At 39.3% G+C, this 184,491-nt stretch carries 175 protein-coding genes, 4 pseudogenes, 6 riboswitches and 1 other annotated feature; of the genes and pseudogenes, 134 read left to right on the plus strand and 45 right to left on the minus strand.

The genetic code is table 11. The features are described 5' to 3' along the window. The 9 genes and pseudogenes from K3T81_RS11385 to K3T81_RS11425 form a co-directional block, all read left to right on the plus strand. The coding region (locus K3T81_RS11385) for a DUF4129 domain-containing transglutaminase family protein (RefSeq protein ID WP_238020215.1) at positions 1-1,500 on the plus strand (1,500 nt) is incomplete at its 5' end. 43 nt (positions 1,501-1,543) lie between these two features. After that, positions 1,544-1,645, plus strand: a riboswitch (purine riboswitch). 139 nt (positions 1,646-1,784) lie between these two features. Beyond that, a complete protein-coding gene (guaA, locus tag K3T81_RS11390) occupies positions 1,785-3,320 on the plus strand; it encodes a glutamine-hydrolyzing GMP synthase (RefSeq protein WP_238020216.1) in 1,536 nt (511 codons plus the stop codon). 767 nt (positions 3,321-4,087) lie between these two features. Beyond that, a pseudogene (locus tag K3T81_RS19670) lies at positions 4,088-4,420 on the plus strand (methyl-accepting chemotaxis protein); the annotation flags it as partial. A 12-nt stretch (positions 4,421-4,432) separates the two neighbouring features. After that, positions 4,433-5,260 (plus strand): methyl-accepting chemotaxis protein, encoded by an 828-nt coding sequence (locus tag K3T81_RS19485; RefSeq protein WP_275949833.1) that lies wholly within the window; start codon positions 4,433-4,435, stop codon positions 5,258-5,260. A gap of 320 nt (positions 5,261-5,580) precedes the next feature. Then, positions 5,581-6,582, plus strand: coding sequence for a ZinT family metal-binding protein (locus K3T81_RS11405; protein WP_238020217.1), 1,002 nt, complete (start codon positions 5,581-5,583; stop codon positions 6,580-6,582). Positions 6,583-6,718: 136 nt separating this feature from the next. After that, positions 6,719-8,311 carry a metal ABC transporter solute-binding protein, Zn/Mn family gene (locus tag K3T81_RS11410; protein ID WP_238020218.1) on the plus strand — a complete coding sequence of 531 codons (1,593 nt, stop codon included), beginning with the start codon at positions 6,719-6,721 and terminating at the stop codon, positions 8,309-8,311. Positions 8,312-8,513: 202 nt separating this feature from the next. Next, positions 8,514-9,221, plus strand: a complete 708-nt coding sequence (locus tag K3T81_RS11415; RefSeq protein ID WP_238020353.1) for a metal ABC transporter ATP-binding protein — start codon at positions 8,514-8,516, stop codon at positions 9,219-9,221. Beyond that, positions 9,167-10,012, plus strand: coding sequence for a metal ABC transporter permease (locus tag K3T81_RS11420; RefSeq protein ID WP_238020219.1), 846 nt, complete (start codon positions 9,167-9,169; stop codon positions 10,010-10,012). Before K3T81_RS11415 ends, K3T81_RS11420 begins: the two co-directional genes overlap by 55 nt. 204 nt (positions 10,013-10,216) lie before the next feature. Next, positions 10,217-10,316, plus strand: a riboswitch (purine riboswitch). 120 nt (positions 10,317-10,436) lie between these two features. Further along, entirely contained in the window at positions 10,437-11,771 is a 1,335-nt protein-coding gene (locus K3T81_RS11425; protein ID WP_238020220.1) for an NCS2 family permease, read from the plus strand. A gap of 70 nt (positions 11,772-11,841) precedes the next feature. Here K3T81_RS11425 and K3T81_RS11430 read toward each other — a convergent pair whose 3' ends face one another. The 3 genes from K3T81_RS11430 to tnpB all read right to left on the minus strand — a co-directional run bounded on the left by K3T81_RS11430 (position 11,842) and on the right by tnpB (position 15,020). After that, positions 11,842-13,017 carry an MFS transporter gene (locus K3T81_RS11430; protein WP_202606496.1) on the minus strand — a complete coding sequence of 392 codons (1,176 nt, stop codon included), beginning with the start codon at positions 13,015-13,017 and terminating at the stop codon, positions 11,842-11,844. Between the two features lie 211 nt (positions 13,018-13,228). After that, positions 13,229-13,753 carry a peptide-methionine (S)-S-oxide reductase MsrA gene (msrA, locus tag K3T81_RS11435; RefSeq protein WP_238020221.1) on the minus strand — a complete coding sequence of 175 codons (525 nt, stop codon included), beginning with the start codon at positions 13,751-13,753 and terminating at the stop codon, positions 13,229-13,231. A gap of 115 nt (positions 13,754-13,868) precedes the next feature. After that, positions 13,869-15,020, minus strand: a complete 1,152-nt coding sequence (tnpB, locus tag K3T81_RS11440; RefSeq protein WP_238020222.1) for an IS200/IS605 family element RNA-guided endonuclease TnpB — start codon at positions 15,018-15,020, stop codon at positions 13,869-13,871. 213 nt (positions 15,021-15,233) lie between these two features. Here tnpB and K3T81_RS11445 point away from each other — a divergent pair, with 213 nt between their 5' ends. The 6 genes from K3T81_RS11445 to K3T81_RS11470 all read left to right on the plus strand — a co-directional run bounded on the left by K3T81_RS11445 (position 15,234) and on the right by K3T81_RS11470 (position 21,059). Then, complete coding sequence (locus K3T81_RS11445; RefSeq protein ID WP_238020223.1) at positions 15,234-15,827, plus strand: MOSC domain-containing protein; 594 nt, start codon at positions 15,234-15,236, stop codon at positions 15,825-15,827. Positions 15,828-15,896: 69 nt separating this feature from the next. After that, positions 15,897-17,264: a sigma-54 interaction domain-containing protein gene (locus K3T81_RS11450; RefSeq protein ID WP_238020224.1), complete on the plus strand. Its 1,368-nt coding sequence runs from the start codon at positions 15,897-15,899 to the stop codon at positions 17,262-17,264. Positions 17,265-17,474: 210 nt separating this feature from the next. After that, positions 17,475-18,170, plus strand: coding sequence for a CoA transferase subunit A (locus K3T81_RS11455; protein ID WP_238020225.1), 696 nt, complete (start codon positions 17,475-17,477; stop codon positions 18,168-18,170). 27 nt (positions 18,171-18,197) lie between these two features. Continuing rightward, positions 18,198-18,872, plus strand: a complete 675-nt coding sequence (locus K3T81_RS11460; protein WP_238020226.1) for a 3-oxoacid CoA-transferase subunit B — start codon at positions 18,198-18,200, stop codon at positions 18,870-18,872. A 19-nt stretch (positions 18,873-18,891) separates the two neighbouring features. Then, positions 18,892-19,668, plus strand: coding sequence for a 3-hydroxybutyrate dehydrogenase (locus K3T81_RS11465; RefSeq protein ID WP_238020227.1), 777 nt, complete (start codon positions 18,892-18,894; stop codon positions 19,666-19,668). 107 nt (positions 19,669-19,775) lie between these two features. Continuing rightward, positions 19,776-21,059, plus strand: a complete 1,284-nt coding sequence (locus K3T81_RS11470; protein ID WP_238020228.1) for a GntP family permease — start codon at positions 19,776-19,778, stop codon at positions 21,057-21,059. A gap of 346 nt (positions 21,060-21,405) precedes the next feature. Here the strand turns inward: K3T81_RS11470 and K3T81_RS11475 are convergent, their stop codons facing one another. Further along, a complete protein-coding gene (locus K3T81_RS11475; protein ID WP_238020229.1) occupies positions 21,406-21,840 on the minus strand; it encodes an Hsp20/alpha crystallin family protein in 435 nt (144 codons plus the stop codon). 360 nt (positions 21,841-22,200) lie between these two features. On the opposite strand from K3T81_RS11475, the gene K3T81_RS11480 reads away from it, so the two are divergent. The 15 genes from K3T81_RS11480 to K3T81_RS11550 all read left to right on the plus strand — a co-directional run bounded on the left by K3T81_RS11480 (position 22,201) and on the right by K3T81_RS11550 (position 37,966). Further along, positions 22,201-22,842, plus strand: a complete 642-nt coding sequence (locus tag K3T81_RS11480) for a DUF2179 domain-containing protein (RefSeq protein ID WP_238020230.1) — start codon at positions 22,201-22,203, stop codon at positions 22,840-22,842. A gap of 385 nt (positions 22,843-23,227) precedes the next feature. Continuing rightward, positions 23,228-24,127, plus strand: a complete 900-nt coding sequence (locus K3T81_RS11485) for an SDR family oxidoreductase (RefSeq protein ID WP_238020231.1) — start codon at positions 23,228-23,230, stop codon at positions 24,125-24,127. A gap of 205 nt (positions 24,128-24,332) precedes the next feature. Beyond that, positions 24,333-24,432: riboswitch (purine riboswitch) on the plus strand. A gap of 118 nt (positions 24,433-24,550) precedes the next feature. Continuing rightward, a complete protein-coding gene (gene purE, locus K3T81_RS11490; RefSeq protein ID WP_106895818.1) occupies positions 24,551-25,042 on the plus strand; it encodes a 5-(carboxyamino)imidazole ribonucleotide mutase in 492 nt (163 codons plus the stop codon). After that, positions 25,029-26,159: a 5-(carboxyamino)imidazole ribonucleotide synthase gene (gene purK / locus K3T81_RS11495; protein WP_420830825.1), complete on the plus strand. Its 1,131-nt coding sequence runs from the start codon at positions 25,029-25,031 to the stop codon at positions 26,157-26,159. The genes purE and purK overlap by 14 nt, the downstream gene beginning before the upstream one ends. Further along, positions 26,156-27,460: an adenylosuccinate lyase gene (gene purB / locus K3T81_RS11500; RefSeq protein WP_238020232.1), complete on the plus strand. Its 1,305-nt coding sequence runs from the start codon at positions 26,156-26,158 to the stop codon at positions 27,458-27,460. Before purK ends, purB begins: the two co-directional genes overlap by 4 nt. Before the next feature lies 1 nt (position 27,461). Next, positions 27,462-28,175, plus strand: a complete 714-nt coding sequence (purC, locus tag K3T81_RS11505; RefSeq protein WP_238020233.1) for a phosphoribosylaminoimidazolesuccinocarboxamide synthase — start codon at positions 27,462-27,464, stop codon at positions 28,173-28,175. Beyond that, on the plus strand, positions 28,172-28,423 hold the full coding sequence (gene purS / locus K3T81_RS11510) for a phosphoribosylformylglycinamidine synthase subunit PurS (RefSeq protein ID WP_106895822.1): 252 nt from the start codon (positions 28,172-28,174) through the stop codon (positions 28,421-28,423). Before purC ends, purS begins: the two co-directional genes overlap by 4 nt. After that, positions 28,420-29,103, plus strand: coding sequence for a phosphoribosylformylglycinamidine synthase subunit PurQ (gene purQ, locus K3T81_RS11515; protein WP_238020234.1), 684 nt, complete (start codon positions 28,420-28,422; stop codon positions 29,101-29,103). The genes purS and purQ overlap by 4 nt, the downstream gene beginning before the upstream one ends. After that, positions 29,087-31,315, plus strand: coding sequence for a phosphoribosylformylglycinamidine synthase subunit PurL (gene purL / locus K3T81_RS11520; protein WP_238020235.1), 2,229 nt, complete (start codon positions 29,087-29,089; stop codon positions 31,313-31,315). The genes purQ and purL overlap by 17 nt, the downstream gene beginning before the upstream one ends. Continuing rightward, positions 31,291-32,700 carry an amidophosphoribosyltransferase gene (gene purF / locus K3T81_RS11525; RefSeq protein ID WP_238020236.1) on the plus strand — a complete coding sequence of 470 codons (1,410 nt, stop codon included), beginning with the start codon at positions 31,291-31,293 and terminating at the stop codon, positions 32,698-32,700. The genes purL and purF overlap by 25 nt, the downstream gene beginning before the upstream one ends. A gap of 27 nt (positions 32,701-32,727) precedes the next feature. Then, entirely contained in the window at positions 32,728-33,744 is a 1,017-nt protein-coding gene (gene purM / locus K3T81_RS11530) for a phosphoribosylformylglycinamidine cyclo-ligase (RefSeq protein ID WP_238020237.1), read from the plus strand. Then, positions 33,741-34,310: a phosphoribosylglycinamide formyltransferase gene (purN, locus tag K3T81_RS11535; RefSeq protein ID WP_238020238.1), complete on the plus strand. Its 570-nt coding sequence runs from the start codon at positions 33,741-33,743 to the stop codon at positions 34,308-34,310. Before purM ends, purN begins: the two co-directional genes overlap by 4 nt. Positions 34,311-34,490: 180 nt before the next feature. Further along, positions 34,491-36,023 carry a bifunctional phosphoribosylaminoimidazolecarboxamide formyltransferase/IMP cyclohydrolase gene (gene purH / locus K3T81_RS11540; RefSeq protein ID WP_238020239.1) on the plus strand — a complete coding sequence of 511 codons (1,533 nt, stop codon included), beginning with the start codon at positions 34,491-34,493 and terminating at the stop codon, positions 36,021-36,023. A gap of 17 nt (positions 36,024-36,040) precedes the next feature. Then, complete coding sequence (purD, locus tag K3T81_RS11545; protein WP_238020240.1) at positions 36,041-37,279, plus strand: phosphoribosylamine--glycine ligase; 1,239 nt, start codon at positions 36,041-36,043, stop codon at positions 37,277-37,279. A 237-nt stretch (positions 37,280-37,516) separates the two neighbouring features. Continuing rightward, positions 37,517-37,966 (plus strand): DUF1569 domain-containing protein, encoded by a 450-nt coding sequence (locus K3T81_RS11550; protein WP_238020241.1) that lies wholly within the window; start codon positions 37,517-37,519, stop codon positions 37,964-37,966. 109 nt (positions 37,967-38,075) lie between these two features. Here the strand turns inward: K3T81_RS11550 and K3T81_RS11555 are convergent, their stop codons facing one another. Next, positions 38,076-38,630, minus strand: coding sequence for a cysteine hydrolase family protein (locus K3T81_RS11555; protein WP_238020242.1), 555 nt, complete (start codon positions 38,628-38,630; stop codon positions 38,076-38,078). A gap of 38 nt (positions 38,631-38,668) precedes the next feature. After that, the gene (locus K3T81_RS11560) at positions 38,669-39,085 is read right to left on the minus strand and encodes a carboxymuconolactone decarboxylase family protein (RefSeq protein ID WP_238020243.1); all 417 of its coding nucleotides are present in this window, start codon (positions 39,083-39,085) and stop codon (positions 38,669-38,671) included. A gap of 125 nt (positions 39,086-39,210) precedes the next feature. On the opposite strand from K3T81_RS11560, the gene K3T81_RS11565 reads away from it, so the two are divergent. Further along, positions 39,211-39,648, plus strand: a complete 438-nt coding sequence (locus K3T81_RS11565) for an Lrp/AsnC family transcriptional regulator (protein WP_238020244.1) — start codon at positions 39,211-39,213, stop codon at positions 39,646-39,648. Between the two features lie 44 nt (positions 39,649-39,692). On the opposite strand, the gene K3T81_RS11570 is transcribed toward K3T81_RS11565, so the two are convergent. The 4 genes and pseudogenes from K3T81_RS11570 to K3T81_RS11585 all read right to left on the minus strand — a co-directional run bounded on the left by K3T81_RS11570 (position 39,693) and on the right by K3T81_RS11585 (position 43,186). Next, complete coding sequence (locus tag K3T81_RS11570) at positions 39,693-40,376, minus strand: hypothetical protein (protein WP_238020245.1); 684 nt, start codon at positions 40,374-40,376, stop codon at positions 39,693-39,695. An 85-nt stretch (positions 40,377-40,461) separates the two neighbouring features. Continuing rightward, the gene (locus K3T81_RS11575; RefSeq protein ID WP_238020246.1) at positions 40,462-41,946 is read right to left on the minus strand and encodes a UDP-N-acetylmuramoyl-L-alanyl-D-glutamate--2,6-diaminopimelate ligase; all 1,485 of its coding nucleotides are present in this window, start codon (positions 41,944-41,946) and stop codon (positions 40,462-40,464) included. Between the two features lie 66 nt (positions 41,947-42,012). Then, a pseudogene (locus K3T81_RS11580) lies at positions 42,013-42,558 on the minus strand (N-acetyltransferase family protein); the annotation flags it as partial. A 76-nt stretch (positions 42,559-42,634) separates the two neighbouring features. Next, entirely contained in the window at positions 42,635-43,186 is a 552-nt protein-coding gene (locus K3T81_RS11585; protein ID WP_238020247.1) for a DUF3267 domain-containing protein, read from the minus strand. Between the two features lie 650 nt (positions 43,187-43,836). Between K3T81_RS11585 and K3T81_RS11595 the strand changes: the two genes are divergently transcribed. From K3T81_RS11595 to K3T81_RS11715, 25 genes and pseudogenes are all read left to right on the plus strand, one after another. Beyond that, positions 43,837-44,073, plus strand: a complete 237-nt coding sequence (locus K3T81_RS11595) for a hypothetical protein (protein ID WP_238020249.1) — start codon at positions 43,837-43,839, stop codon at positions 44,071-44,073. A 49-nt stretch (positions 44,074-44,122) separates the two neighbouring features. Further along, on the plus strand, positions 44,123-45,865 hold the full coding sequence (locus K3T81_RS11600; protein ID WP_238020250.1) for an adenine deaminase C-terminal domain-containing protein: 1,743 nt from the start codon (positions 44,123-44,125) through the stop codon (positions 45,863-45,865). Between the two features lie 44 nt (positions 45,866-45,909). After that, a complete protein-coding gene (locus K3T81_RS11605) occupies positions 45,910-46,956 on the plus strand; it encodes a DUF3048 domain-containing protein (RefSeq protein ID WP_238020251.1) in 1,047 nt (348 codons plus the stop codon). 18 nt (positions 46,957-46,974) lie between these two features. Continuing rightward, entirely contained in the window at positions 46,975-47,274 is a 300-nt protein-coding gene (locus tag K3T81_RS11610) for a YerC/YecD family TrpR-related protein (protein ID WP_106895843.1), read from the plus strand. Positions 47,275-47,373: 99 nt separating this feature from the next. Continuing rightward, entirely contained in the window at positions 47,374-48,711 is a 1,338-nt protein-coding gene (gene nagZ, locus K3T81_RS11615) for a beta-N-acetylhexosaminidase (protein WP_238020252.1), read from the plus strand. 89 nt (positions 48,712-48,800) lie between these two features. After that, positions 48,801-48,910, plus strand: a riboswitch (TPP riboswitch). Between the two features lie 111 nt (positions 48,911-49,021). Next, positions 49,022-50,017 (plus strand): ABC transporter substrate-binding protein, encoded by a 996-nt coding sequence (locus K3T81_RS11620; protein WP_106895845.1) that lies wholly within the window; start codon positions 49,022-49,024, stop codon positions 50,015-50,017. A 24-nt stretch (positions 50,018-50,041) separates the two neighbouring features. Continuing rightward, positions 50,042-50,332: a thiamine-binding protein gene (locus K3T81_RS11625; protein WP_238020253.1), complete on the plus strand. Its 291-nt coding sequence runs from the start codon at positions 50,042-50,044 to the stop codon at positions 50,330-50,332. A gap of 44 nt (positions 50,333-50,376) precedes the next feature. After that, entirely contained in the window at positions 50,377-51,144 is a 768-nt protein-coding gene (locus K3T81_RS11630) for an ABC transporter permease (RefSeq protein ID WP_238020354.1), read from the plus strand. Continuing rightward, positions 51,141-51,878 carry an ABC transporter ATP-binding protein gene (locus K3T81_RS11635; RefSeq protein ID WP_238020254.1) on the plus strand — a complete coding sequence of 246 codons (738 nt, stop codon included), beginning with the start codon at positions 51,141-51,143 and terminating at the stop codon, positions 51,876-51,878. The genes K3T81_RS11630 and K3T81_RS11635 overlap by 4 nt, the downstream gene beginning before the upstream one ends. Continuing rightward, entirely contained in the window at positions 51,878-52,657 is a 780-nt protein-coding gene (locus K3T81_RS11640; RefSeq protein ID WP_238020255.1) for a TatD family hydrolase, read from the plus strand. The genes K3T81_RS11635 and K3T81_RS11640 overlap by 1 nt, the downstream gene beginning before the upstream one ends. 457 nt (positions 52,658-53,114) lie before the next feature. After that, complete coding sequence (gene pcrB, locus K3T81_RS11645) at positions 53,115-53,792, plus strand: heptaprenylglyceryl phosphate synthase (RefSeq protein ID WP_081779471.1); 678 nt, start codon at positions 53,115-53,117, stop codon at positions 53,790-53,792. 16 nt (positions 53,793-53,808) lie between these two features. Next, a complete protein-coding gene (gene pcrA, locus K3T81_RS11650) occupies positions 53,809-56,028 on the plus strand; it encodes a DNA helicase PcrA (RefSeq protein ID WP_036577281.1) in 2,220 nt (739 codons plus the stop codon). A gap of 11 nt (positions 56,029-56,039) precedes the next feature. Continuing rightward, the gene (gene ligA, locus K3T81_RS11655) at positions 56,040-58,043 is read left to right on the plus strand and encodes an NAD-dependent DNA ligase LigA (protein ID WP_238020256.1); all 2,004 of its coding nucleotides are present in this window, start codon (positions 56,040-56,042) and stop codon (positions 58,041-58,043) included. 14 nt (positions 58,044-58,057) lie between these two features. Then, positions 58,058-59,272: a CamS family sex pheromone protein gene (locus K3T81_RS11660; protein WP_238020257.1), complete on the plus strand. Its 1,215-nt coding sequence runs from the start codon at positions 58,058-58,060 to the stop codon at positions 59,270-59,272. A 147-nt stretch (positions 59,273-59,419) separates the two neighbouring features. Beyond that, a complete protein-coding gene (gene pruA / locus K3T81_RS11665; RefSeq protein WP_238020258.1) occupies positions 59,420-60,967 on the plus strand; it encodes an L-glutamate gamma-semialdehyde dehydrogenase in 1,548 nt (515 codons plus the stop codon). A 218-nt stretch (positions 60,968-61,185) separates the two neighbouring features. Beyond that, positions 61,186-62,457, plus strand: a complete 1,272-nt coding sequence (locus K3T81_RS11670; RefSeq protein ID WP_238020259.1) for a helix-turn-helix domain-containing protein — start codon at positions 61,186-61,188, stop codon at positions 62,455-62,457. Between the two features lie 23 nt (positions 62,458-62,480). Continuing rightward, positions 62,481-62,618: a hypothetical protein gene (locus tag K3T81_RS11675; RefSeq protein WP_238020260.1), complete on the plus strand. Its 138-nt coding sequence runs from the start codon at positions 62,481-62,483 to the stop codon at positions 62,616-62,618. A gap of 583 nt (positions 62,619-63,201) precedes the next feature. Continuing rightward, positions 63,202-64,722 carry a sodium/proline symporter PutP gene (gene putP, locus K3T81_RS11680; protein ID WP_082667728.1) on the plus strand — a complete coding sequence of 507 codons (1,521 nt, stop codon included), beginning with the start codon at positions 63,202-63,204 and terminating at the stop codon, positions 64,720-64,722. 252 nt (positions 64,723-64,974) lie between these two features. Continuing rightward, positions 64,975-65,265 (plus strand): Asp-tRNA(Asn)/Glu-tRNA(Gln) amidotransferase subunit GatC, encoded by a 291-nt coding sequence (gene gatC / locus K3T81_RS11685; protein WP_238020261.1) that lies wholly within the window; start codon positions 64,975-64,977, stop codon positions 65,263-65,265. 12 nt (positions 65,266-65,277) lie between these two features. Continuing rightward, positions 65,278-66,744, plus strand: coding sequence for an Asp-tRNA(Asn)/Glu-tRNA(Gln) amidotransferase subunit GatA (gene gatA, locus K3T81_RS11690; protein WP_238020262.1), 1,467 nt, complete (start codon positions 65,278-65,280; stop codon positions 66,742-66,744). Continuing rightward, a complete protein-coding gene (gatB, locus tag K3T81_RS11695) occupies positions 66,744-68,174 on the plus strand; it encodes an Asp-tRNA(Asn)/Glu-tRNA(Gln) amidotransferase subunit GatB (RefSeq protein ID WP_238020263.1) in 1,431 nt (476 codons plus the stop codon). The genes gatA and gatB overlap by 1 nt, the downstream gene beginning before the upstream one ends. Positions 68,175-68,362: 188 nt before the next feature. Continuing rightward, on the plus strand, positions 68,363-69,262 hold the full coding sequence (locus tag K3T81_RS11700) for a diacylglycerol kinase (RefSeq protein WP_036577290.1): 900 nt from the start codon (positions 68,363-68,365) through the stop codon (positions 69,260-69,262). Positions 69,263-69,399: 137 nt separating this feature from the next. Next, on the plus strand, positions 69,400-70,785 hold the full coding sequence (rlmD, locus tag K3T81_RS11705; RefSeq protein WP_238020264.1) for a 23S rRNA (uracil(1939)-C(5))-methyltransferase RlmD: 1,386 nt from the start codon (positions 69,400-69,402) through the stop codon (positions 70,783-70,785). Positions 70,786-71,210: 425 nt separating this feature from the next. After that, entirely contained in the window at positions 71,211-71,843 is a 633-nt protein-coding gene (locus K3T81_RS11710) for a hypothetical protein (protein WP_238020265.1), read from the plus strand. 278 nt (positions 71,844-72,121) lie between these two features. Then, positions 72,122-73,113: pseudogene (locus K3T81_RS11715) on the plus strand (zinc-dependent alcohol dehydrogenase family protein). Positions 73,114-73,419: 306 nt separating this feature from the next. Here K3T81_RS11715 and K3T81_RS11720 read toward each other — a convergent pair. Next, complete coding sequence (locus K3T81_RS11720; protein WP_238020266.1) at positions 73,420-73,875, minus strand: 8-oxo-dGTP diphosphatase; 456 nt, start codon at positions 73,873-73,875, stop codon at positions 73,420-73,422. Between the two features lie 71 nt (positions 73,876-73,946). Then, a complete protein-coding gene (locus tag K3T81_RS11725) occupies positions 73,947-74,438 on the minus strand; it encodes a DUF4279 domain-containing protein (protein ID WP_338044646.1) in 492 nt (163 codons plus the stop codon). Between the two features lie 188 nt (positions 74,439-74,626). Here K3T81_RS11725 and K3T81_RS11730 point away from each other — a divergent pair, with 188 nt between their 5' ends. Further along, positions 74,627-75,622 carry a tRNA dihydrouridine synthase gene (locus K3T81_RS11730; RefSeq protein ID WP_238020267.1) on the plus strand — a complete coding sequence of 332 codons (996 nt, stop codon included), beginning with the start codon at positions 74,627-74,629 and terminating at the stop codon, positions 75,620-75,622. 204 nt (positions 75,623-75,826) lie between these two features. On the opposite strand, the gene K3T81_RS11735 is transcribed toward K3T81_RS11730, so the two are convergent. Beyond that, a complete protein-coding gene (locus K3T81_RS11735; protein WP_238020268.1) occupies positions 75,827-76,789 on the minus strand; it encodes a helix-turn-helix transcriptional regulator in 963 nt (320 codons plus the stop codon). A 110-nt stretch (positions 76,790-76,899) separates the two neighbouring features. On the opposite strand from K3T81_RS11735, the gene K3T81_RS11740 reads away from it, so the two are divergent. From K3T81_RS11740 to paiA, 3 genes are all read left to right on the plus strand, one after another. Further along, entirely contained in the window at positions 76,900-77,382 is a 483-nt protein-coding gene (locus tag K3T81_RS11740; RefSeq protein ID WP_238020269.1) for a GyrI-like domain-containing protein, read from the plus strand. 378 nt (positions 77,383-77,760) lie between these two features. Then, complete coding sequence (locus K3T81_RS11745) at positions 77,761-78,213, plus strand: MarR family winged helix-turn-helix transcriptional regulator (protein ID WP_238020270.1); 453 nt, start codon at positions 77,761-77,763, stop codon at positions 78,211-78,213. Positions 78,214-78,233: 20 nt separating this feature from the next. Next, a complete protein-coding gene (gene paiA / locus K3T81_RS11750) occupies positions 78,234-78,752 on the plus strand; it encodes a spermidine/spermine N(1)-acetyltransferase (protein ID WP_238020271.1) in 519 nt (172 codons plus the stop codon). A gap of 204 nt (positions 78,753-78,956) precedes the next feature. Here the strand turns inward: paiA and K3T81_RS11755 are convergent, their stop codons facing one another. Beyond that, positions 78,957-79,955, minus strand: coding sequence for an ion channel (locus K3T81_RS11755; RefSeq protein WP_238020272.1), 999 nt, complete (start codon positions 79,953-79,955; stop codon positions 78,957-78,959). 278 nt (positions 79,956-80,233) lie between these two features. Between K3T81_RS11755 and K3T81_RS11760 the strand changes: the two genes are divergently transcribed. From K3T81_RS11760 to K3T81_RS11825, 13 genes are all read left to right on the plus strand, one after another. Then, on the plus strand, positions 80,234-81,007 hold the full coding sequence (locus K3T81_RS11760; protein ID WP_238020273.1) for a DUF2087 domain-containing protein: 774 nt from the start codon (positions 80,234-80,236) through the stop codon (positions 81,005-81,007). A gap of 237 nt (positions 81,008-81,244) precedes the next feature. Beyond that, the gene (locus tag K3T81_RS11765; protein ID WP_238020274.1) at positions 81,245-81,769 is read left to right on the plus strand and encodes a DinB family protein; all 525 of its coding nucleotides are present in this window, start codon (positions 81,245-81,247) and stop codon (positions 81,767-81,769) included. Further along, entirely contained in the window at positions 81,736-82,704 is a 969-nt protein-coding gene (locus K3T81_RS11770) for a hypothetical protein (RefSeq protein ID WP_238020275.1), read from the plus strand. Before K3T81_RS11765 ends, K3T81_RS11770 begins: the two co-directional genes overlap by 34 nt. Positions 82,705-83,047: 343 nt before the next feature. After that, a complete protein-coding gene (locus tag K3T81_RS11775; protein ID WP_238020356.1) occupies positions 83,048-83,503 on the plus strand; it encodes a DinB family protein in 456 nt (151 codons plus the stop codon). A 99-nt stretch (positions 83,504-83,602) separates the two neighbouring features. Beyond that, positions 83,603-84,280: a hypothetical protein gene (locus K3T81_RS11780; RefSeq protein ID WP_238020276.1), complete on the plus strand. Its 678-nt coding sequence runs from the start codon at positions 83,603-83,605 to the stop codon at positions 84,278-84,280. Then, positions 84,280-85,032, plus strand: a complete 753-nt coding sequence (locus K3T81_RS11785) for a hypothetical protein (RefSeq protein WP_238020277.1) — start codon at positions 84,280-84,282, stop codon at positions 85,030-85,032. Before K3T81_RS11780 ends, K3T81_RS11785 begins: the two co-directional genes overlap by 1 nt. A 39-nt stretch (positions 85,033-85,071) precedes the next feature. Further along, positions 85,072-85,566: a phosphoribosylanthranilate isomerase gene (locus K3T81_RS11790; protein ID WP_238020278.1), complete on the plus strand. Its 495-nt coding sequence runs from the start codon at positions 85,072-85,074 to the stop codon at positions 85,564-85,566. A gap of 13 nt (positions 85,567-85,579) precedes the next feature. Next, complete coding sequence (locus K3T81_RS11795) at positions 85,580-86,149, plus strand: DUF4256 domain-containing protein (protein WP_238020279.1); 570 nt, start codon at positions 85,580-85,582, stop codon at positions 86,147-86,149. A gap of 42 nt (positions 86,150-86,191) precedes the next feature. Continuing rightward, a complete protein-coding gene (locus tag K3T81_RS11800; RefSeq protein ID WP_238020280.1) occupies positions 86,192-86,944 on the plus strand; it encodes an SDR family NAD(P)-dependent oxidoreductase in 753 nt (250 codons plus the stop codon). Positions 86,945-87,526: 582 nt separating this feature from the next. Next, positions 87,527-87,895 (plus strand): iron chaperone, encoded by a 369-nt coding sequence (locus tag K3T81_RS11810; protein ID WP_238020281.1) that lies wholly within the window; start codon positions 87,527-87,529, stop codon positions 87,893-87,895. Between the two features lie 63 nt (positions 87,896-87,958). Further along, positions 87,959-88,267, plus strand: a complete 309-nt coding sequence (locus K3T81_RS11815; RefSeq protein WP_238020282.1) for a hypothetical protein — start codon at positions 87,959-87,961, stop codon at positions 88,265-88,267. A gap of 140 nt (positions 88,268-88,407) precedes the next feature. Then, a riboswitch (Lysine riboswitch) is annotated at positions 88,408-88,580 on the plus strand. Positions 88,581-88,835: 255 nt separating this feature from the next. Next, complete coding sequence (gene nhaC / locus K3T81_RS11820; RefSeq protein WP_238020283.1) at positions 88,836-90,221, plus strand: Na+/H+ antiporter NhaC; 1,386 nt, start codon at positions 88,836-88,838, stop codon at positions 90,219-90,221. Between the two features lie 448 nt (positions 90,222-90,669). Next, positions 90,670-90,870, plus strand: coding sequence for a cold-shock protein (locus K3T81_RS11825; protein WP_106895877.1), 201 nt, complete (start codon positions 90,670-90,672; stop codon positions 90,868-90,870). Positions 90,871-91,055: 185 nt separating this feature from the next. On the opposite strand, the gene K3T81_RS11830 is transcribed toward K3T81_RS11825, so the two are convergent. Continuing rightward, positions 91,056-91,613 (minus strand): TetR/AcrR family transcriptional regulator, encoded by a 558-nt coding sequence (locus K3T81_RS11830; protein WP_238020284.1) that lies wholly within the window; start codon positions 91,611-91,613, stop codon positions 91,056-91,058. A gap of 266 nt (positions 91,614-91,879) precedes the next feature. On the opposite strand from K3T81_RS11830, the gene K3T81_RS11835 reads away from it, so the two are divergent. Beyond that, positions 91,880-93,823 carry an efflux RND transporter permease subunit gene (locus K3T81_RS11835; protein WP_238020285.1) on the plus strand — a complete coding sequence of 648 codons (1,944 nt, stop codon included), beginning with the start codon at positions 91,880-91,882 and terminating at the stop codon, positions 93,821-93,823. 4 nt (positions 93,824-93,827) lie between these two features. Next, entirely contained in the window at positions 93,828-95,633 is a 1,806-nt protein-coding gene (locus K3T81_RS11840) for a methyl-accepting chemotaxis protein (RefSeq protein ID WP_238020286.1), read from the plus strand. 351 nt (positions 95,634-95,984) lie between these two features. Here K3T81_RS11840 and K3T81_RS11845 read toward each other — a convergent pair whose 3' ends face one another. Continuing rightward, complete coding sequence (locus tag K3T81_RS11845) at positions 95,985-96,437, minus strand: AraC family transcriptional regulator (RefSeq protein WP_238020287.1); 453 nt, start codon at positions 96,435-96,437, stop codon at positions 95,985-95,987. A 197-nt stretch (positions 96,438-96,634) separates the two neighbouring features. Between K3T81_RS11845 and K3T81_RS11850 the strand changes: the two genes are divergently transcribed. The 7 genes from K3T81_RS11850 (at position 96,635) to K3T81_RS11880 (ending at position 102,954) form a co-directional block, all read left to right on the plus strand. Further along, the gene (locus K3T81_RS11850) at positions 96,635-97,180 is read left to right on the plus strand and encodes an NUDIX hydrolase (RefSeq protein WP_238020288.1); all 546 of its coding nucleotides are present in this window, start codon (positions 96,635-96,637) and stop codon (positions 97,178-97,180) included. Between the two features lie 57 nt (positions 97,181-97,237). Beyond that, positions 97,238-97,645 carry an NUDIX hydrolase gene (locus K3T81_RS11855; RefSeq protein WP_238020289.1) on the plus strand — a complete coding sequence of 136 codons (408 nt, stop codon included), beginning with the start codon at positions 97,238-97,240 and terminating at the stop codon, positions 97,643-97,645. 18 nt (positions 97,646-97,663) lie between these two features. Beyond that, positions 97,664-97,885 (plus strand): hypothetical protein, encoded by a 222-nt coding sequence (locus tag K3T81_RS11860; protein WP_238020290.1) that lies wholly within the window; start codon positions 97,664-97,666, stop codon positions 97,883-97,885. A gap of 218 nt (positions 97,886-98,103) precedes the next feature. After that, the gene (locus K3T81_RS11865) at positions 98,104-98,973 is read left to right on the plus strand and encodes a GNAT family N-acetyltransferase (RefSeq protein WP_238020291.1); all 870 of its coding nucleotides are present in this window, start codon (positions 98,104-98,106) and stop codon (positions 98,971-98,973) included. Positions 98,974-99,025: 52 nt separating this feature from the next. Next, positions 99,026-99,907 carry an aminoglycoside 6-adenylyltransferase gene (locus K3T81_RS11870; protein WP_238020292.1) on the plus strand — a complete coding sequence of 294 codons (882 nt, stop codon included), beginning with the start codon at positions 99,026-99,028 and terminating at the stop codon, positions 99,905-99,907. A gap of 141 nt (positions 99,908-100,048) precedes the next feature. Next, complete coding sequence (locus K3T81_RS11875; protein ID WP_036577367.1) at positions 100,049-100,369, plus strand: ArsR/SmtB family transcription factor; 321 nt, start codon at positions 100,049-100,051, stop codon at positions 100,367-100,369. A gap of 14 nt (positions 100,370-100,383) precedes the next feature. Beyond that, positions 100,384-102,954 carry a heavy metal translocating P-type ATPase gene (locus K3T81_RS11880; protein WP_238020293.1) on the plus strand — a complete coding sequence of 857 codons (2,571 nt, stop codon included), beginning with the start codon at positions 100,384-100,386 and terminating at the stop codon, positions 102,952-102,954. A gap of 353 nt (positions 102,955-103,307) precedes the next feature. On the opposite strand, the gene K3T81_RS11885 is transcribed toward K3T81_RS11880, so the two are convergent. The 3 genes from K3T81_RS11885 to K3T81_RS11895 form a co-directional block, all read right to left on the minus strand. Further along, positions 103,308-104,057 (minus strand): SDR family NAD(P)-dependent oxidoreductase, encoded by a 750-nt coding sequence (locus K3T81_RS11885; RefSeq protein WP_238020294.1) that lies wholly within the window; start codon positions 104,055-104,057, stop codon positions 103,308-103,310. Positions 104,058-104,222: 165 nt separating this feature from the next. After that, positions 104,223-104,402: a YjzC family protein gene (locus K3T81_RS11890; RefSeq protein WP_238020295.1), complete on the minus strand. Its 180-nt coding sequence runs from the start codon at positions 104,400-104,402 to the stop codon at positions 104,223-104,225. Positions 104,403-104,512: 110 nt separating this feature from the next. Beyond that, positions 104,513-105,382 carry a LysR family transcriptional regulator gene (locus K3T81_RS11895; RefSeq protein ID WP_238020296.1) on the minus strand — a complete coding sequence of 290 codons (870 nt, stop codon included), beginning with the start codon at positions 105,380-105,382 and terminating at the stop codon, positions 104,513-104,515. Between the two features lie 159 nt (positions 105,383-105,541). On the opposite strand from K3T81_RS11895, the gene mmgD reads away from it, so the two are divergent. The 5 genes from mmgD (at position 105,542) to K3T81_RS11915 (ending at position 110,892) form a co-directional block, all read left to right on the plus strand. Next, positions 105,542-106,648, plus strand: coding sequence for a citrate synthase (mmgD, locus tag K3T81_RS11900; RefSeq protein WP_238020297.1), 1,107 nt, complete (start codon positions 105,542-105,544; stop codon positions 106,646-106,648). A gap of 21 nt (positions 106,649-106,669) precedes the next feature. Beyond that, on the plus strand, positions 106,670-108,106 hold the full coding sequence (locus K3T81_RS11905) for a bifunctional 2-methylcitrate dehydratase/aconitate hydratase (RefSeq protein WP_238020298.1): 1,437 nt from the start codon (positions 106,670-106,672) through the stop codon (positions 108,104-108,106). Positions 108,107-108,118: 12 nt separating this feature from the next. Then, positions 108,119-109,021: a methylisocitrate lyase gene (gene prpB / locus K3T81_RS11910; RefSeq protein WP_238020299.1), complete on the plus strand. Its 903-nt coding sequence runs from the start codon at positions 108,119-108,121 to the stop codon at positions 109,019-109,021. Between the two features lie 202 nt (positions 109,022-109,223). Then, complete coding sequence (locus tag K3T81_RS19490) at positions 109,224-109,346, plus strand: hypothetical protein (RefSeq protein ID WP_275949834.1); 123 nt, start codon at positions 109,224-109,226, stop codon at positions 109,344-109,346. Positions 109,347-109,389: 43 nt separating this feature from the next. Continuing rightward, positions 109,390-110,892 (plus strand): alkaline phosphatase family protein, encoded by a 1,503-nt coding sequence (locus K3T81_RS11915; RefSeq protein WP_238020300.1) that lies wholly within the window; start codon positions 109,390-109,392, stop codon positions 110,890-110,892. Between the two features lie 5 nt (positions 110,893-110,897). Here K3T81_RS11915 and K3T81_RS11920 read toward each other — a convergent pair whose 3' ends face one another. Further along, complete coding sequence (locus K3T81_RS11920; RefSeq protein WP_238020301.1) at positions 110,898-111,062, minus strand: hypothetical protein; 165 nt, start codon at positions 111,060-111,062, stop codon at positions 110,898-110,900. A gap of 188 nt (positions 111,063-111,250) precedes the next feature. On the opposite strand from K3T81_RS11920, the gene K3T81_RS11925 reads away from it, so the two are divergent. The 3 genes from K3T81_RS11925 to K3T81_RS11935 all read left to right on the plus strand — a co-directional run bounded on the left by K3T81_RS11925 (position 111,251) and on the right by K3T81_RS11935 (position 114,810). Continuing rightward, the gene (locus K3T81_RS11925) at positions 111,251-111,712 is read left to right on the plus strand and encodes a GNAT family N-acetyltransferase (RefSeq protein WP_238020302.1); all 462 of its coding nucleotides are present in this window, start codon (positions 111,251-111,253) and stop codon (positions 111,710-111,712) included. Between the two features lie 45 nt (positions 111,713-111,757). Next, positions 111,758-111,969: a binding site (T-box leader), on the plus strand. A 40-nt stretch (positions 111,970-112,009) separates the two neighbouring features. After that, a complete protein-coding gene (gene argS, locus K3T81_RS11930) occupies positions 112,010-113,701 on the plus strand; it encodes an arginine--tRNA ligase (RefSeq protein ID WP_238020303.1) in 1,692 nt (563 codons plus the stop codon). Between the two features lie 23 nt (positions 113,702-113,724). After that, the gene (locus K3T81_RS11935) at positions 113,725-114,810 is read left to right on the plus strand and encodes a metallophosphoesterase (RefSeq protein ID WP_238020304.1); all 1,086 of its coding nucleotides are present in this window, start codon (positions 113,725-113,727) and stop codon (positions 114,808-114,810) included. A gap of 36 nt (positions 114,811-114,846) precedes the next feature. On the opposite strand, the gene K3T81_RS11940 is transcribed toward K3T81_RS11935, so the two are convergent. Further along, on the minus strand, positions 114,847-115,026 hold the full coding sequence (locus tag K3T81_RS11940; protein WP_106895906.1) for an aspartyl-phosphate phosphatase Spo0E family protein: 180 nt from the start codon (positions 115,024-115,026) through the stop codon (positions 114,847-114,849). Between the two features lie 308 nt (positions 115,027-115,334). Then, positions 115,335-115,781 carry a DUF5301 domain-containing protein gene (locus K3T81_RS11945; protein WP_238020305.1) on the minus strand — a complete coding sequence of 149 codons (447 nt, stop codon included), beginning with the start codon at positions 115,779-115,781 and terminating at the stop codon, positions 115,335-115,337. Between the two features lie 199 nt (positions 115,782-115,980). On the opposite strand from K3T81_RS11945, the gene K3T81_RS11950 reads away from it, so the two are divergent. Beyond that, a complete protein-coding gene (locus K3T81_RS11950; protein WP_238020306.1) occupies positions 115,981-116,883 on the plus strand; it encodes a GNAT family N-acetyltransferase in 903 nt (300 codons plus the stop codon). 73 nt (positions 116,884-116,956) lie between these two features. On the opposite strand, the gene K3T81_RS11955 is transcribed toward K3T81_RS11950, so the two are convergent. Next, entirely contained in the window at positions 116,957-117,934 is a 978-nt protein-coding gene (locus K3T81_RS11955) for an NAD(P)H-quinone oxidoreductase (protein ID WP_238020307.1), read from the minus strand. Between the two features lie 323 nt (positions 117,935-118,257). Between K3T81_RS11955 and K3T81_RS11960 the strand changes: the two genes are divergently transcribed. From K3T81_RS11960 to K3T81_RS11990, 7 genes are all read left to right on the plus strand, one after another. Further along, the gene (locus tag K3T81_RS11960) at positions 118,258-119,094 is read left to right on the plus strand and encodes a class I SAM-dependent methyltransferase (protein WP_238020308.1); all 837 of its coding nucleotides are present in this window, start codon (positions 118,258-118,260) and stop codon (positions 119,092-119,094) included. Positions 119,095-119,364: 270 nt separating this feature from the next. Continuing rightward, positions 119,365-119,823 carry a DinB family protein gene (locus tag K3T81_RS11965; RefSeq protein ID WP_238020309.1) on the plus strand — a complete coding sequence of 153 codons (459 nt, stop codon included), beginning with the start codon at positions 119,365-119,367 and terminating at the stop codon, positions 119,821-119,823. Between the two features lie 12 nt (positions 119,824-119,835). Then, positions 119,836-120,564, plus strand: coding sequence for a class I SAM-dependent methyltransferase (locus tag K3T81_RS11970; RefSeq protein ID WP_238020310.1), 729 nt, complete (start codon positions 119,836-119,838; stop codon positions 120,562-120,564). A 20-nt stretch (positions 120,565-120,584) separates the two neighbouring features. Beyond that, complete coding sequence (locus K3T81_RS11975; RefSeq protein WP_238020311.1) at positions 120,585-121,616, plus strand: S66 family peptidase; 1,032 nt, start codon at positions 120,585-120,587, stop codon at positions 121,614-121,616. Between the two features lie 30 nt (positions 121,617-121,646). Next, positions 121,647-122,330: a hypothetical protein gene (locus K3T81_RS11980; protein ID WP_238020312.1), complete on the plus strand. Its 684-nt coding sequence runs from the start codon at positions 121,647-121,649 to the stop codon at positions 122,328-122,330. Further along, complete coding sequence (locus K3T81_RS11985) at positions 122,327-123,085, plus strand: hypothetical protein (protein WP_238020313.1); 759 nt, start codon at positions 122,327-122,329, stop codon at positions 123,083-123,085. Before K3T81_RS11980 ends, K3T81_RS11985 begins: the two co-directional genes overlap by 4 nt. 283 nt (positions 123,086-123,368) lie before the next feature. Next, positions 123,369-123,782, plus strand: a complete 414-nt coding sequence (locus K3T81_RS11990) for a thiol-disulfide oxidoreductase DCC family protein (RefSeq protein ID WP_106895915.1) — start codon at positions 123,369-123,371, stop codon at positions 123,780-123,782. A 125-nt stretch (positions 123,783-123,907) separates the two neighbouring features. Here the strand turns inward: K3T81_RS11990 and K3T81_RS11995 are convergent, their stop codons facing one another. The 4 genes from K3T81_RS11995 to K3T81_RS12010 all read right to left on the minus strand — a co-directional run bounded on the left by K3T81_RS11995 (position 123,908) and on the right by K3T81_RS12010 (position 128,089). After that, positions 123,908-124,588, minus strand: a complete 681-nt coding sequence (locus K3T81_RS11995; protein ID WP_106895916.1) for an ABC transporter ATP-binding protein — start codon at positions 124,586-124,588, stop codon at positions 123,908-123,910. 1 nt (position 124,589) lies between these two features. Beyond that, positions 124,590-125,618: an ABC transporter permease gene (locus tag K3T81_RS12000; protein WP_106895917.1), complete on the minus strand. Its 1,029-nt coding sequence runs from the start codon at positions 125,616-125,618 to the stop codon at positions 124,590-124,592. A 405-nt stretch (positions 125,619-126,023) separates the two neighbouring features. Then, positions 126,024-127,409 carry a sensor histidine kinase gene (locus K3T81_RS12005; protein ID WP_238020314.1) on the minus strand — a complete coding sequence of 462 codons (1,386 nt, stop codon included), beginning with the start codon at positions 127,407-127,409 and terminating at the stop codon, positions 126,024-126,026. Further along, positions 127,406-128,089 carry a response regulator transcription factor gene (locus tag K3T81_RS12010; RefSeq protein WP_238020315.1) on the minus strand — a complete coding sequence of 228 codons (684 nt, stop codon included), beginning with the start codon at positions 128,087-128,089 and terminating at the stop codon, positions 127,406-127,408. The genes K3T81_RS12005 and K3T81_RS12010 overlap by 4 nt, the downstream gene beginning before the upstream one ends. A 585-nt stretch (positions 128,090-128,674) precedes the next feature. Between K3T81_RS12010 and K3T81_RS12015 the strand changes: the two genes are divergently transcribed. The 12 genes from K3T81_RS12015 (at position 128,675) to K3T81_RS12070 (ending at position 135,542) form a co-directional block, all read left to right on the plus strand. Next, complete coding sequence (locus K3T81_RS12015; RefSeq protein WP_238020316.1) at positions 128,675-129,100, plus strand: hypothetical protein; 426 nt, start codon at positions 128,675-128,677, stop codon at positions 129,098-129,100. A gap of 15 nt (positions 129,101-129,115) precedes the next feature. Then, positions 129,116-129,901 (plus strand): hypothetical protein, encoded by a 786-nt coding sequence (locus K3T81_RS12020; protein WP_161465131.1) that lies wholly within the window; start codon positions 129,116-129,118, stop codon positions 129,899-129,901. 62 nt (positions 129,902-129,963) lie between these two features. Continuing rightward, complete coding sequence (locus K3T81_RS12025; protein WP_238020317.1) at positions 129,964-130,419, plus strand: hypothetical protein; 456 nt, start codon at positions 129,964-129,966, stop codon at positions 130,417-130,419. A 102-nt stretch (positions 130,420-130,521) separates the two neighbouring features. After that, a complete protein-coding gene (locus tag K3T81_RS12030; protein ID WP_238020318.1) occupies positions 130,522-131,055 on the plus strand; it encodes a signal peptidase I in 534 nt (177 codons plus the stop codon). 34 nt (positions 131,056-131,089) lie between these two features. After that, positions 131,090-131,998 carry a hypothetical protein gene (locus tag K3T81_RS12035; RefSeq protein ID WP_106895924.1) on the plus strand — a complete coding sequence of 303 codons (909 nt, stop codon included), beginning with the start codon at positions 131,090-131,092 and terminating at the stop codon, positions 131,996-131,998. 245 nt (positions 131,999-132,243) lie between these two features. Beyond that, positions 132,244-132,522 carry a GNAT family N-acetyltransferase gene (locus K3T81_RS12040; RefSeq protein WP_106895925.1) on the plus strand — a complete coding sequence of 93 codons (279 nt, stop codon included), beginning with the start codon at positions 132,244-132,246 and terminating at the stop codon, positions 132,520-132,522. Positions 132,523-132,640: 118 nt separating this feature from the next. Beyond that, a complete protein-coding gene (locus K3T81_RS12045) occupies positions 132,641-132,871 on the plus strand; it encodes an excisionase family DNA-binding protein (RefSeq protein WP_036577402.1) in 231 nt (76 codons plus the stop codon). A gap of 51 nt (positions 132,872-132,922) precedes the next feature. Then, positions 132,923-133,819, plus strand: a complete 897-nt coding sequence (locus tag K3T81_RS12050; protein ID WP_238020319.1) for an RluA family pseudouridine synthase — start codon at positions 132,923-132,925, stop codon at positions 133,817-133,819. 128 nt (positions 133,820-133,947) lie between these two features. Continuing rightward, positions 133,948-134,592, plus strand: coding sequence for a VC0807 family protein (locus tag K3T81_RS12055; RefSeq protein ID WP_238020320.1), 645 nt, complete (start codon positions 133,948-133,950; stop codon positions 134,590-134,592). A gap of 16 nt (positions 134,593-134,608) precedes the next feature. Further along, on the plus strand, positions 134,609-134,974 hold the full coding sequence (locus K3T81_RS12060; protein ID WP_238020321.1) for a cupin domain-containing protein: 366 nt from the start codon (positions 134,609-134,611) through the stop codon (positions 134,972-134,974). 39 nt (positions 134,975-135,013) lie between these two features. Continuing rightward, positions 135,014-135,367, plus strand: coding sequence for a VOC family protein (locus K3T81_RS12065; protein ID WP_238020322.1), 354 nt, complete (start codon positions 135,014-135,016; stop codon positions 135,365-135,367). Positions 135,368-135,404: 37 nt separating this feature from the next. After that, complete coding sequence (locus K3T81_RS12070) at positions 135,405-135,542, plus strand: hypothetical protein (protein WP_238020323.1); 138 nt, start codon at positions 135,405-135,407, stop codon at positions 135,540-135,542. An 85-nt stretch (positions 135,543-135,627) separates the two neighbouring features. Here K3T81_RS12070 and K3T81_RS12075 read toward each other — a convergent pair whose 3' ends face one another. After that, positions 135,628-136,614 (minus strand): DmpA family aminopeptidase, encoded by a 987-nt coding sequence (locus K3T81_RS12075; protein WP_238020324.1) that lies wholly within the window; start codon positions 136,612-136,614, stop codon positions 135,628-135,630. Positions 136,615-136,767: 153 nt separating this feature from the next. On the opposite strand from K3T81_RS12075, the gene K3T81_RS12080 reads away from it, so the two are divergent. The 5 genes and pseudogenes from K3T81_RS12080 to ribH all read left to right on the plus strand — a co-directional run bounded on the left by K3T81_RS12080 (position 136,768) and on the right by ribH (position 139,955). Then, on the plus strand, positions 136,768-137,346 hold the full coding sequence (locus tag K3T81_RS12080; protein ID WP_106895930.1) for a redoxin domain-containing protein: 579 nt from the start codon (positions 136,768-136,770) through the stop codon (positions 137,344-137,346). Positions 137,347-137,412: 66 nt separating this feature from the next. Then, entirely contained in the window at positions 137,413-137,556 is a 144-nt protein-coding gene (locus tag K3T81_RS12085; protein WP_155988311.1) for a hypothetical protein, read from the plus strand. 303 nt (positions 137,557-137,859) lie between these two features. Further along, positions 137,860-138,006, plus strand: a riboswitch (FMN riboswitch). A 175-nt stretch (positions 138,007-138,181) separates the two neighbouring features. Beyond that, on the plus strand, positions 138,182-138,832 hold the full coding sequence (gene ribE, locus K3T81_RS12090) for a riboflavin synthase (RefSeq protein WP_238020325.1): 651 nt from the start codon (positions 138,182-138,184) through the stop codon (positions 138,830-138,832). Positions 138,833-138,859: 27 nt separating this feature from the next. Further along, positions 138,860-139,465: pseudogene (gene ribB / locus K3T81_RS12095) on the plus strand (3,4-dihydroxy-2-butanone-4-phosphate synthase); the annotation flags it as partial. Positions 139,466-139,490: 25 nt separating this feature from the next. Continuing rightward, positions 139,491-139,955, plus strand: a complete 465-nt coding sequence (gene ribH, locus K3T81_RS12100; RefSeq protein WP_238020326.1) for a 6,7-dimethyl-8-ribityllumazine synthase — start codon at positions 139,491-139,493, stop codon at positions 139,953-139,955. Between the two features lie 135 nt (positions 139,956-140,090). Here ribH and K3T81_RS12105 read toward each other — a convergent pair whose 3' ends face one another. The 4 genes from K3T81_RS12105 to K3T81_RS12120 are packed head-to-tail and all read right to left on the minus strand — an operon-like array spanning position 140,091 to position 143,394. After that, positions 140,091-141,029, minus strand: coding sequence for a sensor histidine kinase (locus tag K3T81_RS12105; RefSeq protein ID WP_238020327.1), 939 nt, complete (start codon positions 141,027-141,029; stop codon positions 140,091-140,093). Then, entirely contained in the window at positions 141,019-141,693 is a 675-nt protein-coding gene (locus K3T81_RS12110; protein ID WP_238020328.1) for a response regulator transcription factor, read from the minus strand. The genes K3T81_RS12105 and K3T81_RS12110 overlap by 11 nt, the downstream gene beginning before the upstream one ends. A gap of 11 nt (positions 141,694-141,704) precedes the next feature. Then, positions 141,705-142,484 carry an ABC transporter permease gene (locus K3T81_RS12115; RefSeq protein ID WP_106895935.1) on the minus strand — a complete coding sequence of 260 codons (780 nt, stop codon included), beginning with the start codon at positions 142,482-142,484 and terminating at the stop codon, positions 141,705-141,707. Continuing rightward, on the minus strand, positions 142,477-143,394 hold the full coding sequence (locus K3T81_RS12120; protein WP_199848524.1) for an ATP-binding cassette domain-containing protein: 918 nt from the start codon (positions 143,392-143,394) through the stop codon (positions 142,477-142,479). The genes K3T81_RS12115 and K3T81_RS12120 overlap by 8 nt, the downstream gene beginning before the upstream one ends. An 828-nt stretch (positions 143,395-144,222) precedes the next feature. Between K3T81_RS12120 and K3T81_RS12125 the strand changes: the two genes are divergently transcribed. From K3T81_RS12125 to K3T81_RS12135, 3 genes are all read left to right on the plus strand, one after another. Further along, entirely contained in the window at positions 144,223-146,103 is a 1,881-nt protein-coding gene (locus K3T81_RS12125) for an ABC-F family ATP-binding cassette domain-containing protein (protein ID WP_238020329.1), read from the plus strand. A 511-nt stretch (positions 146,104-146,614) separates the two neighbouring features. Next, positions 146,615-147,187 carry a hypothetical protein gene (locus K3T81_RS12130; protein WP_238020330.1) on the plus strand — a complete coding sequence of 191 codons (573 nt, stop codon included), beginning with the start codon at positions 146,615-146,617 and terminating at the stop codon, positions 147,185-147,187. A 79-nt stretch (positions 147,188-147,266) separates the two neighbouring features. Next, the gene (locus K3T81_RS12135) at positions 147,267-147,836 is read left to right on the plus strand and encodes a hypothetical protein (RefSeq protein WP_238020331.1); all 570 of its coding nucleotides are present in this window, start codon (positions 147,267-147,269) and stop codon (positions 147,834-147,836) included. 42 nt (positions 147,837-147,878) lie between these two features. Here the strand turns inward: K3T81_RS12135 and K3T81_RS12140 are convergent, their stop codons facing one another. Then, positions 147,879-149,597 (minus strand): DNA-binding protein, encoded by a 1,719-nt coding sequence (locus K3T81_RS12140; protein ID WP_238020332.1) that lies wholly within the window; start codon positions 149,595-149,597, stop codon positions 147,879-147,881. A gap of 143 nt (positions 149,598-149,740) precedes the next feature. Between K3T81_RS12140 and K3T81_RS12145 the strand changes: the two genes are divergently transcribed. Both K3T81_RS12145 and K3T81_RS12150 read left to right on the plus strand, forming a co-directional pair. Beyond that, positions 149,741-150,793: a C45 family autoproteolytic acyltransferase/hydrolase gene (locus tag K3T81_RS12145; protein ID WP_238020333.1), complete on the plus strand. Its 1,053-nt coding sequence runs from the start codon at positions 149,741-149,743 to the stop codon at positions 150,791-150,793. 184 nt (positions 150,794-150,977) lie between these two features. Continuing rightward, the gene (locus K3T81_RS12150; RefSeq protein ID WP_238020334.1) at positions 150,978-151,649 is read left to right on the plus strand and encodes a hypothetical protein; all 672 of its coding nucleotides are present in this window, start codon (positions 150,978-150,980) and stop codon (positions 151,647-151,649) included. A gap of 223 nt (positions 151,650-151,872) precedes the next feature. Here K3T81_RS12150 and K3T81_RS12155 read toward each other — a convergent pair whose 3' ends face one another. The 5 genes from K3T81_RS12155 to kynU all read right to left on the minus strand — a co-directional run bounded on the left by K3T81_RS12155 (position 151,873) and on the right by kynU (position 157,696). Then, positions 151,873-153,222: a CoA-disulfide reductase gene (locus K3T81_RS12155; protein ID WP_238020335.1), complete on the minus strand. Its 1,350-nt coding sequence runs from the start codon at positions 153,220-153,222 to the stop codon at positions 151,873-151,875. 15 nt (positions 153,223-153,237) lie between these two features. After that, the gene (locus K3T81_RS12160; protein ID WP_106895943.1) at positions 153,238-154,581 is read right to left on the minus strand and encodes a sodium-dependent transporter; all 1,344 of its coding nucleotides are present in this window, start codon (positions 154,579-154,581) and stop codon (positions 153,238-153,240) included. Between the two features lie 351 nt (positions 154,582-154,932). After that, positions 154,933-155,781 carry a tryptophan 2,3-dioxygenase gene (gene kynA, locus K3T81_RS12165; RefSeq protein ID WP_238020336.1) on the minus strand — a complete coding sequence of 283 codons (849 nt, stop codon included), beginning with the start codon at positions 155,779-155,781 and terminating at the stop codon, positions 154,933-154,935. Next, the gene (gene kynB, locus K3T81_RS12170; protein WP_238020337.1) at positions 155,781-156,425 is read right to left on the minus strand and encodes an arylformamidase; all 645 of its coding nucleotides are present in this window, start codon (positions 156,423-156,425) and stop codon (positions 155,781-155,783) included. Before kynB ends, kynA begins: the two co-directional genes overlap by 1 nt. Beyond that, positions 156,425-157,696, minus strand: coding sequence for a kynureninase (gene kynU, locus K3T81_RS12175; protein WP_238020338.1), 1,272 nt, complete (start codon positions 157,694-157,696; stop codon positions 156,425-156,427). The genes kynB and kynU overlap by 1 nt, the downstream gene beginning before the upstream one ends. Positions 157,697-158,058: 362 nt before the next feature. Here kynU and K3T81_RS12180 point away from each other — a divergent pair, with 362 nt between their 5' ends. Both K3T81_RS12180 and K3T81_RS12185 read left to right on the plus strand, forming a co-directional pair. Continuing rightward, positions 158,059-159,549: an aldehyde dehydrogenase family protein gene (locus tag K3T81_RS12180; protein WP_238020339.1), complete on the plus strand. Its 1,491-nt coding sequence runs from the start codon at positions 158,059-158,061 to the stop codon at positions 159,547-159,549. A 26-nt stretch (positions 159,550-159,575) separates the two neighbouring features. Beyond that, complete coding sequence (locus K3T81_RS12185) at positions 159,576-160,724, plus strand: saccharopine dehydrogenase family protein (protein WP_238020340.1); 1,149 nt, start codon at positions 159,576-159,578, stop codon at positions 160,722-160,724. Between the two features lie 333 nt (positions 160,725-161,057). On the opposite strand, the gene mreBH is transcribed toward K3T81_RS12185, so the two are convergent. After that, complete coding sequence (gene mreBH / locus K3T81_RS12190; protein WP_106895949.1) at positions 161,058-162,065, minus strand: rod-share determining protein MreBH; 1,008 nt, start codon at positions 162,063-162,065, stop codon at positions 161,058-161,060. Positions 162,066-162,498: 433 nt separating this feature from the next. Here mreBH and K3T81_RS12195 point away from each other — a divergent pair, with 433 nt between their 5' ends. The 3 genes from K3T81_RS12195 (at position 162,499) to K3T81_RS12205 (ending at position 165,661) form a co-directional block, all read left to right on the plus strand. Next, positions 162,499-163,410, plus strand: a complete 912-nt coding sequence (locus tag K3T81_RS12195) for a CAP domain-containing protein (RefSeq protein ID WP_238020341.1) — start codon at positions 162,499-162,501, stop codon at positions 163,408-163,410. Between the two features lie 557 nt (positions 163,411-163,967). Then, a complete protein-coding gene (locus tag K3T81_RS12200) occupies positions 163,968-164,963 on the plus strand; it encodes a glutaminase (protein ID WP_106895951.1) in 996 nt (331 codons plus the stop codon). 29 nt (positions 164,964-164,992) lie between these two features. Further along, positions 164,993-165,661, plus strand: coding sequence for an SOS response-associated peptidase (locus K3T81_RS12205; protein WP_238020342.1), 669 nt, complete (start codon positions 164,993-164,995; stop codon positions 165,659-165,661). 160 nt (positions 165,662-165,821) lie between these two features. On the opposite strand, the gene K3T81_RS12210 is transcribed toward K3T81_RS12205, so the two are convergent. Continuing rightward, positions 165,822-166,022: a hypothetical protein gene (locus K3T81_RS12210; RefSeq protein WP_106895953.1), complete on the minus strand. Its 201-nt coding sequence runs from the start codon at positions 166,020-166,022 to the stop codon at positions 165,822-165,824. Positions 166,023-166,200: 178 nt separating this feature from the next. Beyond that, a complete protein-coding gene (locus tag K3T81_RS12215; RefSeq protein ID WP_106895954.1) occupies positions 166,201-167,562 on the minus strand; it encodes an alanine/glycine:cation symporter family protein in 1,362 nt (453 codons plus the stop codon). Positions 167,563-167,779: 217 nt separating this feature from the next. On the opposite strand from K3T81_RS12215, the gene K3T81_RS12220 reads away from it, so the two are divergent. From K3T81_RS12220 to K3T81_RS12235, 4 genes are all read left to right on the plus strand, one after another. Further along, positions 167,780-168,076 (plus strand): YtxH domain-containing protein, encoded by a 297-nt coding sequence (locus K3T81_RS12220; RefSeq protein WP_161464183.1) that lies wholly within the window; start codon positions 167,780-167,782, stop codon positions 168,074-168,076. Positions 168,077-168,106: 30 nt separating this feature from the next. Continuing rightward, positions 168,107-168,928 (plus strand): YhjD/YihY/BrkB family envelope integrity protein, encoded by an 822-nt coding sequence (locus K3T81_RS12225; RefSeq protein ID WP_161464182.1) that lies wholly within the window; start codon positions 168,107-168,109, stop codon positions 168,926-168,928. 238 nt (positions 168,929-169,166) lie between these two features. Next, positions 169,167-170,045, plus strand: a complete 879-nt coding sequence (locus K3T81_RS12230) for a transporter substrate-binding domain-containing protein (protein WP_238020343.1) — start codon at positions 169,167-169,169, stop codon at positions 170,043-170,045. Positions 170,046-170,057: 12 nt separating this feature from the next. Beyond that, positions 170,058-170,741 carry an amino acid ABC transporter permease gene (locus K3T81_RS12235; protein WP_238020344.1) on the plus strand — a complete coding sequence of 228 codons (684 nt, stop codon included), beginning with the start codon at positions 170,058-170,060 and terminating at the stop codon, positions 170,739-170,741. 164 nt (positions 170,742-170,905) lie between these two features. On the opposite strand, the gene K3T81_RS12240 is transcribed toward K3T81_RS12235, so the two are convergent. Further along, a complete protein-coding gene (locus K3T81_RS12240; protein ID WP_238020345.1) occupies positions 170,906-172,069 on the minus strand; it encodes an MFS transporter in 1,164 nt (387 codons plus the stop codon). Positions 172,070-172,199: 130 nt separating this feature from the next. On the opposite strand from K3T81_RS12240, the gene K3T81_RS12245 reads away from it, so the two are divergent. The 4 genes from K3T81_RS12245 to pdaA all read left to right on the plus strand — a co-directional run bounded on the left by K3T81_RS12245 (position 172,200) and on the right by pdaA (position 176,085). Continuing rightward, entirely contained in the window at positions 172,200-172,589 is a 390-nt protein-coding gene (locus K3T81_RS12245) for an OsmC family protein (RefSeq protein ID WP_238020346.1), read from the plus strand. A 70-nt stretch (positions 172,590-172,659) separates the two neighbouring features. Further along, on the plus strand, positions 172,660-173,451 hold the full coding sequence (locus K3T81_RS12250) for a YfkD famly protein (RefSeq protein ID WP_058949695.1): 792 nt from the start codon (positions 172,660-172,662) through the stop codon (positions 173,449-173,451). A gap of 447 nt (positions 173,452-173,898) precedes the next feature. Next, positions 173,899-175,209: a Na+/H+ antiporter family protein gene (locus tag K3T81_RS12255; RefSeq protein ID WP_238020347.1), complete on the plus strand. Its 1,311-nt coding sequence runs from the start codon at positions 173,899-173,901 to the stop codon at positions 175,207-175,209. Positions 175,210-175,290: 81 nt separating this feature from the next. Continuing rightward, entirely contained in the window at positions 175,291-176,085 is a 795-nt protein-coding gene (gene pdaA / locus K3T81_RS12260; RefSeq protein ID WP_238020348.1) for a delta-lactam-biosynthetic de-N-acetylase, read from the plus strand. 39 nt (positions 176,086-176,124) lie between these two features. Here pdaA and K3T81_RS12265 read toward each other — a convergent pair whose 3' ends face one another. Further along, a complete protein-coding gene (locus tag K3T81_RS12265) occupies positions 176,125-177,357 on the minus strand; it encodes a sensor domain-containing protein (protein WP_238020349.1) in 1,233 nt (410 codons plus the stop codon). 188 nt (positions 177,358-177,545) lie between these two features. Further along, complete coding sequence (locus K3T81_RS12270) at positions 177,546-180,527, minus strand: sensor domain-containing protein (RefSeq protein ID WP_238020350.1); 2,982 nt, start codon at positions 180,525-180,527, stop codon at positions 177,546-177,548. Positions 180,528-180,705: 178 nt separating this feature from the next. On the opposite strand from K3T81_RS12270, the gene mbcS reads away from it, so the two are divergent. After that, positions 180,706-182,280: an acyl-CoA synthetase MbcS gene (mbcS, locus tag K3T81_RS12275; RefSeq protein ID WP_238020351.1), complete on the plus strand. Its 1,575-nt coding sequence runs from the start codon at positions 180,706-180,708 to the stop codon at positions 182,278-182,280. Positions 182,281-182,768: 488 nt separating this feature from the next. Here mbcS and K3T81_RS12280 read toward each other — a convergent pair whose 3' ends face one another. Continuing rightward, positions 182,769-183,947, minus strand: coding sequence for an IS256 family transposase (locus tag K3T81_RS12280; protein WP_238020352.1), 1,179 nt, complete (start codon positions 183,945-183,947; stop codon positions 182,769-182,771). Between the last annotated feature and the right edge of the window lie 544 nt (positions 183,948-184,491).

The following is a 184,491-nucleotide window of genomic DNA, read 5'->3' on the forward strand; positions in this document are numbered from 1 at the left end:
CCTTTTATTAAAAGTACAGCAGAAAATGCTGGGAATTTTGAAGGCGGGGTCCAAAAGGTTGGATACGGAGAAGATGACTCACAACTAGGTGGGTCCTTCGTGCAGGATTATACACCGGTTTTCGAAGCGGTTGCCGAGGATGACCATTATTGGCATATTGAGAGCAAGAATGTATATACAGGAAAAGGTTGGGAGACCTCGACACCTCCCGATTATAATCAGCTCGATGATTTCAATTGGGAGCTAACACGTACCTTCCTGCCGAGTGTGGAAACGGAAGCACGGGAGGCCCAGGTGGAGTTCATGGGCGATACCTCCATTAATAAATTAGTTCATCCATATGGAATTTACAGCGCAAGCACACTTTCAGAAGCTGATTTCTTTTATGATGCGGAGAGTAATTCCATTCAAACAAGAATTAATAATGAGGTAGTCAGCCTTGACAACTATACGATTACTTATGAACAGCCAACATTTTCGTTAACAGATTTGAGGGAAGCTGGTAATAATGACCCTTTCCTCGATGATAAATATACGCAACTCCCCGACCTTCCTGACAGGGTAGGAGAGTTAGCAGAAGAAATCACAGACGCTTTTGACACAAGGTATGAGAAAGTAAAAGCGGTTGAACAGTATTTCGGTACAAATGGTTATGTCTATCAAACAACGGATGTTCCTGTCCCTGAGGAAGACGAGGATTATGTAGATCAATTTCTATTTGAATCAAAGGTTGGTTACTGTGATAATTACTCGACTTCTATGGTCGTTTTATTGCGTTCCCTGGACATACCAGCAAGATGGGCAAAAGGATTCACTAGTGGTGAAGTGAAGAATTTCAACATTGGTCGAAACGGTGACCAAGATATATACGAAGTAACAAATGCAAATGCCCACTCATGGGTAGAGGTTTACTTCCCTGAAATCGGATGGGTTCCTTTTGAACCAACACAAGGTTTTTCCAATCCTACTGACTTTCAGGCAGAAATGAATAACAATGATGAGCTTGATCAAGAGACTGCACCTGAAACTCCTGAACAACAAGAAGAACAAGAACAGCCAGAACAGAATGTAGAAGAAGAGGACGATACAGCAGCAAGTGTGGCTAATGACAATGATGGTTTTTCCTTCCAATTCAATTGGATATTCTTCACTGTGGTGGCCGTTGTACTTGGTATACTGTTAATTCTTGGCTATCGAAAGAGATTTCGTTGGCAAGCAAAGCTAGTCGCGACAAAATTAGATAGAACAGATGGACCACAAGGATTCCAGGAAGCTTATCATTTTCTAATTAAACTACTAAACCATCACGGCGTACAAAAACAACCAGATCAGACGTTAAGAGAGTATGCACAACAGGTAGATAATGCCTATCATACAGACGACATGAAAAAGTTAACCTCCCGTTATGAGCAAATGCTGTACCAAAAAGAGTACAGTCATGTTCAAGGACGTGATTTGACGCAATTATGGAAAGATTTAATAAAACGAATATTAGGTTGACCTGTCTGTTGAAGGTTAGTAGAATAAGGGAGTATTAAACGAATTTGAATAAATATATGCCTTTCGTATATCCTCGATAATATGGATCGAAAGTTTCTACCGGAGCACCGTAAATGCTCTGACTATGAAGGCAGAATTTCTATAGGTACGTGTACAAAAAGCCTGGGATTTCTGCCTTTTTGCAGCTTTTTTTAGCTGTGGGAAGCTAGAGGTCTGGGCTTTTTCTATTAATGAATGCCTTTATTACCGAGTTCTAAAATATTGTTACAGATAGGAGACAGCAAATGGAAAACAATGAAATGATTCTAGTTCTTGATTTTGGGAGCCAGTACAACCAACTAATTACGAGACGAATTCGGGAGCTTGGCGTTTATAGTGAACTGCACTCTCATAAGCTGACCGCAGAAGCAATTAAACGCATGAACCCGAAAGGAATTATCCTATCCGGTGGACCGCACAGTGTCTATGATGAAAATAGCTTCCGCTGTGACCAAGGGATTTTTGATCTCGATATTCCAATCCTCGGTATTTGTTATGGAATGCAATTAATGGCATTACATTACGGAGGAAAAGTGGAAAAAGCTAAAAATCGTGAGTACGGAAAAGCACTTATTGATATAAAAGGTCAGCCAGTTCTTTTTCAGGATACACCAGAGAAACAAACAGTTTGGATGAGTCATGGTGATAAAGTAATCGAAGTACCAGAAACCTTCCAGACGGATGCAACGAGCCCGTCAACTCCTATTGCTGCGATGAGCCAGCCATCTAAGAAACGCTATGGTGTACAATACCATCCAGAAGTGCGAAACTCAGAGTATGGTAATCATTTATTAAAACAGTTTGTCTATGAAGTATGTGAGAGTGAGGGCGACTGGTCGATAGAAAACTTCATTGAAATGGAGATAGAGAAAATACAGGAAAAAGTTGGAGACAGTAATGTTTTATGTGCATTGAGCGGCGGAGTGGATTCTTCCGTTGTGGCAGCATTAATTCATAAAGCAATTGGTGATCAGCTTACTTGTATTTTCGTTGACCATGGTCTACTTCGTAAAAATGAAGCGGATGATGTGATGAAAGTATTCGCGGATGATTTTAATATGAATATTATCAAAGTAGATGCCAAAGATAGATTCTTATCTAAGCTAAAAGGTATAGATGATCCAGAGAAAAAACGGAAAATCATCGGCAACGAATTCATCTATGTATTTGATGATGAAGCAGCGAAATTAGAAAATATGGATTTCCTAGCACAGGGAACACTTTATACAGATATTATTGAAAGTGGTACAGAAACTGCTCAAACCATTAAGTCCCATCACAATGTTGGCGGATTGCCTGAAAACATGCAATTTGAACTAATTGAGCCGTTGAATACACTATTTAAGGATGAAGTACGCGAATTAGGTTCCCAATTGGGGATCCCTGACCGCATTGTTTGGCGCCAGCCATTCCCAGGACCAGGACTTGCTATTCGAGTTTTAGGCGAAGTAACAGAGGATAAATTGAAAATTGTCCGTGAATCTGACGCAATCCTTCGTGAAGAAATTGCTGCTGCCGGCCTTGATCGGGATATTTGGCAGTACTTTACCGTGCTTCCTAACATTATGAGTGTTGGCGTAATGGGCGATGCCCGGACGTATGATCACACGATCGGTATTCGTGCCGTAACCTCAATCGATGGCATGACCTCCGATTGGGCAAGAATTCCTTGGGATGTGCTTGAAAGAGTATCCACACGCCTGGTCAACGATGTAGAGCATATCAACAGAGTAGTGTATGACGTAACGAGCAAGCCACCTGCTACAATTGAGTGGGAGTAGACTTTTTAAATAGAATTATTTAGAAATCCTGCAATATCAGTTTGAACGATGTGCTTGGGATAAGATAGGTTTTCAAAATAGAACCCCCTTCTTCACATTAATTGTGAAGAAGGGGGTTTTTTGTGTAGTTAAAATTCTAAATCCCCTACTTTTTGTGTAGGAAATCTAAATCGACTGCCAAAATTCGACAATTTTCTTCACTTTTCTTTGTAAAAAGCCGATATTATATAAGTTAAATCATGTAAAAGTAAAAAAGGAGTTTAACTATGAACAGCAGTTTACAGGCAGTCGTTAACATTGCCCCAATAATTAAAGAAACCCTCGGCCCTACCGCCGCAATGGGAATCATAGATACAGAAAAATTCGTGTACTTTGAACCATCTACTATGATTAAACTTGATGTAGCAGTTGGAACGCCCGCAATCCCTGAATATGAGGTATACACTCGTGCTATAAAAGGAGAAAAAATCAGTGATGCTACGATGGATCCATCCATTTTTGGCGTTCCTGTTGTGACGGATGTATTACCAATTAAAGAGGAAGATGGAGAGATTGTTGGGTTATTATCCATGAGCCGAACGCTAGAGCATCAAGTACGTCTCGATAAAGAAATAGAAAGCATTAGTCAGGTAATTGACAGTCTTCAAGGAAAAGTCCAAAACGTTGCAGCACAAGCTGAAGAATTGTCAGCAACAAGTAATGATATTAGTGAACAGGCAACCAAAGCAAATGATAACTCAAAACATATAGGTGAAGTAGTTCAACTGATTGAACAAATTTCCAATCAGACAAACCTGCTTGGTTTAAATGCCGCAATTGAAGCGGCACGTTCAGGAGAAGCGGGAAAAGGATTCGGGGTGGTTGCCGATGAAATTCGTAAGCTATCTGATAACACAAAAGGAGCTGTCAAAACGATAGGTAAATCCTTAAGTGAGATTCGTACTAGCATTGAAAATCTTACCCTAAGTATTAATGAAGTATCTGCATCCTCAGAAGAACAGTCTAAAATTATGGTGGAGTTCATGGATGATATTCAAAATCTTGATAATAAAAGCAAAAAAATCGTGCGCTCAATGAAAAAGATTACAAACCAAAATTAAGGAGAGAAACACATGCATCCCACACTTAAAGCTATGGTAATTACTGCTCCTTTATTAAAGGAAATACTCGGTGAAAATACTATTATTGCAGTAACAGATAAAGAAAATTATGTATACTTTTCTCCTTCTAAAAGCTATGACATAGGGGTTAAGGTCGGAGATTTTGCCATGAAAGAAGAAAATCAGGCGCTTATAAAGGCGATAGCTGGAGAAAAAACAAATGAACATATTCCAAAAGAATATGTTGGTGTCGCTATACAAAGCTCATCCTCTCCACTAACAGATGAAAATGGTGAAATTGTCGGAGCATTAATGATTAGCACGACGCTTCAAGAAGAGGAAGAAGTAGGAAATGAATTACTGGAGCTTCGCGGGATCATTAACAGTCTGCAGGCAAAAGTAGAACATGTAGCTGCACAGGCTGAAAATTTATCCGCAACAAGTACTGATATTAACAATCAAGCCTCTATTGCTACAGCTAATTCAGAGGAAATCAGTAAAGTTGTTCAATTGATTGAAGGCATTTCAGCAGAAACAAATCTGTTAGGTTTAAATGCATCTATTGAAGCTGCTCGATCCGGAGAAGCAGGTCTTGGTTTCGGTGTCGTAGCAGATGAGATACGCAAGCTTTCAGATGGTACGAAAGAAGCCGTCGGTACAATAGGGCAGTCTTTATCCGAAATACAGGCCAGTATTAGTAACCTAAAACACAGTATTGAAGAGATTTCAATTTCTACAGATGAGCAGTCCACTGTGATGACAGAATTCACCGAGGATATTAGCAAACTTGATAAACAAAGTGAAGAAATTACGCAGTATGTAAAAGAAATTATGCAATAGTCGTGTTTCTAGGTTTACTGAAACAAATGACTCAAGTGCTGAAAAACTATTGGTAAATAAAAAAAGAGATTCTAGTTATCAATTAAAAATGATAACTGGAATCTTTTTTAGGTTTTCATGCAGTTTACAGAGTTGGTTGTTCCCTGAAATTTTAAACTGCTCGACTAATATGGAAGTTTAGTTGTTGTATGAATAGGCGCATTATAAAATTCTGATTTTGATAAAATTTAATCCGTTAAGTTCTTGACAGAGTAGTTAATAAAGTGATACTATTCAAAACGTAATCATTACGATTTAAAAAAGAGAATGGGAGAGGGAAAATGAAAAAATTACTTACTAGTTTATCAATCTTATTGTTTATTAGTATCTACTTAACAGCATGTCAAGGTACGGAAGATGCGGAAGGGGATGCAACAGAGGAAGAAGAACAAGAAGTACATACAGATGAGAAACATGACCATGAAAAAGATGAAGAAGAGGATATTGAAGCGCCAGTAGGTGTTGAAATCGAAGGAGTTGCGGACCACTACCATACGGGAGATACAATTGAGCTAACTGCAGTAGTGGAAGAAGCTTCGGACTTGGATCACTGGCACTGGTTCAGTAGAGAAAGCGAAGGTGAATGGGAAGTTATTTCAGGGCAAGAGTCCGAATCTTTTACAGGTGAAGCAACAGTAGATGGTTTAGAAATTAAAGCTGTTTTATACAATGATGACCACGAACCTAGTGTTCAATCCGAGCCAGTTGAAGTTGTCATTGATGATCATCATGGACATGATGAAGCAAGTCAACAAATATATAAAGGTTACTTTGAAGATAATCAAGTAGAAGATCGTGAATTATCTGATTGGGAAGGAGACTGGCAGTCGGTTTACCCATATCTTTTGTCTGGAGATTTAGACGAAGTGTTTGAACAAAAAGCAGAGGATGGAGATATGACAGAGGAAGAATACGAGGAGTACTACACCATTGGATATGAAACCGATGTGGAGCGAATCATTATTGAGGATGGCCATGTTACATTTTTCGAAAACGGGGATGAATATTCAGGTGAATACAAATCAGATGGGTACGAAATTCTTACCTATGAAGCAGGTAATAGAGGTGTTCGATTTATATTTGAATTAGTTGATGGGGCAGATGAAATGCCGCAGTACATTCAATTTAGTGACCATGATATATTCCCAGTAGATTCACATCATTTTCATTTATATTGGGGAGATGATCGTGGAGCACTTCTAGAGGAAGTTACGAATTGGCCGACGTATTATCCTTCTGAATTAGACAAGGATGGGATTGTTCGGGAAATGCTAGCACATTAATTATTTAATTGGCGTGATATTTCTCCGCAAACCTTTAATTGAAGGTTTAGAAACAATTTAATTTAAAGAAGAAGGTATTTTTTTTAACTAATAAATCGTAATGATTACGTATTAAGCAATATTAGGAGAATGAATAATGAAGAGAAATTGGCTAGTTATCATTTTATTTAGTTTAATCTTGAGTGTCACTCTTTTGGGATGTAATCAAAATGAGGATGCAAGTACTACGAATGGCGAGTTATCTGTTGTAACATCATTTTATCCAATGTATGAATTTACTCAACAAGTAGCAGGGGATCGGGCAGATGTATCACTAATGGTTTCTGCGGGAGAAAATGCCCATCATTATGAACCAAGTGCACAAGACGTAGCAGGTGTTAGTAAAGCAGATGTCTTTGTATATAGCAGCGAAGAAATGGAACATTGGGTGGAAAGTTTATTAAACACAGTAGAAAATGATGACCTTGTGATCGCACGTACTGCTGATGGTGTGGATTTAGTGGATACGGAAAGTTCAGATCTTGCACATGCGGGAGAGCAAAATGAAGAATCGAATGCAAATATGACCATTCAAGGTGTTGCGGACCATTATCATACTGGTGACATGATCGAATTAACAGCCGAACTTAATGAGGAGGCAGAATATGATCACTGGCACTGGTATAGAAAGGAACATACTGATGCGGAATGGGAAACTGTACCAAATCAGGGGGAAGCTGAATTCGAATATGAGGCTTCAGGAGAAAGTTTTGAGCTCCGAGCAGCTCTTTTCGATGACTCCCATAATGAATATGCAGCATCAGAATCAATAGAAATTGTGATTGATGATCATAATGGACATCATCACGGAGATGACGAAGAAGGCGAACATGATCACGATCAAGCTGATAGTGAAGAATCTAGTCAAGGTAATGAACATGAAAGTGTTCAATCGGTTGAAATCGTTGGATTGGCGGATCACTATCATACAGGCGATGTTGTGACACTTGAAGCAGAGCTTCCTGAAGATGTGAACTATGATCATTGGCATTGGTATATACGTGAAAATGATACTGAGGAATGGGAAACATTATCTGATCAAGGAACGAGTCACTTTGAGTACAAAACAACAGGAAAAAGCTTTGAAGTCCGAGCGCTCCTTTTTGATGAAGATCATAATACGTATGCGGAATCGGAGCCAGTGTCCATTATTATTGATGATCACGAGTCTCACGATCCACATATTTGGTTAGATCCAGTATTGGCACAAGAGCAAGTTAATATTATTCGTGATGCATTAATTGAAGCAGACCCAGATGGAAAAGATATTTATGAAAAAAATGCAGAAGCTTTTAATGAAGAGCTGCAAACATTAGATAAAGAATATCAGGATGTGCTTAAGGATGTTGAAAATCGTGCTTTTGTAGTGCAACACCAAGCGTTTGGATACCTTGCACAGCGGTATAATTTAGAGCAAATCGCAATTGGTGGGTTATCCACAGAAGTAGAGCCAAGCCCATCGCGACTTGGCGAAATCTCAGACCTAGTGAAGGAACATAATGTTCCAGTAATTTATTATCAACAGGGAGCCAATTCAGCAATTGCCGAAACTGTCGCTACTGAAACAGGGACAGAGACCGCAGCATTATATGACTTAGAAGTATTGTCTCAAGAATTACAAGATGAGGATTTAGGGTATGTGGAGGCAATGCGTCAGAACTTAAAATCTTTACAGTTAAGTATTAAATAACTAGAACTTAGACTCATTGTAGATAAAGTGAAACTTCAATCAGTGGGAGTTTTCATTCTTCCCCCACTGATTGTTAGTTGAACGTTAGCGTCCGTATACTCTCACTTAACCATCACGGTTTCACCTCATGTTTTGAGGTGGGAGTCTTACGGACGGTTACTCCGGGATAAATAGAAAATATGTAAAGAAAGGTCGCTTAATGATGCATTATATTGAAGTGAAAAACCTTGCCTTTCAGTATGAAGAAGAACCAATATTAGAGAATATTTCATATGCAGTGGATGCGTCAGATTTCGTAATGTTAACGGGAGAAAATGGCGCAGCAAAGACGACATTACTGCGCAATATTCTAGGCTTACTTAAACCATCAAAAGGAAGTGTCCAAATTTCACCTATAAACCGTATTGGGGAAAAATTAGTTATCGGATATGTTTCCCAGCAAGTTGCATCTTTTAACGCTGGATTTCCGAGTACAGTACTGGAACTCGTCCAATCTGGTCGTTATCAAAGAGGTAAATGGTTTAAAAAACTAGATAAAGATGACAGGGAGCATGTTCGACGCTCCCTTGATTCAGTTGGAATGTGGGAGATGCGTCATAGAAAAATAGGGGAGTTATCTGGTGGGCAAAAGCAAAGAATTTCTCTTGCACGTGTGTTTGCAACAGACCCTGATTTATTTGTATTGGATGAACCTACAACAGGAATGGATACAAATTCTCGTGAAGAATTTTATAAATTACTAAAGCACAATAGTAGAGAACATGGGAAGGGAATTTTAATGGTTACCCACGACCATCAAGAGATTCGACATTACGCTGACAAGCATATTGAGCTAGTGAGGAAGGAGGACTCACCTTGGAGATGTTTTTCCATGGATTCATGCAAAGAGCTTTCCAAGCCTCATTCTTAATATCGTTAATTGCACCTATGTTAGGGTTGTTTTTAATTTTACGTAGACAGTCTTTGATGGCAGATACCTTATCACATGTTTCCTTAGCGGGTGTGGCACTAGGCTTGTTAATTGGTGTCAATCCGACTTTTACCAATATTATACTGGTGTCGGTGATTGCCATAGTGTTAGAATATTTGCGTGTAGTGTATCGCACGTATTCGGAAATTTCTATCGCAATTCTAATGTCGGCCGGGATGGCGCTAGCATTAGTTCTGATGGGATTAAATGACGGCGGCGCAACTTTAAGTATGAACCAATTTTTATTTGGCTCTATTGTCACCATTAGTGAACAGCAAGTATGGATGTTATTTGTCCTAACGATTATGATTGGTCTCTTATATTTAATTTTTAGGAAACCATTGTATATCTTAACATTTGATGAAGAAACAGCCTTCACAGCCGGTTTACCGATCAAAACGATGTCTGTATTGTTTAATATCTTAACAGGGGTCACGATTGCGGTGACGATGCCTATCGTGGGAGCTTTACTGGTTTCAGCAATTATTGTTCTACCTGCAGCTATCTCGATGCGTTTAAGTAATCGTTTTAATGGGGTAATCTTAATCGGAATAGTGCTTGCTTTAATAGGGATGTTTAGTGGTCTAGTCGTTTCTTATAAAGTAGGTACACCGCCAGGAGCTTCTATTACATTAATCCTACTTATCGTTTTTGTTTTAACTACACTCGTGAAAAAAATTTCATACTACATAAAAATAGAGAGGCTATTTAAAAGAAACGATATTTTATAAGCATTAACTAATTAGCGTTCTAAAAAATGATGTTTTTTGCCAAATGAGTGGAAGATGTAAAAAAGAGGCGATCACACTAGTTGAGTGTAAACTGTAAATGAAGAGTGATACGTAAAATAAGGCTCGTGAAAGCGAACAATGGACTTTTAATTAAAGTTATTGTTCGCTTTTGATTGACTTAGAGCAAATGACCTAGTATGATAAGAATTGAATTTAATAGAGATGCGTATAATTTCGGGAATATGGCCCAAAGTATCTACAGATCGCCGTAAATGATCTGACTACGCAGAGAAGTATTCGTCTTGTTTTGCGAGATTACCTCGCATTTTTATACGTCTTTTCTGCTAGTGAAAACGCGCCTGATCACGGATCATGTGCGTTTTTCTATTCGTAAATATGAATGATGTAAAGGGGAGGAAGAGGCGTGAAAAAGTATTTTCGCTTTGAAGAATTAGGAACAAATTATAGAACAGAGTTTATGGCTGGATTAACCACTTTCCTAGCTATGGCTTATATCTTATTTGTAAATCCATCGACTTTATCATTAGAAGGAGTCGATCAGTTACCGAATGGGGTAACAAGAATGGACCAAGGTGCTATTTTTGCAGCAACAGCAATTGCGGCTGCAGTTGGTACATTGTTTATGGGGATCATAGCGAGATATCCTATCGTTTTAGCGCCAGGAATGGGCTTAAATGCATTTTTCGCGTACACGGTTGTATTAGGATATGGAATCCCTTGGGAAACAGCTCTTGCAGGGGTTTTAGCTTCAGGACTAATTTTTATTGTACTAACTTTGACAGGAATAAGAGAGAAAATCATTAATGCCATCCCAGCAAATTTAAAAATGGCTGTGGGAGCAGGGATTGGATTATTTATCGCGTTTGTTGGTTTCCAAAATGCCAACATTATTGTCGGCGATGATGCGACGCTGTTAGCACTTGGAGACATGACTTCTCCAACCGTGATGCTTGCTGTGTTCGGTGTTATTATTTCCGTGATTTTTTTAACTTTAGGATTTAAAGGCGGTATTTTTTATGGAATGGTGATTACTGCCATTGTCGGTATGATCTTTGGATTAATCTCACCACCACAAGGGTTAGGAGGAGTAGTTGGCGAAGTACCGAGTCTTGCGCCAACTTTTGGACAAGCCTTTTCACATTTTGGGGAGATCTTTACCATTGAAATGCTTGTAGTTATTCTAACTTTTCTATTTGTTGATTTCTTTGATACAGCGGGTACCCTAGTTGCAGTAGCGACCCAGGCCGGATTGATGAAGGACAATAAGCTGCCTCGTGCTGGTAAAGCATTGTTTGCTGATTCAGCTGCAACGGTTGTCGGTGCTTCACTTGGTACATCAACGACTACATCCTATGTAGAATCCACTGCAGGGGTAGGAGCTGGCGGACGATCTGGATTTACTGCTGTAGTAGCGGCTGGGTTCTTCCTCTTGGCATTGTTCTTTTCACCGCTATTAAGTATTGTAACTTCTGAAGTAACCGCGCCTGCTTTAATCATTGTTGGTGTATTAATGGCATCTTCCTTAAAGAGTATTGAATGGGATCAGTTTGAAATTGCTGTACCTGCCTTTTTAACGGTCGTGACAATGCCGTTAACATACAGCATTGCGACAGGGATTGCGATTGGATTTATCTTCTATCCGATAACCATGCTATTAAAGGGACGCGCTAAAGAGATACACCCTATTATGTATTTACTGTTCGTCATTTTCATCCTGTACTTTATTTTCTTGAATTAGATACGAAATAGCTGCATAAGAAAAAATCACATTCGCTATACACTAGCGAATGTGATTTTTTTACGTCTTCTTATTGATCACGTTGATGCACATATGCTTCTTTACCGAAAGGAAGTAGGTGATAGAGTGTAATGAGTATTGTTCCCATTGTGGCAAGGATACCCATTCCATAGTATAAGGTTTCACCGCCAAGGGAATCGATAATAGATCCTCCCACCAGTGAACCGATAATCCCTGATACCCCAAAGAAAGTGGCAAAAAACACAAGGTGTCCTGTTGATTGCAGTAGTTTTGGAATCAATCGGGAAACATAATTGAATGCTGCCAAATAGAAAACACCAAAGGTTAAACCATGCATGAATTGTAGCCCAATAATATGGATTGGGTTATCAACGGTAGCATAGATAAACCATCTTACACTGTAAATCGCACCCGCAATAATGATAAACACAAGCGGATGGTATTTACGGAACCAAATGCCCGCTGTTGCAAAGACAAGAGCCTCTGTAAGAACTCCAGTAAACCAGGCAAACCCAACGAGCCCTTCGCTTCCGCCAAGCTGTGAAATATAAAGGCCGATATAACTATCATTCGCACGGTGTGTAATCGTTAGAAACATAATAAGTAACAAGAAAATAACAAAGGACTTGTTTTTAATAATGGCACTAACGTCTCTTAACTGAACCGGTTCGGAATCAACTTTTACATCCGTCAACCCAAAGGACACGACTAAAGCAAGCACTCCGAAGCATAGAAATGGGATGATCATGTATTCTATTCCCACTCTTGTAAGTACTTCGCCAATAATCAGAGAAGAAGTAGCAAAACCAACTGAACCCCACCAGCGAATTGCACCGAAAGAAACGCCAAAATGCTCTGCACGACGTTGAGCTAGGCTGTCTCCTAAAGCTCCAATCGGGGTAACAAAGAAATAGAAAATGGCCCCCATAAGAATAATTGCGAGTAATGTGTTCATCTGGAAAAAGATAACGCTAGTTACAAGCAGCCCCACGATACAAATCTGAATAATCCGTTTGACTGTTTTGTATTTATCACTCATATACCCCCAAAAGGGCTGCGCGAAGATAGATGCAAGTGGCCCCACTGCGAGCACCCAACCAATTTCAGTACCATTTAGCCCTTTATATTTTAAATACAAGGGCAAGTAACTCAGAATAATCGTATTTGTAGCATGAAAACTAAACAAAAGCATTTTTAAAGGTGTTAAAGAATCGCGACTGAACAAAAAATCCGCTCCTAATCTATGAATATATAAAGTGAAACTTCAATCAGTGGGGGTTTTGTTCTTCCCTCACTGATTGTTAGTCTTGCGGAAGGTTGTACCGAGATAAAGGCTATTATACTATTATCATGTGAAGAGCGGTAGAGTATTTAGGGAATAAGCTTGTCACATCTACGGATTTTAGAATACCTGTACCTAGAATAGCTAAGCTCGATTAATCCCAGGTCTTTTCAATGAATTCATCTCTGCCGGATTTTGCGCGGTCTTCCTTATATTCTTGCTCATTCTTTTTGTAAAAATCCTGATGATATTCCTCAGCAGGGTAAAATGTTGCGACAGGTAGGATCTCGGTTACAATCGGTTTTTTAAAGCGACCGCTCTGGGCAAGTTCTTTTTTAGAAAGCTCTGCAGCGCTTTGTTGTGCTTCATCACTGTAAAAGATGGCAGCACGATAGGAATCTCCACGATCCTGGAATTGTCCACCATCATCGGTAGGATCAATCTGGCGCCAATATAATTCTAGTATCTCGCTGTAGGAGATCACATCAGGATTGTAGGTGATTTCCACTGCTTCATAGTGACCAGTGTCGCCCGCTTTAACTTGTTCATAAGTCGGATTCTCGACATGCCCACCCGTATAACCCGAGATGACTTGCTGCACACCATCCCACTGGTCAAAAGGTTTCACCATACACCAAAAACATCCACCTGCAAAAATAGCTTTCTTGTATTGAGACATTTTACATTCCTCCAGTTCGTCTATGTTATACTCTATTGAATGACCCCCACTTAACGAACGTTTGAAGTGGGGGATTCCTAAGAACACCTTCGTAACCGAAAGTTATGTTATTAGGCTATCCCTGCGTCCCCGCAGTTAGAAGTCGTAACGCTTCGTTTTTAAGATTCAAGCTTGCGTTCTTATCTCGGTCATGATGTGCGCCGCAATAGGGACAAACCCATTGACGCAACCCGAGATTTTTAACGGCTTTATTTTGATAGCCACAATTCGGTGTGGAGCATAGCTGACTGGACGGAAAATTTCTGGCAACGGTTATCACGTGCTTTCCATACCAAGTCGCTTTGTATTCTAGCATCTGTCGAAACTGTGACCAGCTCACTTCGCTAATGGCTTTTGCCAATTTATGATTTTTCAGCATGTTGGACACCTGCAAGTCTTCGATCCCGATAATGTCGTGGTTTTTGACAATAGCAGTAGAAATTTTATGCAGGTAGTCCTTCCGTGCATTGCTGATACGCTCATGGAGACGCGCCACTTTCCGTTTTTGTCTTTGATAGTTCTTGGCGTCTTGTAAGGCTCGTTTTTGCTTTATCGCCAGCTCTTTACGTCGTGATAGAATACGCTGTTCTTTTGCCAATCGGGACGCTAATGTACGAAAATGTTTCAGATTCTTATATACTGTTCCATCCGAAAGAACGGCAAAATCTTTGAGACCAACGTCGATTCCAACAGTAGAACCTGTTTTGGTTAACGGTTGTACCTCCGTTTCAGCTAAAACCGAAACAAAATATTTTCCACTCGGATTGCGCCTTATCGTAGCACTCAAGATACGTCCGTCAATTTCCCGGCTCTTGGCGAATCTGACAAGACCTAATTTGGGCAATTTGAGTTTGTTTCCCACTACTGCTATATTATGATTGGTACACTTTGTTGTATAAGACTGAACAGGATTTTTCTTGGACTTAAAGCGCGGAGCTTTATTTTGTTTTTTAAAAAAGCGCTTATACGAATCAGCCAAGTGTTTAAGCGCTGACTGCACGGCTATGCTATCCACTTCTTGGAGCCACCCCAATTGTTTTTTGAGTTGTGTAAGCTGGGCGGAACAAGCCTTGTATGTCAAGCCATTTCCCGTCTTCGTGTAAGCTTCATTCCATTGATGCAGAAAATGATTGAACACAAAACGGGAGCAACCAATCGTCTTCGTAATGAAGACTTCTTGAAATGCATTTGGATAGATTCGGAACTTATAGGCTTTGTGAATGTACATATTTTTCACAACTTTCTTACAGAAATGTTATACCTATTATATCAGAAAATAACCGTGCGCACATCCGTTCGCATTATAATTAATACAGGAAAACCAGACAATTCATCTCCACCCTAGCTAGGCTTGAGGATGGAGTCTTCTTGTCCAAAACCAATAAATTATTATTTCCTCGTAGAATAAAGATACTATACCATAGATAAAGCGGGTGACATAATGGAGGAACCTTATGTACATAAAATATTTATTAGGGATAAGCACAGGTTTGCGCCACATCCTGAGATAAAGACCTTTGTTGGGAAAACAGGGTTGGACGGAAATAAAGTAACAGATAATCCAGACAAGGCTATTTTTTGCTACCCAATCCAGCATTACACCTATTGGAATGACATATTAGATCCGCCATTCTCCGACTTTGGAGAACTGGGAGAAGATATGGCTGTATTAGAAATGGGAGAGCAATCTGTTTGCATTGGCGATAGCTATGCCGTGGGAGATACGGTGCTTCAAGTATCACAACCTAAGTCGGACACGCGCTTCCTGGATAAAGAAATGGCTATGAAAATGCTGAAAACCGGAAAAACAGGGTGGTATTTTCGAGTTTTAAAAGAAGGAAATATGCAAGCTGGCTCTGATTTAACATTGTTGGAACGTCCTTATCCGAATTGGACAATTGCTGCGTGTAATGAAGTAATGCATTTATACAAAGATGATCTGCGCTTAACAAATGACCTAGCCCATTGTGAACTACTAGCAGATAACTGGAGAAAGATCCTGTTAAAGCGTTTGGGTGGAAGGGCAATTTTATAGTATATGAAAAACGTATACATTCGCTAAAAACGAGCGAATGCGAGTTTTTCTAAAAAGGGGGATGTGTTCATGCTACCTTTTAAGGAAGAGTATAAAGATGAGATTTTTGAAACCGTTTTCGAAAATGCGTATCACTGTCTAGTTGTTGTAAATAGTGAGGGGCTGATTACTTATTTAAACAACAGCTACTGTCATTTTCTTGACGTAACGAAGGAAGAAGCTATTGGTGCACATGTTACAGAGATCATCGAAAATACAAGAATGCACATTGTTGCGAGGAGCGGTGAGGAAGAAATAGCCGACCTGCAATATATTCGGGGAAACCATATGATAGCGAATAGAATTCCAGTACGCTCTGAAGGGAAGGTGGTCGGGGCAGTTGGTACCGTGCTTTACCGTGATACAGAAGAATGGCTAAACATGAATAGTCATATAAAGGATCTTTTACTGGAGCTAGAACATTATCGCAAACAAGTGCGGGATCAGTATGGTAATACGTACTCCCTTCATGACATAGTTGGGAGCTCCCCGAAGCTGAATGCAATTAAGACTAAAATTAAAAAAGTAGCACCAGGCGATGTTTCTATCCTGCTTACAGGAGAGAGCGGAACAGGGAAGGAACTGTTTGCGCATAGTATTCATCACTTAAGCGAACGCAATAAGAAAGCCTTTATTAAGGTGAACTGTGCGGCAATTCCTGAGAATTTATTAGAGTCGGAGCTGTTTGGTTATGAGGAAGGGGCATTTACGGATGCGAGAAAGGGAGGCAAATTAGGAAAATTCCAATTGGCAGATGGAGGTACATTATTTTTGGATGAGATAGGTGATATGCCTTTAGGAGCACAGGTGAAAATTCTTCGGGCACTACAAGAAGGAGAGGTAGAAGCAATTGGAGCAACGAAACCTAGAAAAGTAGATGTACGAATCATCGCTGCTACAAACCAATCTTTAGAAAAAATGATAGAAGAAAATCGGTTTCGTGAAGATTTATTTTATCGTCTAAATGTCATCCAACTACAAATCCCCTCGCTCCGGGAAAGAAAAGAAGATATAAGAATTTTATCTAAGTTTATTTTAGATAAAATAACAAAACGTTCGGGTAAGCGGGTGATGGATTTTTCCTTTGAAGTTTTGGAGTGTTTTATGCACTATCAGTGGCCAGGAAATATAAGAGAACTTGAGAATGTGATTGAATCAGCAGTTCATTTAACTAGCAAGGAAACAATTGGAACGGATGATTTACCCGCTCATTTGCTTCGTGAAGCTCCACTTAACCATCCAACCGATGATTTGAAGGTAATTCTTGAAAAAACAGAAAAACAAGCAATCCAAAATGCTTTAAAGAAATGTAATGGAGATAAGATACAAGCAGCAAAGATGCTTAACGTAGGAAAGTCTAGCTTTTATGAAAAGGTAAAAAAATATGGGCTTAACTAAATTCCATAATATCGGAATCCATTCCGGTATCGTGGAATTTTTATTTTTGTTTATCTATGTAAAGGCTTTCGAAAGGTGAGTAATAATTTTTTTCCATGAATCTGAAACAGTGCTTTAAGTTGAAAAGGAAAAAGACTATAACGGCGGGTTTTTATCGTTTATAAAAGTTGGCACGATTTTTGCTTGTATAGGATGAAGGGGGTGTATGACATGAAAAAGGTGTATAAATCTTTTCAAGAGGCAGTAACGGAGATTAAAGATGGCTCGACGATAATGGTTGGCGGATTTGGACTTGTTGGAATCCCAGAAAACCTGATCCTAGCGTTGGTAGAATCCAAAGTAAAGCATCTGACTGTTATCTCAAATAATTGTGGCGTGGACGATTGGGGGCTTGGTTTATTACTTGAGAATAACCAGATTAACAAAATGATCGGTTCCTATGTTGGGGAAAACAAAGAATTCGAACGGCAGGTTTTATCAGGTGAACTAGAAGTTGAACTCATTCCTCAGGGAACATTAGCGGAAAGGATTCGTGCAGGAGGTGCAGGGATACCAGCGTTCTACACTCCCGCTGGTGTCGGCACACCAATTGCTGAAGGTCAAGAAGTTCGCAGATTTGAAGGACGGGATTACATGCTTCAAACAGCCTTAAAAGCGGATTTCAGTCTTGTCAGAGCAGCACTTGGAGATAGAAGTGGAAACCTAATCTATAACAAAACTGCACGTAATTTTAATCCCATGATGGCTGCAGCAGGAAATAGGACGATCGCAGAGGTGGAAGACTTCGTTGAGGCGGATTTCCTCGATCCGGAGCAAGTGCATACTCCTGGAATCTATGTTGATGGAATAATTGTAGGAATACAGGAGAAGAGAATAGAACGCTTAACCGTTAAACAAGAAGCATAACGACTTATATCTGGGAGGTAGTAAAGGATGTTAAAACAGATAGATAAGGGATTGGTTAGAGAAACAATTGCGAAAAGAGCTGAACAAGAAATTGTAAGCGGTTACTACGTAAACCTTGGGATTGGGATACCTACTATAGTTGCTAATTTCATTCAACAGGATAAGGAGGTAGTTCTTCAATCAGAAAATGGGTTATTGGGAATAGGAGTGTCTCCTTTAAAGGAAGAGGTTGATCCCGAGTTAATTAACGCTGGAAAGGAAACAGTAACTGCTTCTTCGGGTGCTTCTTTTTTTAGTAGTGCCGAGTCATTTGCCATGATTCGTGGAGGGCATTTGGACCTTGCAATTCTCGGCGGGATGGAAGTATCCGAAAATGGAGATCTAGCAAATTGGATGATTCCCGGAAAGATGATTAAGGGGATGGGTGGCGCGATGGATATCGTGCATGGTGCAAGAAAGATCGTCGTTGTGATGGAGCATGTGAACAGAGAAGGCGCATCAAAAATAGTAAAACAATGTCAGCTACCATTGACAGGGAAAGGGGTGGTAAGCCGCATTATAACGGAGCGTGCCGTCATTGATGTGGAAAAGGATGGTCTTGTGTTGATGGAGGTTGCGAAAGGGTGGACTGTAGAAGAAGTTATCGAATCAACGAATGCAACCTTAGGTATTTCTGATGAACTGAAAGTGGCCACATATTAAACGGTAGGGAGGATTTAAAATGGTAGAAAACAAAGTGGTGTATATAACGGGGGCAGCAAGTGGAATTGGGTATGAAATTGGCGTGGAGTTCGCAAAGCATGGAGCAAAGGTAGCCTTCACAGATGTGAACGAAGAAAAGATAAACGAGGTTACCAAGGAATTAAAAAGCCAGGGATATGATTGTATCGGACTAAAATGTGATGTAACAAAAGAAGAGGAACTGCAAAGCACCATCGACAATACTGTTGATCATTATGGCAGATTGGATGTTCTCATTAACAATGCGGGGTTACAGCATGTTGCAGCATTGGAGGAATTTCCAACAGAGAAGTTTGAGTTTATTACCAAAGTGATGCTTGTGGGGCCTTTTATGGCAACAAAGCACGTATTTCCTATCATGAAAAAGCAAAAGTCAGGGCGAATTATAAATATGGCTTCCATTAATGGTCTTATTGGTTTCTCAGGTAAAGCAGCATACAACAGTGCAAAACATGGCGTTATTGGGTTAACGAAAGTTGCCGCTTTAGAAGGCGCAGCAGATGGAATAACAGTAAATGCCATGTGTCCGGGATATGTAGACACACCACTTGTCCGTGGGCAATTTAAAGATTTAGCGAAGAACCGGAACGTACCATTAGAAAAAGTCCTGGAAGAAGTTTTATATCCATTGGTTCCTCAAAAACGGTTGTTAGAAGTCAAGGAAATCTCCGACTACGCTATGTTTTTGGCAAGTGATAAGGCAAAAGGGATAACCGGGCAAGCAGTCGTCCTCGACGGTGGCTACACAGCTCAATAATGATAAGTGGATAGAGGCTTTGGGGTAGCCTTTTTATGTAATGGTTAAGGGCAGTCTATTTGTAATTTTAAGTCTTAAAAATTAGAAAAGGGTGGAGGAGAAGTTTTATGTTAGGAATAATACTGGGACTTATTGTTTTAATGGCTTTAGCATATCTTGGCTGGTCTATTATTTGGGTAGCACCAATTGCGGCAGGGGTAGTAGCGTTAACTGGTGGTCTCGATCTATTAGGCGCATATAAGGATACGTATATGGGAGGTTTTGTTGACTTTGCGAAGGCTTGGTTTCCGGTTTTCATGTTAGGTGCAATATTTGGTAAGCTTATGGAAAACACAGGTATGGCAAAGTCAGTGGCAGTAGCGTTGACAAAAATTATCGGAACCAAGCGGGCAATCCTCGGAGTATTAGTATCTGCAGCAGTTTTAACATATGGTGGCGTTAGTTTATTCGTTGTTGTATTTGCGGTTTATCCACTTGCCTTAACGTTATTTCGGGAGGCTAACATTAGTAGAAGGCTAATCCCGGCTACCGTTGCGCTTGGTGCGTTCACATTTACCATGACAGCCGTTCCTGGAACTCCGCAAATTCAAAATTTGATCCCAATGGATTATTTTAAGACCGATCCAATGGCTGCACCAATAATGGGGATTATTGGCACAATCGTGATGGCTGGAGGCGGTTATTTTTATCTAAGATGGAGAGAAAAGAAATTAACCAATAACGGAGAGACCTATACAGAACCTAAAGATAAAAACATGACAGATGAAGAAGGGAACACACCAAACTTTTTCCTTTCTTTACTACCGCTTATATCCGTTCTCGTTACTTTAAATGTATTTAAATGGGACATTGTATTAGCTCTTCTGACAGGTATTGTACTAATTATGCTTCTTAATCTCCACAAATTTAAAAGTTTTGTTAAAGCAATTAATGGTGGAGCGGTGGGCTCTGTTACTGCGATTATAAACACAAGCGCGGCTGTCGGCTTTGGAACTGTGGTAAAAGTTGTCCCAGGATTTGATAAGCTGACGGAAATGTTGATGGGAATAAAGGGTAATCCATTAATTTCTGAAGCGGTAGCAGTTAATATCCTCGCAGGTGCTACTGGTTCAGCATCTGGAGGAATGGGAATAGCACTCGAGGCATTGGGTTCAAAATACTACGATATTGCCATGAACAGCGGCATCTCACCCGAGGCATTCCACAGAATTGCGTCCCTGTCCTCAGGAGGTTTAGATGCACTACCTCATAACGGTGCCGTCTTAACACTTTTAACGATAACAGGTTTATCACATAAAGATAGCTATAAAGATATCTTTGTTGTCGCTGTATTGATACCAGTAATCTCTGTAGCAGTTGCTATTGTATTTGCTTCAATAGGGATTTTTTAATAAGAAGTGGCTGGGGCATAACAAAAAGTTTTAGTCAAAAGACGAATGATAGCTAGCATAAGCGTAAGAAATATACGGAGACCCCTATGGGAGGAAGGCCTAGGTGAGACCTCGGAATGCGGAGCATCCGGAGGCTCACCAGCCGCCCATGGAAAGCGGAGTATATTTCTGAAGCGGTTCTTGAAAGGCCATTTATTCGGATTTATCTTTTGATTAAATGCTTTTGTCCCGTCCTCTTTTAGCATTATTGATAGGAAGTACATTTCTCACTTTGAAAAAAGATTGGTAGTGACAAGTTTCTAAGTATTACCTTGATGGTTAATGGGTAACGACACTACACTACTTCTTATTCATCCTCCAGTAATTTGACATTTACTCTTCGTTTATTGCTTGTTTCAGAAATGAGTCGGTGTAACCGGATATATACAAGTCCATTACGATAGGTCGCAGTTATTTTATCGGAACGTACTGGAAAAGGCAGTGAAATTTGCCGTTCAAAGGCGCCTTGCAGAATTTCTTCCTTTATAACTTGACCTCCACCAAACTCAAGATCAATAACACCTCTTAGTTCTAGCGTAGCCATGTCAGCATAAATATCAATCTTCTCCAAATCATGTAACCCAGGAATATTTAAAACACAGAAAAGCTCATGTTCTGTTTGATAAAGGTTAATTTGTGGAATGTTAGGTTTAATGATACCTTCAAATTCATCCCAAAAATTATCACCAAAAAATTGATCCATGTTTTTTTTCCAATCACCCATCTGTTTAAAAGGGTCCATTATTTCACCTCGCCATACACTTTTTCTGTATCATATGCCCAAAATAAAATGGGGTGCAGATAAAGTGAAACTTCAACCAGAGGGGGCCCCACTGGTTGTTATTTGAACGAATCGGTAAAAAGTGGTACTGAATTAGCCTGATCATTTCATATCATCTAGAAATCATGTATTCTAGGAGGGAGATATTGAAATAGGTATATTTTTGTTGTACATTAGGGAAGTTTAAAATTTCAGCAAGGAAGCAAAGTCGACGCAGTTGAAATTTTAAGGTGCCAAGTATAAGAAAAACGTACACATTCTCTAAAGGACCAGCGAATGCGAGTTTTTCTAATAGGAACTTAGATTTAGGAGGTTTTTATATTGTTAAATAATGCACTTATGATGGTCGCTATTATCTTAGTGATCAATATTGTGTATGTCTCGTTATCCACGATCAGGATGATACTTACGCTTAAGGGAAGAAGATATATTGCTGCTTTTGTAAGTATGTTTGAAATTGTTATATATGTACTCGGTCTCGGACTAGTGCTTGATAACTTAGATGCAATCCAGAATTTAATTGCCTATGCAATTGGTTTTGGGATCGGGGTAGTGGTCGGATCGAAAATCGAAGAAAAACTTGCCCTTGGTTACATTACAGTCAACGTAATTTCCTCAAACCCAGATATTGAATTTACTAGAAAACTAAGGGACAAAGGCTACGGTGTCACGAGCTGGTTTGCCTATGGGATGGATGGCGACCGTTTATCCATGCAAATCTTAACACCTAGAAAATATGAATTACGTTTATATGAGACCATTAAAGAAATTGATCCAAAAGCATTTATTATTGCTTATGAACCAAAGCAAATTCATGGTGGTTTCTGGGTGAAACAAGTACGTAAAAGTCGGCTGGCCAACCCTAAAAAAGCCGCCGAAGCAGCGAAAAAAGACGGGCCTATCGTACCACCAGTACAGGCCAAACCAACTCCACCTAAAAATACACCAAACAACAACGAGTGAGCCTAATATTGGCTCACTTTTTTTGTGAACCAGTGTAGTGAGTTGATAGAATCCCCAAACTGATTGATAGAGGAGCAGAAGTGATTGATAGGAGAACCGAAGTGATTGATAGGAGAGCAGAAGTGATTGATAGGAGGGCCGAAGTGATTGATAGGAGAGCGGAACTGATTGATAGGAGAACCGAAGTGATTGATAGGACAGCCAAACTGGTCGATAGGGGCTCCGAACTGATTGATAAAATCGCCAAACTAGTCGATAGAAACTCCGCCTCTCCTGATACAAAGACCTTGCCCCCCCATACTCGAATTCAACCATCATGATGAACAAAAGCCCAGCTCGCAGAATAGGCTGATTGCATGCATGGAAAAGTTGAAGGAGGATGAACATGACTTATTATCCGAACCAAGGCATTAATCCTGAGGAATTGCCATCGCAATTTCCCCCACAGCATCAACCACAACAGCCTGGGATTGAATCGTTGATGACACCTAGACCGATTATAGAAAATCCAGGGTACAGAGGGTCTGGCAAATTAGAGAATAAGGTAGCGATTATTACAGGTGGGGACAGTGGAATTGGCGCAGCAACTGCTATCGCTTTTGCTAAAGAAGGGGCAGATATTGTTATTGCCTATTATTATGCTTATGAAGATGGGGATGCCTATCGTACGAAACAGAGAATCGAAGAGTTGGGCAGGACCTGCATACTTATCGTCGGGGATTTGCGAGAAGAGAATCACTGCAGGCATGTGGTGGAAGAGACAATGCGGTACTTTGGCAAGATTAACGTCCTTGTGAACAACCATGGAGTCCAATTTCCTCAACCAGGATTGGAAGATATAACACAGGAACAGATGAAAGCAACTTTTGAAACGAACATTTATGCCTTCTTTTATTTAACAAAAGCAGCTCTTCCTTTTCTTGAAAGTGGCAGCGCAATAGTTAATACCTCCTCTATTACCTCATATGAGGGGCAAGAGCAACTGATTGATTACTCTGCGACGAAAGGGGCAATTGTAGCCTTTACCCGTTCGCTTTCCCAAAATATTGTAGGAAAAGGGATCCGTGTAAATGCCGTCGCACCAGGGCCGATTTGGACGCCGCTCATTCCAGCGAGCTTCTCTGCTGAGTATATCGCAACTAAATTTGGCAAGGATGTTCCAATGAAACGTGCCGGTCAGCCATTCGAGCTTGCTCCTGCGTATGTCTACTTAGCGTCTGATGATTCTTCCTATGTAACTGGCCAGGTGATCCACGTAAATGGCGGCGCACCAGTAAGTTCCTAGAAATTGTGGTGAAATAAATCGTATTAAAATAATAACTTCCTTAACATTCATTAATTGCGCTTAGTTGCTTCTATGCATTTTTCTATGAATTCAAATCTACTTGATAGCTTCAACCTTAACCAAAAACCGAACGTTAAGTAAAATTAACAAACTAATGTTCGAAAACTATATTGACACATCACGTAGGATTTTGTTATGCTAAATGCAACAATTAAATACGGAACCTCATATATTTCTGAAGATATGGTTTGGAAGTCTCTACCCGGCGCCGTAAATGCTGGACTATGAGGGGAGATGAATCGTTACAAGCGTAATGATCTGTTTTCATGTATCAAAGGGGTAAGTCTATTCATCTTCTCTCAAATCGAGGGATAAGAATGGACTTTTTTTATTTCATATAAGTCAGAGAAAGAGGGTTTTTATATGGCAATGGTTGGCGTAATTATGGGAAGTATATCAGATTGGGAAACATTACAGCATACATGTGACGTGTTGGAGGAGCTACAGATTCCTTACGAAAAGGACGTCATATCTGCACATCGTTCGCCTGATGAAATGTTTCGTTATGCAAAAGAGGCACGGAATAAAGGGTTAAAGGTTATTATTGCAGGAGCTGGAGGAGCTGCTCATCTTCCAGGAATGGTTGCATCGCAAACGACACTTCCAGTAATCGGAATCCCTGTTGAATCGAAGGCCTTGAACGGATTGGATTCCTTACTTTCTATTGTCCAAATGCCCGGTGGTGTCCCAACTGCAACAGTAGCGATTGGGAAAGCTGGTGCGACGAATGCAGGTATTTTGGCCGCGCAAATTATTGGAACTGTTGATGACTATGTAGCTGCAAAGCTGGATACCTACCGAGAAAAAATGCATGATAAAGTATTGGAAATGAGGGATGAACTTGCAAAATATTAAACAGATCCTTCCACCCCAAACCATTGGAATAATCGGCGGCGGACAGCTGGGCAGAATGATGGCCATTGCGGCACGCTATATGGGATACCAAATTATCGTCCTTGATCCCAAACCAAATTGTCCTACTGCTCAGGTGGCAGATGAACAGATTACAGCGGCTTATGATGATATGGATGCAGTAAAGCTACTTGCTGAAAAAGCAGATGTGATTACATATGAATTTGAAAATGTAGATTTAGAAGCGGCGGTTTATTTACAAGAGCATGGGAAGCTTCCACAGGGTTCCTTGGCACTGGAAATTACTCAAAACCGCGAAAAAGAAAAACAAATGATGAGAGCAGCAGACTTGAATGTACCACCATTTGCCATCGTAACGGACGGTGCCACTTGTAAAGCGGCTTTAAAGAACATTTCCTTACCAGCCGTGATAAAAACATGCAGTGGTGGCTATGATGGAAAAGGACAGCTAAAAATTAATACAGCTGAGGATATCGACCAAGCAGCTGACTTTGCTACAAAACATGGGCATTGTATTATCGAACAATGGATAACATTTGATAAGGAAATTTCTGTTGTGTTTACTAGGTCTCAATCTGGAGAAATGACGACATTCCCGATTGCTGAAAATGAACATCGTGACCATATTTTATATAAAACAACTGTTCCAGCAAGGGTTAATGAGACAGTCGAAAAAAAGGCGTACGACGCAGTAACCGCATTGGCAGAAAAAATGGAGATTGTTGGTACCTTTGCAGTTGAGATGTTTGTTAAGGAAAATGCCATTTATTTAAATGAGATGGCGCCACGCCCGCATAACTCAGGGCATTATACGATTGAAGCATGCACGATATCCCAGTTTGGCCAGCATATTCGAGCAATTTGTGGATTGCCACTTGCACCGGTTAGCTTGCACCAGCCGGCAGTGATGGTTAATATTCTTGGTGAGGAACTGGATCAGATCCAGCAGGCGATGACACGAAGTGGGGCTGGCTTTGTTCATTTATATGGAAAAGACGAAGCCAAAACGAAGCGAAAAATGGGGCATGTCACCTTCATTGCAGAAACAATCGCAGAAATAGAAGAAACCTTACAACAATTTGAGGAGGCAAAACGATGATTGAACGTTACACCAGAGAAGAAATGGGTTCCATTTGGACAGAGGAAAATAAATTTAAGGCATGGCTTGAAGTAGAGATCCTTGCATGTGAAGCATGGAGTGAACTAGGTGTTATTCCAGCTGAGGATGTGAAGAAGCTGCGCGAAAATGCCTCTTTTAACATGGAGCGTATTTATGAAATTGAACAGGAGACAAGGCATGATGTGGTTGCCTTTACAAGAGCTGTATCGGAAACACTTGGCGAGGAACGGAAATGGGTCCATTATGGCCTAACCTCAACAGATGTAGTAGATACGGCGCTTTCCTATTTAATTAAACAAGCGAATGAAATTCTTCGCAAAGATTTAACAGCGTTTGTGGAGATTTTGAAAAACAAAGCATTAGAGCACAAGCATACCGTTATGATGGGGCGCACACATGGTGTACATGCTGAACCTACGACATTCGGATTGAAGCTAGCCCTATGGTATGAGGAGATGAAACGTAACCTAGAACGTTTTGAAGCAGCTGCTAAAGGAGTCGAGTTTGGAAAGCTCTCTGGAGCAGTAGGAACATACGCCAACATTGATCCTTTTGTGGAAACATATGTATGCGAAAAAATGGGCCTTTCTCCAGCACCTGTTTCAACCCAAACGTTGCAAAGGGACCGTCATGCCGCATATGTATCGGCACTAGCACTTGTGGCAACGTCCATTGAAAAATTCGCTACTGAAATCCGTGGCTTACAAAAAACGGAAACCCGTGAAGTGGAGGAGTTCTTTGCCAAAGGACAAAAAGGTTCATCTGCTATGCCTCATAAACGAAACCCAATTGGATCAGAGAATATGACAGGAATGGCACGCGTTATCCGTGGCTATATGATGACAGCCTATGAAAATGTATCGCTATGGCATGAACGTGATATCTCGCATTCTTCAGCAGAACGTGTCATTTTGCCAGATGCAACAATTGCACTTAATTACATGCTGAATCGTTTTTCCAGGATTGTAAAGAACTTAACAGTATTCCCAGAGAACATGAAGCGGAATATAGATCGTACCTATGGCGTTATTTTTTCGCAGCGTGTGTTATTAACCCTAATCGATAAAGGTATGGCCAGAGAAGCTGCCTATGACATTGTGCAACCAAAGGCGATGCAAGCATGGGAGACTGCGACACCATTTAGACAGCTAATTGAGCAAGATGAGCAGATTACAAGTAGATTAAGTAATGAAGAAATCGATGAATGCTTCGACTACACGTATCACTTGAAAAATGTAGATCACATCTTTACCAAAATTGGCTTAACAAGAGGTGAATAAAATGAAAAGCTCCTTGCTATATGAAGGAAAGGCAAAAAAGATTTATCAAGCCGAAGGAAAGAAGGGGCAGCTCGTGCTGTCCTATAAAAATGACGCGACTGCATTTAACGGGGAAAAGAAAGCTACCTTTACTGGGAAGGGCAGATTAAACAATGAAATTTCTGCCCGGATCTTTCCTTTTCTACATGATCAGGGAATAGAAACGCATTTTATTGAACGCCTAAATGAGACGGAGCAACTTGTACAGCAAACAGAGATCATCCCGCTAGAGGTAGTGGTACGAAATCTAGCAACAGGAAGTATTACAAAAAGACTTGGGATTAAGGAAAAGACAATGTTTGATCCACCGATCTTGGAACTGTTCTATAAAGACGATGACCTTGGTGACCCACTTATTAATGAAGAACATGCCCTGTTTCTAAGTGACGTCACCCTATCTGAATTACAAGAAATTAAAAGTAAAGCATTGGAGATTAACAAGCAGCTAACAAAGCTATTCGCAGCAATTGGTATTACATTGGTAGATTTCAAACTCGAGTTTGGTAGATTAGCAAGCGGATGTATCATCCTTGCTGACGAGATTTCTCCAGACACGTGTAGGCTGTGGGATATCACAACAGAGGAAAAACTAGATAAAGATGTTTTCCGTCAAGGTACAGGTGATTTACTGGAAGTCTATGAAGAAATTTTAAAACGACTGGAGGCAAATCAATGAAAAAAGTTATCGTGAATGTAACCTTAAAATCAGGTGTGTTAGATCCACAAGGGAAAGCAATTCAAGAATCACTAAATTCGCTTGGCTACAAGGAAGTTCAGCAGGCGAGGGTAGGTAAATCAATTGAACTGCAAGTTGACGAAGGTCCTGATTTAGAAGAGCGTGTCAAAGAGATGTGTGATAAGTTATTGGCAAACCCGGTAATCGAAGAATACAGCTTTGTGGTGGAGGAGGCCGTTCGCTCGTGAAATTCGCGGTAATTGTTTTTCCTGGTTCCAACTGTGATCGTGATATGTACCATGCTGTAAAGGATGTACTTAAAGAGGAGGCAGATTTGGTTTGGTATCAATCTGCTAATCTAGAAGACTATGAGGCTATTCTTTTGCCTGGCGGGTTCTCATACGGAGACTACCTTCGTTCAGGTGCCGTTGCTGCAACCTCTGACATTATGCAACAAATTAAAGCACATGTCTCAAAAGGAAAGCCTGTACTTGGGGTATGCAATGGATTTCAAATCCTATTGGAGGCAGGCCTTTTACCAGGCGCTATGCAGCGTAATAAAAATCTTGCCTTCATGTGCCATCAGGAGCCGTTAGTAGTCGAAAACAACGAGACACTATTCACGTCCCTTTATGAGCAAGGGGAGATTGTGCGATTCCCAATTGCCCATGGGGAAGGGAATTACTTCTGCGATGAAGAGACGTTAGAAAAGTTAAAGGCAAATAAGCAAATCGTTTTTACATATCGAAACAATCCTAACGGCTCTGTAGCAGATATCGCTGGGATTAGGAATGAGGAAGGCAATGTCCTTGGCATGATGCCACATCCTGAGCGTGCTGTTGAAGCATTATTAGGCAGTGCCGATGGCGTGAAGTTATTTCAATCCGTAGTAAAAAATTGGAGGGAATCCTATGTTGCAAACACATGATATACATCCAGAGCAAATCGAACGCGACAAGCTGTATCAAGAAATGGGTTTAAGTGACAAGGAATACGACCTCGTGAAAGATATCTTAAAGCGTCGCCCTAATTTTACCGAAACAGGGATATTCTCGGTAATGTGGTCTGAGCATTGTAGCTATAAAACCTCCAAGCCATTGTTAAAGAAGTTTCCTGTTAAAGGGCCTCATGTAATACAAGGACCTGGTGAAGGTGCTGGAATTATTGATATTGGGGACAATCAGGCTGTTGTATTTAAAATTGAAAGCCATAATCACCCATCTGCAGTAGAGCCATATCAAGGAGCGGCTACAGGTGTCGGCGGGATTATTCGTGATGTATTTTCCATGGGCGCACGTCCTATTGCGATAATGAACTCTCTTAGATTTGGAAACTTAACAACAGATCGTGTGAAATACCTATTTACAGAGGTAGTGAATGGAATCGCCGGGTACGGAAACTGTGTAGGGGTTCCGACAGTAGGCGGAGAAGTCCAATTTGACGAAAGCTATGAAGGCAATCCACTAGTAAATGCCATGTGTGTAGGATTAATCAATCATGATGAGATCCAAAAAGGGATTGCAGCTGGAATTGGCAATACGGTGCTCTATGCTGGCGCACCTACAGGTCGTGATGGAATTCACGGGGCAACATTTGCCTCTGACGATCTTGGTGAAGATGCTGCCAAGGATCGACCAGCAGTACAGGTTGGCGATCCATTTATGGAAAAATTATTAATTGAGGCATGTCTCGAAGTTATTCATTCTGATGCGCTTGTTGGCATGCAGGATATGGGAGCTGCAGGGCTTACTTCATCTGCTAGTGAAATGGCGAGTAAAGCAGGAACGGGAATGGAAATGGATTTAGACAACGTACCTCAGCGTGAGCAGCATATGAATGCGTATGAGATGATGCTTTCTGAATCACAGGAAAGAATGCTCATGGTTGTTAAAAAAGGCCGAGAGCAGGAAATCATTGATGTGTTTGAAAAATACGGTCTCCAAGCTGTCGCAGTAGGCCAAGTAATTGAAGAAAAAGTTTTCCGTATTAAACAGCACGGAGAAGTAATGGCAGACATCCCTGTAGACGCTTTAGCTGATGAAGCACCTGTCTACCATATGCCATCAGAGGAAGCGGATTATTACAAGGATTTTCAGAATAGTGGCACGCCTGAGGTGGTTGTAGAAGACCATGCCGGCATGCTGAAACAGCTGTTGCAGCAGCCTACGATAGCGAGCAAGGAATGGGTCTATGACCAATATGATTCCATGGTCCAGACGAATACAGTGGTCACACCTGGGTCTGACTCAGCAGTTGTTCGGATTAAAGGAACAAACAAGGCACTGGCAATCACAACCGACTGTAATTCACGCTATATTTATTTGGATCCAGAAGTTGGCGGAAAAATTGCCGTCGCAGAAGCGGCACGTAATATTGTTTGCTCTGGAGCAAGGCCACTCGGCTTAACCGATGGTTTGAACTTTGGTAACCCAACGAACCCGCAAACCTTCTGGCAAATGGAAAAAAGTGTGGATGGAATGAGTGAAGCATGTACGGCCCTTCGTACACCTGTCATAAGTGGCAATGTCTCCTTATACAACCAATCACAAGGAAAGTCAATTTTCCCAACGCCTATCGTTGGTATGGTTGGATTGCATGAGTCGTTAGAACATATTACACCAAGCCACTTTCAATCAGCTGGCGATGCCATTTATGTTATTGGCGAAACGGCTCCGGAATTTGGCGGCAGTGAGTTGCAGAATGTCGTGCACGGTAAATACGAAGGAATAGCGCCAGAAATTGACCTAGAGGTAGAAGCCAAGAGGCAGCAACAAATTCTTCAAGCAATACAAGCTGGCTTAGTAGAATCTGCACATGACGTGTCAGAAGGCGGTCTATCAGTAGGTTTTGCTGAGAGTGTATTTAATGGAGCGGGACTTGGAGTGGACGCAACATTTTCTGGCGATGCAACGGCCATCCTTTTCAGTGAAACTCAATCACGTTTTATTATATCCGTAAAAGAAGATAAGAAAGCACAATTCGAAAAAACAGTCGAAGATGCAACACAGGTTGGAATCGTAACAGAGGATGCAACTTTCCGGATTCAGATTAATGGTGCGCAAGTCATTGAGGAAAAAACAGAAGAGCTACACCAACTTTGGAAGGGAGCTATTCCATGCTTGCTGAAATCAAAGGCATAAACGAGGAATGTGGCGTATTTGGAATTTGGGGTCATGAAAAGGCAGCGGAGCTTACTTATTATGGATTGCATTCCATGCAGCATCGTGGCCAGGAAGGCGCAGGAATTGTATCCAGTGATGGTGTCGAACTAAAGCCATACAAAGGGATGGGATTAGTTAATGATGTATTCAAACATGCAGATTTCGATGAGCTATCCGGAAAAGTGGCAGTTGGCCATGTACGCTATTCTACACAAGGCGGAAAAGTAATTGAAAACGTACAACCATTATTATTCCGCGCTCAAGCCGGTAGCATGGCACTTGCTCATAACGGAAACATTATGAACGCTCATAAATTGCGCGGTGAACTAGAGGAAGAAGGTAGCATTTTTCAAACGTCTTCTGATACAGAAGTACTTGCACATTTAATTAAACGCAGTGGTAACGAAATTTCCGAAAAAACGATCGCAAATGCCCTTAATAAGGTCGTCGGTGCTTATGCCTACATTATTTTAAAGGAAGATAAAATGTTTGTAGCACTTGACCCGAGCGGGATTCGCCCATTATCCATTGGAAAGTTAGGGGAGGCCTATGTAGTTGCTTCGGAAACCTGTGCGTTTGACCAAATAGGTGCAACCTTTGAACGGGAAGTGTTACCAGGTGAGCTTATTACTATTAGTGATGAAGGATTAAGCTCCACCCGATTTGCCATGCGCGAGCAACGCAAGATGTGTGCAATGGAGTATGTTTATCTCTCCAGACCAGATAGTGATGTGAATTTAGTTAATATCCATGCCTCTCGGAAAAGGATGGGTATTGAACTCGCTAAAGAAGCACCATCAGATGCAGACATGGTAATTGGGGTACCAGACTCCAGCATTTCAGCAGCAATCGGCTATGCCGAACAAAGTGGCTTACCTTACGAAATGGGAATTATTAAAAATCGCTATGTTGGCCGTACCTTTATTCAGCCCTCACAGGAACTACGCGAACTTGGTGTGAAGATGAAGCTCTCTCCTGTCCGTGGAATTGTGGAAGGGAAACGGATTGTCATGATTGATGATTCGATTGTGAGAGGCACGACAAGCCGAAGAATTGTGCAAATGCTCAAGAAAGCTGGAGCAAAAGAGGTTCATGTGCGCATTGCTTCCCCATCGATTCAGCATCCATGCTATTACGGGATTGATATGTCGACAAGGAAAGAATTGATCGCTGCTAATTATACGCTTGAGGGAATTTGTGAGCAGATCGGTGCTGACAGTATAGCTTATTTGTCTGAGGCAGGTCTCGAAAAGGCAATCGTGAAAGACAAAACATTAAACCAAGGCATTTGTACTGCCTGCATGACCGGTAAATATCCAGTGAAAGAAGATGGACAAAAAGAGATTGTGTTTACAAGCTGTTAAGGAAGACAAAAAAGGAGTGGCCAAACCATGTCAGAAGTATACAAAAATGCCGGAGTAGATGTGGAAAAGGGATATGAGGCAGTAGAAAGAATGAAAAAGCATATAGCAAAAACAACCAGACCAGAAGTACTTGGGGGAATTGGTTCATTTGCTGGTTTGTTTGAACTGACATCTTTTCAATTTAAAGAACCAGTAATGGTCTCCGGCACAGATGGTGTTGGCACGAAACTTAAGCTTGCCTTTGACCTAAACAGACATGATTCTGTTGGAATAGATCTTGTTGCGATGTGCGTGAATGATATTGTTGCTCAAGGTGCTCAGCCGCTTTTCTTTTTAGATTACATTGCATGTGGCAAAAACGACCCCGAAATGATTGAGCAAATCGTCGCAGGGATCGCCCAAGGTTGTGTAGATGCAGGTGCTGCACTAATTGGTGGCGAAACGGCGGAAATGCCTGGCATGTATGACCCGTCGGAATATGACCTTGCAGGATTTGTGGTAGGGATCGCGGAAAAGGAAAAGCTGGTTACAGGTGAAGCCATTGCGGAAGGGGATGTCGTTATCGGTCTCCCATCAAGCGGCATTCACTCAAATGGGTATTCGCTTGTCCGCCAAATCGTAGCTGATCTGGATTTAGAGGAAAACTACAATTTGCAGAAACCACTTGGTGAGGTGCTGTTAACACCGACAAAGATTTACGCCAAAACTGTTACAAAGGTAGTTGAAAAGTATACGGTCAAAGGAATTTCCCATATAACGGGTGGCGGGTTTTATGAAAATCTTCCACGCATGTTGCCAAACGGACTCGGCGTCCAGATTGACTCCAATAGTTGGGATGTACCAGAAATTTTCCCTTTTTTGCAAAAACATGGAAATATTGCAGAAGCGGAAATGTACGGCGTCTTTAATATGGGAATAGGAATGGCGCTTGTTGTGAATCGTGAAGATGCCCAGAGGGTTAAAGCAGAACTTCTCCAAAATGGTGAAGAAGCTTCGATAATCGGGACCGTTGTGCCAAATGAAGGAGTGCACTTTAGCTCATGAAAAAAACCAAAGCCGCTGTGTTCGCATCAGGAACCGGGAGCAACTTTCAGGCGATAATGGAAGACGATGATCTGCCAATTGAAGTTGCCTTGCTCGTTTGTGATAAGCCTGGTGCCACCGTAATAAAAAAAGCAGAGCAATATGATGTACCTGTCCTTGATTTTGAACCAAGCGCCTATGCGTCGAAAGCTATCTATGAGCAAAAGCTAATTGAGGAGTTAGAAAAGGCTGGTGTCGAGTGGATTTTCCTGGCAGGCTATATGCGCATTGTGGGACCAGATCTTCTTGGAGCTTTTGAAGGAAGAATAGTCAACATCCATCCGTCATTACTTCCAGCATTTCCGGGCAAGGATGCGATTGGACAGGCGTATCAGGCAGGAGTCGATACGACAGGGGTAACGGTCCATTTTATCGATGAAGGCATTGACACGGGGCCAATTATTGCCCAGGAATCCGTTGAACTTTTCCCGGAGGATACGGAAGAGATGCTCAAGAAACGTATCCAACAAGTAGAACACAATCTTTACCCTACCGTCATCCGCCAGATTATAGGCCAAAATACATAAAGTAAAACTTCAATCAGTGGGGGTTTCGTTCTCCCTCACTGATTGTTAGTTGAACGAATCGAGGTGTTAGCGTCCGTTTACTCCCACTTAAAACTTCACGGTTTCACTTCATGTTTGAAGTGGGAGTTTTACGGACGGTTGCACCGGGATAACATAACGAAAATGAAATGAGGGGAAAAAATGAAGAAGCAAGCTTTAATCAGTGTTTCCGATAAAACAAACATCACCACATTTGCTCAAGGGCTCGTTGACCTTGATTACGACATCCTATCAACTGGAGGAACGTTAAAAGCATTAAAAGAAGCAGGCATTCCTGCGAAAGCAGTGGACGAAGTAACTGGATTTCCAGAAATTTTGGGTGGGCGTGTGAAAACATTACATCCCTTTATTCATGGAGGACTTCTGGCAAAACGTTCTGATGCCGATCACATGAATCAGTTAGAAGAAAACAACATTGCGCCAATCGATATGGTCGTTGTAAACCTATATCCTTTCAAACAAACGTTACAAAAAGAAGGCGTATCAGGTGACGAAATTATTGAGAACATTGATATTGGTGGTCCGACAATGCTACGGGCAGCTGCGAAGAATTTTGCAGACGTTGCAGTGGTTGTAAATCCTTCTGACTATGAAACAGTAATTGCAGGATTGCGTGCAGATTCCTTTGGGAAGGCAGAACGTAAAAAACTGGCAGCTAAAGTTTTTCAGCACACAGCAAATTATGATGCCATGATCGCGCGTTATTTTTCTGAAGAAACGGAAGAAGCCTTTCCAGAAACATATACCGTTACATACGAGAAGGTACAATCCCTTCGTTATGGTGAAAACCCCCACCAACAGGCAGCATTTTATCAAAACCCACTTCACAAAGGGTGGAGCCTTGCTGCTGCAACACAATTACACGGCAAGGAACTTTCCTTTAACAATATTCAGGATGCCAATGCAGCACTTGAAATCCTGTCTGAATACAAAGAGCCTACTGCTGTTGCAGTAAAACATATGAATCCATGTGGAATTGGCGTTTCAGATAACCTGTCGTCTGCATTCGCAAAGGCATATGAAGCAGATCCTATTTCCATTTTTGGTGGCATTGTCGCAGTAAATAGTGAAGTGGACGCGGAGACCGCTAAACAGCTGAGTGAAATTTTTCTTGAAATTGTAATTGCACCAGGCTTTACGGATGAAGCAATGGAAATATTGACACAGAAGAAAAATATCCGCCTGCTTGACCTACCGATGCAGGATGGGGATAAAGGCTACCACAAGCTAACAACAGTAAAAGGTGGAATGCTTGTACAGGACAATGATGCTGGAGAAGTGGCAAAAGACGCATTAACATTCCCTACAAAACGTCAGCCAAGCGACAAAGAGCTCACAGATTTATTGTTTGCATGGAAAGCTGTTAAGCATGTGAAATCCAACGCGATTGTTTTAGCAAAAGATAACCAGACAGTTGGGGTTGGTGCTGGCCAGATGAATCGAATCGGTTCCGCTCAAATTGCAATTACACAAGCTGGTGATAAGGCTAATGGAGCAGTGCTCGCATCGGATGCATTTTTCCCAATGCCAGATACAGTGGAAGCAGCCGCAGCAGCAGGCGTAACAGCAATTATTCAACCAGGTGGGTCAAAGCGTGACCAAGACTCCATCGATGTATGTGATGAGCATGGTATTGCCATGGTTTATACAGGAATGCGCCATTTCAAACATTAAGGAAGGGATGCGAAGGGATGAATATTCTCGTAATCGGCCGCGGTGGACGCGAGCACAGCATTGTTATGAAGCTTGCGGAAAGTGAGCGTGTTTCTACAATCTATGCCGCTCCCGGCAATGCTGGAATGCAGCAGGCAGAGTGTATCGGAATTGACGAAATGGACATCGAGGCACTTGTTGCATTTGCTAAAGAAGAGCAGATTAATTTAACGATAGTTGGACCGGAAAACCCACTGAATGAAGGGATTGCTGACCGTTTTATCGAGGCGGGCCTCCAAGTGTTTGCACCACAAAAAGCAGCAGCACTACTTGAGGGTAGTAAAAGCTTTGCCAAAGAATTTATGAAAAAATATGCTGTACCAACAGCTGCTTATGCAACGTTCACTTCAGCTGACGAGGCGAAGCAGTATATTGAAAAACAAGGAGTCCCCATTGTGATCAAAGCGGACGGCTTGGCAGCTGGTAAAGGGGTTATCGTTGCTGAAACGAAAGAGCAAGCATTGGCTGCGGTGGACGAAATACTAGTGGAGAAAGCATTTGCGGGTGCCGGAGCAAAAATTGTGGTGGAAGAGTTTTTATCCGGAAAAGAATTTTCTTTAATGGCATTTGTTCATGAACATAATGTTTATCCAATGGTACCGGCTCGTGACCATAAGCGCGCATTTGATAATGACGAAGGACCGAACACAGGCGGGATGGGGGCATTTTCTCCAGTTCCTGATGTTACCGATGATCATCTTGATTTTGCAATGAAAGAAATCCTGCAAAAAACGGCTGACGGCATGATGAAGGAAGGAAGGGCATTTACAGGCATTCTTTATGCTGGGCTGATGATGACAGAAGACGGCCCCAAGGTCATTGAATTTAATACCCGATTCGGTGACCCGGAAACGCAGGTTGTTTTACCACTGCTGAAAAATGACTTAGACCAAGTGATCCTTGATGTAATGGATGGCAAAGATCCTGAATTGCAGTGGGAGGACGCCGCATGTGTTGGGGTGGTTCTAGCTTCACAAGGGTACCCCGGCTCCTATGCCAAAGGAGTAGATATTCCGGTATTAAGCGAATCGGAGACGTATACCGTACACGCCGGAACCAAGCAGGTGAACGGCAACCTTGTTTCTGATGGTGGCCGTGTTCTACTTGTTGGGTCTAAAGAAAATAGTTTTGAATTGGCTCGTGAGAAAGTGTATCAAGCCCTCGACCCAGTCGAAAATGGTAAGAATTATTTTTATAGAACGGATATAGGGAAATAGGAAAAAGCTTGAGGGCATTTAGGTGTCCTCAAGCTTTTTGTATCCCAGCTTAAATTTAGCAAGGCCATTTATGAATGGAATTAGCAATATCACTTCTTTATATGGACTTTAGTTTATAGAACTTAGTAAAGTATAGAAACCATAAGTAAAGAAGGAGAAAATAACGTTAACGTTGAATTATATATTAAATATCAAAAGCAATAATTGATTAAGATCAAAAACTAAAGGAGCATTCTAATGGATAATATTTTTGATATCACATATACAGATGAAATATTAGCGCGTATCGAAAACTTAAATATAAATTCAGAACCGCAATGGGGAAAAATGGATGTCTCTCAAATGTTAGCTCATTGTTCATCTTTTCAAGATATCGCAATGGGATATTCTTTACCTCCAAGAGGTTGGCTAGGGATATTAGTAGGTAGATTTGCAAAACCCATTTTTTATAATGACAAACCCTTAGTCCACAATATGTCTACAATTCCATCTATCCTAATTACAAGTAAAAAAGATTTTGAAATAGAAAGAGACAAACTGAAGCAAAAAATTATAACATTTCAAAAGAATGGACCAGACGCTTGTACAAGGCACCCACATCCTTTTTTCGGAAGTCTGACTTCCGAACAATGGGGAAAAGGAATTTACAAACATCTTGACCACCATTTAAAACAATTTGGTGTTTAGCGGCAGGTGTTTAATTAGACAGTACCGTCTTAAAGTACTGATAGTGCAGTAACTTCAATAAAAAGAGCGTTAATCTTTCTTCGATTAACACCCCCGTTAGCTATCAAGCTCACTTAATAAATTTACTAAATAGTTGTTCTGTTGTAAGAATTGTAGCAAATTCATCATGCAATGTAGCTAATGAAATATCATGTATGGATTCGGCATCATAGTATTTTCCGTTTTGATCCTGTATACCAAATGATGCGGTTGCATCCGAAACTAAGTATGTATTAAAGCCCAAATTACCACTCATCCTTGTGGTTGTTGATACACAATGTGGCGTGGTCAGACCAGTTATTACAACAGTTGTAAATTTATTTGTTTTTAAAAAAGCTTCTAAATCTGTACCAATAAAGCTACTATTAACTTTCTTTGTTATTATTAAGTCATTACTTTCAGGCTCAACTATTTCCTTTATAGCATATCCCTCATTGTTAGGGTAAAATACCGATGTAGGATCATCAGACATATGTTGTATGTATATAACCTTCCAATCTTTTTCTCTCCATAATTTCAATATCTTGCTAATATTTTCTTCGGCATTATGATTATTTCGCTCTCCCCATTTTTCCTCATTAAATGCTTTTTGTACATCTACTATGATTAAAGCCTTTTTTTCCATACTGTTCCCCCCGAATCCTTTCACTTTAAATACTGACTTCACTTTTGTGTTGGTTTTAATTGCATCATCGCTCCAAAATATTGTGAAGCAGAAGTAAAAGAAATAAATGCACAAAGCTCACTTATTTCCTCCTCAGTAAAACCTTCATACAAGATTTTAAAAGTTGAATTTGGTATGCCACCCTTTTGTTTTAAAAATACCTCCGCAAACCCAACCGCAAGGGATATTTTTTCATCAAACTTATCCCAATCGGGTTTACCTTTCGTTTTACAATACTCACATTTATTACTTTGAGCTAACGTTCTCCTTACTTGTTCTTTTAATTCGAAAGATAGTAACCCATCATTTTCTAACACGCTTCCCAGTTGAGTCCACCCTTGCATTACTTCTATGTTATGTCCCAAAAGTCGTTGAAATGGTGTTTCTCCAAAACTTGATTCCTTGATTCTTGCCATTTAAAATCCCCCTTTGTTATATTATTAATTATAGAGGGTGTAAAGCTTAAATCACATTAAATCCCTAAAGAAATATTGAATAATTATTTTTAAAATTAACGAGATAGAGAGGGTTTTGTTTAAAAATGAAAACTGATGATATTGATAGGAGGATATTAGATGAACTACTTAATAATAGTCGTTTATCTATGAGTGAACTCGGAAGAAGAGTTAATTTATCTTCCCCTTCTGTAACAGAACGGGTTAGGCAGATGGAATCATTGGGTATTATAAAAGGCTATACACTAGAAATTGACTTTGAGAAATTAGGTCTACCTATCCAATGTATTATTGAAGCAACAATCAAAAACGGCAATTATAAGTCATTCAAAAGTTTAATTCAGAAACTTCCAAACGTAGAGTTTTGTTATCGTATTGCCGGAAATGCGTGTTATATGTTAAAAATGCACTTTGAGAACTTTTCAGAAGCGGAGCAATTTATTGATGAAGTAAACCCATATGCACAGACGGTAACACATTTTATCTTTTCAAAAGTTCCTACAGTTACGCGAACTAACACTTAGCCCGCTCCATATATATAATATTGGGGAGGTATTCTCATTAGTAATCAATACTTCAAATTTAGTTTAGTTACTGCATAAGGAGAGCGAAAAATAACATATTTACTATCAACCCATTTAGCATTATCCACTCCTAATACTTCTAAATTGTCGGCTTGAGTTCTATTGGTTATAATCTGTAATTGTTCACTACTTAATTGCTTCATTAATCCAAGGAAATTAGTTTTAATATAAAAATTATAGAAGTGGTGTGTCTCCCCGAGGGTTGCGTCTCTATGCTCTATAACTACGATGTCTTCACCTTTTGGTGACTCTACAGTTTCATAAGAATTACTCAAATCCACTATCAAATATATGAAAGCAAATGGAACTAAAAGAAGTAATATTAAAAATGCGATAATAGGTCCCCATAATTTTACTAGTTTTAACCCTTTTAACAAAACAAAAATAGCAATTAATGCAAGGAATGTTGGGAAAATAAAGCTTGTTGGCTTAAGAAAAATAAAATAATAATTTTGATTGGATAATACAATAACTAGTAAATCAACTAATGCTATTGTAACGATAAATATCTTTTGTGGGAGACTTAGCAATTTAAGTCTCCTGAAAATTTTATAATCCCTTTTTCCTTTTTTATTTGTTTTCTTATCTTCTCCATGCTTTCTATTAACAAACCTGAAAATAATTGCTACCAACCAAAGTATGATTAGGATAACAATAAAAGTATTCATTTATAACATCTCCTAGGTTAGACTAAATTTCTTCACTATAGGTATATTCCTTCAAGGAGATCCATTTTCCTAAGTTACCACTAAATTAACATTCTTTTTGTATTAAATATTTACGAGCTATTGCTCTATCATCAAATTCTATCGTTGTATCTTTAATTGATTGAGTAGTCTCATGTCCTTTTCCTGCAATAATAACAACATCTTTAGAATTAGCCATATTGATAACTCTTTTAATAGCTTCTTCTCGATTAACCAATACTTCATAGCTAGAGGAACTTATTTCTTTAAAGCCTTTTTCGATGTCACCTATTATACCTAAGGGATTCTCTGAGCGGGGATTATCAGAAGTAATAACTACAAAATCACTGTAATTACTAGCGATTTCTCCCATAATCGGACGCTTAGCTTTATCTCGATCTCCACCACAACCAAATACAGTAATTACGTTATTTTCTGCAAACTCTTTAACTGTTTTAAGTACATTTTCCAAAGCATCAGGTGTATGTGCATAATCAACCAATACGAGAAAATCTTGACCTTCATCAATTATCTCCATTCGACCATCAATGCTTTTAACTTGGGATAAACTTCTCTTTATACTATCAAGTGGAATGCCCTCAACTAATGCTGCTGCAATACCTGCTAATGCATTATAAACATTAAACCGTCCAATTAATTGGAGGTCTAACTCAACGTCACCTTTAAAAGTATTTATTAATAAATGAATACCTTGTGAAGTCATTCTAATACTTTTAGCTGTAACATCAGATTGATTGTTAATTCCATATGTAATAATTTCTGCTGATGTAATCTTTTTAAAGTACTCAAAATGAGAGTCATCTGCGTTTAAGATTGCATACTTCATGTCTTTGTCAGTAAACGAATTTCCAAGCTTTGAGAACAAAAGACCTTTAGCATCTTTATATTCATTAAAGGAATGATGATAATCCAAATGATCTTGTGTAAGGTTCGTAAAGACTGCCGTTCTAAAGTTACAGCCTGTAACACGTCCCATATCTAGCCCCTGAGATGATACTTCCATTACACAATAATCCGTATTGTAATCTCTCATTTTTCGGAGGTTGCCTTGTAGGATAGGGGGCTCTTGTGTGTTAATATCAGTTGGGTACATTTGCTGAGCTATCTTTACCCCGTTGTTTCCCATCAATCCAGTATTAAATCCAAAGTCGGAAAAAATCTTTTCAATAATGAAGGAGGTAGTGGTTTTTCCGTTTGTTCCAGTAATCCCTATTAGTTTCATTTCATCAGAAGGATAATTATGAAAATGAGTAGCGATAATGGCCATTGCATGCCTTGCATCTTTAACAAATATTTTCGGTACATTAATGTCCACATCTCTTTCGACTACTAGTGCAACGGCACCATTCCTAATTGCTTCCGATGCAAAGAGATGTCGATCTTCTAGAAAGCCTTCAATAGCAGGTACACAGATAAACAAATTTCCCTGTTCTATTTTTCTAGAATCCATTTGTAAACCTGTAATTTCAACATCCATGTTTCCTTGTGTTTCTTTTATCATAAACAGACTTGCTATTTCTTTTAGTCTCAAATTAGGGCACCTCTCTAGGAATTATATTGCGATACAATGATCTTTTAATTTGGGCTCACCTTAAGTTCAAAAACTGGTATCTTCGTGTTTAAATCGTCCCATCACAACAGTATTATAGTAATTACCATTAGACAGAAATTTGTCCTTTTTTAAAATACCTTCCACTTCAAAACCATATTTTTTATACAGAATTATAGCTTTATCATTTGTTTCAAGCACATGTAAAGTCATCTTTTTAATATCATTCGAGTCAGCCCAACGAACAGACTCTCCTAAGAGGTTTTTTCCTATACCGTAACCCCAGTAGTCTCTTAATACACAGACTCCGAATTCTACCTTATGAGAAGTTCTTTTTAATTTGTTCCCTTCACACCTGGAAAATCCTACAATCTTCTCATTAACTTCTGCAACTAAAAATAGGTTACTGGCACTCCTTGTATCCTCTGCAATAATTTGTTTAAAGTTTGGCTCATCTATGTATGCCTCGCCTTTTTCTCTATCTAGATTCTCTGTTTCCCCATCAATCTGGAGGCGCAGTTCAGACAAGCTTTTAGCATCCTCTTCTTGGGCAGACCTTACAGTATAATGTAAATTATTAACATGATACTTTTTTTGGGTTAAGCCTCATAATAAATTCCTCCATTGTTTAAGTTTAAACCTCAAACTAGTTACTTTGGCATAAAATTAATCAGTAGGTTTGTTTTAATATATGAACCGAATCACCATCATCTTTTATGCTATATGTACTTGGAAGACCTTTTAGTAAAATTACTGCCTGTAAGTCACCTCTTGAAGTATAGAGATTAAGCACCCACACATATAAGGCAAACCAGATTCCTGCTCCTGAAGTGATAAAAAATAGCAACGAACAAATAACACCTAAAACAATCATAGGTGCTAGGGTAATTATTATGTATGCACTTTTTGTGAAAATCGCTTCACTTTTAGCAAATATAAAAGGTCCACTAAAGCCATACTGTGGGCTTATTCCACTGTAACACCTCATCAAAATCCCATGTATCAATTCGTGTAAAACGATATACACAAATGTTGTAAGAAGGAATGCAAGTATTAACAAGGGAGTTTGTTTTATTAGATCAAATAATTCATGAAGTGGCACCAAATATTGTACAATCAGGGTACCAATCACAATAAGGCCAATTGTAATTGTATTTATTATCCTAGGAATTTTAATCTCTTCCCAATTCAGAGACTTTGATTTTTCGTAATTTGAATACATTTATCCTTCTCTCCTAAATGTTAATAAGTAATTTAATAGATAAACACTTACAAATAGCGTCTAAGTTCAATTGTCCTCTCCCAAAACGTAACCAACAATAAGATCAGCATTAGATTTTACAGTCATTAATATAAACTAACCGACATATTGGAGGAATAACTGATAAATTGCTATGCAAAATCCTAAAATACTTGCTTTCAATTTTGAAGGGTGGTTTCTTTTGTTAAGAAACAAGTATAGGATAACGGCTATAAAACCCAAGGGGAACCATAATTCAAATATACCCTCCTCAGTACTTTGGGAATAAATTGGAGTAATGTAAGTACTAATTAGAAAGTAAAAAAACACTCTAGAACGTTTGGATTCTAATTGTTTACCCCACCTTACTAATAAGAAAATGACGATAATAGCAATAACCGTAATGTGGAAAGGAGGTAAAACAATAGCAGAATTTCCAAAATCAAATACCATTTTGAATAGCCACCTTAAGCTTCTAAGCACATACCCCTTAATCAAATTACTAAGTTGTTAGATAAAGAGAGCATATTATTAGATGTTTTTAACTATATTTTACCATATTGTATTATCACTTTTAGATTTTTCTCAATATAATTATAAGATTACGACGATGGCATGGATCCATTTAAATAGTGCTAGTGGAACCACAACACCCAAAAGTGAAACCACAGCACCCAAAAGTGAAACCAGCACCGCAAAGTGAAACCAAAACACCGCAAAGTGAATCCACAGCACCCAAAAGTGAAACCAAAACACCGCAAAGTGAAACTACAGCACCACAAAGTGAAACCACAGCCCCAACCGACGCACCACACCAAATCCATTCACAAAATGGACATACCAATTTAATGGTAACTTTACAGTGTTAAAGTGTTATGTATGGTAAAATAAAGAAAAAGAAGTATTGGAGCGTTGTCTATGTTAGAGAATGGTTATTACTGGAGAAACCGTGAACTGAGAAAGCATGTCAGCGTGATTGATGGATTGGATAAGCCTGACCTGCTTTTAACGAATGCTGTTTATTTAAATGCGTATACGAAAGAGTGGATATCGGCAAACATTTGGATTGTTGATGATCGCATTGTCTATGTAGGGGAAAAGCTTCCTGCTAATACGGAGGATATAGAAACAATGGATTGTGCAGGGAAGTATCTTGTTCCAGGATATATCGAGCCACATGCCCACCCGTTCCAATTATATAATCCTGAACAGCTCGCGAATCATGTAGCACAAACAGGAACTACAACACTAGTAAATGATAACATTTTATGGTTATTGTTATTAAAGAAAAAGAAAGCGTTTTCTTTAATAAATGAACTACAAAAGCATCCTGTCTCCATGTATTGGTGGGCACGCTTTGATGCGCAAACGGAATTGAAGGATGACACACAACTTTTTAATACACAGGAGATCCTTTCATGGATAAAGCACCCAGCTGTCGTTCAGGGGGGAGAGCTGACTTCATGGCCTGATTTACTAGCAGGGGACGATCGGCTTCTACATTGGATACAGGAAACAAAACGTCAAGGCAAGCCGATAGAAGGCCATTTGCCTGGAGCTTCTGAAAAAACATTAACAAAGATGAAGCTATTGGGTGTAAATGCAGATCATGAATCCATGACGGGCGAGGATGTTATTCGTAGGTTGCGTCTTGGTTATCAGGTAGGGCTCCGCTATTCTTCTATTCGACCAGATTTGCCGCAGCTGCTTGAGGAACTGCTGGCTATGAATCTAAAAAGCTATGATAATCTTACAATGACCACGGATGGAGCTACTCCAGGTTTCTATGAAGACGGCATGATGAACGTATGTATTGAGATTGCGATAGAAAAAGGCGTTCCAATTGAAGAAGCCTATATGATGGCAAGCTATAATGCAGCAAAACATCTCAGCTTGGAGGAACAACTTGGAAGCATTGCACCAGGTCGAATTGCCAATATCAATATTCTTTCAGATAAGGATAATCCGCACCCTGAAAGTGTCTTGGCTAAGGGACAGTGGATTGTAAAAGATCATAGCTCCCAAGAGATTTCCAATGTAGTGAATTGGGAAGAATATGGGATAGGGAAACTAACCTATGATTGGGAGCTTACAGAAAATGAGTTGCAGTTTTCTGTGCCTATCGGACTTGATATGGTGAATGATGTCATTATAAAACCGTATGCGATCGATACAGACATTGCAACAGAACAGTTACCAGAAACGAAGAAGGATGCTTTCCTTCTCCTACTAGATCGAAAAGGGAAATGGCGTGTGAATACGACCATACGTGGTTTCACAGATCGCCTTGGCGGTATGGCAAGTTCTTATTCTACGACAGGTGACTTCATCTTTATTGGAAAAAATAAAGCCGATATTATCTTAGCAGGCAATCGATTAAAGGAATTAGGTGGAGGAATTGTGATCGTCCATGAAGGAGAAATTTTACTGGAGATCCCGCTCACACTCTCGGGCACCATGTATGATGGAAACATGCGGGACTTAATTGAGAAGGAAAAGCAGCTTAAAACGATATTAAAAGAATATGGTTATCCTTTTTCAGACCCGGTTTACTCGATATTTTTCTTATCTTCAACTCACCTCCCTCACATTCGGATAACACAGCAGGGGATTGTGGACGTGAAGAAAAAAGCAGTACTATTCCCAGCGACCATGTGTTAGCGTATAATGGAGTAAAATCTATGTTAACAAGGGTGTTGTAGAAAATGAAGAAAATCGTATGGATGCTAGTACTAGCATTCATCTTACTTGTAGGTTGCTCCGATAAAGAGAAACAGGAAGCGGACAACAATGAAACGAAGGATAACGATGTGCAAGAGAAAACAAGTCAACCTGAAGTTGCCAATGAAATTGTAGCTCCTTTGACAGGAGTGGCGATAGACGAACCAACTGATAACCGCATAGTCGCTGTGATGGTGAATAATCATTCCAAGGCAAGGCCGCAAACCGGATTGTCTAAAGCAGATCTTGTGTATGAAATATTAGCTGAAGGGCGAATCACACGTTTTCTTGCTATGTTTCAAAGTGAAATGCCGGATGTTGTTGGGCCTGTAAGAAGTGCACGGGAATATTACTTTAATTTGGCCAATGATTATAACGCACTTTATGTTTATCACGGGGCAGCAAATTTTGTTAATGATATGATTATGAACAGAGGAATTGAACATTTAAATGGATCCCTATATGATAATGATGGAAACTTGTTCAAGCGAGAATCATTCCGTAAGGCGCCACATAATTCCTATTTGCAGCTTGGGGCTGTATATGACGTTGCCAAAAGTAAAGGCTATGAGACAACTGCTGATATTGAGCCGCTTACTTTTGTGAAAAGCGATAAGGAGATTTCTGGTGATCCAGCTCAGCATGCAGAAATTGTTTATTCCGATCAACCAATGGAAATTGTCGAATATGACTATAGTGCAAGCGATGAAGTGTACACGCGCTATAATGACCGTGAACAAACAGTAGAACTGAACACAGAAGAGCCTATACAGGTAGCAAATGTATTGATAGTGGAAACCCCCCATGAAGTGATTGATGATGCTGGACGGAGGGCCGTCGACATGCAATCGGGGGGAAATGCATACCTTTTGCAAAAAGGAAAAGTACAACAGTTGCAATGGGAGAATAGAGAAGGAAGAATTGTTCCTGTAAAGGATGGAGAAATAGTGGGCTTTGTCCCAGGGAAAACTTGGATCAATGTTATTCCTACCAGTCCTGGATTAACCGAGTCCGTCAACATAACTAATTAGAAGCAGGAGGGCTTGTTTGTGCAAATAGATAAACTACGAGGAGAACAGCTCGATCAATTGTTCGATGCAATTCTTACACTAAAGGACCGGGAAGAATGCTACCGCTTTTTTGATGATATTGCGACAATGTCAGAGATCCATGCCATCTCCCAACGGCTACAAGTGGCAAAAATGCTAAGTGAAGGCCGTACCTACACGGTGATTGAACAGGAAACCAATGCTTCAACTGCAACCATATCGCGTGTGCGTAGATGTATTAATTATGGTAGCGAAGGATACAAGATGGTCTTAGGCCGACTTACAGATGAAGAGAAGTAGTAAACAAAGAGATGCTGGGTCATAGCCCGGCATCTCTTTGCTTATACTAAAGAATATAAAAACAAGAAGGCAACATATCGCTATACATGGGAGGACATCATGGGAATAAAAAATATTAAATGGAAAGCGATAGGAGTTTGTTTAGCTCTGATTTTCTTCACCGCGTTGGTGGGGTGTTCCCAGAATACAGACAACAGCGTGGAGCAAGAAATACAACAAAGGCAAGACAATAAAGGTGATGGGAATGAAGACGAAGGCAAAAGCAGTGCCCAAGATAATCCTACAGAAGAAGACGAAAAGGACTCCGAAGAATCCTCTGTAGATATGAAAGAAGCAGTTCAAGAAAAGATTTCTTCTATGACAATTAAAGAAAAAGTTGGCCAGATGCTTATGATTGGGTTTGAAGGTACCCAAGTGAATGATCAAACGAGGAATTTCATACAAGAAAATCATATCGGTGGAGTCATTTTGTTTGAAAGGAATATAACCGACTCAAAACAATTATTAAATTTGAACAGGGAACTAAAGGAATTGAACGCCGATTCTCAGGATATCCCTCTTTTTATTTCTGTAGATGAAGAAGGTGGGGTCGTATCAAGAATGCCTCCCAAAATAGTAAATTTACCAGACAGTAAGAAGATTGGTGATCTTAATAATACAGAGCTTGCATACCAAGTTGGGGAAGCGATTGGAGAAAGGGTAAACGCATTCGGGTTTAATGTAACAATGGCCCCTGTAATGGATGTTAATAGTAACCCAGATAACCCTATTATCGGAAAGAGAGCATTTGGTGATAACAAGGAGATTGTTTCGAAGATGGGCGTTGAAGAGATGAAAGGTATCCAATCAAAAGGCATCATTCCTGTCATCAAACATTTTCCAGGCCACGGGGATACAGATGTGGATTCCCACTTGGGCTTACCTGTAGTGCATAATAGTTTGGAAAGCATCCGAGAAATGGAATTGGTGCCATTCCAAAAAGCTATTGATCACCAAGCTGATATGACGATGGTTGCACATATACTGTTACCCGAGATAGATAATGAAGATCCCGCTTCCTTATCTAAAAATGTGGTCACCACTATGTTAAGAGAAGAATTGGGCTTTAACGGAGTAGCTATAACCGACGATATGACAATGGGGGCCATTTTAGAAAACTATGATATAGGTGATGCTACCGTAAAAGCGGTTCAAGCGGGAAATGATATTGTTTTAGTATGCCATGGTGATGAAAATAAATTGAAAGCTCTTCATAGCTTAACCAAGGCTGTGGAAAGTGGAGCTATTAAGGAAGAAAGAATCGATGAGAGTGTGAAGAGAATTTTACACCTAAAAGAAAAATACAACCTTTCCAGTACTTCTCCAAGCAATATAGAGCTGGATAAAATCAATCAGTCATCTGAAGAAATAATTCGTAAGCTTGAAGAAAATAAATAGTATTTTAAGGGTAATCCATCTAGACCTAACTTGTATTTTGTGTCAATCTATGGCAGAGTAAGAATGTAATGTTGTTAATTGAATAGTACGTTTCGATGTAGGGGGACCAGTGTTGCTGGTTGAGATCATATCCGTAAGATATAGACCCTTGGAACCTGATCTGGCTTAAACCAGCGTAGGGAACATATAGAAGTGAATGTGACGATATATGCGCCTGGGTGAGCCCTGAGCGCATTTTTTTGTGCATGAAAACAATATGTTCCTCCAAACAACAGCATTATGTGTCATAACAAAAAAGGAGGAAAGAAGAATGAAAAAGCTTTTACTTAGTATGGTTGTTTTGTTCACCTTGATCATTGCAGGTTGTAATCAAGAGGCAACAGGTAATGATCAAGAGGACATCAGTTTAAAGAAAGTGACAATGGTGCTCGATTGGACACCGAATACGAACCACACAGGATTATATGTTGCCCAAGCAGAAGGGTATTTTGAAGAAGAAGGGTTGGATGTAGAGATCACCTTGCCAGGTGAATCAGGGGCAGACCAGGTTGTGGCATCCGGAAAGGCTGAATTTGGGATAGGAGCACAAGAAGCTGTGACCGAAGCGCGTATCCAGGACATCCCAATTGTATCACTTGCTGCAATTATTCAGCATAATACATCGGGTTTTGCTTCCCCTGCGGATAAAGAAATTACGTCGCCTGCTGATTACGCCGGAAAAACATATGGTGGCTGGGGTGCACCTGTAGAGAAGGCAGTAATTGATTCATTAATGAAGCAGGAAGATGCCAGCGTAGAGGATGTCAATATTATAAACATGGGAAATACCGACTTTTTCACGGCTGTCGAAAGAGATGTTGATTTTGCCTGGATCTATTATGGATGGACTGGAGTGGAAGCAGAGTTACGCGATGTTGATTTGAATATGCAATATTTAACCGATTATAGTGACAAGCTAGATTACTATACTCCTGTTATCACCACGAATGAAAATCTGATAGAATCCGATCCAGAAACAATCCAAGCATTTATGAAAGCAGTGACGAAGGGGTATGAGTATGCAATCGACAACCCTGATAAAGCAGCTGATATTTTAATAGAGGCAGTGCCTGACTTAGACCCAGAATTGGTAAAAGCAAGTCAGGAATGGATCTCCCCGAAATATCAAGATGATGCTAACCAGTGGGGAGAGCAGGACGAGAAAGTTTGGCAGAATTACGGAGATTGGATGTATGAGAATGGACTATTGGAAAAAGAACTAGATGCCAGCAGTGCATATACAAATGAATTTTTACCAGAAAAATAGAATTGAATTGGAGTGTGAGGAATAATGGCAAATGCGTTAGTAAGTATACAAATTATCCCAAAAACTAAAAACGGTGAAGATAGTATTCCATATGTTGATGCGGCTATTGATGTAATTGAACAGTCAGGAGTTAAGTATCAGGTGAATCCGCTAGAGACCACAATGGAAGGGGAACTGACAGCGTTATTTTCCATCATCGAAAAAATGAATGAAAAAATGGCCAGCCTTGGATGTCCAAGCATAATTTCTCAAGTGAAGGTTTATTACAAGCCGGATGGAGCATCAATGGACGTGTTAACGGAAAAATACCGTTAAGAATGGAGGTGGAGGGTACTGCTTCTGGCAGTACCCTGATGATTATGAAAAAAATTGTGGAACAAGGATGGCGTCCTGTGTTGGTCGTTATCCTTTTACTTATTTTGTGGGAAGCTAGCAGTCGTTTGTTTGCTATTCCTGCTTGGTTACTGCCATCACCATTGACCATTATGGAAGAAGGGTTAAGCAGCTGGTCTAATTATGCACATCATCTTGTCTCAACCACAAAGCTATCAATAGTAGGATTTGTAATTGGTACAAGTATAGGATTGCTTATTGCTGTCTTATTACATTTGATGCCTCATGTACGGCAGGCGTTTTATCCATTGCTTATCCTATCCCAGAATATCCCGATCATTGTGCTAGCGCCATTGTTAATTATATGGTTTGGGTTTGGCGTCTTACCAAAATTATTTATCATTACCCTTGTTTGTTTCTTCCCGGTTGCGGTAGCGGCCTTGGATGGATTCCGCCAAACGAATGCTGAGATGAAGCATTATATGTACATGGCAGGCGCATCAAAACGGCAGGTTTTTTCGAAGCTAGAATTGCCACATGCGTTGCCAACTGTATTTTCTGGTTTAAAAATATCTGCTACTTACAGTGTGATGGGTGCAGTCATTTCGGAATGGCTAGGTGCCAACAAGGGCATCGGAGTATATATGACATTGGCACAGTCCTCTTTTAGAACAGACCGGGTATTTGTAGCGATATTTTTCATCATGCTGTTATGTTTGCTATTTTTTAGTTTCATTATTGCACTGGAAAGGTTTTGCATTAAAGGACAACCAGGACAGGAGGCGAAATCATGAGTGAACTTAAAGTAAGCGAAGTATCCAAGTCATTCGGGGAGAAAAAAGTACTTCAGTCTGTTTCCTTTTCTGTAAAAGAAGGTGAATTTGTATCCTTGCTTGGTCCTTCTGGGAGTGGGAAGAGTACACTGTTTCATTTAATTGGAGGCTTATATACACCGGATGAAGGCGAATTATATTTAGGTGGAGAAAACATTAACGGAAAGCGTGGGAAAATCAGCTATACACCACAGAGCCCTTCTTTGTTTCCATGGCGTACAGTGCTCGATAATGTCGTTCTCGGTGAAGAGTTACATGCAAAGCCTAATAAAGAAAGGGCAAGCGCCATGCTGGAGAGGGCAGGTCTTGCAGATTATGTGAATGCCTACCCCCATCAGTTGTCAGGTGGGATGCGACAGCGCGCTGCTTTTGTTAGATCCTTGCTCAGTCCGCAGCCTTTCATTTGTCTGGACGAACCATTTTCTGCCTTAGATGAATTTACAAGACTCGACATGCAAAAATGGCTGCTGTCCATTTGGGAAGAAAACCGTAAATCTGTTTTATTTGTTACACACAATATAGAGGAAGCCATTTACTTATCTGAGCGAGTATTAGTGTTATCCAGCAATCCCGCCACAGTGAAGCGGGAGTTTACAATTCCTTTCGAGCGCCCTCGTCGAGAAGAACTCGTACTGACGGAAGAATTTTTAGATTGGAAAAAACAAATTTACCATGAGTTGCGGAGTGAAGCATAATGCGAGCTGTTATCGATGCCCATATTCATTTGGATATGTATACCAAACAAGAGCAGCAAAGGATATTGCAAGATTTAAATGATGCGAATGTGGAGGCGCTGATTTGTGTGTCGAACCACTTGCAGTCTGCTCAAAGGCTTTTAGGGATAGAGAAAGAGGACGTGCGGGTAAAGCCGGCCATAGGTTACCATCCAGAGCAAGAATTGCCAACGGAGGAAGAACAGGCCGCTCTATGGGAATTAATGGATCAAGAACAACATAGGTTCGTGGCAATCGGCGAGGTTGGCTTACCGTATTATACGCGAAAGGAGAATCCTGCATTCGACCTGAGCGCGTACGTTGATCTTTTGGAGCGGTTTATCAGAAAAGCAACCCAACTTAATAAGCCTATTGTGCTACACGCTGTGTATGAGGATGCACCACTTGTTTGTGACTTGCTGGAGGCATACCAGGTGAAAAAGGCGCACTTTCACTGGTTTAAAGGAGATAAGCAGACAGTGGAGCGAATGATTAAAAATGGCTATTATATTTCCATAACGCCTGACTGCTTGTATGAAGCGGAAATTCAGCAATTGATTTCTATTTATCCATTAGAGCAAATAATGGTGGAGACGGACGGGCCATGGCCGTTTGAAGGAGAATTTGAAGGCAGGCCTACACATCCTCACATGCTGCATCGCATCGTTGAAAAAATAGCCTATTTAAAAAAGATCGATGAAGGGCAAGTTTATAGCCAGTTATATAGGAATACAAAAGAATTTTATAACCTCATAGATTAGTGTGAAGTGTGAGGGCCACGCGTGGCGTTTTCATAAAGTCGCGTGTCGCTCTCAAAGTCGCTTGTCACCTTCGCAAAAAGGCGCATCTCCATCAAAAGAAACGCACCGCTCCAGCAAACAGACGCGGCCCTCACCAAAAGAGACGCACCAATCCAGCAAAGAGACGCGGCCCTCACCAAAAGAGACGCACCAATCCAGCAAAGAGACGCAACTCCCACCAAAAGAGACGCACCGATCCAGCAAAGAGACGCAGCCCTCACCAAAACAGACGCACCAATCCAGAGAAGAGACGCAGCCCCCACCAAAACAGACGCGCCACCCATCCAAAACCCAGCTCCATCACCACCCACGACAGCTTCTAAAAAATTTCACCCTTATCCCTAAATTCCGCTAGGTTTTTTTGGTATAATAAAGTAATGGATTAAGTTAATGGAGGATTAACAATTTGTATACTACAATGAACGAATGGAAGCATATATTTAAACTCGACCCTGCCAAGGAAATCTCGGATGAACATTTAGAAATGATTTGTGAATCAGGAACAGACGCTGTGATTGTTGGTGGAACAGATGACATCACATTGGACGGGGTACTTGATTTGCTTGCCCGTGTCCGCAGATATACTGTCCCATGTATTTTAGAAATTTCCTCAATGGACGCGATCACCCCAGGATTTGATTATTACTATATCCCTATGGTTCTGAATTCAAAAGAGAAGAAGTGGATGATGGATATCCAACATCAGGCGATTAAAGAGTTTGTCGACATGATGGAATATAGTGAGATTTTGTTTGAAGGATATTGCATTTTGAATGAGGAAGCCAAGGCTTTTACCCATACAAACAGTTACTTACCGGATGAAGAAGATGTCATTGCATATGCATATATGGCGGAAAAAGTCTTCCACTTACCGGTTTTTTATATGGAGTACAGCGGCAAATATGGTGACCCCGAGCTTGTGAAAAAAGTGAAGCAACAGCTTGATGAAACAAAGCTTTTTTACGGTGGAGGAATTGAGACGGTGCAACAGGCACGAGATATGAAAGAGAATGCTGATGTGATTATTGTCGGCAATATTATATATACAGACATTAAAAAAGCAATAAAAACAGTAAAAGCAATAAAAGATAATTGAGTTAGGCGGTGGAAGTATGAGTCAGACGATGGATGACTTATTAAAAGGATTAAATAAAGAACAGCAAGAGGCAGTGAAACATACAGAAGGTCCCTTGCTAATCATGGCAGGTGCGGGGAGTGGTAAAACCCGCGTGCTTACACATCGAATTGCTTATCTACTTGGTGAGAAAGAAGTAGCAGCTCGCAATGTGCTTGCGATTACCTTTACGAACAAAGCTGCAAGAGAGATGAAGGATCGTGTCCGCAAACTAGTTGGCCCGGAAAGTGAGTATATGTGGGTATCCACATTCCACTCTATGTGTGTACGTATTCTTCGCAGAGACATCGATCGGATCGGCTATAACCGTAATTTTAGTATTTTGGACAGTGGGGACCAGCTATCTGTAATCAAACAGATTTTAAAAAACCTGAACATTGATCCAAAGAAATTTGACCCTCGCGCGATGCTGGGACAAATTAGTGCAGCTAAGAACGAACTAATAACTGCAGCTGAATACAATAAGAATGTCGGTAATTTCTTTGATCGACAAGTCGGACAAATTTATGAATCATATGAAAAAATATTGAAAAAGAATCAATCTCTAGATTTTGATGACTTGATCATGCAGACGATTCATTTATTCAAACGTGTTCCTGAAGTCTTGGAATATTATCAACGCAGATTTCAATACATTCATGTCGATGAGTACCAGGATACAAACCATGCCCAATATTTTCTTGTTAAACAACTTGCGAGTCGTTTCCAAAACCTGTGTGTAGTGGGGGATTCCGATCAGTCAATTTATCGCTGGCGTGGTGCAGATATTTCGAACATTTTATCCTTTGAAAAAGACTATCCAACATCACGGACCGTTTTCTTAGAGCAAAATTACCGTTCGACTAAATCAATTTTATCTGCTGCTAATAAAGTGATTGAAAACAACTCTGGCCGAAAACCAAAGAATCTTTGGACGGAAAATCCAGACGGGAAAAACATTCACTACTTCCAAGGTGCAACAGAACAGGAAGAAGCCCTATTTATTACAGATAAAATTCAAGAGCTGACCCGCCGTGAAGGTTTCTCTCCGGGAGATGTGGCAATTTTATATCGTACCAATGCACAGTCTCGTGCGGTCGAGGATACATTAATGAAATCCAATATTTCCTACCAAATGGTTGGAGGAACAAAGTTCTACGAGCGAAAAGAAATTAAAGATATGGTTGCCTATTTGCGCCTTATTACAAATCCTGATGATGATTTGAGCTTTGAGCGGGTAGTAAATGTACCGAAGCGAGGCATTGGAAAAACATCTATCGACCGTTTGCGTGAGCACGCTGCTACGCATGATATCTCCTTTAACGAAGCGGTAAAAGAGGTAGATTTCACCGGTGTTTCCAAGAAGGCAGCCAATGCTTTAGCGCAGTTTGGCCAGCTCATCCAATCGCTTTCCCAACAACAGGAGTTTCTAACTGCTACAGATATGGTTGAAGCAGTCCTCGAACGGACAGGCTATGAAGAAATGCTGAAAAACGAGCGTACCATCGAGTCACAAAGCCGTCTGGAAAACTTAGAAGAATTTATGACAGTAACAAAAGATTTTGAAGCAACCGCAGAAGATAAAACATTGGTCGCGTTTCTTACAGATCTTGCTTTAATTGCAGATATTGATCGTGTGGATGAAGAAGATCCGGATAATGAGGAAAAGATAACCTTAATGACCTTGCATGCGGCCAAAGGATTAGAATTCCCTGTCGTCTTCTTGATAGGGATGGAGGAAAATGTCTTCCCACATAGTCGTTCCATGTTTGATAACGATGAGATGGAAGAAGAGCGCAGACTCGCCTATGTAGGAATTACGAGAGCTGAACAGCAGCTTTATCTGACGCATGCAAAAATGCGTACCTTGTATGGTCGTACAAACATGAACCCGATTAGCCGTTTCATCGGTGAAATACCGGAAGAATTAATTGAAGGCATTGAACAAGCGAAGTCGTCTATGTTTGGTAGCCCTCTCGGCCAACCGAAAGATAAACCTGCACCATTAAAACGGAAAGCAGAGCGCATGCAGAAAACAACGGGTGCAGAAAGCGAAACATGGGGACCAGGAGACAAAGCAAATCACAAAAAATGGGGAACTGGGACTGTCGTTAAAGTTCAAGGTGAAGGGGAAGCAATGGAACTGGATATTGCCTTTCCTGCACCAACTGGAATTAAGCGAGTTCTAGCTAAATTTGCCCCAATTACGAAACAATAGGAGGTGCTTGGATGGATCAGCAGCAAGCACAGAAAGAAATCGAAGCATTACGAGAAGTATTAAATCAATATGGTTATGAGTATTACGTGTTAGATAAACCAAGTGTTCCAGATGTGGAGTATGATCAAAAGCTCCAGGAATTACGCAAACTAGAAGAAGAATTTCCTGAACTTGTTACCCAGGATTCGCCTACTCAAAGGGTAGGCGGAGAACCACTGGAAGCTTTTCAAAAGGTAGAGCATAAAGTACCGATGCTCAGCCTCGGAAATGCATTTAATGAACAGGATTTGCGCGACTTTGCTAAGAGAGCAGCGCAGGGAACAGATGAGCCTGTCAGCTTTGTCTGTGAACTGAAAATTGATGGGCTCGCCATTTCCCTTACTTATGAGAATGGAAAGTTCATCCTTGGCTCTACGCGCGGAGATGGGTCAATAGGTGAAAATATCACAAGCAATTTAAGAACGATCCGGAGCATTCCTTTAACGATAAAGGAAAAAGAAAATCTGGAAGTACGTGGAGAAGCCTATATGCCCCATAAATCATTCCTAGCATTGAATGAAGCAAGGGAAGAGAAAGAGGAAGAGCCGTTCGCGAATCCACGCAATGCGGCAGCAGGATCACTAAGACAATTAGACCCAAAAATTGCTGCTAAGCGTAACCTTGATATCTTTTTGTATGGCGTTGGGGAGTGGAATAACAGTAACCTGACAAGTCATAGTGATAGACTCGAAGCGCTAAGCAAGCTTGGTTTTAAAACAAATCCAGAATGGAGAAAATGCGAAACCATCGAAGAAGTGCTCGAGTATGTTGAATACTGGACAAACGAGCGTCCCCATTTAAGCTATGAAATAGATGGGATTGTCGTGAAGGTTGATAATCTTGATCAGCAAGAAGAGCTTGGTTATACAGCAAAAAGCCCGCGATGGGCCATTGCATATAAATTCCCGGCAGAAGAAGCTGTAACGAGATTAACAGACATAGAATTAAGTGTAGGACGAACAGGTGTAGTAACACCTACCGCCATCCTGGAGGCTGTAAAAGTAGCTGGTACTACTGTGAAAAGAGCTTCCTTGCATAACGAAGACCTGATCCGTGAGCAGGATATTCGTATAGGAGATACGGTGGTCATTAAAAAAGCTGGCGATATTATTCCAAAAGTAGTGCGTGTACTTACTGAAAAACGTACAGGTGATGAAGAAGAATTTCACATGCCAACAGAATGTCCAGCATGTGGAAGTGAGTTAGTGCGACTAGAAGAGGAAGTGGCCTTGCGCTGCATTAACCCAAATTGCCCGGCTCAACTGAAGGAAGGGCTCATTCATTTTGTTTCTCGCAATGCGATGAACATTGATGGACTTGGAGAAAAGGTAATCATCCAGCTTTTCCAAGAAAACTTAGTAAAAACCATCGCGGATATCTACCGCTTAAAACGTGAAGCATTACTTGAACTCGAACGAATGGGCGAGAAGTCTGCAGACAATTTGCTTCAGGCAATTGAGGTATCAAAGGATAATTCACTTGAAAAGCTATTATTTGGTCTTGGGATACGATTTGTTGGTTCTAAAGCAGCCAAAACGCTTGCTACAGAATTTGTAACAATGAAGAATATTCAACAAGCAAGCTATGAAGATTTGATTGCTGTAGACGAAATCGGCGATAAAATGGCTGATTCGATCGTTCAATATTTCCAAGAGGAAAAGGTAATTATTCTAGTCAACGAGCTTCGAGAGCTTGGTATTAATATGGAGTATAACGGGCCGAAACGTCCAGAGGCAGATGAAGATTCGATATTTGCAGGAAAAACGATCGTTCTTACTGGGAAAATGGAAAAATTCACACGGACGGAAGCAAAAGAACGGATTGAGGCAAAAGGCGGATCTGTGACAGGAAGTGTTAGTAAAAAAACAGATATTCTGATCGCCGGTGAAGATGCTGGGTCGAAGTATGACAAAGCACAGAAGCTTGGCATCACGATATGGGATGAGCAGGAATTAGAGACTGCTCTTGAGAAATAGGGGAGTGTAATGAAATGAAGAAATGGAGCATATGTCTGCTGGGCGCACTTCTACTTATTACGGCATGTTCACCGGATACCAATGAAGAAGTCGTGCAAGAAGAGGATACGCAACAAGAAACATCGATTGTACCGAGCTACCAGCTTTCAGATGAAAACTATAAAATGATTCTTCCATATGAGCCTAGCAAGGCAAGGGGCGTTATTGTAAACCAGGTAGCAAACCGTATGGATATTGATGAAATGGAAGAAGGATTGCGGAGGCACTCCAAAGAAGTGTATGACCCGAGCAAGTACTTCTTTCAAGAAGGACAGTATTTAGATGAAGATACAGTTTATGATTGGTTAGGCCGGGAATTGACCGAAAGCCAATTAGAAGAAGCTGTAGCAGATAGAATAGACTATTTAGAGGAAAATAAAATGACGGTAAATGAGGAGAATATCCGCCGTGAATTCCAACTGGGATTAAACCCACCAATTGAAGATGAATACAATCAAGAGGAGCAGGAAGCTAATCCAAAATATCTTTCCCATATTCTAGAACATAACTTTTTATCAAAGAATGAAGATAACACAGTTAAGCTAGAAGGAATTTCAATTGGTCTTGCAATGAAATCAGTTTACCGTTTCCAGACTAAAAAAGATGGACCTTATAGCTATCTAGATATCTCTCAAAGTGAGATGATGGAACAGGCCACAGTCATTGCAGAGAAAGTGGTAAATCGTATTCGCAATATGGAAGGGCTTGAAAATGTTCCGATCATGATTGCAGTATATAGAGAGCAGGAACGTAGCTCCCCAATTCCAGGGAATTATGTAGCAAAAATGAATGTAGCCGGTGGAGAAACATCATTGAGCGATTGGGATAACATAAATGAGCAACATGTTTTATTCCCATCAGATGAAGGTAAGAAAGAATACTTTGATGATCATGAATTAGTAACCAGCTTTGGTAATGAGATTGCCAATTACTTTCCTAACTATGTAGGTATTATAGGAGAAGGCTTCTATATAAATGATGAATTAAAGAAGTTGACAATTGAGATTCCTATTGAGTTTTACGGAAAAGCCGAGGTAATAGGGTTTAGCCAATATGCGTATGGACTTGTGCAGGATATGTTTGAGGATTATTATGATCTCGAATTGATGATCACCTCAAGCGATAAAGTAGAAAGTACAATCTTTCGTGAGGCAGGGTCCGATACACCAACCGTTCGTATTTTCCATTAAGAAAAAAGATTCGTTGAAGTCTGACAATAAATCGGGTAAAATAAGGGGTGGACATGCGCCGCTCCTTATTTTTTATGTTTTTTTAATGGATTTTTTGTGAAAACGCAATCAATAGGGAGAATAGGATAATTTTTAGGAGGTTTTAATATGGTAGTACCTTACAAACATGAACCTTTTACAGATTTCACCGTAGAAGAAAACAGACAGCAGATGCTTGAGGCTTTAAAAAAGGTGGAAGCCGATCTAGGTAAAGAATATCCACTAGTAATTGGCGGAGAGCGTATTACAACAGATGACAAGATTGTATCTGTTAATCCAGCCAACAGAGAAGAAGTAATTGGATATGTGTCCAAAGCAAATAAAGAGCTTGCTGAAAAAGCAATGCAAACTGCTGATAAAACATTTGAAACATGGAGAAAATCTGATCCTAAATTCCGTGCAGATATTCTTTTCCGTGCAGCGGCTATAGTTCGTCGTCGTAAGCATGAATTTACTGCACATCTAGTAAAAGAAGGCGGAAAGCCATGGAAAGAAGCTGACGCTGATACTGCAGAAGCCATTGACTTCATGGAATATTATGGCCGTCAAATGCTAGAATTAAAAGATGGCGTTAAAATTAATAGCCGTCCAATAGAATTTAACCAATATAATTACATTCCACTTGGTGTGGGGGTCGTAATTTCCCCGTGGAACTTCCTATTCGCTATCATGGCAGGAACAACTGTTGCTGCGATGGTAACTGGAAACACGGTATTATTAAAACCGGCAAGTGCTACACCAGTAATCGCGTATAAATTAATGGAAGTACTAGAAGAGGCTGGCTTGCCAGCTGGTGTCATTAACTTTATTCCTGGTCCAGGAAGTGAAGTCGGTGACTATCTTGTTGATCACCCACGTACACGTTTTGTCAGCTTCACGGGCTCACGTGATGTTGGTATACGTATTTTTGAACGTGCTGCCAAAGTACAAGATGGCCAAAAATGGCTAAAACGTACCATTATTGAAATGGGAGGAAAAGATACGATTGTAGTAGATAAAGAGGCAGACCTTGAGCTTGCCGCACAATCTATCGTGCAATCAGCATTTGGCTTCTCTGGTCAAAAATGTTCTGCATGTTCTCGCGCCGTTATTCATCAGGATGTCTACGATGAGGTAAAAGATCGTGTCGCTTCTCTAACTAAAGAACTTTCTGCTGGAGATCCATATGATAACTCACACTTTATGGGGCCAGTTATCGATCAGGGAGCATATGATAAGATCCTAGATTACATCGAAATTGGTAAAAAAGAAGGCGAGCTACTTGTCGGGGGAACTGGCGATGATAGTAAGGGATGGTTTGTGAATCCTACTGTATTCGCTGATCTTAAACCAGATGCACGTATCATGCAGGAAGAAATCTTTGGTCCTGTAGTTGGCTTAACAAAGGCAAAAGATTTTGATGAAGCAATCGAAATTGCTAACAATACAGATTATGGCTTAACAGGTGCTGTTATCACAAATAACCGTGAGCATCAAGAACAAGCCCGTCAGGATTTTCATGTAGGAAACCTTTACTTTAACCGTGGATGTACGGCAGCAATTGTTGGTTATCAGCCATTTGGTGGCTTTAACATGTCCGGTACAGACTCCAAAGCAGGTGGGCCTGATTACCTAATTCACCACATGCAAGGAAAAACCACCTCCGAAATGTTTTAACGATAAGAAAATAGTCACATGAACTCGATTAGCCCCCTTTCTAGCAAAAAAATGCTCAGAAAGGGGGTTAATTTTCCTCTCTCAGGAAAATAGGAAAGTTTTTAGGTCGATAATTGCTATAAACGCCTATATATTTTCCCAATATGAATTATCTGAAATTATGTTATAATTAGACTACAGAAGGCATTAAATATTAGTAGAGGATAGGGTGGGGTGAATTGATAGAAATAGGATCCTTTATCAAGCTGCAACGAACCAAACAAGAGATGACACAGGGAGATTTGGCTAAAGGTATCGTTTCATTATCCTATTTATCAAAAATTGAAAACTTAAAAACAGAGGCAAGTCCTGAAATCATTCAAATGCTCTGTACACGCCTGGGTATTCAAATTGATAACTCACTCGATGCCACGATCCAGGAAAAATGTAAGAAATGGTACAGCATGCTTTTTGAAGTGAATGATAAGAAGGATATCATCGCTACATACAACGAGATACAGAATTTAATGGATACCAACCTTACCGAAAGCCTACTTCTATTCGAAATCCACAAGATTAGATACTATCTAATTCTAGGAGATTTTGACGAAGCATTAATAAAGATTAACGAACTAAATGAAATCTCAGGGACATTTGATAACTTGCATTTGTTTTATTGGTATAAGTTTAGAGGAAACTATTGTTCCATATTGACTGACTTTAGTACAGCAATTTATTTCTACAAGCTAGCAGAAGAAAAATTAAACAAAATAGAATTGGAAGAACATGAGATAGCAGATCTTCAATATACTATTGGTGTAACGCATAGTAAGCTAAGAAATACATTAGAAGCTATTGATTATTCTAATCGAGCTTTAGAAGTATTTATGAAGCAATACAATTTTATCCGTTGTGCTCAATGTCACATCATTTTAGGAATCTCCTATAGGAGAATTCGAATGTATGACAAAGCGATAAAGAATTTAAATTTAGCGCTTCATTTAGGTCAACTAAGTAATAAAAATCAAATTATATTACTAACACATCAGAACTTAGGTCATCTTTACTCAACAAAAGGTGATCCAAAAGAATCTATCAAACATTTTCAAGAGGTAATTCAGGATGATACAGCACAAACGATTGATAATTTAAACTCAGTAGCTGCTTTGGTGAGAGAGTATTATAATATTCAAGATTATTCAAACGCTTGGAAATTTGTGGAGCAAGGGCGAGAGTTAATTAGACAAGATAGTGATAGGGAGCCTTATAGCAAGCATTATTATTATGTGATTAACACATACAACTATTTGCTGAATGATGAATTTGAAAAATTTGAGAAGTTTGTAATTCAAGAATTCATCCCGTATTTAAATAAGCAAAAGGATTTTGCTACGCTGAGTGTATATTCCGAATTACTCGCTAATCATTATGAGAAGTTTGGTAAGTATAAAAAAGCTTCAAAATATTATCAAGTGGCTAATTTTGCCTACAAGCAAATTACTAATATATAAAGACAAGAAAGGAGGATATAATTATGAAGAAATTAATTTCTGGAATTTTAATTGGTGCTGTCCTTTTCTCTGGCTATATGTTCACGCAGCAAGTTGATACAGCTACTGGTGGGGAAAGAGAGCCAAGCGTACTTTCAATTCAACAATCAAGTTTCTTTTAAGCTAATGTGATAATTCTTTACAAGAATTAGTCAGTAATTTTATACCCTATTACAAATATGATGATTTGCCCGGAATAGTGTGGAAACTATGCTGGGTTTTTTTTGTTCATTTATTCCAAGCGCCAACAGTCCAATCTATAAAATTAGCGAAATTTACCTGTTGAATTCCTGTTTATAACAAAAAAACTAAAAAAAATTTGGTTCCAATAAATAGCGCGCATACTAAAGAATACAGTCGGTAAAGCCTAAATAACTAACTAATCCTTTATTAATCCGTTCAGACCATAGTAAATAAAGATTAAAACGATTATATGAAAGTATACGATGTTTGGTTCTTAATGAAAATGAGCTGACAAGTTGAAATGGAGTACTGATCCGCTTGAAATGAGCAAAAATATATGAAACCATAGTCTTTGTGTTTTGTTTCATCGAGAGACAGATAAATGAAGTACAGAAACGGAAAGGGGAGCAGTACATGGAATACGCAATAACTGGTGCAACATGGTTTTGGTTGTTTGTGCCAATGCCAGTTGTACTTTTGGCATCCGTTATCACAATGTTTACAGAGAGGGGAAAGTAAAACGTGGGTCTAACAACACTAATAACATTTATCGTATATCTACTAGGAATGCTTGTAATTGGACTAATCATGTACCGCATGACAAATAATCTATCGGATTATGTATTAGGCGGTCGTAATCTTGGACCTGGGGTTGCTGCCTTAAGCGCAGGTGCTTCAGATATGAGTGGTTGGTTGTTACTTGGTTTACCAGGGGCAATTTATGCATCTGGAATGTCAGAGGCATGGATGGCAATCGGGCTTGCTGTCGGAGCGTATTTAAACTGGCAATTTGTCGCCAAACGTTTACGCATTTATACAGAGGTAGCAAATAACTCTATTACAATACCGGACTTTTTAGAAAATCGTTTTAAAGATAAGTCACATATTCTTCGTGTTATCTCCGCATTGGTAATACTACTATTTTTCACATTCTATACATCTTCAGGTATGGTGGCAGGTGCGAAGCTATTTGAGGCCTCCTTTGGTCTTAGCTATGATTCTGCACTTTGGATAGGAACAATTGTGGTAGTTTCCTATACGTTGCTTGGAGGCTTTCTAGCAGTAGCATGGACGGATTTCTTCCAAGGAATTCTCATGTTCCTTGCACTTATCGTAGTGCCGATTGTAGCATTGAATCAAATGGGTGGTTGGTCAGATGCAGTTCAAGCTGTGGGCGAAATTGATCCAAGTCATCTAAATATGGTTCAAGGTGTCGGCATAATGGCGATAATTTCCTCACTAGCATGGGGATTAGGATATTTTGGTCAACCACATATTATTGTTCGTTTTATGGCATTACGCTCACCAAAAGACGTTCCAAAAGCTAAGTTTATTGGAACAACATGGATGATTCTTGGGTTATATGGTTCGATCTTCACCGGTTTTGTCGGACTTGCATTTATTAGTACCCAAGACGTATCGGTGCTAAGTAACTTGGGGATTCAAGTCACAACGGAAAATGGGTTACAGGTGCTTGCAGATCCAGAAAAAATCTTCATCGCCTTTTCACAAATTCTTTTTCATCCTGTAGTGGCTGGTGTTCTCCTTGCGGCAATACTATCAGCGATTATGAGTACAATTGACTCTCAGTTGCTTGTTTCATCATCTGCTGTGGCAGAAGATTTTTATAAAGCTATCTTCCGCAAGAAAGCAAGTGGAAAAGAACTCGTATGGATTGGTAGAGTTGCAACTATAATCATCGCATTAATTGCTGCACTCATTGCCATGAACCCTGAAAGTTCTGTGCTAGAACTTGTAAGTTACGCTTGGGCAGGTTTTGGAGCAGCCTTTGGACCGATTATTCTCTTATCCTTATTGTGGAAGGGAATTACGCGAAACGGTGCGCTTGCTGGTATTTTAGTAGGAGCCATAACGGTTATTGTATGGGGAGAGTTTCTCTCGGGAGGATTATTCGATCTATACGAAATCGTGCCAGGGTTTATCTTAAACGTAATCGTAACTGTCATAGTCAGCCTATTTGGTTCCAACAAACCAGAAGTTGTTGAGGAATTTGATAAAACAGCTACATTAATGAAGGAATAAGTTTAAAAGGGCCGTCTCTTTTCTATAATGAAGAGATGGCCCTTTTAAATTTGATTAAAAGTAAATTCTCTACAACAGCTAAGATTTTAAGAGTGCTCTGCGCTTTTGATGTCAATATTTGATTATGGGTGGTTGGTTCTGCTATTATCAATAGTGTTATACTTAGAATGAAGACAGGTATGTACTTACAGGTTTTACACGAAGATGTAAATAATGAATAACATTATAAATAGGAAGAGGGAGGGCTAGTTCATGGCAGATATCTCTAAGGATCAAGTAAAACATGTTGCGCATTTGGCAAGGCTTGCCGTAACAGATGAAGAAGTGGACAAGTTTACGGAACAGTTAAGCTCAATTATCACGTATGCTGAACAATTAAATGAATTGGATACAGACGGGGTAGAACCAACGACGCACGTATTAGACTTGAAAAATGTATTGCGTAAGGATGAGCCAAAGGATTGGATTACACAGGAAGAAGCATTGAAGAACGCTCCTGATAAAAAAGATGGCCATTACCGTGTACCATCAATCTTGGAGTAGGGAGGGAAATACATGTCATTATTTGATTACACTATAAAAGAGTTAGAACAAAAGCTACATAATAAGGAAATAACGATTGAAGAGCTTGTTGATACGTCGTATAAACGAATTAATGAGGTAGACAGTGAAGTACATGCCTTTTTAACATTAAATGAAGAGGCAGCCCGCAAACAGGCGAAAGAACTAGATGAAGCAGAGGATAAGTCTGCAGCCCTATTCGGTATGCCAAGCGGAATTAAGGACAATATCGTCACAAAGGCATTACGCACTACATGTGCAAGTCAATTCCTCGACAATTTTGACGACCCTTTATACAACGCAACGGTCGTTGAAAAGCTAAATAACGAAAAGACGATTACAATTGGAAAACTGAATATGGATGAATTTGCGATGGGTTCATCCAATGAGAATTCCAGCTATAATCCTACACGAAACCCTTGGAACACGGATTACGTACCAGGTGGTTCTAGTGGTGGATCAGCCGCGTCAGTAGCAGCAGGGGAAGTATTATTTTCTCTTGGTTCTGATACTGGTGGTTCTATTCGACAGCCTGCAGCATTCTGTGGTGTGGTTGGATTAAAACCAACTTATGGCCGTGTATCTCGTTTTGGATTGGTTGCATTTGCTTCATCACTTGATCAAATTGGACCAATCACTCGAACAGTAGAAGACAGTGCACGCGTGCTAGAAGTCATTGCTGGTCATGATCCAATGGATTCTACCAGTGCGAATGTTGAAGTGCCAGCATATACAGAGGCACTTACGAATGACGTAAAAGGCTTAAAAATTGCAGTTCCAGAAGAATATCTAAGTGAAGGTGTAACTCCCGAAGTACGTGATTCTGTCATGGAAGCACTGAAAGTATATGAAAGCTTAGGCGCTACATGGGAAAAGGTTTCCTTGCCACATTCGAAGTATGCGGTAGCTACCTATTATCTGATTTCGTCTTCTGAGGCTTCTGCTAACCTTGCTCGCTTTGACGGAGTTCGTTATGGTGTACGTTCAGAGAATGCGGACAACATGATTGATATGTTCAAAAAATCCCGTAGTGAAGGATTTGGGGATGAAGTAAAACGCCGTATCATGCTTGGGACGTTTGCACTTAGCTCTGGTTATTATGACGCGTATTATAAAAAGGCTCAAAAAGTACGTACGTTAATTAAAAATGATTTTGATAAAATCTTTGAAGATTACGATGTTGTTATTGGCCCAACTACCCCGACACCGGCATTTAAAGTCGGCGAAAAAGTGGACGATCCTTTAACAATGTATGCGAATGATATCTTAACTATCCCAGTAAACCTTGCTGGTGTACCGGGTATCTCTGTGCCATGTGGTTTCTCTGAACAGGGCTTACCGATTGGCCTGCAAATCATTGGGAAACATTTCGATGAAAGTACGGTCTTCCGTGCTGCCCATGCATTTGAAAAAGCAACAGATCATCACACGAAGCGACCTCAGCTGGGAGGTGCCAAATAATGAACTTTGAAACGATAATTGGCTTAGAGGTGCACGTTGAACTAAAAACAGATTCAAAAATTTTCAGCCCAAGTACTAATGAGTTTGGAACAAATCCAAATACAAACGTGAACCCGATTGACCTCGGATACCCTGGTGTTCTTCCGGTTCTAAACGAACAGGCAGTAAACTTCGCGATGAAGGCTGCAATGGCGCTAAACTGTGAGATTGCCACAGATACGAAATTTGACCGAAAAAACTACTTCTATCCAGATAATCCAAAAGCATATCAGATCTCTCAATTTGATAAGCCAATTGGCGAAAATGGCTGGATTGAAATTGAAGTAAACGGCAAGAAAAAACGTATCGGAATTACTCGTTTGCATTTAGAAGAAGATGCTGGAAAACTAACGCACGGCGATGATGGCTATTCCTATGTGGACTTTAACCGTCAAGGGACTCCACTTGTTGAGATCGTATCAGAACCGGACATGCGTTCACCTGAAGAAGCGTATGCTTATCTTGAGAAACTTAAAAGCATCATTCAGTACACTGGCGTATCTGATGTAAAAATGGAAGAAGGCTCTCTTCGTTGTGATGCTAACATTTCATTACGTCCAATTGGGCAAGAGCAATTCGGAACAAAAGCAGAATTGAAAAACTTAAACTCCTTCAGCTATGTACAAAAAGGGCTAGAGTTTGAAGAGAAACGCCAGGAGAAGGAACTTCTTACTGGAGGGGAAATCCTGCAGGAAACACGTCGTTATGACGAAAAAACAAAAGAAACTATTCTTATGCGTGTAAAAGAAGGTTCTGATGACTATCGTTACTTCCCAGAGCCAGACCTTGTACCTCTTTACATTGATGAGGCATGGAAAGAACGCATCCGTAACGAAATCCCTGAGCTGCCAGACGCGAGAAAAGCACGTTATATAGCGCAATTGGGACTCTCAGAATACGATGCTTCTGTCTTAACAAGTTCCAAGCAAATGGCTGACTTCTTTGAAGAGGCGGTTAACAGTGGCGCAGATATGAAGCAAGTGTCTAACTGGTTGATGGGCGAAGTATCTGCCTATATGAATAAGCACTATAAGGAATTAGGCGATTTGGCTATAACGCCAGAGGCATTAGCTAAAATGATTAACTTAATCGAAGATGGCACCATTTCATCTAAAATTGCGAAGAAAGTATTTGCTGAATTAGTTGAAAATGGTGGAGATCCGGAGCAAGTTGTAAAAGATAAAGGACTTGTGCAAATTTCTGATGAAGGACAATTACGTGAAATTATTTCCAATGTGCTTGCAGATAACGAACAATCGATTATCGATTACAAAAATGGGAAAGATAAAGCAGTTAAATTCCTTGTCGGTCAGGTTATGAAAGCAACTAAAGGCCAGGCAAACCCACCAATGGTAAATAAAATTTTGCAAGAAGAACTAGACAAAAAATAGATCCGAACAACTACTGGACTGCCACCAAGTGTTTTATGTTTCTTGATGGTAGTCCAAATTTTTATCAAGACCCCTTTTCAAATCGTGAGAAAAGGTCTATGATATTGGTTGGACTAAAAAACAAAAAAATAGTGACCATTATATATAGCAATGGCCCTGCACATATGTAGCAATGGGGGGAAAAAGAAATGAAGAAAGCGAGAATCATTTACAATCCAACTTCCGGAAGAGAGGCTTTCAAAAAAGAATTGCCTTATGTCCTAGAGAAGCTAGAGACGGCCGGTTATGAAACATCTGCACATGCAACAACGTGTGAAGGTGATGCGATTGAGGCAGCAAGGGCAGCTGTTGAGCGGGGATATGAGTTAGTTGTGGCAGCCGGTGGTGATGGCACAATTAACGAAGTGATCAATGGTATAGCAGAAGAAGATCATCGTCCGAAGCTGGGTATCATACCAGTTGGTACGACCAATGACTTTGCTAGAGCCTTAAATATTCCTCGGGATATAAAAAAAGCAGCTGATATTATCGTGAACGGCAGAACCAAGTTCTTGGATATTGGAAAAGTAAATGATTATTTCTTTATGAACATTGCCGGTGGCGGGAAGCTGACAGAATTAACATATGAAGTACCAAGCAAACTAAAAACGATGCTCGGCCAACTAGCATATTATATGAAGGGTATTGAAATGTTGCCATCTCTTAAGCCTACAAGGGTAAAAATTGAGTATGATGGCACGGTTATTGATGAAGACATTATGCTCTTCCTCGTAGCCAATACAAATTCCGTCGGTGGCTTTGAAAAGCTAGCACCAGTCGCTAGCATGGATGACGGTTATTTCGACCTTCTTATATTAAAAAAAGCAAACCTAGCAGAATTTATCCGGATTGCAACACTTGCACTTCGCGGAGCACATCTAGAAGATAAGCATGTCATTTATACAAAAGCAAAGCATATTAAGGTAAGTACAGAAGAAAAAATGCAGCTGAACATTGATGGCGAGTTTGGTGGATTACTTCCAGGAGAGTTCATCAACTTGCAGCAGCATATTGAATTCTACGTGCCAGATGATTTTACAACTGAGTGATGAATGTGAAAAGAAGATTACGCTATAAGTAGTCTTCTTTTTAGTTAGAGCTTTTTTATAACAGAATGAAAATGTGATTCCAGTAGAAGATATGATAAGATAAGAACCACATACTATGATCGTAAAGGAAGATAGAAATGGGAAAACAGGCAGTACCTGTAAAGAAAAATGAAACAATAACCCTAACCTTTGAGGACCTTACACATGAAGGCAATGGAGTTGGCAAGGTGGACGGCTATCCCTTGTTTGTACCATATGGCCTGCCAGGTGAAGAAGCGACTGTCAAGGTTGTAAAAGCAAATAAAAACTTCGGATTCGGCAAGTTACTAGAAGTAAAACAATCAAGTGATCAGCGAGTAGAGCCACCGTGTAATGTATATTATCAATGTGGAGGCTGTCAGCTACAGCACATGAGCTATGACCTTCAATTGCAAATGAAGCAAAACCAAGTAAAAAGCGTCATGCGTAAAATAGCTCATCTTGACCACGTGCCAGTTCATCCAACCCTCGGAATGGAAGACCCTTGGCGCTACCGTAACAAAGTACAAATGCCAGTTGGCGAGCATGATGGTGAATTAATTACTGGATTTTACCGCAAGCGTAGCCATGACATTATTTCAGAAATGGAAACCTGTGTCATTCAGGACGAGCTAAATGATCGTTCCGTCCATGCCGTACGAAGAATAGCAAATCGGTTAGGAATTAAAGCATATGATGAAAAAGCAGACCGCGGTGTTCTGCGCCATATTATGGTCCGAACAGGTAGAGAAACCAATGAAACGATGATCGTGCTCATTACCAGAACTGACAAACTTCCACATCAAGAGGAGTTAATTCGTGAGCTAACGGAAACGTTCCCCCATGTTAAATCCATTGTTCATAACGTCAACAATAAACGTACGAATGTGATCCTTGGGAGGAAAACTAAGGTTGTTTGGGGAGAGGAATACATTTACGATACAATCGGAGATATTAAATTCGCCATTTCAGCAAAATCGTTCTATCAAGTTAACCCACCTCAAACAAAGGTGCTTTATGACAAAGCATTAGAATTCGCAAAAATTGGCGCAGACGACACAGTGGTGGATGCCTATTGTGGAATTGGAACGATCTCCTTATTCCTCGCCCAGCAAGCCAAAAAAGTGTACGGCGTTGAGGTCGTACCAGAGGCAATTAGTGATGCCAAAATGAACGCGAAGCTTAATGGTATCACCAATGCAGAATTCGTTGTAGGAGAAGCCGAGAAGGTTATGCCTTGGTGGAAGGCACAAGGACTACGCCCAGATGTTATCGTCGTCGACCCACCGCGTAAAGGTTGTGAAGTAGACTTCCTACAAGCCATGATTGAAATGGAACCAAAGCGAATTGTCTATGTGTCATGTAACCCATCTACGTTAGCGAGGGACTTGAGAATCTTGGAAGATGGCGGTTATGAAACAAAAGAAGTTCAACCTGTTGATATGTTCCCTCAGACAAATCACGTGGAGTGTGTGACGGTTTTAGAGAAGAAAGTGTCTAACTAAAATAAACACCTGACAATAAGAATAAACTTTTGCTATTCCGGCCCTGATTTCGTAAAAATAAACATTTGCGAATTCGGGGTCTTTTCATCCATCCCTCAACCTGCTTGTCTTATATCGATTTTATTCTTTCATCCATTCTCGCAAGACTCTATTTAAACTCAAACTATGGAATGAGGGCTGGGGGGCGTTTCTTCAAGATTCTGCTAAAAAGGGATGCATCTACTAAAGTGTCTGCATTTTTTGTACTGAAAGTAAAAATAGTCGAGGTTTTCACCAAAACCCTCGTAATAACTTTGAAGATTGTATGAGTCTCATTTTTACATGTCTATTTTATTCCATTCTCTTAATATATAAACAAAGTTTGATAGGGTCCTAATTACGTGATAAGTTTAGAACTATTGGAAAGATAAAGAAAGGAGTAAAGCATGAGATTTTTAATAACTTTATTTTTGTTGTCCTTTTTAGTGGCTGTTAGTGGGTGTAGTAATGGTGAAAGCACACATCAACCTGATCAGGAGAGGGAGCCCATTCTAATAAAGGAGAATCAATTTGGTCTCGGCACTGAAGGTGGTGGTAAATTTTATAGGTATAAAAAAATAGAGGTTGATGGTACATATGAAACTGGCCCCGTTGTTGTTCATCTTGAAAGTGCTGAGTTAGTTCGAGGGAGTTTTAATGAGGATCATTCTGAAGTATATAATATTAAAGCAAATGAGACACTCGAAATGATAAATTTCCATGTTAAATTCGAGTTAAATAGCAAGATAGACAATTTCACTTTTAACGAAAAATATCTGCACTTAGTTACAGAGAACGATGAAAAAGTTGAGAAGCCAAATGAACTTTTAAGTAGTGTCGTTCATGAATCATTTCTCAAAAGTCCGGAAGATAATAGTGAAAGATTTTTGCGCCAATTTTCGTTTAGATTAGAGGAAAACAATGTAGAAGAAATTAAGAAAGCAACATTGATTATAGATCCATCTGTTGATAATAGTGGAGACCCTTTAGGAGAAAAACTAGAGATAGAAGTAGATTTTTTTAAAAGTGAAGATCAATAATACGAACTGGATTCAATAGCAAGTTAGTCCTTTTTCTTTTTGCGCAATACTCCTTAAATTTCTTAAGAATAAATCTTTCAGACGAGTATCTCCTTGTTTTATTAGGAAAAGTATAACACTCCAACTATAGATTAAGAAATTTCAAATTATTAATGGTTCGCATTTCAGTTATTATAGTTCGCAGTTCGTACCTCATATATATGTAATTGTAAGGAAGCGCAGTTTAATTCGAGATGACATAATTAAACTAATTAAATTTTTTAAGGAGATATATAGTTTTGGATGAAAAAAAAATTATTAATTTCTATGAATTCGGTAGTCCTAAAGATGTGTTGAATGTTGAATATAAAAGCATTGAACCACCTAAAGAAGATGAAGTCCTTGTTCGAATGTTAGCACGTCCTATCAATCCTTCTGATTTAATCCCGATTAGAGGGGCATATTCTCATCGAATTATACTACCAACTATTCCTGGTTATGAAGGAGTTGGAGTTGTAGAAGATGTGGGTTCTTTTGTTTCTCCTAATCTTATTGGTAAACGTTTTTACCTTTACGTGGGGAAGGAACTTGGCAAGAATTCGTTAGGACTAAAGCAGAATTTGCAGTTCCTATACCAGATTCTATTGATGATTTCACGGCAGCACAGATGTATATCAATCCAATTACTGCATGGGTGACTTGCACGGAAAGTTTAAAATTAAAGCCAAATGATATTTTATTGGTTAATGCATGTGGTTCTGCTATTGGTTGCATTTTTGCTCAATTATCGAAGATTTTAGGATTTAATTTAATTGCAATAACTAGAAATGGTAACTATACAGAGGATTTACTTAATCTAGGTGCGTCTTATGTTATAGACACCTCTATTGTTCCACTCTATGAAACAGTTATGGAATTAACAAGTGGAAGTGGTGCAGATGCTGCTATTGATTCTATTGGAGGTTCATCTGGTAACGAATTAGCTTTTTGTATACGCCCTAACGGCAATTTTTTAACCATCGGCCTTTTATCCGGGATACAAGTAAACTGGGCAGATATTGTAAATAAAGCCAAGGTTAATGCTAATATGTTTCATTTGCGGAATTGGAATAAAGATGCCTCCCTAAACAAATGGCAGGAGACCTTTAGGCACTTGATAAAGTTAATAAGTGAGGGAAAATTAAAGCTTAGTAGCGTAGATGCTAAGTATGACTTATTGAGTATAAAAACAGCTATTAATGTGGTTGAAACTAAAAAGACTAAAGGGAAAGTGTTATTAACAAGCTACTGAGTTAATTCTTATTCAATTAACAGAGAGGATTTTTTATAATAAAGAACAAGGATCCAAATTGCAGTTTACGTTATAAACAAAAATGCGCTAAACTTTGGGCGCGTTTTTTCTTTGATATTCATTTTTACAGATTTGAAAAACAATTAAAATAGGGTGGAGACAAAGAAAGTACCTACTTACACTTCTTAGATATTAAAAATACGGTCATATTAATGGCAGGCTTATTTACTAATTCGCCTGGGTATAGAAATTATTATAAATTCTAGGATGATTTCAATTAAGATGTGAAGGTTTATTGAGAACATATTAGAGTAGCTTTGACTGTAAAGTTTCCTCTTCTGTGTGATAATATAACTCACTGATATTTTCTGATTCAAATATTTCAAGCATTTTTTCAAAGTCTTTAGCCAGTTTATAATTGAATAGATCCTTCCTTTGAACCCAAAAAACATTACCTTCTTGAGAGGATTGTAGTTCACCTTCGAACGCTTTTGTTTTATAAAGCAACACAATGTAACGTTCATCTTCCATAGTCTGAAATTGTTTGATTCCACATAATTCTGGCGATTTTATAGTTAAACCTGTTTCTTCATAAACTTCACGAATAACTGAATAGGAGAATGACTCTTCCTTATTAACGTGACCTCCAGGAAATGTAACCCCTGCCCAATTAGGGTTCAAACGATCTTGTACAAGAATTCTTCCATTATCATCATAAACCATACACATATTTGTGAAAACTGCTTTTTCACTTTTACTCATTATTGATCTCCTTCGTAAAATGAATATGTATTAGTAGAAGCGTTTCACTCTGTTTAAAACTACTTCTTTAACTAATCATCAATATTTTCTTCTACAAATCCATACACATATTCATCGATTTCTGTCTCTGTGTCTATACTAATCAAAAACTTCATTACATTTAATGGGAAGGAATATCCAGGAGACATCCCATCATATACATAGGTCACCGCACGAAAAGAAGTTCTGAGTCCTAGTTCTTTTTTCAACTCATTTATAACGTCCACTTTATCTTTAAACGTATCTACTATTTTATTTAAAGCCATATCGAAATCTAATGTTTCAATTTTTCCTGTACTATATTTCCATTGTGTATGACCATATTGTCTTTTTGAATTAGCCCATTCTCCGACTTTCTGAGTATAGGTTGGAGAGATTCCTAACTTATTGGTTACAGTTTGTAAGGAAAAGTCCCAATCTGGTTCATAATCAATAGAATCTAAATAAATGTCTTTTGTGAAATCTAAATAAACTTCAACTAATGTATTTTTACTCAGATATATTCCTCCTTTTCTTGTAAGTATTAATAATAATCATACTATATATCTAGCTTAATTAATATTCCGTAGAAGGAATAAACATTTCAACCAGATTGATAAAAGGTACCGAAACATGGTATAAATATAGAAGGAGCAGAGACATTTCTGCTTTTTTTATTTTTGTGAGATTAAGGTTTGACTTGTTATTCCGTAATGAGAGGATTTGAATATATATGAAAGAGAATTTCTGGCGTGATTTACCCCGGCCGTTTTTTATATTAGCACCAATGGAAGATGTGACAGATGTAGTATTTCGTCATGTAATAAGTGAAGCTGGAAGACCTGATGTGTTTTTTACTGAGTTCACTAATTCTGAAAGCTATTGTCATCCAGAAGGAAAGCAAAGTGTTCGTGGGCGTTTGACCTTTACAGAGGATGAACAACCGATTGTTGCGCACATTTGGGGAGATAAGCCTGAATACTTCCGCCAAATGAGTATAGGGATGGCAGAACTAGGGTTTAAAGGACTAGATATCAATATGGGCTGCCCTGTAGCAAATGTGGCAGGGAACGGTAAGGGAAGTGGCCTTATCCGACGCCCGGAATTAGCAGCAGAGCTGATCCAAGCCGCCAAAGCTGGTGGATTACCTGTAAGTGTAAAAACACGACTAGGTTACACACAGGTAGATGAATGGCGTGATTGGTTGAGACATCTCCTAGAACAAGACATTGTGAACCTATCCATTCACCTGCGTACAAGAAAAGAAATGAGTAAGGTAGATGCTCATTGGGAGTTAATCCCAGAAATCAAGAAACTTCGTGATGAGGTTGCACCAGATACACTACTGACAATTAATGGGGATATCCCAGATCGTCAAACAGGTATGGAACTTGTTGAGAAATACGGTGTTGACGGGGTCATGATTGGACGCGGTGTCTTCACAAATCCATTTGCCTTTGAAAAAGAGCCGAAAGAGCATAGTAGTGAAGAGTACCTTGATCTCTTAAGAATGCAGCTGGATCTTCATGATAAATATGCCAAAATAGAACCAAGGCCGATGAAGCCTTTGCGTCGCTTCTTTAAGATTTATGTGCGAGGATTCAGAGGGGCAAGTGAATTAAGAAATCAATTGATGAGTACAGAGTCTACGGATGAAGTACGGGCATTGCTAGATAGCTTCAAAGAGCAGAGTGCTGAGGAAGCAGTGGAACAGGGAAGCGTTAATTAATAATTGAAAACCATAAGATAAGTAAAGTTTATATGAAATAGTTAATAGGCTGGTGTGTAGTGGTAATAAACCGCTCACTTCAGCCAATTTTTATATCTATGTGCTTTTGCTGAGTTTATTACGTTTTAGTGTAGCTTTTTCAACACTAGATAACTGACGAATAAGCGTGTATATTTCCCCATGTAAGGAGATCTTTAGTAATCATTATGGGCAATATAAATGTACTCTTTCTTGTAATTTTTTTGAAATTACTTCTGGCAATTCCCTAATCTTAATATCGTCACCTAAGAAAAGTATCCAATTTGTTATTCCGTCCAACTCTTCAGTTTTATAGACGTCGACAAAAGTTTTTAGAATGGCTGCAGATTGGTAAGGATCAACATAGGAAATTGTTATTTTAAAGGGATGGTACTTTTTAAACTGGTTAATCGCTTTTGGACCAAGTTCAAGAATGATATTGATTTCTTCATCCTGCTTACTTAGCTTTTCTACTATCTCTTGCTCACTTAATGCTTTTTTTGACGAGTAGTTTTTGACATCTGTTAGATGGTTAATTGAAATGATTCGTTTCTTTTCTTCTTTTAAGTCAAATCCTTCAAGAAACCAATTGCCATTTTCTTGATAAAGGTGAAGAAGGAATATTTGGTACGACTTCGTTACGTTATCTTCTTGGATCGTGATTAGGAAATATCTATCCAAAAGCAGAGTTAGAAAAAGTTTTTCTAATATAGGGTCTGGAATATCTGAAAGTTCAAGTATGTCGGGGTTGTGAGGATTGGTCCCTTCAAAAAGCAAGATTTTATTTAAAAAGATAAGGTCATCTTGCTGGTTTTCAGAGATAAGGCTTAGTAATTTTTCAGCTATAGACTGACGGCTTCTCAGATAGGGAAGTTGTTGATTTCTTGTAGCTAAAAAGGCAATAAAAAGTGCTTTGACTTCATTGTCGGTAAAACGTACCTCAGGCAGTAGAGAATTGTGCATGACAGCGTAACCTCCATTTCTTCCAACTTCCGAAACAAGAGGCATCCCCATAGATTCAATTTCTTTAATATCTCTAATTGCTGTCGAACGGGAAATACTAAATTCACGCATAATTTCAGAAACTGTAAAGTGAGCCCGATTGTTAATATACCGCATGATCAAATTAATTCGTTCAACTTTTTTCATAGAGGTCTCCTTAACAGTATCACTTTTTGACATAGTTTATTGTTATTATATACACATCAAGTGATTTTAACAAATCGTTTGATAAATTTATTAGAAGGCAGGTTTTGAATATGGCAGATTATATCCTAGAAGAAAAAGATGGCTTTACAGTAATAGGTTTGGGAACAGAGCTTAAAAGTCATTACACCGACTTTTCTGGTTTAAGTAAAGAAAAGGCAGACTTTTGGAGAGAAGTTAGACAAGACGGCAGACTTGAAACATTAAAAGGCATGGCGAAAAATGATTACATTTTTGCAGTGAACGAAGCAGTTAATAACAAGATGATGCATTATGCCGGCGTTTTGGCGGAAGCATCAGCAGCACCTGAAGAGGCGAGAGTGATCCAATTTCCTAAGGGAGAATATTTAGTTGTGAAAGGAGAAGGTGAAACAGCTGAAGAACTAAATAATAAGGTATCTGCTATTGCCTTCGGCGAAATTTTACCAGAAGCAAAAGACATTGCCTATGTTGGTGGCCCAAATACAACAGTTGAGATAGGCCAGAAAAATGGCTTAGTTTTTGGAGAAATGTGGATTCCTGTAATTAGAAAATAAGAGATTAATAACATACCTTTTTAAAGAAAAGTTAGATATGATAATTGAATATTTCTAGTAAAGCAGTGCGATTTTAATTTAGTTAAATGTGCACTGCTTTTTTATTTGGAAACATTTAAGCCCAACAAATTTCAATTGAGTTTATGTAGAGTTTATAAACTTACAGCTTATCTGAAGTTCTTGCAAATCGTTTACTAGCTCCTTTCTATTTTTTATTGAGATTTATTTTTTCCTCCACCCAAACTAACGACTTTATTTAATCTTCAATAAACCCATTCCCAGTTATATTTATGTTGCAAATGCATTATAAATAGGTTAAATTTAATTTGTGTATATTTTGTTGTATTTGCAATAAAATTGTTTTGAAGGAGCATTCTTATGAAAGAGATTCTACGCGAAATTGGCATGATAGCAAGGGCATTAGATTCTATAAGTAATATAGAGTTTAAAGAATATGACCTTACCAAAGGGCAGTATTTGTATATTGTCCGCATTTGTGAAAATCCAGGAATAATTCAAGAAAAGTTAGCTGAACTGATAAAAGTGGATCGAACAACAGCAGCACGTGCTATAAAGAAACTTGAAATTAATGGATTTATTGAAAAGAAAATTGATCACCAAAATAAAAAAATCAAGAAACTTTTCCCTACGGATAAAGGACAAAGCGTTTATCCTTATATAAAAAGAGAGAATGATTATTCGAATAACATAGCATTAGGAGGGTTTTTGGAGGACGAGGAGGAAACCATATTCCATCTTCTTCAAAGAATGAGAAAAAATATAGAAAAAGACTGGGAATCTGTAAAAAAAGGAAACAAGAGAAATTATTAATAAAGGAGTGACATATTTAAATGACTGTGAAATTAACTAAATGCAACCTTGAAGATTTAAAAATACTCCAAGAAATAAGTATTGAAACATTTAAAAACACATTCGAAGCCCAAAATTCACCTGAAAATATGAAAGCTTATCAGGAAAAAGCTTTTAATTCTCAACAGTTGGAAATGGAATTGGCCAATATCTATTCAGAATTCTTCTTTGTTTATTACAATAATGAAGTTGTCGGCTACCTAAAAATCAATACAAACGATGCTCAGTCTGAAGTGATGGGTGATACTTCACTTGAAATTGAAAGAATTTATATTAAGAACAAATATCAAAAACATGGCCTGGGTAAATACCTGATAAATAAATCCATAGAAATTGCAATAGAGCGTAGTAAAAAGGAAATTTGGTTAGGGGTATGGGAAAAGAACGAAAATGCTATTGCTTTCTATAAGAAAATGGGGTTTGTTCAAACTGGATCGCACTCTTTTTATATGGGTGATGAAGAGCAAACAGACATCATAATGGTCAAAGCTTTTATTTAATTTCTATGTTAATAAGTATTCTAAAGTTATCCTACTTTGGTTTATACCTGATGTATAAGTTTATCGCTTATAAAATTAAGGGTAAAACATTCTAATAATATTTGAAGGGAACGTCCTTTTAAGAAACCCAGTTAATAAAAGGGAAGAATAATAAACCATCTATTTTTTTCAGTCAAACTAATAGATGGTTTATCCCTTAAATGATCACGTACTTTCCGCCGGCCAACTCCTAGCATCTGCTTGAACCATACCTCGTAACTTTTTTTTTCTGTTCTTAAGTTGAGCTAAGCAACTTTGAAACTCCTCATCAGTGACTGTAGGTAAATTTTCGGCTCGAAGCATATTTATATCAGGGGATGGTGGAACATTGTCTGCTGGATTGATAAACGCTGCATGAAGCGTACCCAAATAGCTCTGAACACTTGAACGTGCTTCTTTAATCCAAACTTTATTGGGCTGATACTGTTTAGGCACCCCGAAAGTGTATAAGGTTAAGGCTTCGTCGAATATAGCCACTGCCACGGAAGAAGCTTGTTCGTCCTTTTCGCTGTGAAAGTAGTGAAGGATTGGATATGCTTTATGTTGCTGGGTTAGTGTAGTTAGATGTGATGCATGTTCTTTTAAGAATATATCGATATTATGAAAGTCCGTTCCATTCCATCCTTGTATAACGAGAGTCTCTGCATTTTCAGCTTGTCCAGTTACACTATCTGCAAAGGAGCGTTTCTGTGTTACGGCTCCAACAACAGACAGGACATAAGATACCCCAAAGGTAACAAATAGCATTCCACTCCCAGTTGCAATCGATGTAGCAATTTGCCAGAAACCTTCTTTAGGAATGAAATCTCCTATTCCCAATGTAAACAGTGTAAACCCAGTAAAGTAAATTCTATCTGACCAGGATATAGGCCCCCTATTCTGTGTATCTATGAGAGATGCTTCTTCCGCTGCAAAAAACAATGTCCATCCCGTCCAAATTAATAAAACCCACATAAGTAATGTCATTGTCAGAATGAGCGGGCCAGATAGACTCAAAAGCTTTGACTTCTCTCCACTTATTATGTGCAGGCCCTTCCAGCAAATTGTGGTTAGCGTTTTGGAAAGAGGACCTGCTGCGCCATCCACCCAGAGTGCTGTCCAAAAGATATCAATGAAGGTTACGATCAGAATAATAGTTCCTATAATAAGAAAAATTGTATTCAACGAATTTATCCCTCCCATTTGAAAACAAACTGCAATTAGCATGACTGGCTGTGCAATTTCGAGAGTAACCAATTACATATAGAAAGGCCTCTCTACATAAATCAATCAGTGAATTTTTTACCCCTCTTGATTAAAAGTAAACGTTATATACTCTATCCCACTAGACTTAAAATTGTTTGTAATTGAATTCATATATTAAATCAGTTCTTCTTTCCATTGAAAATAGGTAAACAATAATATGAAATGTTTACTATAATTAAGATATTTATAGGTGGTGTTTGCAAATTAATGCGGAAGAACGTTTTTGGAATGCAACGGTGGATGAACTGACTAACGGGTATGTTTACGATGACTTGAATGATGCGTATGTTTGCCTTCTTTGCAACGAAGGTTTTGAAGATGGAATTATTTATCCAATTGATGGCACTTTATATGAAGCCAAAAAAGCCGTTAAACGACATATAGAGGATGCCCATACTTCAGTATTTAATTACTTAATACGCTTGGATAAAAAGTACACAGGATTATCAGTGCATCAAAAAGAAATTCTTGATTATTTTAAGAAAGGCTTTAGTGATAAAGAAATTGCAGAAGCGCAAGGTGGGGGTAGCCCATCAACAATTCGTAATCATAGATTTAAACTGAAAGAAAAGGAAAAGCAAGCAAAGGTTTTTCTTACGTTAATGAAATTATTGCATAAGAGTTCGGACAAAAAGAGTGATAATAAGTTTATACATTTTCACAAGGGGGCAAAAATGGTGGATGATCGTTATGCAATCACAGAGGAAGAGAAAAATAAAGTTTTATCAACCTATTTTAAACAAGGGCTAGACGGTGAATTAGATACTTTTCCAAGTAAAGAAAAAAGAAAGATCATCGTACTCCAAAACATTATCAACCGCTTTGAACATGAGCGTGTATACTCTGAAAAAGAAGTCAATGCAATATTAAAAGGCATATACAGCGACTATGTAACAATAAGAAGATACCTTATCGAGTATGGGTTTATGAATCGTAGTAGAGATTGTACGGAGTACTGGGTGAAGGGATAAATTCCATTCTATAAGAATGCAATAATATTGAGTTTGTTGAGAAGGTTGATCCAGTGGATTGGCCTTCTTTTTATATTGCAAAGGATATTCCTGCATAGCTGTAGAAAAGAATAATAGAAGTGCTAAGCTTGTGTTGGAGTATCTATCTTTTAATCAGCATAATTTCACATCAAGCAATACCGAAGATGATCGTCTCTGCCTTGTTTATTTATAGGAAAGGTTGAAGGAGGGCTATATATGAATTTTAATCTCAAAGAAGCAATCGAGGTTTTAGAAAGAACGCCAAAGACATTAGAAAGCTTATTGGTTGGCTTATCAGACGATTGGTTGCAATGCAACGAAGGAGAAGGAACATGGAATTCAAACCAGGTGGTTGATCATTTAATTGAGTGCGAGAAAAGCAATTGGATCCCAAGAATAAAAACTATTCTAGAGGAGAGGGGAAATAGAGTATTCCCACCTTTTGATCGTGATGCTCACCTAACCAATCCGTCTCAGAACTCTATTTGTCAAAAGTTGGAGGAGTTTAAACGGCTGCGAGGACGAAATATTGAGTTTGTTAGGGTAGAAATTACAAAGGATTCACAGTTTGAGTTAACAGGAGAACACCCCGTATTTGGGAAAGTGAAACTGCGAGAATTACTCTCCACATGGGTGGTTCATGATTTAACACATGTATCTCAGATAATAAGAGTGATGTCAGAAAGGTATAGAGAGGATGTCGGGCCTTGGGTAGAATATTTAAGTGTGCTCAAAGGCTGAAGGTTATTCGTCCTTCCAAAGCAGTTGAAAAGATAAAAAACACGAAGCGTACAATTTTTGCAGGGATTCTGTTTATATTTTTACTGACAGGGTGCTTTGGCGAAGATTATGATGTTGGTGTTCCAGCTGCTCATTTACAAGTTGGTTTACAAAGTCTTCAAACACAATTAACAGAAGCAAATGTTAGTTGGCGTTCATCGAGCGGAGAAGTAGATGAAACAATCGATAATATCGAAGAATTTGCATTAGAGCAAAATGAAATAAGGGTTTCTCCAAATCAAAAAGCCTCCTTGGAATTTAAAGAGAATGAAGAAAATGGTGGAGATATTTGGACGGACCCAACGATAACAGCTTCCTTGTGGAAAAATGGAAAGCAAACGAACATTAATTTAAAAGATAATAGAGAATTTCATTTCCCAACAAGTGAAGGGAATTATGTATTAGAGATTAACTTTATTGATTCTGCTAACAAGGCTCAATACATAGGGAATATTATCATTGATAAAACAAGCCAGCAGACTGAAGTAACTGGAGGAAAGCTTCCGAAGTTTACATTTATGGCAATGCCTACTATTAAAAAAATCAATTCAGATGGTCTGTTATTTGATAATAGTTATGACGAAGTATGTTGGAATAATTGTAGTGACGGAAGCACATATAAATACTCGGAGATCCATTCTGGCGATGTGGAACTAGGCGATAAGTTATTAATTGAATGGAGCGAAATGGAACCCCATCCTACTGAAATATATTTTCATCAAATAGATACCGATAATTATAATGCAATAGAAAAGGGTGAAATAGATACGAACACTGCTTCTTTAGAAATTGAAGTGGGGGAAGAGAATAGCAATGCACAGTATGCTATAGAATTTTTGTGGAAAGAAGGAAACGAGATTGTTGGAAAAAGTATGTTGAACTTTAGATTGGAATAATTACTGTCTATAACTACTGAATATTTATGTTTGGGAGAAAAGCATAGAGTCTCGGATTGTGACAAGGTTATTTACAAAGAAGATCATTTAGAATAACTCACTAAATTTATGCTGGATTCAAATAAGAACCGGTTTTTATTTCCGTCTATAACATTTTCAACTGCATCTAAAGGTGAAAAGCTTAAATAGATTATTTTGAATATATGGTAAAATGTACTTGGTGAAAATACAATTGTTAAAAGGAAAAGAGGGAGTGAGAGCAGTTAGCATTTTTGAGAAATATAAAACGTTTAAAGTTGAAGATATACAAGGGTACTCGCCTCAAATAGGTCATTTGGTATCTATGATGAATTATGCACGGTATACAACATTAAAAGCGGTTGAAGGATTAACTGTTGAACAGTTGGATTACTTGCCACAAAAGACTGGCAATTCAATCGGTGCATTATTACTACATATGGCTGCGGTTGAATTTGGATTTCAAGTTGAGTTCTTTGAGAATAGAAAGCCGAATGAGCGAGAGATGGAAGAATGGGGAGCTGCTTATGACCTTGGTGAATTAGGGAGAGAGCAGATTAAAGGTAACCCCTTAAAATTCTACATTAAAAAATTGGAAGATGTTCGTAGTAGAACGTTGGAAGAGTTTAAAAGCAAACAAGATGAGTGGTTATATGAAGAGGCACCTTGGGGTGGTGTGTCTGCCAATAATTATTTTATATGGTTTCATACCTTTGAAGATGAATTAAATCATAGGGGCCAGATTCGGATATTAAGGAACACGCTACCTTCTAAACTTTGATGGTAATTATAATTAAATAATGATAGAACGAAATAAATTGGTTAGAAGGTGTCTGGAATTAATATAAATTATACTTTTAACATAATCACGGTTTTAACGGTGGTTTTAGCATGGAGCGTCATTGCCTTTTTTACTTATCGTATTTATAAGAAGCAAATGGTAAAACCAAAGATATGGAAGATTTTAATTGTTATCTTGGCTGGACTTTTCTCATTCTCTATTCATTGGAAGATGTTTAACGCATTAATAGAGTTTGCGGTCCTGCCACTCGGTGTATGGATATTGTATCAATTTCTGAGAAGAAAAAATGGGCGGTGGCAGGTTTATCGTCCCTATGCCTGGTTAGGATTTTTTGCGAATTATCTATTCTTGGCATCTACTTTACTTGCATTACCAATCCATGAAGTTATTTATCCAAAAGATGATCCAACTACATATATAGCAAACCTTAATGACGCTTCTCTGATAACGATCCACCCATCAGGGAAGGAAGCTTCACTAGATAAAGAAACTCTATTAAATGAACTCCCAACCTTAGACCAAGAAGGCGTTGATAGTATCCAATGGTACGAAGATACAGTCATAGATATCGATTTAAATGAAATAAATGAACGTTTTCCCTATCAGCTCATTGGAACTTCACCTAAATGGGGAAGTGGTCTTCTTTCTATGATCTATATTGAAGCGGATGGAAAAGGCATATTACTTTCAACAACGAATGAACAACTTTATTTTCGCGCCGAAAAATCGGTTATAGAGGAGGTGGAGCAAAAGTAATGAAAAAAAGACTTTGGCTTATCGTAATTGGTATTCTAACTCTTGCAGTGCTTGCAATTATATATTGGTTTTATTTTTCTAAGCCCACTTCTTTTCCAACTAATGGACGATTAATCGAAGAAATGAATAACAGTTTTCCTAGTGCGGCAGCAAGCGAGATCCAAGACACGATTTCTGTTGATGACCACAATGTGCTTGTACCTTTTATTTCTAAAAACGATGATTACAGTTTGAGCTATTGGGTGTGGAAAAGACATAAATGGAGAATTGCCTCCATTGATACGACAGGAACACCAATGCTTTGGAAAGTCGACAGAAATCACCCTTCTTCCTATAGGGTAGTATGGAATATCCATCCCGAAGATCAATTGAGCTATGCAGCGTTTTATTTACGGAAGGATAGAGGATACCATATTATTAAAGGGATAGAACATTACGAACCAGGAGTACAAATGATGACGGAAGTCTCCTTTGAAGAGAAATCATACGGCATGTTCCAACTATCAGAGGAATGGGCGGCCTTTATGGATTCACTTTCAGAATTTGGAGCAGCTAAACAAGAGGATACATTTTATTATCGTTTTTTCCCCGAACAGTATATGTCTATAGGATGGATTCCATATGATGAACAGCATCACGAAGCCTATCCAGAGCGTTCTGTAAACGGGAGCGGATTTTCAAATGAAAAAGTGTATTTAGACTACTTAAGGATATTGGATGAAAGCGAGATTGAGATTTCGAAACAAGAATGAAATTAGATTATGGTAAAATGAAACGAACTGGAGGACCTAATGAATAAGTTTGCCGAGTTTATGCGCATCACCAAAAAACTAAATGATATGGATATTATTCCACTATTAATGGGTTCAGTAGGTTTAGAAGTTGTAACAGGTAAGAGTTGGCAGGCTCAAGACTTAGATATACATGTTCGGGGAGACAAAAGAGGGTGGGAGGTACCGCCTGAATTATCAATACATAATTGGGAAAAGATTGTTGAGGTAATGAGTTCAATAGGCTACACCTTAGTTGACTTACATGAGCATGAATTCTCAAATGGAGAGCTGTCAGTTGAATTTGGTATTATGGACACATTACCCGAGTTTGCAGGGGTGCCTTTAGAGGATTTAGAGATCCATCAAGAAGGGGATACTAAGTATTATTTATTAACTAAAAGTCAATACTTAGCCGTTTATGAGGCGTCCTCCCTGGATAGTTACCGGGCAGATCAGAATAATAATAAAGACCTTAGAAAGATTGATTTTTTAAAAGATGTGATAGATAAATAAGGAGGGAATAAATATGGCTCAGAGTAATAAGAAGGAACTATCGCAAGAACAACGTGAAACATTATTAAATACATTGAAAGCACGTTTTGAAAAAAACATGCATCGTCATGAAGAGCTGCAATGGGAAAAGGTACAAGCAAAGCTGGAAGGAAGCTATGAAAAACTATGGTCACTGAATGAAATGGAAAGAACAGAAGGAGAGCCAGATGTTGTCCATTATGATGGTGAGAAGGATGAGTATATTTTTTACGATTGTTCAAAGGAAAGCCCTAAAGGTCGCAGAAGTGTTTGCTTTGACCGGAGAGCCTTAGAGTCAAGAAAAAAACATAAGCCAGAAAATACCGCGATAGATATGGCGGCAGATATGGGTATTGAGATGCTAACGGAAACACAATATAGAGCATTACAAGAACTTGAGGAATTTGACAAGAAAACATCAACTTGGGTGGCAACTCCGGTTGATATTAGAGAGCTTGGCGGAGCTCTTTTTTGTGACCGTCGCTTTGGGCACGTCTTCCTGTATCATAATGGAGCGGAATCCTATTATGGTTCTAGAGGGTTTCGTGGCTCGTTAAGGATTTAATTGATATATATGGAAAAACAAAATCTAGTCAGGAGAGTTTTTATGCCTAATTTAAAAGATCTTGTCATTCTCGTAACAGGAGCGAATCGGGGACAAGGGAAAGCAATTGCAGAACATCTAGCAGATTTAGGTGGAAAGGTAATCGTTGGTGCGCGAAATTACGAAAGTGCAATAGAAGTAGTAGAAGAAATAGGGAATGAACGTGCTTATCCAGTGCAATTGGATGTTACCAAGGAAAGTAGTTGGAGAACAGCGATTAAGGATATTGTCGATGAATTTGGGAGAATTGATGTATTAATAAATAATGCTGGTATTTTAAAACGTAAGCCTTTTACGGAGATCTCGGCGGAAGAGTATCTGGAGTTAATTAACGTCAATCAAGTTGGGGTATTCCTTGGAATGCAATCGGTGATTCCTTATATGGAGAAGCAAGGAAAAGGTGCAATTGTAAATAATGTTTCGATATCTGCTTTTTCTCCTATAGCGCATTCTTCCGCTTATGCTGCAAGTAAAGCGGCTGTAGTGGCGATGTCTAAATCTGCAGCTATTGAGCTAGGTCCAAAAGGTATTCGGGTGAATATGATACACCCAGGTGGGGTTAATACCGACATGGCGAAAAATGGGGAAGAGGTTCCTGCATATTATCAAACTGTACCATTAGGGCGAATTGGGGAACCACTTGAAATCGCCAAAGCTGTCGCCTTTTTTGCTTCTGATGAGAGTTCCTATTGTACGGGAGCGGAGTTGGTTGTTGATGGCGGCATGACGTTGGGAAATGGAAATGATGAAGAATAGTGCATAAACTGGGAGAGCTCATAATCTAATGGAGCTCTCCTTTTCCTAAAAGTTCAATGTAAGAAAGGAGGAGTAAAGAGCGAGAAGTAAAACTAGATTATTTCCTTCCCCAGCATGGGATCATTCGTGAAGATAATGAAAAAAATTTCGAAAATTCATCTATTAAAGTGCTCCGCATCAATGTTACGATATACTTGGATGCATACTCTTTTAAATGGATATTTTAATCCTTTAATATTCTCCTACATATTTTTTTACTACTTACTGCCGGTCTTGTCGGTCAGATTTAGGGTAAATAAGGGATTTTAAAGATCGGTATTCAATGAGGTGATATTTTGGTAAATATATTGGAAAACGTATTTCAATTATCGGCTATTGTAATACTCTTATGCTCCTTCTATTTTTACCGATATTTTAAAAAGATTAAGAGAGAAAGGAAATTAACCTCAACTGAGCTTTCTGTCTATCTGATTACTCAAGTTGCTGCATTTCTATGCGCAGCGAGTTATTTCCTTCTATTCTTGGACAGGAACTTTGGTTAATAAGTATTTTTTTTTATCAGTAAAAATAGGAGGGAACACGATGGAAACGTTGGAAGAATATGTAGCGCAAATTGACCCACAACATAAAGAGAGAATGCTAGAGGTTTTGAGTTGGGTAAAGGAAACCTTTCCTAATCTAAAGTCCAGAATAGCTTGGAACCAGCCTATGTTCACGGATCATGGCACCTATATAATTGGATTTAGTGTTTCCAAAAAACATTTAGCTGTGGCCCCAGAGGCGGTAGGAATTAACCATTTCTCCCATGACATTGTAGAGGCTGGTTATGATTATACAAAGCAGCTTGTCCGAATCCCGTGGGAAAGTTCTGTTGATTACACATTACTCGACAAGATGATTCGTTTTAATATGATGGACAAAGCAGAGTGTTCCACGTTTTGGCGGAAGTAAGGGGAAAGGTGACCATAAACAGGAAATCTTTCTATATAATTTTCTAATTAAGGAGAAGTTTCGATGAATAGTAAGAAGAAAACAGGTATGATATTAGGTATTGCTTCCCTACTAATGGTGTTTATTTGCTTCATTATATTCCTCTTTAGGGGACCGAATCCTAATATTCATATAGACGCTACCATTTTTATTGTTTTATCAGCCATTGGAATTGTATTAGCTATCTTTTCTTGGATTAAGTCTAGACGACTTACCTTTTTAATTATTGGATTGCTAGGGAATGGTGTTGTGATGGGGTTTGGATTTCTATTGTTATTAGCGATGGGGTTAAGTGAAGCAATGAATGAGGTAGACAGGAATCTTTTCTTATAGAAAGAATCAACTGGAAACTTCGGAATTTCGGTGTGAAAGAAATATATAACAAAACCAATCGACAAAAAACAATATTCTTGCAATTATAAAAGTAGACATGTATAGTTATACTGAAAAATTTAATAATTACCTTACCAACTCGGTGAGGTAGAGGCGCGAACATTATTAGTAATCAATTGGAGTATGACATCAGAGATGATTGATGAAAGGGATGCTCGCCGAAGTGTAATAAGGGTCAAGCTTATTATTGCTGGGATGTCTTTTAACAAGAGGCATACTGTCATGCACGTCTGCATGGAGGACTACTGATCGAATGGAAGATACCATATTGTTAACAATGATAGGTTATTTTTCTATCATTGTTTTTTTGTGTGTTTTTTTAACCTCCATTGACGACAGAAAACGAATTTAGGATGGAGGTAAACTTAATGAAGAAGATATTTATCCCGGCATAACCAGACAAACGTCTTGCGTTTAAATTCAACCGCTATTTTAATTATGAATTTATTGGAAGAGAAGATAGGCAAAAAATGAATGCCTAAATATACTATACGAGGGGAAACTACATATGAAACTATCAACCTGGAAAGCCATATTACTACTCGTCTTATCATTTTCCGTAGTTTTAGGCGGAATTTTATATCTTGACGCACCCACCACGATTGTATTAATTTCTGCTGGGGTACTTGTTATTATTTTATCTCTCATTTGGGGGATTAAATGGAGTAAAATTGAAGAGGATCTTGTAGAAACATTAAAATCAATGCTTCCAGCGATATTAATTTTGTTAGCTGTTGGAATGCTAATTGGTGTTTGGATGTTGTCTGGAACCATTCCATTAATTGTGTTTTATGGATTGAAAAGTATTGACCCATCCTTATTCCTGATTATCACGGCAATTATTTGTTCGGTTATGTCCATTATGGCGGGAACCTCTTGGGGAACGATTGGTACAGTGGGTGTTGCGCTTATGGGCGTTTCCATTGGCCTCGGTATTCCTTTACATTACACGGCAGGAGCAATTGTAGTCGGAGCGTTTTTTGGGGATAAGCTATCTCCATTATCTGACACAACCATTATGGCGCCTGCTATGGCCGGCGTGCCAATCGTGGACCATATTAAACATATGCTGTGGACCACGATTCCAGGCTATATTATTTCACTAATCCTATATTTTATTTTAGGATTTCAATTTAATGGTCAAATTGAAAGCAATGAGAGTGTGGAACTCATATTATCCACATTGAGCAATAATTTTACTTTAAATCCGATTTTAATTCTTCCACCTCTCTTAGTATTGGTGTTAATTTATTTTAGAAAACCGACACTTCCCGTATTCGGAGTAGGGATTATTGCGGGATGTCTGTTGGCGGTAATCTTTCAGGGGAGAGAGCTGTTGGAAGTGTTCACTGCCTTAGATGGAGGCTATACTGCTTCCACAAACGTGCCAATTGTAGATGAGATACTTCAACGTGGCGGTATGTCGAGTATGTTAGGCACAGTCGCTTTGTTGATTAGTGCTGCTATTTTCGGATCTCCATTAAAATCAGCAGGAGTAATACAAGTTTTACTTGATAAGATTGTCGAGTTTGCTAAGAGTGGGAAAGCAATGATGACCTCTAGTTTAACTTTACATGGCATTCTATTTACCATAACAGGTAGTTATTATGTAACATACGCCGTTATTGGTCCAATCATTAGTCCGTTATACGATAAATTTGGTCTGCAACGAAAAAATTGGTCCAGAACGATGGAGGATACCGGAACCGCTCTATCTCCAATCATACCGTGGGGTGTAACAGGTGCATTTGTTGCAGATACTCTGCAAGTCTCAACAGGAGAGTTCTTCCTCTATGCACCCATGACATACCTTGGAATTATCTTCGCGCTTATTTATATATTTAGTGGCATTGGGATTTCAAAAACCAAAGTAAATAAAGCAAACGCTGCATAACGTCAATTTACAGCAACAATACAAAGGGTAGCTTAAGCAGGCTACCCTCTAGATTTGTTTATTCATTCATAGACAATCTCATTCCCCTTTAGCTAGCAGCTTTTTAAAATAGATCAGATTACATGTTAGAACGGCAAAAATCAATGGAGATAAATATACTGCTGCTGAAGCCCATCGATTTCAAGTAGCCATAATTGCATTAAATGTAGAGTATCTTCGATGATTAAAATTGACTACAAACTAAGGTTTTCTAGCTTTTAAATTCTTTCTTCAATAAATAATTCCGAATAAGACTTGCCAATCTAAATTTTATCTGTTATTCTAAAGAAGAATTATTTTTGTTCGGTCTCGATCTGAGAGGAAAGTATCGCAAGACAGCTTCACCTTTTATCTAAATTGAGCATTAATAGTAATAAATTGTGGGAATACCACGCAGGAGGAAACAAACATGCAACAAGGTACAGTAAAATGGTTTAACGCAGATAAAGGCTTCGGTTTCATCGAAGTTGAAGGTGGAGATGATGTATTCGTACATTTCTCAGCTATCCAAGGAGAAGGCTTCAAAACTTTAGACGAAGGTCAAGCAGTTTCTTTTGAAATTGAAGAAGGTCAACGCGGACCTCAAGCGACTAACGTTACTAAAGCATAATGATAAAAGGACTCTTTAATTAGAGTCCTTTTTTTATGTGTAAAACTTCAACACATGTCCTTAACTTCTTTGATTAAGGTCATGTGTTTTTTTTGATTCTAAGAGATAGTGTTTTAAAGAGAAACTTTTTGTTTTCTTAAAAAAAGGGAGGAACCATTTATAGCGAATCTCCCGTTACGTCACACCTATTCAATCCCCTTGTAGCAAACTGTATTAATAATGTCTGCAATTTGTTGAGGTGTCCTGTCCATATCCCGGGAAAGCCAGTGTTTAATGACGTGAATGCTGCCACTAATAATGAATGTGCTGATATAGGCAGAATCAGCAGTATCCCCTTCATACTCAACCGTCCAATTATCAATTAAGAAACTGCGGGCTACCTCCATAACTCTTTCCTCAAAAGATGTATCTTTATTTTCAATTAGAAGGGTATAGCAAATTTCATGCTTTGATTTAATGTACTCTAATAGTTTTATCGTGGTTTGCATTGCTTTTTCTTTCTGGGCGAAGTTATGAGCGTTTAAATAAGTATTCATATCTGCAATAATCTCTTCTTCAATTCTATTTAGCAGATCGTAGTGGTCCTTGTAATGTGTATAAAAGGTAGAGCGATTAATATCTGCGTGATTACATATCTCTTTTACAGTGATTGCGGAGAGAGGCTTAGACTTCAATAATGCGATCAAGCTATCCTTTAAGACCATTCGAGTATATTTTTTTCGTCTGTCCAGTTTTTTAGTCATAAAAATTCACACTTTCTTCACATATTTATCCAACACTATTGCTATTTCCGTCGGATATTGTACGTAAACTAGCATACTGGTTGTTGTTAATCCAACACGGTGTATATTATAATATATAAGATTTCAATAAAGGACGCAAGAGAGGGTGAGCTTCAATCGGCTGGACATCACAGATTATTAAACGAAAAAAATCGATTGTTATTACATTTATTATAGTAGCTATACTTAGTGTATTTGCGCAATTTGCGGTATCCGTTAATTATAATATGGTGGATTATTTACCAAAGGATACGCCGTCTACAACAGCAATGGACGTCATGGAAGAGGAATTTGATGGGGCTGTTGCAAATACCCGTGTGATGATGCGGGATGTCAGTATTCAAGAAGCCTTGGCTTTTAAGGAAGAGCTTAAAGCAATAGAGGGCGTGTCTGAAGTAACATGGCTGGATGACGCCCTTGATGTGAAAACACCAATTGAAATGGCCGACCCGGATACCGTTGAATCCTATTATAAGGAAGGAAATGCCCTGTTCTCTTTCCATATTGAGGAAGGCGAGGAAGTGGAAACAACGGATGCCATTTATCAATTAATCGGAGAAGGCAATGCGATGTCTGGTGAAGCACTAGATACCGCAACTTCACAGAAGATGACAGGGAAAGAGTCCATGTATGCAGCAGCATTGCTCATACCAATTATTATTTTAATTTTGGTCCTATCAACCAATTCTTGGGCAGAACCAGCCCTTTTCCTAACAGCTATCGGAATTTCTGTGCTGATTAATTTAGGTACAAATATCTTTCTTGGTGAGATCTCTTTCATAACACAATCGGTGGCGCCAATTTTGCAGCTAGCAGTATCGCTTGATTATGCTATATTTCTACTGCATAGTTTTGCAGATTATCGCAAGACAGAAAAGACACCAGCCAAAGCTATGCAAATGGCTATGAAGCGATCTTTTCCAGCAATCGTGGCAAGTGCCTCTACTACCTTTTTTGGTTTTATTGCACTGACATTTATGGATTTCGAAATTGGAGCAGATTTAGGTGTGAATCTGGTGAAGGGTATTGCACTTAGCTTTATTAGTGTCATGGTATTCTTGCCAGCCTTAACTTTGATGTGCTACCACTGGATCGATAAAACAAAGCACAAACAGTTGCTGCCGAGCATCCGCAATGTTGGGAAAACCTTAATTAAGTTTCGTATACCAGCATTGCTCATTCTATTATTATTGATTGTTCCTGCATACTTAGGACAGGGTAAAACCGACTTTATGTATGGAATGGGGGAGCAACCAGATTCAACAAGGTCTGGAAGTGATTCTATTGCGATAGAACAAGTGTATAATAAACATACCCCGATGGTTCTGTTAGTTCCAAAGGGAGACATTGCAAAAGAAGAAGAATTGGTTCAAGAAATAAAAGATTTTTCCGAAGTAAAAAGTACTGTATCGTATGTAGATGCAATTAGTCCGGCGATACCGGCTGAATATCTCGATGAATCGGTTACGGAACAATTCTTTTCAGATAATTACAGTCGAATTATCATAAACTCAGCTGTGGATAATGAAGGGGAGGAGACCTTTGCCTTCATTGAACAATTAAAAGAGAAAGCTTCACAGTATTATAATGATGACTATCATCTATTAGGAGAAAGTGTCACCCTGTATGACATGAAGAATGTGGTGGAAGAGGATAATACGGTTGTTAATGTCTTAACAGTAGTTGCAATCGCAATCGTGCTGCTTATAACATTCCGTTCTCTTTCCTTCCCAGTCGTACTACTGATGACTATCCAGTCTGCGGTATGGATTAATTTATCTATCCCTTACTTTACAAATATATCACTGGTTTACGTAGGTTATTTGATTATAAGTACAGTGCAATTGGCAGCAACTGTCGATTATGCAATTTTGTTAACGGAAGCCTATAAAGAAAATCGCAAAGAAATGCGTGTGTTACCTGCTGTAAGGAAAACCATCGATGAAAAGATATTCTCTATTGGAGTATCTGCATCCATTCTATCAAGTGTCGGATTTATTTTATGGCTGACATCTTCCAATCAGATTGTTGGCTCAATTGGATTATTATTAGGACGTGGAGCATTACTTGCATTCATTATGGTAGTCCTCGTACTTCCAGCTATGCTAATTGTACTTGATCGTATTATCGAAAAAACAACATGGAAACCAAACTTTTACAAGGGGGAATGATCCATTGCGCAATAAAAAAACTGTTCCAGTACTATTGGGCACAATGCTCGTATTTTCCTCCTTCTCAACAACTGCTTTTGCTGATGAGGTGAAGGAAGAAAAAGCGGGCGATTATACGTCAAAAGATGAAGTGATTTATGGAAATATGGCTGCTAGCGGCCAATTGCAAGATATGTATGTTGTAAATACGTTTCGTGTGACAGACCCAGGAGAGATTGTGGATTATGGTGAATATACCTCTGTTCGTAATTTAAGCAATCTCACTGACATTGTAAAAAGCGAAGATACAGTTGAATTTAAAGCTGAAGATAAGGAATTTTATTACCAGGGAAATATGGAGAATAAGGCACTGCCGTGGGACATCTCGATCACGTATATACTGGATGGAGAAGAAGTAAAGCCACAGGATCTAGCTGGACAGAGCGGGACATTAGAGATACAGATTTCTACATCTGCAAATGAAGAGGTGGATCCTGAGTTCTTTGAAAACTATTTGTTACAAATTGCGGTTACCCTAGATCCAGCGAATTTTGATAATATACAGGCACCAGAAGGAACAAAGGCCAATGCGGGGCAAAATAAACAAATTACGTTCTCTGTCATGCCTGATAAGGAAGAAACGTATATTATTTCCTCAGATGTTACCAATTTTGAAATGGATCCGATCGAAATAAATGCTGCGCCAAACTCCATGTCGATTGAAAGCCCTGATCTTGGCGGAGTGACAGGTGAAATGCAAGATTTGGCTGATGCTATAAGTGAAATTCATTCAGGTGTTGGTGATCTAAAAAATGGTGTATCTGAACTTGATCAAGGTGCACAAGAATTAGGAGACGGGTCCACTGAATACCGGAATGGGATGGAAGAACTAAATTCTTCCTCCAGTGAATTGGTCAATGGATCTGCAGAGATAAAGAACGCTTTAGCCACTATTAATCAAACGGTTCAAGACAGTACAGGAAATTTAGATGTAAGTGCACTTATGGAATTTCCTTCCCACCTACGTGATGTTGCAAATGGCTTAAAAGAATCTGCACAGGCACTAGGGGAATTGGAAAAAGGATACAGCGAAGCTAATCAGCAACTTGAAAAAGCAATGGCTGCTATTCCTTCCTATGAAATTAGTGAAGCGCAGATAAAGGCACTGAAAGAAAGCAACGCAGATGAAGAAGTGGTTGGGAAACTAGTCGAAACTTACCAGGCTGCAAATACAGCCAAACAAACGTACAATGCCGTGAAAGAAGCATTTAATGGGGTGTCAGGAGCAATAGAACAATCGTCGGGTGCTACGCAAGAGATGGCTTCCAACTTAGAAACAATGGCAACAGAGATTGAGAATGCCATGGCTTCTACAGGAGGCTTAGACTCCATTGCTCAAATGCAAGAAGGATTTTCTGCTCTATCCTCGCAGTATCAGACATTCCATAACGGGTTAGTAGGTTACACAGATGGAGTAGGTCAATTGACTTCATCCTACCAAGAGTTAGATGCGGGAATTCAGGAGTTGGGAAACGGAACTTCTGCAACTCGTGATGGTGTAAGTGAGCTACATGACGGTACGAAAGAATTGCATGAAGCTACTAGTGATCTTCCTGGTCAAATTGAGCAGGAAACAGATGACATGATGGAAGAGTTTGCTAACTCGGATTATGAACCTAGCTCCTTTATTTCCGATAAAAATGAAAACGTGGAAGTAGTTCAATTTGTCCTAAAAACGGAAGGGATTGAAATTCCTGAACCGGAAACAAAAGAAGAACCGAAAGAAGAAGAAAAAGGAATCTGGGAAAAATTCTTAGACCTTTTTCGGTAAATAGATTCAGACTGGGACATAACGTCCCAGTCTTTTTAAAACGCGAAATATAATAAAAAAAAACTGCTTAATTACCGCTCCGGAAAATGCTCCGCTTTCCGTGGGCACGGCCTTAGTCTCCTCAGAAGCATAAATCGCTTCTTGCGGGGCCTTCGGACTCGTGCTGTTCCCACTGGAGTCTCCACATTTTTCCTTCGCTAAAGTGTGATTAAGATACAAAAAGATTAGGGACTCTCTACAATACTTCGTTTGAGCGTCCAGTTTTTCTCGTTTAATCTTCTTATGTCTCATCCTCTTTGTGTATTACTGCATGTTAGTTTAACCCCGTCATTTTACATAATTAAAGGTAATTTAACGAGTTACTGGAATACACAATTCACAATATCCAGAGTTAACCATGTGAACTGTATATCTTTCCAAAATAGGTTTGTTATCAATTTGGTAACCACTGTTTTTTATAGTGGTATGGATTGCAGCCCATGCTTCTTTCACAGCTTCAGGTGTATGCTTAACTTTATACACTATATATTCCCCACCAGCAAATCTTCCCTCGTTTGGAGAGCCATCAAGAGGGTAATCCTCTGTGACCACAATACAGGCATCATATCTACACCTTTCAGGGAGAGTCGTTTCAGGATTATCCTGTGGGATCCCGAGTACAATTGCTGAATCAATAAGAAGGTTTTTCTCTTTAGCCCAGACCTTTAATTTTTCCATTGTTTTCATGTTGGTAGGACCATAAGGGCCAACTTGGCGCATATAGGCTAGACGGTAGTTTGGTATAATTTCAAATTTAGAGCACATACATTTTCTCCTACTCTCTATTTATAGTTAACACATCTTGAATGTATCATGATATAAAATGATTTGCCGCTTATTTTTTAAAATTTCTGTTATCGTACATTGTAGTTATGTATAATAGTTTAGTGTATGGATTATTTTAACAATTAAGTGTGGGTGCTATTTGGATTAAAGCAATTTAGAGGAAGGGGGAAGTTTTTGTGAATCGTTGGAAAACATTACACACGGAATATATTTATAAAACACCATTTGGAAATTTGAGGAAAGATAAATGTGAGCTTCCGAATGGTTTCCTTATAGATGAATACTATGTTCAAGAACATGCTGACTGGGTTAATGCGGTTGTGCTCTTAAAAGATAGAGAGATAGTACTTGTTAAACAATATAGGCATGCGGGGGAAGATTTTTTTCTTGAAATACCAGCTGGAAAGCCAGAGAGTAATGAATCTAATGAAGAGGGAATTGTAAGGGAAATAAGAGAAGAGACCGGGTTTATCACAGAAAAACAACCTATAAAATTAGCAGAATTTATGGTTAATCCTGCTACACAGACGAATAAGATAACAACATATCTCCTTTTAGATGCACATAAAGAGTTTGATCAAGATTTGGACTGTACAGAAGATATTAAGGTCACAACCGTTGGTTTTGAGGAAGTGGGTCATTTAATAAGAACAAATCAGATCAAAACCCAGCTTTTCACTGCCAGAGCTTATTTTATGGCAAAGGACTTTCTATCTGACTAATAATCTGTGAAATACATAAGTTCAAGTGAAAATTTTATACAAAAAGGAGGCTGACAGATGATACCACCAAAACATATTGTTTCTGCGGCAACAATCGTACTTAATGAAAACCAAGAGATCCTTCTAATAAAAGGGCCTAGAAGAGGTTGGGAGATGCCTGGAGGCCAGGTAGAAGAAGGGGAGTCGCTGAAAGAGGCTGCAATAAGAGAAACGATGGAAGAATCAGGCATAGAAGTCGAACTTACAAGATTTTGTGGGATGTTCCAAAACGTAGAAAGATCGATTTGCAATACGTTATTTTTGGCAAAGCCGATAGGTGGAAAACCAACGACAAGTCCTGAGAGCTTGGAGGTAGGCTTTTTTCCTATTGAGCAGGCATTAGAAATGGTCAAATGGGCAAATTTCAGGAAAAGAATTGAATACTGTTTAGATGAGAAGCTGCACCCTTTTTGTATTGAATTTTAATAAAGGTGAGTGATTTCGTTGTCGAATAAAGGGAAATTTCTGCTATGTATGGTTGCTATCATTCTTGCAACCATCCTCGTTCCAGAGCTCGTTACACGTTATATGCGTTTAGGACAAGAAAGTGTGATGCTGACAACAGATTACTATGTCACATACTTTTCATATGTTATTAGCTCACAATTAGGGCTCTTTTATCTCGTGTTTCTTTCCTATGTTGTTTTTGTTAAGAAAGATAAATAACTTTTAGAGGTGAACTAGATTGAAAGAATGGTGGAAGAGGAAGAAAGCCAAGACGAGAAGGGCCAGTAAGGATTACCAGCACTATACGAAGTGGGATGTTTTAGTGGATATCCTTATATGGGTTCCGGAATTAATTATCTTACCTTTTAGGATCATTTTTTGGCTAGTTAAGGGACTAGGGAGATTCTTAGATATTACATGAGTGGAGGGGGTAATCATTGAAGCTCTTTATAGAAAAAGCCAGTAATTTAGAAGAGTTGTCCTTATTCCTAACCAGGTTGAACAATCAAAAATGCTCACACATTGGCTATTGTGGTGATGAGGCAAAGGAAATCTATCACACATTAAAGGATGACTTCACCGGTGATAATGGGGATGTAAGGTTTCTACTAGCACGGAGTAATACAGGAGAAATTGAAGCAGCAATTGGAGTGGATATCGACGGGGATACTGCAGAAGTATGGGGCCCGTTCAACCAGACTTCTTCTATTCAACTACAACATCTGCTGTGGGAAAAACTACTTCAGGAAAATCCTAAACTTAACGTGTTCCATTTTTTTATTAATAAGGAGAATGTTCAACAGCAGATTTTTATGGATGAAATAAAAGCGAAAGTAACAGGAGAACACCTTCTTTTGGAGTTGAGGAAGGAAGATTTTGGAAAAGTAACCAAGATGGAAAGTACCTTGTTGAAAGAAAGTGACTTTCTTTCATTTAAAAAGTTACACAACCAAATTTTTCCTTCTACATATTATAATGCTGATGCAATTAAGGAAAGGTTAAGCGCTGTTAATATTTTAAAGATTCTCAAAGAAGAGGGAAAAGAAATTCAAGCTTATGCCTATTTTGAAGTGAATCCAGATATAGCAGAAGCTTCCTTAGAATATGTAGGGGTAGCAAAAGCGTGCCGGAATAGTGGGCTGGGAACAAAGATGTTAAAAGAAGCAGTGACAGAGATGTTTTCCTTTCCAACTATTAAAGAGATTAAATTGGTTGTACAGTATTCCAATGGTCCAGCAAATCACATCTATTTTAAAACAGGGTTTAAACAGCAAGATAGGTTAATAAGTTATGTGTTAAAACGGTGAGGAATTACACAAAATTGAATTAATTTTAAATTAGAAGAATGGAGGGAACTCATTGCGGAATGAACAAGTAATGATGGAGATTATATTACATACAGCTAAGAATGATGCACGAATTCGAGCAGTGTATATGAATGGGTCTAGAACAAATTCGAATGTCCCAAAGGATATCTTTCAAGACTATGATATTGTGTATGTTGTGACGGAGACAAACCCATTTATCAAAGATAAGACGTGGCTTCGTGATTTTGGTGAATTACGTATGATGCAAGAACCTGATAAGAACGACTTTGGTAGAGAAGCGGAGAATAACTCTGTTAGCTCGTATGGATTTTTAATGCTTTTTACAGACGGCAACCGAATCGACCTACGGCTCTTAACAAAAGAGAAAATGCTGGAGGAGTATGAAAAAGATAAGCTCACCATCCCTTTGTTAGACAAAGATAATATCTTGCCATCAATTGCGCAGCCGACTGATGTGGATTATCATGTGCAAAAGCCATCAGAAGCTATATATGACGGTTATACAAATAACTTTTGGTGGTGTTCGCAAAATGTTGCAAAAGGTATATGGCGTGATGAACTACCTTACGCAAAACAGATGTTTGAGCTAACAATGAGAGATGCACTAGACAACATGGTTAGCTGGTGGATTGGAATACAAACAGATTTTCAAGTTTCGCCAGGAAAGTTAGGAAAATATTTTAAAAACTATCTACCTGATTCGTATTGGAAAATGTATGAAAAGACATATTCGGATGCAGATTATGAAAATATGTGGGAGTCCATATTTGTTACATGCGAATTATTTAGAGTCCTTGCAAAAGAAGTTGCGGCACATTTTAATTTCACTTATCCAATGGAAGATGACCAAAATATGACGGCTTATTTAAAACAGGTTCGTAACCTACCAGCAGAAGCGAAGGATATATTTTAGACTGAGGAAGCATTTACCTAGATGCTTCTTTTTTTTATTTGTTTTAAGGACAAGTATTTATTTGACACACATATTAGGAACCGGTAATATGATGCTAACAAACATATTAGTATTAGCTAATGTAACGAGGGGGATAATGGAATGTTGCAGGTTGATATCGATACAAAAATGAAGTTTTTACATGGACTTTCTAATAAAACAAGAGTACAAATTCTTGAGAGTATAAAAGAAGATGAAAAGACCGTTTCTCAAATAGTTCAAGACCTTAATGGCAATCAATCAAATATATCCCAGCATCTAACATGTTTAAAAGGCTGTGGGCTAGTTGTAGGGAGACAAGATGGAAAATACGTTTATTACCGTGTGCGTAACCAACTAGTTCGAGATCTTTTAACAATGATTGATGTGGTTCTAGAAGATGTGGAAAAGGATGTTGCTTGCTGTGACAGTCATATAGATTAAGGAGTTGAAAATAAATGGCAGACAAATGCTGTGGACCAACTAATATTGAAGTTGTTCAAGATAAACAAGGTTGCTGCAGTGGTCAACCTAAAGCTGCACCCATAGAAGCAAGCGGTTGCTGTAGTGGGGCATCCAATAAACAGGAGGAAATAACATCTTGCTGTAGTAATGAAAAGGATGAACCAGAATCTCATACACCAAAGAAAGAGGTATCCAATTGTTGCGCTAGCTCCTTTACACCTCCACAAGATAATCCAGAATCACCTTTAACAGGTGAGGAAATGGAATACAGCGTACAAGGAATGGATTGTCCATCCTGTGCTTTAACCATTGAAAAAGGGGTGCGTAGCCTAGGTAACATTCAAGAAGCTAAGGTAAATTATAATACTGCGAAATTAAAAGTAGTAGCAAGCGAGAATGGTTCCCTCGACCAAGTAGAAAATACGGTGGAAAAGCTAGGTTACAAGATAGATCCAGTGAACCAAAATAAGAAGATTAAAACGTATGATGTAGAAGGTATGGACTGTGGAAGTTGTGCTAAAAGTATTGAAAACCACTTCAATCATCATCCTGCTGTTAAAAGTGTAAATGTCCATTTTTCGACTGGTAAAATGAAACTCGAACACGAAAATTCAGTTGAAGATATCGTTTCAGAAGTATCAAAGCTCGGTTACCGTGCTACATTGCTTTCAAACAAAGGCCAACCTGTGGAAACAACGAAACAGAGGCGCACGTATGGCGGTAAGACTACTCTTTCTGGTTTATTAATAGCATTTGGCTTTATTGGTTCTTTTAGTGGGCTTGCTCCAATTATATCGACGATTCTTTATGCTATCGCAATTGTGATAAGTGGCGCTAAACCAGTGAAGAGTGCATATTTTGCTATAAAAAGTGGTTCGTTGGACATGAATGTTTTGATGTCAGCAGCTGCGATCGGAGCCGCAATTATAGGTGAATGGTTTGAAGGGGCAACGGTAGTGTGGTTATTTGCAATCGGTACTGCACTGCAAAATAGGTCTATTGAACAAACAAGGAAATCTATTCGTAATTTAATGGACTTGGCGCCATCAGAGGCTTGGATTAAGGCTGGCTCAGAATTAATTAAAAAGCCAGTAGATGAGGTTAGAGTTGGAGAGGTCATTGTGATCAAGCCTGGAGATAGAATTCCACTCGATGGTGAAATTATCCGAGGTGAAACAAGTGTTAACCAGGCACCAATCACAGGAGAATCTATTCCGGTTGATAAGATGAATGGTGATACTGTCTATGCAGGTACGATTAATGAAAGTGGCTCACTTGAAGTGAAAGTTACGAAATTAGTTGAAGATACAACTATCTCAAAAATCATCCATTTAGTAGAAGAAGCCCAGGAACAGAAAGCACCAACACAAGCATTTATAGATAAGTTTGCAAGCATTTATACCCCTATTGTGTTTCTGCTGGCTCTAGCTGTGATCGTTATTCCTCCACTTCTTGGGTTGGGACCATGGGGAGAATGGACGTACAAAGGACTTGCATTATTAGTTGTTGCTTGCCCTTGCGCACTAGTCATCTCCACACCTGTAGCTATTGTATCTGCAATCGGAAATGCTGCGAAAAATGGTGTGCTTATTAAAGGCGGGACATTCTTAGAGAGCGCTGGCGCTATTAAGACTATCGCGTTTGATAAAACAGGAACATTGACAGAGGGGAAACCAAAAGTCTCTGAGATTACGCCACTAACCATATCAGAAGGCGAGCTACTTTCTGTCGCTTTGACATTAGAAGAGTACTCTACACACCCAATAGCGAAAACGATTGTTGGGTATGCGAAAGACAAAGGCTTTCAAGCGAAGGTTGGAGAATTATACAAAAGTATTGCTGGTAAAGGTGTCCAAGCAACCATTAATGGAGAAATTTATTTTGCTGGTAATCTAAAATTATTTGAAGAAATGAATATCCCACTTGGTGAAATTAACCCTGAACTAACCGAAATACAGGGTCAGGGAAAAACAGTTGTTATCATAGGTACACAAACAGAAATACTAGGTGTTATTGCTGTTTCGGATACGATTCGCCCAACGACTGTGAAGGCATTAGATGGCTTGAAACAAGTTGGGATAAACCAAGTCGTCATGCTAACAGGCGATAATGAAGGCACTGCAAAAATGATCTCAAAAGAAGCGAACGTAACGCGTTATTTTGCTGAACTATTACCGGAAGATAAGGTTAAGGCAATTAAACAGTTACAAAGTGAAGGCCACAAAGTTGCAATGGTGGGGGACGGAATTAATGATGCTCCAGCACTTGCGACATCTGACTTAGGAATCGCTATGGGTGGGGCAGGAACTGATACTGCAATGGAAACAGCGGATATCGTGTTAATGGCTGACAATCTAGAAAAATTGCCACATACCATTAAGCTAAGCAGAAAAGCATTAGCCATTATTAAACAAAATATCTGGTTTTCGGTAATTGTTAAGCTTATCGCATTTATTTTGGTTTTCCCAGGCTGGCTCACACTTTGGTTAGCTGTATTGAGTGATACAGGGGCAGCTATTATTGTCATATTAAATGCTCTACGACTATTAAAAGTTAGGGATTAACTATGCTGCATACCAGTTGCATGTTAATCAATCGAAAGGTGGATTTTCATGGAACTAATGCTAGCAATACTCACAGTCTTATAGTCCGCAGCATTATTTATTATTTGGGGAAGCCTGGTAAGCAGTCTTAATTAATATGGAAATAAATGATGAAGAATAGTTACTAAAGAAAATATAATAAGAAAAACCGGACGGTTAGTGAACTATTTTATAAATGGTTCGGATACGTCCGGATTTTTTGTGTTTTATACAATTTAGCGTAGTATTTTCCATAGCGGTGATTAAGCCGTCACTTATGCTTTATTTATTTTTCGCATTTTTAAAGAGTTGTAATGTTATCTATTTTTTAAATCTTATTTGGTGTTCGTAAAACCACCATCAATGCGGATTACTTCCCCATTGATATATTCTGCTTTTGAAGTCAATAGGAAGGTTACAAGCTCTGCTACTTCCTCTGGTGTTCCTAAACGCTTTTGTGGGATGCCACTTTCCGCATTTTCTTTCATTTCTGGATTCGCTTCATAGAAAGCTTTAACCATAGGTGTTTCAGTTGGGCCTGGTGCAATAGCATTTAAACGTAGTCCGTCTTTCGCGTATTCCGCAACCATGCTTTTAGTTAAGCCGATGATACCATGCTTCGTAGCAGAGTATGTAACCACAGAATCCTGTCCGATTACGCCTGCACTAGAAGCAGTATTCACGATCGCTCCACCACCGTTTTTCAGCATTACATCTGCTACATAGCGAACACCGTAAAGTGCACCTAATAAGTTAATACCTACGATTTGTTCAATTTCTTCTATTTTTGTATTTAAGAAGTATTCGCCACTTCCGGAAATTCCTGCATTATTAAAGAAATAATCTATTTGGCCGTACTTTTCTACTGTTTTATCGACATATTGTTTTACTTCTTCTGCTTTGGAGACATCCGCCTTGATGAAAATAGCGTCAGCTCCAGCATTCTTTACCTTTTCTACCGTTTCATTCCCGCCTTTTTCACTAACATCAACTACCGCAATGTTAACTCCTTCTTCTGCTAGACGAACAGCTGTAGCTTGTCCTAGTCCGCTGCCGCCACCTGTTACAATTGCAACTTTACTCATGGTAATAACCTCCGTTTTCTATAGCTTCAACGTTATTTAGTATACCTCTTTCAATAATATAAATTAAAAAGAGTTGCTCCAAAATATAATACGCGGAATACATTAAATTTTTTTATAAACTCAGAAAAACACCCTCCTGATTTATTACCAGGAGGGTGTTCACTTTTATGCTTTTACCCAATACGCTGCATCATTACTTGAAGGGGAAGGAGGGAATTGTTCTCCTTTTTCGATGTCAATGGTTGTATCATCGTTGTTTGATCCACCATTTACTAGACTATCAACCTTGTATTTACCGCTCTCTGGTGCATTTTCACCTGTTTTATACTTTTCGTTTGTAGCCATCTTATCCACCTCCGTTAGTTATTTAAAAGAATCCTTTATGATTCTACTATACTGTTACCGGGATTTGACTCTATTAAACATATAAATTTAAGATAGAAAAAATGGCTTTTTTACAATGCTTTCACATCAATCGTTTGAATGAATTGCACAAAGGCTTTTACAATATTTAATTCAAGGGTATCTTCATGATAATACATCCAGGTTTTTCGTGTAATTGGCTTTCCGTCAGGCAAATATAGTGGTTTAATGAAAAGCTCTGGATGTGGACGCACAACTAAATTAGCTAAAATCGCATAGCCCAACCCGTTTATGACCATTTCCTTACACGTCTCGACTTGGTTCACCTGGATATTAATATTTGGTCGTTGCTTGTAATTGTTATACCACCAATGTTCCACAAGAGACCGCATTTTTTCATCTGTATAGTAATCAATCCGCGGTAAGGTTGGAAGGTCTTCCATTTGAAACTGCCACGGAGAAGCAATACAAATCTCTTCCTCGTAAAGAAGATCTTTTTGTTCATTCCAAGCATAGTCCCCTTTAATAAAACTAATATGTACATCATGATTGGAAATCAGGCGATGCATTTCACTGCTCCAACCTGTCACAACTTGAAATTCTACATCTGGATAACTTTGCTTAAACAAGCGGAGGAGCTTCGGCATTTTATTTAGTGCAAAGAAATTGGAAACACCAACTCGAAGTGTCCCTGCTACTTGATTTTTCATGTTGTGTAATTTTTCCTCAATCTTACGCTGCTCATACAGCATTCTTACGGCATGTTGAGCCAGTTGCTCACCTTCAGGGGTAAACGTGACTCCTCGTTGTTTCCGGTTCATTAGTTGCACGCCGTAATAGTTCTCCATATTTTTTAATCGGGATGTTAAAGTCGGCTGGGAGAGAAATAGTCGTTCTGCTGCCTGCGTAATGTTTTCTGTCTCATACAAGGTCGCGAGCATTTCCCAATCCTGAAATTTCATAACACTGCCTCCTCCTTGCTATTGAAAAAATCTATTGCTAGTTATTAAAATTATATATTTTTCTTATCTTTCAATCAATTTTATAATAAAATTATACTAAGATAGCGAAGTTTATGAAAATTCAACGGAAACTGCACACTAAATTAGGAGGTTAAAAATATGGATACGAAAGAAAAGTATGTTCCTGGTCTTGCAGGGGTGGTTGCTGCAGAAACAGAGATTTCTTTTTTAGACACGGAACAGGAAAAAATTATTATAAGAGGACATGAACTCATTGACCTTTCGCAAAAAAATGATTACCTCGATATGGTGTATCTCCTTTTAGAAGGAAGCCTGCCAGATGAAGCAGTGAGAAGCGACCTAAAAGAAAAACTTATGACTCATTACGATATCCCGCAGAATGTGTTGAAAGTACTTGATCTCTTACCAGAAAACACCCACCCAATGGATGCTTTGCGGACAGGTTTGTCAGCGCTTTCAGGTTATGATGACGATCTTGAGAACCGTTCGGTGGAAGCGAATAAGGAGAGAGCATACCGCCTACTGGGTAAATTACCTGCCATTACCGTAAACAGTTACCGGCTAATCAATGGCCAAAAGGAAGCGCAGCCAGATCAGGATTTGTCCTATAGCGCTAATTTCCTTTACATGATAACAGGGGAGAGACCGGAACCATGGCAAACGGAAATATTTGATCGTTCCCTTCTTTTATATAGTGAGCACGAGATGCCGAATTCAACATTTACTGCAAGGGTTATCGCGTCTACAAACGCTGACCTTTATGGCTCCTTAACTGGGGGTGTTGCTTCCTTGAAAGGAAATCTGCACGGTGGAGCAAATGAAGCGGTCATGTACATGTTGAACGAAGTTAAGTCGGCAGCAGCCTTTGAAGAATTACTTATGAAGAAACTTAGTCAAAAAGAAAAAATAATGGGATTTGGGCATCGGGTCTACATGAAGAAAATGGATCCAAGGGCGCTCGTCATGAAACAATCCTTAAAAGAGTTATGTGATAAGAAAGGTGATCGTACATTACTGGAAATGTGCGAGGCTGGGGAAAAGGTGATGCGTGAGGAAAAAGGTCTTTATCCAAATCTGGATTACTATGCCGCTCCTGTGTACTGGATGTTAGGGATTCCAATCGGCTTGTATACACCGATTTTCTTTAGTGCCAGAACTGCTGGTTTATCCGCACACGTGATCGAACAACATCAACATAATCGTTTGTTCCGCCCGCGTGTGAATTATATTGGGAATAGCTACTAATCGAAAAAGGGGAGAAGTCTTTTGCAAACAACGAGTGAACAGAACAAAACAGATGTTTTACTAGAGGAAATTGCGGATTATGTATTGAATAAAGATATTACGAGTACTGAGGCATACAACACGGCACATTATGTGCTATTGGATACACTAGGATGTGGGGTCCTTGCATTAAATTATCCAGAATGTACGAAGCTACTCGGACCAATTGTTCCAGGTACTGTCGTGCCTAAAGGTGTAAGAGTACCAGGCACTTCTCATGTGTTAGATCCAGTTCAAGGAGCCTTTAATATTGGCGCAATCATTCGCTGGCTTGATTATAACGATACCTGGCTGGCAGCTGAGTGGGGTCATCCATCAGATAATCTGGGTGGAATATTGGCAGTCGCGGATTATGTTAGTCAGGAAAGACTAGCAAAAGGCCAAGCGCCATTAAAAGTTCAGGACGTACTAGAGATGATGATTAAAGCACATGAAATTCAAGGTGTACTCGCGCTTGAAAATAGCCTGAATCGTGTGGGGCTTGACCATGTATTGTATGTGAAAATCGCTACTACAGCAGTTGTTACAAAAATGCTTGGTGGTGGTCGTGACGAAATTGTAAATGCATTATCAAATGCTTGGCTGGATAATTCTAGCTTGCGAACCTATCGCCATGCACCAAATACAGGCTCGCGAAAATCCTGGGCTGCTGGTGATGCGACTAGTCGTGGAGTACGTCTTGCGATGATGGCAATGAAAGGTGAAATGGGCTATCAAACCGCACTTAGTGCGCCAGGCTGGGGATTCCAGGATGTATTGTTCAATAAGCAGGAACTAAAAATAAATCAGCCTCTTGATAGCTATGTGATGGAAAATGTTTTATTTAAAGTTTCCTATCCTGCAGAGTTCCATGCACAGACAGCTGCAGAGGCGGCCGTCCAGCTTTATCCGGAAGTGAAGGGTCGTTGGGACGAAATCGATCAAATTACCATCTCTACTCATGAATCTGCAATTCGTATCATTGATAAAAAAGGACCTTTGCACAACCCGGCAGATCGCGATCATTGCTTGCAATACATTACAGCAATCGGGTTACTAAATGGAAACATTGTGGCAGAGGATTACGAAGATGAAGCTGCTGCGAATCCACTTGTTGATAAATTAAGAGATAAAATGGTTGTGACAGAAAACAAAGCATACACCGAGGACTATTTGGATCCAGAAAAAAGGTCGATTGCGAATGCTGTGCAGGTTCACTTTATAGATGGTACATCAACAGAGAGTGTAGCTTGTGAATATCCACTTGGACACCGTTTCCGCCGGGAAGAAGCGATACCGAAAGTATTAGAAAAATATGCAGCAAACTTGGCTACACAATATCCAAGAAAACAATTAGAGCAAATTGAAGCAGTAAGCTACAAGTACGAAACACTTGCAAACATGAACGTGAATGAATTTATGGAGCTTTTTTTTAAATAGGAGGAATGTACGATGGCGTGGATTGTAGACGAAGCTGTACCACAGCAGAAGCTAGCCGAGCAATTTAAGGAATTGATTCAACAGGAAACCATCTTGCAAATTCCCGGTGCCCATGATGCCATGGCAGCACTTGTTGCCAAAAAGGCAGGATTTTCCGCACTATATTTATCTGGTGGCGCTTATACCGCAAGCAAGGGACTGCCAGATTTAGGAATGGTCACATCAACTGAAATGGCCGATAGGGCACGTGATCTCATTCGTGCAACGAACCTTCCTGTGTTGGTTGATATTGATACAGGATTTGGCGGGGTACTTAATGTCGCACGTACTGCAAGGGAAATGGTAGAAGCAAACGTAGCTGCCGTACAAATTGAGGACCAACAGCTTCCAAAGAAATGTGGGCATTTGAATGGAAAGCAACTTGTGACAATAGAGGAGATGGCACAGAAAATCCAGGCAATAAAAAAATCAGCACCTTCTCTTGTCATTGTTGCTAGAACGGACGCCAGAGCCGATGAAGGCATGGAGGCTACAATAGCGCGCGCCTTAGCGTATGTGGAGGCAGGAGCAGATGCGATATTCCCAGAGGCCTTGCAGTCAGATGAAGAATTCCGCCTCTTTGCTGAGAAGGTGGATGTCCCATTATTAGCCAATATGACCGAGTTTGGTAAGACGCCATATATATCCGCGGAAGCCTTCCAGGATATGGGCTTTAAAATGGTAATCTATCCAGTTACCTCATTACGCGTAGCGGCAAAGGCATATGAACGGATTTTCCAATTAATAAAAGAGGAAGGGACACAAAAGGAAGGTGTCTCAGATATGCAAACAAGAAAAGAGCTATACGAAACAATTTCCTATCATGATTTCGAAGAGTTAGATCAGAACATCGCCAAGACGGTGCTGGATAAATAGGTGGAATTGAAACTCCTTTAGCAAGGTGAGTGTATCTTGCTAGGGGAGTTTTGTTTTTCTGACATGCTTGCTGTGGAGTGACTCTTAAGAGAGGCAAAGAGAATCTAGAGCGAGCAAAGAGAATCGAGAAAGAGTGAAAGTGAAACCATAGCACCACAAAGTGAAACCAGAACGTCGCAAAGTGAAGCCAGAGCATCACAAAATGAAACCAGAACGTCGAAAAGTGAAACCAGAGCACCACAAAGTGAAACCAGAGCACCACAAAGTGAAACCAGAGCACCACAAAGTGAATCTCTATACGGATTGTTTCATCATGCCTGGTTAAACTAGGGCTAGTTAAACATTGTATAGAGAGGAAGAATAGAAAAATGCCCCAATACAAAAAGCCGGAAAAGCCAGTAATACTGTTAAACATAGATTCATTAATGTCCTATCCACTTGAGGTAGCGGTCCAAACAGGACGTGCCCCAGCACTTAAGTTCCTAATGGAAAATGGTACCTATTTTCCTGAGATGGTCAGCTCGTATCCGACCATGTCCGTCACCATTGATAGTAGCCTTTTAACTGGCACCTATCCTGATCAACATCATATTCCGGGATTGAATTGGTTTGATACGAACAAAAAGCAATTTGTCAACTATGGAACTGGTGTTAGGGAGACCTTTCGAATTGGTATGCGTAAATCTATACATAACATGCTCTACCGACTAAATAATGAGCATATGAGTACAGGAGTAACCACCATTTACGAAGACCTTGCAAAAGAAGGGGTGTCCTCAGCCTCAATTAATTCGTTTGTTTATCGAGGAAATACGCCTAAAAGGTTGAAGGCGCCTCTGTTACTGCGCAGATTAACGCGTTTTGAAAAAGGAACGTGGATTAGTCAGACGACGCCTGTTTTTTCCTTGGGTGTCTTTTCTAAAATTAGGAGATGGGGTTTTCCTACACAGCTAGCTGCAGGGAATCACAAATTTACGGCACGGGAGCTGCGCCATTTAATTCGCACGAATAGACTTCCGGGCTTTACTTTTTGTATATTTCAGGACTTGGACGCTCGGATTCATTTTAGGGGACCCATGGATATAAAAGGAATTACAAAAATCGACCGTGAAATACAAAAGATATTAAACCTATACTCAAGCTGGGAAGAAGCTCTAAAAAAGAATATCTGGCTTGTAATTGGTGATAATGGCCACGCCCCTTCTGGGATGAGTTACAAGCAAGTTGTGATTGATTTACGCAAATCACTCTCTAATTATCGGATCGCAAAGATTCAACGCCCTGTTCAGAAAAAGGATCAACTCGTTTTTAGTGTGAATCAACGTATGGCTTATATTTACGTGCTAGATGAAAAGCTGCCATTGTCACCATTAATAGAGCCCCTTAAAGCGGATAAGAGAATTGATGTGATCGCCTGGAAGGATCAAAACAGTATTCAAGTTGAATCTGGAATAGTAGATGGACATTTAACCTTTTCTCCAGGTGGAAGCACACAAGATATTTATGGTCAAAGCTGGCATATTGAAGGGGATCTTAAAGTGCTTGATTTAAAAAGGATCGATGGAGGCAGACTTGCTTTCGGAAAGTTCCCGGACGCATTATCCAGACTATACGGTGCCCTTCATTCCCAATCGGGCCGGTTTATTGTGGTAAATGCCAAGCCAGGATGTGAATTCAAGGCCCAGTCGACACCATTTCATTTGGCAGGGGCAGCGCACGGCTCCTTGCATAAACAGGAGTCGCTCGTACCGTTAATTATTGCAGGTTCAACGGACAAGCCCATTTATCCACGATTTGTAGATCTAAAGGCGTTTATATTCCAGCAAATCATGAATCAATTCCACTCTAAAAAGGACGATCCAAAATTATGAGGACATTATTCTTCACGTACTAATATAGCAAAAGCATATATTGCTGTTCCAATCAGTTCACCATCCCATTCTGTAATAATGTTATAGTAGTATTTTCCTTCTTCAGTGGGTGCAGTCATGCTACTGTTTTCTACATTATAATGTACTTCTTCTACAAAATGAGGCACCATGGTATCAAAGTTTTCCAGCAGTTTTTCTCCTGGCGGTCCTCCTACTTGGATGGAGCATGCATATGTTCAAATCTAGTAAACAAGAAGGATGATGTATTAACCTTACTTATTGACTTCGATTACAAATCGGTATTATGCAGAGAGTAGATAGCCGACGTATGATGAAAGTAAAATAGGTGGGGATGAGAATGAATACTACTGTTCGTTTTCGAATAGCTATGGAAGAGGATGTTAGTGAGATTGTGCAAATGCTTGCAGATGATGAGCTTGGGAATAAGCGAGAGCGTTATGAACAGCCGCTTCCTACATGCTACTTGGAGGCTTTTCAGGCAATTGATCAGGATCATAACAATGAATTAGTTGTCGCGATAAAAAGTGAAAAAGTTATCGGGGTTCTCCAGCTAACCTATATCCCGCATTTAACCTATCAAGGTGGGTGGAGAGCATTAATTGAGAGTGTTAGAGTACATTCAAGGGCACGTGGGAGCGGAATTGGGGAGCAGCTAATGACGTGGGCTATCCAACGGGCAAAGGAAAAAGGATGTCATGTGGTGCAGCTAACTACAGATAAACAACGGCCAGACGCACTTCGATTTTATAAAAAGTTAGGCTTTATCGATTCTCATGAAGGCATGAAATATCATTTTTAGAGTTGACATGGAGCGTGATTTCAGCTATGATTACAAAAATTATAAGTGAATTCTGTGAAGAAGAGAGTAATTATCATAGATTCTTAAGCGAGTTAGGATTTGGTGTGAGCCTAACAGAACAGTGATAATGAAGCGGACTTCTGAGAAGCAGCCTGAACGAGTGCTAGTAGGGTGTGCCGGTTGATGAACGTTAATCATTTCAAGCTTGGTTCAATTTGAACAAAAAGAGTGGTACCGCGGGTAATCTCGTCTCTATATAGAGGCGGGATTTTTTTATATTGAAAAGGAGATGATGGGGTGAAGGGTAAACAGCTATTTGCTAAGAAAATTGCAGAAGAAACGATAGGGGTATTAACAGAGGATGAAGTTTTAGAGAAAATTGAGTTCCCCAAATACCAGGAACAAGGAGATCTTGCTTTCCCGTGTTTTGAACTGGCAAAGGTATACAAGAAGAATCCAGCTTCTATTGCAACGGAATTAGCAACTAAAACAAAAAGTTCTTATTTTAGTAAAGTAGTCTCTGAAGGACCCTATGTAAATTGTTTTTTAAATAAGAAACACGTTAGTAAGGAAGTATTAGTGGAGATTCAAACGAAAAAAGAAGCATATGGGTCACTGTCTGTAGGGCAAGGAGAAAAGGTAACTATAGACTTCTCTTCTCCCAATATTGCAAAGCCTTTTTCAATGGGCCACCTACGCTCCACAGTGATAGGAAACGCTTATGCCAATATATTAGAAAAATGCGGTTACAAGGCAATACGTATTAATCATTTAGGGGATTGGGGTACACAGTTTGGAAAACTCATTTCTGCTTATTATCGTTGGGGGAATGAGCAGGTTGTACGCCAAGATCCTATTAAGGAACTATTAAAGCTTTATGTTCGTTTTCATGAGGAAGCGGAAGTGGACTCAAGGCTGGAAGAGGAAGGACGTCTCTGGTTTCTTAAACTCGAACAAGGGGATAAAAAAGCGTTGGAATTATGGCAGTGGTTTCGAGAAGTCTCCTTGGAAGAATTTAAAGGGATTTATAAGCTTTTAAACGTAAACTTCGATTCATACAATGGGGAAGCTTTTTACAATGATAAAATGGAGGAAACGATTCAGTTACTAAAGGGAGAGGGGTTGCTTTCTACTTCTCAGGGTGCAGAAGTTGTTACCTTGGAGGAGCATAATTTACCTCCTTGTCTTATTCGAAAGTCGGATGGGGCAACACTCTATGCGACAAGAGATTTGACTGCGGCCATCTACCGACATAAAAAGTACCAGTTTGCCAAATCAGTCTATGTTGTTGGACAGGAGCAAAGTCTCCATTTTCAGCAAGTTTTTTTGGTATTAAAAAAGCTAGGATTTAATTGGGCAAGTCAGCTAGAGCATCTTCCTTTCGGGTTTATTTTGCAAAACGGTAAAAAGATGTCAACGAGAAAGGGAAAGGTCGTCCTCTTAGAGAATGTATTAAGAGAAGCGATTGCGATGGCAGAGAAAAGCATCGAAGAAAAGAATCCTACTTTGCAAAACAAATCTAAAGTTGCCCACGATGTTGGAATTGGGGCAATCATTTTTCAAGACTTAAAAACAGATCCCCAGCATTCTGTTGAATTTTCTCTTAAGGACATGCTGCGATTTGAAGGTGCGACCGGTCCATATGTGCAATATACACATGCAAGAGCCTGTTCCATTCTAAGAAAATCGAATCGTTATAATGGTAATGAAAGCCTTGATGGGTTGTCAGATGAGCCTAGTTGGTCTGTAGTGAAAAAGCTGATGGATTTTCCAACCAAAGTTCAAGAGAGCTATGAACAGGCAAACCCTTCTGAGATTGCAACTTACCTTCTCTCGTTATGCCGAGAATTTAATAAATACTATGCGCACTGTAAAATTCTACAAGAGGATAATCAGCTAGCAAGTCGATTGGCCTTGGTCGAATGTGCTGCCATTGTCATAAAAGAGGGACTAAGCCTGCTTGGAATGCAAGCTCCAAGCGAAATGTAAAACGACAAGAAAGGTGATTAACTATGCATGAGATAGAGAAATTACAGTTAGAACCAGGTAAAAGAGTTATCATTGTCTCTGATATTCATGCAAGCAAGGAATTATTTATAAGACTGCTAGATAAGGTAGTGTACACGTCAGAGGATTATCTATTCATTAATGGCGACCTTTGTGAAAAAGGTCCAAATAGCTTGGAGGTTGTACGTTATGCCATGGAATTAGAACAGTCTTCAAACCGTGTCTTTATCACAAAAGGTAATTGCGACATTCTCTTTCAATATGTACTGGATGAGAATGAAGGAGTATGGAACTATATCAAAAATCAACCCAATTCTATTCTTCATGACATGCTTCATCTTAAACAAAAGAAGCTAGATGACTTTTCAAGCTTAAAGGAACTGGGTGATTTTTACAGAGAGCATTTTTCTAACGAGATGGAATGGCTAATAAGCAGGCCACTGGCTTATGAAACAGATGCATTTATCCTTGTACATGCTGGAATTGAGAACAGGCTTGACTGGGAAAATACAAGTGAACAGTCAGCTCTTGCTATGCCTTCCTTTTACGAGGAAGGCCACCAGGCAGACAAAACCGTTATTGTTGGCCACTGGCCCGCGGTAAATTATACCGCGGATAAAATCAGTTCCAATAATCCAATCATAGATACAGAAAAAAAGATCATTACCATGGATGGTGGGAACCAAATAAAATTAGATGGCCAGCTGAACGCGGTCCTCTATGAGAATGGGTATTTTTCCTATACATTTGTAGATGAAATATATAAGAGAGCCACCGTGCAACAAGCACATAAGGACCTGACAGGACGCATTGGCACAGTCACCTATCCCAATTATGAATTTACGTTGCTAAAAGATGATACGTTTTTTACATTCTGTGAGAATAAGAGCCTAGGAGTAAAACAATGGGTGAAAAATGAATATCTTATTCATTCTGGAAGAACAACACGTAGCAAAGGTGATGTGAGTACAACCTTCTTATCTGTACACGAAGGTGACGTGATTTCTATTATAAATGCTGACTGCACTGGCTATGTATTAATAAAAAACAAACAAGGTGAAGTTGGCTGGATTCCGGAATCCTGTTTATAAGCAGAACAAAGAGTTCTGGTGATCTATCTGAGTTCTTTACCCAGTTAGTGAAAGGGAAGTTTTTAACTGCTTGTTTAACAAGACGTCAAGCTGCTGGCTACACAGAACGGTACGTCGATCGGTCATGCCATAACGTTTAGCACATTCGAGCATTTCCTTTTGTTTTACGATGATTGCTTGGTTTAGTTTTGCTTCGGCTGGTTTAATAACTTTCATAACTAAAAAGCTCCTTTTCTTCATATATGAAAATATTTTGGGACATTCGTCATAAATGCACAAAAGTAAGTATGCAAAACTTTGCTTGGTAATGCAATAGTTTCTACAAAACAAGCTAAAACAGCATAAAATGTGACAAAATTCGCTTGTGGAGATAAAGCTTCCATTACCATTTAACCCCGACAAATGAATTGTTAATCAACATCAAAGTAGTTGGGAAAACTATCTGATTTATAAAAAGGAAAGATCTAATGGACAACTGTGAAAGGTTAAAAAGAAGAATGTTTGATCATAGCAGACATTCTTCTTTACTCTTCAAAAAAATTGTCAATTAATTCCAATTTGTTACTTTCAAGTATTTTATAAGTAGAGCTGTCTCCTCCGTCATAGTTAAATATGGACACAAAGTCATCTTCTTTACCTAACATAAGTGTCACTCCGTATTGTCTCTGTCCATTTTCTTTGATTGTAATCCAATATAGCTCATTAATATTTGGGTAATCGTCATCCGTTTCTTTAATTTTTCTAATGTCTGAAAGAATGTTTAATACTTGTTCGATCTCATTTGCATTTTCAATGGTTTCAACAGCATTATCAGAAGATCTAATAATATCAATCTGAGTTATTTCTTCTTTATCATTCAGTACTATATTTTCAAACGAAGTATGATCATTTAATTTAAAAAAGTATAGCAAACCAACTATTGCAATAATGAGCACACTTATTATAAGTAAAAGACTTTTCTTATTTCTCATTAAACGCCTCCAATCTGTACGCTGTTTTCTATTATAATATTCTATATATAGAATTAAATTAACACATAATGCTTGAACATAGTTGAATAAAGTCAAAAATTTAGCAGTCCTTCCGTAAGCGTAATATAGGTTGATTACAGAGAGCAGTGAAAGCTTTTGGGTGGAAGAATCACGATAGAGTGCGGAGATGGAGGAAAATATGTCATTAAAAGTTAAAGAATTAACGATAGAAGACTTTAATGAAGCTCGTGAATGGTTAAATCAAGATAACAATAACGAAGAAGTTTTGAATTTATTAAAGGATGCCAAGCATCAATATGCATACATAGCATGGGAAAAAAACATGATAGCTGGAATCCTTGTTTCCTGGCAAAACCAATTTCATCCCTACTGTACATATATGAAAATTATAAATAAGAGAAACACAGATCACGAGGCAATTGGAAGATCCCTTCTGAATAAATTAATTCAAGATGAAGTGACATTTCCTATCCAGACATCACTATGGCACTCTTCTACCAAGCAGAGAACTACTTATGAAAAGCATGGGTTTAAAGAAGTAAGAAGAACATATATGCCGTGTTTAGATGTTGAGAAAATAAGTGGAAATTCGGTTATAGAACTAGACAATACCACTATTCTTCCACTCACAGAAGTACAAGTGAATGATACTTTGCGACATGAATTAATAAGCTTGGTGAAAAGTAATTACGAGCGGACACATTTTATTAATCCTGTGGCAAATCTTGATTTCAAGTCGTGGGAGAAGCTAGTGTTTGCGGAAGATTTAATTCAAAATGGAAGCTATTTAGCTATAGATAAAGGGACTCAGAAATTGTTGGCCTATACCTTCCTACATCATTCAACAGAATTGGATAGAGTGGAACTTGGTTGGTGTGGTTCCCGTGATCTTGAGGGGATAAAAGAGCTCGAAAGTCTAGTTTTATGCCAATTAATTTTTGCAAAAAAAGCTGGTTTTCGGTTTATGGATGGGGAGTTTGATACAACAGATCCATTTGCCATGGAAATAATGAGGAGTTTCCCATTCAAAGCGTCAGAAGCATGGATTACCTACCAATTGAAAGAAGCACCAACGACCTAAAGCAGGCTGCTGATGCTTCTTATCTGACTATAAATACGTCTCTCTGCTAAGAGAAACGTCTCCTTTGGATCACTTATTCCATTGCTACAATGATCTTCCCAATATTTTTATTTGCTTCCATATGGCGATGTGCCTCGGAAGTCTCTTCCATAGGGAATACACGATCCACGATTGCTTTTAATTTACCTTGCTTAAACAGTGGCAAGGCGTTTTTTGCAAAATCATTCGTAAGTTCTTGTTTATAATCATCACTTCTTGGGGTGAGAAGTGTCCCTTTAAGATGGACTCGTTTGCCCATAAGGGACATGAGGTCAATCTCATCTACTTTACTTCCACCAAGCATGCCAATTAAGACCCAACGCCCATCTACAGCGATACTTTTCAAGTTCTTTTCCCAGTAAGAGGCACCGATAAAGTCTAGAATAACGTCAGCACCAACACCATTTGTTTCTTTTAAAACTTCTTCAGCAAAATCTTGTTCCTTATAATTAATCCCAATATCTGCTCCAAGTGATCGACAGTAATCTAATTTTTCCCTGGAACCAGCAGTAGTAATGATTTTAGCATTGGTTAACTGGCTGGCCAATTGAATAGCAGCAGTTCCTACACCACTTCCGCCTGCATGAATTAATACGGTCTCTTTATCGGAAAGTTCACCAAGCCAAAATAAGGTTTGGAACGCGGTAAGAAACACTTCGGGTATAGCGGCAGCTTCTTCATAACTGAGACTATCCGGGATAACCATTGCCCGATCAGTTGGCATCACTGCATATTCTGCATAGCCCCCACCATTAACAAGTCCCATTACCCTAGTACCAAGTGGGACAGTTGCTTCCTCTCCACCATCTACGACTTCTCCCGCTACTTCAACCCCGAGAATAGGGTTTTTCATATAGCCTGATTTTCCTTCACGTGAAATAATATCCGTACGGTTGATAGCTGCTGCTTTTACTTTTATGAGAAGCTCCCCTTTTCTGTGAGAAGGTTTGCTAACCTCTTCTAGTTGAAGCTGTTCTGCACCACCAGGCTGATTAACGACAACTGCTTTCATGACGGACGCTCCTTTAAATCATTATTTTGTACCACTTATCCCGGTGAAACCGTCCGTAAGATCCCACTTACATGAAGTGATACACTAGTTTTGAGTGGGAGTAAACGGACGCTAACACCCCGATTCGTTTAACTAACAATCAGTGGGGAAAGAACGAAAACCCACAATGATTGAAGTTTCACTTTATACTACGCCAAAAAGAAATTGCCGGCAAACGATTTGAACTAACATCTTTGAGGCGCTTCTCATTAAAAAAGTGTTCCCATTTTTCAAAATAAAGGATAAGCTTATGAATAACGTCCACAAAGAAAAGGGGGAGTTAGATGAGAGAGTCTATCGTTTCGGAAATAGCAGCATGTATGGCAGTTAAAGGGGAAATTCAAACGGATCAAACAGAACATCGCGTAAAGCTAGCGGAGTCATGGGGGATCGAAGCAGGGAGTAAGATTCTAGAAATAGGGTGCGGACAAGGTGATACGACAGCAGTACTGGCATATTTCACAGGGGAAAAGGGACATGTCCATGCAATTGATATCGCAGGTCCTGACTATGGAAGTCCTGTGACACTTGGAGAGTCAAAAGAATATTTACTAGCATCTTCATTGGGCAAGCAGATGGATATCCAGTTTCAAGTCGATGTTTTAGCTGACAATATAACCTTTCCAGAAAAGCATTTTGATTATATCGTATTCTCGCATGCCTCATGGTATTTACGTTCCGCTGATGAACTTGCTGCGATATTGAAGAAATCCAGGATTTGGGGGAAAAAATTATGTTTTGCTGAATGGGATCCTGCCATCCAACATGTTGAACAACAGTCTCATATATTAGCGGTTCTTCTGCAAGCGCAATACGAGGCATTTAAAGAGAGCAGCGAATCAAACATTCGAAGCCTTTTTACTGTGGAAGACATCAAAGATATTATAGAAGGCACAGGTTGGAATGTGGTGAAAGAGGAATCGATTTATTCACCAAAGCTTAAGGATGGAGAATGGGAAGTAGACATGGCACTAGAATTTGCTGAAGATGAATTGAAACAGTTACCAGAAATTCCAGGGAAACTGAAAAAATTAATTCAATCCGAAATACGTATATTGCAGAGAAATAAAAGCATGTTCCCAATTCGCCCGTTATCTACTATTGCGCTAACCGCAAAATAATATTAAAGAGAATCAACTGTCAGCTGGTTTCTTTTTTTACACATTAGGAAGAATAAAATTTTAGCTAGGAAGCAATCACGATGCAGTTAAAATTTTTATGTACCAAGTATGAGAAAAACGTATACATTCGCTAAAAGACGAGCGAATGTATACGTTTTTCTAATAAATTCACATGTAAAGGTTTTGCTTTTTTTGCTACAATTATAATAATTGTATGAATTGTTTGTTCTTATATAAGTAATCGCTTTATTGAAAAAAGGGGGAGATAGTTTGCAACAGTTATTTAAGTATAATTGGCAGGTCCGCGATGAATGGTTCGATTGGTGTGACCAATTACCTGACAGTGAATTAAACAAGAAAAGGACTGGTGGAACAGGAAGCATTTTGTATACACTCTTCCACATTATCGATGTCGAGTACAGTTGGATACGTGCTATTGAAGGGAAAGAAGATGTGGCGTTCTCCTTTAAAGAATATCAAAGCATAAACAAATTAAAGAAACTCTCAGATACCTTGAGACTTGAATTGGAATCATTTCTAGATAGGTTAGAAGAAATAAACTTGGAGGAAAAGGTAAAGGCATCATGGCAGGAGGATGAATACATAGCAGAAAACGTTATGAACCATGTTCTCGTACATGAGATCCATCATATTGGGCAGCTATCCGTGTGGGCAAGAGAGTTAAATAAGAAACCAGTATCAGCTAATTTGATTGGGAGAGAGTTATAAGGGGGAGAGTCGTTGGGATATAAGGGATCGGCTGTATACGATAATGAAGAGTTTAATAGAAATTACATTGCTAGACGGAATCGCAAAGAGAGTCCGAACAACATAATGGAGTACCCCGCATTGAGGCGGTTTATCGGTGACGTGAAAGGTAGTGAAATTCTTGATCTAGGCTGTGGAGACGGCTTGTTTGGACTAGATCTTTTAGAAGCCGGCTGCAAAGGCTATGAGGCGGTAGATGGTTCAGACAAAATGGTGGAAGCTGCTAGAGAGAACCTTTCAAATGAATCTGCTTCTATTCATCATGCGCCATTAGAAAACTGGAACTTTCCGACAAACCGCTATGACTTGATTACATCTCGACTTGTTTTTCATTATATAGAAGACCTTTCAGGCATTTTTGAGAGAGTTTATCAGGCATTACGTGCAGATGGTAGGTTTATTTTTAGTGTCCAGCATCCAGTGCTAACAGCATCAAAACACGGAGCTTTGGAGGGCAAAAGAACGAGCTGGAATGTAGACCATTACTTTGATTTAGATGGAAGAGTGGAAAATTGGATTGATCAAGAGGTAGTGAAATACCATCGAACAATAGAAGAATATTTTCGTCTGCTAACGGGGGCGGGGTTCCAAATAAAGAACCTAAGTGAATGTCCTCCTGAGCGGAAGAATTTTAAAACAGAAGAAGAGTTTGAAAGAAGAAAGAGAATCCCTCTGTTCCTTCTGTTTTCTTGTGAAAAATAATATTGGAAGGGTGTTGAACTATGCTGACAAAACCGAACAAACTGCAACCTGGTGACAAGGTTGCTACCATAAGTCCTTCATGGGGGGGAGCAGGCGACCCTGAAATAAGGTGGCGTTATGAACAAGGTGTAAAGCGTCTAGAAGAAGTCTTTGGTCTACAGGTGGTGGCAATGCCGCATAGCTTAAAAGGGACGGACTATATCGATTCCCATCCGGAAGCAAGAGCGCAAGATTTAATGGAGGCATTTCAGGACAAAAGCATAAAAGCAATTATCGCTAACATCGGTGGTAGTGATAGCATACGAATGCTTCCCTATATTGATTTTGACATCATCCGCCATAATCCGAAGATCTTTATGGGCTATTCCGATGTAACAATCTCCCATTTGCTTTGTCACAAGGCAGGGCTCTCTTCCTTTTATGGGCCTGCGATTTTAACAGACTTTGCTGAAAATGTAGAGATGGATGCTTATACAGTCGATCATATAAAACGAACATTGTTTCAAGATAGCGCTGTAGGTGAAATATTACCAGCGGATGAGTGGACTAGCGAATTTTTAGAGTGGGATATTTCGAATAAGGATCAGAAAAGAAAAAAGCAGAAAAACAAAGGGTTTGAGTTGCTACAAGGGGAAGGAACTGTAACAGGTCGATTAATCGGCGGCTGTATCGAAGTTCTTGAATTTGCAAAAGGAACTAAAATTTGGCCAGAGGAAGCTTATTGGGAAGATGCTATCCTGTTCTTTGAAACTTCAGAAGACAAACCAGCCCCACAATCGCTCATCTTTTGGTTACGAAACTATGCTGCTCAAGGAATCTTAGAAAAAGCCAAAGGGATCATCTTTGGTAAACCACAGGATGAGACGCATTATGAGGCATATAAAGAATCCATTCGCCTAGTCCTTAAGGAAAATGGGCTGGAAAAAATGCCAGTACTTTATAATCTAAATTTTGGGCATACAGAGCCAAAAATTGTCTTGCCTTATGGAGTGAAGGGAGAGATAAATTGTCAGCAAGGAACATTTTCGATTGTAGAAAATGCTGTTGTATAAGGGAAACTGTTAGACAAAGGATTGTTTGAAATGGAAAATATAAAAATAGTTGAACTCATCATGACGATTTTGGGGATTGGTTGCATTCTTTTATTGGTATATTATCTTTATAAAAGAAGGGAAAAAGGGAATCCGAAGCCGTGGCTGATCCTAATCATTACTTCTATTGGTCTTCTCAATATCCAATATGAAATCGCCTCCTACTCGGTCCCTGTTATCCCAATAGGCGTTATGATAATATATTTCGAATTTCTTATAAAAAGGCGCAATTGGCATTGGTACCGTAAATATGCTTGGACCGGCTTTTTGGGAAGCTATATTTTGTTAGCTACAACACTGCTAAGCCAGCCAATCCAAGCCTTTTTTTATCCAAATGAACCAGAAACTTATTTAGCCAATATCCACCAGCCAGAATTAATTACCACCAACTTCATCAGTGCGGAAGGGAAGACTTTACATAAAGAAATACTAAACGATGCACTCTCTAATCTCGAACAACAAAAGCTAAGAAATGAGAAATGGATAGACAGTCTATATGACGAAGAAGAACGTTTCCCCTATCTTATAACTGGCATTGATCCAAAATGGGGCATTGGAATCGACACCATGGTATTTATAGAGGATGATGGCAAGGGTTGGCTCATTTCAACGCCAGAAGCGCATTATTATTATCGCTCTCCAACTTCTATCTTAAAGGAGGAGAGTAACGAATGAAAAAGATGATCCCTCTAGCAATATTGATTGTTTTAGCAGCTACAGGAACACTCCTTTATTACTTTTATCCGTCTTCTCCAGAAGAATTTTATACGACAGATGAAGCAAAAGAGCTAATAAATGAGGTGTACCCTGAAGCGAAAGTGGATGTAGTGCAGGAAATAATAAAAGTGACAGATTCTCATGCTTTTGTACCGTTTATCTCAGAAGATAACTATATGGGCGCAAGCTTTTGGGAATGGAAAAACCATAAATGGAAGCTGACTATTGTAGAGAATAGCTTGTTACCAAAAATTTGGAGAATAGATAAAGAAGATCCAGAAGAAGCGTATATAGTATGGAATATCCATCCAGCTATGGAAACAGATAAATTAGGCATCTATATGCATCGACCACGACATTACTATGAAATGAATGAGGTAGAGCATTATGAGCCCCAATTTCAGTTTGAAGAGATTTATTCTTTAAAAGAACACACCTACGGGGTAAAGCAAATTCCAGAAGAATGGGCAATCACGCTAAAAAACTATTATCGGCTAGAAGAGGTAGATTATTTGCAAGAATTCATCACTGGTAATGCGCATATGAGGATAGGCTGGTACCCCTTAAACGAGGCCGAAGAAGAGACGCTACCAGAAGGGGGATACTATCAAAAGAATGGCGTCTATGATATTGATGAAAAATACCAGACGTTACAATACTTACCGATGCTATCTGAACAGGAATTGGAAAGAGATCTTGATGAGACAGAGTAGGGGAAGATGCGGAAGTGATAAATCCCCAATTTTGACTACTCATGATTCTATCATTTCTAGAACGTTGTTTTATCGCAGTGTAACCGTCCGTAAGACTCCCACTTCAAAACATAAAGTAAAACGGTAAGTTTTTAGTGGGAGTAAACGGACGCTAACAACCCGATTCGTTCAACTAACAATCAGTGGGGAAGAAAGAAAAACCCCCACTGATTGAAGGTTCACTTTACAGGCATGATACAGGGAAAATTAATGCTAGCAGAGTTTCCATGAGGATGGTGAGAGAATGCAGAGGCTTATCTTGTTTGACGGGGTATGTAACTTTTGTGATAGAAGTGTACAATTTGTAATGAAAAGAGACCCAGAAGCTAAGTTTACATTTGCCTCGTTGCAAAGTGGGGCCGGTGAACGAGTGAAGGAATATTACAAGATTGATCCTTCCCTAGATAGTATGATTCTAATTGAGGAGGGTACCTATTACACCAAGTCTACTGCCGCATTAAAAATATGTAAAAACTTGAAAGGATTATGGAAGGTATTTTCTGTGTTGCTTGTAATACCAAAGCCGATACGAGATTTCTTCTATAATATTGTGGCCAGGAACCGATATAAGTGGTTTGGCAAAAGGGAAAGTTGTAAACTGCCCTCCCCCGAGGAAAGATCAAGGTTTTTGGAAGAGCGCAAAGAGGTAAATCTTTAATTGTTAATAGTTAAATGAAAAGGTAGATTGTTCTATTAGGTGAAACTATGAGACAGTGGGGGAAGAAAGACAACCCCCACTTCAAACGTCCATTTAAGTGGGGGTTCATTCAAACATGTAATGAATTAGGACTCGCTAATCACGCCATCTTTCATGATTACAGTACGATCGGCGTATTTTAGCATGTCTGTATCATGTGTAACCATTAGAACAGTATGGTTCCGCTCTTTTGATAAGGACCTAAGCAACTCTATCACTTCTATTGAGCGCTTTGAATCGAGGCTGGCGGTGGGTTCATCGGCAAATAGCATACTCGGCTGATGGATGATCGCACGTGCAATAGCGACCCTCTGCTTTTCCCCACCAGACAGGTTATCTGGATAGCTGTCCTTATGACTCCACATATCCACTGCTTGCAATACACTTTTGATTTCTTCTTCTCTCTTTTTCTTCGACCAATTCAATTCAGCGGTGTCCACCATCAGTTGTAGTTGTTCCTGGACTGTTAGAAATTGTACGAGGTGTGCATGCTGGAAAACAAATCCGAATCTTTTTGCACGTACGGCTCTCAATTGAGTAGGGTTCATTTCTGTTAGTTCTCTGTCTTCAAATATAATCTTTCCCTTGGTAGATTTCTGAAGGCCTGCTACTACGGTGAGCAGAGTGCTTTTTCCGGAACCAGATGCTCCGATAAGTGCTGTGATTTCTCCTTGAGAGAGTTCCAGGTCAATTCCTTTCAAAATTGTCTCTTCCTTGTTACCATCTTTGAATGTCTTCACAAGTTTATTGATTGACAATGTTTCCATGCTATACACCTCCTTGGTTTATTGCCTGTATTGGTTCTACTTTACTAATTTGAAATCCTGATAAAGTAGCACCGATAAATCCAATACCTAGAAATAGTAAGGACATTATAGAAGCCGACTCTATTGTCAAAAGAAAAGGCATTCCCTCTGGCATAAAGAGTGTGAGCAGTTGACTTATGCCGATTGAGAGTATTAGTGAAATGAATGTAATAATGATCATCTGTATCCACATCATTTTGAACAATGCGGATGTCTTCATCCCAACAGCCTTCAATATGCCGTAGGTGCCAAGCTTTTGTACGTTAATCATATAGAAAAAGATACCGAAGAGCATTCCACTTATGACCAATAAAAATATGACAATCATATTGAGAGATAACTGCTCAGCATTATAGCTTGGAATTGTATTCAGAAAATCTTTATTGCTATATTGGGTTAAACCATCAAATTTCGGAGTATCATCCCCTTCGACAAAAGCAATCTGGAAAGTATCTGTTCTGTACATTTTTTGAAAATCAGTGCTGTTGATGAAGGCAATGGATGAATGGCTGAATTTCTGTTGATCTACAAAGTCTTCTACTGTCAACTTATTGTCTAACAGACTGTTTGTTAAATCATCACCTTGGTTTACACCTTCTGCCATAATAGAGTTATTTAGAATTACTTCTCCTTCCTCCACTTTAGGGAAAAGACTACTGTTTGTAGTGCTTACGAATACAACGCTGTGATTTTTATTACCATTTTCAAGTTCACCCATCTGGATAGATAGGAATGTTGCTTCTGGCGCAGCTTCTCTGATCTTATTCATTTTCTTTTCATCTAGATGAGAAAGATTGTACTGATCCTCTGATTTTTCTTGCATGTAAAACGTACCTTCCGGCAAATCCTTAATTAGTGACGCATTATCATAAGAGAGTCCATTCGCTAGTCCTGAGATTGTCATTGTAAGGAGACTGATCAGAAATATGATCGTTCCCAATATCAGATATCTTGTTTTGAATTTTACTATTTCTTTCCAGGCCACTTTCATAATTATGCCTCCTCCGTTAGTTTTGTATTTTAGCAAATAGTAAAAAAAGGGATGTAGTTAAACTAGAGTAATACACTACGTCTAATAGATGGGGCAACATGCTATCTTGCTATAGTGTTAATTGCGTTGAAACAATTTGGAATATAAGCAGTAACTTTACCTGTGTTTTACAAATAAAAACCTCCTTATTTCATCTACATTTCATACTCTATACTCTGAATATGAACGCAATATGAACTAAAGAGGTTTTTTTATCTCGGTGCAACCGTCCGTAAGACTCCCACTTCAATACATGCAGGGAAACCGTGATGTTTAAGTGGGAGGAAAAGGACGCTAACACCCCGATTCATTCAACTAACAATCAGTGGGGGAAGAACGAACCCCCCCACTGATTGCAGTTTCACTTTATCTTCTGGGTAGTATCACGTGGAATATACTGCCCTTATCGATTTCGTTGGATTCCACAAGAATTGTTCCTTTGTGCAGTTCTACCACTTTAAATACTATTGACAAGCCCAGTCCGGATCCCATTATCTCTTGGGATCTAGAAGAGTCCACTCGGTAGAACCGTTCGAATATGTGCTTCTTCGCTTCGTTATCTAAGCCGATACCTGTATCTTTGATACTGACCTTAATGTCTTCCTCAAGCTCTGTTAGCACAATTTCAACTTCGCCAAATTCACTGTTATATTTAATTGCATTTGAAAGGAGATTATCCCATACTGCATCGAGGAGTCTTTCATCAGCAATAATTTCTACATCAGGAATATCATATGAAAGCATCAGATTGCTTTCGTGAATTTTCCATTCGTATCGCTGTGCCAACTGAGTTATTTGTCTACCAACATTATATTTTTTAAGCTTCAGCATGTGCTCTTCATGTTCCAATGATGAGAGCAACAGCAATTGATTGGTCATCGAACTAATACGGTTGGTTTCATTATTAATAATATCTAAATATTCCATCCCTTTTTCATCTTTACCTAATATATTATTCAGAAGCCCGCTATACCCTTTTATGTTTGATAGTGGAGATTGAATATCATGAGAGATATTTGAGATAAACTCCTTCCGCATAAGTTCATTCTGTTGTATCTTTTCAGCCATTCTAATAAAGCTCCGTGTCAGTTCTCCAAGTTCATCTTTTCTGTTGGTCTCAATTTCTTTAACAATGTAATCACCAGATGATAATGTCCTAGTTGCTTCACTCAATCGCTTTACTGGTTGCACAAGATATTTGGCCCCGATCAGAACTAATATAATGCTTAAAATGATTGTAAATAGAAATAGCCAGCCGAATAATAAATGCATTTCGCTGAACAGCTTTTCGATGTCAGGTCTCATAAACAGTGCATATGTTTCTCCATTATAGGTTACAGGTACACCAATGGTATTTGTTAATTCATTAGCAAAGAACCCGGTAACGAACGTCTTACGGGGAAACTGTAGCATTCCGTGATAAGTTTCGCCACCCAGTACTTTTTGTATCACTGTATCAGGAATTTCTTTTATCCTAAAATCTGAACCATAGAACACCCCATTTGTCGATGGTTGGACCAGATAAAGTTGGTATCCGAGATCTGCTACATTCGCAAGATATTGTGCAATATCGACATTCGGATTCTCCTCAATAAAAGCAGACATCTCCTTTGCAATCTGTGTATTCTTCTCATCGTTATCTGGCTTTAAATAATGTTGGTAATAAGTGTTCGAAAGAAAAAATGCAGTCAGAAAGCTTATTAACATGATACCTATGGTCGTTGCAGCAAAAGTGAAATATAGAGATCTCATTTTCGATTAATCTCCAATGAATAGCCGATACCTCTCGCTGTATGGATGTTAAAAGGGACTGTTTTATTTCTGAAACGTTCCCTCAATCTTTTGATATGAACGTCTACGGTCCGATTATCACCTGTAAAATCTAATCCCCAAATATTCTCAATTAATTGTTCACGTGAGAAAACATGCTCAGGGTTTTTTGCAAATAAATATAAAAGTTCGAATTCCTTAAGTGGTAATTTAATCATTTTCGCATCAATCATAAGCGAGTAATTATCAGGACAAAGTCGTACATTGCCAAGTCGAATCGTTTTATCAGCTTCCTGTGGAATTCGATATCGACGAAGAAGAGCCTTTATTCTAAATACGAGCTCTTTCAATTCAAACGGTTTGGTCAAGTAATCATCTGTCCCTGCTTTGAACGCTGTCTCTTTATCATCAATTTGATTTTTGGCAGTCAAAATGATAATGGGGATATTATATTTATTCCGGATTTTTTTCGTTAAAGATACTCCATCCATATAAGGCATCATTACATCGACTACTGCTATTTCGCAGGGATGGTCCTTCAACTTATTTAATGCATCTATTCCATCGGTTGATTCGATTACATCATATCCCTCTTGCTCTAAACCGAGTCGGACAAATTGTAATATATTTCTATCATCATCAACTATTAGGATTCTTGTCATAAAATGTATCTCCTCTTTAAATCTATTTTCCGTAAGTATTAGTTACAATCATACATTATTCTCGCATTTAACTGGGAGTAAGCCCATCCTAAATGCAGTTATTTTAACATTAGACATTTAGTATATAACCAGAATATGAACTAAATGTGAATAACCTTCATTCCCATTAAAATTAATCAGACTCCATACTTCTATCCCGCATGTCTCTAGTTTTTAGGCAAAAAGTAGAACGTTATAAAGGAATAGCAGAGATCTCCTAATTTACACCTGACCAACCATGTGTCTTAACTATCCACTGTTTAGCAAAAAACGACAAGGTACACAACTCTCCTTGCAATAATTGTCTAACGAATCTTTGCATAAAATAATCATGGGTGAAAAGTAGAGAAAACAAGAGAAATGTAGAGATATTTAACTATAAATGAGATAGAACACTAGATTTACTAGATTGCATTCTAAACTTTTGTGTTCTATACTACGATTTAAATGTTCTTGATATAGAACAACAGAACTCGAAGACCCATACGATTCTTAAAAGGGGGGAGATCTATTCATGTATTTGCTTAAAGGAAAGGTTGTATTGGAATGAAGCGGTTGGGCGTGGCTCTATTAATGCTCCTAGTTCTATTGCATGCAGGGACTGCGTTTGCTGAAAAGCACGCATCACAAAACAGCTGGTGGGATGCTTCCCAGCAAATTGATACGTATATGCAGTCGATTGCAATCGCAAGGGAAGTTGTGCAAAAAACGGTAGATACAGCGTTGTTGGAAAATGCGGAACAACTGCAAACACATGGTGTAACGGTTACCAAAAATGCTAAGAAAGAAATCATCAAACAAAAAGAAGCCTATTTAACACAACTAGAAGAATCAAAAAAAACGTTGTTGGAATCTGACATGTTTCAAAGCTTTCATGACGAAAAGAAAGCTGAGCTAGATGAATCCTTAGAAGCGGAAACAAAAGCCATTATAAAATCAATTCTTATGGAATCCAAAAGCGAAACCAAATAGAAAAGGGGTATTTGAATGAAAGTATTACGTACAGTAAAAGGGAAAATTGCAGTTGGTGTGCTCACAGTAGGAGTGATCTCCGGTACAGGAGCGGCATTAGCAGGTACAGACGCAGGTGCTAATTTGAAGAGTTGGTATGATGGTTTGTTTAACGAAACAGCGGCTGAAATTGAAGCCGATGTAACAGCATATGGAGAAGGGAAATTGCCAGGGCTTACTGCAGAATACAATGGCTTAAAAGCTGATGCTAGTGGGGACATTGATGGAAAGAGAGCAAACGAAACCGAAAGTGCTGAAGCGGCCATTACCCAAGTGAAAAATAGCCATATCGAATCACTTGAGGGTACAAAAGCTGAGATTTTAGAAGGCATGGGTGTCCAGTTTTATAATCTCTTCCTGGAAGGGTATTTCGAGATTGAGAGATTAGGAGAAGAAGGAGTCAATTATGCAACAAATGACCTGACAGCCTTCACTGGTACAGAAGGAGAAGAAGCACTTGGACAATTAACCGATGATTTGACTGCAGCGAAAGACTCTGCAGTTTCAGAATTGGAAGAAGCAATTCGACAAGCTCGAGAGGAAGTTGAGGCTGAGGTCGATAACGAGCAAGAAATAAACACGAGGAACCTTAAAAACCAAATTAATTTTAAAATAAATGATGTAAGAGAAGTTGTAGAAGAATTACTTGAAGATCTGGTAGAAGAACAAAAGGCAATCATCACTGCCGCAGCTCAGACTCTAGAAGATGAAGCAAAAACTGCTTTAGATGATGTTGTTTCTTCTATGTCAAGCAAAGAATAAAAGGATGGCAACGTCTGTGCATTGGCATAGGCGTTGCCCTCTATTAAAGGAGTGACCAAATAGTGGAAGATAGTAGATTGGTCAAGCACCAACAGACACAACGACGGAAAAAAAGACGGTTTTTAGTTGGCGCTCTTATTCTCTTTATCATCTTAGGTAGTGGGATAAATGTAGTGTTTGCTGATGAGGGTGTAAAAGGAATGCTGGCAGGATGGTTTGATCAAAAGAAATCGGATGCTATTAGTGAGATTGAAGAGGCACTTGCAGACGAACAGATGAAGCAAACTAAGCGGTTAAAAGAAGAGCTAAAAATAGAATTACAAGGAACATCAGAACAGCTGCAGGAATTTACTGCCGAGGAAAAAGAGCAACGCGTAAAGGCTTTGCAGGATTATGCGGATGAACTGTTAATTACCTTGGAAGAAAGCGAGAAAGAAGAAGTACAAGCGATGTTAGAATCCATTTTTCTTGAAGCAAAAAAGGAGATGGAGCAAGTAAGTAAGGGACAGGGAAAATAATTGCTGGCTTTGCTTATAGAGTGGAGAACGAAAAGGGATTTGTAACGATTAACAGCAGAGGAAGTACCATCTTGCTACATAGGAGAGAAGGAGGGCTATGACTTGAAAAAGGTACTGAAAGGCTTGGGGAACATAGGCATTGTTTTCTTAGTTGTTTTTATTCTTCTACTTGGTTATTCATTGATCCAAACGGTAAAGCAACCGGGTAGCAATGCCAACGTACTTGGTTACCAGCTAATGAATGTCCTTTCTGACAGTATGGACCCAATTTTTCATGCGGGAGATATGGTGGTGCTATCTGATGATGTTGATAGCGTGAAAGTTGGAGATATCATTACGTTTGAGCAAGAGGGTGGGACCTTGGTCACACACCGTATAATCAGTGAGCAAATGACGGCACAAGGGACAGTATATGAAACGAAAGGTGATGCTAACAATGTGACAGATGAGGGTTTTGTAAAGGGTGAAGATATTCATGGAGCTTATTCCTTTCATATTCCAATGGCAGGATCTGTTGCTATGTTTCTAAAGTCGCCTAGTGGCTTGGTTGTGCTGGGAGCGATTCCTCTACTATACGTATCAATCGTTTTGATGAGAAAGCTATATGTTCAGCGAAGAGAGCAAAGTACGAATTAAATATTTTTTTCATGAAACCTAAGGGGGAGAAAGAATGAGGAAGAAATTAACACTTGGTTTAATTGCTTTATCTTTTGTATTGATGGCCGTTATTGGGACAGTAGCTTATTTTACAATCGGTTTCTCAAGTGAAGACAATATTGCAAAGGCTGCAGACTTTGATGTCGAAGCAGTTAATAAAGAAGGCAAGGTAATTGGTAACGCAGAGTTTGATCTTGACGAAGACCTAGTACCTGGCATGGAGAAAAAAGAAGTATATGCATTTGCAGTTAACAAAAATAACACAACAGTACCAGTAGAGTATCAAGTTAACCTTGGATTGTCGGGTGACTTATTTCCTGATAATGGACAATCTCCAATAAACCTGGAGTTCGAACGTTTAAAAGGCGGAGTCTGGGAGCAAGTGGAGTTGGAAAATACCTTTCATCCTGAACAGGATTCTGAACAGTTTAGAGTTATGGTAGATTGGCCACACGGTGAGAATGACATTGCTTATCAAGGGAAAACAGGAAGTATTCATTTAGAAGTAGTCGCAACACAAGTAGATGAAGAGGAAGCGGAAGAAGAAGGACCACCATACATCACTGGCGAGGTTGCTTTTAAAGCAACACCAAATGGTTCAACGAGAGTAACAGAAGGAAAGGAACTAAACTTCTATACAAAGGATGACGGCTACAAATTTATTGAATTAGCGGTTGGCGATGGCGACGGTGAATTCGAGAAAAAAGTTGGAAATATTACGGTACGTGAATACGAAGCAGGTGGCATAACGTGGTTCCAAGTTTATACAGACCATGAATACTATGCCAGTGAATCCCAAATGTGGCGGGTAAGAGATAGCTATCTTGACTTTTCGGAGGAAGGAAAAGTTATATTTCCTAAACTTAACGGTCCACATCTAACGATTGAATCAGACGCACTTTATAACTGGTTTACAAAATAAGCAAGAACGTACAGGTGATAAAACATCTGTACGTTTTTTACATAGAACATTTTCCATTGAACATACTTTTAAAGAACAGTAGGCTTTCAACTTAAAAGGTCATACTTAGACAGTAAGTACTTATCATCTTTTTCCGGCTGTATACAAGCTATGCAAACAAGTATTACGTACACTACACATACGGCTTGGTTTGACGAAAACAATTTAAAGGAAAAGACTTAAAAAAGGATAAGGAGCATACAAAAATGACTACAATAAAAGAAGGTTCACAATCATTTTACGTTGGCGAGAGTGAAACAAATCCCGATGCTGAAATTGGCTATACCTTTTCAGAGAACGGTGACATTGTCATTGATCATACTGTAGTATCTGAATCGCTACAAGGCCAAGGACTTGCCGGTAAGCTTGTGGAACGGGTCGTAGAGCAAGCCAGACAGGATGGAAGAAAAATCGTTCCCCAATGCTCTTATGCCAAAAAGAAATTAGAGGAAACCTCAGACTATCAAGATGTGCTGAAACAGTAATACAAACACCCTCCAAACATGCTTCATGCTGGAGGGTGTTTGTACATGTGCATTGCTCTTCTGTTATACTAGTATAGTTCAAATAATCACATGATGTATAAGTAAAGAGGGGAAATAGATGTATCTTAACATTGAGGAAACAGCAGAATTCTTATCAATGGATGAGTCAAAAGTAAAAGCACTGGTATTGAACGGGCGAATTCGTTCTCTTCATGATGGAAAACAGTACCTCATCAATAAAGAACAGTTCAACACACACTTTGAGCAGGTGGAGAAATACCGTAAGCTTATCCAGGACTACCTCAATGAACCAATTCCAGAAGATATTGATGTGCATGATGAGGATTAAACCTATATGTTTTAAAGAGAGCAATGCCTCTCTTATTAAAGGAGAATAAATATGCCCAAAAATCAAAAAGCGCAGGCGAATACACTTATCTTTCGTGTAAAAGAAAAATCAGAACTGCTTTCATTTCTTTTAGAAGCAATGCCTAATCGTAGCAGGAACTCTGTGAAATCTATATTGACACGAGGACAGGTTACAGTGGATGATCATATTGAAACAAAGCATAACTATCCATTAAAACCAGGACAAACGATTACGATACTTAAAAATAAAGCTGCTGTAAAAAGACAGGCATTAATTGGTATGTCAATTTTATATGAAGACGATGATATTATCGTCATAAATAAAGAAGCTGGTCTGTTATCCATTGCCACACCAAAAGAAAAAAAGCAGACGGCTCATTATCAGTTAATGGAGCATGTGCGTATTCAAGATCCTGCAAACCGCATTTTTGTTGTGCATCGGCTCGATAAAAACACATCTGGTGTGATGATGTTTGCAAAAAGCGAAGCGGTGAAGCTTAAGCTACAGGACAATTGGAAGCAGGCTGTTAGGGAAAGAAAGTATGTGGCAGTAGTAGAAGGAAAGGTCAAACAGGAGAAGGGTTACGTTTCCTCTTGGCTGTTGGAAAGTAAAACACATGTTATGTATTCAACGCAAAATAAAGACAACGGCCAATTTGCTAAAACGCATTATAAAAGGTTGAGGGCAAATGATAGTTTCTCCTTGATGGAATTAGAGCTAGAGACTGGACGGAAGAACCAAATTCGTGTCCACATGCAGGATCTCGGACATCCGATTGTTGGAGACAAAAAGTATGGCTCCACTCAAAATCCAATTGGACGAGTCGGGCTTCATGCACATGTATTATCTTTTTACCATCCAACAACCGAACAACCGATGTATTTTAAAGCAGATGTTCCGAAATCATTTTTAACGAAAACAAAATAAGCAACGTACAGGATAACCTGCTATTGAAGCAGGTTATTTATTTTTGAAAAGAAACAGATAAATCAAAAATCATGATTGTAACTGGTATAATTTTCTAGGTATAATGGTAGAAAGAAAAGGAGGGCACCATGAATAAAAAGCTTATCTTGCTTGATATTATATGCTATGCCGTTGTCCCATATCTTATCTGGAATCACGGGAGAGAGATTCTAGGGGATTATTGGGCGATTATATTGTCAACCGTACCTGGTTTCATCTACACGGTTTATCGATTTTTAAAGGAAAAACAATTCAATATTGCTGGCTTATTTATCTTGGGTTCCCTGGCAATCAGCACGACTGTAAACCTACTTTCCTCCTCTGCGGAAAGTATGCTCTGGAATCAGGTTTATTTGGGTCTGGCCTACGGAGTATTATATTTATTATCTATTTTTATCAAACAACCGTTAGCTTTACATTTTATGGTGGATTGGGCTTACTTACAGGGGTTTGCACGGCAAGATAGTAGGACGTTATATTTCAAACCGCAATTATTGAAGTGGTTTCAACTTTTGACGTTACTATTTGTTGCTCGAAGTGTCTTTATGAATGGATTGAAAGCTTTCCTGTTACAAAAATACGGTGCAGCTGGCTATGGTAAAATGCTTATTTATATGAATATTAGTGGATGGATAATTTCTGCCGTTGTGACTCTAGGATTTGTGTTCATTGGTGTGAAAATCAATCAATATGTAAATGGTGGTGAAGAAGCAAAAGTAGCTGTTGAAAAGTAAAACAAGAAAGGTGGAGATGGTCATAGATCCTATTAATTTCAAAGAAAAATTATCTTTATTCCAGGAACACTGGTCGCCAAAAGTTATCGGAGAAATGAATGATTATCAGTTTAAACTGGTTAAGGTGGAGGGGGAGTTTGTTTGGCACTCCCATAAAGATACAGATGAAGTGTTTATCGTATTGGAAGGTGAGATGAAGATAGCCTTCCGAGATGGGGAAACACAGCTGTCCAAAGGAGAAATGTATATCGTCCCAAAAGGTGTTGAGCACAAACCTATTGCCGAAACAGAGTGCCATATTATGCTTGTCGAACCAAAAGGTGTGGTGAACACAGGTGAGGCTAGCTCTGCGTTAACAGCTGTACAGGATGTTTGGATTTAGCTTGAACAAATACATAATATTGGAGAGAGAGTAGAAAATATGAAAAAACAAAATGGTAGAGTCGTAGGTTTTGAGATGAATAGCCAGGAACCTGAGAAAGCAGCAGCTTTTTATGCGAATGTTTTCGGCTGGGAAGTCGCTGAGCCAAAATGGGATTATTGGGCTGTTAAAACTGGGGAGGATGGGATCGACGGCGGGATTGCAAAAGGCCCACAAGATTACCCACACGGGATAAGAGTGCAAATCGAAGTAGATTCGATAAATGAAACAATAGCTCAGGCTGTTGATAACGGTGCTATGGTTGTAAGAGAAAAGATGGATTTTGATACATTTTACCTCGCTTATCTTGTAGACCCCTCCGGAGTAGGCATTGGTTTAGTAGAACAGAAATAGTCTGCAAGAAGGGGCTCAATTTTGAAGTGAATCAAGAATGTTACAAAGTGAATCGAGAATGCTGCAAGTGAAACGAGAGCGACATAAAGTGAAACGAGAATGCCGCAAAGTGAAACGACAACGACATAAAGTGAAACCAAACGGCGGCAAAGTGAATCGAAAACGTGATAAGTGAATCCAAAGCATCTCAAAGTGAAACCACCATACCCCAAAGAGCGAGCGAGACTAAACCGTCTCACCCGCTCTCGAAAAGCAATAGCTTAAAACGGTGCTTTTTCTATAGTTCTACCTTGTCTTCCATGGGTGGTTTCTGCCATTTGCAGTGAACGAATAACTGCTTCTTCTGTTGTTTCCACTACAGCTTGAAATAGCTGGTTCATAACCTCATGATCATCTCGCAAGTAGACCATTGTCTCATCAGCTTTCCCAGCGTGGTGTTCATAAGTATTCGCTGTGGAAAATGCAATGGCGATATCCCCACTACCATTGTCCAGATGACTTCCCGTTCTGCCAAGCCCAGCTGCACAGCGCTTGGCTAGTCTATTTAATTGCCTGTCATAAAGAGGCGCATCTGTTGCAACAATCATCATAATCGACCCATCTGGTGTCTCAAGCTTATGCTTGCCCCAATCTGCAAACAAAGCTTCTTCTCGTTTGCCAAAATTACTTACCACCAGGCATCCCAGCGTGTAATGTTCTTTTTCAGTTGAGATAATGCGTGATGCAGTCCCTACACCACCTTTATAACCAAAGCAGACCATGCCTTTTCCTGCTCCTACCGCCCCTTCTGTTGCCGGCTGTTCCGTGGCCGCTTCTATTGCCTGTATCGCTTGAGCTGGTTTAACTGCTTGCTCCCGAATCGAGTTTAGGTAACTGTCATTACACTCCCCAACTACAATATTGATGGAGCTTGTTGTATCCCCAATATCCTTTGTCGTCTGAAGCATATACTCCAATGTCCCTTGCCAAACGGCCCCCACACTAAAAGTGTTAGTGAGCATAATAGGGGCTTCAAGTAGCCCTATTTCCTCTAGCTGTGCTAGACCTGTAGTTTTTCCATAACCATTTATAATGGCACTACCAGCACGGACTTTTTTGTAAAATAAATTATTTTCGTGTGGAAGAATCGCTGTTACTCCCGTACAAATTGTCTTATTTTCGTCCAGCTTTTCATACAATGTAACATGTCCTACTTTTACACCAATCACATCAGTAATACAGTTTGCCTTTCCCTTATCAAGTGTCAAATGCCCAGCTCCTTTCTCTATTTTCTATAGTATAACAAAAGAGAATACCAAAAACTCTGTTATTTTAGTGAGCGATCTCTGCTTCTTTTCTTAGTATGTTATGTGCTGGAAAGAGACAGACTATACATAACTGAATGAAACGGAGGCATCGTGATGAAAAGGATACTGTTCATCGTATTTGCTATTAGTATTGTAATAGGCTCTGTATATAATCTTATGCTTGCCGATAAGGAGGCAGAGCATTCCAAAGGCTTATACAATGGGGAAGAAAGTGTGGAAGTTAGCGGAACCGTTCCTCTAAGCGTAAATGTAGGGGATAAGGCACCCGACTTTGAACTGAAAACACTAGAAGGTGAACAAGTGAGGCTCTCTGACTATCGAGGAGAGCGGGTGTTGTTAAACTTTTGGTCTACCTGGTGCCCGCCATGCAGGCAGGAGATGCCAGATATGCAGCAGTTTTTTCAGGATCAGGATCCTGTCATCTTAGCCGTTAACCTGACTGATACAGAAGTGAATCAAAAGACAGTGAGAGAATTTATAGAGGAATTTGGCGTCACCTTTCCAGTCTTATTGGACGAAAAGGCTAAAGTAAGTCAGTTATATCGTATACAGCCAATTCCTACTACGTATTTCATTGATGCCGAGGGAAAAATAAGGTATAAAGCCTTTGGTGCCTTAACCTACGAACAGATGATACAGGAATATGAAAAATTGAGCGAAACATCAAAATAGCCGTTTAATTATTCGAAGATAGGGTATAAAATACCTAGCGTAGCGCGCTACTGGGAGGATATTTTAGTGGAGTATACGAAAGAAGAGCTGTTTTATTTTAAAAGAGACCGAGAGTATTTAACGGAGCTTCTTCAAAAATATGAAGATGACCAGATAAAAATAAAAATACAGGAAGAGATCCGTTTTCTTGAATCGATCCTAACACATTAATTTAAGCCCTCTATGGATGCAAAATATACACCTGCACACCTGATTCTGATTCAGCAAGAGCTCCAAATGCGGGGCTTTTTTTGTATGTTAAAAATGTTAGCCAAAAGGCAATAACAGTAGCTATAACTTTGAATTCCCTGTATACGAAAAATGTCCGTTTTTGCTAAAAGATGAGGGACTGTAGGCTTTTAATATGTTCGTAATTAATATCGAAGTGTACGAAAGCAATAAGATACGTATGGAATGAGTTGCTTGCATTCTATATAAATTTCAGTTATAACATAGATACAACCGAATAATTAGAATTTCCTTCGGGGTCGGGTGAAATTCCCAACCGGCGGTGATGAAGTGTTATGCTTCTAAGTCCGTGACCCGTGCGGCGCAATGCCAAGCGGTGGATCTGGTGAAACTCCAGAGCCGACAGTAAAGTCTGGATGGGAGAAGGAATTGAAAAGCGAGCATGTTTATTAGGAAACGCCTTATTATGCTATGTGCATTTTGCACTGTTATAGTAGGACATTGTTTTATCAGCGTGCTTTATTAGCTTATTAAATTCTGCCCTTTTACCCTCTGAAGCGATATTCAGGGGTTTTTTAATGCAATTAAATTTGAAGGGGAGGATCGTATGTTTACAGGAATAATAGAAGAAAAAGGGACATTGCTCAGGAAAAAACGTGTGTCAGAACGTGCGGTTACGCTAAGCATTAAAGCGGAACAAATTCTGTCAGACATGAATATTGGGGATAGCATTGCAATTAATGGGATTTGTTTAACGGTTACCCGTTTTTCGGATCATTCATTTGAAGTGGATGTTATGCCAGAAACGATTAAAGCAACATCCCTTAACGCCACAGAAGAAGGGGACTTCGTCAATCTAGAAAGGGCGATGGCTGCAAACGGTAGATTCGGTGGTCATTTTGTATCAGGTCATGTAGATACTACAGCTGAGATCATACACAAAGCACAGCAAGAAAATGCGATCTATTTTAGGATCAAACTACCTGCTAACTACAAAAGCTTATTGTTGCCAAAAGGATCGATCACAATTGATGGTATTAGTCTGACCATATTTGACGTGGAAGATAGTACTGTTACGATTTCGATTATTCCACATACATCAGCACAAACTACATTAGGAACAAGAGAAGTGGGAGATTTCGTGAACATTGAGTGCGACATGCTAGCCAAACATGTACAGCACCTCTTGCAGTTTACGGAAAATGCTCCAGAAAGCAATCTAAATAAAACATTTCTACAGGATAAAGGGTTCTTATAAGACAAGTTTAAGAAAGGAGTGATGATTATGTTTCATACTATTGAAGAAGCAATCGCGGACCTACAAGAAGGTAATATTGTAATTGTTGTAGATGATGCAGATCGTGAGAATGAAGGAGACTTCGTGGGTTTAGCAGAAAAAGCGACACCGGAAATGATTAATTTTATGATTACACATGGCAAGGGACTCGTTTGTACAGCTATCACCTCAGACATTGCTAAAGCTGCAGGCCTAGAATTAATGAAGCGTAACAGCACGGATCCGTTGTCGACAGCCTTCACTGTCAGTGTAGACCACATTACAACGACAACGGGAATTAGTGCACCAGAAAGAGCTAAAACAATTCAAGCACTCACGGATAAACAGGTAGCAGCTGATCAATTTAAACAACCAGGTCACGTCTTCCCACTGATCGCTAAGGAAGAGGGTGTACTCGCCCGTAGAGGTCATACAGAAGCTGCGGTTGACTTAGCATTGCTAAGTGATGCAGCTCCCTCTGGTGTGATTTGTGAGATCGTGAAAGAGGATGGCACAATGGCACGAGTCCCTGATTTAGCCGTTATGGCCGAACGGTTCGGATTAAAAATGATCACAATAGAAGACTTGGCAGCATACAGGAAAAAGCAGCAACAATATATGATGGAGAGGGGATAATAAAATGGGAAACGTATTTGCAGGGAATTTAGTTGGTACTGACATGAAAATAGGAATAGTGGTTGGAAGGTTTAATGACTTTATCACAAGTAAATTATTAGAAGGTGCAAAGGATACATTAATGAGGCATGGTGTGCCTGAAGAAAATATAGATGTGGCTTGGGTTCCAGGAGCATTTGAAATTCCACTTGCTGCAATGAAGATGGCAAAAAAGGAACAATATGATGCTGTGATTACATTGGGGACGGTCATTCGTGGTTCCACTCCTCATTTTGATTATGTGTGTAATGAAGCAGCTAAAGGTGTGGGGCAAGCTGCAATGCAAACAGAAAAACCCGTCATCTTTGGCGTATTGACAACAGAAACAATTGAACAGGCAATTGAACGTGCTGGAACGAAAGCAGGAAATAAAGGTGCAGAGGCAGCAACAGCTGCTATTGAAATGGTAAGTTTACTGAAACAATTTTAATTAAACGTGAGGAAAGGTCGGGCAGTGTCCCGGCCTTTTTTAAATACAGATAAAGAGAGAGTTATTGTTTTTAAAAGCATTTAGTATTTTTATACCAAAATGCGGCTTGTTTCCTAATGTCATATTCAGTATTAATTAGGTTGGAATTCTATTAATGGGGAGATGGATTTTAAGAATAAACCAGTCATCATTAAGCTCTGCATCGATATTTCCATTCATTTTTTCCACTAATTTTTTAGAAAGATAAAGACCTAATCCACTTGATTCGGTGTTCGTTCTACTGGTAATTTCTGTGTAGAATCGCATAAATACTTTTTCTATGGCGACTTTACTATCTGTTTTAATGTCATTTCGAATTGTGAGTATTAGATGGTTTTCTTTCATGTTATAGTCGATAATCGTTTTGCTTTTAGCGTAACGTAGGATGTTTTGGATAACATTTTGGATAACACGAATAAGCATTATTCTGTCAGCTATGATTTTTTGTTCATATATTTCTTCTGGAAATTGAACTTCAATTTGTTTTTTCTCCAATTGATCGTAAAAGTCTAAGAAAGTTTCTTCTACTAGCTTGGAGAGAGAAAAAGTAGATAATGCTATTTCTTTTTGATTCGTTTCAATACGTGCTAAGTCATAAAAGTGATCGGTCATTTCCATAAGTCGCGTGATGGAGTGTTCAATAATCTTGAGGTAGCTCGCCCTGTTAACTTGATCTGTAGACGTATGCAGGAGTTGAACATAGCCTTTAATGGACGTAAGTGGTGTCCGTAAATCATGAGACAGACCAGCGATGGATAACTTCACATTCTCCTCCATTTGTATTGCTTGGCGATTTTTTTCTTCATATTCATCAATCATATGATTCAATTCATCAACTAAATCTAGCAATGTCTTCTCACGAAAATCTAGAAATAACCTGCTTCCAAAACTGGAATCAACTGAAATTTCCCTAACTCTCTGTATTAATTGCCTTTGTTCTCTCCTTAAAAAGATAATATAAAGAAGAAGCGATAATGCCAGGAAAACAAATATCCATCCCCACATACCAATCACTTCTCCTTTCTTAGTTAACAAATTTGAAGCCTATGCCCCATACTGTTTTAATATAGTTTGTGCCATCTATGTTAAGCTTATTTCGTAAATTGCTAATATGCATGTTAATCGTTTTATCGCTGTCAAAATAGGGTTCATTCCAAACATTTTCATAAATATTGGCACGACTGAATACCTTTTGTGGATTCTCGAGAAATAGGAGGAGAATAGCATATTCCCGGCCAGTAAGATGTAGTGTTTGATCATTTATCCTCACTTCACGTGTCTCTAAATTCACATTAATATTTTTGTAATGAATTTCTTTCGTATTGGTAATAGAAGGCTTTGTTGCATGCCGGAATTGAATGTTAATCCGCGCAAGCAGTTCTTTAATATCAAAAGGTTTTATGATGTAATCATCTGCCCCATTTGTCAAAAGTTCCAATTTAGAATTTTGATCATTCTTTGCTGAAACTACAATGACAGAGGTAGTTGAATTACGCCGGATGTCTTGAAGAAATTCTTTCCCATTCATTCCAGGAAGCATCAAATCTAAAAGAACTACATCAACTTGATTTTGTTCAAATAGCAATTTTCCCTCTGTCCCTGAGTACGCACTAAGTGTTTTAAAATCATGTAAAACTAACGTATCTTTGATAAGTGAATGAATTGCATTATCGTCTTCAATGATTAATATCGTAGCCATATCTATTCGACCTACTTTATATCTGTTCTATTAAAATGAAGGATTCCTAACGTTGATGATAGCACAATGGTGATAAGACTGACTAATATCATTTCAGGGTATTTTGCGATATCAGCTAGGTTTGCAAAATCTGAATAGTTCAAGTAAGTTTCCGTAAACCAGAACGTGACATATTTAAAATGCTCGGTTTGTAGGAAAATTTCAGGTAAAAAAGCTGTCGCCATTGTATATAGAAAACTCCAAATAAGCGAGATGCTGCTATTTTTAGTTAGAAAGCTAATCATCACATAAATTGATACGTTCGCCAAAATTAATAAATAAAGCGTGCTAAAAGTCTTAATAGCATAACCGAAGTAATCGTTAATCTCTGCAACTTCACCAAAGCCAAATACTAATGAAAAGAGTATAATACCACTTGCCGTCAATATAATTACACCAATGAAAGAGATTAAGGCAGTTATCACTAGCTTTGACAAATAATAGAGAGTACGACCACGACCTAATGATAGCGCATTTCGAATGGTTCCATTTTGAAATTCTTCCCCAATAAAGAAACTAATAAAAGCACTGAAGACAAGTAAAATTGTAAACCCGTTTTTTTCCATCATCAGAATACCAGTAGCTCCATTGATGACTGTATCCTTTACTTGGACGAGTTCCTTCCCGTTATCCACTTCTAATATACTGTTGACGGCTTGCATAATCGGGAGTAAGAGTAAGATACCTAGGACGATCCATAACTTTTTACTTCTATGCAATTTAAATTTTTCCGCCGTTAAAAGATTAAGCATTTGGTGTTCCTCCCGTTAATTGCAAGAAATATTCTTCAAGTTTTTGTCTGGTAGTACCAATTCTCAAAATATCCACGTTTGCTAAAACTAATGAACGGTTGATTTTTGCAACATCATCTAAGTGTTCATAAATGTTGATTCCCGTCCCACTGATTACTTCATAATCACGAATCCCCAATTCATCGAGTACAATGACTGCGCTTTGAACATCCATTGTTTCTAATTCAATGTATTGCCGGGTTTTACTCGCTAACTCTTCTTTAGAAAGTTCACTAATCAGTTTTCCATCATGTAAAATACCGTAATGGGTGGCAACCTGTGAAAGTTCATCTAGCAAATGACTAGATAGTAAGACGGTTATACCACGTTCTGTCACCAATCGTTGGATGATTTCACGCATATTCACAATTCCTGATGGGTCAAGCCCGTTTGTCGGTTCATCTAAAATTAGAAACTCAGGGTTTGTAATAAGTGTGGAGGCTATCGCTAAACGTTGTCGCATTCCTAAAGAGAAGTTCTTAGCTTTCTTCTTACCTGTATTTTCCAAGTTCATTAAACGAAGTAAATCATCAATCTCTCGCTCACTTACGCCTCCGTTAGCGGCTTGTACCTTTAAGTTCTCTTGGGCTGTTAATTCTGGATAAAGTGCCGGTGTTTCAATGGATTGGCCCATTTTTCTTCGTGCCAGCTGCAATCCTTTTTTGTCAGTTTTTCCAAACAGTTCAATGTCGCCTTCGTTGACTTTAATTAACCCCATAACTGTGCGCATGAATGTCGATTTTCCCGCGCCATTTTTTCCGATCAATCCATATATCATACCTCGTTTAATTTCAATCGATACTTTATCGAGTGCTTTGTTTTCGCCGTATATCTTCGTGATATTCGTAGCTTTAAAAATTGTTTCCGACATACCTATCATCCTTTCTTTGCTGACTAACTTAATAATAAGCGGCAGGCATAAATAATTAGACAAGAAAAGTATAAAAAAAGTGTAAAGAGTGTACGATCAATTAAATAGTGCAGTCAATCAACCGCAGGAGCGATCCAATCGATTACATGTCGTTTTTAATCAACCGTAAGAGCGATCCAATCGATCACATGTCGTTTTTAATCAACCATAAGAGCGATCCAATCAACCAAATGACGTGACGAATCAACCACAAAAGCAATTTAATCAACCAAATGACCGCCCCAATCAACCAAAGCCACCTTTAGCGAACAGCAGCCTCCACCATTCATAGTCTCCCAATAGATGGTGAATTAAAGCCATAACGTTGGTTAATTTCACATGACCGCAAATCTCTGTTGTTTCAATCAGCCAGTCTATGCTTCTCTTAATGGAAAAAAGCTTCTCAGTAAGATAAACTGGTTGGTAGGGAAATTTATTCTGGTGTAACCGACTGTAAGACTCCTCCTTCAAAACATGAATTGAAACAGTGGTGTTTAAGTGGGAGTAAACGGATACTAATACCCTGATTCGTTCCACTAATAGTCAGTGAGGGGAGAACGACACTGGTTGAAGTTTCACTTTATAATTCGGAGGCGATTAACATAAAATTACTAGGAATACAGCTTGTCATGATAGCGGTTATATGGGTAGGTATGGCCTTCTTTTATTCCGAAATGACGCCTGTGAGCAAAGGAATATTTTATTTGGTAACATCATGGTTATTACTTTTGTTGGTACTGGTTACAAAGGATTGGCTAAAAGCTAGAAAAAGATGAGGATGAGTTAACAATGCTAACATTAGAAAATTTACATAAATCCTTCGGGGACAAAATATTATTCGATTCCGTTACAAGCACCATTACAGATCGGGAAAGAATTGGGCTGATTGGAGTAAATGGAACGGGGAAATCCACCTTTTTGAAAACAATTGCTGGGCTGGAAGCACCGGAAAAGGGCACCATCAAACACCCAAAAGATTATCGGATTGAATACTTAGCCCAAGATCCACCACTTAATCCTGAACTGAATGTAATGGAACAAATCTATTACGGAGATTCTGTGATTATGCAGGTAATGCGTAACTATGAGCAGGCATTGTTGAAACTGCAAGAGGAACCGGAAAGCAATGAAGCGCAAAGCAGATTAATAAAGATGCAACAAAAAATGGACGAAGCAGAGGCATGGGAAGCTAACACAGCTGCAAAGTCTGTTTTGACAAAGCTTGGAATTACCGATTTTGATAAACAAGTAACAGAACTATCGGGCGGCCAGAAGAAACGAGTAGCTATTGCCAAGGCGCTGATTCAGCCTGCAGACCTCTTGATTTTAGATGAACCGACAAACCATCTTGATAATGAGACAGTAGAGTGGTTGGAGAAATATTTGCAGACATACAAAGGATCCTTGCTGCTCGTTACGCATGATAGGTATTTTTTAAATCGGGTCACCAATCGAATTTATGAGTTAGATAAAGGTAATTTGTATGTGTATGAAGGAAACTATGAAATATTTCTTGAGAAAAAAGCGGAACGTGAAGCGCTTGAGGCAAGCAATGAAGCGAAGCATCAGAATACTTTAAAACGTGAACTAGCATGGTTAAGACGTGGAGCAAAGGCAAGATCTACAAAGCAAAAGGCTCGAATAGGGCGCGTTGAAGAAATGAAGGAAGAAACATTTGATACGAAGAAAGAGCAAGTTGATTTTAAAGTAGGGTCAACCAGGCTAGGAAAGAAAGTGTTGGAGCTACAGGAAATCAGCAAATCATTTGGAGAAAAAAGGTTAATCAATGAATTTAGCCGCTTGATTGTGCCAGGTGAGCGGTTAGGTATTATTGGCCCTAATGGCACGGGAAAATCAACGCTGTTAAATATTATGGCAGGTCGAATCAAGCCAGATGGCGGTCAGGTAGAAGTTGGAGAAACGGTCAACATCGGGTACTATACACAAGGTGATGAAGAGCTTGATGGATCACAACGCATTATTGATTATATTAAGGAAGTTGCAGAAGTAATTCACACGAGTGATGGTGACGTTATTACAGCTGAACAAATGCTTGAGCGTTTTCTATTTTCCCGCTCCGCACAGTGGACGTATATCCGCAAGCTATCTGGTGGGGAAAGACGTCGTCTATACCTTTTAAAGGTTTTAATGCAAGAACCAAATGTCCTCTTCCTTGATGAGCCGACAAATGACTTGGATACTCAGACGCTGGGAGTGCTGGAGGAATATTTGGATCAGTTCCCTGGTGTCGTAGTTACAGTATCGCATGATCGCTATTTTCTAGATCGTGTAGTAGATCGTTTAATCGTGTTTAAAGGAAACGGTGCGGTAGGTGAGTACTATGGAAATTATAGTGAATACCTTGAACAGGCTCAGGCTGAACAAAGCGTCACAACACCACCAAAGGCAATAAAAGAAAAGCCAAAGCAAAAAAAGAAAAAGCTATCCTATAATGAACAACGAGAATGGAATACCATTGAAGAGGAAATTATGGAGCTAGAGAGTCGGATAGACGAACTAAAAGCAGGGATTGTAGATGCTGGTAGTGATTCTGAAAAAGTTCAAAAGCTCTTCCAGGAACAAGAAAAAGCAGAAGTAGCACTCGAACAGAAGATGGAGCGTTGGGAAGAACTTTCACTCATGGTGGAAGAATTTGAAAATAATAAGTAAGTTAGAGGCCTCCCAGGATTTTGGGAGGCTATTTTATTAAGATTATGGTTAATTAAATGATCAGCCACTGAGGTAGGAAGCAAACATCGGCTGTGAAGGAGTGAGTATCGGCTTTGAGGCAGTGGATATCGGATTTGAGTTAAGAAGTATCGGCTTTGGAGCAGTGGATATCGGATTTGAGGTAAGGAACATCACCCGAGAGCAGAAGAGCATCGCCCGAGAGCAGAAGACATCGCCCGAGAGCAGAAGAGCATCGCCCGAGAGCAGAAGAGCATCGCCCGAGAGCAGGTGACCATCACCCGAGAGCAGAAGAGCATCACCCGAGAGCAGAAGAGTATCGCCCGAGAGCAGAAGACTATCGGCTCCGTGGCTAAAAGTATCGCCCGAGAAACTGAAACATCATTCACAAGCTACGATTTATCCAAGCGAGCACTTCTTATTTGTGCTATATGCATGCTTTTCTCCATATTGCCTAAACTAAGCCCACTATATAAACATGGGTGGGCTGATAATGAGCGAAGACCAGCCTTATAATAAAATACTCGAGGTAAAAGAAGAGCTACATAATTTACAACACACCTACTGGGAAATGACTACCAGTTTCGATACATGGCGTTTTTGGTTTCTGCTAGGAAGCATGATTATTGCACTAATCATTTTGTATTTTACTGTGGATAGAAAAAGACTCTTTGAACTTACTTTTTTCGGTTTTACCATACATGTACTTTGGGCAAATACAGATCAGATTTTAACATCACTCAATTATTTCAGCTATCCTCATAGTTTTACTTATTTAATGACTACAGGATTTACCTCAACCACGGTGGTATTCCCAGTAGTATTTATGCTTGTATATCAATATTGTCTTAAGAAAGGGAAAAACTTTTTTCTCTATACTATCGTACTAAATCTGTTATTTGCTTTTGGTATGGGACCGTTGTATGTATACCTCGGATTCCTAGAAATGAACAAAGGTATGAATTATGGGTTTCTTTATCTAATCGACCTTGTAGTTGTTTTTATTGCTTTTGCTTTCACGAAATTTTTTAAGATGATGAAACAGGATTGGAAGGCGAAGCAATGAGGAGAGACGATTTTTATCGGCATAGTTTCTTTTATTGGGTATAAACTAAACTTATTATTATAAATAGGTGGTTTTAGAAATGAGTGAAGAACAACTATACAAGAAGATATATGATGTGAAGGAACAGTTAGCAAAGTTACACAGAGACTTTTGGAATGATTACTCAGACTTTGAGACATGGTATTTTTGGTTTAACCTTCTGTCGATTTTCTTGCCATTACTAATTCTCTACTTAATACTTGATCGTAAACGAATCTTTGAAATTTCATTTTACGGGTTTACAGCGCATATTCTCTGGGCCAATCTAGATAATATCTTAGCTTCCCAAAATTATTTGCTGCACCCTCACAGTCTATCCTATTTACTTCCAGTAGGCTTTTCCGTTACTACGGTTATATTTCCGGTCGTCTTCATGCTGGTTTACCAATATTGTACAAAACATAACAAAAATATCGTGATCTATTTTATTGGGGCATCTGTCGTCTTTGGTTTTGGGTTCGGAGGGTTTTCTGTTTTGGTAGGATTGTTGGAAATGCATAAAGGAATGAATCTGTTCTATCTGTTTCTTATTGATATTGTAATTGCCTTCCTCGCGTATGGTTTTACTAAGTTATTTATCATGATTAAGCATGATAAGAGAGCAGATTAAAAAGCAAAAGCAGGCTATAATTTCTACAGCCTGCTCTTTTTATTATTCTGTTAGACCTTCTATCTCAATGCTTTCTACAATACCGGTGCCGTTATCACGAATATTTGCTTCAAATGAAACATTATCACCAGGTTGCATGAAAATGGCGAGTGGGGATTTCCCTGAACTAACATTATAAATAGTGTTATCATCTTTAATTAAAAATTGTACTACTTGCCCGTTGTTTTGATTGCTTACAAGTACTCTTTCTACTTCCCCGCCCCGTTCTTCCAAAGCAGATTCTCCTGTAGAGGAAACATTGCTTGGATCTTGGGCGAGCGCAAGGCGATATGCTTCCAGTGTTTGTCGAGCTGTGTCACCAAACACCACAAAGTCAGAATCGGAAGCCTTGATATAGGCATAGTGCTTGAATAAACCGTTTGGATCCAGAACATTTACAACCCACGTTGGATCCCCATCAATGTTGTATAGTACAGGCATTGATCCGGTCCAATTCTTCTCTGGGAATTCTTTGTTTACAATTTCTTTTGCTCCTTTACTGTCCATAATTCCATTGTTTTTATCACCATTGTAGTAGGTGAGCTCTCCTGTACGAGCATTAATTAAGGTGTAACCTAAAGCGGAATCAATATTCTCTTTTGGTGAGGACATGTCAGTAAAGTAATGCATTTCTCCATTCTCATCAAAAATCGGTGTGACATTACTTTCGGTTCCAGAGCCGTTGGGTATTTTAACATCTCGTTTACCAAAAATGGAGTTTAACCAGCCATGTACATACTTACCAAAGTACTCGTTTTCATCTGAAGCCATTTCAGAGCTGACAGAGCCATCTATAAAATCAGGCGCCTCATTTGTCTTGTATAAAGTGACATCACTTGTTACCGGGTCGACAATGGCAACATTTAGTTTCTCTACATTTGGTTTGTTTGTAAGGCCGATTGGTTTATAAAGCGTTTGGACATACCATGGTTTTCCATCTTCGTCCACTTCTAACTGTGGTTCCCCACTTTGAATATAGTTAGGGTATGCACCGTAAATAGTACGCTTTACATTATGATTAAAAAAGCTTGAATTCGTGTATTTCATTTTACTCTCTACAAACTGTGGTTGTGCGTTAACATCTGTCGCGGAAATGGTGAAATACCCTTCTGTTTCTTTGCCTCGGAAGTAACGCCAAAAGTCGGTAAACTCGACAGGAGCAACAAACACAATATCATCGTTGACTTTTTGCACTTGCAGTTTCCCTAAGTCGTAGAATTGCGTATTTGGAACAACACTCATTGCTTTTTGTACCTTGTTTCTGGCAAATTCAGGGGATACGACAATCGGTGTAGCGTCCTTATCCAATGGTTTTGCTTCTGGTATTTCTTCTTTAGGGATAGACTCATAAGAATCATCCAATCCAAAAATACCTAGTACAAAGAAAGTAGGTATAGCTAGGATTGCTAGTAGAACAATCACCCCAGAGACAGTGTCCAACTGCTTGCTAGACTTTGTAAATGGCTGACTTGTCGTTAAAGCGTAGAGTCCAGCCATACCTGCAATTCCGATAACGATGTTAGATATAGTCATATTTGGAATGGTCATCGGCAGCATAATAACGTATATTGCAATCGCTCCAATAATAAATAGCACGATAAAAATTAGCAGAACTGCTTTTAATGTGGTCTTGCGATGTTTTTTATTGTTGATAACAAAAAACAGTGAAATAATTAGATACAATATAAATGAGAGTATCGTGGTGCTTAAAATACCTGTCATGATTTCAACTCCTATGTGTTTTCTCTATACGGCATGTAATACGTTGGGAATCTAAAAAAGTTTCATTCCGAGACAATTTCGTTTGAAAACATAAAGTTGTATATTAGACTGAGTTCAATACAGATGAAAAAAGAGGGAAATAAATGAAACAGATATATAGCGATATTATTCAGTTTCGCGGAAGCCATTATGATTTCGGCTATGAGCAGGGGCTAGAATTAAAGGACTCGCACACATTGCAAAACAGAAAAAAACAGTGGAAAATTCGCCGGCCACGTTTCACCATTTCGGTGGAAGAAGTAAAACAGGTGATAATGCCGTTTGCACCTGCTATCTGGGAAGAACTTCGTGGATTACAGGATGCACTGGAATGGAAAATGGAGGATGTATTACAGGAGTTTGGTGGATACCGCTTGGAATATATGAAAAGTGGTTGCTCCATTTTTACTGGGTCTGACTACATGGTAAGGAATTATGATTATCATCCTAAAACTTATGAAGGAAGATATACGATATTCCAACCGACTGACCAAGGCTATGCAGTTATCGGTCCGTCTCAGCGGATTACCGGACGAATGGACGGAATGAACGAAAAAGGCCTCGCGATGGGCTATAACTTTATGCATCGTAAAAAGCCAGGCGACGGTTTTATTTGTAATATGATAGGTAGAATTCTCTTAGAAACCTGTGCTGATGTGGATGAAGCTATTTCCTTATTAAAAGAAATACCACACCGCCATTCCTTCAGTTATGTATTATTAGATAAAAGTGGAGAAACGTACGTGGTAGAGGCGACACCAAGAGCAGTAGAAGTACGTCAATCAAATATATGTACAAATCACTTTGAAATCCAGAAGGACGAAAATCGCCATCATTTAGATGATTCGTATAAACGTTATGCATCTATCGAAAGTCAAAAAGAAAATGTCCTAGATCCTTATAAAGCTTTTCGCATGTTAAATGATACAGACAAAGGTGTATTTTCAACAAAGTATAAGCAATGGGCAGGAACTATTCATACATCCGTTTATTTCCCTCAGGCCGGGAAGGTATGGTTCGCGCTAGGTGGTGACCGGGAGCCTATGATATTTAACTTCCAAAAGTGGCTACAAGGGGAGAGGATCCAAGCAAAACGGATACTGGGACAAGTGGACACAGAATTGCCGTTCGTTCATATGGAGAAAAACGTTCGTTAACCTTGTATGAAGGGCAACAAAACGTAGGGGATGTTAAAAGTGACGATCTACCGCTTGTATTGAATAACTTACAAAAAAGATGTTTAATTTGTGCAACTTTAAGGAAACATAATTTAAGACTTTATTTTTGTGAAAATGCAGTTATAATAGACTCAGAATGCATTACTATGTAGGAGGTTGCGGAATGAAGTTATTTCAGGTTAGAAAGGGACAGTTCGTATTCTATAATAACGAGCTACATAAAGTATATACGGTAAAACCTATGTTTAAGAAGTCTGTCCATTTATATCGTCTAAAGGATATGAAACAAATCTTGACGAAAGCAAGTGAGATTACGCTATACAGACCACAGCATAATGATACCTTTATCTTTTATGGAAAACGTTATACTGTAGATAAAGATCGTAAGCCAGAGCCAGGTGATTATATTTTAATTACCAAGCCTGCACCAGACTTCCTTGATCACTATTCATTGAACGAGATTGAAAAAGTGGACAGTGTTGAAGATGGTAACGTTGTTACAACAAGAGATAATGGCGTAAAGCATAGTGAATATGTTGTTATGGTTCCTGGAAGAGCAGAAGCAAGCCAGGAAATTGCTTATTACGATAAGAATCTTGTACCGGAAGCACAACAGCTTGAGGATGAGTCAATTAGCTATCTTGCTGAAAGTGATAACTCGCTTAACCCGGTAGTCGGTGACATTTATATTGATGTTAGAAATAGCACAAAGGCAATGATTGTGGCAATGACAGAAGATGAAGTCGTATTTGGCCATGGTGTACGTGTTCATGTTGCAGAGCTGCTTGATGAAAACAACTATACACTTGTCTATCGTTTTGAAGAAGACTTATAAAGTGAAACTTCAATCAGTGGAGGATTTCATTTTTCCCCCACTGATTGTTAGTTGAACGAATCGGGGTGTTAGCGTCCGTTTACTCCCACTTAAGCATTAGGGTTTCACTTCATGTTTTGAAGGGGGAGTCTTACGGACGGTTGCACCGGGATAAAATTCGTAAAAGAAGAAACCGCATGAATGTAGGCATTTTCGCCTTCACTTCATGCGGTTCTTTTTCTATTTATGTTATAAGCGATGCCGCTTTATATCCTAAAATGTTTAGCGGATCCTTAGAGTTAGAAAATGGTGGTGCATAGCCTATTTCAAGCTCTTGTAAATCATAGACAGTCAGTTTTCCTTTAATAGCTGTTGCAAGGACCGCCAATCGCTTATCAGCTCCTGCGTACCCTACAACCTGTCCGCTGTAAATTAAACCGGTCTCTGCCTCAAATAATATTTTAATCCATAACCTATCTGACCCCGGGTAATAGCCTACATTTGAACTCGCCTGCAATATAGCCTCTTTAAACGTATAACCTTCCTGCTTTAATGTCGTGCTCGTATGACCTGTTGATCCAACGGTAAGGTCGAACACCTTTAAAATCCCCGTGCCCATAGTTCCTTGATATGGAATTTTCTTGTTTGTTAAGTGGCTGGCAATAATAAATGCTTGCCGATGTGCTGGCCAGGCTAGTGCAACGTTTTGTTCTACTCCTGTGATGCTATCAGGTGTTTCGACGACATCTCCTAGTGCATAAATGTCTGGATCTGATGTTTGCATAAATTGGTTAACAGCGATTGCTCCCGTGTTACCGATTTTTAAACCAGAATGAACTGCAAGCTGTGTGTTTGGTCGCACACCAACGGATAAGATAGTCATGTCTGCATCCACCGTTTTACCACTAGCTAGATGTAGTTTTTTGCCCTCATTAGAAAAAGAGGAAAGCCCATCATGGAGTTTCAGAGAAACATCTTTTTCAGTTAAATGGTCAGCAACATGGTCTGCCATGTCTTTATCTACTAATTTTGCTACCTGTTCCCCTCGGTCAATGAGCGTACAGTGAAGCCCCCTAGCTTTCAGGTTTTCCACCATTTCCAAACCGATAAATCCAGCACCGATAACTGCCGCTGTGGCTGGTTGGTGTTTTTCAATGAATTGATCAATAGCATCCATATCGGGAATGGTATGCAAAGTAAATGTCCGTGCTTTAGCCATGCCATCAATTTGAGGACATAAAGCGTAGGCACCAGGAGAGAGAATAAGCTTATCGTATGACAAAGTCTCCTCTTGCGTGGCACTGTCTTGCTTTTGGAACGTAATCTGCTTTTGCTCACGGAGGACACGCGTTACTTCTGTTTCTGTATGCACGTGAAGGTTGAAGTTCTCTTCAAACTCCTCGGCTGGATAAAGAATGTCCTCCCGGCTTTCAAGTACGCCACCAAGGTAATAAGGCATTCCACAGTTAGAAAAGGATACATAGCCTCCTTTTTCGAAGAGATGGATTTCGGCTTCTTTGTCGGTCCTTCTTATTTGTGCAGCTACTGTCGCGCCACCACCTACTCCTCCGACAATTACTATTTTTTTCTTCAACGTCATTCCTCCTGATTAAATTATTCCAAAAGAATTTAAGACGACAATGATGATCGTCAAAGGAACGAGCCAACGAATTAGCTGGAACCACAATTGGTACATACCTGATGGTAAATTGTTTCCATAGAAGAACTCATTCCTGACTAGATTCTTATCCATCTTAAAACTAATAAATAATGCTATGAAGAGACAGCCACCCGGCAACATAATATTACTTACAAGAAAGTCTGATGCGTCAAAGATAGTTAAACCAAATAGTTTAAACTCTGACAGATTACTTGATGACAAAGCTGCAGGGATACCAGCAATAAAAATAAATACACCAGCAATAGAAGCAACCTTTTTTCGTGAACGCTGTTTCTTCTCGGTGAAAGCAGAAGTTATTATTTCCAACATACTAAAGGATGATGTCAGTACCGCAAATAAAAATAGTAGCAAAAACAGACTCAAGAATACCTCACCAAAAGGCATTTGGGAAAATGCTTCAGGAAGCACGATAAATAATAATCCCGGTCCTTCAGATGGCTCAAGTCCAAAAGCGAACACTACTGGAAAAATCGCTAGTCCAGCCAACAGAGATACGAAAATATTCATAATGGATACCATTCCTGCTGACATTGGGAGACTAACATCCTTTTTTAAATAGGAACTGTATGTAACCATGACAGATATCCCTACAGCAAGGGAGAAAAAGGATTGCCCAAGTGCATAAAGAATGCTACTTGCAGTTAGTTCGGAAAAGTCTGGTTGCAAAAAGAAGGTGATTCCTTCCATTGCACCTTCAAACGTTAGTGCACGAATTACTAAGATAATAAAGAAAACGAAAAGAAGTGGCATTAATACTTTACTTGATTTCTCTATTCCATTTTTAATACCAAAGGATATGACAATAACATTGATCAGGAGGAAAAGTGCCAGTCCGAGTATTGTTAGAAAAGGACTGCCAGTTATCGTTCCAAACAGGGCTGCATAGTCTGCATTTTCTTTTATAATCATTCCTGGTATGGACATCAAGCTATAAAGAAGTACCCAGCCACCAACCACACTGTAGAAGGATAAAAGCAGGAAAGCACCAGCAACGCCCCATTTACCTATGAACGACCATCCTGAGCGTGGTGCAAGTGTCTTGTAGGCCGAGACAGCTTCTTTTTGTGCCCCACGGCCAATCACAAACTCAGCAATTAGGATAGGGAGCCCGATTATAATGGTAAAAGCGATAAAGACGAGGAAAAAAGCTCCTCCTCCGTTCATTCCGGTCATGTAAGGAAATTTCCAGATGGCACCAAGACCGACTGCTGCACCTGTTGAAGATAAAATGAATCCAAGTTTTGTAGACCATTGTTCTGTTTTGTTACCCATCGTACGCCTCTCTTTCAAACATCTAAGTTGTAAAATTTTTAAGTTAAGGATATATAATATGTTGGACTAATGCTGTTCAATTACGGGAAAGCCACGTCTAGCTTCAGCGCCCGAAAATAGCGAGATTTCCCTTATCATATCGGGCGCCTGCACATTTGCTCAGTATATCAGTTGCTGTGTTTATTTAACAATTAAAGAAGTTGTTCAAAAAGTCCAGTAAAAATGACACATCGAATTTCATCGTTGGCTTGCTTTTCCGTTCCTCACGTATTAATTGCATACGTTCCAGTACTCAAAGCTACGCCGCCTCGAACTTCTCGGTCCTTTTTATCCTCCTTTTTGAACATGCAATTAAAGTTTTGTTCGAATGGACCATAGTTCTGGGAAGAAATAATGATCCAAGACTTTCTTCAAATACCCGACACCAGAAGAGCCACCTGTACCAGTCTTATGCCCAATAATCCGCTCTACTGTCTTCATATGTCTGAAGCGCCATTGCTGAAACCAATCTTCAATATCAACGAGTTTTTCTGCTAGCTGGTAAAGCTCCCAATTATTATCGACATCTTGATAGACAGCCAACCATGCTGCTTCCACGGAATCATCTTTTTCATATGTTTCGGAAAAATCTCGGTTAAGTATTTCAGGATTAATGTCAAAGCCAGCTCGAGATAGGGCTTGAATGGATACATCATAAAGGCCTGGTGCATGGTAGGCTTTTTCCATTATAGTATGCACTTTAGGATCTTTTTCATATATTTTTAAAATGAAAGGTGTTTTATAGCCGAGCACAAATTCTACAAGCCGATATTGGTAAGATTGGAAGCCGGATGCATTTCCCAATTGATCGCGAAACTCCATATACTCAGCTGGGGTAAGGGTTGAAAGAACATCCCATGCTTGAATAATTTGTGCCTGCGTTCTGGAAACACGTGATAGCATCTTAAAAGAAGCTTGTAATTCACCCTTCTGTATCGCTGCAATCGCAGCCTGTGTTTCATGGATAATTAATTTAAGCCAAAGCTCGCTCACTTGGTGAATTACAATAAAAAGCATTTCATCATGGTGATCGGACAGCCGCTTTTGACTATCTAGTAGGGTGTCGAGTTGTAAATAATCACCATATGTCATTTTTTCCTTAAAATCGGTGTGAATGCCTTTTTCTGATTTAAATGTATCGTTCGTCTGGTTGTCCTTCATTATCTGTTTCGCTCCTCTGTAGCTAATGGTTTGATGACAGCTCTTACTGGACTGCCGTCTGCACCATGGATGGCTAGTGGCAATGAGATCAGTTCATATATACCAGCTTCAACGTGATCTAGCATGATATTTTCTAAAATGTTAATCTCATGGTTGTATAAAGCATGGTGTGTAGCAAGCTCCTTACTGTCCGTCTGATCAACTGAAGGGATATCGACACCCAGCAAGGTAACGCCCTTTTCCTGCAAATAGGCTGCTACATCCGGCGCAATAGTGGGCATGTTATCAGGGAATTTTTTAGGATTGTTAGGAAGGGACGTTTTCAGTAAAACTCTTGTCTTGCCCTTTAAATCCACCTTCTTCAACACTTCACTATTTATTTCATCGTGTTCACTCACGTCTACAACAACTGCTTCTCCGATGTAGCGCTCCAAATCAAGCATGTCGATGGTCTTTCCTTTTGAGTCATAATGAAATGGAGCATCAACATGGGTACCGGTATGCAAACTAGCTGCCATTTGGCCGATATTGACAGAACCAGTCTCTTCCTTGGAATAGGTTAAGCTATAACGAAAAGGTGTATCACCAGGCCAGTGTGCCATATCATTGGTAAGAGGTTGCGAAATATCAATCCAGTTTGCCATTATGCAATCACTCCTCGTTTGTTCTCATAGTCTTTATAGGTTTTCTCATTCATAATTTTCTTGAGGCGGGAAACCATTTCCCATACCTCCTCAAAAGTGTTATAAAGTGCCACAGGAGCAAGACGAATACCATTTGGGTTACGAAAATCTGGTATTACGCCATCAGCTTTTAGTGCTTTACATATTCGGGCTGCTTCTGGGTGAATTAAAAACACATGACCACCACGTGTCGTTTCATCCTCAGGGTTGGCAATTGTGAACTCGTAAGAAGATAGTTCAGATTTAATGAGGTCCATCAAGTATCCGGTTAATCGGAGTGACTTATCTCTTATTCTGTCTATCCCTGCTTCTTGAAACATTTCCAGTGAACCGATCAACGGAGCGATACTTAGTACATGTGGTGTTCCAATTTGATAGGCGCCTGCAGTGTCGGCTGGTGATAGTGTATGCTCCATATCAAACTGCTTATCTTTTGCAGAGCTGAACCATCCTGCAAGTCCTGGTCTTTTTCCGAAATGCCTTCTATTTACGTAGAGACCACCAACACTTCCTGGGCCGCCGTTTAGATGTTTATATGTACACCAGAATGCAAAATCAACACCCCATTCAGATAGATGGTGCGGAATAGAACCAATGGAATGACAGAGGTCAAAACCAATCATAATGCCACGCTGATGTGCCTCTTTGGTTAAGGTCTGAATATCAAGGAGCTGCCCGCTTCTGTACAGAACACTTGGCAAAATAATTAAGGAAATGTCTTCAGTCATCGCTGCTACTATGTCTGTTGTTTCCAATGTGTTCCCATTTTTGCTTTTCACTTGAACGAGATGTTCCTCGGGATCCAACCCTTTCAACTCCAACTGGCTTTTAATGGCATAAATATCAGAAGGAAAATTCAATTCATCTGCCAGGATCTTCGTCCGCTTTCCTTCTGGATTGAAAAAGGTAGCAGCCAATTGATGAAGGTTGGTGGTAGTCGATCCTGTCACGATCACCTCATCTGCCTCCGCACCAATTAGTGGAGCTGAAAGCTTTCCTAATTTCTCTGATACGTAATACCAAGGATGAGTTCCTTCCGTCCATCCATCAATAGCATGTTCTTTCCAAGAAGCCATGAGTGCTAAAACGCTTTGCTCCGCTCGCTTTGATAAAAGACCAAGTGAATTTCCGTCAAAATAAATCGTGTCATTTCCTAAATAGAACTCTTTGCGAAAACTTTTTAATTCATCCTGTTGGTCTAACTCTTTAGCATACGATTTTTCTGTGTTCAATCAGACCGCCTCTTCCTGTAAAAGTATTGTGTCTACTATTCTAACAAAAGCCATCACTATATTTCATGATTTTTTTAAACATTACGCATAAATCGTTTTAGCCTTATTGGATATTTGTTGCCTCAAGGCATTACGGCCAAGGTTTTTGGCCATTTGAACGGTTAGATCTCATTATGGATTACCAAATAATGGACTGTTGAAGGAAATACGTCATATGAAAGTTTTTTATAAATAAAATATATAGTAGCAGACAAAAAGGCTAGCGGCATCTGGAAAAAAAGGTACACGCTTTTATGTGGTTCGATCGTGTTCCTCCAAAGACTATCATTGCTGTTCGAAATTGTTATAGGGAGTGTTGCTGAATGGTAAAGCTGGAAGCGGAGAAATTACGTAATTTTATTAATGGTGAATGGCAGGATGTTGCTCGCACAACAGCTGTTTTAAATCCTGCTACTGGAGAAGAAATTGTCCAAGTGCCGTTATCATCTGGGGAGCAGGTAGATAAAGCAGTATTCGCAGCAAAGAATGCCCAAAAGGAGTGGGCCCTTGTACCGGCACCGCAACGCGCAGAGGTATTGTACCGTGTTGGTTATTTAATGAAAGAGAGAAAAGAGCGACTTTCACAGCTTTTAACAAGCGAAAATGGAAAAGTAATTGAAGAAGCACGCGGTGAGGTACAAGAAGGAATTGACATGGCGTTCTACATGGCTGGTGAGGGAAGAAGGCTATTTGGCCAGACAACTCCTGCAGAGCTGAAGGATAAGTTTGCGATGAGCCAACGTGTGCCGGTCGGTGTAATTGGGATCATTACGCCATGGAATTTCCCAATCGCTATTGCTACATGGAAGTCATTCCCAGCAATCGTTTCAGGAAATGCCGTGGTCTGGAAGCCAGCGACAGAAACGCCAATCATGGCCTTTGAACTAGCCAAAATTTTTGAAGAGGCGGGTCTGCCAAAGGGTGTACTTAATGTCGTATTTGGTTCAGGGAATGAGGTAGGCAATGCACTCGTTAATCATGAAAAAGTACAGGTGATTTCCTTTACAGGATCTAACGATGTCGGAAGAGAGATTGCTGCTGCTTGTGGCCGGCAATTAAAAAAGGTATCGCTTGAAATGGGTGGGAAAAACGCAGTTATCGTAATGGATGATGCAGATATTGACCTGGCAGTAGAGGGAATATTATGGAGTGCATTTGGAACGAGTGGGCAGCGGTGTACCGCGTGCAGCAGGGTGATCATCCATGAGAAAGTAAAAGCCACTTTAGAAACTCGCTTGCTTGCGAAGATGGAAGAGCTAACTATTGGGAATGGGCTAGATGAAACAATAAAAGTTGGGCCGATTATTAATGATAGGGGAATTGCAAAAATAGAAGAATATATTCAAATCGGAAAAAAAGAAGGAGCCAAATTACTCGCAGGTGGGCATGCATTAACAGAAGGAGCCAAACAAGATGGTAACTATTTTGCCCCTACCTTGTTTACTGATGTTTCTTCAACTATGCGGATTGCGCAAGAGGAGATATTTGGACCGGTCGTTTCCTTAATTCCTGTTAAGAGTTTTGAAGAGGCAGTTGAGGTTAACAATAGTGTTTCCTTTGGTCTTTCAAGTTCGATATTTACAAATGATGTGAACCGAGTTTTTCGAGCTCAGCGCGATCTTGATACAGGAATTGTATATGTAAATGCTGGTACAACTGGAGCGGAAATCCACCTGCCTTTTGGTGGAACGAAGGGGACAGGGAACGGACATCGCGATTCAGGAGTTCAGGCACTCGATGTTTTTACAGAATGGAAAGCGATCTACGTAGATTATAGCGGGAAACTCCAGCGGGCACAGATCGATATCGACTAAAGAACAATTCCAAAAGGAGTGATGGTATGAAGATAGGAGTTCTAGGAGCAGGGTTGATGGGGAAAGAAGCCGCTCGTGATCTTGCAGTAAGTGACGGTGTCAGCAAAGTTGGCCTAGCAGATATTAATCTATCACTGGCCCAGGAAGCGTGTAATCAGATTGCCTCAACCAAGTTAAACGCGTTTCGGGTGGATGCTAGTGACGAGGATGATCTAGCTGCATACATGAGCCAATATGATGTCGTGATCAATGCGCTATTTTACTCTTTTAATGAAAAGGTAGCCAAAACGGCAATCAAAGTTGGGGTAAATGCTGTTGATCTAGGTGGGCATATTGGAAATATGACAAACGCAGTCTTGGCATTGAGGGAGGAGGCAGTGGCTGCTGGTGTGACGATTATCCCGGATCTTGGGGTTGCACCAGGCATGATCAATATTCTATCTGGCTATGGTGCTAGCAAACTTGATAAGCTAAATACAATAAAACTGTACGTGGGTGGGATTCCAGTGAAACCTGATCCTCCCCTCGAATATAATCATGTTTTTTCCATGGAAGGTGTTTTCGATCACTATACAGACCCATCTCTCATCATTCGTAATGGACTAAAGCAAGAGATTCCTTCATTAACAGAAGTTGAAAACATTTATTTTGACCGATTTGGTCCATTGGAAGCTTTTCATACATCTGGTGGGACATCGACCCTATCCTTGACCTATCCACACCTAAACACATTGGAATACAAAACCATTCGCTATCCAGGGCATGCAGAAAAATTTAAATTGCTGGTAGATTTAAATCTAACGAAAAAAGATTATAAGGTAGACGTTCGGGGAAACGAGATTAACCCAAGAGACGTTCTACTAAAAGTTTTGGAGCCTATCGTAGAACTAGGTAATAAAGAAGATGCCGTCCTGTTAAGAGTGATTGTTTCAGGTGAAAAAGCTGGGAAAAAGACGATCTATCATTACGAAATGGCAACTTTTAAAAAGAAAAATGTTACCGCAATGGCCAGAGCTACTGCAAATACAATCTCCGTAGTTGCGCAAATGATTGGCAATAAAACAATAACCAAGCCTGGCGTATATCCACCCGAACAGATTGTGCCAGGAAAGAAATACATGCAAGAAATGAAAAAACGTGGCGTGGTGATTACGGAAAACGAGAACAACGGCTAATCTAATAACCTACTAAAGACGATCTTGGGCTATGCGAGGCGGGTGCGATCGCCTGAGCGCGAGCCAGCATCGGCTGAGAGCGTGGGAGTATCGCCCGATCGCGTGGTGGCATCGGCTGAGAAGGTAGAAGTATCGTCCGAGAGCGTGGCCACATCGGCTGTGAAAGCGCAAGTATCGCCTGAGAAAACGCAAGCATCGCCTGAGAGCAAGTCCGCATCGCTCGTGAAAGTGGAATTATCGCCCGAGCGCAACTCAATCCGGCTCAAATTCTGCCCACAATAATTTTTAGCTAATAAAAAAGCCTGTGCTATTTTGCACAGGCTTTAATTTTGGTTATTTTGCTGCTTTTTGTAGTTTGTTAATCATTTTCAGAGCACGTCCTGTACCGATTGCCACAGATTCAAGCGGGTTTGGCGCAAGGTGTACGGGAACGATTAGTTCGTTTGATAACCATTCCTGCATGCCTCTTAGCAATGCTCCTCCACCTGTAAGCACAATACCGTGATCGACAATATCCCCACTTAGTTCAGGAGGACAGTTTTCGAGCGTAGCGCGAATGGTTTCTAGTATTGAATCTAGTGATTCTTTTAAAGCATAATGAATTTCAGTAGATGTAATCATCACTGTTTTTGGAAGACCTGATACCATGTCACGTCCACGGATTTCCATTGTTTCTTCCTTATGGTTTGGATGAGCATAGCCGATTTCCATTTTAACATTTTCTGCTGTGCGCTCACCAATTAAGATATTATATTTCTTGCGGATATGGTGAATAATCTCTTCGTCCATTTTATCTCCGCCAGTACGTACAGAGTTACATGATACAACCCCGCCAAATGAAATAATTCCTACTTCTGAAGTACCGCCCCCGATGTCAACGACAACATTGGCTACAGGTTCGTCTACAGGCAGGTCAGAACCGATTGCTGCAGCTACAGGTTCTTCTATTAAATGTACCTGTTTCGCACCATAGCTTGTGACAGCATTATGGATCGCACGACGTTCAACTGTTGTACTACCTGATGGCGTACATACAACAACAATTGGCTTTCTCATGGACATGCCAATTTTCTTACTTACTTTTTTCAAAAACTCTTTTAGCATTTGAGCCGTTACATCATAATCCGCAATAACGCCATCCTTTAATGGGCGAATTGGAATGATATTTTGCGGTGTTTTACCAACCATTTGTTTTGCTTCGGTTCCTACCGCTACCACTTGCTTCGTATTAACATCAATTGCAACAACCGATGGTTCATTTAATACGATTCCTTTAGTCTTTGAATATATCAGTATATTTGCGGTACCTAAATCAATACCGATTTCTGCAGTAGATAACATATAATATCCTCCAATGATGACAATTTTCTCATACAGTCATTCTATTAAATAGTATACTTTCTGGGGGTAGTAATACAATGCACATATTTTGGCAATAGATTCTACCTAGGTTGTGACCAAAATAAACCATACTGCCGTGTAAAATCAAGTGACATTTTCGTTACAAGTTATTGGTTTCTGTAACAAACGATTGCTGTTTTAAAGGTTGTCAATAGTACTTTCGATGTAAAAATTTCCATTGCGCTGAACTTTTTCCTGTTTACCCGTTTTTAGGTCAAGTGACACCTCTTTTATTTAGAAGGGTTTTTGGAATTAACCGCATAAAAAGTGAGTCTACGTATCTACTTTGGCAAAGAATGCCACTAATATTACAGAAAACCCATGCTATGATAATTTTGCAAAACAAAACAAGCCAAAAGGAGAGTGTAGCAAGATGTTTAAGAAAGTAAGCATGGTTACAGCACTATCAGCTGCTTTATTATTTGGAGGAGCTTTTCAAAATTCTGTTGATGCACAGGCAAAGGATGTAAATCAGAATCATATATACAAAATCTACTATTCTATTAATGGGAATGTGGAAAAAGTTTCTGATGATAACATCAATCAACTAGTAAATAAATACCTATCAATGTTCCAAATTAACTGGAACGACTTCAACTGGAATAAAATCCAAGTTGAACAAAAAGAAAATACAGAATCAAAAGAAGAAGTAAAACAACCTGAAAAACAAGAAGAGAAACCAGCAAAAGAAGAAAAAGCTGACGAGCCAAAAGAAGAAGTAGTTGAGAAAGAAGAACCAAAACAAGAACAGCCTGAAGAAGAGGCTCCTGTTAAAGAAGAACAACCAAAACAAGAACAACCTAAGCAAGAGGAACCAAAACAAGAAGAAGATACAGAAGCACCAGCACCACAACAACCAGTAGCTGAAGAAACTGAACAAACAACTGACCAAAACCAATCTTCAGAACTAAGCCAATTTGAACAAGAAGTTGTAGAATTAACGAACCAAGAAAGAGCTAAACAAGGTCTTTCACCGTTAAAAATTGATACAGAACTAAGCAAAGTTGCAAGAGAAAAATCACGCGACATGGCATCAAATGGATACTTTGCTCATAACAGTCCTTCATACGGATCTCCGTTTGATATGATGAAACAATTCGGTATTAGCTACAGCACTGCTGGTGAAAACATTGCTAAAGGGCAACGTACACCAGAAGAAGTAGTAAATGCTTGGATGAACAGTGAAGGTCACCGTGCTAACATTATGAATGCTAACTTCACTCATATCGGTGTTGGATATGTTGAGCAGGGTAATCACTGGACACAACAATTTATTGGAAAATAATATTTCTGCAAAGAGGCTAACTTAGGTTAGCCTCTTTTTTGCGTTTATAAACTTTCAATCGACCACATAAGCAATCCAATCGATCAAAGTGGAGTGCCAATCGATCACATCGGAACGCCAATCGACAACAAAAGCGATTCAATCAACTACACCGAAGCGCCAATCAACCACATAATCGATCCAATCGACCATATCGGAGCGCCAATCAACCACATAATCGATCCAATCGACCATATCAGAGCGCCAATCAACCACATCAGCACTCCAATCGCGACCACAGCCAAACATCAATCAACCACGCACAACTACCACACGCAAACAAAGACGAATCATAGTTCTAATAACGTTTTGTTGGTCCCGGTGCAACCGTCCGTAAGACTCCCACTTCAAAAACATGAAGTGGGAGTTAAGGGTCGCTAACACCCGGATTCGTTCAACTAACAATCAGTGGGGGAAGAAAAAAACACCCACTGATTGAAGTTTCGCTTTATAATTCCATGTGTTTAAGGGAAAAACAGAAGGGAATGTATTTATAGATTACGGACAGGAGGTTTATTATGGTACAGGGAGCAGCGAACTGGAATACGGGGATGACCCAAGAGTGGTTGCAAGAATATGTGGATGATTGGGTATCTTTCTATAGGAAGCATACTGCTGAGGGAGAGGTCGCTTCATACATACCTGCATTAAAAGAAGCGAATCAGGATCATCTCGGGATTTCTATTATTGGTATGCACGGGATGAAGATACGCTCTGGTGATGTCGATGTTCGATTTACCATCCAAAGTATTTCCAAAGTACTTAGCTTCATCGTAGCATGTATGCAAAGAGGAGTTTCCTATATGCTGGATAAGGTGGATGTGGAGCCGACAGGGGAAGCATTTAATTCAATCATGCATTTAGAAATGAAACCATTAAAAAAACCATTTAACCCACTCGTCAACGCAGGCGCCATTACGGTATCCTCCATGCTAGATGGTGAAACATCAGAGGAAAAGCTGCAGCCGCTGCTTTCATTATTGGAAGAAATAATCGGCCATCGTCCACCCATCAACCTTGAAGTATATGAGTCAGAACGTGAATCCTCCATGAGGAACAGAGCGATTGGCTACTATCTTTTGGAAACAGGATTTTTGGACTCGGATATAGAAGTTACACTTGATACCTATTTCAAACAGTGTTCCATTGAAGTTACGATTGATGATTTAGCCAGAATTGGCCTTATCCTAGCAAACGATGGAAAAGACCCAGATTCAGACCAAGAAATTATACCGAGACAGGTTGCTCGGTTGGCGAAAGCACTAATGTTGACGTGTGGCATGTATGACGCTTCTGGGAAATTCGCAGCCTATGTCGGCATACCAGCAAAAAGTGGGGTGTCAGGCGGGATTATTGCAGTGTCCCCACCTCGTGTTAGAAATGAACCGCTTCCGTTTATGGATGGCTGTGGGATGGCGGTTTACGGACCGGCGCTGGATAGCAAGGGAAATAGTACAGCAGGAATCAGGCTGTTGCGTCATATTGCGACACAATGGGATTTAAGTATATTCTAGAAACAGTTGAGGATAGGGTGGTGGAGTAAATGTGTGGACGATATACATTGTTAGCAGATGAACTTGAGGTCTTAAGGGCGTTCGGCTTGGAACAGGACGGGATAGATAACTTTGGACAAAGCTATAATATTGCACCAGGTCAGAATGTGCTTGCTATTATTCATGATGGAAATAAAAAGCGTGCAGGCTATATGCGTTGGGGGCTGGTCCCATCCTGGGCAAAGGATGAAAAAATTGGCTATAAAATGATTAATGCACGGAGTGAGACGGCGCATGAAAAACCTAGCTTTAAAAAGTTGATGGCGCAAAAGCGCTGTTTAATTATTGCCGATAGCTTCTTTGAATGGCAAAAGAATGAAGCTGGAAAACAGCCGAAGCGAATTCAACTGGCAGATCGCAAGCTCTTTGCATTTGCAGGGCTTTGGGACAAATGGGAGCAGGAAGATAAAGACCTTTTCACCTGCACCATTTTAACGAAAGAGGCAAATCCTTTTATGCAGGACATCCATCATCGTATGCCAATTATTTTGCCAAAAGAAAAAGAGACAGATTGGATCGAACCACAAAAAGAGAAGCCTGACACGATGCATGCATTTCTTCAAAATATAGATATAGACGACCTTCACGCATACAATGTTTCTACTTATGTGAATGCCGCGAAAAATAATGATGCCACATGTATTGCACCACTTGCATAGGTTGAGAATGATAAGTTAAGTGGTTAAAAGAGAGAAAGCCTGCCTTCGATATTAGCAAATACGAAAAATGCTCAGATAATGAAGTATCCAAGCGTTTTCATTCTTAACTATTGAAAGAAAAAGACGTCTATACCAAGCAATTAACACACTTATGGCAAATTTACCACTTCCCATTATTACCGATTTTACCTTTTGCATCCTCCAATGTTTTTTCTGCATATATATTTTTGGCTTCATTTAGACTTTTTACGCCTCCTTGAAAATCAGTATTCATATTCTTTTTCTTTGCCACCCAATCGTACAGTAGACCAAAGATTATAAAGCCGCCAAATATGATTAGCAATATTATCCATAATTGCACGCGATCACCTCCCATTTTCAATGTAAGATTAATCCTATTAAAATTTTTATCTTACTGTTATATATTCATGTTTAACCAAAAATGACGTAATACTAATTAATTTGCTTTCAATCCTGTATGGGATATCAAAAAAATAGCATACCAATCACAATGTAATTTGGTATGCTATTTAATTCTACTACCCGACTCGAGCTTTTCTTTCCTTATCTTGTAGTTTTTCTTCTTTGGCTACTTTTAGGAATCGTTTTGTTTCATATACCACTACTCCTGATAAACCAACCAAGCCAATGATGTTCGGTGCGGCCATTAGAGCATTCATAATGTCCGAGATGCCGAATACAACACTAAGTTCTTCAAGAGCACCGTACATGACGGCAGCTACGAATACAACGCGATAGTAAGGGACAGCCTTATCGCTGAATAGATAAGAAAAGCACTTTTCCCCGTAGTAAGACCAACCTACCAAGGTAGAAAATGCGAATAATACAATCCCGATTGTGACGATGTATCCGCCTGTATCGCCTAGAAATGCCGCGAATGAAGCTGAGGTAAGCTCTCCGCCTTCAAGTCCGCCACCATACATGTCTGCCATAACGATCGTAATTCCTGTAATGGAACAAACAATGATTGTATCAATGAAAACCTGGGTCATGGAAACAAGTGCCTGTCTTCCAGGTAAATCTGTTTTAGCGGCAGCAGCTGCGATTGGTGCGGAGCCTAGTCCAGCTTCGTTAGAGAATACTCCGCGTGCTACTCCGTATCGAATTACTGTTCCAAGTATACCACCACCGATGGCACTTCCTGTAAAGGCATCATTAAAAATTATTCCGACAGCTTGTGGGACAAGATCAAAATTTAAAATCATAATAATAAGTCCACCTAAAACGTAAAAGGCTGCCATAATCGGGACGAAGAAAGAAGTAACTCTCCCAATACTTTTAATACCACCCAAGATAACCAATCCAACTAATACGGTAAGTAAAATTCCTGTTACCCATGTTGGTACATTAAAAGAATCTGACATTGCTTTAGAAACAGAATTGGACTGAACCATGTTACCAATTCCAAAGGCAGCACACGAACCAAAGATTGCGAACAGAACGCCGAGCCATTTTGCCTTTAGCCCTTTTTCTAGGTAGTACATGGGCCCACCTGAAATTTCCCCCTTGCTGTTAACTTGACGGTACTTTACAGCGAGAATAGCCTCTGAATACTTTGTTGCCATTCCCAAAAGGGCTGTAACCCACATCCATAACACGGCACCTGGGCCACCTAACACAACTGCTGTTGCTACCCCAACAATATTACCGGTCCCAATCGTTGCGGCCATGGCAGTTGTTAAGGCCTGATAATGGCTGATATCCCCTTTGGATTTCTTGTCCTGACGTGCTGGACTAAAAGCTAGCTTCAACGCATAGGGTAATGTACGAAATTGTAAAAAACCTAGACGTAATGTTAAGTACAACCCGGCACCCACGATCAATATTAGCATTGGTGGTCCCCATACTATGTCACTTATGGAGCTAATTATTTCTTCCATCCAAACCCCTCCCCTGTTATTTTACTATATTAAATATTAAGAAAATTTAAGTCAAGCGTTTTTTTAGTGTAATTTCTTACAGAACACCTAATCCATTGCTTCCTGCTTACTAAGTTGCTTATAATAAAGATATTATCGAATGAGCTCTTAAAATATAAAAGTTTGGAAAAGCTAGAAAGAGCTATGGATTCTATACAGAAAAAGGAGAGAAACAAACATGGGCAATCGTAAGCTTGTAGTAGGTGTATTAATTGGAGCAATAGTTGGGGGTGCAATTACTTTATTCGACAGAGAGACTCGAAACTACTCGCGAATGAAGTTATCGAACATGAAATATAGTTCGCAATCTGTTTTGAAAAACCCTTCTGAGGCAGTTAGAAATATAAGGAAGACTTTTGATACATTTAATCAAAACTTTACATCTGGGGTGGAAAGCACCATTACTGCATTAGAACAAGTAGAAACAACTTTAGAAAAATATACAAATAGAAATGGATCCAACAGAATAGAATAGGGATGACAGATCGTATAGGAGTGTGTCCACGTGAGCAAAGTATTAAACTTTGTTAAACAATTATATGCCAAGCTTGAAGAGGTAGACGTGTTTGGTCTCGCTGCACAGCTTGCATATTTTTTCCTGTTATCATTATTCCCTTTTCTATTGTTCCTTTTGACATTGGTTGGCTATTTGCCATTTGATGACATAGCCATACTTGATATGATCAGAACCTATGCACCAGCTCAAATTGTGGATCTTATAAGTACGAATGTCAGTAACTTGCTGGAACAACAAAATGGTGGGTTATTGTCATTTGGATTTATTGCAACACTTTGGGCAGCTTCCAATGGTGTAAATGCTATCATGCGAGGCTTTAATATTGCGTATGGAGTGGAAGAGAATCGTTCTTTTATTGTTTCACGCCTTATCGCTATCGTTCTTACCGTAGCGATGGTGCTGGTGATCTCAATCGCATTTCTCCTCCCCATTTTTGGACGGATGATCGGTATTTACTTATTTTCGTTTGTTGGCCTATCTGAAGGCTTCCTGCTCGTGTGGCAAGGACTTCGTTGGGTGTTATCCTCCATCGTCATTTTTATTGTGCTGGTCGCATTGTACAAGCTTGCGCCAAATCTCCGTGTTTATTTAAAGAATACGGTATGGGGCGCACTGTTTGCTACCATTTTATGGCAGCTAGCTTCACTTGGGTTCTCATATTATGTTAGTACAGCCGGCAATTACTCGGCCACATATGGAAGTTTAGGAACCGTAATTGTCCTTATGATTTGGTTTTATCTTTCAGGCATTATTATTATGGCGGGTGGCATAATGAATGCTGTCATAAGAAAGAATAAGCTGGAGTCTTAAAAGACAATAGTTAACATAGCTTCTAAAATAAGTAAACACTACCAATCAGCGAGGCTTTATCAGTTTCGCTGATTTTTCATTTGGCAACCGGAGTATTGTGGATTGTTCGGGTAAAATTCTAACCCTAAGCCAAACTATAGGGAAAAGCAAAAAGCGAAGTAAATAAATTTTGAAATTATTTAGATAAACTGTTACAATCATATTGTCATTTTAAATATAACAATAGGGGTGAATAGTATTGAAGAAGTTTTTGTTATTGGTTTCATTAGTTGCTATTGTAGCGTTCTTTAGTGCGTGTGGTAATGGAGAGGAAGAAAGTAACAGTGATAATGAATCTAGTGGGACAGATGAAAGATGGGAAGAGATCCAAGAGTCTGGTGAAATTGTTGTGGGCACATCTGGTACTCTAATGGCTGCTTCTTATTATGATGGTGAAGAGGAAAGTAAGGACCAGCTTACAGGCTATGATGTAGAAGTGATGCGCGAGATTGCCAAGCGCCTCGACTTGGATATCTCATTTGAAATCATGGGAATTGACGGTATGCTTCCTGCGGTAAAAAGTGGGCGCATTGATGTTGCTGCTAACGACGTGGAAGCTACAGATAAAAGAAAAAAAGAATTTAATTTTAGTGCGCCATATAAATATTCATACTCAACGATGGTTGTAAGAAAAGAAGATAATTCTGGAATTGAGTCCTTGGAAGATCTTGATGGGAAAATTGCTGGTGGGGGAGCAACCACGATTTACAGCCAGATTGCCGAGCATTTTGGTGCAGAGATAAAAACATATGGCAATGCGCCAAATGAAGCCTACTTACGTGATGTTGACAACGGCAGAACAGATGTTATTGTAAATGATTACTATTTATCTAAATTTGGTGTTGCAGGTTTTCCTGACTTCGATATTCATTTACATCCAGACTTGAAATTCCATCCAACAGAACAGGCAGTTGTGATACCAAAGGGTGCTGATAAGCTAACTGAAGAAATAAACAAGGCGCTTGAAGGAATGCGTGAGGATGGTACGCTTACAAAGCTAGCGGAAGAATTTTATAATGAAGACGCATCACAAAAACCAGATGAAGAGATTCAAGAACTTGAAGGAATTGACCTCTAAGGGGAGGCTATTATGAATTTAGGTGCTTTTAACTTTGGTGGATTATTTAATCCGGTACTTGCGTGGGAAAGTCTTCCCTTTGTATTAGGTGGCTTACCAGTAACCATGCTCATTGCTATTGTAAGCATGGGCATGGGGCTTATCCTAGGGCTTTTCCTTGCATTAGCCAGAGGCTCGAACCGAATTATATTACGTTGGCCTGCAAGAATCTATATTTCCTTTATGCGTGGAACACCTATCCTCGTATTTTTGTTTATACTATACTTTGGTTTACCGGTGGTTGGAATTAAATTTACAGCAATTGCTGCAGCTTGTTTAGGCTTTGGTTTAAATAGTGCTGCCTACATAGCAGAAATTGATCGCTCGTCGATCAATAGCATTGATCGTGGTCAATGGGAATCAGCAAAGGCTTTAAATATGAGCTATTTGAAGACATTGCGTAAAATTATTCTTCCACAGGCAACACGAATTGCGATTCCGCCACTTACCAATGTATTTATGGATATTGTGAAGGCAACTTCTCTAGCAGCCGTTATTACAGTGCCGGAGCTGTTTCAAAAGGCACAACTTGTGACAGGTAGGGAATTCGATGCGATGACGTTGTATATTCTCGTTGCATTAATCTATTGGCCGGTGTGTATCGTTATTTCCTTCTTCCAAGATCGCTTGGAAGATCGTTATAGCCGATTTTTATAAAAAAATTGATAGATGTTTTTTAACGTTAAAATGCCGAGTGACCTTACGTATCTACTACGTAATGGTCGCTCGGCCTTTTTGATTATAGGAACAATAAGCAGAGAACTCTTTTAGCGTGAATAAACAGTTGCCGCTTGCGCAAAGCTACATAAAGACTCGGTGTGCTAGCTTACCGAAATTTGTTTCTCACGTTTAAAATAGATCGCAGCAAGAATGAAAACGAGCATGATCCCAATCATGTAGAAAAATGATAGTGTTGGGAAAAACTCGACATACAATCCACCTAAAAATGGACCACTAATGCTTCCAAGACTGAAAGCAATTCCGATCATGAGGTTACCAGCAGGCAGTAAATTACCCGGCAACAGGTCTGTCATATACGAAATACCTAAAGAGAACAAGGATCCTACGAACATCCCCGCTAATGTAAATAGAATGAAGAGCGCAGTAACGGATGTCTCGAGGTATGCTGCCATCATAAAGCAGGCAACTCCGCCAACAAGTACATATAATAATATACTTCTTCTGCCGATTCTGTCGCTAAGTATCCCGAGCGGAAGCTGTGTAATAAGACTTCCGATCGCAAAACAAGGAATAAGTAGTGAGAGTATGTCCACATCATGGCCAATTCTTAATCCATAAATCGGGAAGATACTATGTAGTGTTGCTTCAAGGAAGCCATATCCAAAACTTGGAAGTAAAGCAACCCAGGCAATTTTCCCTGTTTGAATAAACCGTTTAGTGGAACTTGAGCCACTTCCAGAATCATAATCCTCTGCAGGCCACATATTTCTAACGAATAGCATAAGGGACCAGACGATAATGCTTAAACCTGCGGATACAAAGAAAGGAAGTACTTCATTAATTGAAAGCAGCCTTGTCATTAACGGACCAAGCGCAAAGCCTAAGCCGAAAAACATACCATAGTAAGCAATATTGCGACCACGCGTTTCTTTTGTAGCTGTTGTGGTAATCCATGTTTGGGTACCAAAGTGAAGCATTTGGTCTCCGACTCCTACCATCATCCGTAACACAAACCAAAACCATAAAGACTGCCATAATGGAAACAATGCTAAGGAAGCAAATACAAGAAATCCACCTATGACGATTATCGGTTTAAATCCTAATTTACGCATTGGTTTCTCCATGAACGGGGAGGCAATTAAGACTCCAACATACAAACCAGTCGCATGAAGTCCATTGATAGAAGAAGAGATTTGGTTTTGCTCTAGAATGATAGCCAAGAGGGGGAGCAACATTCCTTGTGAAAAGCCTGAAATAGTTACAAGTGAAATTAATATCCAAAATCGTGTTTTAGCTGATACCATGTTGTTCTCCTTCTGTTGGGTTCTCTTTATTCAATTTAATGGCTTTATTTGCAATCGTCAATCATTTAGATTGTAAGATGTTAGGAAAAATCTGTTTTAGGAAATAGTATAGAAAAAGGAGGATTTTAAGATGGATTTTTATCTCAAAGAAAATGGTATGAGAGCAAAATTGCCATATGGAGAAATTGATATTTCTGGGAATGAAGATTATGGCTATCGTCCTTTCCAATTAATGGTTGCATCCATAGCTGGTTGTAGTGCATCTGTCTTTCGTAAAATTTTAGAGAAGCAACGTACGGAGGTCGCGGATCTACAGGTTCATGCAGAAGTGGAGAGGAACTCGGAGGAAGCCAATCGTATAGAGAAAATAACCTTAAAGTACATGGTGAAAGGGCGGCGTCTTGACCCTGAAAGGTTATATAAAAATATGGAAATAGCTCGTAAGAATTGCTCTATGATAAGGTCTGTCGAAGGGAGTATTACGATAGAGGAGCATATCGATACGGTTGAATTAAGCTAACGATAGCAGAAACGAGGTATAAAATTTTTATGTCCGAAAAAACTAGAGGAAAAAGAAGGGACATAAAAATATGAAAAAAAGCAATGTTGGTTTTCTATTATTAACTGTATTCGTGTTGACGTTTCTTTTTCCCGCAACTGGTTTAAGCAAAGAAAAGAAGGAAGACTTTGAAACACCAAGCCATGTCTTAACCATTTCAAAGGAAAATACATTTCCTAATGCCACTGAGGATCAAGAAGTTATTGAGCCTAGCGAGCTAACACAGGAATTAATGGATGGGTTAAAAATAAAAATTGAGAATCCTGATCTAATTAAAATGCTGAACGAGTCTACTATTAACCCATCCCCCATTGCACTTGGATATCGTGGGATGGTCTTTATAGGGAGATGGCCACTAAATTATGAGTCTCTAGAGACAACCATTAACTGGGAGTACCAGCAGATAAACAAAAATGAACTCAACAATTTAGGTGGAGAATCAGATCAGAAGATGAACTATGTACAGCAAGAAGAAAAGGAAGTAAAAGGTGCGTTAACAAATAAAATTGCGAACCCTGATGATATTAAGAGCATGATGCTAATTAAGTCGAAAGAAAAAACAAAGCTTCCTTTGGCTTACCATACTGTTATCGGTAAAAACACGAAGAAGGATAATTCCTATGCAGTTCCAACGGATAAGCATGCAACTTTAGATTCCTACGCGCCTGCTGTCAATGAGAAGGGACAGGTTACGTTTGGAGAGGTATATATTCAGTTAAAAGGCTCTAAAAAGTCCCTCGTAGTAAAAAATGTAACAAAGCAAGGGATAGGTGCATGGATTCCTATCCAGGATCATGTTTCCTTCTCCTATAATGTGAAATAACTTGCTTGTTCAGAACGTTTATCAGCCCCGTGCATTATTTGCGGGGTTTTTAGTACTGAAAAAGAGACGCACAGGAACTCAAAGTGACGCGGCAAGGATCGGAAGAGGCGCAGTGATCATTGGGAATGGCGCACCAGCACCCAAAAAGACGCGCCAAGCACTCGAAGAGACGCAGAGATCAATTGGAATGGCGCAATGGCATGTATGATTGGCGCACCAGCCCCCAAAAAGACGCACCACCATCCAAACAAGCGCTGGAAAGCAAACGCCCCATCAATACCAATTCGAGATTTATTATCTGACCTTTCCAGTTAAGGGGGTAGCTGATCATAAACAAAGCCCCAAAAACCATTATAAAACGTCTTGACAAAAAATGCTTCAATGCTTTATCATAATAAAGTATTAAAGCGAATGAATGATTTGTTTTAGAGAAAGGGGAAGAAAAACATGGAATGGGTTGTTATTGTATCTGTTCTCGTAATGACTATCTTAAGTTTATTACGTGTTAATGTCATAATAGCTATTATTGCTGCCTCACTTACTGCAGGATTGATGGCAGGTTTATCTACTGTAGACTCAACTGAATTACTAGTTAATGGAATGGGCGGAGGAGCCAATACTGCATTAAGCTACATCTTACTTGGAGCATTTGCTGTTGCAATTAGCTATACAGGTATTACTACCATATTAGTTAATTTTCTTATACGTGTGTTAACTGGTAAGAAGACAATGATGCTACTGGTTATTGCAGGTGTCGCGTCCTTATCACAGAATTTAGTCCCGGTGCATATTGCATTTATACCAATTTTAATTCCACCGTTACTAAAATTATTTGATAATATGCGAATGGATCGCCGTGCAGTAGCTACAGCTCTAACTTTCGGTTTAAAGGCACCGTATATTATGATCCCGGCAGGCTTTGGATTAATTTTTCACGAAACGATCGTGACGGGTATGAAGGAAAATGGTGCGAATATCACAGTTAGTGAGTCAGCGCTATCCATGCTGATACCAGGTTCGGGGATGATTGTTGGACTGCTTATTGCGATTTTCGTTTCTTATCGCAAGGACCGTGATATGCCGGAAGGAGCAGGTGGAATCGAAGCATCTGCTATTATTGAGCAGGAAGCAGTATCATTTAATCGTAAGCATGTCATGACTTTAATTGCTATAGCAGCAGCTTTAGCTGTACAGCTTATTACCGAAAGCCTTGTAATAGGGGCACTAACTGGCTTAGTACTTATGTTTCTTTTATTGGCAGTACCTTTTAAAAACGGAGATAGAGTCATGTCAGAAGGAATTGCCATGATGGGTACGATCGCAATTGTGATGCTTGTTGCTTCAGGCTATGGGAACATCCTTACTGAAACAGGAGCAGTGCAAGCTTTAGTTGAATCATCATCAGGATTTTTAGATAGCAGTAACCAAGCACTCATTGCTTTTATCTTACTCTTAGTGGGGTTACTTGTAACATTAGGAATCGGGTCATCCTTTGGAACGATTCCAATCCTGGCAGCTCTATATGTACCTATTTGTATGGCAGCGGGTTTTTCACCAATGGCTACAGCAGCACTAATTGGAACAGCGGGTGCACTAGGTGATGCAGGTTCCCCTGCCTCTGACAGCACGCTCGGCCCAACCTCTGGGTTGAATGCTGACGGAAAGCATAATCACATTTGGGACACCGTTGTTCCTACATTCTTACATTATAATATTCCATTATTCTTGTTTGGATGGGTAGCAGCAATTATTTTATAAAAAAACGCAAATAGTAAGGATTTCTCTCGCGCATAATTAAATGGAAAGGGGAGAAAGTAAGGTAAAAACAGGTGGGTTGTTATGAAGAAGTTGATAATGTTATCCATGGTTGTTCTCCTTACCTTTCCTCTTTTACAAATGTCTACAGTACAGGCTGCAGGGTATGGCTGGGGTTATAAAAAGAACTCCAACCATGAACTTCCGTATATAGGTAAGTACGAAAGTATGCTCGAGGAATACGGAGCCTATTATGCAGATAAAACCGGACAAAAAAATATCTACCTAACCTTTGATAATGGGTACGAAGAAGGCTACACAGATGACATACTAGATGTACTGAAGAATAAAGATGTTCCTGCTACATTCTTTGTTACAGGGCACTATGTTGAGAGTGAACCGGATCTGGTAAAGCGAATGGTGGATGAAGGCCACATCATTGGGAATCATTCTTACCATCACCCAGACTTTTCCATCATCACCAAAGATGCGATTAAAGAAGAATTAGAGGATCTAGAAAAGGCAGTTGCCGAAGTTTCCGATCAAGATGAATTAAAATACTTACGTCCACCTAGAGGGATTTTTAATGAACAAACATTAAAATGGTCTTATGAACTGGGATATATACACGTGTTCTGGTCTTTAGCCTTTATTGATTGGGAAACAAATAAACAAAAAGGCTGGGAGTATGCGTTTAATCAGATTATGGACCAAGTACATCCCGGAGCAGTAGTATTGCTTCATACCGTATCCTCTGACAATGCTCAGGCCTTAGAAAAGCTTATAACAGAGCTACAAAAGAAAGGATACTCATTCAAGAGCTTAGATGATCTAATTTTAAAAGATAAGCTCCCAGATCCCGTTTACGGATATGAGTGAATTAGAAAAGACTGAAGGGTAGTCCTTCAGTCTTTTTCCTTAGCCAAAAAAATAGGTGTTCCTCCCATTTTCTTTTGCCTTGTATAATGCAATATCTACCTGTTTTAATATTTCCTTCGCTGTCGTTTCTTTATTTGAAGCTATGGCAATACCAATACTTGTGGTTATCCTGATTTGCTTGCCATGTACATGAACAGGGATTTGCATTTTTTCATAGATAAGCTCAGCAAGTTTGATGGCAGGTTGTTTAACGTCTGCTGGCAATTCAAGCAGAATGATAAACTCATCCCCTCCATATCTTGCCACAGTGCCCGTAGTACTAACACAGTGGGAAAGCTTTGTCGCAAAGTCTTTAATCACCGTGTCCCCAGCATCATGCCCCAACTTGTCGTTGATTTCCTTAAAGTGATCAATATCGAGCATTAGAAGCGCAAAATGCCTTTGCCTGTGTACAAGATTGTCCAGTGCATATTCTAGGCGCGCATCAAAGTGTCTTCTATTTGGCAAATCGGTAAGTGGGTCATGTAACGCGATATATTTAAGCTTTTCTTCATATTGTTTTTGTAGAGTGACGTCTTTAAAAATAGCAAAGACACCCGTCGTTACGCCCTCCATTATAATAGGAGTAAATTTTACGATAATATTCATTTCTTGACCAGACTTATCATAGACAGTTAATTGTGATTCCTTTGCTTTTCGCTTTAATGCTTGCTCAAATCCTTTAATTGCCGTAGGTTTTTCTCGAGGGATTACATATTTATAGAAATTTTCCCCTATCAAATCTTCGTCTGTATAGCCTGTTATGGTTTCTACAGCAAGGTTTTTAGAAATAATACGACCATTTGTATCAATGGAAAGCACTGCATCAAGGTTGTATTCAAACAGAGATTGGTACCGTTGTTGGTTTTGGAAGAGCAAATCGCTTGATGTTTGTACCTCTTCTTGGGCCTTTTTTTGAATCGTAACATCTTTAACAACAGCGGCTAAGTGCGTACAAATGCCAGATTCATCATGAAGTGGCGTCACGCGTGTTTTGGAATAAAAACGTTCCCCATCAGGAGTAAAGAAAGAGTCTTCATACGTAATAGACGTACCTATATCAATTGCTCTTTGGTACTCTTGGTTCAGGTATAAGGCCATCTCTTTCGGAAGTACAGCCTCAAGTGATTTTCCTATAGCTCGCTCTCCAAGACCGGTATGGGTACTTGCTGAATGATTCATAAACTCATATTTAAAAACAGGGCCAGGTAATACCTTCATCACAAACACCATGTCCCGAATGCCCTCCATCAGTACTCGGTCATAAGAAAAAGAAGGATAGTGATTCATGGGCATCGTATCTCTGGTTTCATACATGTAACAAACGTTAAGCCTATTCTGTTTTTCATATCTAATTTATTATAATTCATAGTCGTTGAGTACCTCATTTTTATAGCCTCATTTCAAATACTGTCTTCATATTAATAAGCTTGGCTGTTCCCCAGATAGGTACAAGGGTTTCCTGTGAAAAAGTCGGTATCAGGTAACTCCTCGTTGTCCTCTTTTAACCTAGTTAGTTTCTCCATGAGCTCGCTTAGTTTTTCTTCTTCTCCTGTATGAAACTGTATTCCATAAATAACATAAGATTGCTTTGTTTCTTGTTGCCATACGGGGGAGCCAGTTAGACAATAGGATTCACCCATAATGGAAAAAGAAAATTCAAATGCCATATCGGATGGTACAGGCAAGATAACGGATGTGATAATTTGAATCCCTTTTAAACTGATATCCTTGATTAAAATCTTCGCTGAGCCTAGTTCAATCTCTTGTTTATCATATTCCGAGATAATTAACTTTCCTTTAAGCCAGTGGAGGAACTGGTACCGTGCACTTTCTCTTCTGTCCTTAAGCGGCATGTCTTGTTTTTGGCTTTCTTTTGGGATGAGGTAGCCATCATGTAATAATTCTTCAAAGACTGGTAAAGGGACAGGCTTAGAAAAGTAATAACCCTGGATAAGATCACAATTTCTTTCTTTCAAAAATTCATATTGCGCTTTTTCTTCCACGCCCTCTGCTACTATTTGCATACCAATTTCCTTAGCTAGGTGCATAACAGCAGAAACGATAGCAGCATCTTTTTTGTTTGCAGAAGTAATATTTTGGATGAAAATCTGATCGATTTTAATAATATCTGCTTCAAATTCATGCAAGTAATTTAAAGAGGCATAGCCTGTACCAAAATCATCAATTGCTATTTTTATGCCGAGTTTACGAAGCTCCTCTAGCGTTTTGAGCACACCTATCTCGTTCTTTAATAAGGAGCTCTCTGTTATTTCTATCTCGAGCATGGAAGCAGGAATTCTATATAAAGCTAGCTGTCCTTCCACCAACTCAACTAGGCCTCGCTTTAATAAACGAATGGGCGAAAGGTTAATCGATATCGGGATGACAGGATATCCTGTTTCTCTCCAACGCCATAGCTGGGCACATGTTTTCCGAATTACCCAATCACTAATATGATGAATGAGATGGTTTTCTTCTGCCAACGGGATAAATTCATTAGGTGGGACCATCCCCCAGTCACGGTGATTCCATCTTATAAGCGCTTCTGCACCTTTAATTTTTCCAGTAGCAGCTTCTACTTGAGGCTGGTAGTACAATTCGAATTCTTCATTTACAATTGCTCTTCGCATATCTTTTTCCAATAAGAACTTTTTGTAAGAAGAAATATCCCTTGAGAAAGAATAGAATTGATAGTTGTTACTACCTTGTTGCTTGGCATGATAAAGGGCGGAATAAGCATTTTCCAATAACCTCAGCTTACTTGTACCATCTTCAGGATAAAAGCTGATCCCCACACTTGTGGTTATATGTAGTTCATAATCCTTTACCATTAAAGCTTTACCAATGGATTGTATGGTCTGCTGTGCTAGGTCAAATACTTCTTCTTTTCCATTATAATGATGAACAATCATAACAAAATCATTGTTGTTTAATCTTGCAAGATAGCCAGTTGATGGCACGATGTCCCTAAGGCGTTCAGCTAGCTGGTGTATAACCATATCTCCGACTTGATAACCAAGCGAGTGGTTAATCACATTGAATCTGTCAAGATCTAGGTGGAGAATGGAGAATGGTTGATCTTCGTTAATAAGCTTGTCCACTGTTTCATGTAAGCTTTGTTGATTGGGGAGATCGGTTATCTCGTCGTGTGTAGAAATATAACGCAGGTGATCTTGCATCTGCTTCTCATCCGTTATGTCCACTAAAACACCGAATAAATGCGTGATTCTCCCGTCTTCATTGACCCATGGGATTGTTTGGTCATAAACCCATTTGATAGAATGGTCTCCACAAATGATCTTATATTTATGTTTAATCGGCTTCCCTTTCATAAGCTGATCCTGTTTTAGAAATACCTTATCCCGAAAGTCAGGATGAATAATATTTTCCCAAACAGCGGGGTCCTCATATATTTTTTCTAGTGGAATCTGAAGTAAGTCAACAAGTTGCTCAGAGGCAAGGGTGACTTTGTTTGTATTAAATTCCTTCATCCATATACCGCCGTCAAGGTTATTAAACATATGGACCATACTATTTAAAGTATTACGTAGCTCTATTTCCAGGTTTTTCTCTTCCGTGTAATCCATAACCACACCGATTAATTTCCATGGAGCATTATTCTGCCACAAAACCTCTGCTTGCACCCTTAAGTAGCGGAGCTTGTTTTCATCTCTTTCATGATAGATTCTATAATCCACTTTATAGGATTTTCCTTCTCTTAATGCAAGCTTATAGATGGAACTGGTTTTATCACGATCATCAGGATGGATATAGCGCAATAATAGTTTGTTCATCGTCACTTCTTCTGATTTCGGCAGTCCAAAAATTTCATAAAAGGCCGGCGAACAGAATAGATCGTCGTCAGGTATTATATATTCCCAACTCCCTACAGAAGCCACTTTTTGCGCAGCGATAAGGTGTGTTTTATGTTTCTTCAATTCTTCAGCTAGTTCCTTGATCTCACTTGTATCTTCAATAATAATATAAACACCATTTATCTTATCAGACCCCCAAATGGGCACAAAGGTGAGACAAGCATGAATAATTTCTCTTTTAGAATATTCCTCAATCGCTATTTCGTGTCTTTCTGAAACACCATGAAGTGCTTTTTGAAAGGCATCAATAAGCGTTTTTTTATAGGACTTTGGAATCAAATCCATAAGATTTACTTCATCCATTGAAGGAATGCCAAGAAACTTCCCAATACTATCTTTATTTTTTGATAGAATTTCCCCTTGTGGTGAAAAGGCAATAATTAAATCAGGATGATGCATAGCAAGGGAAGCGTAATAATTAAGTAATTCCTGTTTTATGTTCGCATTTTCATTGTTGGACGATTCAGTGTTGGGTGGAACGGAAAACAATTTACCCAAAGAACCTTCTTTATCAAAAGATGTCATATGCTAACCCCATTTTTGGAAGTTTGTAATAAGAATTTAACAATTAAGAACAGTATAATATACCCAAAATTAAATTGAAATAGCTAACTATATGGAAATTAGTACTACAAATCATAATGCGTTTAAATTTTTATAAAATTTTGATATGATAGGTGAAATTAGGTGAGGAGGGGATTCGATGGAAAAACAGGATTTAATTGCTCCAGAATCATATAACATCGTGATGGAAGTGGAACGCTTTGCAAAAGAGACAGGTAAGAAAGCTCTTATTTGGGAAAATGAAGATGGTGACCGAAAAGAACTAACATATAATAAGTTAATAGAGAATGCAAATAAAATTGGTAACGCTTTCCTGGAAAATGGTCTAAAAAAAGGTGACAAGCTACTTGTCATGATCCCAAAGGTAATAGACGCGTATGAAGTGTACCTTGCAGCATTAAAGACTGGAATCATAATCATTCCTTGTTCAGAAATGTTGAAGGTTAATGACTTACAGTACAGGGTCACACATGCGGAGGTAAGCGGAATAGTAAGCTACCATCCATTCGTCGACCAATATGAGGGGATCGAACAATTATCCAAGCTAAAACGTTTTGTAGTAGGGGAGCCAGCTGACAATTGGATGTATTTAGATCAATTAAAAAAAGAAGCATCTGATACGCTTGAGACTGTTAAAACATCACGCGATGATATCGCATTTTTGCCATATACTTCTGGAACAACAGGTAATCCTAAAGGGGTTGTCCACACGCACGGTTGGGGTTTTGCTCATTTAAAAACTGCTTCTGAAAACTGGCTTTGCATTAAAGAGGGGGACAAAGTATGGGCTACGGCTGGGCCGGGTTGGCAGAAGTGGACCTGGAGTCCTTTTCTTTCGGTGTTAGGGTCAGGAGCTACAGGCTTTGTATATCACGGTAAATTTAATGCAAAGAAATATCTGCAGCTCTTGGAGGATAATGAGATTAACGTGCTGTGCTGTACACCAACAGAGTACCGTATGATGGCAAAACTCAATAATCTTGATACGTATCAGCTACCAGCTTTGCATAGTGCAGTTTCCGCTGGTGAACCGTTAAATGTAGAGGTTATCAATACATTTAAGAAGCATTTTAATATCATAGTAAGAGATGGCTACGGACAAACAGAAAATACATTATTACTGGGAGTAATGAAAGGGATGAAAGTAAAACCAGGTTCAATGGGTAAACCGACGCCAGGGAATGAGGTAGAAATCATAGATGAGTCAGGTGCTCCTTTAGGTGTGAACAAGGTAGGCGATATTGCAGTGAAACTTGATTGCCCTGCATTATTCCTTGAATATTATAAGGATAGTGAACGCACAAAAATGACACAGCGCGGAGAATATTATGTAACAGGAGATCAAGCTTCTAAGGATGAAGATGGCTATTTTTGGTTTGAAGGTAGAAGCGATGATATTATTATAAGTTCCGGTTATACGATCGGGCCTTTTGAAGTAGAAGATGCTCTCGTGAAGCACTATGCTGTCCAAGAATGTGCAGTGGTGGCAAGCCCGCATGAGGACCGTGGAAGTATTGTAAAAGCCTTTGTCGTCTTGAGAGAGGACGTGCATCCAGATGAAGCATTAATAAAAGAGCTTCAAGACCATGTGAAAGAAACGACAGCCCCTTATAAATATCCAAGGGAAATAGAGTTCATTAAAGAGCTACCAAAAACCACGTCTGGTAAAATTAGACGAATTGAGTTGCGTAATAAAGAGAAAGAACAGGTGTAAAAGCCAGTTAATATATTTGCAATTTGCAGGACGGATTCTAGTTTTTGGATCCGTCCTGTTTTTGTTATACATATTTGAGGTGGGGTGCGAATTGGTTAGGTGAGCGGTTTAATTTAAGAGAGGTGTGGTTCAATCGATTGCCTGGGTGCTTTAATCAACGGGATGAGGGTTTTAATCAATCACAGGTCAGCTTCAATCGCCCGGATGAGCGTTCCAATCGGTCGCAGGTCAGCTCCAATCGACCGGATGGGCTTCCAATCGGGTAGTGTCAAGAATTCTGTGTAAGCATTATTCTCTCTCATACCACGTCAAAAAATGAAGAGAGGTTTTATATGGAGAAGCGGGCGTGATAGCCTAATTTCGCCCAGCCAACTGTTTTCCAAATAGCTGGTTCTTGGCTGGAAAATCATGCCCGCAGAGGCTCCATGTCAAACCGAACGTATTTAGTATGTTCGCTGCAAAAAGCAAGTTCTTTCCTCTAGTTAAATTTATTCAATTGTAGAACCATATCTAGATTCAAACATAGACTTCAGCTCGTTTCTTGCTGAGGCAAATTCAGTTATTGATCTTTTACTCCACCTTTCGTTATAGTCTTTAGAGACAAGGTATACAATCTTTTCTACAGCCTTTTCGCTTGGAAGACTGTTCATGCTTTTTGTACGTTTTTTTACTTCCTTAATAGTACGTTCAATGGTGTTAGTGGTGTATATCTGGGGTTGAATAATCTTTGGATAATCAAGAAATGTTAATAAAACCGAAAGATCCTCTTCCCAAGATGATATAACTTTTGGATAAACCTTATTCCATGAGCCTTTCAATTCACTAAAATAATGTAGTGCTTGTTCTTTGGAACTTGCCTTATAGACCTTCTTAAGATCTTTTGTGAAAGTCTCTTTATCTCGCTGGCGAATAGAAGAAAGTACGTTCCGTACTTTATGAACAACACAACGTTGTACGTCAGCTCTTGGATATACTTCCTTGAACGCTTTTTCGAGTCCACTCAGCCCATCAAACACACCTAATAGCACCTCTTCCAAGCCTCTATTCCGAAGGTTAGTTAATATTTCTTTCCATCCAAGCGCACTCTCTTTTCCTCCGACACAAAACCCTACAATCTCTTTATTTCCCTCGTCTGTAATGCCCACTATAACGTAAACCACTTCACTATCAACATCTTGCCGACGTACCTTTAGGTAAGTTCCATCTAAGTATAGTACGCTATATCTTTTCTCTAAAGGTCGTTGCTGCCAGTCTTCAATTTCTTCTACCAACACATCTGTAATATTGCTAACTGTAGTTGCAGAATAGGTATCCCCTAGAATTCTTTCAATAAATGTACCAATTTCACGTGTGCTGAAGCCTTTATGGTACATCGTTATAATGCTTTCTCCCAACCATCTTTCTCTCCGTTGGTAAGGATCAAATAAATTTGTTTGAAAATGCCCTTCACGATCTCTTGGAATGGAGAGGTCTTCAATGCGGCCGTATCGAGTATCTAAACCTCGCTCATAATAACCATTTTTACTGTTTTTCAGTTCTGGGTGCTCCACTTCAAAGTAATTCTTAAATTCCTCTTTTAATATTACTTCTAAGTTTTCTTTAACAAAATTACGGACCATGGATTCAATTTGATTAGAAAAAATATTTTCAGTTATACTAGTAGACATAGGTAAGGTACATCCTTTCTGGTTTTTGTTGTGATTAACTAGAGGATTTACCTTACCTTTTTGTTTTATACTTCTTTACACAACATATTGTACGTCATCTCCAATCGATCACAAGGCAGCTTCAATCGCCCGGATGAGCGTTCCAATCGGTCGCAGGTCAGCTCCAATCGGCCGGATGGGCTTCCAATCGATCACAAGGCAGCTTCAATCAACGTTATAAGCGTTTTAATCAATCACAAGGTAGCTTCAATCGACAGCAAGAGCGTCCCAATCAATCGCACGGCAACTCCAATCAACAACAAGAGCGTCCTAATCGATCGCAGGTCAGCTTCAATTGGACTTCTGTCAAGAAAATAGACACTTTAAAATGGTGCTTGTTCAATGAAAAACCCTACCGCACTTCGTTTGCTGCGTGATGAATAAGTACAAAGTATAAACCACACTTTGTACTTATTCATCACAATTGGTTTGTTTAAGAGGTTTTTTTCAGTATGCTGTTTTGGTAATGACGTTCAAAGTGATTAGGAGAATAGTACCCTAAAGT

Origin of the sequence: Oceanobacillus jordanicus (genome assembly GCF_022095695.1) — a bacterium.
Taxonomy (GTDB): domain Bacteria; phylum Bacillota; class Bacilli; order Bacillales; family Amphibacillaceae; genus Oceanobacillus_B; species Oceanobacillus_B jordanicus.

Bases quoted from the DNA above. Each gene is read 5' to 3' on its own strand.
- K3T81_RS11985 (WP_238020313.1), top strand. From the start codon at position 122,327: ATGAAAAAGATGATCCCTCTAGCAATATTGATTGTTTTAGCAGCTACA.
- K3T81_RS12135 (WP_238020331.1), top strand. From the start codon at position 147,267: ATGAGTGAAGAACAACTATACAAGAAGATATATGATGTGAAGGAACAG.
- K3T81_RS11940 (WP_106895906.1), bottom strand. From the start codon at position 115,026: ATGAAAGTTATTAAACCAGCCGAAGCAAAACTAAACCAAGCAATCATC.
- K3T81_RS11935 (WP_238020304.1), top strand. From the start codon at position 113,725: ATGCATGAGATAGAGAAATTACAGTTAGAACCAGGTAAAAGAGTTATC.
- K3T81_RS12035 (WP_106895924.1), top strand. From the start codon at position 131,090: ATGAGGAAGAAATTAACACTTGGTTTAATTGCTTTATCTTTTGTATTG.
- K3T81_RS19485 (WP_275949833.1), top strand. From the start codon at position 4,433: ATGCATCCCACACTTAAAGCTATGGTAATTACTGCTCCTTTATTAAAG.
- rlmD (WP_238020264.1), top strand. From the start codon at position 69,400: ATGGGAAAACAGGCAGTACCTGTAAAGAAAAATGAAACAATAACCCTA.
- K3T81_RS11550 (WP_238020241.1), top strand. From the start codon at position 37,517: ATGGATAATATTTTTGATATCACATATACAGATGAAATATTAGCGCGT.
- K3T81_RS11915 (WP_238020300.1), top strand. From the start codon at position 109,390: ATGCCCCAATACAAAAAGCCGGAAAAGCCAGTAATACTGTTAAACATA.
- K3T81_RS12265 (WP_238020349.1), bottom strand. From the start codon at position 177,357: ATGGTGTTTGTGATGAAGGTATTACCTGGCCCTGTTTTTAAATATGAG.
- K3T81_RS11555 (WP_238020242.1), bottom strand. From the start codon at position 38,630: ATGGAAAAAAAGGCTTTAATCATAGTAGATGTACAAAAAGCATTTAAT.
- K3T81_RS11710 (WP_238020265.1), top strand. From the start codon at position 71,211: ATGAGATTTTTAATAACTTTATTTTTGTTGTCCTTTTTAGTGGCTGTT.
- nhaC (WP_238020283.1), top strand. From the start codon at position 88,836: ATGAAACTATCAACCTGGAAAGCCATATTACTACTCGTCTTATCATTT.
- mbcS (WP_238020351.1), top strand. From the start codon at position 180,706: ATGGAAAAACAGGATTTAATTGCTCCAGAATCATATAACATCGTGATG.
- K3T81_RS12150 (WP_238020334.1), top strand. From the start codon at position 150,978: ATGAAGTTATTTCAGGTTAGAAAGGGACAGTTCGTATTCTATAATAAC.
- msrA (WP_238020221.1), bottom strand. From the start codon at position 13,753: ATGTCTCAATACAAGAAAGCTATTTTTGCAGGTGGATGTTTTTGGTGT.
- purC (WP_238020233.1), top strand. From the start codon at position 27,462: ATGAAAAGCTCCTTGCTATATGAAGGAAAGGCAAAAAAGATTTATCAA.
- kynB (WP_238020337.1), bottom strand. From the start codon at position 156,425: ATGGCAAACTGGATTGATATTTCGCAACCTCTTACCAATGATATGGCA.
- K3T81_RS12255 (WP_238020347.1), top strand. From the start codon at position 173,899: ATGGAATGGGTTGTTATTGTATCTGTTCTCGTAATGACTATCTTAAGT.
- K3T81_RS12050 (WP_238020319.1), top strand. From the start codon at position 132,923: ATGCCCAAAAATCAAAAAGCGCAGGCGAATACACTTATCTTTCGTGTA.
- K3T81_RS11485 (WP_238020231.1), top strand. From the start codon at position 23,228: ATGACTTATTATCCGAACCAAGGCATTAATCCTGAGGAATTGCCATCG.
- K3T81_RS12130 (WP_238020330.1), top strand. From the start codon at position 146,615: ATGAGCGAAGACCAGCCTTATAATAAAATACTCGAGGTAAAAGAAGAG.
- nagZ (WP_238020252.1), top strand. From the start codon at position 47,374: ATGGGAATAAAAAATATTAAATGGAAAGCGATAGGAGTTTGTTTAGCT.
- K3T81_RS11960 (WP_238020308.1), top strand. From the start codon at position 118,258: ATGAGAGAGTCTATCGTTTCGGAAATAGCAGCATGTATGGCAGTTAAA.
- K3T81_RS11800 (WP_238020280.1), top strand. From the start codon at position 86,192: ATGCCTAATTTAAAAGATCTTGTCATTCTCGTAACAGGAGCGAATCGG.
- K3T81_RS11855 (WP_238020289.1), top strand. From the start codon at position 97,238: ATGATACCACCAAAACATATTGTTTCTGCGGCAACAATCGTACTTAAT.
- gatC (WP_238020261.1), top strand. From the start codon at position 64,975: ATGGCAGATATCTCTAAGGATCAAGTAAAACATGTTGCGCATTTGGCA.
- K3T81_RS11625 (WP_238020253.1), top strand. From the start codon at position 50,042: ATGGCAAATGCGTTAGTAAGTATACAAATTATCCCAAAAACTAAAAAC.
- K3T81_RS11945 (WP_238020305.1), bottom strand. From the start codon at position 115,781: ATGAGAAATAAGAAAAGTCTTTTACTTATAATAAGTGTGCTCATTATT.
- pcrB (WP_081779471.1), top strand. From the start codon at position 53,115: ATGAACGAATGGAAGCATATATTTAAACTCGACCCTGCCAAGGAAATC.
- purF (WP_238020236.1), top strand. From the start codon at position 31,291: ATGCTTGCTGAAATCAAAGGCATAAACGAGGAATGTGGCGTATTTGGA.
- mreBH (WP_106895949.1), bottom strand. From the start codon at position 162,065: ATGTTATCTACTGCAGAAATCGGTATTGATTTAGGTACCGCAAATATA.
- K3T81_RS12185 (WP_238020340.1), top strand. From the start codon at position 159,576: ATGAAGATAGGAGTTCTAGGAGCAGGGTTGATGGGGAAAGAAGCCGCT.
- K3T81_RS12020 (WP_161465131.1), top strand. From the start codon at position 129,116: ATGAAAGTATTACGTACAGTAAAAGGGAAAATTGCAGTTGGTGTGCTC.
- K3T81_RS12055 (WP_238020320.1), top strand. From the start codon at position 133,948: ATGAATAAAAAGCTTATCTTGCTTGATATTATATGCTATGCCGTTGTC.
- K3T81_RS19490 (WP_275949834.1), top strand. From the start codon at position 109,224: ATGAAACCAGAACGTCGAAAAGTGAAACCAGAGCACCACAAAGTGAAA.
- K3T81_RS11950 (WP_238020306.1), top strand. From the start codon at position 115,981: ATGTCATTAAAAGTTAAAGAATTAACGATAGAAGACTTTAATGAAGCT.
- prpB (WP_238020299.1), top strand. From the start codon at position 108,119: ATGGCGTGGATTGTAGACGAAGCTGTACCACAGCAGAAGCTAGCCGAG.
- K3T81_RS11605 (WP_238020251.1), top strand. From the start codon at position 45,910: ATGAAGAAAATCGTATGGATGCTAGTACTAGCATTCATCTTACTTGTA.
- K3T81_RS11775 (WP_238020356.1), top strand. From the start codon at position 83,048: ATGATGAATTATGCACGGTATACAACATTAAAAGCGGTTGAAGGATTA.
- K3T81_RS11470 (WP_238020228.1), top strand. From the start codon at position 19,776: ATGTTAGGAATAATACTGGGACTTATTGTTTTAATGGCTTTAGCATAT.
- K3T81_RS11990 (WP_106895915.1), top strand. From the start codon at position 123,369: ATGCAGAGGCTTATCTTGTTTGACGGGGTATGTAACTTTTGTGATAGA.
- K3T81_RS12080 (WP_106895930.1), top strand. From the start codon at position 136,768: ATGAAAAGGATACTGTTCATCGTATTTGCTATTAGTATTGTAATAGGC.
- gatA (WP_238020262.1), top strand. From the start codon at position 65,278: ATGTCATTATTTGATTACACTATAAAAGAGTTAGAACAAAAGCTACAT.
- mmgD (WP_238020297.1), top strand. From the start codon at position 105,542: ATGGATACGAAAGAAAAGTATGTTCCTGGTCTTGCAGGGGTGGTTGCT.
- K3T81_RS11875 (WP_036577367.1), top strand. From the start codon at position 100,049: ATGTTGCAGGTTGATATCGATACAAAAATGAAGTTTTTACATGGACTT.
- K3T81_RS11640 (WP_238020255.1), top strand. From the start codon at position 51,878: ATGCGAGCTGTTATCGATGCCCATATTCATTTGGATATGTATACCAAA.
- K3T81_RS12280 (WP_238020352.1), bottom strand. From the start codon at position 183,947: ATGTCTACTAGTATAACTGAAAATATTTTTTCTAATCAAATTGAATCC.
- K3T81_RS12270 (WP_238020350.1), bottom strand. From the start codon at position 180,527: ATGACATCTTTTGATAAAGAAGGTTCTTTGGGTAAATTGTTTTCCGTT.
- K3T81_RS12015 (WP_238020316.1), top strand. From the start codon at position 128,675: ATGAAGCGGTTGGGCGTGGCTCTATTAATGCTCCTAGTTCTATTGCAT.
- K3T81_RS12060 (WP_238020321.1), top strand. From the start codon at position 134,609: ATGGTCATAGATCCTATTAATTTCAAAGAAAAATTATCTTTATTCCAG.
- purS (WP_106895822.1), top strand. From the start codon at position 28,172: ATGAAAAAAGTTATCGTGAATGTAACCTTAAAATCAGGTGTGTTAGAT.
- tnpB (WP_238020222.1), bottom strand. From the start codon at position 15,020: ATGTACATTCACAAAGCCTATAAGTTCCGAATCTATCCAAATGCATTT.
- K3T81_RS11405 (WP_238020217.1), top strand. From the start codon at position 5,581: ATGAAAAAATTACTTACTAGTTTATCAATCTTATTGTTTATTAGTATC.
- K3T81_RS12200 (WP_106895951.1), top strand. From the start codon at position 163,968: ATGGTACAGGGAGCAGCGAACTGGAATACGGGGATGACCCAAGAGTGG.
- K3T81_RS12065 (WP_238020322.1), top strand. From the start codon at position 135,014: ATGAAAAAACAAAATGGTAGAGTCGTAGGTTTTGAGATGAATAGCCAG.
- K3T81_RS11835 (WP_238020285.1), top strand. From the start codon at position 91,880: ATGGTGGATTATTTACCAAAGGATACGCCGTCTACAACAGCAATGGAC.
- K3T81_RS11455 (WP_238020225.1), top strand. From the start codon at position 17,475: ATGAAAAAGGTGTATAAATCTTTTCAAGAGGCAGTAACGGAGATTAAA.
- K3T81_RS11920 (WP_238020301.1), bottom strand. From the start codon at position 111,062: ATGGTGCCTCATTTTGTAGAAGAAGTACATTATAATGTAGAAAACAGT.
- K3T81_RS12010 (WP_238020315.1), bottom strand. From the start codon at position 128,089: ATGACAAGAATCCTAATAGTTGATGATGATAGAAATATATTACAATTT.
- K3T81_RS11825 (WP_106895877.1), top strand. From the start codon at position 90,670: ATGCAACAAGGTACAGTAAAATGGTTTAACGCAGATAAAGGCTTCGGT.
- K3T81_RS11450 (WP_238020224.1), top strand. From the start codon at position 15,897: ATGCTACCTTTTAAGGAAGAGTATAAAGATGAGATTTTTGAAACCGTT.
- ribH (WP_238020326.1), top strand. From the start codon at position 139,491: ATGGGAAACGTATTTGCAGGGAATTTAGTTGGTACTGACATGAAAATA.
- K3T81_RS11635 (WP_238020254.1), top strand. From the start codon at position 51,141: ATGAGTGAACTTAAAGTAAGCGAAGTATCCAAGTCATTCGGGGAGAAA.
- K3T81_RS11410 (WP_238020218.1), top strand. From the start codon at position 6,719: ATGAAGAGAAATTGGCTAGTTATCATTTTATTTAGTTTAATCTTGAGT.
- pdaA (WP_238020348.1), top strand. From the start codon at position 175,291: ATGAAGAAGTTGATAATGTTATCCATGGTTGTTCTCCTTACCTTTCCT.
- K3T81_RS12180 (WP_238020339.1), top strand. From the start codon at position 158,059: ATGGTAAAGCTGGAAGCGGAGAAATTACGTAATTTTATTAATGGTGAA.
- K3T81_RS11980 (WP_238020312.1), top strand. From the start codon at position 121,647: ATGGAAAATATAAAAATAGTTGAACTCATCATGACGATTTTGGGGATT.
- K3T81_RS11465 (WP_238020227.1), top strand. From the start codon at position 18,892: ATGGTAGAAAACAAAGTGGTGTATATAACGGGGGCAGCAAGTGGAATT.
- K3T81_RS11880 (WP_238020293.1), top strand. From the start codon at position 100,384: ATGGCAGACAAATGCTGTGGACCAACTAATATTGAAGTTGTTCAAGAT.
- K3T81_RS11630 (WP_238020354.1), top strand. From the start codon at position 50,377: ATGAAAAAAATTGTGGAACAAGGATGGCGTCCTGTGTTGGTCGTTATC.
- K3T81_RS11570 (WP_238020245.1), bottom strand. From the start codon at position 40,376: ATGAATACTTTTATTGTTATCCTAATCATACTTTGGTTGGTAGCAATT.
- K3T81_RS11765 (WP_238020274.1), top strand. From the start codon at position 81,245: ATGAATTTTAATCTCAAAGAAGCAATCGAGGTTTTAGAAAGAACGCCA.
- K3T81_RS12160 (WP_106895943.1), bottom strand. From the start codon at position 154,581: ATGGGTAACAAAACAGAACAATGGTCTACAAAACTTGGATTCATTTTA.
- K3T81_RS11845 (WP_238020287.1), bottom strand. From the start codon at position 96,437: ATGTGCTCTAAATTTGAAATTATACCAAACTACCGTCTAGCCTATATG.
- K3T81_RS11735 (WP_238020268.1), bottom strand. From the start codon at position 76,789: ATGAAAAAAGTTGAACGAATTAATTTGATCATGCGGTATATTAACAAT.
- K3T81_RS11585 (WP_238020247.1), bottom strand. From the start codon at position 43,186: ATGTATTCAAATTACGAAAAATCAAAGTCTCTGAATTGGGAAGAGATT.
- ligA (WP_238020256.1), top strand. From the start codon at position 56,040: ATGGATCAGCAGCAAGCACAGAAAGAAATCGAAGCATTACGAGAAGTA.
- K3T81_RS11415 (WP_238020353.1), top strand. From the start codon at position 8,514: ATGCATTATATTGAAGTGAAAAACCTTGCCTTTCAGTATGAAGAAGAA.
- K3T81_RS11660 (WP_238020257.1), top strand. From the start codon at position 58,058: ATGAAGAAATGGAGCATATGTCTGCTGGGCGCACTTCTACTTATTACG.
- purL (WP_238020235.1), top strand. From the start codon at position 29,087: ATGTTGCAAACACATGATATACATCCAGAGCAAATCGAACGCGACAAG.
- K3T81_RS11890 (WP_238020295.1), bottom strand. From the start codon at position 104,402: ATGGCTACAAACGAAAAGTATAAAACAGGTGAAAATGCACCAGAGAGC.
- purN (WP_238020238.1), top strand. From the start codon at position 33,741: ATGAAAAAAACCAAAGCCGCTGTGTTCGCATCAGGAACCGGGAGCAAC.
- K3T81_RS12045 (WP_036577402.1), top strand. From the start codon at position 132,641: ATGTATCTTAACATTGAGGAAACAGCAGAATTCTTATCAATGGATGAG.
- guaA (WP_238020216.1), top strand. From the start codon at position 1,785: ATGGAAAACAATGAAATGATTCTAGTTCTTGATTTTGGGAGCCAGTAC.
- paiA (WP_238020271.1), top strand. From the start codon at position 78,234: ATGACTGTGAAATTAACTAAATGCAACCTTGAAGATTTAAAAATACTC.
- K3T81_RS12040 (WP_106895925.1), top strand. From the start codon at position 132,244: ATGACTACAATAAAAGAAGGTTCACAATCATTTTACGTTGGCGAGAGT.
- kynA (WP_238020336.1), bottom strand. From the start codon at position 155,781: ATGAAGGACAACCAGACGAACGATACATTTAAATCAGAAAAAGGCATT.
- K3T81_RS11745 (WP_238020270.1), top strand. From the start codon at position 77,761: ATGAAAGAGATTCTACGCGAAATTGGCATGATAGCAAGGGCATTAGAT.
- K3T81_RS12000 (WP_106895917.1), bottom strand. From the start codon at position 125,618: ATGAAAGTGGCCTGGAAAGAAATAGTAAAATTCAAAACAAGATATCTG.
- K3T81_RS12205 (WP_238020342.1), top strand. From the start codon at position 164,993: ATGTGTGGACGATATACATTGTTAGCAGATGAACTTGAGGTCTTAAGG.
- K3T81_RS11995 (WP_106895916.1), bottom strand. From the start codon at position 124,588: ATGGAAACATTGTCAATCAATAAACTTGTGAAGACATTCAAAGATGGT.
- K3T81_RS11790 (WP_238020278.1), top strand. From the start codon at position 85,072: ATGAATAAGTTTGCCGAGTTTATGCGCATCACCAAAAAACTAAATGAT.
- K3T81_RS11600 (WP_238020250.1), top strand. From the start codon at position 44,123: ATGTTAGAGAATGGTTATTACTGGAGAAACCGTGAACTGAGAAAGCAT.
- K3T81_RS12215 (WP_106895954.1), bottom strand. From the start codon at position 167,562: ATGGAAGAAATAATTAGCTCCATAAGTGACATAGTATGGGGACCACCA.
- purE (WP_106895818.1), top strand. From the start codon at position 24,551: ATGGCAATGGTTGGCGTAATTATGGGAAGTATATCAGATTGGGAAACA.
- gatB (WP_238020263.1), top strand. From the start codon at position 66,744: ATGAACTTTGAAACGATAATTGGCTTAGAGGTGCACGTTGAACTAAAA.
- K3T81_RS11975 (WP_238020311.1), top strand. From the start codon at position 120,585: ATGCTGACAAAACCGAACAAACTGCAACCTGGTGACAAGGTTGCTACC.
- K3T81_RS11795 (WP_238020279.1), top strand. From the start codon at position 85,580: ATGGCTCAGAGTAATAAGAAGGAACTATCGCAAGAACAACGTGAAACA.
- purH (WP_238020239.1), top strand. From the start codon at position 34,491: ATGAAGAAGCAAGCTTTAATCAGTGTTTCCGATAAAACAAACATCACC.
- K3T81_RS11810 (WP_238020281.1), top strand. From the start codon at position 87,527: ATGGAAACGTTGGAAGAATATGTAGCGCAAATTGACCCACAACATAAA.
- K3T81_RS11925 (WP_238020302.1), top strand. From the start codon at position 111,251: ATGAATACTACTGTTCGTTTTCGAATAGCTATGGAAGAGGATGTTAGT.
- K3T81_RS12145 (WP_238020333.1), top strand. From the start codon at position 149,741: ATGAAACAGATATATAGCGATATTATTCAGTTTCGCGGAAGCCATTAT.
- K3T81_RS11445 (WP_238020223.1), top strand. From the start codon at position 15,234: ATGGAGGAACCTTATGTACATAAAATATTTATTAGGGATAAGCACAGG.
- K3T81_RS12195 (WP_238020341.1), top strand. From the start codon at position 162,499: ATGTTTAAGAAAGTAAGCATGGTTACAGCACTATCAGCTGCTTTATTA.
- K3T81_RS11955 (WP_238020307.1), bottom strand. From the start codon at position 117,934: ATGAAAGCAGTTGTCGTTAATCAGCCTGGTGGTGCAGAACAGCTTCAA.
- K3T81_RS12240 (WP_238020345.1), bottom strand. From the start codon at position 172,069: ATGGTATCAGCTAAAACACGATTTTGGATATTAATTTCACTTGTAACT.
- K3T81_RS11475 (WP_238020229.1), bottom strand. From the start codon at position 21,840: ATGGACCCTTTTAAACAGATGGGTGATTGGAAAAAAAACATGGATCAA.
- K3T81_RS12220 (WP_161464183.1), top strand. From the start codon at position 167,780: ATGGGCAATCGTAAGCTTGTAGTAGGTGTATTAATTGGAGCAATAGTT.
- purM (WP_238020237.1), top strand. From the start codon at position 32,728: ATGTCAGAAGTATACAAAAATGCCGGAGTAGATGTGGAAAAGGGATAT.
- K3T81_RS12110 (WP_238020328.1), bottom strand. From the start codon at position 141,693: ATGGCTACGATATTAATCATTGAAGACGATAATGCAATTCATTCACTT.
- K3T81_RS12250 (WP_058949695.1), top strand. From the start codon at position 172,660: ATGAAAAAAAGCAATGTTGGTTTTCTATTATTAACTGTATTCGTGTTG.
- K3T81_RS12125 (WP_238020329.1), top strand. From the start codon at position 144,223: ATGCTAACATTAGAAAATTTACATAAATCCTTCGGGGACAAAATATTA.
- K3T81_RS12235 (WP_238020344.1), top strand. From the start codon at position 170,058: ATGAATTTAGGTGCTTTTAACTTTGGTGGATTATTTAATCCGGTACTT.
- K3T81_RS11730 (WP_238020267.1), top strand. From the start codon at position 74,627: ATGAAAGAGAATTTCTGGCGTGATTTACCCCGGCCGTTTTTTATATTA.
- K3T81_RS11565 (WP_238020244.1), top strand. From the start codon at position 39,211: ATGAAAACTGATGATATTGATAGGAGGATATTAGATGAACTACTTAAT.
- K3T81_RS12005 (WP_238020314.1), bottom strand. From the start codon at position 127,409: ATGAGATCTCTATATTTCACTTTTGCTGCAACGACCATAGGTATCATG.
- K3T81_RS12140 (WP_238020332.1), bottom strand. From the start codon at position 149,597: ATGACAGGTATTTTAAGCACCACGATACTCTCATTTATATTGTATCTA.
- K3T81_RS12115 (WP_106895935.1), bottom strand. From the start codon at position 142,484: ATGCTTAATCTTTTAACGGCGGAAAAATTTAAATTGCATAGAAGTAAA.
- K3T81_RS11895 (WP_238020296.1), bottom strand. From the start codon at position 105,382: ATGAAATTTCAGGATTGGGAAATGCTCGCGACCTTGTATGAGACAGAA.
- pruA (WP_238020258.1), top strand. From the start codon at position 59,420: ATGGTAGTACCTTACAAACATGAACCTTTTACAGATTTCACCGTAGAA.
- K3T81_RS11675 (WP_238020260.1), top strand. From the start codon at position 62,481: ATGAAGAAATTAATTTCTGGAATTTTAATTGGTGCTGTCCTTTTCTCT.
- purB (WP_238020232.1), top strand. From the start codon at position 26,156: ATGATTGAACGTTACACCAGAGAAGAAATGGGTTCCATTTGGACAGAG.
- K3T81_RS12070 (WP_238020323.1), top strand. From the start codon at position 135,405: ATGTTACAAAGTGAATCGAGAATGCTGCAAGTGAAACGAGAGCGACAT.
- K3T81_RS11740 (WP_238020269.1), top strand. From the start codon at position 76,900: ATGGCAGATTATATCCTAGAAGAAAAAGATGGCTTTACAGTAATAGGT.
- K3T81_RS11815 (WP_238020282.1), top strand. From the start codon at position 87,959: ATGAATAGTAAGAAGAAAACAGGTATGATATTAGGTATTGCTTCCCTA.
- K3T81_RS12245 (WP_238020346.1), top strand. From the start codon at position 172,200: ATGGATTTTTATCTCAAAGAAAATGGTATGAGAGCAAAATTGCCATAT.
- K3T81_RS11830 (WP_238020284.1), bottom strand. From the start codon at position 91,613: ATGACTAAAAAACTGGACAGACGAAAAAAATATACTCGAATGGTCTTA.
- K3T81_RS11460 (WP_238020226.1), top strand. From the start codon at position 18,198: ATGTTAAAACAGATAGATAAGGGATTGGTTAGAGAAACAATTGCGAAA.
- purD (WP_238020240.1), top strand. From the start codon at position 36,041: ATGAATATTCTCGTAATCGGCCGCGGTGGACGCGAGCACAGCATTGTT.
- K3T81_RS11620 (WP_106895845.1), top strand. From the start codon at position 49,022: ATGAAAAAGCTTTTACTTAGTATGGTTGTTTTGTTCACCTTGATCATT.
- K3T81_RS11720 (WP_238020266.1), bottom strand. From the start codon at position 73,875: ATGAGTAAAAGTGAAAAAGCAGTTTTCACAAATATGTGTATGGTTTAT.
- ribE (WP_238020325.1), top strand. From the start codon at position 138,182: ATGTTTACAGGAATAATAGAAGAAAAAGGGACATTGCTCAGGAAAAAA.
- K3T81_RS12120 (WP_199848524.1), bottom strand. From the start codon at position 143,394: ATGTCGGAAACAATTTTTAAAGCTACGAATATCACGAAGATATACGGC.
- K3T81_RS11700 (WP_036577290.1), top strand. From the start codon at position 68,363: ATGAAGAAAGCGAGAATCATTTACAATCCAACTTCCGGAAGAGAGGCT.
- K3T81_RS11785 (WP_238020277.1), top strand. From the start codon at position 84,280: ATGAAAAAAAGACTTTGGCTTATCGTAATTGGTATTCTAACTCTTGCA.
- pcrA (WP_036577281.1), top strand. From the start codon at position 53,809: ATGAGTCAGACGATGGATGACTTATTAAAAGGATTAAATAAAGAACAG.
- K3T81_RS11885 (WP_238020294.1), bottom strand. From the start codon at position 104,057: ATGAGTAAAGTTGCAATTGTAACAGGTGGCGGCAGCGGACTAGGACAA.
- K3T81_RS11560 (WP_238020243.1), bottom strand. From the start codon at position 39,085: ATGGCAAGAATCAAGGAATCAAGTTTTGGAGAAACACCATTTCAACGA.